Source organism: Brevibacillus laterosporus (assembly GCA_007833815.1).
Lineage (GTDB): Bacteria > Bacillota > Bacilli > Brevibacillales > Brevibacillaceae > Brevibacillus_B > Brevibacillus_B laterosporus_D.
Genome location: CP033464.1, coordinates 550,172 through 780,857, shown reverse-complemented (window position 1 = coordinate 780,857; position 230,686 = coordinate 550,172). Strand labels below are relative to the sequence as shown.

Sequence of the window (230,686 nt, the reverse complement as noted above, 5' to 3'; positions counted from 1 at the left end):
GATGAATCAAAATCTACTCAATACTTTTTGATAGCAAAATAATCTTTTAGGCTTATATCTAAAGATCGAAATTGTGTTTTGCTGGACAAACTTCGTCTTTAAGGCGGGTTTGTCCTCCCTTCAATACTTTATAAAAAATAACAGATGGTGGAATGACAAATGGATAAAAAACCTCTAAATTTCAAGAAAGATGAAGGTAAAGCCAAAGCATGGAGTAAAGAGCGTTATTCGGCTTGGAAAAAAACATTACCATTAAATCGGCAACAAGCAATCGAAGCATTAAAAAAATCATCAAAAGAGATTAATAGAAAATTGAAAGAAGTTCGTGGAAATATCGATGAACTAACAGATGAACAATTAAAAAAACAAATAAAAGAAATGAATATATAGAAGATTATGAGTTCATACAAAATGTTGAACAGGTAGCAGGTGAATCCCATTATGATAAATTTCCGTATTCGATACTTAGGTTTCCTCAAGAAATAAAATAAGATGGAAAATGAGACTAATGGTTTTCAGACAGTTCTTTCATTATGGAAGCTTGTCCTTCCCTAATTGTTGGCAGGGTCTTGATAACAGTTAACTTCACAATTACTTTAAGGGGGATAAAGAATGACATTTTTAAAAAAAGATAAATGTTTGATGAGTTTTGCAAACATGAACCCAGTACAGATATATTATTCCAACCTTCATGGGGAAAGTCTAGAAAAATTAAACCAAAATAAAGTGAACAATACAGTATCCATTCCTATGAATACAGCAAGAGTAAGAAATTTTGGTATAGATATAGCAAAAGCTAAAAGATGGGGTAAAAAAGAATATTCAAAGTGGAAATCGGTATTAAAAGAGAATGAGAAAAAACAAATTACTGAATACACCAAGAATGCAAGCCCGATTAATAGTTATTTGAGAAAAAATGATGGAAATTTAGGTTCTGACCTTAAAATAGATAAAAAAATTGAAATCATGGACAAAGCTTTAAATAAATCAAAACTAAAGGACTCCATCATTGTATATCGAGGCACAGATGGAATCATATTTGGTGAGCAGTATCAAATAGACTTAATGGATGGTAATAAAGTTAAAAAGGAAAAGGCTGAGGAGATTAAAGAGAAATTTGAAGGAACGGTTCTATTAGAACGAGGATACTTAAGTACATCAATAGTGATTGGAACACAATTTATAGCAAGGCCCGTAATTCTAGAATTAAAAATTCCTAAGGATGGAATAGCTGGTTATGTAGATCGAATCAGTTATTATCCAGGACAATATGAGTTAATATTGCCTAGAAATACCCAATTTTATATTGATGATATAAAAACCATTGTGAATGGTGGCTCACAAAGATTAAAAGTAGAAGCTAGAATAATATGAATTAAATGAGATTGGGTAAAGCGTAAAATAGTCCCCACCTTGAGAAAGGATAGGAACTACTTTACGCTATTTATTAATGATTCGGCATGTTAATGGTAACGTTAGTGAGCTCGTTTGAGCGCCACGAGGGGTATTGGCAAATAGCCAATCCATTAACGTGACCGCGCACTACTGCATCGATAAAGCTTGCCTGCTTAAGCAAATTAGCATCTGTAGCTAGCATCCTGTATCCTGCCTATAGGCGAGGATGCCGCAAGTTTATCATAGCAGAAGTCCTCATACCCTGTGTATGAACAATTAGAAGGGAGGGAACAGAGATGAGCACTCAACCTTCTGATTGATCGTTTGAAAAGAGTTGGCTGGCAGCATACTGTTGACCAACTAGATGGTCTCCTAGAGGATGCATCTAAACATAATGTAACATATTCATAGTTTCTTGATACCCTTCTTCAACACGCTTTGTCAGTGCAGAGTATTTTATGTAAGACTGCCGAAAGACACTCCTTATTATTGATGAAGTAGGCTACTTGGAAAAAATTTTGGAGACGATATCTTGGAAGATTATCCCATCGAAATTGTGTTGAGTGTAGGTGGGCAGTATTTGACGCTTACTTATATATTGACTCAGCTAAAGGTTGGTATCTTCACAAAAAAAGGCATACAAATTTTCATCTATAAATGAAAATTTGTATGCCTTTTTTTAAAAGATTTAGAGATATACTTTGTTTGTAGACGAGGGGGGGATATATTATGAAAAAACGATAGAAGAATCTTGTATTGTGTAGTCAATTTAGAAGTGAAAAAAATGTCTACTGTTTTTCCCTATTATTTTGACGATGGGCAAACCACATTCCATGGTACATTTTTCATCAAGGATGTGTATCAAACTAAGATATATGAAGAGAACTTCAAGGGAATAAAAGCTGTTATAGCTTTAAAGAAAGAATATTTACAAGAAGAACCTTCCACTTATGAAAAACAAATTTGTTTCACTAGTCAAAATCGAGCAAAGAGAAATCAGTATGAGGTAATGGTAGTAAATGCTGATATGGAAGAGAAGCTTCCTACTAAAAAAATGTTACATTGGTTGTTACATGATCCAATAAAAAATCCTTTTATTGGAAATGAAAAGTATTTGGTAACAATTACATGATGGAAGAGGAGGATATATATGAAGAAAAGAAATGTAGATAGCCTTAGAATGTATGATTGGACTAAAACGATTGAGGATGTAAAAAATCGAGATAGTAAAATGTTGAGAAATGTACCAAGTTCGTTCTATCAAGAAATGAAAGAACCTTCTATGAGTGCAAAAGTACAAGGCAATTGGGGCAATTGGGAGCTAACGGATGAAGGATCGGGACAATATCCCATTTTTAAATGTTATATAGAAAATGGAACCTTCGAAGTAGATACAAACAACGCAAAAACTACGCATCATTTACAAAATTCCTGGATTAAAATTTGTCTAAAGATTGAAGATAGTCAAACAGAAATGTATGTTATTTCGGAAAAAGAAGATACCTTATACAGCATCAATCATTCTTTCCATTTTGATAACGGGCATGGAATGGCATCTATTCTACTAGAAAAGTTGCTTGTAACTTGGTTTAAAGAACATAGACATCTATTACATCAGCAAATTAATACCTATAACATTCAATACAGTACTTTAGAGGACTTAGCATTGATGGGATGGGATACCAATTATGTGACTTCGTTCTCGAATGTAAATAAAAATATTCAACAAAAAGAATTATATCCAAAAAAATTCAATAATGAATTCACGGATACTTCATTAGGATTCCCGATTCAATTCAGCATGGACGGAACATTTGATTCATGGGAAATCACAACAGGGGCAGATGGCCAAAATGTAAATTTCATTTGTAAAATTGGTGAAAACAGTTCCATTTTGAATCACCTTGCGAATGTAACCTATGAATTTGCTTCTGATGCCTATGTGAAAATTCAGTTAAAATTACAATACTTGAATGCAAAAGAAACAACTATTGAAGATTCTACTGGTGTAGGAGATGGGCATCAAGTTGATTTAAAAGTGAAAACAGATCAGGATGAAAGCGAAAATCCACCAGTAATCATAGTAGATAGCCACTATTCACCTGATATATTTGATTCATTTAAAACCATTGTAACTGCCATGTTTAAAGAATGGTTTACAAAAAACATCGATCAATTCGAAAATATCTTTTCACATTTTCTTTTAGGAGAAACTGCCAAAGATGAAAATTTTCAATGGCTAAAGCCAACTGATAAGTATTATGGTGTAGCAGAGGGAAAGGATGAAAATGGGAAACCAAGTTTAGATAAAAGTGTATTCTCCGTTATGGCAATGGTAGAAAATCGTAATAATAAATACCCAAGCCATACAGTAGATGCCCGTTTATTACACGCAGTTAAGAATGCAAAGGATACAAATGACTCAGCCTTTGGCATCGATATGCCATTATTCGTAGAGAAATGGCTGGTACGAGGTCTCGATATTATGCAGGTTGGTACACCAGACCAATTTGAGAAAACGGACAACGGATTGTTTATTCAAAACAAAGAAAGAATTCAGTTCGGCAAGATATACAATCATAATAATGAACTGGTAGATTCTCATATTGATCCTAAAAAATTTAGACTAGGCATTACAAATAATAAAATGGTTTTAGATATAGAGGACCTTACATGGCAACAGACTAGGGGAATGATTGGACATCTCAGCTACCAACAACACTATGGTCTTAGTCTTAAAAGTGGTGTTGACGAGTTAGGTAAAGAATATAGAAATGTATTAGTTCCAATTGAAGAGGATGATGCTACACTTACATTCACTTATACTCTTGAAGATTGGTACGTAAGAGAACAATTAATTATAGAGATGGCTGTAGGACTAGCCTTATCAATAGGAACAGGAATAATCTTTTCAGCTGTCAGCCCCACATTTAGAACAGCAATGAATTATATCAGCGGACTTTTCAAAAAAGTAGGGACCACTATGATGAGGGCAGTCATTTCCGTAAGAGAGCTATTATATAGAATAGGAGGCGGTGCTTATCGAGAATCCTTAATTCAAGCGTCGAGATCAGGATCTAACAATGTTTACCGGGCCACTACCATAGCTAATGTTAGCTCGCCATCAGTATTAGAAGCAGTGAAAAATGAAGCTCGTTACATCTGGTCTAGAATCTGGGAAAATAAATTAAAATCAGCCCTAGTATTTAGTCAAATGGCGGTAATAAGAACTGTATCACTGACACCATTTATGATAGGTAAATACCTTGAATATATGGCGAAAGAACATTATTCCGAACTTCCAACCATCGATGCGTTTCTTGCTAATTGCGTAGGAGCTGTAAAATGGCCGGATAATAGCGAACTTCAAGTGGAAACTGCCCAGCTCCAAGGGATTTATTTAATGGGTGGGAAATTAATTAAGTAATAACAAAAATTGGATAGGAGTGACTTAAAGTTTACACTTGACTAGACTTCTACTGGATGAAAAAGGTTGAATATTAGTAACAGAACATACTGAATTTTCTTGTAATATATGCGAGCATGTCAACGTTCTAACCCCCAGGTTGAAGGTAACAAGCTTCACCTGAATTCATCAGGAAAATGTGATGGTACTGGTCTAGCAGATACGTATGGATCAAGAAGAGATTACAGATTGTGTGCTTGATGTAGCTTTTTGTATAAAAGGTACTATTACATCAAAAAAGAAAAGGAGAACGAATCATGAAAAAGAACGGTGTTAAAAAAGAAGAAGAACAAGGAACCCTAAAGGCTGTAGGTCAATTTTTCTATGGAGAGAATTTTAATGAACCGGCCTTTGTTGTTGCACGTGGTATGAATGGTTTTAAGGTAGATAAAAGAACATTACATGACATTTGTTTACAAAAGAAAGTACAATCCGTTCGTTGGATGGCTAACTTTACTCCAAAGAAAAGTGGTGCCTATCAGTTTACCATCCATCCCAATCTATTTACTCATATTCTTATTGATGGTGAGAATGCTAAAGAACAAGAAGTGCAGTTAGAAGCAGGAAAAAGGTATAAATTCATGGTAGCTTATTTTGAAAATCCAATGCTTGAACAAGAAGAGTTGTTTCAATTAGACGTACACTATACCTTTAATCAACAAGAAAAGAAAGAAATTGAAGCTGAAACCTTTTCTATCCCTGAAATCGTCTCTCTTGAAGCGTTCTCAAAAGAAGCGATGCCTATAAATATGCAGGATGAAAAACCTATGTTAGATACAGATAACGACGGCATCTATGACGAATGGGAAGTGAATGGATATACCGTAATTAACCATGTCGTTTATCCTTGGAAGGATGACTATGCTGCCCAGGGATATAAAAAATATGTTTCAAACCCTAATGAATCTCACACCGCTGGAGACCCCTATTCTGATTTAGAAAAAGCAAGTGGAGCGCTTGATCGTTCAATTAAAAAAGTTGCTTGGGACCCTCTTGTTGCGGCATACCCAAGTATTACAGTTGGCATGGAAGAACTTGTTCTCTCAGATAATAAAGAGGTGAGTTCAACAGCAGGAAGGTCCGTTAGTCGTTCTACTTCTTCTAGTGCCAGTGACTCTAATACACTAGGAATAGATGCGCATTTGGAGGCTTCTCTTTTTACAGGAGTTTCAGCATCCATTACCGGTCATTATTCACATACTTCTACCCATACCGTTGACTCTTCAAATACATCAGGACAAGATTGGCGTAATCAATTAGGGTTAAGCACAGCACATTCGGCTTACATGAATGCAAATGTACGCTATTACAATACAGGAACAGCTCCTGTATATAACCTGGTTCCGACTACAAATTTAGTATTAGGGAAAGAGACAATCGCTACAGTTACCGGACAGCTGAATCAAAAAGCGATGAGTATAGCTCCTGGTCAAACGTATCCTAAAAAACATTTACATGGGCTCGCTTTAAACACATTAGATCAGTTTAGCACGACTCCTATTTCACTCAATATCAATCAGTTGGATAGATTAGAAGCGGGAGAAAAATTAAAATTAGAAACGACACAGTTTCAAGGAGCATTTGCGAGAAGAGACCCTGCTGGTGGACAAGTAGTAATGGAAGAAAATGAGTGGGCTGATTATATGCCACAAATTGAAAATGTAACGGCCGGAATCTTGATTAATATTGACGGGAGACGAGTAATTGAACGGCGTATTGCGGCAAAAGACCCTCATAATCCCAATGATCGAACTCCAGAACTTACACTAAAAGAAGCATTGGAAAAATCAGTAGGTATGGTCTATAACGAAACGGATAAAAATTTTTATTTTGCAGATGAGGAGACAGATGAAGAACATATTTTGAGCTCGAATCTGGTCCATTTTGTGTATGATAAAAGGACAGAACAAGTAATAAAAGAAGAAAGGGACAAGAATAGCCCGAAGATATCTATAAAATGAAAATCCGACCTGGAATGAATATACAGATAGACGTTCCTACTTTGTATGATGATTTCGCAGAGAAATCTGACAGATGGGAAGGAGGTGAATATGATAACACAAACGCTTTGAATAAAGGAAAATGTTACAAGATACCTAAAATGAGCACAGGGGAATATAGTGACTTCAGTCTCGAAAGCAATTCTATATACCTAATTATGATGACTGTTAAAGGAAGTGATATAGAGAAAAAAGTTACCGTCCAGATTGAAGGAGTAGTAGGAGCAAAAGAAATAGGGGTATTTGAAGTTTCTAAAGATTACAAAAACGAAATGGTGAAACTTCAAACATTTGGTGAACTGGAAACGTCGTTGAAGCTTACTATTAAAAATGGTAGTAATGATTCTGTATACATTGATAATTTTTCTATTGTAAGAGTAGGAAGAGGTATTGATAATTTAAAAGGGGAAAACGCAGATTATGCTAAGGGAACGAAAGATAAGAAATTTAAGTTCCTTCTAAAAGATTTGCAAAGACATATTACCAATTTGGAAGGTAAAGCTGTTATCTATAAAGGGGCTCAGAATCTCCAGCAAGAATTTTATTTGGATTATGATAAAAGTTGTGGCGCATTTTATATTACTGACTTCACAGATTCATTTAATGTAAAGGTCTTAACATGGGATACAAAAACATCAGAATTAATTTTTACGAAAAATCAAGAGGCATTACACCAGCATTGGTTTCTTCGAAAATCTCTAGGAGACCAGATTGGTTATAATATTATAAGTTATGCTGATAGAAGCTTCGGATTAGATTTTAACTATGAAAACCCAGCTGATAAAACACCAATAAAAATAGAAAAGCTAGATGAATCAAAATCTACTCAATACTTTTTGGTAACTCCTCCATTGGTTTAACCATTTTAGAATTGATGGAACATTAGTCTATACAAGTGTTGGTAATTTAAAAGAGAACATGAAGATCATTTTCAGATTCTTAAGAAAGACTGTCTCTGTAGATATTTTCCAACCAATAAACTTGCGACAATAAATGAAAACAAAGGCCCGAAGCAGTTATAAAAGAAAAGAATGATAATTCCATACAAAAATTTAAGTTGGTCTATGATGTAAGAAGTCAACTTTGGTTTTTTCAAGAATCCGGCAGGCTTATATCTAAAGATCGAAATTGTGTTTTGCTGGACAAACTTCGTCTTTAAGGCGGGTTTGTCCTCCCTTCAATACTTTATAAAAAATAACTGATGGTGGAATGACAAATGGATAAAAAACCTCTAAATTTCAAGAAAGATGAAGGTAAAGCCAAAGCATGGAGTAAAGAGCGTTATTTGGCTTGGAAAAGTATGACAAAATGTCAGGACATGGGATTAGCACCTTCGATTTCAGTTGAGAGAGGAAAGGTGGGTGTAAACACTAATACACTGATATATGCGATGGAAGGAAATTCTAGAGGGGGCAAGCTCGTTCTCCTGATTGGCATTTAAAAATAAAATACGGAAAAGAGTTTAAAGATAGCAACAAAGCTGAAGCATGGGGAAGGAAATATTATGCGAATTGGTTAAGAAATTTAACCATAGTCGAACAAAGATCTTTAACAAACTATACAACTGAAAGGGGATATCAAATAAATAAATATCTGAGAAACAATGATGGAGAACTTGGAGAAAATGGGATTTTAGATCGTGATATTAATAATATAGATAGAGCATTAAAAAAAGCAAAAACAGCAGAAATGGTTACAGTATATAGAAGAGTAGGAGAAAATGCATTTGGTATGGAAGCTGATAGTTTGAGAGATAAAAATAAGATTAAGATAGAGAAAGCAAGAGAATTTGCAGAAAGATTTATAAATACAACTAGAAAAGATCAAGGTTATTTGAGTACTACACTTGTGAGTGGGCTTTCTAAAGAAACAAAAAGTAATTCGCCAGAAATAGTTTTAATGCCAATTGTTCTTGAGTTAAATGTTCCTAAAGGAACGCGTGCAGCATATATAAATGATTTAAGTCATAAACCTTGGGAGCAAGAACTATTAATTAATAGGGGATCTTCTTTTAAAATTCATGGACTATCTATCATTGTTGAAGATGGCAGAGAACGATTAAAAGTAAAAGCTGATTTACTAAAATAGATTTGGTATAAAGAATAAAAAAGTCAAAAATATTTAAATGATATCATTAAATGAAGAACATTTTTTTATAAGTAAAGGGTCTGTCAAGAATTTTGTGTAAACTCAATCAACCGATATATGAAAAGGTTTCATCCCCTAATTGATCCATCTAACGAGGAAAGTCGTCTCCTTTAATTAAGGAAACGATTTTTTCTTTTGTAAATCAACTTCAAGGGGCGTAAAAAATGAAAGTAATGGTATCTAAGATATGGTGTTTATGCTGACATGAATGGATCATTACATAATCAAACAAAAGGCTGATGAGGATTCTCTTCAGATAACTCCACCTAAATTTATTATTATTAATTTATGTCTTATTTGTTAAATGTTTGAAAATATAGAGGTTTATTGGGATAAAAAAAGAATTTTTACTATGTACGGACAAAATATAAGGAGGAGACATATTTATGAAAATGTCAAAAAACAAATTAATAGCGGCAGTAACCACTCTTACACTAGGGTTTGGATTTACGATGGGAGTAGCACCAGCCTTTGCGGATTCAAACCAATCCGTCTTACAGCATGCTTCTATCTCTTCTATTGAGAAAGAGGAACAACAGCCTTTCACTGGCTATGTTATTTCTATTGATGGTATGTACATGGTTGTGGCAAATACTTCTACACAAGAAGACGCACTTTCCTATAAAGATGATTGGTGGGAATTAGCTTCTCAAAATAAAATATTAAGAGTCCCTATTTCTACTGATGACGATTACGTTTTGGGTGAAAAGTTGAATATATATGCAACAGCATGGACTTTGTCAATTCCACCAATAGCAATTGCCCCTACGATTGAAAAAATAGCTGATTAATATCATACTTCTGACTTGTAGCTATGTATTACATGTTATGGCAGTTTTTAAGTACGGTTCAGTTGCCCTTTGAAGACCAATTTGTTGTAAATGTCAGTCAGGCCCCTTTTCAATATGAAAGGGGCTCTTCCTTTTTCATCCTTGTGTCTTTTCTAACCTTGCGTACTGCTCATATTAGCTTTCAATATCTTTCGTCAGGCTGGAATTTGAAATTATGTTTTGGTCTGAGGGCAAACGCTAAAAGAGCTTGGGGGCTAGCAAAACTCAAAAACCTATCTTTAGTCGCTAGCTTAACAAATGACACAGAGTGGCAACATGAGCTATGTGCAAAGTTAGAAAAGATAAAGGATGAAATAGGAAAAATATTTATGTGGAGTGCTGCTCACTGTTAGTGCGGAAGGACAATTAAATCGGAGATGTGATGGCGGATTTAAAAAAAGAGGGGCGCATACATACCCCTCTTTTTTACGCTATTTATTAATGATTCGGCATTCAATTGTTTCTGTGGGTAACTTTGCTTATCGTTCTTAAATTTTCGTACCCAATACCAAAGTTGTTGAGTAGAGAAATGCTGCTCCGTACACCATGCGGATGCTGATTGTCCACTCTTTTTGTGGAGTCGTGATGTAAATACATTATGCTCAGCTCTGCGTTTATTTTACACGCAGCTTCTGTCCGACTCGAATCAGATACTGGGCATTGAGATTGTTCCAGTCCTTTATCAATGTGATCGTGCTGCCGTATCGCTCAGCAAGTCCTGAGACAGTGTCCCCTTTTTGGACAGTATGGTACGTTGCCCCTGCAGTAACAATCAGTTTACTACCTACCCTCAATGCATTCTCATTAATACCAGGATTAAGCTTTTTAAGGTTGGCTACAGTCGTACCGCATTTTTGCGATAGGCTCCAAAGAGTGTCACCTTTAACAATTGTATGAGTGTACCCGTTCGTTGCTGGTTTGCTTGGAGAAGTCTCAGGATTAGAAACTGTTTTCTTTTTCAAATTAAAAGCTTTAGCCAATCCATTAACGTGACCGCGCGCTACTGCATCGATAAAGCTTGCCTGCTTAAGCAAATTAGCATCTGTAGCAGTATCAATGAAAAGATTCTCAGCTAGTACAGCCGGCATTTTTGACTCGCGCAGCATGTGGAAATTGGCAGATTTTGCTCCACGATCTCTTACCCCATATCCCTTTATCTCAGCCATCACTGCCGTATGGATAGCATCCTGTATCCTGCCTATAGGCGAGGATGCCGCAAGTTTATCATAGCAGAAGTCCTCATACCCTGTACCGCCACCAGCATTGATGTGGACGGAAAGTAAAAAGTCAGCTCCCCATGCATTAGCCGTGTCAGTGCGTTGTTTTAGGCTGAGATATTGGTCTTTCTCGCGGCTCAACGTAACCTGTGTATTTTCATAATCGGTCAGTAAATTTCTCATTTTTTGAGATATCGTTAATGTTAAATTCTTTTCCTGCAGGCCATTCCCCACTGCACCAGGATCTGTTCCGCCATGTCCTGGATCAATAAAGATTTTTACCATAATAAATCCTCTCCTTTTAAAATAATAAAAGCCACCCTTGAGGGCAGCTTATTTAGGCCATTGATATCTTTTAGCTTGGTGGCTATCTTCAATTCCTCTTGTTGTTGGATCATTGATTGCATTCCATAAACTGACCACAATCATAAAAACAACATAAGGATTCGAAAATGCTTCTCTCAGTAAAATAAAAAGGGCCCCCCAAGTTGTGAGGTCCTGCGCAGTTAGCCCGAAATATCCTAAGATAGGCAAAATAATCGACAAAAATAATTGTGCAAGAAATACAGGGTTCTTGAAACGTACTTTCCAATTGATCATGATTAATTACCTCCCTTTAACACGTTATAAAAAATAGCGATTGCTCCGCCTATAATGCCGGTGCTAACCGCTGTAATAATTGCTGCTGTTATTGTTCGTTTAATCCACGTTGTATTTTCATTGATACTATCTAAAGTTTTATTGATAGCTCTGATTTGCTCATCATGAATAGATGTTTTATTTTTAAGATCAGCTACATCTTTTTCTAGTGATTTAATATCGCTTCTCATTTCGACTATTTCTTTTTCGAATGAATTCACAGTACTCGCCCCCAAGACATTTCCCCTCCCCAATACAATGCAAAATAAAAAAGCCTACTCGGCTTCCGGCAGTTCCAATCGTTTAATTAATTTCCTTCTATCTGTATACTCCTCTGAAGTTAGAGAAGGGGGATTTAGCAACTATGAGGAACGATGGCTGATCTATTCCTCCAAAATTCAACGTTTCCATAGCTCCCCTCCTATTCGTTAGCCTTTCGAGCTAGTAATACATTTATATCGTCAATACATTCTTGTAATCTGCATTTTTAATCTATTCATTTTAGGCAGCAACTCTTGTTTTGCTTTTTTGATTTTAGAGCCCACTGATATGATATGAAATGATCTCATGGGTATATAAATCTTTGATTGCAGAAAGATAGATACGCTCATCACTGATTCGACATTGGGTAACGTCAGTTACCTATTTTTGATTAGGCTCTTGAGAGGCAAAATCACGTTTACGCCGAATTATTTCATCGGTTAACCTCGAGGTTTTTTCCAATGTCTACTTTACGGGTTGCACTTCAAGCATTTGGATGTTTTTTCCTTCAAACCCTTTCTGGCACTCATCGCAAATTGTTTCTATTATAATATAGCTTCCTTTTAATAAAGTATCCTAACACCACCTTACGCCTAATAGCTTATCAATTTTTATGTTTCCCAATACTCCGAGAGGATGCAGGCTGAGATTGCGAAACAAAACAGAGAATCACACTCATTTTTCCCGTAATCATCCGTCGCAAGACCAAGCGCGATCCGGATTCCAAATGCTCCCCTCGTAAAGCTGCATTCTTCATCACCCTTTGGATAATTCGAGTACATCATTGATATGGGATAGATGTGTCTCCCAGGAGTTTTTCCTCCTTGTAAAATTGTACCTTTTTGTAAAATTGAAATATTCCCTGTTATTGTCCATAGTTTTATCCTTATTTTTGTCCTTGATTTTCTCGATATAATAAAAAAGACAACTCTCAAGTAATCCTAAGAGCTGTCGCAATTTGTGAAAATGCTTGTTTTTTTAAGTTATAATATTGATCCTTTGTTATTCCCATATCCATATACACCGAAATGTCCTTCACCCTTGAGGAACCCAAATATTTTCTTTCAATTATTTCCCGTTCGACATCGTCCAGAGCTCCCGAAATTGCTCTGCTCATTTGATTATATTTGATTAAATTCTCTTTTTCTTTTGTTGATAGATTTGGAAAAGGATTTTTAATACCCTCATTTTCAATTTCCTGTTTGTTTTGCATGGCTATTCTTAAAGCCTTAAACTCCTTTAGTTCCTGAACAACAAGTTTTCTTACCTCTTTTTCATCAATTTCCGGTAGTAGTTTTGATTGCACCATTGATTTATCCTCCCTTTTTTATTGTTAAAAAAGGACACCGATTTGAAACAGATATATTCTGTTTCAAATCGGTGTCCGCCAGTTTTTCCGCAAATTCATCCTATAGCCGTGTAGTTTCAGGTAAAAACATTTCCCTTCGAAAGACTTGCATAAAATCCTGTATAAACGTTAACAGTTAGCTTGTTCTATTTAAGCAATTTGGCTATTTCGCCAAGTGAGTGTGGTATTACCATATCCAGTCTCGGAGCCATCTTCACGTTTACTCCATATCACGTACGTTTTCTTCCATAAACTCAATTATAGAAGATGCAACCTCTTTAACCTCTTCATGATTTAGGTGGATTGAATTATCTCGATATCTCCCTTTTAGATGATAGTAACCTTTGCACCAGAATAAAAAAACATACATATTTTCATCTATAGATGAAAATATGTATGTTTTTTTATTGAAAATCTACGCTATGTTTAATTGTATGAATAGGTTTTTCTTGGAAACAAAAACGAACGATCTTTACTTATTTATAGTTTTTATACGTATTTACTGTTCGTTTTTTGCATTATGATTGATTCGCATATAATAATTTATTAAATTTTGAGGAGGATCAAATGGCAAGTATTTTACAACTAGCAGGATTGGGGTGAAAATAGTAATGGAAGTTTTAACAAATTAATTATCTAATAAATCATTTGTTTCAATTCAGTTTCCAAAACTAAGGTATAAAACTCCGGTGTAATAATGAATTAAATTCATAAATCAGAGCCCTACTACGGGCTCAAGGGTTTTTGAGCATAGAAAAAAGAGTACCTCCCCAACTAATAAGTTAAGTGTGAACCAAACTTGAGAAGGTGGTGGTAGTGGTGACTCCCTATGTCAATTATAAAACAAGGAAGGCTATTTGATATACAGGAATTATTTGACTTAGAACCTTCAAACGTTTTGAGGCTATTTTCTCCACTTTTGACATTGAACCGATTCTTTTCTTGCTTTCTAAAAAGTCGATCTATGGTGCTCCTATCGAGTTGAGTTATGCTATATTCTCTGGTCGCTCGAATCATAGAACGAATTCCTACTGTGAAAGCTTTGCGAAAACGACTAAAACATTACTTTATCTTTCATGCATGCAAAACTTTCATCCACTGTCATATGACGTGAAAAAGAGTATCCTACAATCTTCATTGTATCTCTTGTTTGTTTTTTATGTTCCATCGGATTATCTCCTCTTGTTTTCGTTGTAAGGACTTAACCCAGAGGTGTCTATGAAACTATACTAACTCCATTTTGGGCGGGTGACTATATGGAAAAAATCACAAAAGATGTAATACAAGATAAAGCAGTGATACGAAAACTTCATATTTTAGAAAGCCTGATTGAAAGCAATAGCTTTATATCATCAGAGGTGTTGGCAGACCAGTTAAAATGTACAAAAAGAACTATTATGAATGACATTTCTCAATTAAAACGAACACTCCCTAACAATTGGGAGTTAATAAGTATTTCGTCTAAAGGACATTTGTTAAAAAAAGACCCTCTAGATAAGCTTTCAAATATCATATCTCCGTATTTAATAAACAGCGACATTTACAAAATTTTGCTGGGTATATTTAATCATAAGTACTATACCTTAGAAAAATGGTCTCAATTATTATATTTAAATAAGTTTACACTTAAAAAAAATTTAAATGAATTTACAAGAACACTTAACCATTTTGACCTAGATTTTAACTTCAAAACGCTTCAACTAATTGGGGACGAATTAAAGATTCGTTATTTTTATATAGTTTTTTTTTACACGATACAAAAATACACAGAAATTATTGATATACACCCATATTTACAAAAAAAAATTGAACATATTACTAGGCTTTATGAGGTCGAACTAGATTTCAATCTATTAACAATAATTATTAATGTGTCTGTAAATAGAATTATGCATAAATGTTTTATTTCCAAAAATTTTCATTTTAAATCCACATTTAACCAGAAAAAATTAAAATGCATAGAATCTATCATAGTAGAGATCGAAAAATGTTATAAAATTAAGTTATTGAAAAAAGAGCAGCTCTTTTTTATTTTTTCTTTGTTTCTCATTTCAGAAGGTGATATTGAAGAAAAGAAGGATATTACTAATTATTATCATAAATCACAGGAAGAAATTTATAATAAATACCTTTGTATGCTTGACATAATTTCATCTGAATTCAATCTTAATTTAAAAGTAAAAGAAAAAATACAATATAACATATATTTTTATCTTTATAAAATCGACATGTTGAAACATTATAATTTATCAATAGAATACTTGTTGGGCCAATATAAAAACTTACACAAAGAAACTCAAGAATTAATAGAAGGTTATAATATCATTCATCCTCTGATTACTTCTTGGAATAAAAACTTAGCTAAAAATAGATTATCTAAAAATGAGATTTATATTACAACCTTTAATATTTTATTTACGCTCCATTCAAATTCTCAAAAAAAAGCTTTATTGCTTTTATCTGGACCAACAGCTTGGAAAGAATTTATTTACTGCAAATTAAATAATGAATTAGGTAACGTGCTAATCCTTCATTCGAAAATTAATAATGCGAAAAAATACGATGTTATAATTACTAATTACAACATCAACATCAACATCAAAAACCTAAAAACACCTGTAATTCAAATTTCGGATAGTATGAATCAAATAGATTTGAACCGTATCAGACAATTTGTCTATCTTAATAACAAATAGTGAGGAGATAAATACCTAACGGAATTTGCTAGATGCAGTCAGGCACAAAAGAGTATGGATAAGATGTTACGTTATGAGTCATTTGTATTCTTGAAATGACAGCGAATCTGTTTGTTCAATAAAAATTTCCAGTTTTATAATTGAATCAATTTCACAATAGGTTTTGTTTGAAAATAAAACGAACATTATAAGTTATAAAACAATAAAATACCCCTTAATAACCAATAAAAACGTTTGTTTTTTGCATTATGAAATTGATTCAATTATTACACTAATATTTATTTCTTTCAGTGATATGCCTACTCTTGCATATATACGTATTCGATCCAACAGATGGTTTGGAGCTGTCTCCACAGTTCCAGTCCTCTAATGAGTAGATCTTCACCAGTATGAATACAAAAAACAGCAGCAAACAGTATGAAAAGCCCAGTAGTTACCCCTGCTGAACCAGCAAAGCAACCAGTAGTAACTGTTCCTGCCAAGAAGTTGGAACCAGCGCAAGTTATTGTGTCTGACAAGCCACAAGTCACAAGCTACAGTGACAGCGCATTTTTGAACTTGCGTACCAAACCGCCTACTTTCATCGAGGGGCCAGATATATTTTTGAACTCTCAGCTAGATGGAGAAAGAATACATCTCAGCCGGCAAGCGTACACTGGGTTAATTGTTTCCGAGAAGCGCTTACGCCTTATGTCATCGGGGATTACGTTAATTTCCCGGATATTCATATCAAAGATTGGCCTCAGGCCTATTATGGAACCAATTTTGCTCGCTTAAAACGAATAAAGCAGAAGTACGATCCTCACAATGTATTTCGCTTTGCCCAGAGCATTCCTGTGAAAAAGACTAAGATAAAAAGGTTGAAATAAAGCATAATAGATACGTTTTCCCGGAGTTTTTGCTCCGGGTTTTTGTATTCCAGTAGTTTCCGCTAAAAAGATTAATTTACCTTGAAACTTTTCCTACATTCTGTCACGATTTTCGATATAATCATAGAGATGTAGATTTTGAGTAAATCATCAGTGAAAGACAATTATGTAAGAAATTATTCTTTTTTCATACAGCAAACGAACAATCAAACATAAAGCTAAAGGAGTTAATCATGAGTATTTTAACCGTACAAGGTCTAAGCCATGGTTTTGGAGACCGTGCTATTTTTAATGACGTTTCCTTCCGTCTATTAAAAGGGGAACATATCGGGTTAATCGGTGCTAATGGCGAAGGGAAATCTACCTTCATGAACATTATCACAGGGAAACTGGAACCGGATGAAGGTAAGATTGAATGGGCGAAAAATGTACGCGTAGGCTATCTGGATCAGCATGCCGTGCTACAACGCGGCATGTCGATTCGCGATGTGTTACGTGGGGCGTTTCAATATCTTTTTGACATGGAAGCTGAGATGAATGCAATCTGTGACAAGATGGCAGATGCTACTCCAGAAGAGTTAGAACAACTTCTTGAAGATATGGGGACCATTCAGGATACGTTAACTAACAATGACTTTTACGTCATTGACGCTAAAATAGATGAGATTGCTCGTGGACTGGGTCTAGAAGACATCGGTTTGGAACGAGATGTACAAGATTTGAGCGGTGGACAGCGTACCAAAGTATTGCTTGCTAAGCTACTTTTAGAGAAACCAGACATCCTATTACTAGATGAGCCGACCAACTATCTGGATGAACAGCATATTGAATGGCTAAAACGCTACTTAAATGAATATGAGAATGCATTTATTTTGATCTCGCATGACATTCCATTCTTAAATAGCGTAATTAACTTGATTTATCATATGTCTAATCAAGAGTTGGGCCGTTATGTTGGGGATTATGATAACTTCATGCAAATTTATGAGGCGAAAAAATCACAACTTGAATCCGCTTATAAACGCCAACAACAAGAGATCTCTGAGCTTAAAGACTTCGTAGCACGCAACAAAGCACGTGTATCTACTCGTAATATGGCGATGTCTCGTCAGAAGAAACTAGATAAAATGGATGTTATTGAGATTGCTAAGGAAAAACCAAAACCAGAGTTTAACTTTAAGGAATCACGCGCATCCGGCAAAGTGATTTTGGAGGCAAAAGATCTGGTTATCGGTTATGATGAGCCATTGTCTCGCCCGCTCGAATTGTATATGGAGCGCGGACAAAAAATCGCATTGGTTGGTGCGAATGGTATCGGTAAAACAACCTTAATGCGTAGCATTTTAGGTCAAATTCAGCCGATCTCTGGCGATGTGCGCATGGGTGATTACCTTCAGGTTGGTTACTTTGAACAAGAGATGAAAGGTAGTAATCCTAATACGTGTATTGAAGAAGCGTGGCAGGAATTCCCATCGTTCACACAATTTGAAGTGCGTGCAGCTTTAGCGAAATGTGGACTTACAACCAAGCATATCGAGAGCAAGATTGAAGTATTGAGCGGGGGCGAGAAGGCGAAAGTACGCCTATGCAAGCTAATTAACCGTGAAACCAATTTACTGGTATTGGACGAGCCAACGAATCACTTGGATGTTGATGCAAAGGATGAGCTGAAACGCGCCTTGAAAGCATACAAGGGTAGTATTCTAATCATCTGCCACGAACCTGAATTCTATCAGGATGTTGTGACTGATGTGTGGAATTGCGAATCTTGGACGACAAAGGTGTTTTAAGCATAGGTAAAATAGTGGCTAATAAAGTATAAAGATTTCAATGAAAGTGAAACACCCTAAACGTAGCTATGGGCTCGTTTAGGGTGTTTTCTTATTATCAGACTCTTACTTTTCTCTCATCTCTTTCGCTTTCCGTTCTTGACGTCCAATCACTCTTGCTTCAACTTGTTTTCATGAAAGCTGTACTTAGGGAAGATCGCCATTACTTTAAAGTAATCACCATCAATCTCAATGAGAAGCTCTCCACCTTGCAAATCCATAATACTCTTTGCTATGGCAAGCCCTAATCCTGAGCCTTCTGTATGGCGGGCTTGGTCGCCACGCTTGAAGCGTTCAAATAACTCATTTACTTCAAAGTTAATCTCGTAGGCAGAGACATTTTTGATCGTAAAGAGAACACGATCTACTTCTTCGTGTAGAGAGAGATAAACACGGGTGTTAGGTAAAGAGTACTTAATAGCATTACTAATTAGGTTTTCGAATACACGCCAAGTCTTTTTTCCGTCAACCTCTACTAACATTTTGGGCTGATCGCCATGTAGGCGGAAGGTTAGTCCTGAAGCAGGGATCTTATCAGTAAACTCGGCCAGTGATTGATTTAGAAGAGATACAATATCAACCTGTTCTACATGCATTTCAACAGAACCGCTAGCAACTTTGGACGCTTCTATCAAATCATCAATAAGTACCTTTAAACGCTGGGTTTTTTGGTCTAATACGCTAATGTACTCTTTAGATTCTTCTGGGGTCAGTGTGTCCTGTTTTAAAAAGCCTACATAATTAATGATCGAGGTAAGCGGTGTGCGCAAATCATGCGAGACATTGGTGATAAGCTCGGTTTTTAATTTCTCACTTTTCATTTGACTATCCAATGATTTTTTTAAACCTTCCCGCATATTATTGAGATTCTGGGCTAATTCTTTAAAATTCCCGTCCTTTGGCTCCTCTATGTGCAGGTTAAGCTGTCCTGCTGCCATATATTCCGTAGCTTTCATGATCTTGTTTAATGTACCTATTCTACGTAAGGTAAGTGGCACTACAAAAAATAGGTAAAACATGTTATACAAGAAGCCCAAGAGTATAAAGATACCACCATGTTCAACAATTCCCACGAGGATTAACAGACAACTAAATCCAAACCCAGCAGATAATATTGCTAGCAGTACCACCTTAAACAATAGACTTTTGTATAAGATGCTTTCTTGATAGATAATTTTTAGTTGATATATAAAACTCTTTTGCCATTGGATATGGAGCTGCTCTCGATCCTTCACAAGACACCAAGCTTCATATATATGCAAGGCGATATAAACAAACAGTAGCGCAAAAATCGTTAGTATAAAAGCGTGTGCTATACCAGGTGATGAATAGAAAAAGGACGTCTGTACTAATGAAATGAGCGTAATCAAACTAACGATTCCTAGTAAGAAAACACGAATATCAATCGGTATACGGCGTATCATCTGTGCCATTTTTTCTATGATTAGAACAGATTCATGCTTTTGTTTGAATAAATAGATCCCAATCCAGATAAGTCCTACAAAACTGACGATACCTACTAGACACTCTTTAAGCAGTCGGTCTCTGATTGATAGATTATACGTATAGTCGCTATGAACCTCATTTCCTTCACTTAAGGTAGCTGGAACCATGATATATCCGGACCAGTCAGCGCTTTTGAAGCGGTTATTAATCGCTGTGAGAGAATTAGGAGGATTAGAAATCGGAAATTTTGCATAGTATAGCGATTTTGCTTTTAATTCTTCTTCAGTAGGAAGATTATCTATGTTTTTATAAACCTCTTTGGTTTGTTTATTTTGAATATAGTAGTGAAAGGTACTATCTCGTATAGAAAGGCTGTGTGTAAGCTCCTTGAATATCTTATCTTTTTTAGGTAGAAGGTATTTCACAAGGTCTTTGGATTCTGCCTCATATTGCTTCTGTATTTCAGCTAGCTTTTGGGTTTGCCATTCTTCAATCTCGCCATCAGAGAGGTGGTTAACTTCTTCAGCATACTCAGAGTTGTAGTTTTGTTTTATTGCCCGTATTTTATCGCTTAACTCTGCCTTGTGTTCACGTTGTAAATCCTCCATGCGATCAGCAGGAAACTTTTCAGCAATTGATTTTTTTTCGTAATCTTTAAATTCTGTATATCTACGCTCCAAAAGAGCAGAGAACTGATCCAGTTTTGCTGTAAAGCTATAGGTGGAAAAGTAATAATCCTTGCTTAATTTTTGTTTGTTACCAAAAACATCAATCGCAGCTAGCAATGATAAAGCAAGTAAATAAAAGCTAACAATTAGCGCAAGTAAGGGTATATATTTACCCTTCAATTTTGTATCCAATGCCCCACACCACCTTTAAATATTTGGGCTCTTTCGGGTTGATTTCAATTTTTTCGCGAATTCTACGGACATGAACGGCCACTGTATTTTCCGCATTGTAATAGGGTTCCTTCCACACTTTTTCATAGATTTCCTCAATAGAAAAAACATGACCTTTATTAACCATTAACAGCTCTAGAATTTTGTACTCAGTCGCGGTCAAACGAATTTCTTCACCGTCCACCGTTACGGTTTTGGCATTTGTATTAAGGGTCAAACCACCGACTGTCGTTTCGCCTTCACGTACTTTGTAATTTCCTAAATTGGTATATCTGCGCAATTGAGATTTAACACGGGCAATTAATTCAACCGGATTGAATGGCTTGGTAATGTAATCATCAGCCCCTACGTTTAGGCCAAGTACAATATCGGTATCCTCGGACTTGGCTGAAAGCATGATGATAGGAATATTTTTCGTTTCTCTGATTGTAAAGGTTGCTTTAATCCCGTCCATAATTGGCATCATAATATCTAGTAGGATAAGGTGAATCTCTTCTTGTTCCAGAATCTCTAATGCTTCCAAACCGTTTTTCGCCTGAAACACGGAAATATCTTCATTGCGCAAATAGATTTTAATGGCTTCTCTGATTTCTACTTCGTCATCGACAACTAGCACCTGATATTTTGACATCTGTATCCACCTTTGCTTCATGTTCCTTTCATTTTGTCATAGGCTTATCATACAAACAACTTGTTACAAATAATGGGGGAGAAATCTTACGAATGTCTTAAGATGTAGAACATCATGATGCTCAAATAACAAAAATCCCCTTTCACCAAGTAACGTGAGAGGGGATATAGCTTTCTTTTTAATGACTTACCTGCCAAGGTCGCTTGGCTGAAGACGTATTAGGTACACCAGTAGGAAAGTGAGAAGGGTAAGAGTGTCTACAGGAGTGCGTGGCGGAATGTTCACGGCGTACGACCTTAGGGAGGGCACTTTGCTCCACACGTTGGCGTAATACAGCGGAGGAAGTGATTAGTCCTGGTGGTGTATACAATCTGATCGCTTCATTTGTACAAAAGGGACAATCAATTATCTCCGTAACACGATTCATGCTCATCGTTTCTTCAAATGGTCCGCAATCTTGGCATTGAAAGACGTAGGTTGGCATTTAGAAGCCCCTTTCTATAATAAAATGAGTACGTTCAGCAGATTTATTTTGGCAGAATATCACGATCGAAAATGGAGGTAGGGAGCCAGAGCGTACAACAAGCATTTGGAACATCCACTATGCCGCTATTCTGCCTTCGACGGGTGCTGTACTTAACAACATATAAGCTTGTTCGCCGGTATAACCACCAGCAAATTTGACGCCAGGCATATGACGGGAGCTTGCATAAATTCCGTGGGAATCCCAGATTGATTTGGCTGCTTCCGGGTAATGCTCGGTTAAAAATCCACCCCCATTCTCTCGGGCAATATTCCGTTGAAGCCCCATTCTGATCCTTGAATGGCTCCGATATCTAGAATATCAACAACCAATAAATCACCTGGTTTTGCACCATTGACCCAGATGGGACCGCTTAACACATGAACACGGTTGAGATTCACATCTCGAATGTCGCTGGGGTCATCGTTATTGGAGATTTGCCCATCAGTCCAGTCTTTGCATTCCATCCGAAAAACTGCGCCGGGATTCACGGAAACACTGGCGGGAATATCTGGATGCCAACGATTATGTCCCGGAGCCATCTGTTCTTCCATGGGTTTGTTCAAATCAACTTGAAATAAAACTTCCGGCATAGGAAACCTCCTTTTTCTGTGTTGCCTTTCTACCCATCCTATGTGGACAAGAGTAAAATCATTACTTTGTTGAATGAAACTGTTTCTTATTTGGATATGTTGGTAGATAGAGGTAAAATATAAGCTAGTCATAAGACTAGAGATATAGGGGATACGCGATGAATAATATTTTTTTGATTTTTAAAAGAGACGTAAAAAATATTGTGACGAATTGGGCAGCTGCCATTATTATTTCTGGACTTGTTTTCCTACCTTCTCTCTATGCTTGGTTTAACATTGAAGCTTCTTGGGACCCGTATGGGCAGACGGGTGGCATTAAGATTGCTGTGTCTAACTTGGACAAAGGAGCGGAACTACGCGGTAATAAGCTTAATATTGGCAAAGAAATCATTGCCTCATTAAAAGAGAATAAAAAGATTGGCTGGGTATTTCTTGATGAGGATAAAGCAATGAAAGGGGTAAAACATGGTGATTATTATGCGAGTATCACCATACCTGCCAATTTCTCGGAACGAATCGCAACTGTTTTGTCCAAAAACCCGCAAAAAGCTGAAATTATCTATAACGTAAATGAGAAAATTAATGCTATCTCGCCAAAAATCACTTCAAAAGGGGCGAGTGGTGTTACGGAGGAAGTAAATCGTAATTTTATCAAAACAGCAAACGGTACCATCTTCCGTATTTTTAATGAAATCGGCATTCAGTTAGAGAGTGAGTTACCTACGATTAAACGATTAATTGAGCTAATATACAAAGTAGAAGGCTCTTTCCCAGAAGTACATAAAGTTATTTCTACAGCTGGTGACGATCTGAAAAAAGCGGATGATATTTTAAAGAAGGCCCAAAATAATCTACCAGTGATAACGCATCTTGCCCAAGATGCTGAAAAGCTCTCTGTGCATGTAGGAGAGTTCTTGGATCACAGTGCAGATGCCATTGGAACCTTAACACCAACAATAAAAGAAAACTTATTGGTGATTCAACAAACCTCTGTGCTAACCGAAAAATTGTTTGGCATTCTACAAGATATTAGTTTTGTGCCCAGCTTGGCTAAAGTGGAGCTTGATCGCACCGCTGAACGCTTAGAGAGAGCAATAGGTGTCACGGATCGCTTGATAGGTGTGTTTGAGCCACTATCCAATTTAACAGGGAATCGTTTGCATTTCGTTACGGATAAGCTTAAAAATATAAAATCTACATTTGAAAAGCAACAAACCATTCTAACTACCATTGCAGATGCAATCGAGCGAGGAGAAAGACCCGCTGAGCAACTAGTTGATCAGTTCATTCAGTTGTCCAGAGACACATCGCAAGCTATTGATGACCTTATCAATCGATTTGATACCCAGATTGAACCGCTCATTATACAGGGGATTGAGAAAGCGAAAAAAGATGCTAATCAAGCGAGGTCAGTGCTCAAGGATGCAATCAATAGCATCCCAGATGTTCAAAAAATCTTAAATGATGCCGCGAAAGGACTATCATTGGGAAGTAAGGATCTTTTGCTCCTTCAAAAAAATCTGCCTGGGGTAGAAACGAAAATCAAAGACTTGGCGAAACGCATTAGAGCATTAGAAAAAGAGGGTAATTTAGAAGAAGTGATTGATCTATTGAAAACAAATGCAGAGAAAGAGAGCCAATTTTTCGCTGAACCAGTTATTTTAAAAGAAAATCGGTTATACCCGATTCCTAACTACGGATCAGCAATGTCGCCGTTCTTTACCACGTTATCCTTGTGGGTAGGTGCACTATTATTGGTATCCTTGCTAAGCGTAGAGGTTCATGATCATGAGCATTCTTTTAAAAGTTACGAGGTCTATTTTGGCAGGTATCTGACATTTGGAATGCTAGCCCTACTACAATCAGTTATGGTAACTATGGGTGATATGTTTATTTTAGGTGCCTATGTAGCAGATAAATTATGGTTTGTCTTATTCGGATTAATGCTTAGTGCGGTGTTCATGCTGATTGTTTATACGCTTGTCTCTGTTTTTGGAAACGTAGGGAAAGCGATGGCAATCGTGCTTCTGGTGCTACAGCTTGCCGGCTCTGGAGGGACATTCCCTATTCAAGTAACACCACCATTTTTCCAAGCTATCTATCCTTTCCTGCCCTTTACGTATGCGATTAGTATGATGCGAGAGGCTGTAGGTGGAATTTTGTGGGACGTTATCAATAAGGATATCATGATGATGACTGCCTACGCAGGAATTGCTTTGGTCATTGGATTAGCTTTAAAAAAATTCATAAATCGTTCGTCGGCTAAATTAGTTAAAAAAGCTAAGGAGAGCCAGCTGATTCACTGACACACGTAGCCTAAATAAATCAGCGTAAGTCTGTAATACAAATGAAAGACCGTTCCCACAAGTTGGGGAACGGTCTTTTACGTATCGTTATTTATTACTTGCTTGGAAGTAGTTCAGCTTTTGTGCTACCTACTTTAATTGTTGACTCAGTAGGAATCCACATGCCTGTGTTTTCATCGCGACCTTGTAGTACGAATTTAGGGTCTTGTTTTTTCATATCTTCTACCGCTAATTTGGAGGCTTGACCGATAGTGCCATCTTTTAGACGGTTTAGAATTAGAGCTAGTTTCGTATCAGGGAATTGAGTCATCATCTCATAATCGCCATTGCTATCGCCAGCTACAAATAGAGGACCATTTCCACCATGTTTTTTCACAAGTTCAGCTTTAATTACTTCTGTTTTTCCACCATAAACAGTTTTGAACCAATCTTTTTTGTACACAGGTTGAACGACACCTTTAGCATCCTTCTCCAATTGCATACCAATTACGTTTTCTTTTGGAATGTTATAGCCATACTTCGGATTTGAAGCAAATACTTCTACTACCTCTTCCATAGATGCAGACACAACGTATACGTCGATACCATTAGAGCGGAAGGTATTCATCATGTTAGCAACCTCTGGAGCCAGACGAAGACCGGAAGTGTATGTAACGCTGATTACGCCAGCTTTTCCACTAAGCGTTTTTGGACTTGTATAGTTAATTTTGCGAATGGCATCACCTAGACCGTAGTCATTGGAGGTTTCCGCTAGTGTTTGAATTTCATCAACGCTCATGTTAGTTAAGAAGTAAAGAACCCAAGGATAGCCTACATCGCTACCGTGAGAACCGTTGATTGCATCATATAAGAAGTACATTTTTGCGCGGAAATCGTTGAATTGGTCAGTTTTAGTGACTTCCTCTAAGGATTTTTTACCTTTGAAGCCTTTATAATTTTCATATAAGAATTTGTAGTCAGAAATGATATCAGCGGAAACATTTTCCATTGTAATCGCTTTGCCATCTACAGTTTTGTACTGATCAGCAAACGGACCCTTTGGAACGTTCATAACCAAAACCTTTGCAAATTCTTCTGGTGTTAATTTGAAAGTCAGATGATTGATTTGATAAATAAGTAGGGCTTCCTGAGTATCGTGCATGATGCTGGTGTTATCCCAGTCAAAAACAGCATAAGGCTTTTTATCTGCTTTGTAATTAGGGCTTTTTACACCATATTGATCAATCATTTTTTGAACGGCATCATGAGTTTTTTCAGCCCATTTACCTTGGTCAAGCAATGGTAATTGCTGTTGAGCAATTTGTGTAGCAGAAGCTGTTGCTAGAGGAGCAGCGAATGTTGGCGCGGCACCTAGCATAAGTGATAAGGATAAACCAACACTTAGAATTACTTTAGTTTTTTTCATGATTTTCTCTCCTTTATGGTGTATGTTGTTCATATAAACAATCAGGAATATCATGGGTATTCCCGACTATTTGCAGTGGGGATCTTACTAAATAGAGAGTGTGAAATGTTATACCCGGAAACGTTCAATCAAGCCGATTAATTCTCGAGAGATATGACGTAGTTCCTCAGATGATCCTTGAAGAGCTAGCATCGCTGTTACCTGAGACTCAGAGGACACGGACACATTTTGCATGTAATCAGCAGAAAGCTTAGCGATATGTGCTGTCTCATCAACAGAAGAAGCAATCTCTTCACTGGCAGCAGACATTTCCTCAGAAATTGCAGAGTTATCATGAATTTGTTCCGTTATATTTTTAATTTGTTGTAGGATGCGTTGGAAGGCTTCACCTGAATCTTGTACCATTTGAACACCGTTAGAGACGCTATGGTTTACATCATTCATAGATTCCATTGCACGATTTGTCTCTCCGTGTACTTCATTGATTAGGTTAGCGATTTTACCAGCAGACTCTGAAGATTGTTCTGCAAGCTTCCTTACCTCATCTGCAACCACAGCAAATCCTCTACCATGTTCTCCTGCACGGGCAGCCTCTATGCTTGCATTAAGAGCAAGTAGGTTGGTCTGGGAAGAGATGTCTGTAATCATATCTACAATTTTAACAATCTCGTTAGAACGATCTTGCAAGATTCTCACGACAGAGAGGGAGTGCTCTACAGATACACCGATGTTGCTCATTTGGTTTACTGCGTGCTGTACCGTGTTATTCCCGTTCTCAGCTTCTTGGGTCGTATCAAGCGAGAATTCCGCAATTGAGGAGGTAGATTCAGCAATTCGTTGAATACCCAATGCCATTTCTTCCATTCCTTTGGCACTTTCCTCTGTACGCATGAGCTGATTATCTGCTCCGCCTGCCACTTCTTTTACATTTTCAGCAATCTTGTCGATAGCCATAATATTAGTCTCCACATGGGAGGATACTTGGTCTGAGGATGCTACTAGCTTTTTGGATGCTGATACAATCTCTGAAATTAGATATTTAATGGACAATTGCATGGATTGCAGGGAATTAGCCAGGGTACCCAGCTCGTCTTTGCGCTGAAGCAAATGAGTTGGTACTTCATTGGTCAAATTACCTTCCCCAATTTCTTGCATGTGACCAATTAAGGTTGTAATTGGTCTAGAGAATTTACCAGCTAGAATAATAGAGGCTACCAGAGCAATAGCACCTAAGATTGCGCTCATGATAAGAATCAGGAAGAAGATATGATCGATGCTACTATTAAGCTCACTTTGTTCAATAAACGAGATATATTTCCAGCCTGTTTTCGGTGAGGTATAGACGTTCGTTAAAAAGTTTTGATTTTCCATAACGACATCCAGTTGACCTGTCGACATATCACTTAGTTGGGCTAACGTTTTATTTTCTAAGTCTTTCACATTTTTGGAGATCATCTCCGGGTATTGAGGATTGGCAAGTACAGTACCATCAGGTGAAATCATCATCACATGACCGGTTTCCCCAATCTTCATTCCTTTTAATACTTCCGTTAAATTTAGTAGGTTCGTATCAATACCAAGGACACCTACTGCTTTTCCGCTCATATCACGAAGCTGTGTAACGATACTAACAGCAATAGTATCTGTTCCTGACAAGATATAAGGATCGGTGATTACCGCTTGTCCGGGTTCTTGCATAGCATCTTTATACCAAGGACGTTCGCGGGGGTCATAATGTGGGCTCATATCTTTTGCAGGATACTGTGTATATCCGCTAAACTCAGTGGCTACAAATAAAGATGAAGTATTTGGATGGGCCTGAATGTAGCGTTTAAATTCCTGGCTCAGTTCAGCTTCTATACCGCCATTCGCCATGGCATTTATTTTAACTGTGCCAGATTCATTCTTATATGACTTGATCGTTGCATCTGTTTTTTGTAACAGAGCAGAGCTGGCAAGCATGGTCACATTCTCACGGATGGAATTAAAATAAATAGATACGCCATTATCCACTTGGGCTACTTCCTTAGTGTTAGCCTCCAAGAAATCCTGGTGAATCTGTTTTTTCATATCCAAGTAAACAACGCTACTAATAAGGGCGATCGGGATCGTAATACATAAAACAAATGCAATGATTAGCTTGGCTCTTATCGTATGAAACAAAGGCGTTCCCTCCCACATGCGAGTAACCCCTATCAACTTTTTCTAAATAAAAGGAAGTAGAGGCAGCATTTTATTTCTGTTCTATTAATTAATCGGGTAATTATGGAATAAAATGAAGGATTATTTCGAAAGAGCATAATCATGTTAATTATTAGTGGAGATATTGTTACATTTGTGTAAAAATTTTAAAAACAAAGATACTGGAGGGGGTTATCAGAAATTTTTTAGGTGGAAATGTCACAATAAGATATACATTTTATCAAGATGTTTAGAAGGTATATGGTGTTGGGGTGTCATAAAAAATTAGTCTTAACAAAATGATGTTCTAAATTTAACAACACCTACACAGCATATTAAAAAACAAAAGGTAAGATACAACTAACAAGTAGATAGTAATTGGGTTGGAGTCAGGGAGAAACCTCGATAGAAATTACCAAAAACTCTTTTTAAAAGAAAGTGTATTGGCAGGTTCTATTTGAGGTTTTTTTGTCTTGAACAGGAGGCGAATAAAAGACATGAACCAATCTGAGTTTTACGCCAGATTAGAAAAGCATAAAATCATTGCATCAATTAAACAGCCAAAATCCCTGGAACGTGCATTGGAGGCTCCAATCAGCGCTGTAGTGCTTTCTATCGGGAATTTGGGCACAATGAAACGCTATGTTGATTTGTTTCAATCACATCAGATTCCGGTTTTTCTTCACCTGGAACGCATGGGAGGCATTAGCTACGACCGGGAAGGCATGGCCTACTTGGGAGAGAATGTGAAGCCGACAGGAATCGTTACAACGCGTAACACGCTGATCAAATTAGCCAAAAAACATGGAATGCTTACTATCCAACGTTTGTTCTTAGTTGATAGCGATTCTTTGAAATCTGGAATTCATTCTATTCAGGAAACGCAGCCGGATGCAGTGGAGATTATGCCTGCCTTGTTGCCGGAGTACATCATTGAGTATCGAAACTCCCTTCAACAGCCGATTATAGCAGGTGGTTTGATCACAAAGCGTGAACAGATGGTGACTGCCCTTCAACACGGAGCCATTGCAGTGTCCTTAGGAAATCATCAGTTGTGGAAGGAGAATATGGGGAATGAAGAATTGCAGCTCTCTTCTATTTGATTTAGATGGAACCTTGCTTGATAGCAGAGAAGGAGTGGTAGACGCGGTTTATCACACGATAGAGGAGCATTGCCCTAGTTTGTTTACGAGAGCAGAAATAACAGATCGGTTTGGAGAAGCTTTGGAAGAATTCTTAGATGCGGTAGAAATAAGAATACATGAACATCAGGGACAAAAGGTTGCACGACTTGACCAGTCACAGCCAAATAATCTAAAGCTTTGGGATCGAGCAGCATATAGCAAAGATTATTTTGCCTACATGGAAAAGAATCATAACAGGCAAGTACATTTATTTCCGTTTGTGAGAGAAGGGCTAGAGGCTCTTCGACAAAAAGGGTTTCAATTGGCAGTTGTCACGAATAAACAACGTGAGTTTGCGCTCCAAGGCTTAGAAATGGGAGGCATCTTACACGTAATGGACACGGTGATCACGCTCGATGATGTAGCCCTTGGTAAACCCTCTCCTGAACCGATACAGAAGGCGATAGCAGACTTATGTGCTACGCCTGAAAAGACGCTGATGATAGGCGACAGCAAGTATGATCTCTTATCTGCTCGTGCGGCTGGTGTGCATAGCGTGTTATTGGAGTGGTATGGAGTAGGTCAGCGAATGCAAGAAAAGCCTGATTATCGATTTTCAACATTCCAAATGTTTGTCAATGAACTATTGCTAACCAGTGTACAAAGAAAGGGTGAGTAGAGTGGCAGAGGTTGTGCTAAAGCAAGTGGTGAAATCCTATCAACATCAACAGGTCGTAAAGGGAATGGATTTAGTGATTCCTGAGGGCTCTTTTACGGTTCTGGTCGGTCCTTCCGGCTGCGGTAAATCAACTACACTGCGGATGATAGCGGGACTTGAGAGCGTGACGGAAGGAGAGATCTGGATAGGTAATCAGAAGGTGAACGATGTGCCACCAGGTAAGCGAGATTTGGCCATGGTATTTCAAAACTACGCGCTGTATCCTACCATGACTGTCTTTGACAACATTGGCTTTGGATTGAGAAACCGTGGTGTTTCCAAAAAAGAGTGCAAGGTATTGGTAGAGGAGATTGCTGAAATCGTGGGACTACAGGATTATTTGAATCGTAAGCCAGCTCAGCTATCAGGCGGCCAGCGCCAACGAGTGGCATTAGCCAGAGCGATGGTCAAAAAACCAAAGGTGTTTCTCATGGATGAGCCATTATCTAATCTAGATGCTAAATTGCGGAACCAGATGCGAGTAGAATTAACTAGTTTGCATAAGCAACTAGGTACGACATTCGTATATGTGACACATGATCAGGTAGAAGCAATGACGATGGGGGATCAGATTGTCGTCATGAGCGAGGGGGAAATTAAGCAGGTGGCATCTCCTATCAATCTCTACCATGAACCAGAGAATCTGTTTGTTGCGCAGTTTATCGGTTCACCTTCCATGAACATTTGCCAACAGAGGGAACGAACAGGGATGATAGCAGGTTTTCGCCCGGAAAAAGTAATGATAAAGACAGAACAAGTAGTGGCTCAACATGAACAACATTCCTCACAGGCGACTATTTCGGGTTTCTCTAGTAAAGGCAATATTATTTCACGTGAAATACTCGGTTCTGATGTCTTGTATTACATAGAAACTGATTCGGAGCGAATCATTGTCAAGAAGGAGGCGGATCAACTTTTTCATATAGGAGCAGAAGTCATGGTATCAGTGCTTCCAGAACACCTCTATTTCTTTGACCCAACAACAGGAATGCGAAAGAATCCTCCTCAACTACCTTACCAAAAATCAGCAATCGCAGGAGGATTGGTGTGAATGGAAAAGGTGGCTACAACACAAACCAAACCGTTGCCTAATCCATCGGTCTGGTCTAGGGAACGGATGGTGAAAACGAAATTTTTTGAGAATGTACGTCCATATGCATACATTACTCCTGCTCTGTTGTTTTTTACGCTCTTTTTCTTCTTTCCGATCGGTTACATGATTTATCTTAGCTTTCATGATTGGTCGCTACTTAATTTGGATGCTATCGAGTGGGTAGGTTTTGCCAACTTTCGAGAGCTACTAAGTGAACCAGATTTTCACCTAGTCTTCTTAAATACCATTGTGTTTACTTTTGGCACTGTGTCTATCAGCATATTGTTAGCTTTTTTCCTGGCACTTTGGCTAAATCGAACAGCTAAGATTTACGGAATTATGCAAGCTGCTGTTTTTAGCCCTCATATCATTTCATTGGTGTCAGTATCTATGCTGTGGATGTGGCTCATGGACCCCCAATATGGCTTGTTGAACGCCCTGTTGGAATTCATCGGATTACCTGCTTATTCATGGCTTAGTGATACAAAAAGCGCTATGATTTCGCTTATTCTAGTTAGCGTTTGGAAAGGAGTAGGATATAACACGCTAGTCTTTATTGCAGGACTGCAAAGTATTCCGAAAGATCTCTATGAAGCTGCCGCGTTAGATCAAGCGAGCAAATGGAACACGCTACAAAAGATTACACTTCCCATGCTGTCACCGACCTTGTTTTTCCTGACAGTCATTAACATAATCTCCTCTTTTCAAGTTTTCGACACCATTTACATCATGACGCAAGGAGGGCCTGTTAACAGCACAAATATGCTGGTCTTTTATATCTATGAGCAGGGAATGGATTTTTATAATGGAGGAATTGCCTCTGCGGCCTCTGTCTTACTATTAGGACTCATCGGAGTTGTCACTTTCCTGCACTTTTTATTTATGGAAAAACGTGTTCACTACCGCTAGAAGGAGAGATGACAAGTGAAGCAAGTCGGACACCTTTCGCTTAAAGCGATTGAATGGATGCTGTTACTAGCAGTTTCGCTCATCTTTGTCTTTCCTTTCCTATGGATGGCGTTGACTGCTTTTAAAACATTGCCGGAGGTCTTTCAATTTCCACCTACCTGGTGGCCCGAATCTTTGCAGTTTCAAAACTTTTTAATCGCTTGGAGCTCAGGTCCATTCTTTACATATTTACTAAACAGTACATTGGTAGCGGTTGGAGTTTTATTTCTTCAGATTTTAACCGCTGTACCTGCTGCCTATGCTTTTGCAAGGTATCGGTTTCGGGGAAGGAACCTCTTGTTTGGATTAACTCTGATTGCTCTAATGATTCCGCCTCAAGTCATCTTTCTACCTATCTACGTGGAGATGAGTCATTGGGGGCTAGTAAACACGTTATGGTCACTGATTTTACCTTATGGAGCGAGTGCCTTCGGTATCTTTTTATTACGTCAAGCCTTTATGCAGGTACCAGATGAGGTAATCGAAGCGGCACGACTAGATAATGCATCTGAATGGAAAATCATGTGGACCATCATGGCACCTATGGCGAAGCATGTGCTGGTTACATTTGGACTGTTTAGTTTTATCTATCACTGGAATGATTACTTCTGGCCGCTCATCATGACCAATAGTAACGAGGTACGCACATTGCCTATCGGAATCTCCATGCTCAAAGCGGCGGATGGTGGTAGCCAATGGAATGTGGTGATGGCGGGAAATATGGTTTTGGTGTTCCCTATTCTGTTGATTTTCTTTTTTGCTCAACGCCATATTATTAGCGCGTTTGTCTACCAATCAAAATAAAAAAGTGATAACCAAGGAGGGCAAGAACGTGAAAAAGTGGGGCTTATCTATTCTGATGTGTACAGTAGGTTTGTCGGGAATGCTGGCGGGATGTGCTCAGCAGCAAGCAACAGGAACAAAAGAACAGGGGACACAACCAAAGCAGGAAGCAACGGCACCTAGTCAGCCTGTCGAGATTGATTTTTGGTATGCAGTAGGCGGTCACAACGGGGAAATGGTGCAAAAGCTGGTGAAAGAGTTTAATCGAACTCATAAGGATATTGTAGTCAAGCCTTCCTATCAAGGAAGCTACTACGAGAATCATACGAAGGTACTATCAGCAGTAACAGCGGGGAATCAGCCTGACGTTACTATGGTTGAGATTGCTTCCATTGGCGCTTTTGCTGATGCGAAGGTATTAGAGGATCTAGGGCCATATGCCGCAGGAGAAGAGAAGAAATACAATCCTGGTCTCATGGGCAACTCCTATTGGAATGAGAAATTATATGCCATTCCGTTTAATCGCTCCACTCCTTTGCTATACGTTAATCGAGATTTGCTGAAAAAGGAAGGACTTGATCCTAATGGGCCAAAAACGTGGGATGAATTACGTAGCTTTTCCCAAAAGTTAACCAAAAAGGATGGCGGGAAAACCAAAATATATGGTTTCTCCACACCAATTGATATCTGGTTCTATGAAGCGCTGGTGTTTGAGAGCGGAGGACAAATCTTAAGTGAAGATGGCAAGAGCTTAGTCATTAACACAGAGGCAGGTAAAGCGCCATTAGAATTCTGGATGAGTATGTTAAAAGAAGGCATTATGAAAGCTCCTCCAGGTGAAAAGTACAATGCATGGGATGTTGTCGCGCAGGACTTCTTAAATCAGCAGGTCGGGATGATCTTTACGACTACTGGTGAGTTGAAGGGTATGCGGGAAAAAGCCAAGTTTGATGTAGGAACGGCCTTCTTACCAGCTAATAAGGATTTCGGAGTACCAACAGGTGGAGCCAACCTGGTCATCCTACAAAAATCCTCTGATGCAGAAAAGAAGGCGGCATGGGAGTTCGTGAAGTGGATAACCGATACCCCACAAACCAGTGTATGGTCAGCTGAAACAGGATATATGCCAGTCACATCAGACGCAATCCAGTCAGCTGAAATGAAAAAAGTGTATGAACAGGATCCGAATTTCCAAGTAGCAGTAAAGCAGTTAGAATATGGCAAACCACGTCCAATGGTACCAGGTTATAAGGAATTACAGGAAGTGATCATGACAGAGATTCAGCGCATCATTTTAGGTCAGGCTACCATTGACGAAGCACTGTTAAAAGCTGTGGAAAAAGGCCAAAAATTGTTGAAGAAATAGGGAGATCATATGAGCTACTGCATGGCACATCGAGGTTGGTCAGGAAGAGCGCCTGAAAATACAATGGCAGCTATTAAACTTGCTTTAGCAGAACCGGGTATTCAAGCGATTGAGGTAGATGTACAGCTATCAAAAGATGGGGTTCCTGTGCTTATTCATGATTTTACACTAGAACGTACTACAAACGGGTCAGGGTTAGTCAAAGATCATACCTTTGAAGAATTGCGTGAATGGAGTGCAGGAGGCTGGTTTGCTGAAGAATTTTCACATGAAACGATTCCTGCCTTAGAAGAATTGTTTCAAGCTGTTTCGCATCATTCATGCCGCCTTAATGTAGAGCTAAAGACAGCAGGAAACCTATACCCCCTTCTAGCTGAAAAGGTTGTGGAGCTGGTAGAAAAATATGAACTGATTTCCCAGGTATGCCTAACGTCTTTTGATCATGAGATCATCAAAAGGGTCAAAGAGTTACAGCCTTCGATTAAAACTGGACTCATTATAGCGGGAAAGCCAGTTCTTTTGCGAGAACAGCTAGTAGAAACCGGGGCAACTATTCTTTCTATGGCGTATCCTTATCTGACAAAAGAATTTGTACAGACGATGATAGAAGAAGGCTACGAAATTTTTGCATGGACGATTGATGATGCTAGTGAGATCGAGCGGATAAGAGCTTGGCACCCAGATGTATGTATATGTACAAACCATCCTGATCGAATGCTTTCTTTAACACACTGAATCATAAGCGTAGTGCAAGCGTAAAAAAATAACAAAAAAGAGCTGTTACATGTAACTTATGTAATTGCTCTTTTTTGTTTTTTGATAGACATTTATAATTTAATGCTTTTTGGTAAATATATTCTTTATACATCATAATTTGATTTTAGAATTATTAACAATAGATAAAAAGACAAAAATGTTTTTATTTAGTTATACAAATAGACTGAGTCCTCCTTTATAATCTACAAGGGGAAAAGCTGTGATATTTTTTATTTTAGGAAGGAGAATTTCTTTTTATGGGAGCGGATGCAAAAAAACTCCGTTGGTATAATATCGCCTTAATGGCATTTGTATCAGTATGGGGATTTGGTAACGTTGTTAATAACTTTGCCAACCAAGGACTTCAGGTTATTACGTCTTGGGTTTTGATTATTGCCTTATACTTTATTCCTTATGCCTTAATGGTAGGACAATTGGGGTCCACCTTTAAAGATGGCAAGGGTGGTGTTAGTACATGGATTAAGGAAACAATGGGAGCTAATATTGCTTATCTAGCAGCATGGACCTATTGGGCTGTTCACATTCCTTATCTAGCACAAAAACCACAAGCGATCTTGATTGCACTAGGTTGGACATTTACGGGTAGCGGTAAAATTCTCAGCGAATTTTCTACCTTATCGATTCAAATAGCTTGCTTAGCTATCTTCTTATTTTTTGTATGGATTGCGTCTAAAGGTATTTCTTCCTTGAAGCGTATTGGGACAGTTGCTGGTATCTCAGTATTTGTGATGTCATTGTTGTACATTGTACTAGCTGTTACTGCACCAGCTTTAACGGGTGTTAGTGTGGCAACAACTAACATGACGGTTAGCACATTTATTCCTGAATTTAATTTTGCTTACTTTACTACCTTATCCATGTTAGTTTTTGCGGTAGGTGGGGCGGAGAAGATTGCACCTTATGTCAACTTCACTAATAACCCAACTCGTGAATTCCCTAGAGGGATGTTGATTCTGGCCATCATGGTTGCAGTGTGTGCCCTATTGGGTTCCTATGCTATGGGTATTATGTTTGATGCAAATCATATTCCTGCTGACTTAAAAATGAATGGTCAATACTATGCGTTCCAGATGCTTGGTAATTACTATGGAATTGGTAACACGTTCTTAATTCTATATGCAATCTCTAATACATTGGCTCAAATCTCAGCATTGGCATTCTCTATTGATGCGCCATTAAAAGTGTTGCTATTAGACGCTGATGAGAAATACATTCCAAGAAAACTATTGAAAACCAATGCCAAGGGTACTCCTACTAATGGCTATATCTTGACTGCGATTCTAGTAGGTATTCTCATCATAGTACCTGCATTGGGAATCGGTAATATGAATACATTGTTTAACTGGTTGTTAGACTTGAATTCCGTCGTTATGCCGCTTCGTTATCTGTGGGTATTCGCAGCATATATTGCTGTAATGAAAATGGCTGATAAATTTACGTCTGAATACCAGTTTGTGAAAAATAACAAATTTGGTTTGATAATTGGTGGATGGTGCTTTGTCTTCACGGTCTTTGCTTGCTTGATGGGGATGTTCCCAAAAGTGCCTGCCTTTACGGAAGAATGGTACTTCCAAATCACGCTTAATATCGTGACACCGTTCGTGTTGTTAGGTCTTGGTTTGATCCTACCATCCATTGCTAAGCTGACGAATAATAGATAAGTAGAAGAAGAGAATCCATCCTGTGCTTATACACGGGGTGGATTTTTTGATTTTCAAGCGAGGACAAGCTTTTGTCAAAAAAAGAGAAGGGATACTAGTAAAATATCAGTACAATGAAGGGGAGGATAAACATCGAAAGGGTGTCTCTAGTGGATCAACAGCTGAAGAATATGGAGGATCATAAGCAGGAAAATCAAAAGCCTGTAGCTTTTTTGGAGCAAATAGAGCTCGCAACAGATTGGCTACATCGGAGAGGGGCTTTTCTGACAACAAAGGTAGGAGAAGAGATCAACACGATGACAATTGCTTGGGGGAGCATTGGTTTTTTATTCGGCAAGCCAACGTTGACGGTTATGGTGCGTAAAAGCAGACATACCACCCAGCTCTTACAAGCTTCTCAAGAGTTTACGGTCAGTATTCCTTTTTCAGAAGATATGGGAGAAAAGCTTTTTGCTTGTGGGATGCAATCAGGTCGTACTGTGGACAAAATCTCTGCTTGCCAATTAACTCTTGTAGAGGCACAAGTTATTACAACACCTGTGATTGGAAATTGTGAGCGTTACTATGAATGCAAGCTGATTGTAGCCCAAGAGATTACTGCTCCTGTCCTATCTGCGGAAGTAAAGCAGGAACATGTGATAGAGGGTGACCCTTATTATTGTTATATGGGGGAGATTGTTCATTGCTAGTGGGAGGAAAAGCCGTTCTTCCACTTGAAATGTGTAAGTGAGGCGTGTGCCTGTGTCAGATGAACATGGTAAAGTATATTTCGGAATGTGTAGATAAAATTTCTGAGGTGTTAGTAGAAAGGTGGTCCATATGCAACAATCTATCGTAGAAATTAGTAAAAGTGTGCTACAAAGCTCTTTGGGAGTAAAAGCTGGTGAAACGCTCTTACTTGTAACGGATGACCAAAAGAAAAAGCTCGCGGAGGCTCTTTATAAGGCAGGAAAAAGTCTAGGAGCCCAAACCATGCTTATGGTTATGCAGGAACGTACAAAATCAGGGGAAGAGCCTCCTGCATCTGTAGCTATCGCTATGACGAAAGCTGACGTAGTCATTGGTATTACGGAGCATTCCCTCACACACACGCATGCAAGAAAGAATGCGGTAGCAGCAGGAGCAAGAGTGGCCACGATGCCTGGAATAACGGAGGATATGTTCCTGGCAGGAGCTATTGCAGCTGATTATGTAAAAGTAAAAGAAATGACTGAAGTGGTAACTAGTATGCTGACAGAAGCGAAACAGGTGCGAATTGACAAAGCTGGTTACTCGCTGAGCTTTTCCATCGAACAGAGAAATGGTGTTCCAAGCACCGGTTTGTATGTAAATCCAGGCGAATCAGGTAACCTGCCTTCTGGTGAAGCGTATATCGCTCCTCTAGAAGGAACAGCTACCGGGCAAATCCTAGTTGATGGTTCAATTGCAGGAATAGGTAAACTACATGAACCTGTCCTGCTTACTCTCGACCAAGGACGAATTATTTCAGCAGAAGGTCCAAGCGGCGAACAGCTATTGGAGATGTTGGGCGATGGAGATGGCCGATTGTTAGCAGAGTTCGGAGTAGGGACAAACGACAAAGCTCGTATCACCGGAGTAGTCTTGGAGGATGAAAAAGTATACAGCACAATCCATGTCGCTTTCGGAAGTAACAATACCTTTGGTGGAGTAATATCGGCAGGGGTACATATCGATTGTGTTGTCATGCAGCCAGACTTCTATCTGGATGAGAAACAAGTAATGAAACACGGGGAATTGCTTGGCTTGTAGGTGTAGAAAGCTTATTCTATCACGAGAAAAAGAGCGTTAGCTGTAATGGCTTACGCTCTTTTTGCTGAACATCTATCTTTACCTGTACCCGGTACGTAACAATTTGCTCGGTTTTTAGCTCTACATTGCCTGTAATCCAGCCTGATTCAGGAAATTCCAAGGCTTGTTGTAATGCGGTTGAAAGAAGAAATCGACAAACGCGAGCTGGTCAATTGTCATTTGGTTTTGAATGCAGACAGATAAGGTATTCATCGCTTGCGTCAAATCAGCTTTGGACATAATTTGGGCTCCAACGATACGACGGGAAGTCTTTTCATAGACTACTTTTAGTAACACTTTTTCATGTTCTGGCATGAATTCCGGGCGATAGCTGTCTTCGATTGTGATACTCTTCACATTCATAGCTAAATCGGAAGCTGCCCCTTCTGTTAATCCAGTGGAAGCAATGTTATACTCATAGATTTTAATCCCGGATGTCCCTTGTGTACCCATATAAGCAATTGTAGGAGTAACCAGGTTCTTAGCAACCAATGTACCCATACGTACGGCATTAGTAGCAAGAGGAATATAGGCGTGTTGCCCGATAGGATTGTAGTGAATCGCACAACTGTCACCAGCAGCGTACACATCTGCTTTGCTAGTTTGCATGTATTCATTAACGATAATGGCTCCATTACCCAACATGTCAACTTGCCCTTCAAGTAAGCCTGTATTTGGACGGAAACCGATGCACAGAATGACCAGATCAGTCTCGTATTCGCCTTTGGTGGTAATGACCTTTGAAACTTTACCGTCTATACCTTCAAATCTGGTAACAGTTTGACCTAGAGCAAGTATAACGCCATGATCTTGCAATTCTTTTTCGGTTATTTGGGTGAACTCTTCGTCTAGATAACGGTTTAAAATCCGGTCAACACTATCAATGAGAGTCACTTGTTTGCCATTCATCTCAAATGCTTCGACTAATTCAATACCAATGTAGCCAGCACCGACAACGACCACATTTTTAGCAGTCTTTGCTTTTTCGATAATAGTATTGGAGTGATTAAAATTTTTGGACAACACGATGTTGTCTAGTTGTATGCCCTCTAAATTAGGCATGATCGGCCATGAACCAGTTGTAACAATCAATTTATCAAAGGTATCTGTTACGTCTTCATTTGTATTTAAATTGCGAACTACTAGAGTTTTTTGATCAGTATCAACAGAGATAACATCGTGGCGCATATGCGTAACCACGCCCAGATCAGCTAATTGCGCTGGTGAAGAGTAGAACAATCCTTGAGGGTCTTTTACAACACCACCTACATACAAAGCTATTCCGCATGAAAGAAAGGAGATATTGTCATTTCGCTCATAAACCGTGATCTGAGCATCCGGATATAATTTGGCAGCAGTAACAATAGCAGCGGTTCCAGCGTGTGTGCATCCAATAACAGCAATTTTCATGGTGAGCCCTCCAAGTAGTTAGGATTTATGTGCAAACCGGTGTTTTTCTTTTGTACAATTAACACTGTGACAATAGTGTTTACGAGATTTATTATAGTGGTGACCTAGTAAAGATGACAGTGAACGTTTTGTGAATGTTATCACATTCACAAACTATGCTTTCTGACACCAAAAATGACATGCCTCCAAGTGGGGAAAATCGTACAGATATAGGAATAAAAGCAATAGTGAACATTTCTGGATACAGAATAAGAAATTTCCTTTTTCTTACAGATAAATCCTATACTTAGCAAAAGTGAGTAAAGAAGGATTAACGAGTGATAAAAAAAAATGTAGTGTGAAATTATTCACATACATTAAGGGCTCTACTGTTTATACTACCATCGAAGGATAACGTTATCGCTTTCATATACAAGAGAAAAGTAAAGAGGTAATGAATATCCATTTATCAAGTAAGGTAGAAAAAAGGGAGGATTCAACATGAAGAAGTGGATGTCTCTTATGATGGCTGCATTCTTGGCAGTTCCTGTACTGTCTGGATGTGGAAGTTCAACAACTCCGAGCACGACAGAAGGAAAGGCTACAACCGAGGCAGCAACTCCTCAAGATGAAAATACAGATATCGTGGTAATTGGTGCAGGTGGAGCTGGTCTATCTGCTGCGGTAGAAGCAACAGATGCTGGTGCCAAAGTAATCGTACTAGAGAAAATGCCGATGGTTGGTGGTAACACGACTCGCGCTACTGCTGGATTAAATGCTGCAGGGACGGAAGCACAAAAGAAAAAAGGAATTGAAGACAGCCAAGAGCTGTTTTACCAAGATGCAATGAAGGGTGGATACAATAAAAATAACCCTGAGCTTGTAAAAGTTCTGACTACACAAGCAAAAGATTCTGTCGTTTGGTTAGAGTCAATGGGAGCTGATTTGTCTGACGTTGGCCGTGCAGCTGGAGCTAGCGTAAGTCGTATTCATCGTCCCACAGGTGGAGCAGCTGTAGGCTCCAATGTTGTGTCTACTCTAAAAGATAAAGTGAAAGAGAAGAACGTTGATGTTCGTTTAAAAAATAAAGCGGTAGAAATTTTGAAGGATCAAGAAGGCAAGGTTACTGGTGTTAAAGCTGAGAATAAAGACGGGAAAGCTTACACGATCAATGCAAAGGCAGTAATCTTGGCTACAGGTGGTTTTTCGGCTAACCAGGACATGGTCATTTCTTACAAACCAGAACTAAAAGGCTTTGCTACAACGAACCATCCAGGAGCATTGGGTGAAGGTATTAAATTAGGTGAAGGCGTGGGGGCGAACCTAGTTGATATGGCTGAAATCCAAACACACCCAACTGTGGTTCCTGAAAAAGGTGTTATGGTAACAGAAGCTGTTCGCGGTAATGGTGCTATTTTAATCAATACAGACGGTAAGCGCTTCATCAATGAGTTATTGACTCGTGACGTAGTGTCTAAAGGTATTTTGGACCAAAAAGATGGCGTAGCATACCTGTTCTTTGATGAGGGTCTTAGAAAAGGTCTGAAAGCAGTAGAAGAATATTTCAACATGCAGTTAGTAACAGAAGCTGATTCTGTAGAAGAGTTGGCTGGTAAAATTGGTGTAGATAAAGACGCTATGACTCAAAGCGTGAAAACATATAATGATGCGGTAGCAGCCAAACAAGATAAGGAATTTCAGCGTGACGATTTGCCTCTCCAATTAAACCAAGGTAAGGTATATGCGATTCAAGTAACTCCTGCGGTACATCACACTATGGGTGGTCTACAAATCAACACGAATGCGGAAGTTATGAATAAAGAAGGCCAAGTGATTAAAGGCTTGTATGCAGCGGGTGAAGTTACAGGTGGCGTTCATGGTGGTAACCGTCTAGGTGGTAACGCTATGGCTGATATTGTCACATTTGGTCGCATTGCGGGACAAAACGCCGCAAAGGCCGCGAAGTAATCTTGTAAGCGAGAAAATTGAGGAGAGAACGATTATGAAAAAACTAATCTATCTAGTAGCCACGCTAGCAATGGCGGCGCTGATGCTAGCTGGTTGTGGAGCAGCAGACTCTACAAACACTGATACTGGTGCATTTAAAGATGGCACGTACGACGGTGTCGCTCGTGGTGCTAGTAGCGATATTAAAGTAGCTGTAGAAGTGAAATCGGGCAAAATTGATGCCATTAAGATTGTAGAGCACGAAGAAACACAAAACTTGATTGAAGCGGTTATGGAGAATACGATCCCTGAAATCATTGAAAAACAAAGCACGGAAGGCGTAGAGGCTATCTCTGGCGCATCTAAATCTAGTAATGCAGTAAAAGAAGCTGTAGATCAAGCTCTGGAAAAGGCAAAGAAATAATAACAGTAGTACCTACAGATAAAAGAATGAATCGACCAGTAGATGTATGAACCAGTAGAGTTATCAGCGCAAATCGTCTTATCTGTTCGGAGTATCATAGAATTACGTTACACAAGCAGAGCTTTTTTGGAGTAAAAGCTCTGACGAAGAATACAGAGGTCTGTAAGCCGTTCCTGAGGGAGCGGCTTTTATCTATGCAAAATAAAAAATCGTGGACTCGTATACAGCTTGAAAGGTATGCCTCTCAATTGACACCTAGCTAGACCCTCTTTACAATGATAGGTGTAAACGGTTATGCAGAAGATAGGAAGAAGGGATAATCGAGATGGAACAAACTCACCACATTATCATTGATACCGATCCAGGAATAGACGACGCAGTTGCAATCGCAGCGGCTCTATTTCATGAACAAATAAATGTGAAATTAATCACCACTGTTGCTGGCAATGTGTCGTGCGATAAAACTACCAATAATGCGTTAAAGCTCCTCGAATTCTTTCATAGTGATGTACCCGTTGCTAAGGGTGCAATCAAGCCCTTATTACGGACGCTAGAGGACTCTAGTCATATCCATGGCAACTCTGGGCTAGATGGGTATGAATTTCCTCATCCAAAGAAGGAGCCACTGGGTGTTCATGCTATTGAGGCAATGCGTAACACTATATTGAACAGTGAAGAAGCAATTACGCTAGTTCCAATTGGGCCTTTAACCAACATTGCCCTACTATTATCTGTTTATCCCGAATGCAAGCAAAATATCAAACGGATTGTGCTAATGGGTGGGTCAGCCTCTCGCGGTAATCACTCTCCTGCGGCGGAATTTAATATGTTTGTTGACCCTGAAGCGGCTAAAATCGTTTTACAATCAGGGTTAGATATTACGATGTGCGGCTTAGACGTAACAAGTTTAGCTACCTTGACTAAGGAAAATGTAGAAGCTATGAAAGAAATGAATCGAACAGGAGAAATGCTCTATGGTTTATTTCAACATTACCGTGGTGGTAGCTTAACGACTGGTTTACATATGCATGATCTATGCGCCATTGCTTATGTAGTAAAGCCTGAGCTTTTTGTCACAAGGGAATGCTTCGTAGACGTTGAAACAAATGGCAGTTATTCTGCTGGAGCGACTATCGTTGATCTAGGTGGTTACTATCAAAAACAAGCGAATACGAAAGTATGCTTGGAGATTCGGGTAGAAGAATTCCGTCAGTGGTTTATGGAATTGTTTGCAAAAGCCCATGTGTAATTAGAAGAGGACACTACTGGCTGGTAGTGTCCTCTTCGGTGTGTTTATATACGTGCGTTGTCAATTTTTGCTGTTAAGAGACTTCTTTTACTTTATTTGGATCTCGCTCCCAGCATTCTGCGTTTACCAGACCCGGAATGGAATCCGCATAAAAGACAGGATCTCTCCCTGCTTTTCGCTGCTGTACATAATCAGTTAGCGCAGCATATGCATATTTTCCAAGTAGGAAAATAGCAAACAGGTTAAGAAGAGCCATCATACCCATAAATAAATCAGCTAATGTCCAAACGAAATCATTTTTTGCTAGAGAGCCAAACATCACCATACCGATGACGCAAAGTCGATAAACAAGCATCCATGTGTGCGATTCACTACGAATAAAATCAATGTTAGTCTCACCATAGTAGTAGTTACCGATAATGGAACTATAGGCAAAGAAGAATATAATTACGGCAATAAAGTAAACAGCCCAAGAGCCGAGTTGAGAGCTTAGTGCCGCTTGTGTCAATTCTATTCCACCCATACCACTATCTACGTAAATGCCTGATGTAAGAATAATAAAAGCAGTCGCACTACATACCAACAACGTATCTACGTAAACACCCAACGTTTGTATCAAGCCTTGTTTAACAGGATGCGTAATATCAGCTGCAGCTGCCGCATTAGGTGCGCTACCCATCCCAGCTTCATTGGAGAATAGTCCACGCTTGATCCCCATGCTAAGGGCAATCCCAATACCGCCACCAAATGCCTCCTGCAAACCGAATGCGTGACTTACAATGCTCAGGAAGACAGCAGGAATCTGTTGATAGTTCATAAGCATTACAAATAAAGCAATCACAATATAAACGATTGCCATGATCGGCACAATCCATTTAGAGATAGCTGCAACGCGTTTTACACCGCCAAATACAACAAGACCAGTGAGGATACTCAGAATGATACCCATCATCAGTTTATCTACCCCGAAGGCAGTGTGCATCGCTGCTGTAATGGTGTTAGCTTGTACCGCATTAAAGACAAATCCGAAGCAAAGAGTAATTAGAACCGCGAAGGTAATACCCATCCACCGCTTATTTAATGCTTTCTCCATGTAATAAGCCGGTCCACCTCTATAACCGTGCTTATCATGCACCTTATAAATCTGTGCAAGTGTACACTCTACAAAACTTGAAGCTGCCCCGATCGTAGCCAACGCCCACATCCAAAAGACGGCTCCAGGTCCACCGACTGCGATGGCAATAGCGACCCCTGCCAAATTCCCCGTACCTACACGCGAGGCCGCACTAATACAAAAGGCTTGGAAAGAGGAAACTCCTTTTTTCTCTCGAGAATTACGATTAACACCTTCACCGAGCAGTCTAAACATTTCCCCAAGTAGGCGAATCTGCACGAATCTCGTTTGAAACGTAAAATAAATCCCGACTGCAATGAGAATGAAAATGAGAATGTAAGTCCATAGGAAATCATTGCTAACAGATAGTACTCTTTCTAGTGATGTCAAATGAAAGAGCCTCCTTTCTCCATAACCTAAGTAACATATTTTATCTATTTTAACATACATATACGTAAATAAAATTAGTAATAGCTGATTATTTACTTTTGTGAAACATTGTGAATTTTTTATAAAAGCATAAAAAAACTGATGTTATAGGGCTTTTGCCAGTAGACTTTTCTGCTTTAGTGTAAAAAATTGCTACAATAAAGAAGATCAAATAGCCGATACAAAAGGAGGGTTTCTCATGCTGAACTGTTCCTTACCTATGATTGATGCTCATATCCACTTGGATTTGTATAATCCTGCTGATGCCCAACAGATCATGGATGAGTGTCAGTCATGTGGGATTAAAAGGGTGATTGCCGTTTCTATGAATTTGGCATCCTCTCTTGTCAATCAAGAGTGGTTACAGAGGTATCCTGAACAAGTTAAAGTAGCATATGGTTTCCACCCTGAACAGAAATTGCCGTCTGAAGCAGAGTGTCAGCAATTGTTTGATTGGATAAACCAACACCAAACTGAGATGGTAGCGATTGGAGAGGTAGGCCTTCCTTACTATACTCAATTAGAGGCTAAGAATAATGGACAAGCTTTTTCTCAAAAACCATATATTCAATTGCTTGAGCGTTTTGTGCAGATAGCAGATCTTTATCAAAAGCCGATTATACTTCATGCCGTTTATGAAGATGCTGAGATAGCTTGTGATCTGCTGGAACAATATAACGTGACGAAAGCCCACTTTCATTGGTTTAAAGGTAGCGAGGAAACTACACGGAGAATGAGTAGGAATGGCTACTATATTTCTGTTACACCTGATGTTGTATATGAACCAGAGATACAGCAATTGGTTCGACAATATCCTCTTGAACAAATGATGGTGGAGACAGATGGGCCTTGGCCGTTTGAGGGTCCTTTTACAGGACAAATCACCCATCCCTCTATGATGAAAGAGAGCTGTGCGGTTATTGCCAGCATGAAGGGTCTATCAATTGAGGAAACGGCTTCGATTCTTTATCATAATACAAAACGATTTTACGGTGTTTAAGATATTCTTGTTTCTGTCATATCATTTGGTCAGAAGCAGGTGTAGTTTTTGCGTATTTACGGCTAAACTAAAAAAGATCAGTTGAAAAGCGATGGTAGGTTGAACTAAAAAGTAGTAAACTGTATTATTTTACTTACAGAGATGGTACAAGGTACACGTTAACTTGGTGGAGAAAGGTTGATTTTAGTGGAAAACACTTCGGCATCATCAAATTTCATTCGCAACATTATTATTGATGATCTTGAAACAAAAAAAGTAGATGAGATCGTGACGCGGTTTCCTCCAGAACCAAACGGCTACTTGCATATAGGACATGCCAAATCTATTTGCTTAAACTTTGAATTGGCTAAAGAGTTTAAAGGAAAAGCATTTTTACGTTTTGATGACACGAATCCTACAAAAGAAGAACAGGAATACGTAGAATCTATCAAGGAAGATGTAAAGTGGCTCGGTTTTGATTGGGATGAGCTGTTTTTTGCTTCTAATTATTTTGAGGAAATGTATGAGCGTGCTGTACTACTTATTAAAAAGGGCAAAGCATATGTGTGTGATTTGTCTGCGGAGCAAATGCGAGAATATCGTGGTACGTTAACGCAAACAGGAAAAGAAAGCCCGTTTCGCAATCGTACGGTAGAAGAGAACTTGGAATTGTTTGAGCGGATGCGCAAGGGTGAATTTGCAGATGGAGAAAAGGTACTACGTGCCAAGATTGATATGACTTCTCCGAACATGAATATGCGTGACCCGGTTCTTTACCGTATCTCGCACTCTACTCACCATAACACGGGTGATACTTGGTGCATTTATCCGATGTATGACTATGCTCATCCATTGGAAGATGCAATTGAAGGTGTTACGCACTCTATCTGTACTCTTGAGTTTGAAGATCATCGACCTCTGTATGACTGGGTGGTTGCTGAGACTGAGATGAAGCATGTACCACACCAATACGAGTTTGCACGCTTGAATTTGACGCAAACGGTTATGAGTAAGCGTAAATTGAAGCAACTCGTTGATGAAAACATTGTAGATGGATGGGATGATCCGCGTATGCCTACCATCTCGGGATTGCGTCGTAGAGGTTTTACACCGGAATCGATTCGTACTTTTGCTAGAGAAATCGGTGTTGCCCGTAGCTATAGCGTAGTCGATTCCAAAATGCTTGATCATTTTATTCGTGAAGATTTGAAGCTGAAAGCACCACGTACAATGGGAGTGGTAAAACCGCTTAAAGTGGTAATCACCAACTATCCAGAAGGACAAGTGGAGTGGCTTGAAGCTGAAATTAACCCAGAAAATCCAGAGATGGGTTCTCGTATGATTCCATTCACGCGCGAGATTTATGTGGAGCAAGATGACTTCATGGAAAACCCGCCAAGTAAATATTTCCGTCTATTCCCGGGAAATGAAGTCCGTCTTAAACATGCTTATTTCATTAAGTGTAACGAGGTAATCAAGGACGAGGATGGCAATGTAGTAGAGCTTCATTGCACTTATGATCCTGAAACAAAGAGTGGTTCTGGTTTTACAGGACGTAAGGTAAAAGGGACGCTTCATTGGGTAGATGCAACGCATGCTGTTTCTGCTGAGTTCCGTCTATATGAGCCATTGATTTTAGATGTGGAAGAAGAAGAGGGGAAAACATTCCTTGATTATATGAATCCTTCTTCTCTAGAGATCCTGCAAGGATTTGTAGAGCCAAACATGACAGAAGCTAAGCCACAAGATAAATTCCAATTCTTCCGCCATGGCTACTTCAATGTTGATCCGAAGCATACGACCGCAGAGAAATTGGTGTTTAACTTAATTGTTTCGCTAAAAAGCTCATTTGACCCAACGAAAAAATAATCAGGTTCAGTCTGATTCACGTAATCATAAAAAAAGCTGGTTCTTCATTGCGAAGAACCAGCTTTTTGCATATCGTATTTTTTTATGGTCAGTTTATTGTACGTCCCGCTTTTTGAAAATCAGAATGGATAAGAAAACCATCAGCGCGATATAGATGATGATAATCATCAATGAGAACCAAATGCCCAATTCTGGATAAGCAGGTGTAGCTAAACGTGAGATCAATGGATTATGGGAGTAAGCATTTAAATCCAGATGATTGAAAATCACAAATTTACCCCAGACGTACTTCTTGGTAAACATACTAGCTATTGAGCCAGAAAAGTTAGCAATAATGGCTACACTAATCGCAAGTGCATTTGTCTTGAATATAGTAGCAGTGAAAAATGATAGTGTAGCTAAAAATAACAAAGCTGGTATGCTATAGATATACCCTTGTAGTAGCGTATTGAAATCTAGATCGGCCATTGATTTTGTTCCAAAAAAGATCAATCCAACTAAGCTACTAAACAAAAGCAAAAATAAAGTGGCAGCAACCAACATGATAAGAACTGTTACATATTTGGACAGTAAAATCGTTGTACGGCTGCTAGGGCGAATCAATAGTTGCTTAATGGTACCTTCTTTATATTCATCGGTCAAAATTTGAGCGCCTACTACAAGTCCAAATAAGGTAATTAAAAAGCTAAGACCTATGTGCATAAAGATGGAGAATCCAGCATAACCAATCCCATTAGTCAGGTCTGTCGCATAAAGTTTACCTACAAGCCCTGCTAATAAAACAAGAACTGCTAGTAAGGAGAAGAACAGCACAGTTTGTTTTTTAGCATTAATTTTCATCATTTCATTTTGAATGAGATGTACAAATTTCATCGCTATTTTCCTCCTTTGGTCAGAGCTAAGAAGCGATCTTCCAGCGACTTGGTTCTAATTTTAATTTGATAAATAGGGCAATTGTTCTCAACTAAACGTTGTACAATTATCGGAATATCCGATTTTTCGATTTGAAGTAAGAGTAGCTTGTCACTCATTACCTCCACTGTCCAATCGTGTAATATGTCTGCTGTCTGCTGACTGTTTTCCACTTCGAACTCTACAGATAGCCCTTTTACTTCCGTTGCTTGATTATTAACAATCATCTCTTCAATAAATTGCCCTTCTTGAATAACAAGGGCCCGGTCACACATAAGCTCGACTTCGGAGAGTAAATGGCTGGAGACCAGAACAGCGATATTTTCACGTTTTGCTAATTCACGCAGATAGTCACGGAGCTGACGAATACCTGCTGGATCAAGACCGTTCGTTGGTTCATCAAGAATCAGAATTGATGGATTGTGCAAAAGAGCCTGAGCAATACCTAGGCGTTGACGCATCCCTAGTGAATAGGTTTTCACCTTTTGATTGACGGCACCTGAAAGCTCCACAAGGTCAATAATTTGGTGGATTCGTTCTTTTGGTACCGGTTGAACAGCCATCCGGGCAAAATGAATCATGTTTTGCATCCCGGTCATATAACCATATAGTTCAGGATTTTCAACGATTGCTCCGACATGAGCCATCGCTTTTGCCCGATCCTTTTTAATATTGTAACCCTCTACATATATTTCGCCTTCCGTAATGGAAGAGAGGCCAACGATCATACGGATGGTTGTAGTTTTACCAGAACCATTGGGACCAAGAAAACCGTATACTTCCCCACGTTGTACAGAGAACGTCAGGTCTCTAACAAGTGTTTTTCCCGCAATTCTCTTTGTCACGTTTTCTAATTTCACCACTGGTTGGTTAGACATTCATTTTCCTCCCACAATTTTTAATATTTCTAGTATTACCCAAACATAATGGATATGGAGCATACTATTTTACTTTTACTAGGCTATTATAGATGAAAAACCTTTCATTCGACTTAATCTACTCTTAAACTTACCTTAAATAAGGGAATGTTTGGAAAGGTGTTTTCATTATGTTGATTTTATCTGAAATTTGCTAAAATTACATTAAGTTTGTCTAAAATTAGAGAAAAGTAAGGTGGAGTGTAGATGACCATCAAGAGATATCCTCCAGATCAACAGGGTAGTAGCTATTTTGGTAGAGGAGAGATTACAGAGCTTCGTGCTATTTCCTTTCCCGGAGAAAAAGGCGCTGTAACACGTGTAGGACCTCTCTTTTATTGGGCATGGGCATACAGTAACGAGACGTACCAAATCCCTGAGCATCCTCATAAGGGCTTTGAAATTGTAACATATGTACTGGTAGGGGAAGTAGAGCATGGGGATTCGCTTGCGCACCACCAAAATTTATCAGCAGGAAGCTTACAGATCATTCAAGCAGGCAGTGGAGTTAAGCATACAGAAAAGCTGAAGAAAGACACGGAACTCCTGCAAATTTGGTTTGAGCCTGATTTACGTCAAAGTTTTAAACAAGTCCCTACCTATTCCTATCTTACACAGCAACAGGTCATGGTAACAGAAGAACAAATTGGGGTTCGTGTAAAGCATCTTATAGGTTCTCCTGCTCCTATAGAGCTACAAACAAAAGCTATAATGATGGATGTGGAGATTGCACCGAATCAGCGTTACATTTACCAGATACCGGCTGATACGACGTTGGCATTTTATGTAACTCATGGACAAGGGAACCTAGATGATGTAGCAAATGATGTTCATGAACAATTGAAATGTAAAGATTTTGTCGTGGTAGAAGAAGATGCTTCAAGAAATCTTTTATTTCAGGCAAACAATGATGGATTACGTATTGTGGTGGTCGGAGTGCCTAATCAAGTACCCTATTCCCTTTATCATAAAGAATAAATCGAAATATAAAAACCGCCTACGCAAGGGCGTAAGCGGTTTTGTAGAAACAGGTATACCGTTCTTTATTTTTTGAAGATGCCCATTGGTTTGCCAATTGGTAGGAATTCACGACCAAAATGTGCATTAAGCACACATGCAGCTGAACCATAGAATGAGAATAAAGAAATGAGTAGTTCTGATATTCCAGCAAGAGTATGCATAGGTTCTTTAGCGATTCCTAGACTACTGAAAGTAAGACCGATAAATAGGAAATCAATGAAAACAAAGATGATGAAAAGAACTTTATTCGTTTCAGCGGCACCAATCGTCATGAATACACTAAAGATCAGATAACCAAGGAAAGCAATGCCAAGGTGTTTGCTATCTACTTTAGCAGCCATTTCCGCCCCAAAAACACCCATCTGAATCATCCAAGAAAATGCCATAGCAAACCAGAAAAATGCAAAAGCGCCGAAAGCGGTAGTACCAAAAATATTATTGCGTTTAGAATCGTTTATGCAAGCAAATAGTTGTGCAAAGGCCCCTAAGAAAATAGCCCATGGTACGACCATGGATAGCCCTTCAGTAAAGCCTAGTTTTTGCATAGAAGCTACCAATGTTACCATAGCCAAACCAAATAAACCTAATGCTGATGGATCACAGTTGGTAATCTTAACGGATTGAGTATTCATCCTTGTTTGTTTCCTCCCTAATATATGTTGCTACGAAAAATACGTTACCTATTTTAAGGCAAGGATAGGGGGATTTGCTATTGTAATTTCTAACAAATGTGTTACGATATTATATTTGTTAAATTCAAAATAACAAGAAAACGGTCATTCCTATTTGGAATAGCCGTTTTCTATGTGAAAGTGATTATTTAGCATGGCATTTGATATATAGCGGTGCTTTCAAGGATTGATGGGTTTGGAGTAGCATGTATCGCCAGGCTTCTTTTTCTGTGAAGAAACGGATTACTCCTCGGTACATGTACTACTACTGGATTCAGAACAACTTTCGGAATAGCTGTAGGAACACTCACAAGAATGAGAGTGTGGGTGGGATGTGGGTGAGAGTATGAATGAGAGTGAGAATGTGGGTGAGAATGGGAATCATAATGAGAATCATAATGAGAATGAGAATGTGGAGAGCTAGAAGAACTGTATTTGTGATGGTGACACCGTTTTTTCTTAACTTGAACAATGACTCGTGCTATAGCTGTGAAGTGGCAAACGGGATCTACAACTAAAACAGTAAAGATATCTTCTCCTGAAAAACCGCGATTTGGTTTGTAGGCGTATCGACCATCAATTAAGAGTTTCATACAACCATGTTTTGGATGAGAAAGTAACTTAAACAAGAGGGGACTTCGACTTGGATTAGCGATTTTAATAAACGATTTAACACCTTCACCTTCCCGAGCGATGATTCCATTGTTTGTTGCTTGAAGTGGAATACAGGCACCAGGGAAAGGAATCGTAGCTACATTAGAAAGGACAGAAATAGCGACTTGTCGACCCCTTGAGAAGAGAAGTGTACCAGTTAACGTTGCTTGGCCGATGATCTCTGCTGGGGATGGGACAGAGACTACTCGAAATTGATAAGTAACACTTACAAAATTGACTTGTACAGGGATGGTACCCAGACTGATGCCAGTTACGGGTGAAGCTCCAGGTTGAGGGAATCCATTCACAGTGACACTATTTGGTACAACAGTACCTGTAGGAGTCGGATTAAACAGGAAGGCGTTGGTCAAAATTCCCCTGCTGTTATTAAATACTTGAACTGTAAATGTAATGATGCTCCCAACTGTGATAGAAGAGGTATCAGCGGAGAGTTTAACAAGGACATCTCTTTCAGGATGATGATGGTCACAATCGTGTGATGAAATATTCACGGTAATTTGTTCACCTCCGGGATTATTGAAAAATGGGGTAACCCGAGCTCGGACCACTATCTAGAGGCGTAAGCGGGGGTACACACATGATGTGGTAAGCTGGCATTTGTATACTTGGTTACTTACTGTGCTTACCATCTTTTCATATAGAAGAAAGATGATTACATACAGAGCGTGAAGTTTTCCGTTGCCATAGCTAAAGGGAGACCATAGGGAAAAACGCAATTATGGTACCTCCTTTAACTCAGATAGTTATGTATATGTGTAGTTATGGTAGAAAGGTCACGGTCGAACTTGTTTTAGATAAAAATGGTCAAATATAATAGGGGTGTTAATCTAGTTTTAACGATAACTACGATGATCTACAGAGCTCTTCCTCGTCGTTTTCCTGCACACATTTCACCACTTTCCCCCGATTACAGGTATAACTGGTTCAACAGGGGCTGGTTCAATTATTCCGTTTGCATCAGGAACTCCTCTTGCCGGTGGCCTTGCTGGTACTAGGGTTGGTTTTGGAAGCTCAGCACCGACGGTATTTGCTCTTGGAACCACCATCGATTTGACTGGAGCAGTAGGTACACTTCTTAACTTCGCTTACACTGTTCCACGTGACGGTATTATTACGTCTATCTCGGCTTACTTTAGTACCACTGCAACAATTTCTTTGATTGGAACAACAGTAACCATCACAGCTCAACTCTATAGTTCACCTACTCCTAATAACACCTTTAACCCAGTTCAAGGAACAATTGTAACCTTGGCAATACCAGTACGGCACAAACTCGTCTATTGATGTTTACTCCATCACTTCTAGTAATGTAACAGCAGCTACGGCTGTTGCAGGTGTTACTATCGCCTAATTCAATTGTATTGAATATCCTTCTGTATGTTAGAGAGATATTTTATTTTATTTTATTTTTATTTTTTTATTTTTTTTGTTTCATAATAGGCAATTTTTTGTTAATTGGATGTCTCAGAAATCAATGGGGAATAAATAAACCAAAGGTAATATAGCGCCATAAATAGTGAATAATAGGTATGGTTGTTACTATATAACTCATAAATAGTTGTCAATTAAACTTGTTACATATTGGATCTGAATATGCGCTCAGTTGTGAAAATATATTGTCTACTTGCTAAAGGATTGATAAAATAAGAAAGCGATCATCATTCAACAAAATTAAATAACAATTATATTTACATTTATGCCAATAATGATATCCTCCTGTTTTATTATTTTCTCACTTAGTTTGATTGAATCATACCCTCAATGATCGCGAGTTACTTGTTTCTATCTCAGTTGTCGGTAATTTTCTTTGTAAATAATTTAAGTTTTTATTAGCGAGGTGCTGAAATGAAAAAATATGGTTTAGCAGTACAGATCCTGATTGGACTTGTTTTAGGTATTACAGTCGGTGCAATTTTCTTTAATAATCCCGTTATAGAAAGCTATCTTAAACCAATCGGGGATATTTTTCTTCACTTGATTAAAATGATCGTAGTTCCAATTGTAATTGCTAGTTTGATTGTCGGTGTAGCAGGCGTTGGCGACATAAAGAAACTAGGGAAAATTGGTGGTAAGACAATCTTGTATTTCGAGATTATTACCACTGTTGCTATCGTGGTAGGTTTACTTTCGGCAAACATCTTTAAGCCTGGTGTGGGAGTCAACATGGCTGAGTTATCTAAGACCGATATCAACAAATATGTGCAGACAGCCGATCAAGCTACGAATCACAGTTTTGCAGATACTTTTGTTAATATTGTACCCACAAATGTTTTTGAGTCTATCGCAAAAGGGGACATGCTTGCGATCATCTTCTTCTCTGTTTTGTTTGGATTAGGTGTAGCAGCGATTGGTGACAAGGGTAAGCCAGTATTACAATTCTTCCATGGTGTGGCGGAGGCCATGTTCTGGGTAACCAATCAAATTATGAAATTTGCTCCATTCGGTGTGTTTGCTTTAATTGGTATCACAGTTTCTAAATTTGGCTTACAATCACTCATTCCACTGGGTAAACTCATGATATTGGTATATGGGGCTATGTTCTTCTTTATTTTCGTGGTGCTAGGTATAGTAGCTAGAATAAGTGGCATTCGCATCTTTACCATTATGAAAATCCTAAAAGATGAAATGCTATTGGCCTATACCACGGCTAGCTCGGAGACTGTATTACCTAAAATTATGGAGAAGATGGAGAAGTTCGGATGTCCAAAGGCAATTACTTCATTTGTAGTGCCGACCGGGTACTCCTTCAACCTAGATGGTTCCACACTCTATCAAGCGATTGCGGCCATTTTTATCGCACAAATGTATGGAATTGATCTATCCCTGTACCAACAGATTACATTGATGCTAGTTCTGATGGTAACTTCTAAAGGAATTGCAGGTGTACCAGGTGTTTCCTTCGTCGTATTGCTTGCTACTTTAGGAACGGTAGGAATTCCACTGGAGGGCTTAGCATTTATCGCAGGTATTGACCGTTTGCTAGATATGGCGCGGACAGTTGTTAACGTGATTGGTAATGCTCTAGCTGTTGTAGTTATTTCTAAATGGGAAAAAGAATATGACCCGGAAAAAGGAAAACAATATGTTGCTAGTCTCTAGAGGGATGCACTGAAATGTAGTAGGAAGAAGGTTGTCGGTAAAAGCCGGCAACCTTTTTTGTACAAGCTGGGAAGATAGTATAAGTGAGTACTAAGACCCTGTTTGCGTCAGAGACTTGGCGATCTGTTACTTTTATCTTATGCTTAAGAAGCAATAAAAGCGGGGAGGTAATATACATGTCCATTTTAAAAAACGACTGGGCTCCGTTATTAGAGAGTGAATTTCAGAAACCATACTATTTACATCTACGAGAGTTTTTACGGAACGAATATGCTATTAAAACTGTATATCCAGATAAATATGATATTTTTAATGCTTTGCATCATACGCCCTATCAAAATACGAAGGTAGTTATTTTAGGACAAGACCCTTATCATGGTCCTAATCAAGCGCATGGATTAAGCTTTTCAGTCAATCCAGGTATTAAAACACCCCCTTCTCTCGTAAACATTTATAAAGAATTGAGAGATGACTTAGGTTGTTCAATTCCTAATCATGGATATTTAGTGTCTTGGGCAAAACAAGGTGTACTTTTGTTAAACACGGTATTAACAGTTAGAGATGGGGAAGCCAATTCACACAAGGGTAGGGGCTGGGAGCTATTTACCAATCGTGTGATTGAAGAGATAAACAAACGAGATAAGCCAGTGGTCTTTATCTTATGGGGGAGAAATGCTCAAGATAAAAAAAGTATGATTGATACCAATAGACATTACATTTTGGAATCGGTTCATCCTAGCCCACTATCTGCAAGTAGGGGATTCTTCGGTACCAAACCTTTTTCTAAAGCTAATCAATTTCTTTTGGAAATGGGAGAGGAACCAATTGACTGGCAAATTCCCCCTTTGTAACCTATACAAGTAAGCTCCCCCTTCTTGTATAGCCTGATTGCAATTGCTTATTCATCATTTCTCAGTGGAGACACTCCACTGTTTCTTCTCTCAAATATCGCTAGCTTTCACTAATTTTTTGATATAATATCATTAGTGAAGGTGAGGTGAAGAATATGCAAATAACAATCACAGCTACAATCAAAATAAAACCAACTGTAGAGCAAGTAGAATTATTGAAACAAACTTTGCATGCCTATCGTTCTGGTTGTAACTATGTTTCTTCTCTTATCTTTGAAACAAAAGAGATGTCGCAGCCAAAGCTACATAAAATGACTTACGATGTGTTGCGAACGGAATACCTACTACGCTCACAAATGGCACAATCTGTTATGAAGACTGTGATTGCACGTTACAAATCTACCAAAAGTAACGGACATGTTTGGACGAAAAATGCTTTCAAAAAAACAGAGTATGATCTTGTATGGAATCGTGACTATTCACTTATCCAAGGATTGTTTTCAGTGAACACCTTACAAGGCAGAATCAAAGTTCCATTTGAGTTAAAAGCCATGGAACGATATTTTGACGGTTCTTGGACTTTTGGCACAGCTAAACTCGTCCATAAATATGGGAAGTTCTTTTTGCATATTCCGATGACAAAGGATATCCCTGAATCAGATTTCCACACAGTAAAGCAAGTGGTTGGGGTTGATATGGGAATAAACTTTACCGCCACAGCTTATGATTCACAGGGTAAGGTTACATTCTTTACGGGCAAACATATCAAACATAAAAGAGCGAAGTATAAACATTTACGTAAGCAACTACAAATGAGGCAAACTGCTTCTTCACGTAGACGTTTGAAGAAAATCGGTCAACGAGAAAACCGTTGGATGACAGATGTTAATCACACTGTCAGTAAGGCACTCGTAGAAAGATATGGAGCAAATACACTCTTTGTTGTTGAAGACTTGACAGGTGTACGCAATGCTACTGAACGTGTACGTGTCAAAAATCGTTATGAATATGTATCTTGGGCATTCTATCAATTGCGTCAAATGATAGAATACAAAGCTTTGATGCACCAATCAAAGGTGATGGCAGTTGACCCACGATACACATCGCAAACTTGTCCAAAGTGCGGGCATACAAAGAAAGCCAATCGAAACAAGAAAATGCATGTATTCTGCTGTAAAGCCTGCCATTACACCTCAAACGATGATCGTATTGGGGCCATGAATCTTCAACGAAAAGGAATAGAGTACATCGTTGAAGTAACAACAGGAGCATAGCTTCTTTTGTTGGGTAGATGTCAACCTGCCCTGATGTAACACCACGCTTGTAAAAGCGAGAAAAGATAGGAGTCGAAAGATGCGTGTACTATCGGGTAGTTACAAGCTCGTAACTTTAGTCATGAGTTGTTGACATCGATACTGTTAGAATTTATAAAATAGGTATATATTTGAATAAGTGAGCTGACTAACATGACGAACTATGAAGCTGAATTTAGCAACTTGGTCAGGACTTTCCGTAAACGTCATATGGGAAAAGGGCCTAGTCAAATAAAAACCACATTCTGCAAAAACTGGGCAATTTGTGAAATGCAAGGCAATCTCTCCCCAGTAGAGAAGTTTATTGCAACAGCAGATACAGGTAAGCAAATGCTTCGCTCAGCTCGGACGGAGATGGTCAAAGAAATGTACCACAAGACGCGTCCTGTTGAGATGGAAGAGCTTCTTGGTGCAACGTTCATAGATCTATTCGTAGATATTGATATTGAAAGTGATTTTGGGATGTCCATTTTTGTTTTTGACCAAGATATTGAGCGCAGATTTGGATCGGATCGCTGATGATAAACATATAGTATACAGCAGTTGGAACTTGGTAGCGTACCTGCTAAAGACTAACCGCCGCAAGTTGTCCCCTTGTTTCAAGGTAGGTCTAGCTTGTGGCATTTTTTATTTGGTAAAAAGGTCTATTAAAAGGAAGGAAGATTGCCATGAGTCAGGAAGTATCATCCCGACGAGCTATCATGAGATATGATGGAAAGGATTTCCGGATAATTGATGATGAGATTGCGTGTGAATATCCGCTAACCATAATAGTAAATGAGATGGAATTTGCAACAATGGTGTGCACGCCAGAACATATGGAAGAGCTTCTTCTTGGATTCCTAGCATCAGAAGGTGTTATCAGACTACCAGATGAATTAGAGTCATTGAATATTAATGAAGAATCTGGATTTGCTTATGTGGAGCTAAAAAATAAAAGTAAGCTATCACCCCAGCATTCTAAGCGTTTCATCGGTTCCTGTTGTGGTAAAAGCCGACAATTTTATCTGCAAAGTGATGTGCGAACTGCCAAAACAATCATGTCAAAACAGCAGATCAGCGTAATGGATTGTCAGATGATGATGAACCATATGCAAGACAACTCTTCTTTTTTTAAGCAGACAGGCGGTGTCCATAACGCAGTCTTATGCAGTAAAGAAGGAATTGTAGTGACAAGAACGGATATTGGCAGGCATAATGCTTTAGACAAGGTGTACGGCTATTGCTTGCAGAATCGCATTGGCTTATCGGATAAGGTCATTGCCTTTAGTGGAAGGATATCTTCAGAGGTCTTGTTAAAGGTGGCGAAAATAGGTGTGGGCATTGTTCTCTCTAAATCAGCTCCAACAAACCTCGCACTTGATCTCGCCGAAGAGTTGGGTATTACAACGGTAGGGTTTATCAGAGGGAATACGTTAAATGTATACACGCATCCTGAACGAATAATAGAGACACAGTCCGTTACGTTTTGATTGGCCTCCATGATGTATAATAAAATATAATGGCATTATAACAAGAACCTGTACACTAAAGGAAAGTGTGACATACATGAATAGATCTCACCGGTTTCAGCGAAGGGCGCTTAAAGTTGAAGAAGCACAAAACCGTATTCTTTCTCGCATAACAAGCATGACCACGGAAGTAGTATCATTGGTAAACAGTTTAGGCAGGCGATTAGCTGAGCCTATTCATGCAACGAATGATGTCCCAGCTTTCCGGCGGGCGGGTATGGATGGGTATGCTATCTGGTGTGCAGAATTTGAGGAAGCTACACCACATGAGCCGCTTACCTATCGAATCGTAGGAGATATTGCAGCAGGGATTGCCCCCACTATGAAGCTGAATAAGGGGGAGGCTGTTCGAATTATGACCGGTGCTTGCGTCCCTGAAGGTGCTAATGCAGTGATTATGTTTGAACAGACACAGGAATACGAACAGAATGAACAAGCTTATGTACAAATTAAACATAACGTACGACAAGGTCAGAATATTGCTCAGGTGGGTGAAGAGATTCAAGAGGGGCAAGCTATTATAGAGCCAGGGAGATTGATTCAACCGGGTCAAATGGCATTGCTTTCTACGTTTGGCTATCATCGTGTAAAGGTATATGTCCAACCTAAAGTAGGTATTTTTGCTACAGGAACGGAATTACTGCCCATTGAACAGGCATTGTTTCCCGGCAAAATTCGCAATAGTAACAGCTATATGGTGCAAGCTATGGTGGAAGCAGCTGGTGCAATTCCTTATCAATACGGGATTATTCCTGATGATAAGGAAAAGGCAAAAGCTTTATTGACAGAAGCCCTTCATGACATGGACATCGTCATTACTACAGGTGGTGTCTCAGTTGGCGATTATGATATTATGGCAGAAATCTTTCGCGAACAGAGTGAGGATATGCTATTTAATCGGGTATCCATGAGACCTGGTAGTCCTACCTCAGCAGCAGTTATCCAGAACAAATTACTATTCGGTTTATCCGGGAATCCAGGAGCATGTTTTGTTGGTTTTGAATTGTTCGTAAGGCCAGCGATTCGTGCTATGTTGGGTGCTAAAGAGGCCCTTCCTACCATAATGGAGGCCTTTTTAGATACCGATTATGAAAAAGGTTCTCCCCATGTACGCTACGAACGGGGCAAATTGTGGATAGATAAGGGAATAGTAAAGGTAAAGTCGATTGGTGTGACTAAATCAAGCCACATGCTTTCTATACAGGATGCCGATTGTCTCCTGCTGATCCCTTCAGGTAAAACAGGGGCCGCTAAAGGAGATTTAATTCAGGTGATCCCACTTCAGTACGATGTCACCTAAAGAAGGGAGCTGTGGGATGGTGAACCAGAAGATCACAAATACAAAAGTAACTGACCACTTGCAACGTCCATTGCGAGATCTACGCATTTCTGTTACAGATAAGTGCAATTTTCGATGTCGTTATTGTATGCCAGAAGAAATTTTCCACAAGGATTTTCAGTTCCTTCCGAAAGAGAAATTACTCTCTTTTGAAGAATTAGAGCGGCTAACCCGTATTTTTGTGAACATGGGTGTTGAGAAAATTCGTTTGACTGGTGGAGAACCTTTATTACGTAAAGATGTAACGGTATTGATTAAGAAAATCAGGCAGATAGAGGGCGTAAAGGATATTGCTCTAACAACAAATGGTTCCTTGCTAGAAAAATTTGCTCTCCCTTTAAAGAAAGCAGGGCTAGACAGGGTATCTGTCAGCTTGGATAGCCTTGATGATGAGCGGTTTAGTTATATGAATGGGCGCGGGGTTAGGGTTAGTACGGTATTAAAAGGTATTGAGACTGCACAGAAAGCTGGGCTTGGGGTAAAGGTGAATATGGTGGTGCAAAAAGGGGCAACAGATCAGGATGTCCTCCCTATGGCCCGCTATTTTAAAGAAGCAGGAATTACGTTGCGTTTTATTGAGTTTATGGATGTGGGGAATGCAAATGGCTGGGAATTGAAACAGGTGGTCCCGAGCCGTGAGATTTTAGAAATGATCCATCAAGAAATGCCCTTGGAACCAGTAGAAGCTGATTATTTTGGTGAGGTAGCCAAACGTTACCGTTACAAAGGAACCAAGACGGAGATTGGATTTATCTCTTCTGTGACGCAAGCTTTCTGTTCTTCCTGTACACGTGCCCGCTTGTCTGCGGAAGGCTTTATATATATGTGTCTATTTGCCACAGAAGGAACCGATTTGAGAAGCCGCCTTCGAGATGGAACCAACGATGCTGAGTTAGCTCATTATATTCAACATCTGTGGTCGCATCGGGAGGATCGCTATTCCGAAGAACGACTATCAGCTACAGAGGGATTACCACGTAAAAAGGTGGAAATGTCCCATATCGGTGGATAAAAGCTGATTTCAAGACAAACGAAAATGAGAAAGAGAATACAGCTTTTCTTAGAAAAAGTTTCTGTATTCTCTTTCTTTATTTTTTGTCTGCTATGTTTTATCAAAAGATTCGCGAACAGAATCTACTAAAGATACCGATATCTTAAATGGTGCTACGCATAATACTAGTAATTGCAATTCTGATTGGATCAGTGTAAATGACAGAAGAACGTAAGAGAAAATCTTGCAGGAGATCCTGAAAGAATGGCAATGGATGGTTGAGTTTAAAATTGACGTTGTTGTAGTTGATATGCCCATTTTAGATACAAGGAAACATAAAAAATTGGGCGGTGTTGGTCAACTAGTAACTAATCACAGTCGTATATTTTATGGAGGAGCTAGGATTGAAGAAAAATACATTCTATAATGTCATGAAAGAATACGAATTGACAAGTGTTGTAACGAGTCAGAAATCAATGTAAACAAAAAACGCTCGAATATTGCTGACAGTCAAGACTACTTTATTTCTCTATCCCTCTTCGTTTTTTCTTCATCTGCTACTGACGGGAGGAGGTCGCCCTATTAGATTACGAAGTGAATAACATACTGCCAGATGATCCAAAATATGGTATTATGTGTAGAGCAGGTAGTTGAGATGGACGTCCGAAAAACAGCGGGTATATCCACATGTTATTGAGTATTCATATCGCTTTTACTTAGCCAAACGAAAAACACTAAGCCTAGTTGAACACGAAAAATGGCTGAATGAAGTTAAAGAAGCACATAAGTGAGATCAAGTAATTAAAGGAAAGAGCCAAACTATCTATCAATTTAAGGAAGTGGTTGGTATATGTGGTCTTTATTAACTCTAACTATCATAACATTATTACTTTTTGCTTTCAGTTTGTTTACTAAATTTAATTTCATAATTTTCGCAGTTTCTTTTTTGTTTTTATCCCGACTCCTCGACAAAACTATTTTCAAAAATTTTAAAAGGCCAAATAAGGTATTGTCTATTTTAATTGTATTGTCATTCATAGCTATAAATGTTTTTGTTGTAGTAGATATTATCAGATAAAAAGGAGCCCCATAATCAGGGGCTCCTTTTTATCTGAGTGGGTATTAGGGATGTAAGAAGAAAAACTGACTTATTGTATAGCAAAATTAATAATTAAACTGGAATATATTCTATTGAAATCCATTTTTTTACTGGAAATAAATCACCACCAGGCTTACCATACTGCACTTCATAGTTGTATTTGGTTACAACGTTCCAACCTTTTAAGTTTTTGCTTTTCATATGTCTTGCCATGAGTTCTGCACCAGCTGAGATTGCTCCTACGGCTAGTAATCCATATCCTGTTTTTGTCAATGCAACTTTTGCGATTTTCTCCCATGCAGCTACACCTAATGCAGATAACCCACCAACGATACCGAGATCAGCAGATATTTTAGATAACTCATCTGCTGAGAAAAAGGTGGTGCTCGTATAGATCAAGCAAGGATTGTAATCTGAAAGTGGTTTGCCTTTATAGGGCCATTTATTTTTATCGCAAGAAGGATTCCATGATGTTGTAGTACTATTAGTTTCGGCAAGTACTTTTTGTGTGTTCATTGGGGTAATGACTGTAAAAATAAGACAGAAACAAATAAAAATTGATAATTTTTTGAAATTTACCAAAAGAATCATCCTCCATGATATATTTTTCTATAATTAACCCAATACCCGTACAATTACATAAAATATACCTTTAAAAGGAAAAAATGTAAATACTTACCTGTAAATTTTAGGTATATTTATATAATTTAGTGATTTTGAGTATATAATCCCGACAACATTGGAGAGGTCTAAAACTGAAATATGTGAGGGAGCTGCTTCTTATGTTCAGTAGATTTGATGAAAAGGTTGACCAGTTCGTCTCGATGGTTATTTAAATCGTTTTCTATTCCAATACTTCAAACTGATGCAGAAAGGTTCACCGTGCTGTTGTACGATTATGTATTCAATAGGATGAAGTAGGGAAACCGCCAACATTATGCGAATTTTGAACGCTAATGTAGCCTGTAACAGCTCTGGTATTACCCCTACCCAAGATTACGTTTCAGAGCAAGAAAAAAGAGACGCTAGATAATTATCTGGCGTCTCTTTGATATTTTACCAATCAGGTTCAACAGTATTTACATGTATATGCCCAACCCCATTTTCATTTGGAAAAGTGCTAGGCAGCGTAAAATCTTTAAAAGTAACTTTGGATGATCAAAAGGAGTATGGTACTGCTGAATATGAAGTGTTGGCTACAGGAACAAAAACAGACTCGCAGCTTATCAAAATCTAGCAATGATTTAAAAGCGGAGGTGTGGTCTGAAGTTTCAACAGATAAGGCTAAAGGAAAAGTAATTGATTTCGAAGAGGTAAAGTAAAGAATGAGGAAATAAAGCCCTTAACGGAGTCGTCCTTGCGAGTCCGAAAATAAGCATTATGTAAACTAAACGTCCGAATCCCAAAATTCGGGTATTTTATTATTGGTGTAAAGAGATAACGGGATTACTTCTATATGTATTTTTCTCCTCTTCAGCTTTTTCTTAAAATGGACATTCATCTGACATATTAACCTGGTATAATGATAAATGGTCACTACGTTCCCCCTAGAGGTTTGGATCGGGTACTTGTAAGAAGTACTTCTGCAAAACTAACTATGAAGGAGTTTGATTCTAATGAATAAAAAAGCATCAAAATGGATGATTGGGGCGTTAGCACTAGCAGTCTTTGCACCAACTGCGGCTTTTGCGGCAATGAATACAAATGTAGATGAAACAAAAGTATAGCAAACCTTTCATCAAAAACACGTATACTATTCATTTGAGGATAGACAAGCCAATGAGAAGCCTGATGTGAAAGTGGTCCTAGGCAAGACGGAACCAGGGGAACAAGAAAATATCATGGAACAGATTAAAGTAGCCGCTGATGCGGATTCAGTGAACAAACTGCTACAAGAGTGGTTAGAGAAAATGCAAAACAAGAAACAACCTGAAGCAAAGGCTGAGTAATTGAAACATGTAAGTAGTTGGAAAAGCTCAAGATAGAGACTAACAAATAGTCAATAAGTAAGCTACAAGTATTATTTACTATATCTTCCAAAAAATGACACCATTTTTTCTTATCCTGCTTCTGATCCATTGATATGACTGACTTTAAGGTATGTATTAAACCAATAGTAAATAGCATTTTTCGTCCCATCGAGTTATCATTTCCGGTGACAAGGAAAACAGAAAATAGAATAATGAAATATTTTATATTTTTCTTAAAAACATTCACGGAGGTCAGAGATGAAGAGATTGCTAACAATTTTATTATGCACAATGTTACTAGTTTCGAATGGAGTGATAGGTAGTTCTGGAACAGTAGTAGCTGCAGATAGCACAGAGATCTCACAGTTGGTTCTATCAGAAAATGAAGTCTCCATGGAAACGGGAGATTCAAATTCGTTAACGGCAACGGCAATTTATGTAGATGGAAAATCTGAGAATGTCACTATCAAAACTACTTGGTCAAGTTCAAATAGCGATATAGCCTCTGTATATGCTGGTACGATTAGAGGGATAAAAGAAGGAAAAGCTACAATCATCGCAACGTATCTGAATAAAACTATACCAGTACAAGTAGATGTATCAAAAAAGGTTCGAACATTAACAAAAAACAAACAAACGGTTACTATTCGGACTGGAGAGGCACATAGTGAACAAGTTAACGTATCAGCTGTCTATGAAGATGGCTCCACAGAGGACGTTACTACAAAAGCAATGTGGACGGTTGAAGATCAGTCTGTTGCAACCGTTTTTAATGGGAAAATTGTGGGACAAAGTTCTGGTAGCACTACTGTAACGGCAAAATTTGGGAAACAATCCGTTTCTATTCCTGTTAACGTTGAGATTATAAAAAGACTAGAACCTAGTAAATCAAATGTTTCTCTACTTCTTAGTTCTGGTAAAAATACTGAAATAATTAAATTGCAAGCAATATTTCCTGATGGAAGCAAAGAAGAAGTATCAAGCAAGGCAGTGTGGTCTTCGGATAATGAAAATGTAGCTGATGCAATTAACGGTACAATCAAGGCATATGGTGTGGGTGAAGCAACCATTACAGCGAAATATGGGACGAAAACTGCTACGATTAAAGTTGATGTTGACTCAGCTATGGTCATTGAATTAGATCAACAAGATGTATTTATGCTTCTGAAAGATAGTCCGAAAAAGCTAAAGTTGACTGCTTCTTTTATTAATGGTGAGGAAGAAGATATTACAGATAAAGCAGAATGGACTACAAGTAATAAAGCGGTTGCGACAGTAAATAAAGGTAGTATTGTTGCACATTCATCGGGAGAAGCCATTATTACAGCAAAGTACGGAGATAATGAAGCCAAAGCGACAGTGGATGTAGAAGTACCTAGACGTCTTGAAGTAGATCAAGATTATTTATCACTTAGTACAAAAGACTCGGATGAGACAGCTGTTGAGTTAACAGCTTATTATGCAAATGATACAAACCAGAGTGTCACAGAGAAGGCTACTTGGACTTCTAGTAATGAAAATGTAGCAACTGTTTACAAGGGAAAGATTAAAGCTCTCAAATCTGGTGAAGCTACCATTACTGCCAAATACGCTGATAAAACAGTTACTGTTCGTGTAGATGTCGACTACTCCCAACAAATTGTTGCGGATGTAAAGTCTCTTAATCTGCAAGTAGGAGGATCCCAGCAACTAGTGTTAAAAGCAATCTATGAAGGGCGAGAAGAGATCATTACCGATAAAGCAGAATGGTCATCTAGTGCAGAAGATATTGCGGAGGTACGAAGAGGTAACGTAACAGGCTTGAAAGACGGATCAGCAACGATTTCTGCTAAGTATGGTAATCGAACTGCTACTATACCAGTATCTGTTGGTGTTGTGAAAAAAATAACAATAAAAAAAGCAGATGCTGCTATTGATAAGCTTGTCATGCAAAAAGATAATTCTGTTCAACTTACATTGAATGCTGAATACATGGACGGCTCAACAAAAGATGTAACTGATCTTGCAATCTGGTCTCCTGATTCCTCTACTATTGCACAGGTAGATGCTAACGGTATGGTAAAAGCCAAGGGATCAGGTAAAGTGGATATTTCGGCCAGTTTCGGTAATAAAACAGTAAAGATTCCTGTAGAGGTTGATATTACAGCTTCTTTAACTTCGAATACAAAAAATGTTTTCATGAGTGTGGGAGAAACGGTCCAAATTAAACTTAACCCAGATGCAGCAGACAGTAATTATATTACTGATCAAGCAGAATGGTCATCAAGTTCGTCGAAAGTTGCTGAAGTTACGAAAGGTGAAATTCGAGCTTACAGTAATGGTAAGACAACAATCACTGCTAAATATGGTGGGAAATCTGTTTCTATACTAGTGGAAGTTGACGTTCTTCAAGGATTGGTAGCAAATACACGCCTCGTACGATTAAAAACTCTAGGCGATGTAAAAGATATCCAGACGAAAGTAACTCTGACGGCTACTTTATCGGGTGGACGTACTGTAGACATGACAGATCAAGCAGAATGGAAAGTTACAAATTATAAAATTGCCGAGGCAAATAAAGGAACTATTAAAGCTATTGGATATGGTAAAACAACAGTAACTGCAAAATATGGTGGGAAATCAGTCACAATCTATGTTGAAGTGGATCAGTTAAAGTATCTTAAAACGAATCACGTCCAATTAAATATGAAGGTTGGGGAAACAAAGCAAGTAAATGCGACTGCAACCTATTTAGATGGAATAGATCGAGATGTAACGAAGCCTGCATTGTGGACAACTTCAAAAGTTACAATTGCTGATGTGAAGGATGGCATAATTAAAGCAACTGGTGTGGGTCGCGCCGTTATTACTGTAAACTATGGCGGTAAAAAGACTCAGGTGATAGTGGTTGTTACAAAATAATAGTAAGACATGTAATGGACTGAACCAGGTGTTTCAAAAAGCAAGTCTTTTGACAATACCATCGTCAAAGCGAAACAAACTTGTCATTTGAGCCATACGGCATTGTGCGAAAAACATTATCACAAAAAGAACTTGTATAAATGGCTACAAGTTCTTTTTGTTTTTACTATGAAAACGAAAATTAGGCTTTTATACATGTTAGTTTATATTAAGCTTAAGACCAAACCTATTGATCATTATTAGTGGTTGAATTTTTCGAATCATTAATTTTTTCAATGTTATTCTCTATGGATCTCTCTATAGAACTTCCACCCCATATTGAATTTTCCATATTATTCACTTTAACTTTGTCCCCTACATTAAATTTTTGCCCTTGTGTTAAATAAACCTCTACAATACCATCTTTACCGCTGGATTTAGGATATTTAACAAGCACAAAGTCCAATGGTTCTTCTACGTAAGCTTCAATTGTACAGATGTTGCAAGCATATATTCAGAAAAACTTCTCATCATTGCACCAGTTGCTTTTACTTGATCACCTAATTTCACATTAAGTTTAAAATCTATCTCTACTCTAATAGGGCCATCAAATTGTGTTGATTCAATATAAATAGCATTTTCTGCAATCTCAACTACACGACCTTCAATTGTTGAAGTAATCGATTCAATAGAAGCTGCACTAGCTTTCGTTGCTTCTAATCCTGGTAAATTTGTTCCTGCAAGTGCTGCGATTCCTAATGCTCCAGCTAAAATGATTTTTTTCATACCCTATAACATCTCCATTCATTTGTTATTAGATTCAGTTAATGTAACAAGTTATATTAACCAACCTGTAACCATTATAGTTACAATTATGGCGATTATCAACTATAAAATGAATGTAATTTTGCATATTTAAAAAGCGTACATTATTTATCAATTACTTTTATCTGGATATTCAAAAAACTTATTGATTTCATAAATCAGTTCCTTTGGGTGGTCAAACATCATCGCATGGGACGTTCCAGGAATAACAACCGTTTTGCTTTTTTTTAGTTTAAGTTTAACACTTTTTATAAACTCTAACTTTTTGTTAAGGTCACCTTCTTTTTCTGCTGGCAGAAATAATACACTACATTGGATATTGTCATACAAATGTTCTACTCTTCTATCATAAAGGTCTTCAGTTATTTGTCGTAGCGTATCTCTCATAGATATAAAAGTTACTTTCCCATTCTCCAGTTTTCGAGGCTCATAATCTTCCATCACCAGCTCACGCTCTTTGCTCCAGGGAAGCCAGTTCGTCTTCATAAACTGTATCAACGCTTCCTTTGACTCAAATTCCTGTTCGGGACTGGAAAAGTATTTATTTAAATACTCTTCTTTTGATTCAGTATGCAATCCTCCGAATTTATTAACTAAAGCCCCTTCGGAATTAACTAAAGAAAGGACCCTCTCTGGGTACATCGATGCAAACCTTGTGCCAACATAACAACCGAGGGAGCTTCCAACGATATAAGCTTTATCGATTTCAAGAGCATCTAGTACCGCTCGAACATCTTCAGCTAAGGTTTCAAGTTGATATCCCGTTGCAGGCTGATCTGACTTGCCATGTCCTCGTATGTCCATAGCAATTACGCGATATTTTTCCATAAAGTTTGGAATTATGCTCCTCCAAATGGCGGAACTTCCACCCATATAATGCAGTAATAGCAACGGTTCACCCGTCTGGCAGTATTCATAAACCTTAATTCGTACGCCATTTGAATCTATCATATGTTCTTTCATCCCAATACCCTCCCATATTTTCCTTATTCACTATTATTTTTTGGAAAATTTCATGATTTTATTTATATCTTATCGTATATTAGTGACAGATAACGTCACTAATAATAGGAGATATTTTCATGTCTAGAAGTGGAAGATTATTTGAATTATTAATTTCGTTACATACAAAACACCGATTTACTGTTCAAGAATTAGCAGATGAGTTCTCTGTATCAAGAAGAACAATGCTTAGAGACTTACAACTATTAAGTGAAATGGGAGTCCCTCTTTATTCTTCACCTGGACCGAATGGCGGTTATAGTCTTATAAGGGAACAGAAACTTCCACCGATATCATTAACAGCAGAAGAAGCTACAGGGCTGCTTCTATCATATGAATTATTAGAGCAACATGACGGACCCTTCAAACATGAAAATATGTCAATCCTTACTAAAATACGTGCCACCATGTCTGTCGAAATGCTTCAAAAGGTCGGACAATTAAAAGCTAGATTAGCAATCGATTCTCCTCGAAGAAGCTTTAAGAACCCTTATCTAAAAGATATATTGCAGGCATCCTTAGAAAGAAATCATGTGGAAATAGAATATGAATCCCGCTCTGGATATTCAATTCGAACAATTTTTCCTTTCGGACTTTTTATATCTAATGGATTATGGTATTCTTTAGCGTTTTGCTATAAGCGTAACAATACTGTGACATTTCGAGTCGATCGGATTGTTTTCCTCAAAGTTAATCAAAATTTTACTGAACCTATTCCTGTCGATATGACAGTTGAACAATGGCTAAAACAATCCGATCATTCAACAAAGGAATTTATCTTAAAAGTTCAATTAACAAAATTGGGCTGTAAAATGTTAGACCCTCATCCTATAGGAGAATGGATTCAAGTTAATCCTGATGGTACTGGAGTAATCGAAGAAAAAATCAAAGAGTCGGATATTCGTTTTGTAGGAAGGCTGTTCCTTAGTCTTGGTGCTGAAATTTTAATAGAGGAACCGGTTGAATTAATACAATTCTTACAGGAAGAAGCATTTAAAGTAGTCAATCAATATTCGAAAGGGTAAAAAATAAATTACCAACAAAGCTGAAATTGCAAACTATTCTAAAGGACTTAACCAACGATTTAACCGTTTAGCAGTAAAATTTCTTCAAGTGAAAGAGAGATGGAATAGCAGAAGAGCCAATGACTGATCAAAAGAGATCAATTGTTGGCTCTTTTTCATGAGTTATTTAAAAAACCACTTTACCTTTTGTAAAGCCTGCTTGGTCGTATGATAGCGAACAGGGATATCAAAGAGTGTAGTTTGCTTCAACACACTTTTTTGATGGGAGAAAACATCAAAGCTTCCTTTTCCATGGTAGCTACCGATACCGCTATTGCCAACTCCACCAAATGGTAAATAAGGAGTAGCAATATGAAAGACTGTGTCATTGATACAACCACCACCAAAGGAAAGCTGGGACATGAGTAGATTCTCTGTCTCTTTACTTTCTGTAAAAAGGTAAAGAGCAAGTGGCTTTGGTTGAGCTCGAACCTTAGAGATAGCTTCTGAGAGTTCATCATATGTCAGGATTGGGAGAATGGGTCCAAAAATCTCGTCCTGCATGACCGGGTCTTGCCATGTTACGTTATCCAAGAGTGTAGGCTCGATAGCTAGAGCATCAGAGTCAACATTTCCCCCGAGGATGACCCTCTCCTGATCTAGGTAGGAAAGCAAACGCTCAAAGTGTCGCCTATTTACAATGTGCGTATAATCAGGATTGGTTAGGGCTTTAGGATAGAGCTCCTGAATAAAGGCCCTCAACTGGCTAATCAATTCCTGTTTCACAGAGGAGTCTATGAGCAAATAATCGGGTGCCACACAGGTTTGGCCAGCATTTAAAAATTTCCCCCAAACGATTCGTTTCGCGGCAAGACGCAGGTTAGCATCACGATGCACAATACATGGGCTTTTTCCGCCCAGTTCTAGCGTGATCGGAGTTAAATGCTTGGAGGCAGCTTCCATAATCACACGACCAACAGGGACGCTACCTGTGAAAAAGATATAATCGAACTTCTCCGCTAACAATTGATTACTAACATCTATACCACCTTCAACTACACTAATAAATTCAGCAGGAAAGGTCTGTTCAATTAAACGACGAAGTAGGGCAGATGTATGGGGTGTGAGCTCTGATGGCTTTATAACAGCACAATTCCCGGCAGCAATAGCCCCAATTAAAGGTGCTAGTGCGAGTTGAAACGGATAGTTCCATGGGGCGATAATCAGCGTGACTCCATAGGGTTCAGCATGAATACGACCACTGGAACCAAAGTGAGTGAGTGCTGTTTTTACTCGTTTTGGCTTTGCCCAACTTTGTAAATGTTTACAGATATAACGAATCTCCTCTAGCACGATTCCTATTTCGGTTGAGTAGGTTTCAAATTGTGATTTATGCAAATCTGTCTGTAGAGCTTGATAAATGTCCTGTTCGTGTTGAGTGATAGCACTACGTAGTTTTTTGAGTGCTTCTATTCGGAAAGAAACGTTTTTTGTTTGTTGGGAATGAAAGAATTGACGTTGCTTGGAAAGCAATTCTTGAATAGGGGTCATAAGCGCCTCCTTTAATTTTCATTCACGTATGATGAGTTTATCATCGACAGAATATTTTCCTAATATTATACTTTCAGGGATAAAGCAGAACATAGGAGGTATGTTGCTATGGTAGATATTGAGTCCAAGCGGGTCAGATGGACCTTTGTCTTCTCCATTCTATTGGGTATTTTGTTTAAAATACTATTTGCAGATTTTATGCTGGGAGTTTCATACCCGTTATTTTTGATAGCCATGTATCTAATCTTTCTCTATTTCTTTAAACAAGAAATAGTTTTACAACCTAGCTTTGGCTGGTTGTTACTCATTCCGATGCTCTTACTTTCCCTTACGTTTGCTATTTATGATCATACGACGTTCCGCCTAATCAACTTTTTGCTTATTCCTTGTTTATGGATCCTTCATACCATGCTAATCACAAATAAAAAGGTAGAGAAAGCGGGATCGCTGGACATCTTATTCTCCATTATGGACCTACTCATCCTGAGATATCTATCCTGTTTAGGTGCACCTTTTAAGGTATGCATAGCATGGCTCAAAAAACAGGGTAATCCTCAAACCATTGGGCAACTTGGCAATGTGGGCATAGGTTTACTCATCTCCATTCCCATTTTCCTGATTGTGGTCCCGTTGCTGACTTCTGCTGACTCTCTGTTTCGCCAGTTTATTATTACGATGCCTAAATGGAGTGGGTTACTGTCCATTTCTGGCTGGCTTATTAATGTAGTAGTAGTTCTCATAAGTGGTATCGGTTTTTTTGTGTATTTGATTGCTTTAGCTACTCAACAAAGGGAACAACTTGTTGAACCGATTGTTTTGACAGAAGAATCAAGAAATGATCGATCAAAAACAGGATATCTTGATTTTACGGTAGGTGCCACCATGTTATTGGTGTGCAATGTGCTGTATGTGGTGTTTGTAGGCTTTCAAGTCTCATATTTATTTATGGGGGCGAGTGGACTACCTGATGGAATAAGCTATGCGGAATACGCCCAGAATGGATTCTTTGAACTAGTAAAGGTGTCGTTTTTTAATTTATTGCTCTTGTTAACCAGTCTACACCTTATAAAAAGAGAGACCTCACAGAAAGGGAGAGTCATTAATCTGTTACTAACTGTTCTTACTGTCTGTACTCTGTTTATGCTTTATTCAGCCCACTTTAGACTCCAGTTATATGAAGAGGCATATGGATTTACCTTTCAACGAATCATAGCTCGCTTGGCAATGGGGTGCTTACTGATAGCATGTGGAGTGATGCTATATCAGATATGGAAACGTACGCTACCGCTTATCCGTGTATTTATTATGATAGGACTATGCGCGTATACGTTGATAAATGTTATAAATGTAGACCATTGGATTGTAAAATTAAATATAGAACGATACCAAGCCATCAAAAAAATAGATGTATATTATTTAACCACATTATCACTTGATGCGATACCTACTTTAGCTGCTTATGCAGAGAGTGGACCAGAGTTGAGTAAGAAATTAATGCCTATATTAGCAAGTTACGATGAAAGGTATGAGTCAAGTAAGCTTGATTCCTGGCGTTCGTTTGTTTGGTACCGTTATCGGGCTGATCAAATACTAAACAAATGATGTGATAAAATAACTATAAAATATTCTGAAAAATTCATTGACGGTCTTTATGTAGTGAGGTAGAATTTGTAAATACGAAAGTGATACGAAAAGGAAAGGAGATGATTCACGTGAGAATGATGTTGATTCCAAGTGTAAAGCAATTTCAATTTCATATCTCCTGTAATCTATCTCTTATATCCAAGGCATCACTGTCTTGATTGAGTGTGAATGAAAAACTAAGAGCGTAGGTTACGGAATTTGTAACGTGCGCTCTTTTTGACAGAACAGGTGTAAAGACATGTCGCGCATAAGTGACGTGTCTTTTTTGGTTCTGTCAGACGATAGGTTCATGCGAGAAGGGAGAGAGAAAGCATGATAGCTGTTTTTCAAAAGTTAGGCTGGTTTTTTCGTGAAGAGTGGAAGCGATACTTCATTGCAGTCGTTTTTTTGGTGATAAACGGGGTACTGGAGGTCCTACCACCTAAACTAATGGGAACATCCATTGACCAAATTTTTGCTGGTTCCATGACGGGACCAAGATTGCTCCTTATGATTGGCTTATTGTTAGCGATCGCTTTAAGTAATTATGGAGTCACTTATATTTGGATGAGAAATTTGTTCGGGGGTTCTTTTTTGGTTAGTAGAAAATTGCGTTCCAAATTGATGGGGCAATTTTTAAAAATGACTCCAACCTTTTATGAAAAAAATCGAACAGGGGATCTGATGGCACGGGCGACTAATGATATTCAAGCAGTATCTCTAACTGCCGGATTTGGCATTCTGACCTTAGTTGATGCGACTGTATATCTGGCGGTTATTTTGCTAACGATGACTATTTTCATTAGTTGGAAACTCACCTTGATTTGTATTTTACCAATGCCATTAGCTGCGTACGTATTAAGCAAATATGGGGAGATGCTACATAAAAGATTCACGGAGGCACAAGATGTTTTTGGAAAAATGAACGATCAGGTATTAGAAAATATCTCAGGTGTGCGAGTGGTTCGAGCCTATGTACAAGAAGCGGCCAGTCGTAAGAGTTTCCGTGAAGTATCAGAGGAAACATATAAGAAGAATCTTTCCGTTGCTCGAATTGATGCCTTATTTGAACCCACGATGAGATTGTTAAATGGTGTAAGTTTTCTACTAGGTATCGGGTTTGGTGCCTACTTTGTTTATCATCAAGAAATTACATTAGGGGATATGATTTCGTTTAACATTTATTTAGCCATGCTGTCTTGGCCGATGTTCGCTATTGGTGAGTTAGTCAATATTATGCAACGGGGTAATGCTTCTCTGGATCGGGTGAATGAAACGCTTGCCTATGAGCCAGATGTTCAAAACGAACACGGTCTGGTAGATGTACCAACGCCTTCTACAATCTCTTTTCAGAATGTGACCTTCCGTTATCCTTCGTCAGAGGTAGATAATCTCAGAGATGTTACGTTTGAACTAAAGCGTGGGCAAACATTGGGAATTGTTGGACGCACAGGTAGTGGTAAGACAACTCTGATCCGTCAGCTTTTACGTGAGTATCCGCTAGGTAAGGGAGAAATCCAGATTTCTGGCACTCCCATGCGAAAAATTGCGTTAGATCAAGCAATTAGCTGGCTAGGATATGTACCACAAGGGCAAATATTATTTTCTAAAACCGTATTACAAAACATTCGATTTGGTCGACCGATAAGCTCTATAGCCGATGTTGAGCATGCACTGGTTATGTCTGCCTTCCAGAAAGATGTTACCTACCTACCAGAGGGACTGGAAACGATGGTTGGCGAAAAAGGAGTCTCTTTATCAGGGGGTCAAAAGCAACGTGTCTCCATAGCCCGTGCATTAATTGCAGATCCAGAAATTCTTTTGTTAGATGATGCACTCTCTGCGGTGGATGCTAAAACGGAGACAGAAATTATCACACATATCCGTGCAGAGCGCTCAGGTAAGACCACATGGATTACGACGCACCGTCTATCAGCAGTCCAGCATGCCGATCTAATTCTAGTGATGGATGAGGGATCTATTGTTGAACGAGGAACTCATGAACAGCTAATGAAACAGGAAGGCTGGTATAAACAACAATATGAACGCCAGCAGATAGAGGCAACTTTAACAGATGGAGAGTGAGAGACATGGGTAGGCCTTCTAAAAGGTTATGGCAATATGCCTTGCATTTTAAGAAAACACTCATTTTGGCTTTAACCATGCTGTCATTAGCGGTTGCTGCCGACTTGATGGGACCGATTTTAGTCAAACAAATGATTGATGTCCATATACGAGGCATTGAGTATAGTTGGTACCAGAGTGATCAGGGGAGTGATGCTGTTGCTTATCGTGACCACTATATCAAACGCAGTGATCATTGGCTAGCAGATGAGCAGAAAGGAAAGGAAGTCCGCATTCTACAAGTAGGGAAAGAATATTACTTCATTGATCAACCGATTGCTTTTGATGGGGAACGGATGATTGAAAATGGAAATCTTCTTATTCAAAAGGGGGCGAACAAAGCGGTATATCCTGCTGAAAAATTAACCACAGCTGAAGTATTTGCTCTATACAAGCCGGAAGTACAGCCGCTTATTACTCTTTGTTTGATTTATTTTGGCTTATTAGCCTTGATTTCCCTCCTTTTATATGTGAAAAAGTATTGGTTACAAATCTCAGCGAACCAAATTATTCAGAAGATGCGTGTAGATGTTTTTGATCATATCCAGCGCCTCCCAATTCAATATTTTGATAACTTACCAGCAGGGAAAGTGGTTGCACGAGTGACGAATGATACGGAAGCTATTCGTGATTTGTATCTGACTGTGCTCTCTAGCTTTTTTACGGGGATCATTTACATTACTGGTATCCTGATTGCCATGTTCATATTAGAGCCTATGTTGGGTACCATTTGTCTCGTGATCATTCCAATTTTGATAGTTTGGATTTACGTATATCGATATTTCGCTTCTCGTTATAACCATGTCATTCGGGCAAGAATTAGTGATATTAATGGCATGATTAATGAATCGATTCAAGGGATGCCTATCATTCAGGCCTTCCGTCGTCAAAAGGAAACAGAGAAAGAGTTCGAGGAACTAAACTACGATCATTATAAGTTTCAAAACAAAATGCTGCTACTTAACTCACTTACTTCCCACAATCTAACCAATTTCCTGCGTATCGTCGGATTTGCACTGCTGCTGTGGTATTTTGGAGCACAGTCTTTGACGCTAGGCAGTGCATTTTCACTTGGACTGATGTATGCCTTCTTGGAGTACATGGTTCGACTCTTTAATCCAATTAGTGGAATTGTTAATCAGTTACCACAATTAGAGCAGGCATTAGTAGCAGCCGAACGCGTATTTGAATTAATGGATGAACCGGGTATTCCAGTAACAGATGGTAAAATGGACAGATATAGAGGAAATGTAAAATTTGAGAATGTTTGGTTTGCTTACAAGGATGAGGAATATGTGCTGAAGAATATCTCCTTTGAGGCTAAAGAAGGCCAAACCATTGCATTAGTCGGTCATACGGGATCAGGTAAAAGCTCCATTATGAACGTCCTGTTCCGATTTTATGATTTTGCAAAAGGGAAAGTAACCATTGATGGCAAAGAGATTCAAGAATGGCCGAAACAATATGTACGTCAGCATATGGGAATCGTGCTACAAGATCCGTTTTTATTCACAGGAACGATTGCCAGCAATGTCAGCCTCGACGACCCGAACATTTCTCGGGAAAAGGTTGAGAAAGCTCTAGATGATGTAGGAGCCAGACAGTTATTTGCCCATTTAAGCAAAGGGTACGATGAACCTGTTATTGAGAAAGGGAGTACGCTATCAGCGGGGCAACGTCAAATCGTTTCATTTGCCCGTGCACTTGCCTTTGATCCAGCTATTTTAATCTTAGATGAGGCAACAGCTTCTATTGATACGGAAACAGAGACTATCATTCAGCAGGCGTTAGACGTAGTGAAAAAAGGACGCACTACTTTTATTATCGCACATCGACTCTCTACAATCCGCCAGGCAGATTGCATTCTCGTACTGGATAGAGGAGAAATCGTGGAGCGAGGTAACCATGATGAATTAATGCTACGAAAAGGCAAGTATTATCAAATGTATCAACTCCAACAAGGTGAAACGCAAAGAATAGGGGTGTAAAGCCTGGAGGAGGAACAGTATGTCGTTTCCTGTTAAATCCGAACGAGAGATTACAGAACAGATTGTTCTTTGCGACAAACGGGGAAGATTGCGACCAGAAGCGATTGGCTGGTCGCGTCATCCATTCCATAATTGTCAGATACCGGGGCATGTGGGACGGAAAAAGAAGTGGAATTTTTGGTTTATTGCAAGCGATCAAGTGATTATTACGGTGGCTGTTTGTCATTTGGATTACATTGGCTTAGCGTTTTTTCATTTGATTGATCTGCAATCGGGTCAGAAGGTGGAGCAAACGGTGAAGATACCCTTTGCGAGGGGGATATATTTGCCTGATGATGTAGATAGTGACGTACATTTTAAACACAAGCAACTTCAGCTTTCATTTACTAGGACTGAGGGGACTACAACGATACTGGCAAGTGGGGTGGCTAGCGGAGGAATACCTTATACAGCAGAAATTAGTATTGCAGAAACCACTGAGGCCCTACATATGGTCATTCCTTGGAGCGGTACCAGATTTCAATATACAGCAAAGCAACCGGGAAGAGCAGCAGTAGGCACGGTACGTGTAGGCTGTAAGATTTATAACCTTACAATAGAAACAACATCAGCCAGTCTAGATTTTGGACGTGGAGCCTGGCCCTATGATACCAAATGGAATTGGATGACTTGTTCATTTCGATGGAAGGGAAGCTGGTGTGGATGTAATCTAGGAGCTGGCTGGACAGATGGAACAGGAATGACTGAAAACGGCTTGCTAATCCATCAACGTGCTGAAAAAATAGCAGAACCAATTCAGTTCCTCTACGATCCAGCCTATCCGATGAGAACGTGGCACATAACAACTACTAGTAGCGACCGAGTTCAACTCATGTTTACACCTATTCATTATCAGGAGAAACGAGAAAATTATGTAGTATTATCCTCTCACTTGAAGCAATATATTGGAAAATGTAGTGGTACTATGCAAACGGAGGGCGGAGATGTAATTAGGATAGAGGATGTCTGGGGAATCTGTGAAGAACAGCAGGCACGATGGTAACGTGATAGAAAGGCAATCACTTAGAGAGATAGAAAAGCAGGGGGTTAAATCTGTTGAGGAAGTATGTAAAACAATACTTTAGCCAATTTGATGTGTTAGTAATCTGCATCCTGTTCGCTTTTGGCTTTCTGTGGTTGATTCCTGATATGGGGCGTTTTTACGTTTGGATGGCTTTGGCAACAGGAATGCTTTCCTACGCGGTCAGCGAATACCTCATCCATCGATTTCTCTTTCATATGAAACCACCAAGAATACGCTGGCTTTTGACAATGATGAAACGATTGCACTACGATCACCATGTATTTCCCGATCAATTGCACCTATTGTTCCTGCCAACCTGGTATAGCCTGCCTTTGATAGCTATCGCAGGGAGTATGGTTTTTTTAATCACCAGGGATTTTTCTCTCATGGTTGCCTTTGTAACTGGGATCATGGGCTACCTGCTCTATTATGAATGGGCCCATTATATTGCGCACCAACCTGTACAACCGATCACCCCATGGGGGAGATGGATGAAGAAAATGCACCTCTGGCATCATTATAAAAATGAAAACTATTGGTATGGAGTGACGAATCCTGCCTTTGATGTACTACTAGGTACCTTTAAGAATGAGAAAAAAGTGGAAAGAAGCTCAACAGCTCGTAATTTGGAACAAAACGATATGAAATAAAAGCAGGTAGCCCATCTCTGTGATCTAAGAGATGGGCTTAATATTGTGTTTTGGTCTGTTATTTTACATAGGAGCTAATATCTACATGCAGAGCACTAGCAAGGCGCATACCAAATTCTCGATCTGCACGGAAAAAGTTGCAAACAGCGAGCATTTTTGTACGCTCATGAACGGTAGCGAGATCGTTAGCAAGATTGGCAATCAGATTGACCTTCTCCTCGGGATTATAGCTACGATAACGCTCACCAGCTTGAGCGAAATCATTAGGTTTATCAATCTTTTCACGACTAACATGCCCAACAAGAGGTGTTTCTGATTCCTTGTATGCAGGATCTTCTACTGGATTCCCTACATGTCGGCTCGGCTCATAATTGACAGGGGAGCTTTGTTGCTGGGATTGCATTGCTCCATCACGCTGCTGATTATGGACAGGAGCATACGGACAGTTAATCGGTAGTTGCAAGTAGTTAGCCCCTAAGCGATAGCGTTGTGTATCAGGATAGGAGAACAGACGTCCCTGTAGCAGCTTATCTTCCGATGGTTCGATGCCAGGCACAGTTGCACTTGGAGAGAAGGCTACCTGTTCTACTTCCGCAAAAAAGTTTTGTGGGTTGCGATTAAGAGTCATCACTCCCACTTCTTGTAATGGATAGCTTTGCTCATCCCAAATTTTTGTAGGGTCGAGTGGATCATAATCAAGGGAATCCATCTCATCTACAGGCATGATTTGAACAAACAGTGTCCACTTTGGAAAGTCACCAGCTTCAATATGTTCATACAGATCACGAGTAGCGTGATTAAAATCCTTTGCCTGAATCTCGGAAGCTTCCTTAGCAGATAAATTCTTTACACCTTGAGCTGGTTTCCAGTGATACTTCACATAAACGACGTGACCTCTTGCATTTACCCATTTGAACGCATGGACACCAAATCCCTCCATATGACGATAAGTGGCAGGTGTACCATAATCAGAGAACAACCAAGTCAGCATGTTCGTTGATTCAGGCGTTAGGGTCATGAAATCCCAATAACGGTCTGGAGTTTGGATATTTGTATCAGGGGATGGCTTTAGGGAGTGAACCATATCAGGAAACTTCAGAGCATCACGAATAAAAAATACGGGTAGATGATTTCCCACTAGATCATAATTACCTTCTTCTGTATAAAATTTGGTTGAAAATCCGCGTGGGTCACGTAATGTTTCTGGAGAACTCTGTCCATGAATAACAGTGGAAAATCGGACAAAGACAGGTGTTTCAAGTCCTGCCTCTTGTAAGAAGGCTGCTTTGGTAAATGAACTCATACCTTGAGTTGTTACGAAAACCCCATGCGCACCTGAACCTCTAGCATGAACGACACGCTCAGGAATTCTTTCTCGATCAAAATGGGCTAATTTTTCGATTAAATGATAATCTTCTAACGTGGTAGGACCTCTTTTTCCAGCAGTACGGGAATTTTGGTTATCTCCTACAGGTACACCTTGATTTGTTGTCAAACGTGTTTTATCCATTTATAAAAGCATCCCCTTTAATTATAATTATTATCATAAAGAAATTATTCAAATTACTAATTTATAATTATTATAAAATAAAAATTATTTTTGTCAATGCAAATATGATCCCGCTGGCTTTTATCATTTATTTCCCTGTGTTTACTATTCATGATTTCAAAGGAAAGAAGGCAACCTACAAACAAATGAATTATTTTCCTACATGATCGGGAAAGTGAGGGTGTTTTTATGCTTCATTTCGTTTGGATTTCAACAATCATTCATGTTTGCATTACGCTCCTTTTTGCAGGTTTTATTATTACAGATAATCGGAAGCCAGAGCGTACACTATTATGGATTTTAGCTGTGTATAGCTTTCCTTTGATTGGAATCTGCCTTTATTTTTTTGTCGGGAGGAATTGGAGTAAAAAAGAGAAGGATCAACAGCATATCAAATATCAGGAAACCCTTACTCAAAACAGAACGGAAGCACAGCAAACAACAGGTCTGCGATACACAAAAGGAGCGGTCCAATCAGCCGATACTAGTAGACTGGACTCAACTGCTACTATGCTGATACGCCTCATTCAAGCAAATGTAGGGGCACAGATAACACAGGGGAATCACGTAGAATTGTTTCATGAAGTCGCTCCCTTTTACACCTCTTTATGGGAACAAATAGACCAAGCTAGACATCAAATTCATGTCCTGTTCTATACGATTGAAGGAGATTATGTGGGGCGATCCCTGCTTGATTTACTCAAGAAAAAGGCTGAACAAGGCTGTGAGGTACGAGTTATCGTTGATGATATAGGGAGCAAGACTTTTCCCGAAGCTTGGGCTGACGAGTTACGCCAAGCGGGTGGACAGATATTCAGGTTTAGTCCGCGCAAGCATTGGCAGACTTTTCTACGCCTTAACTATCGTAATCACCGCAAGATCGTCGTGATTGACAATCATATCGGTTTCTTTGGAGGATGTAATATTGGAAAAGAATATGTAGGAGAGGATCCAAAGCTGGGATTTTGGCGGGATACTCATTTGCAAGTATGTGGGGAAGCCACAGGTGAGCTTCAAAAAACCTTTATTCAAGACTGGGAGATGGTATCTGGTCTTACAATAGATATGACCACTAATCATCATTCACACGCTGAGAAGACTGATGAAGAGGAAGGTAAGCCGTCTGTTGAGCAGGCTCATGGGTACAAAAATGAGCATATGATTCAAATGGTAGCGACAGACCCTCGCGCACGCTGGGAATTAATTCGCCAAGCCTTCCTGCAAATGATCATGCGAGCAGAAAAATCAGTAAGAATTACTTCTCCCTATTTTATACCTGATGAGGTATTACTGGTGGCTTTGCGCACGATAGCACAGGCTGGTGTGGAGGTAACATTAATTTTACCAGCCATTCCCGACAGCAAGCTGGTTTATTATGCTTCCCAGAGTTTTCTCGATGAGTTAAAAAAAGCAGGTGTTACCATTTATCTGTATGATAAGGGATTTTTACATGCAAAAGTATTACTTATAGATGATGATCAGGCATCGGTGGGAACGGCCAATTGGGATCACCGAAGTTTTTGTCTTAACTTTGAAGTTAATGCCTTTTTTTATGGGAGATCAATTGTGATTCAAGAGCTAACGAAACAATTTGAACGGGACATGAAAGATAGTAGATTAAGTCTGGATGAACCGAAACCACTTGGTCGTAAATATCTCGAATCTGTAGCTCGTCTATTCTCACCACTTCTCTAATGAGTAATGACAAAAAAATTTTTTGTATGAAATGTTCACGCCAGGCGGACGTTAGTTTTCACCACGCGGATTATGTGGTAGAGTGTAAAAAGTAGAGGATCGGATAAGGTGATGCTACCTGTCTCATCAGATTGGTAGCATCCTAAAACTTCCTTTATAGGGTATCAAACTGTAAAAATTTATGATACTTAGGATTATGTAATAGACATGTGAATTAGCAAGAGGTAGGATAATGTACAACCCAAAGAGAAGCGATACAGAATGGTGGAGGGAACGACATGAAAGTGTGTAAATTTGGTGGTACTTCCTTGGCTAATGCCGAACAGATTCGAAAAGTGTGTCAGATCATTCTGAATGATGAGACTCGTAGGCTTATCGTTGTCTCAGCCCCTGGAAAGCGTTATAAGGAAGATGGTAAGGTAACCGATTTGCTGATTACATTCGGGACAAAAAAAATCGAACATGGCCAAGCTCAAAAGGAATGGCAGGCGGTTGTAGATCGCTATCAAGAAATTTGCTCGGAATTGCAATTACCACTATCTTGCATGGAAGCAATCATCTCTAATCTACAAAAATTATTACAATGGGATGGAGAAGACCCAGAAGGCTTTATGGACGTTGTAAAAGCATCAGGGGAAGATAATTGTGCCAGAGTGGTTACTGAATATCTAAGAACACTAGGAGCTTCTGCTACGTACATTAATCCAAGAGATGCTGGCCTTCTAGTCAATGGCGAATATGGCAACGCTCAAGTGCTTCCTGAAGCCTACGAGAAATTAGCTCAATTAAAAGAGAAAGATGGGTTATTAATCTTTCCAGGTTTTTTTGGTTTTACGCAGGAAGGTAAGCTTACGACCTTTTCACGTGGAGGTTCCGATGTGACTGGCTCCATTCTAGCCGCTGCTGTTAAAGCAGAACTGTATGAAAATTTTACAGATGTCGATTCGGTGTACGCGGTAAATCCAAATTTAGTTGATCATCCGTGTGAAATAAAGGAGATTACGTACCGAGAAATGCGGGAATTATCATACGCTGGTTTTTCCGTTTTCCATGAAGAAGCTTTAATACCTGCATTTCGTGCGGAAATTCCTGTTTGCATAAAAAATACAAATAATCCAACAGCACCAGGTACAAAAATTGTGACTAAACGTGATAATTCTTCTCGCATTGTAGCTGGTATTGCTAGTGATGTGGGATTTTGTCGCATTTATGTGAGTAAATATTTGATGAATAAAGAAATTGGCTTTGGTAGAAAGCTTTTGCAGATCCTTGAGGAAGAACATTTGTCTTATGAGCATAGTCCATCTGGCATTGATGATATTACAGTCATCCTTCGCCAACATCAGCTCACAGAGGAAAAAGAAGCTCGAATTGTATCTCGAATAAAAAATGAGTTGCATGTCGACGATGTACATGTACAATATAATATGGCTCTTGTCATGCTGGTAGGAGAAGGAATGCGTTCTTCTGTAGGTATTTCTGCTCGGGCAGCAACAGCACTAGCTATTGCGGATATTAACATCGAAATGATCAATCAAGGATCATCTGAAGTGAATTTAATGTTTGGCGTAAGTGCAGGAGATGCAGACAATGCTGTCATAGCTTTGTACCAAGAGTTTTATAAAGAAGAAGAGCTTTCGCTAGGAATATGCTAGAATAGATAAGTGCAAGGTTGTCCGTTGTCTGGACATGATTTCCTACGTGTAACATCAGAGATACCCCTATTCAAGGTTGATAGATCGTACATGATTTGGATATCTTATTAAGGTATAACAGACAACAAAACAGGCACGGATATTCAACATGTAAAAGAAAGGGTGAGGAAACATGTCGACAATGAGATGTATCACTGTATTTACGAACAATTACAGCGTGTTTTCTGAAATTTATCAGGTTGTTCTTCAAACACCTTTAGCTGAGGATGAAGAAAAAGAAGTAGAAGGTGTTACGATCAGCGACGCAGGGGAAGTACCTGATGAATATATCGAAATGATGAAGCAAAAGCCAGAAGTTGCTGTCATGCGAATTAAAAAACAGGACATCACAATTCTTCAGCATGGAGAAGTTTTTGAAATTATTATGCCGATGAGCGAAGCAGTTACTGCATAATAATTAACCATTTGATTAAGCTGGAATACAAGCAACAGAAAAGCCACCCATTCATACATTAGGTAAGAGGAAGAACTTTTACCCAGTATGAAGTGAGGTGGCTTTGTTTTGAATATTTATCTGGATTATCCTGTTGTTCCTCTGCCAAGGCATGGATATGGAAAACCCCCACATGCCAAAATACAACAGCTAATGGAGAATGAACGTGGTACGTACAAGAAATATCTTGAGGAGACCATGAAGCATGTTGAAGCGTTAGCTGCTATATCGTTAGATGAACCTCAAAGTGAAAAGGAACCGTTCTATCGCAATAACTGGCTTCCTTTATTAGATGGTGTAGCCATATACACTTTTCTAGCCAAACATAAGCCAGCTAGATATGTGGAGGTGGGATCAGGGAACTCTACAAAGTTTGCACGTAAAGCTATTCGTGATCTCAATTTATCAACCAAGATCACTTCAATTGATCCGTACCCGCGTGCAGAGATTGATTGTTTGTGTGATGAAGTGATTCGTCAAACGTTGGAGACGGTTCCCGTAGAGTATTTCCAACAGCTAGAACCGGGAGATATTTTGTTCATTGACAGCTCCCATCGCTCATTTACTAATTCTGATGTAACGGTTGCCTTTTTGGAAGTTCTACCTATGTTAAAACCAGGGGTAATTATTCAAGTCCACGATATTTTTTTACCATATGATTATCCACATGAATATATGCAGCTCTTTTATTCTGAGCAATATTTACTGGCGTCTTATTTGTTAGGTGGTTCAAAATTGAAGCTGTTATTGCCCACTTTTTATGTAGCTGAGGATCGTGAGTTATTTAGCATGTTAGATCAACTGTATCTAAAGCTGGGGGCCCAAAGTACCAATCCGATTTGTGAAGGCTGCTCTTGCTGGCTAGAAGTTCAGTCTGACTAAAATTATCTTTTAATAAAACAAGTTTCGCCTAGACTAACATGGTACATAGGCAAAAAAACCTGTCGCCTACGTTTCTGTAGACAACAGGTTCTTGTTGTTGGTTCTTATCTTAACGACCGCTCTTCAGTTCTGTCCAAAGACGATCATAGACTTGCAAGGTTTCACCGACATCTTTTAACCACTCGGTACGGTTCATTTCCTCAGGAGATAGGAAAATCATTTTATTGTTGCGATACTCTTCATTGTGCAGAGGATGCGCTTTTTCATTTGGATTGCTATAGCCGATTTTTTCATAGTTTTTCACAGATACTTCAGGGTCCATCATGTAGTTGATGAATTCTTCGGCTAGTTTTTTGTGCTTCGCGCCTTTTGGAATTGCAAAGGTATCAGCAAAAATGGTTCCGCCTTCTTTTGGTACAACGTAGTCAATGTCGTTATTTTCCGGATAAATGAAGGCAGCATCGCCAGACCAAACAGTGCCAATCCAAGCTTCTTCAGCAATGAATTTTTGTTTGATCGTATCTGTATCAAATGCTAACAGGTTAGGCAATAGTTTTTTCAAGTCCGCATTTGCAATATCTAACTCTTTCTCATTGATCGTACTGTTTGAGAAGCCATTCTTTTTCAAGGACATGCCCAAAGCTTCACGCGAGTCATTTAATACTACGACACGGCCTTTATATTTTGGATCCCATAGATCGTTCCAGCTTGTTGGGGGCTGTGTTATATACTTTTTGTTGTACGCAATCCCTGTTACGCCCCATGTGTAAACTACAGAGTATTTGTTCTCTGGATCATACGGAGGTGTTTTAAAGGTGGACACCAGGTTTTGCAGATTAGGGATCGCAGACTTGTCCAGTTCTTCTAGCAAGTCTAGCTTAATCATGGTATCAACCATGTAATCAGAAGGCTGAATGAGGTCAAATTGGGCGCCGCCAGCTTGAATCTTTGCTAACATATCTTCATTGCTGGAGAAAATGGCATAATTGACTTTAGCATCGAATTTTTGTTCAAAATCCTTGATAACATCCATGTTAAAATTATCAGCCCAACTGTAGATGTTTAAAACTCTTTCTTCTTTTCCACCAGTAGATGAGCACCCAGTCAGGGCAAGTACAGTAGTCATAACGATTGGCACAATGGCCTTAAGTAAACGCATAGCATATCCTCCTCCTGTGAGAAAAAATTTTATTCTTGAGTGGTTTTGTTTCCGGTACCTTTAAAAGCAAGTGATTCAGCAAGAACAATTAATACCACAATCACAAGGATCATTATTGTGGAAAGAGCATTTAATTCAGGTGAGACACCACGCTTAACCATTCCATATATATATAGTGGTAGTGTAGTAGAGTCTGGTCCTGCTACAAAGAAGCTGATTACGAAATCATCCAGAGACATCGTAAACGTCATTAAAGCAGCTGCGATTAATCCTGGGGAAATAATCGGTAAAGTAACATAGCGGAACGTTTTAAAGGCAGAGGCGCCTAAATCTTGAGCTGCTTCCTCTAGCTCTTGTCCCATGCCAGCCAAGCGAGCGGTAATGATGACCACTGCAAATGACAAGCTAAATGTGATATGGGCAATGATAATCGTTAGCTTGCCCAGTGACATATACAATTGACTAAACATAACGAGTAAAGATAATCCCATTAGAATATCAGGAATTAGGATTGGTAAATAGATTAACCCATTGAACGCTTGCTTAAAGCGAAATTTGTAACGATGGAGGGCCAGAGACAGAAAAGCTGCCAGAATGGTAGTGACCACCGTTGTAACTACGGCAATAATCAAACTGTTCATCAAGGCATCTAGCACTCGATCATTTTCAAACAGCGAAGCGTACCACTTTAAGGTAAACCCTGACCAAGTGGCGTTGATCCTCGAATCATTAAAAGAGTAGAGGATGAGTACCGCGATAGGTAAATACAAAAACGCGATAATCGCCAAGGAGTAGGCAAACAGGAGATTCTTACGCATTTTCATGGCACTCATCCTCTCCCTTCTTGTTTTTCTTGCATTTTGGTTGAGCGATAGTATAAATAAATCATAATGATCGAGAAGACCACAATAACCATGGATAATGCTGAACCAAACGGCCAGTCACGTGCGGATAGGAATTGGTTTTGAATAACATTACCAAATAGCGAAGATTTGGCTCCACCCATTACATCTGGAACGACGAACATACCCAAGGAAGAGACAAATACTAGAATACAACCGCTCACAACCCCTGGCATGGTTAGAGGCAGGGTAATATGCCAAAATGTTTTGGCTGGTGTAGCTCCTAAGTCATAGGCAGCTTCTAGTTTTTTACGGTCCAGTTGTTCTAAAGAAACATAGATCGGTAAAATAATAAACGGCAACAACGCATAGACCATCCCGAGCAAAACGGCTCCTGGTGTATACAAGAGCGTGAGCGGTTGGTCGATAAGGCCAAGCGATTGTAAAACAGTGTTTACCAGACCTTGTGTACGTAGAATGATGACCCAAGCGTAAGAGCGAACCAGGAAATTAATCCAAAATGGAATCATAACTAGCAAGAGCCATATGTTTTGCCACTTACGATCTAATCGGGTAATCATATATGCCAAAGGATATCCTAGTAATAAACAAATAAAGGTTGTCCCCAAGGATACTAGTAAGGTTTCTATAAAGATTTGTACGTATAACGACTCAAAAAACCTAGCATAGTTGGCTAGTGTAAATTCATAGACGATTTGCCCGTATACTCCCCGTTTAAGAAAAGAGAGCATAACCACAAAAAGCATGGGAACTAAAAAGAAGATCGTCAACCACAGGAATCCTGGGAAGGCGAGTAGCTTTCCTTTACTTTTCAACGCAGAATCACCTCATCTTCTTCCGCCCAGAATACACCAACTCTCTCGCCTTTGTACCAAGAGCCTTTTTCGTAAAGATGTGCGGTAATGACGATGTCGTCCTCGGCGCGGACAAACACTTTAAAGATATTACCTAAGAAAATAATATCTTCAATGATTCCTTGGCTCTTATGTTGAGCTACTTCTTCATTTTCTTTATATAAACGAATCTTCTCAGGACGAACGCCTAAAAGACCTGCTTTTGTATTCATGATATTGTTTTCGCCAATAAAGGTAGCAACGAACAAGCTTGTTGGTTTGTAATAAATCTCTTCTGGTGTGCCCAATTGCTCAATTCGTCCTTGGTTAACAACAGCGATGCGGTCTGACATAGACATGGCTTCATCTTGATCATGCGTAACATAGATAAAGGTAATGCCTAGATTTCGCTGGATATTTTTTAGTTCTACCTGAAGGTTTTTACGTAGTTGGTAGTCTAGAGCACCGAGTGGCTCGTCCAACAATAATACCCTTGGATTATTAATGATCGCACGGGCAATCGCAACACGTTGCTGTTGTCCACCAGATAGCTGTTTTGGTTTACGTTTCTGATATTCAGTCAGTTGTGTAAAGTGCAGCACTTCTTCCAAACGAGTCTTTTGTTCGGCTTGTGGCACATTTTTCATCTTTAAACCAAAAAGAATGTTTTCAGCAACGGTCATGTGTGGGAACAGAGCGTAATGTTGAAACACCATGTTCATATCGCGTTGGTAGGGGGCGATGTTTGTGACATCCTTTCCATCCAGGTAGATATGTCCAGAGGTAGGCTCCTCAAACCCAGAAATCATGCGCATCAGCGTCGTTTTTCCGCATCCGCTGGGACCGAGCAAAGTGATGAATTCACCTTCCTGGATTGACAGTGAAAATGCGGGAATGACCACCTGATCATTAAAGCTTTTTTCCACTGAATCCAAGTGTATGATCGTCTTCATTTATCATTTCCCATCTCTATATAAATTTAGTAGTTCTCACCCATTTTTCTCTAAAAAAACGCTAAATATTAAGATATATCATTGAGCCGATAAATTCAATGAAATCACAAATAAAAAAGCAAGAAAAAATCTCCATCAACTAGCGACGGAGACATGTTCATGATAAGCCTGCAAGTAGCCTCGTAACAGTTATAAGAGCAATATGTATTCTAGATAGATTGTCTGTCGGACACAAATGACTTATGAACGGCAAAACTATCACACGAGGATTGTAACGTGAAAGACGATCGTTTGTCGAGTCTAGAGCTAAATATCCACAAAATAACCTACATTTGAACAATGATTTTTTTAGCGATTGTAATGTTTTTTAGTTTCTGTCTACTACGTCCATTTAGGTAGCTAGTCGTTGTGCTTGTGGGATTTCACCCGGTGTAGATGGTAGTAGCATGCGACCTCTTCCTACAGGAATGCACATTGGTGTACCATACATCGGATCGGAAATAATCTTTGATTGCATGCGGAAAACATGTTCAACCATTCTTTCCGTTAGCACTGTTTCGGGACTACCTTGGGCATAGATTTGTTTATCCTGAACAGCAATCAAGTGATGCGCATAACGACATGCTAAGTTAAGATCGTGCAACACCATGACGATTGTAGAATTACGTGTTTGATTTAGTTCAAATAAAATATCGAGCACTTCAATTTGATGTGTCATGTCTAGATAGGTGGTGGGTTCATCAAGCAATATAATATCTGTATCTTGAGCCAGTGTAAGAGCAATCCAGGCACGTTGGCGTTGTCCCCCAGAAAGCGAATCAATTGGACGATGGGCTAACTCTGTTAATTGAGTCACTTCTAGAGCAAATGCGACCTTTTCCTCGTCTTCAGCCGTCCATTGCTTGAGCCAGTTTTGGTGCGGGTAACGCCCTTGCTTAACCAATTGCAAGACAGTTAAGCCTTCTGGGGCAATAGGACCCTGTGGTAGTATTGCCATCTGTTTGGCGATTTCTTTTGTTGTTTGCTCGGTAATCGCTTTTCCGTTTAATAATATGCTTCCTGTTGACGGCTTTAATAGGCGAGCCAAGGAACGAAGAAGAGTAGACTTCCCACATCCGTTGCTTCCGATTAAAACAGTGATTTCACCTTTGGGAATGCTCAGGCCAAGATTTTCAATAATAACAGAATCCCCGTATTGCAGGGTTAGCCCTTTCGTTTCTAAAGCAGACATTGCATCTCATCTCCTTACTTATTCCGATTTTTAACCAATAGAAATATAAAGAACGGCGCTCCAATGATGGAGGTAAAAATTCCCGCAGGTAGATCAAGCGGCGCAAAAGCAGTACGAGCCAAGAGATCAGAGACTAAGACGATAACGGCACCCAACAATGCAGATGCAGGCAATAAAGCTCCAAAAACGGGCCCTACTACCTTTTTGGCGATATGAGGGGCTAAGAGTCCAACAAAGCTGATCGCGCCACCAATGGCTACAGAAGCGCCTGCCAATGCCACGGAAAAGAACAACAGAATGAGACGATGTTTTTCAACAGCAGAACCAGCCCCCTGAGCCACATCATCCCCTAATTGCAGTAGGTTGACGCTACGACCATATATGAATGCGAGTAACATAAAGAAAGCGATCCAAGGAGCTAACATGGATACTGTATCCCATGACGTTCCATAAACACTACCTGTTAGCCAAATTTTTGCCTTAGGCGTTAGATATAGTGGACTAGCCACGGTTAGTAAGGTGGTAAGAGCAGCCAGAATCTCTTTTACACCAACCCCTATCAGTACTAACCGTACGGGAGTTACCCCTTTTTTCCAAGCTAATACATAGATTAGTAAGCCTGCGAGACCAGCACCTAAAATAGCAAACAAAGGAAGCCAGAAAATACTAGCGGTCTCAAATAAAACAATAAATACGACTGCCGCTACACTAGCCCCACTGGTGATACCAATGATATCTGGAGAAGCGAGTGGATTGCGAATGATGCTTTGAAGGATAGCTCCTGACACACCAAGCCCCATTCCAACTAGCATTCCCGTCAAAATGCGGGGCATGCGGAATTTCATAACAATCAAATTTTCTTGACCACTACCTAATCCAAGAAAGACTTTAATCACATTCCATGGAGATATCGGATATTCACCAACTCCTACGCTACATACCAGCGCCATAAAAGTTAGGGACAAAATAGTTAGAACAACCCAAAGCACACGTTTTTCCATTAAATAGGAAATGTTCAGTTTTTTAAGACGAAATACAAGTGGTTTACTCATGAACGAAGCATCCCCTTTCGAATGACGTAAATGAAGAAGGGGGCTCCAAATAAAGCAGTCATAACACCAATCGGTAGTTCTTGAGGCATAGCTATTGCTCTCGCTAAAATATCAGAGATGACAAGTAAAATTCCTCCAAATAACCCGCTGTACAATATTGTCCACTTCATATCATTCCCGGTAAGATCGCGTGCTAAATGTGGCGTGAAAAGACCGACGAAGCCTATTGGTCCTGCCACAGCTACTGAACATCCTGATAAAATAATGACAACGAATCCCATTCCAAGTTTTAACAAAAGTGTTCGTTGGCCTAATCCTTTTGCCACGTCTTCTCCTAGCATGAACGTATTAATCGCTGGGGCTAGCAACAGAGCTAAAATCCAGGCTGCGATCATAAAAGGCAACACTTCAATTAGATAAGAGAGCTTACGATCGGCTACAGAGCCTGCTAACCAAAATAATACTTCTTCTAAAGCTTGTTCATTTGTAACTAATATACCGTTTGTAAAGGAAGAAAAAAGAGCTGTTAATGCGGCACCTGCCAGTGTCATTTTTAAGGGAGTCATTCCATCACGCCCAATAGAGCCTAAGATATAAACGGCAATCCCCCCTAACAGGGCTCCCGTAAAACCAGCCCATGTTAGGGCATGCATGGAGTTCGCTCCGAAGAATCCAACAGAACAAACAATAGCAAAAGAGGCGGCACCATTTATTCCAAAAATGCCTACATCTCCAATTGGATTACGTGTCAACGCTTGCAGAATAGAGCCTGCAATCCCTAAATTAATCCCTATGGCTACCGCAATAATACTACGCGGTACCCGCGTTTCACGGATAACAATGTGTTCATTACTTCCGTTAAAATTTGTATAAGCTTCTATCATGGTGTGCCAATCAGTGTTGATAACACCATATACGACACTGACCAGCATACAAGCCAGCAATAATAACAATCCAAGTAGCAGACCTGATGCTTTGGCAAGAGGCCGTTCTAAGATGCCCTTTTCCATTTCAATGTTCTCCTATTTTCGCTTTCTGTCAGTAAGATGTGACAGGTTGTTCTCCATTACTTCTTTTGGTGAAAGTTCAAATATACTTGAACGAACTGTTTCTTTATGTTGACACATTTCAATCTGGCATATACGATTATATCCGATATTGATAATCGTTATCAAGGTTTGTGGAGGGAACAATAGATGAAAATTTCAGAAATGGTGCACCAATCACGTTTCATGAAGGTTATTGCGCCTATTTTGCTACTTATGATGCTTGTTGTAGGATGCGGCCAACAGCAAAACGCTACAACTGAAGCTAAGCCTAGTGATGCAAAACAAGAGGGTACAGCTTATACCGTGAAACATGCAATGGGAGAAGCTAAACTGAAAGGAAATCCACAACGTGTGGTAGTTTTGACGCGTGAAGGAACAGAAGCTGTTCTAGAATTAGGCGTTAAACCAATTGGCGCCGTACAATCTTGGGATAAAAAAGACCAACCTTTCTATGATCATATTAAAGCAGATATGGAAGGCGTAAAAGAAGTCGGTGATGAACTACAGCCTAACATTGAGGCAATCGCGGCTCTGCAACCAGATCTGATTCTTGGTGTAAAGATGCGTCATGAAAAGATTTATGATCAACTAAGTGCCATTGCTCCTACTGTCTTGGCGGAAACATTGCGCGGAGAATGGAAAAACAACTTTAATTTGTATGCAGAAGCTTTGAATAAGAAAGCGGAAGGCGAAAAAATAGTTGCCGCTTTTGATAAAAAAGTGGTTGATCTCCGTGCGAAAGCTGGGGATAAATTAAAAACGGAAGTATCCTTGGTACGTTTTATGCCTGGTAAAACTCGAATCTACTACAGTCAAACCTTTGCAGGAATGTTGCTGAATGAGGTAGGGTTTGCTCGACCAAAAGCACAACAAAAGGATGATTTTGCAGCGGAAATTACCAAAGAGCGCATGCCTGAATTGGATGGCGACATCTTGTTCTACTACACATACAATAAAGGCGCAAATGACGATAGTGGAAGCAAGCTAGAGCAAGAATGGATAAACGATCCGTTATGGAAGAACCTTAGTGTAGCAAAGAACAACAAAGTATTTAAAGTAGACGATGTCATCTGGAATATAGCAGGTGGTGTACGTGCAGCCAACATGCTTTTGGATGAATTTGATAAGTATTTGGTAGAGGGTAAATCATAAAATTAGATTCGAATCAAAGAAAGAGGACTGATCCAGTAGCCTATTGGGCTTGAGATCAGTCCTCTTTTCTATAGTTGACAGGTAGGGCAATAAAACACTTTTCGGGAAGACAATCGGGTCATGACGATAGGTGTTTGACAACGTAAACAAGGCTCTTGGGGGCGGTCATAGACCAAGCAATGCTGATTGTATCCCCCTGTTAGGCGGTCGTCCTTATAAAAGCGGTATTCCATATACCCACCAAGTTGTAAGGCTCGTGTCAATACTTCACGAAAGGCTTGAGTTAACGCTTGAATATCTGCTGTCGACAGCTCCTGACAATTCTTTAGGGGAAGCTGTCTAGCTTGAAAACAGATTTCATCAGAGTAACAATTACCAATGCCAGCAATGACATGTTGATCCGTGAGAGCTGTTTTTAACACAGTTCGTTTCTTTTGCAGCAGCTTGGCTAAGACATCTGCTGTAAATAATGGCATCAGTGGCTCTGGACCAAGCTTAGCGAGTTTTTGTTCTACTTCTGATTCTTTGCAAACGTGTAAATATCCAAGTCGTAAGCCATGGAAAAAAAGTTTGTTTTGATCAAAGGTGAGTGTAACTTGGGCTGTCCTGTCCAAGTTGTCAGAATCGCTACCCCAGTACATAAATCCTGATAACATGAGGTGGAGCAGGAGAACCTGATTGTTGTTCAGATGGAATAATAGATGTTTGCCACGACGCTGTACAGTAGTAATGGTTTGATTCAATAACGCTTGTTGGAAGGTAGCGACAGGGCAATTAATGGTTTTCTCTCTCGTGACCTCAACATGTCGAATTGGTTTATCTAACATGTAGCGATTTAACATGCTCCGATAGTGCTCCATCTCTGGAAGTTCTGGCATAGAAGGTTCCTCCTGTTACAAGAATGGCCATACAGGCTCTCTCTTCTCCTCTTGGTGAAGCTTTCATCAGTAGTAGTCTGCATCAATTTCATGTGAAAAATTAGGAAGAAGTGGAGAACCTTTCGTTTTTCCGGGGAAAATATACTATAATAAAGCGAGTTGACTTTAGAAATATCGTGTTCGTGAATAGATGCATAAAGGCAGGAGAATAAACATGAAACATCAAGTAGATTTAATCGCAACGGCTGCATTTGGTCTTGAAGCAGTAGTGGCAGAAGAAGTACGTGGTATGGGATATGAGAATGTGCAGGTGGAGAATGGAAAGGTAATGTTTCGGGCCGATATTTCAGATATCGCTCGGACAAACCTGTGGCTCCGCACGGCAGATCGTATTCGGTTGAAAATTGGAGAATGTAAGGCAACGAGCTTTGATGAATTATTTGAGAAGACAAAGGCATTACCATGGGCTGACTTTATTCCAGAGAACGGTCACTTTCCTGTAGAGGGAAAATCGGTAAAGTCGGAGCTGTTCAGTGTATCCGACTGTCAGGCAATCGTAAAAAAGGCGGTTGTGGAAAGCTTAAAGGGAACCTACAATACTAGTTGGTTTGACGAAGATGGACCTACGTTTAAAATTGAAGTGGCTTTATTAAAAGATATTGCAACGCTGACCATTGATACAAGTGGAGCAGGTTTGCATAAACGCGGCTATCGTGATTGGATCGGAACAGCTCCAATTAAGGAAACAATGGCTGCTTCATTAATCATTCTTTCCCGTTGGAATCCCGATCGTATTCTGATCGATCCGTTCTGTGGTTCAGGTACGATTCCCATTGAAGCGGCTATGATTGGTAGAAATATTGCTCCTGGTATGAATAGAGAGTTTGTATCGGAGAACTGGCCGATTATTCCACGTACGGCATGGCGTGAAGCCCGTGCAGAGACTCATGATTTGGCCCAATATGATCGTCCGTTAGAGATTATCGGAACCGATTATGATGAAGAAGTTATTAAAATAGCAAGACGTAATGCAGAAGAAGCGGGAGTAGATGATGCTATTCACTTTCAACGTATGGATATGCGAGATTTAAGCTCCAAGAAAAAGTATGGATATCTGATTTGCAACCCGCCATATGGAGAGCGTCTAAGCGATTATCGTACCGTAGAAAGATTGTATCGTGACATGGGGCAAGTGTTTGGTAAACTAGATACATGGTCTTCTTACGTGATTACGTCAGATGAAAATTTCGAGACATCTTTTGGCAAGAAAGCCAGCAAAAAACGCAAATTATTTAATGGAAACATGCGTGTTGACTACTATCAATTCTTTGGACCGCGTCCACCGCGTCCACGCACCACTTCAGGGGATGTAACAGACCAAGAGAGATAAACGTCATATACAGGGTCGAATGTCTAGTAGATAAAGGGATCGACTCAGGGAAGGAGAGAGGTTGTTTTTTATGTGGAAAAAAGGTTTTACTCATAGACTTATGAGTGTGGCGACAGCTACTACATTGTTATTTACCTCAGGTGTCATGCCTACGCAGGCTTTCGCGGCAAATGAGGGAAGTGCTTCTATTCCGGTATCCTCTTCTGCTAATCAAGGAAATGGTGAATTCGTAGATACGAAAGGTCACTATGCGGAAAAGGCAATTGAGCATCTTGCCAACATGCAGGTCATTAATGGAGTGACAGCTACCGAGTTTCGTCCAAATGCACAGATATCCCGCCAAGATTTTATTATGTTATTGTCACGTTCATTAGGATTGTTACCAAGTGAGCATGCAGAGAGTACATTTTCTGATCTCTCTAAAGATAGTGTGTATCAAGCCTACGCATCTACATTGGCTGACAATGGTGTTATAAAAGGAAAAGCTGACGGTAGCATGGGAGGAAAGGATCCTCTTTCGCGTCAAGAGTTAGCTGTAATGCTAGAGAGAGTTAATCAGCATCTTTCCTTTGGAGCAACGGAGAAAAAAGCTGATCCTGCCACGTTTCAGGATGAACAAAAGATTGCAAGCTACGCGCAAAAGGCTAGTTATGAAGCGGTACGTCAAGGTTGGTTAACAGCTTATAAGGGTGCATTTCAACCAGATAAAATGTTGACGCGTGGCGATGCTGTTGTTCTAGTGGAGCGCCTAGTAGAACTTCGTAAAAAGCAGGCAGATGTAAAAGGCTTTACCGTCAATCAATCCAGCATCAAGGTCATGACTGGAATGACGGAACAGATCAAGGTAAGACCTGAGGGAGACCAACCATTACCATTTACGCCGATATTTGCTTTTGATCATAAAGCGATAGGTCATATTTCTGCGGACGGTACTTTTGTAGCGGGTGCAGTAGCTGGTAGTGGGGTTATAACTGTAACGGTTGGATATCAAAGTATCCAAATACCTGTAGAGGTTACAAGTCACGGTGTAGCCGAAGAAGAGAAAAAAGCGGAGGATCAGCCAAAAACAGACGAAAACAAATCGAATGGTACTGAGTCCAAAGCTGACGATACGAAACAAGATGACGAAAAGAAACAAGCTGATGAGAAAAAGCAAGCTGATGAAAAGAAACAAACTGCTGAGTCAAAACAAGCAACTGAGCAAAAGCAATCAAGTCAGCCGGTAGCTTCTGCAACAGAAGCTGCCATCAGCAAGGCGGTTACGGAAGAGAAAAAGGAACAAAAAGAGGAAGAGCTAGAAGAGGGCTGGATCAATTATGCACAGAACAGTCATGTAACTGTGAAACCACTCGATCCTGCTGACCCTTTGTTTAATGAATCAGAGAAAAAATATCCGGGTCCAGCTGGTGGATTAACAGATCCAGCAGATGAATGGACAGGCTATCTACGTCAAATGGGACGTGAAGTAACGCTTGATTTGAAGAAGGTGCATACGCTGGATATGGTGGAGCTTACCTTTAGACAAGAGAAGACAAGCGGGATTACACTGCCTTCCGAAATGGAGATTGAAGTATCGCGTGATGGGAAGATTTGGGGATATGCAGGTAAAGCTACACATTCTATTTCTCCAGGTGAATTGCAAAAGCTTGATCGAACCCTACGTGTGAGCTTACCAGAAGTGGATGCGCAATATGTCCGACTACGTTTTCCAGTAAAAGTGTTCACATTTGCTAAACAACTGAAGGTCTATGGACATGAAGCAGGGCCTACACAAGCTAAGCTGATCTCCTTTCCTTTAAGTAAAACGAGCACTCCTATAGAAGATAATAGAGCTGATGATCGGGTAAAAGATATGCTACTCGTATACCATGGGGAATACGCAGATCTGGGTACTTGGTCCAAAGATGACTTTTTGCCAATGGCAGGCTATATTGAGCCAGATGGTACAGTCGCTGATCAGATGTTTGACACCATGTTGTTCCTTCCTTTCCCGAACATGACTGAAACGAAGGCTTCGTGGGAGAATTACATGGACAGTCTGTTCCAATCAGGCCGTCAATTGGATGCCTTAAATGCAGCTATGTTAGAAATAAATAAACGACGTAATTCCCTTGTGCTAAACACAAAGGTGGAAAAGGTGGTACTAACGTTGCCTTATCCTTCACCTAAGGTAAGTGATTGGGGCAAACTAGAGGAAAATGGGCCATCTTTATCCTTTGACCCTGCCAAGGTCGGTGAAGAGCAAGCGTATAAAAACCGTCTAGCAGCCATTACTTGGTACAAGGATAAGCTGTTAAATCGTTGGTATCAATCAGACTATAAATATTTGAAGTTAGAGGGGATCTACTGGTTCCAAGAGCTTGTGGATGATGCGGCACCGAAAGAACGTGAGTTAATACGCAATACAGCTGATATGGTTCATTATCACGGGTTCCGTTTCTACTGGATTCCGTACTATGGCGCTCCAGGGTTAGAAGAGTGGAAAAACCTTGGGTTCGATTACGCTTTCTTACAGCCTAATTACTATCAGGCAAATGAGGTACCGATTGAACGGGTTCAACTAACCTTAGAGGTAGCTAATAAGTATGGAATGGGTGTAGAGATAGAGGGGGACCAGAAATTCTTCAGCGACATGCGCCTCTATCGCACTTACTACAATCAATTGATTGCAGGTCATAAGATTGGAATTGATAAGGATAAAATCCATGCGTATTATTTCGGGTCCAAAAACCTACTGTCGGCTTATCAAAGTAAAGAGCCACAAGCCAGAAAGATTTATGATGATACGTACAAATGGATGAAGGGCAAATTTGATATAAAAGAGTTCCTTGTTCCTGAGGTAGTGCCAACTCCAGATACTAAGCCGGAGGAACAAAAGCAAAACTCTGGTGAGGCGAATGCTACCTCTAAGGATGAAGCTGGAAAAAAAGACGATCAGAAGGCTGAAACAGAGAAATCAGCCGATGCTCAAAAGGTTGAAACGAAAGAATAAGTACACGTCATGCGTTGAAATGTAGAACAGGCCCCCGCCGCTCACTAAAGGATGAGAAGCAGGGGCCTGTTTTTTTAGGACTTACTTTCCACAGGCAGACATTAAGATTGGACAGAATTTTTTCGAGCCATAATGGTAAACATTTTTTGATAACATAGGATACTTAGTATTGCCACACCAAAAATCATTCCGAAGATTGCTAGCGGACCAAACCAATTTGATAAAGTAACGAGTAACGGTGCCATGATGCGTCCAATCGTAAATTGTAGGGTGGAAGCTCCCATGTACTGCCCACGTTGGTGTTCAGGTGCTAATTTACTGACGAAACCTAATGCGATTGGTGTTCTTATTAATTCTCCTAATGTGAGAACTGCCATACAGAAGAATAAGAACCATATATTTCCACTGAAAGCCATCATGAAAAAGCCTATTCCACCCAAAAATGATGCAATCATAAACGCTTTTTGATCGCTCCAGGCACTAATCCAGCGTGTCATAGCTGCTGTTAGAGTTACTACCATGAAGCCATTCAAGGCCATCATCCATCCAAAAAAGGACGTTCCACCTAGAGAGAAGGACCAATCACCCCACCATAGAAACGGTTGATTGAACACATGTTCTTTTATATAGATCGCCATGTAAAGATCCATCTGGGAAAAGGTAATAAACACAAAAATACCCGCTAACAAGTAAAGAGAAAAAACTTTGTCACTAAAAATGACTTGAAAAGACTGTAATTCTTTTTTCCAACTAGGTGTTCGATTAACCGGGTCTGAGTCAATCAGAGTCACTGCCGGTCTGGTCTCTTTTAAAATGAAGAAATAGACGACGAATAAGGTAATAGTGACCAACATACATGCTAGCATGAGCTCATTACGGTAATTCACAAAGAAAAAGGCACCAAATAGAGGACCGATTACTACACCTAAATTCATTGCTGTGTAAAACATCGCAAATACAAAATTCCGATCCTCTTCATTGGTTAGGTCTGCAATCATAGCTTCACTAGCTGGTTGATATAGAGCGCCACTCAGATTAAGACCGACAAAAGCAAGATACATCATCCAAGGTGAGGAAGATAGAAAGAATAGAAGAAACATAAGGGCCTGAAATGCTACAGAAAATAGCATGACAGGGCGACGCCCAATTTTATCTGAAATACGACCTCCAGCCAAGCTGATGACAACACTGAGTAATGGGGGAAGGATCAATAATGCACCAGCTGTCCCCTTACCGAATGTTTCACTGAAAAACAGGGCCATGAAGGGTAAGAACATCCATAGAAAAATTGCAAATAAGGTTTCTCCGACCAGACGAACCTTTAAGTTTAAATCCCAAGACAGCCAACTCATGAGCTGCACCTCCAACGTGTTTTCCGAGCTAATTTCATGTTGGCTCCCCCTTTCTGTTTGAAATAGAAACAGGTTATGCTTCCTGTTAGAGTGTCGCTCTTTTAATAAAAAAGCGACAATATGCTGAAAAACTTGTCTAGCAAACAAGTTCATTCGCATAAATGCCGCTTCTTTTATAAGAAACGGAGCACCATAACCGTTTATTTCAATCAGTAAAGAAGAAAGCCGATCTAAATAAGCATGATAAAAGGAAGAAAAACCTTTTATCTCTGCTACATTTAGACTAGATGGCTACAAATTCTTTACTGATGAATTTCATTGGTTACATGCCCCTTTATTTTCGGTATTTTTTGATAAATGAAATTCTACCAGGTTTTGTATAGATGTGCAAGATATGCTTTTAGAGATTCATTTGATAAATAACCCAAGACAAGTATGTTGCAAAGCTGGCCCAAACCAGATAAGGAATGAGTAACAGTGCTGCCCACCTTGAGTATTTGCCCGTATACAATAGCAATAACAGGGTCGATATTGCGACAGCCAGACAATCCCAGAAGGCCAAGGATAAGTCCTTTTGAACAAACAGGAAAAAGGTATAAGCTTGATTGACGACATAGTTGATCGCAAACAATAGATACCAAGAGTGGTTCAGATTATCCAATCCAACGGTTCGTTGTAATACAACTACTGCAAGAGCAACCAGTACGTATAAAATAAACCAGATGATACCAATCAATTTACCTGAGGGGGTCCAAGAAGGCTCTGTAATGGTGTTATACCAAATTTGGTCATTTGGAAAAAGAATACCTGACAAAGAATAAAGAGCTACGATCACTAAAAATAGCACGATGGAGGATAATATGCTTGGTTTTTGCTGGGTCATGTAAAACTACCTCCTTCCTATGAGCTAGTACTAGTTTATTACTAATTTTGACGTCCATGCTTATTATTTCGAATTCAATGGCCAGCAGAAAAGGTGAGTTGATTGTTCTGATAAAATATTTTTAATCAGAAGCACAAAGTGTTAAACGTCTGTGCTACAATTTGTAATAAATCTCATGTTAGAACGGAATGGAGGCTTTTTATCGTGCAAGATCCACGCTTAAAAAAATTAGCTTATAATTTGTTGCATTATTCTGTTGGTTTGAAGGAAAAGGAAGTTTTGAATATCGAAGTCCGCGGAAACGGGCATGAATTGGCTAGAGAGTTGATAAAAGAGGCATATGCTATCGGGGCCTATCCGTATGTGGAGATTATGGATACACGAATTCAACGGGAACTAATGATGCATGCTAGTGCTGAACGAGCAGAATATATAAAAAAATGGTCTGAAGGGCGTATAAAAGATCAGCATGCAAACATCATTATTAACGGGGTTGATAATGATAGTGAAATGTCTGATGTACCAAATGATAAGCGTCAGGAGCACTTTAAAGTACTAAAACCAATCAGTGATTACATGATAGCCAATGTTCGTTGGGTTCTACTTAATTATCCAACGGCATCAATGGCCCAAAATGCGAGTATGTCGACAGATGCATTTGAAGATTTCTTCTTTGATGTATGTACAACGGACTATAGAAAAATGCACGATGCTTTCCTGCCCTTAAAACAGCTCATGAATGAGACAGACAAAGTCCGCCTAGTGGGGCCGGGAACGGATTTGACCTTCTCGATCAAAGGTATTCCAAACGTTATCTGTGCAGGGGAAAATAACATTCCAGATGGAGAAATTTTCACAGCTCCTGTGCGTAACTCTGTGAATGGTGTGCTGACCCATAATGCCACGACACAATACATGGGAACTAAATTTGAAAATATTGCTTTGCGTTTTGAAAAAGGAAAAATTGTTGAGGCAACTTCCAACAATACTGAAAAACTCAATGAGATTCTTGATACTGACGAGGGAGCACGCTATATTGGCGAATTTGCCATTGGGGTAAATCCGTATGTGTTACATCCGATGAATGATATTTTATTTGACGAGAAAATCGCAGGTAGCTTCCATTTTACACCAGGTCAGGCGTATGAAGATGCTGATAATGGTAATCGTAGCATTGTGCATTGGGACATGGTAAATATTCAACGTCCAGAATATGGTGGCGGTGAAATTTGGTTCGATGATGTGCTGATCCGTAAAGATGGACTGTTTGTGTTAGATGCATTAAAAGGTCTTAATCCAGATGCTTTAAAATCCTAAGCACTGCGAAGAACTAAGGAACCGAAAATGGACAAATTTCAAGAACAGAGCATGTATCGAAAAGCCTGGTGATTCCAGGCTTTTTCTGTTTGTTTTTCTCTTATTTTCATTTAGTTCCCGATAAAACGATAATTACCTTGTTTCTAAGTGGCATCCGATCTCGGTTTTCGCTACAATGAAGCGTAGAAACTGAAGAACGGAGAAATTACAAGCTATGAAAATGAAAAAATGGTTGGATCACATTGTAGACGAACAGGAAAAAGGGATGACCGTTGAGGAGATCATACGACAAAAAATGTCTGTCTCTGGACGTATGCTACAACGTTTGACGCGCAGTAAAGGGATACTAGTAAATCGTAAAGCTCCCTTTCTCAAGAGACAGGTAAAGGCTGGAGATCTGATTTCTGTACGAATTTTTGACGATAAACGGGAGCAGGAAGCCCTAGTTATGTTACCGCCAGCACCATTTGAAGTCCAACTCGAGATTTTACATGAGGATGAGTATTTTATTGTTGTCAATAAGCCTACAGGAATGACTACACATCCCATTCGAGAGGATCAGCATGATACTTTGTTGAATCAACTGGTACTATATTGGAGCAAGCAGGGCAAGTCTCTTATGCCACACACGGTCCATCGTCTAGATCGAGAGACTTCTGGAGCTATTCTGATTGCGAAAAGTAGTTATGCCCATCAGTTAGCAGATAAACTGATGCGGGAAGGAAATGTAGATCGTAATTACATTGCCTTGGTAACTGGTCGTATGGAACAGGAATCTGGAACAATAGCAGAACCGATCAAACGAGATCCAATGCATAAAGTAAAGCGTCAGGTACATCAAAAAGGCGAGGAAGCGATTACCCATTATAAGGTGCTGGCTACAAATGATGAAGTTAGCTTGGTCGATATTAAATTAGACACCGGACGGACGCACCAAATTCGTGTGCATTTTGAGTATGTGGACCATCCTTTGGTTGGTGATACCTTATACAGAGGCGCTCGGATGGGCTTTTCCAATCAGGCTCTCCATGCCTATCAGATTAGTTTTAATCATCCAGTGACAGAGGAATTACTTCAAATCAAGGCACCTATGCCGCAAAAGATGCAACGCTTTGTGGAAGAAAGGTTTTCTCTCCCAAACTCTATGCTATAAAGATAGATGTATGCACGGATTAAATGTTTATGGGGAAGGGTGGAGGTGTAAAGCATGGTAGAACAGAGGCTGTTAGACGAGGAGAAAGTTTTTAAAGATCCCGTTCATCGATATGTACATGTCAGAGAGAAAGTGATTTGGGAACTAATTGATTCACCGGAGTTTCAACGTCTGCGGCGTATTAGGCAGCTTGGAACGAGTTATTTTACCTTCCATGGAGGCGAACATAGTCGATTCAATCACTCCCTGGGCGTTTACGAAATCATGAGACGCATTCTAGAAACCTTCGAGGGTAGAGTAAAGCTTCCTTATGAGGAAAAGCTACTGTGTCTTTGTGCTGCCTTGTTGCATGATGTTGGACACGGTCCCTTCTCACACTCCTTTGAAAAAGTATTTCGTTTAGATCATGAGGAATGGACGAGAAAAATTATTATGGGTGAGACAGGTATTAATCGAATTTTGCGTACGGTTAGTGAATCGTTTCCTAAAAAGGTTGCGGAGGTCATCGCGAAAACGTATGAGAATAAACTGATTGTCTCTCTCATTTCTAGTCAGATAGACGCCGATCGAATGGATTATCTATTGCGAGATGCTTATTATACGGGAGTGAACTACGGTAATTTTGACATAGAGCGTATTCTTCGCGTGATGAGGCCCTCTGAAGACGGGGCTGTGATCAAAGCGAGTGGGATGCATGCGGTGGAAGACTACATCATGTCACGCTATCAAATGTACTGGCAAGTTTATTTTCACCCAGTGACGCGGAGTGCAGAAGTTGTTCTGCATAAAATTTTTAAACGTGCGAAGGAATTATTTCATCATGATTACGGCTTTCAATTAGAGCCGACGCATTTCTTACCTTTTTTCTGTGATCGTATCCAATTGGAAGACTATTTAATGCTGGATGAATCGATTGTGTATTTTTATATGCATCAATGGCGAAATGAGCGGGATTCCATTTTATCTGATTTGTGTTCGCGATTTTTAGACAGGAATCTCTTGCAGTACGTCGAATATAATCCTAGAAATTTCCGAACGGAGTATGAGATTAGGGAATTGTTTCAAGAAGCGGGAATTGATCCCGACTACTATGTAGAAGTTGATTCTACATCCGATCTGCCCTATGATTATTATCGCCCTGGAAAAGAACAAGAGCGGATTTCTATCATGTTGGTCAAGCCTAACGGTGAGCAAGCGGAATTATCAACGATGTCAGAGATTGTAGAAGCGGTTTGTGGGAAACGGAGATTTGACTACAAGCTTTACTATCCTGCCGATCTGATAGAGACGCTGCCCGCTGAGCATGCCCAAAAGATTAAAGAACGACTAGGAGTAGTGATGTCGGATGCATAAAGGGCACGCCAAAATTATGCGGCTAGTTGAGGTCCTTGGTGAAGTAACAGGAAGGAAGAAATTGCAAAAAATGGTGTATATATCCAAGAAAATGCAGGTGGATTTTGAGGAGAGATTTGAGTTTCATATGTTCGGGCCTTATTCCGAAGAGCTGACATTGCGCGTAGATGAATTGTGTAGCTTTGGTCTGTTGAACGAGCAACATGAGAGCAAGGGAGCGATTGAAGTATATCGTTATTCCCTGAACGAATTGGGACAAGAGTTTTTGCGTTATCATGATATAGACTTAGGGCTGGGAGAGCGTCTCATTAAACGTCTGAATGAAGAAAATTCCCGGTTTCTTGAGTTGGTTTCCACCATTCTTTACTTTGAGCACTTATCATATGAGGAAATGTTGGTAAAAATCTTTACGTTGAAAAGCAAACAGCGTTATACAGAAGAGGAAGTGCAAAAGGGACTTACTTTTCTGGATGAATGCAGACAAATTAGCATGCAACAATAGGCTTGAATGTACTTACATCTCATTTTAGAGCCCGCGGGCACAACAATCTCGTTCACTTTTATGTGTGAACGAGATTTTTTTTGTCCTAAATCAGTGGTGCATACTTTTCATAAGCGTAAGGTAGAGAAGCATAGGTAGTAGAAAGGGTGGTTCCGATGAATAAAAGCTTTTGGAAACGGTACTCTGTAGTTTTATGGGTGATGGTTACGGCTGTATTTTCCTTTATGGGTGGAGTATGGGGAGTCCAGGCACAGGAAATGTGGCCTTTTACCGAGCGTATAAATACAGCATGGGAGTGGGGAGCTAAGGAGAAGCTAATTCCAATAGAGAATCAAATTTTAGCCGATGCAAAATCTAAAAGAATCAAGCAAGGTGAGTTTTTACAAATGATCGTAAAGGTAGCAAAGCTACCTGGAGAGGAAGGGGAAGTGCCAGCAGGAGCAGAAAATCATCCGTCTGCTCCCGCTTATGCAGCAGCTAAAGCAAATGGTGTCATAGATTGTTCTTGTCAGATTAAACCAGATGGTGAACTGAGCAGACGTGAAGCGGCAAAGTTTATCATGATGACCGTTAATGGAAGAACGAACCAGAGTACATTAAGCTTAGAAAGCGTAGAAGGCTGGTTCTTAAACGATTCTTTGGCAAAACGACAACCAGTAAATGAACAAAACATAAGTATAGAACAAGCAGTGGATGCGCTGTATCGGATGAATCAATTTCTTCTACAGGTAGGTTTGAGTGAACAAAAGTAGTGATATCATGGTATAAAAGAATAGAAATGGAATTTTATGGACGTAATTTAAAAGGTAGAGGCAGGTGTCTAGGAAAATCAAAATAAGGAACGGAGAAGGGAAGATAGAAATGAGAGTAAATCGAAAATCATGGATTATCATTGCAATAGCTTTGAGTGTCGTGGGAGGAGCGGATGTTGTTCAAGCAGGGGCGTATGCTAGAGACGAATTTATAAACCATCAGGAATTAATCAGCAGTAAGCAGCCACTTGTAAAATCAACGGTGAAGCAAAAAGATTATGCTAAGCATTGGGCGGAAAAAGAAATTGATATGGCACTACAAAATAAATGGCTAGGGAACTACTCCGATGGGAAATTCCGACCTGACGAACCTATCACGCAGTCCCAATTCTTGTCCGCTTTAGTTTCGCTACACCAGCTTAAAGAGAAACAGCCCCATCCCGAAACAGCCAAATCTTGGGCCAAGGATGCCTATGAAAAGGTAGCTAAAGCAGGCTGGATGACACCAGATATTAAAATCCATCCTGATCAGGGGATTACTAGATACGAGGCGGCTGCTTGGATAACGAATGCTTGGGGGCATAAGCAGACTGATGTGTTTCAGTACACTTATCAAAATAATTTACTTTTATCTAGTAACAAATTTGTTAATGGGTTGTATCAGCCTAATGGGAAGCTTGCAATGAAAAGTATGAAGTTCGTACAACAAACTGCTTTAATGACAGATAGTTTTACTAGAGCTGAAGCAGCTCATTCATTAAAGCTAATATCAACTAAAATCCACCATCTGAACGAATGTAATAGCTGGATTGATCAGATACAAAAATCTCTGACTATTAAGAGTGGTAAATTGACGGGTAAAGTTCCGAGTTTACCTGATGTGTTGTATGTAAAGCAAGCTTCATTAATACAAAATATTGATGGGGAAATAAAGGAATTACAAGGTGATTTTTCGATCGATCCAAAGGGTAAATTAATTTTTGGCGCTACTTTCGATTCTAATACCACGGTACTGTATGAATGGAAACTACCAAATCTTACTCCTCAGAATGTGCTAGACCTTTCGTTCGATGATACGGAATATTTGATAAGGAATTTGGATGCTCATATATGAACAAAGCATTTTATGTATTTTTAACGTTTGTAATTTTATTTTCTTTATTACCAGTTGATTTGCAGAGAGTGGAAGCTAGAAATCTCTCAGCACCAAATTTTAAGGGAATGCCTGAAATTATCACCATAGATAATGATTATACTCCAGGGACCAAGGGGAATGGAGGGAATCCAAAAACACATGATCTAGTACAAGTGAAAAGAAAACACAGTAATGATCCAAGAGATCCATTGCAGATAAGCAGTGAAGATTACAGGCTACATAGAATGTATGTCTATGTTGACGGAGATTTGGTAGACAAAAAAAACATATCGAAACAAGAAGTACTCTCCCTAGTTGAATCTAATAAGGACTCTGACAACGGGTACCCCATGATTAACCTTGAAAACATGCAGGCTTGGATTGATAAGTTAGGAGGTAATTGGAGATTTATCAGTAAGGAAATAAGTGTTTATCAAATTAAAGCTAATAATAATCCTTCAAACATTATGGACGTTGTCTCCCTCTCACAACTAATCGAACTATGTGGTGGCATGGGAGGAGGGCGATTTGGATTCGAGCCTTACAAAAAAGGCTATGCCAAGTACATCGGATTTGCCAAATACACGCAGACCAGAGTGCCTACAGGAAGCATAGGACCATTAAACCTAAGCTACAAAGTAAATGATACGGTAAGCATCACTGGACAAGCTGAAGCTTTTTCCGCTTATAACAGAAGAATTATTATAGATAAATTTACCATATACAATAAAAGCACAGGGGGCAGTTACAAAGAAATTGTACCGGTCGGAACAACAGGTGCCTCCTCTTGGCAAAGCAAGCCCTTTTCTTACAAAGTAACTGAACCAGGATTGTACGAAGTTAACCTCTATGTAAAAGATTATCAGTGGCGAAATGCAGACCACTATCCCTACACCAAGACATTTGTCGTTGGAGGTGTGTGTGATCCGACTACCTCAAAAACCACAGCAGAACTACACATTAAAAATAAAAAAGAACTTCTTCCCTCCAACAAGACCTTCCAGATGCCACAGGGTGCAGATAGCATCTCTCTGAACTTCACCAAAACAGGAACATTACGGATTAATAATACGGTTTATCAGACAGGAAAAAACATTAGCAACATCCCAATCACTGGCGTTAAACAGATTAGTTTTACTTCAACAGATGGTACTGAATGTTGGATTCAAGAAGTAGTACCGCCTAAGCAAGAAAAGCCTGACTGCAAATCAACTCAAACATTTCGCGTCCTGCTAAATGGGACAAAATATGAAAAAGATATACAGATGCCAAGTGGTGATAGTTTTACCATTCTTGATCAAGCTGATACGCTCCGAATAGAAGCTCCTATTCGTGGGACGTATTATTTGAACAACAGTCCGTTAAGCCCTACCTCTTCAACATGGATGGAAATTGGTATCGCACCATATGCTTCTTTTAACATTACATTCACGAGTGACGATGGCTCTGAGTGTTGGCAAAAAGAGTTTAATTGGAAATCGGACAAGATCGATTGTCCAACCTATTCGTATGACAAGGGCGGGAATGACCAAATTATGTCGGGGAAAACAATCGAGGTTCCCTTGCATGGTGATCTGGACATTTATGCTTCTCATCGATTTGAGGATAATCCTAATACACCTGTCTATCTTTTATGGAAGATTATAAAGCCAGATGGTAGCACATACACCATAAATCGGTATCTGGATAGTGACGATCGTGGTGGTAAAGATCGTTATGTGTGGAGAAATAGCCCAACCAATCATCTAAAGCTACCGACCTCCCAAAAATACGATAAGAAACAGCAAGTGACATTTGATCAGATAGGAAAATATGAAATTTGGACGTACAATTCTGATGATGATTTCGCTGATTGCCCCACCTGGAGAATCACAGTAGAAGTGAAGAAGCCTACATGTACAGATTTTACAGTTGAAGTCGAGGTAAATGAAAAGATGGTGCTGTTGGATAATCAGGCACTTACCTTAAAACCGGGCAAACAGTATGTGAGATTTAGTGGATATTTATTTGATGAAGATAATTTTAGGGGAGATTGGATTTTGACCCGAGATAGGGATAAAAAAACAATCATTACGTGGGATGGAACGATTTTTGCCCACGAATTTTCTGATTTGACGCAAGAGAGCTACACCTTGACTGCTATTTTTAAGCAGGACGGGTTGGAGTGTAAGAAAGAGTTCAAAATTTATGTAGGTGGGTTTACTTGTGATGATGTAACCATGGAAGCATATGTGAATGGAGATAAAGTAGATATAAAGAGAGTAAATGGCAAGAGTAAACTTGAAGTTGAATTAGGAAGAATGAACAACATCAAAGTAAAAAGTTTATACGACCATTCTGATAAGGATCTACTAGTGTCATGGACGTTATCCCAATCTGGACATGTAGTGGCTGAGGCAAGTGGTAATCCTTTTATCTATAGTCTTATAAATAACGAAGAAACGACCTATTTATTAGAATTAAAAGCGCTACAGAATGGCAGAGAGTGTCTGAAGGTTATAGAAGTTGTGGTTAAAGGAAAAGGTTGTGAGGATATTTATTTGCATTTCTATAACAAGGCAACCAATGAATACTATCATGATATGAATAAGAGAACGAAGAAGTTTCGAGTTTCTGGTCTGGAAGAATGGACGTTAATGCTTACGGATAATAGTTCCCAAGCAGAACAAACCATGGGTACTTCTATTATTCAAGCAGATTGGTTATCTGATCTACCAAATATGGCATTCAACTCTAAAGATAAGTTTATTGGTCAACAAACGGGAGTAGGGACCTACGTCATTACTGCTAAGGTAAATGATCCAAGATACCCTCATTTACAGGGCTGTAGTTTCACGTTTACGTTGGTGATTGACCCCAATCAAACAGGAGATTGCTCTAGCTATTTTATCCATCTCCTACAAGATGAGCCCATCAAGTTTACTTATAATGTTAACCATAAAAAACTGACAATTGTTGAAGGTACAAAATCTTTCTTTCTACTTAATGATAATGCAGATGATTGGAAAGGGCTGACTCAACATGTAAAATGGTCAATTTCCCCAGAGGTATTTCAACCTAAAGAGGAATTGGGCTTTCTCAGGCTTCCTATGTTGAAGCCAGGTATCTATAACATCAAAGGAACGATCAATAGTAGAAATGATAAATTTGATAATTGCACGTATGAAGTAACGATTGAAGTGATAAAAGCAGGTTTGCCTGATTGTCCGAGTTGCCAACCGGGTGGTGAGGTAGATGGTGGTACACTTCTGTTAAAATTGTACGATTCTAGCAACCGTTTGCTTCAAGGAAAACGGGACGGTGTCTGGGAAAAGGAACCGATGCGAATTGATGTGGAAATTAATCAAGCGGCAATTAACCAGGCATTTTTGAAGATTGACGGGGAAATTGAGAAAGCTGTTCGGGAAAGGACAGCTCAGATTGAAAGCATGTTAAGGATCAGAGGGTACGTAGATATTATAGTGAATGCAGTACCTAGTCCATTTCAATCAAGAAGTAGTCCAATAACTGTTTGGCCTCCTCTTATTGGAATGAAAGTAGAAGGACCAGGTCAACCAAATAGCTATCAGATTGATCCGCAAAAAGAGTTGCTATCGTTTTCTTATGCTGGAGCGATGATACCAACTCGAACTACATGGGGGGATATTTTACAAGCGTTACAATACGACGTAAGGGCAGATGGTTTTGAAATTAAAGCCCCTTACACAATCAAGCTAGATGTAAGCTATAAAATATGTGATGAGCCAACAGAAAAAGAGGATGAGGAAGGTAATCCAATAGGAAAGAAGTGCGTAGAGGAGCAAGAACAATACGAAATTGCTAACCGTTATTCGATAAAGGTGAAAGGGACTCAGCAAGAATTTCATGTTTTTGAACCAAATGGAAAAGGAATAATAGAGCATACGGAGGAATGGAAGGAATACCATGCGCGTGATCGTTATCCAGATAGTAAACGAAATGATTTCTATGCAGGTGAACGAATTTTAACTAGGGTAATACTTGAAGATAGACATAAACATCCTGTCAGCAAAAAACTCCCTTTGGTTGTCTCAGCAAATGCTTGGATTTCGGAACGTGGAAAACGGAACGACCTATTACAATCTCAATTACGTTTGCGACAAATTAGCCCTGCTTTATGGAAGGGAACGGAACAGACAATCGATAAGCTGGGCAAACGGGAACTAGGCATAGATATTCCATTAATGGGCGATAAGCAAAAAGGATTTGAGAAGGGAAAAAGCTATGCTGTTCAATTCCAGATAGAATTTAGCTTTGGGGTAAAAAAGGGCTTTTCATATCCTCAAAAGTCAAATAGCCTTAGGCATCATATCGATGAGTATCGCGCTATTTTTACGATCATTGCAAATGCATGGGAACGCCAAGGAATCCGTAATCACATTACAAAATAAAAATACCTTGCATGATTTTCTGTCTTTATCTACCGTTATACTTGGCAGAAGCAATACCTGTCGATATGATATATCGAATAGTTAGAGGTTCATATCACCATAAATATAGACTGCTTGGAATAAACAGGCGAGTTGATGCACCCTAAAAATTGCACGAGTATGAGCTTTCGGGGTAAAATAGACAGAAGATCTTTTTAGAGGCTGGTGATAAAATGAATTTATTTGATAATAAAAAGAATAATGGATTTACCATTGTGAGCGGAAAGACAGATGTTCATGGTGGATTTGGTCAAGGAGTACTTGACTTAAATCATGTTTCTGCTGTCATTATTGATGTTGAAGGAAACGATGCCTATATTGACATGGGAGCTATGCATGCCAAGAGTACGGTAGAGCGAGGCATCAAGTTTTCCACGAATAAGGAAGACGTACCTAATGGAAAACCATACTGGATCGTTTGGATTACCATTGATCGTAAAGAAGAAGGATCTTATTATGCCGGTGTAACTGCTTGTTATATGGAAGTTGACCGTGAAGCACGTCGTGGATACAAGCTATTGGTAGATCACGTTAACCGCATGGATGCTGCTATGAAACGCAAAATTATGGTGGATGAGCTTGGCGAAACAGAGAAAGTAGCATTACGTAAATTGTTGATGGAACACAATGCAGACATGTGGGCAAATTCCACTGAAGAACTAAAGCAAAGTTTAGAAATACAAGCATAGTTTGTGCTTGGGCACCAGTTGAAAATCTGGTTTTTATTAGAAAAAATGAACGCTGTGTGAACAACTTGCCAAAAGAATTGTACGAAGAAACAAAAAAAGAGTAAACTTAGATGTGTATATAAAAAGCACTAGGTCAGCAAACAGGGAGCGACATCATGTCTCTCCTTGTTTGTCTTTATTTGTAGGTTATGAATTATGCATGGGGATGCACACTAAGAAGGCATATCATTACTTTATCTTCCCAAAGGAGGAGTATGTCTTGTCTAATCAAAATGATCATTTTGTAAAACATGGCGGTGTACATTTTCGTAACAATGTAACACCGCAAGAAATTAATAACTATATCCGGAAGATGCCAGCGGGAAAGCGAGAAAGCCTTTTTGAAGTGCTAGATCACTTGGAGGAAGATGGTCTTATTACCGTTTATAATGACCACGTATTTACGGATGGAAATGGTGTTATCGGCGGAGAACAATAGTAAATGTAGTAGAAGAGTATGAAACCAAGGCACGAGGTTAGCAAGAGCAAACTACGAAATAAGAAGTAACAAAGTAAGAAGTAACAAAGCAAAAAGGTGGGAGTGTAAAACTCACAGTAAAAAGGGCGTGCCTCAATCACCTTGGTGATGGCTCGCCCCTTTTTCTATGGTTCAAGCTATAGTCTTATCGGCCCCATAATTTGTCCCACAATGATTTTTTCTCTTTTTCCAGTGGTTTTCCGTCAGGTAATTCTTGTTCTGGGATATGCTCTGCACAGTAATCCTGAGGTTCTGTACCTTCTTTAAAGTACATTAATTGCGAATGTGGACAATTTTGGGTAGCCAATTTTTTGGTTACTGGGTCTATATAAACTGATACGACACCAGTGGGGGCATTAAACTGGCTAGGTGGTTGATCTTGCAGAGCGCTTTCCATAAAAGCGGCCCAAAGTGGTGCAGCTAGACGTGCATCCTTGATTGGATCAATCTTCTTTCCTTCGTCATAGCCTGTCCATACACTTGCTACCAGTTGGGGCGTAAATCCACTTATCCAAGAGTCATAGTCGGTAGAGCCTGTTTTTCCAGCGACTGGACGATTTAATTGTGCAACGACTCGATTAGCTGTACCACGTGTATCACTAAAAACAGTTTGCATCATCTGATTTAATACATATGAACTACTTGGATCTGCTACAAGAACATGCTGAGAGGAATCCTCAGCTAAAAGGGCACCTGTGTTGTCTACAATTTTTAGAATAGCTACAGGTGCAATGTAAGATCCATTATTTGCAATGGTGCTGTAAGCTGCTGTCAATTCCAACGGAGAAATGGGTGAGGTACCCAAAGCAAGGGAAGGCACAGCCTGTAGGGGGCTGGTTATCCCCAGTTTTCTAGCCTCATCGACTGTTTTTTGCGGTGATAACTGATTAATGGTTTTGACAGCATAAATATTATCGGATGTGGCTATGGCTTCCTGCATAGTAATAAAGTTATTGGTAAATTTATTACCATAGTTACTAGGAATATACTCTTGTCCATTTTCATAGGTAAATACAGTCGGTTCACTCTTCATCAATGTTAACGGAGTAAAACCATTTTCCAAAGCTGATAAATACATAATTGGTTTAAAGCTAGAGCCAGGTTGACGTTTACTTAATACACGATTGAATTGGCTTTTTTTATAATCACGTCCACCTACCATTGCTTTAATGAAGCCTGTTTTGGGATCAATGGCAACTAAAGCTATCTGTAATTCTTGATTATTCTTTGGCATGTTTTTCAGAATAGCCTCTTCAGCTTTTTTCTGGATTGTAACGTCTAGGGTGGTGTAGATTTTTAATCCACCATTCTGGACGGCCTCTTCACTTATTCCATATTTATCTTTAGCTAATGCAAGAACATAGTCCCGAAAATAAGGTGTGGCAGAAGCCTTATGTGTATCTTGTGGCGACCGAAACGTTAGTTTTTGTTCATAAGCTTCTTTCATTTGTTTTTCGGTAATATATCCTTCACGTTTCATGGCAGCCAAGATTAATTTTTGGCGCTTTTTTGCATTATCAAAATTAGTAATGGGTGAATAATAGGTAGGCCCCTTTGGGATTCCAGCTAACATGGAGCTTTCCGCGAGTGTCAATTCTTTCGCTTTTTTACCAAAATAGGTTTCAGCTGCAGCCTCTGCACCATAGGCTGAATGTCCATAATAGATTTGATTCATGTACATTGCTAAAATTTCATCTTTTGAATAATTAAGTTCTAGCTGCATGGTAAGCATGGCTTCTTTTATCTTGCGTGTCCAGGTTTTTTCATGACTCAAATATAGATTGCGAGCTAGTTGCTGTGTAATCGTGCTGGCACCTTGAGATTTGTTCATCTCGACAACGTTCACATAAGCCGCTTTGGCAGTCCGTTTTAGGTCAATGCCCATGTGCTGGTAAAAATAACGATCCTCTATGGAAAGAGTGGCCTGAACTAAATAGGGAGAAATATTGTCTAATGTGACGACATAACGATTTTCTCCGCGGTGAATACTATCTATAACTTCTCCGTTTCCTGCATAAATGGTTGTTGTTTGATGAATGACTGTGGCAGGCATTGGTTGAGATCGTAAATATAAGACTAAAAACAGGATGGATAATGCAGCCGCCAGCATGGTAAGACCTAGAATTTTTAAAAAAGTTTTGCCCCACCGAAGCCAACGAAGTAATGGATGCTCGCGGATGATTTCCATGAAAAGGCACGTCCTTTCTATACAGTTTGGGCATACTAGGAAAAAGTCTAGTAGATAGTATAGGTAAAAGAGGATGCTTTCATACTATCTGGAGCTAGTATCGCCCGTCCTATAAGGGTTTTAGAAAAAAGAGAAGCCCACTGACAATCTTTTTACAAAAGGCAATTTGTTCTGAAAAACCAGTGTAGTAAGAAAAATATCGGATAAAAAGACAAAAAATACTTGCATTTTGGGGGGTACCCTCTATAATTCATTTTGTTGATGCATTATGTGATCTTAGTTACATCATGTATCAATCATGAATTGATTCGGTTAAAAAGGAGGCTTCATTAATTATGAACATGGAACTATGGTACACCGAGAAGCAAACGGAAAATCACGGGATTACAACAAAAATCTCTGAGACTCTATATAGCGAGAAAACGGACTTTCAACAGTTAGATATTATTCATACCAACCAATTTGGGCGTATGCTTGTACTTGACGGTATGGTGATGACTACGGACGTTGATGAGTTTGTTTACCATGAAATGATTACCCACATTGCTCTTAATACCCATCCTAATCCTAAAAAAGTATTAGTTGTGGGCGGAGGAGATGGAGGAGCAATTCGTGAAATCGTTAAGCATGCTTCCGTAGAAAAAGCTGTACTAGCTGAAATCGACGGCGGAGTGATTGAAGCCTCCAAAAAATATTTCCCGGAAATTGCAAAAGAATTAATGGGAAACCCGCGTGTCGATGTGCAAGTTATCGACGGAATTAAACATATTCATGATCACAAGGGTGAGTATGATGTGATCATGGTTGACTCTACAGAACCAGTTGGTCCAGCGGTTGGACTATTTGAAAAAGGCTTTTATCAAGGGATCGCTGATGCGTTAAAACCAGACGGCATCATGGTTGCACAGACAGAATCACCTTGGTTTAACCGTGAATTGATCAAGCGAGTATTTAAAGACTTATCTTCTATCTTCCCAGTCACTCGTTTGTATACTGCAAGCATTCCAACTTACCCATCAGGTCTATGGAGCTTTACGATTGCTTCTAAAAAATATGATCCGTTGGCAGTAGATCCATCTACTATTAAAGATATGGATACTAAATACTATAACAAAGATATTCATAAAGCAGTGTTCCAGCTTCCTAACTTTGTAGCTGAACTGACTCGCGACTAGGGGGTAGAAAGATGCGTTTTGATGAAGCTTATTCTGGCAATGTGTTCATTCGCAGCCATCAAAACTATGAAGAGAGCCAAGCAGTCATTTATGGCATGCCTATGGATTGGACAGTAAGTTTTCGTCCAGGCTCCCGTTTCGGCCCTTCGCGTATCCGTGAAGTTTCTGTTGGTTTAGAAGAATACAGTCCTTATTTGGACAGGCTATTGGAAGACGTAAAATATTTTGATGCTGGAGATATCCCGCTTCCTTTTGGAAATGTGGAAGGCAGTCTTGAAGCTATTCGTGAGTTCGTCTCGAAAGTGTTAGCTGATAACAAAATCCCAGTTGGTATGGGCGGAGAACATTTGGTTACGTGGCCGGTGATTCAAGCTATGCATGAGAAGTACGAGGATTTGGTTATCTTTCACTTTGATGCACATACCGATCTGCGAGATAATTACGAAGGCTACGAGTATTCTCATTCAACGCCAATCAAGAAGGCATGCAATCTGCTTGGCGGTAAAAACGTTTACTCGTTTGGTATCCGCAGCGGAATGAAGGAAGAGTTTGAGTGGGCGAAGGAAAACATGCATTTGTACAAGTACGATGTATTAGAGCCTGTTAAACAAGTGCTTCCTACCATTGGAAACCGTCCTATCTACTTAACGATTGATATTGACGTATTAGACCCTTCTGCTGCACCTGGAACGGGAACCACAGAGGCTGGCGGCATCACATCTCGTGAGTTGCTCGATACCATTCATTTTATGGCGAATAACGGTGCTAATGTGGTCGGGTTTGACTTGGTGGAAGTAGCACCTGTTTACGATCACAGTGAAATGACGCAGATTGTTGCATCCAAAATTCTACGTGAGCTGATTTTGGGCTTTGTGAAATAACCTGCTATCAACCTTTTGTAATACAAGCCTATTGACAGATAAAGGCAAGAGAGCCGAGTGCTTTCTTGCCTTTTTGATTTCTACACAAAAACCCTCTCGTTTGGTAAGAAAAAATGGAAGCGAGAAGGTAAAGTATCCTATAATAAAGGCAAGGCAAGCAGACAAATACTACAGTGACAAACAAAAGTGAGGTTTCGGAATGCAAGAAGTTCAATTATGCTTATCTATTTTACAAAAAGCGGAGGGACAAACCGACAAAACCGTATTAGAAATGACGGGAAAAGCGTCACAACGCAATTCTTCCTGGTACCTACAATATAAAGAACAGATAGAAGGAGTAGGAGAAGTGTCGAATATCGTGCGTATTAACGACGATTGCACACAATTGTTACGACAAGGTAGTCTGCAGATGAAACAAATATTTGAAAAGGGTCAAGGCACAGATAGTTTATATAGCAGTCCCTATGGAGATATGCAGATGCATACGCATACCCGAACGTATAAGGTTACCTATCAAAGTGAAAAACCCATTCAAGTGTTTATTGCCTATCAATTATGGTTGAGTGGACAATATGTGGGTGAATTTGAATGGGACATGAAAATTGCATGGGAATAGAAAGGGGTATTGTTTATGGTGTTCTCCCTTATTAACGGTCTGTTTTCTGGATTGTTACTATCAGCCTTTCTGGCGATTGGTGATGGATTGTTTCAAACAAGCACGTTTCAAGTCTTATTAGATGTTAGTTATGTTCCGGGGATGGAAAATACCCCTCCCTTGCTAGCCTTTCTGATTCATTTGGTAATTTCGGTTGCCATTGCCTTTGCGTTTATTTACTTTTATCCTAAAGGGAATGGGAAGAAGATCGTTATCTATGTGACCCTATGGAATTTGGCATTTCTTATTTTGTTTTTCCCGTTTACGTATCTCAGCCAAGGTGTTTATACAGCAAGTAATATCTTGATGTGGTTTTTTGGTCACTTGTTATATACGGTATTCTTGACGTATCAAATAGAGCGGTAGAGCAGAGATGCGTAGTGCCGATTTTTTAGCATGGTGACTAGTTTTGGGCAGTCTGTCAGGAGGGATGTTGTGAGTACATTACCAAAATCGGAAACAGTGGAGATGTTAAGCGCAATTTTAGGAGCAATTGATGAAGGAATTCATGTGGTTGACGCCCAAGGGATAACGATCATGTACAATCACATCGCCGCTAGATTGGATGGTCTGACACAAGAGGAGGTGCTAGGTAAGCCGTTGTTACAAGTATTTCCCTCTTTAGATAGCGAATCCAGCACCTTGCTAAATGTCATCCAAACAGGCAAACCCATGTATAATCGCTCGCAGCGTTATACCAACTGGAGAGGTGTACAAGTAGAGACAATCAATACAACGTTACCAGTGCGTGTAGACGATCGTCTAGTTGGAGCAGTTGAAGTGGCTAAAGATATGAAAAAGCTAAGGGAACTGTCTGAACAGCTGGTGGATTTGCAGGTTCAAGTCCAAAGTGGTCGTAAAAAACAAGTGAAGCGACTTGTATCGGATCAGGTGTTTTATGAGTTCTCCGATATCTTAACAAATAGTCCTGAGTTAAACCGTATAAAACAAATAGCGTTGAGAGCAGCACGAACCAACTCTCCTGTTCTGATTTATGGAGAAACAGGGACAGGAAAAGAGTTGCTGGTACAATCCATTCATCAAGCATCTCCGCGAAAGCAACGTCCGTTTATTGCCCAAAATTGTGCTGCCCTGCCTGCTTCTCTATTAGAAGGGATTCTATTTGGCACGACAAAAGGCAGTTTTACAGGGGCAGATGATCGTCCTGGATTGTTTGAAGTGGCAAATGGAGGCACGCTATTTTTAGATGAAATAAACAGTATGCCACTGGAACTGCAAGCTAAATTGTTGCGGGTCTTACAGGATGGTCAGATTAGACGAATAGGTGGCACGGGGTCAGTACAAGTCGATGTTAGAGTCGTCGCAGCTACCAACGAATTGCCGGAAAAAGTGGTGGAAAGCGGAGGACTGCGAGCTGATCTGTATTATCGCCTAAATGTAGTTTCCTTTTGGCTTCCTCCTTTACACAAGCGTCCCGAGGATGTACCCCTTTTAGTGGATCATTTTGTGCAAAAGTACAATGACATGTTTGAGCTACACGTAAAAGGCTTAGATCAAGAGGTGTGGAAACTATTCAAGCGATGTACATGGCCAGGTAACATTCGGGAGCTAGAGCATATGATTGAAGCTGCTATGAACGTTACCGAGGGCGATTGGATTAAAGTAGAAGACCTCCCCTTGTCCTTTCTGAAAAGGATGGGTGAGATACAAACTGTATTACAAGAAAATGGTGGTAGTAATAAAGAAACAATTAATGTAGACGGAACCTTACGTGATGTTCTGAGACAAACAGAGAAACGCTTAATTCAAGTGGCACTTGAAAAAACAGAAGGAAATATTCTACAGGCCGCTAAACAACTAGGAATCCCTCGACAAACTCTACAGTATAAATTAGCGCAACAGAAGGACCAACAACCAGATAAGAAATAATGTCAGGCGTAGTTTCAAGCGTAACAACCCGACATTGCCGAAAAACTGGCACATAAACAATCTCCTAAACGGTAAAATAACATGAAACATACATGTTGAAAAACGTAAAGAAGCTTGCTAATACACCATAAACCTCATTTAATTCTGAAAATATTAAATATTCCATCAAACTTGGCATCCTCCTTGCATTATTTAAATAATGAAGCTCTAAGATGTTTTGTTATTTAATAACCAAGGGGGAATATAACATGGCATTAGCTGTTCGTAAATTGCGTAATTGGCGCGATGTGGAACTATGGAAAGAAGTTACGGATGAACAATGGAACGATTGGATGTGGCAGTTGACCCACACCATTAAAAACGTAGATGACTTAAAAAAGGTAATTAATTTAACGCCAGAAGAAGAAGAAGGGGTGCGAATTTCTAACCAGACAATTCCGTTAAATATCACACCCTATTATGCATTACTAATGGATGAAAATGATCCAAAAGATCCAGTTCGTTTGCAATCTGTACCTTTATCCCATGAGATGGAACGTACCCAATATGACATGGAAGACCCGTTACATGAGGATGAGGATTCACCTGTTCCTGGTCTGACACATCGCTATCCAGATCGTGTCTTGTTTTTAGTAACAAATCAGTGTTCAATGTATTGTCGCTATTGTACGCGTCGTCGTTTTTCAGGTCAAATCGGCATGGGAGTACCTAAAAAACAACTGGATGCCTGTATTGACTATATTCGTGATACCCCAGAGATTCGTGATGTGCTTTTATCCGGTGGAGATGCCTTGCTTATTAATGACCGCGTACTCGAATACGTGATTAAAAGCTTGAGGGAGATTCCACATGTGGAGATCATTCGGATTGGAACACGAGCACCTGTAGTTTTCCCACAACGCATTACGGAGAACTTGTGCGAAATCTTGAAGAAGTACCATCCTGTTTGGCTTAATACCCACTTCAACCATCCCAAAGAAATCACGGAAGAAGCAAAAAAAGCCTGTGAAATGCTTTCGTATGCCGGCGTTCCACTAGGGAATCAGTCCGTAATTCTTGCCGGAGTCAATGACGATCCATACACGATGAAACAATTGATGCAAGACCTAGTCAAAATTCGCGTGCGTCCTTATTATATCTATCAATGTGATCTATCAGAAGGTATTGGTCACTTCCGGGCGCCAATTTCTAAAGGCTTGGAGATTATGGAATACCTACGCGGCCATACCTCTGGCTATGCAGTACCGACTTTTGTCGTAGACGCTCCGCATGGTGGTGGTAAGATTCCAGTTATGCCGAACTATATCATTTCCCAATCGGCTGACAAAGTAATCCTACGCAATTTTGAAGGGGTTATCACTGCTTACCCTGAACCACAGAATTACAAGGCACCGGATTTAGCGCAAAATGAATACTATCAGGCGGCAAAAGGCAAAGCAGTAGGCATTGCAGCATTAATGGAAGACCTAGCAGACAATTTAGAGCCAACTGGTCTACATCGTAATAAACGGATCAAGGCGACCAAAGTAAAGTCACTTGCCGATGTGCGTAAAGAACAAGAGGAGCAAAAGAAGCAGAAAGAGCGTGTCCGTATAAGCGAAAAAGAGGCATAGAAAAGAGTATAGAGGTCCTTTCATCTCTCAATGAATAAGTAGAACTTCAAGACTGAAGGTTACTTATGGCATAGGGCGAGAAGGGACTCTTTTTTGTGTTCATAAAAACCAACTGACTACTCAATCTTTACGGTAGACAAATGAGTATGATATGATCAAAATAGATAAATGAGCGACCGCTCAGAATAAATGCGTGAACACCTTTTGCAAAAAAATGGGTCAAATTGTAAAATTTGAATGAATAGTCATTCATTTTTTCTGATACTTCTGATAAGATAAAACAAAAGAAAAATTCACACTCAAACGCAACTAAAATATGCATGAGAGAAAGGGAGCTGGAAGATATGGAGATCCTACCACTATTAAATTTGATTGCCTTCTTCCTTGTGCTGGCTTATGGGCTATATCTTGTAGCGCATCTGTTGTACAGCCGGTATCTGTTTATCAAGTTGGGGAAAAAGCCAGACATAAAGGACGACTTTAAAACCCGCTTGAATTTAATCATTCAGAACGTATTTTTGCAAAAGAAGCTCTTAAAAGATAAGAAGAGCGGTATTATGCACGTTGTCATTTTCTATGGTTTTATTATTTTGCAATTTGGTGCCATTGAACTTATTTTAAAAGGGCTCATTATAGGTTATGAGTTGCCGTTTGGTAGTGCCCACAAGTACTTTAGCTTGATGCAGGAAATAACCGCTATGTTGATTATCATAGCTATAGGTTATGCGTATTACCGACGTTATGTGGAGAAATTAAAGCGCTTAAAACGAGGTTTAAAATCAGGGTTAGTCATTATCTTTATCAGTTCGCTGATGGTAACAGTTCTTGGCTCGCTCGCTTTCGAACAACTATGGTTAGGGCATGAGGGCTCTGTCTTTGCTCCGTTCTCAACGGCTATCGCATTTGTGTTTGCAGGAATAGGTAAAACGGCGGCAGCCGCTTTGTTCTTTTTCTTCTGGTGGGCGCATCTACTCATTTTGCTGAGCTTTGCTGTCTATGTTCCGCAGTCCAAGCATGCTCACTTGATCTTTGCTCCCTTCAATGTCTGGTATAAAAAACTGGACCCGCCAGGCAAACTCTCTACTATCAACTTTGAAGATGATACTCAGGAAGTTTTCGGAAATGGGAAGATAGAAGATTTTACACAAACGCAACTAATTGATTTATATGCTTGTGTAGAGTGTGGACGCTGTACCAATATGTGTCCTGCTTCTGGAACTGGCAAGATGCTCTCTCCTATGGATATCATCGTGAAAATGCGAGATCATTTGACGGAAAAAGGTGCAAGTGTTACTTCACGGACACCGTGGATGCCTACTTTTGCATTTACAAATACAAAAGCTAACCAGATTGCCCTACAAGCTGGAGAAGTGGCGGCTACCGCTGAAGGTGTCACTGCTGTAGAAAATGTATATGATAAAGCATTAATAGGCGACGTGATTACGGAACAGGAATTGTGGGCGTGTACGACCTGTCGTAACTGTGAAGATCAATGCCCAGTTATGAACGAGCACGTGGATAAAATTATCGACATGCGTCGTTATCTAGTTATGACAGAGGGTAGTATGCCACAAGAGGCTCAACGTGCATTAAACAATATCGAACGTCAGGGTAACCCATGGGGAATCAATCGTAAGGATCGAATGAAATGGATGGAAGGTCTAGATGAATCATATGAAGTGCCTACAGTAAAAAATACCGAGGAGTTCGAATATCTGTTTTGGGTAGGAGCTATGGGTTCTTATGATAATCGTAGTATGAAAATTACGCATGCGTTTATTAAGTTAATGCACGAAGCAGGTATCAAGTTCGCCATTCTTGGTAATGAAGAAAAAAACTCCGGTGACACAGCACGACGTATTGGTAATGAATTTTTGTTCCAACAATTAGCGCAAGAGAATATTGCCTTATTTGAAGGCTATGATGTCAAAAAGATTGTGACCTGTGATCCACATGCTTTTAATACCTTTAAGAATGAGTACCCTGAGTTTGGTTTGCAGGCAGAGGTGTATCACCATTCTGAATTGTTGGTTCAATGGATTGAAGAAGGACGTCTTACACCTAAGAAAGAAGTGAAAGAGCGAATTACGTATCATGATTCATGCTATCTAGGGCGGTATAACAATATTTATGATATGCCACGCCAGATTTTGCAAGCAATTCCAGGCGTGGAGATTGTAGAGATGAAACGAAGTCATTGTGACAGCATGTGCTGTGGAGCTGGTGGCGGATTGATGTGGATGGAAGAACACGAAGGCACTCGCGTCAATGTTGCACGTACGGACCAAGCTTTAGACGTTAATCCAACAGCTATCGCAAGCGCTTGCCCATACTGCTTAACAATGATGGATGATGGGTTAAAAATGAAAGAAGTTGAAGAACAAGTGAAAGCAAGAGACATCGCTGAAATTTTAGCTGATGCCATGTAAAGATTAACAAAGAGAGCGGTGGTCTATGGACTGCCGCTTATTATCATAATAAATTGACTAATGCGAATAGAACGTGCAAAATAAAAGTATAAAATGAACGACCGCTCGATCGGATTTTATTGTTTCAACGATGTAGCATGTAGACGAGGAGGAATGGCATGAATACAGTCGTAGTTGGGGCAGCTCGGACGCCTTTTGGTAAGTTTAATGGTGCATTAAAGGAAGTGTCCGCTGTGGAGTTAGGATCATTGGTAATCAGGGAAGTGCTGATCAGAGCTAAGGTCGATCCTCAAACAGTTGATAAGGTAATTATGGGTATGGTCGTGCAAGCAGGTGCTGGACAAATTCCATCAAGGCAAGCCGCACGAAAAGCGGGTCTCCCATGGGAAGTAACCAGTGAGACAATCAATAAGGTATGTGCTTCAAGCATGCGTGCAGTGACCATGGCGGATCAAATCATTCGCTGTCAGGATGCAGAGATTATTGTAGCTGGCGGAATGGAGAGCATGAGTAATGCACCTTATGCAATGCCACAAGCAAGGCAAGGTTTTCGAATGGGCGATAATCTTGTAAAGGATTTAGTGTTACATGATGGACTTACTTGTGCATTTGATCAGGTACCTATGGCAGTCCATGGTAGTAATGTAGCCGCAGAATACGACATTACCCGAACAGAGCAGGATTCTTGGGCATATCGTAGTCAACAACGTGCGACCAAAGCCCGAGAAGTGGGGTATTTTACAGAAGAAATCGTTCCCGTTCCTATTCCGCAACGAAAAGGGGAGCCGCTTTTCGTAACCGAGGATGAAGCTATACGCCCAGATACAACACTGGAGGGATTGGCTACATTAGCCCCGGTATATAAAAAGGATGGAACCATTACAGCAGGAAATGCGCCTGGACTCAATGATGGGGCGGGAGCTCTTGTACTAATGTCTGAACAAAAAGCTGAGGAGCTAGGCGTCAAACCTTTGGCAACGATTCTTGGGCATGTGGAAGTGGCTGCGGAAGCTCCCTATATTGCGACTACACCTGGACTCGCTATTCAAAAGCTATTGCAAAAAACAGGAATAGGCCTTGATGAAATCGATCTGTTTGAAGTAAATGAGGCATTCGCCGCTGTCACACTGACCAGTGGCAAAATCGTTGGATGGGATGAGGAGAAGGTTAATGTAAACGGCGGTGCGATTGCGCTTGGTCATCCGATCGGAGCAAGTGGTGCGCGGATTATCATAACTCTTATCCATGAATTACAACGACGTGGTGGAGGCTTAGGAATAGCTGCTATTTGCAGTGGAGCCGCTCAGGGGGATGCTATTTTACTACGTGTTGAGTCATCCGGTGGCATGTAACTACTCCTTATGTAATAACAGTACATTTGAAAATAAATCTGCATCATTTTTGACAGAAAAGGAGCAGGGTATATGAGCATTCAAACAATTATGGTCATAGGCGCAGGACAAATGGGGAGCGGTATTGCTCAGGTGGCGGCACATGCTGGATTTCAGGTGATCTTACATGACCAGGCAACCTCTTTTATCGAAAGAGGTCTGGGCATCATCAATAAAAATTTAAACAGGCAAGTTGATAAAGGCAAGCTGACAGAAGAAACAAAAGGCAAAATTCTCACCCGTATTACTACCACAACAGAGCTTACAAGTGCTAAGGCTGCGGATGTGGTTATTGAAGCAGTGGTTGAGAATATGCAAGCAAAAACCGAAATCTTTAAAAAATTAGATGAAATTTGTCTACCACATACCATCCTAGCAAGTAACACCTCCTCACTACCCATTACAGAAATTGCAGCGGTCACAAAACGTCCAGAACAGGTTATCGGCATGCATTTTATGAACCCTGTGCCTGTGATGAAACTAGTGGAAATGATTCGTGGCTTACAAACATCTGATGAGGTCTATCAAACCATCGAAGAATTGGCTAAACGACTGGATAAAATACCAGTTAGCTGTAAAGACTTCCCAGGTTTTATCTCAAATCGTGTATTAATGCCAATGATTAACGAAGCAATCTACTGTGTATATGAAGGGGTCGCTACTCCTGAAGCAGTGGATGACATTATGAAGCTAGGTATGAATCATCCGATGGGACCTATTACGTTAGCCGATTTTATTGGACTGGATACATGCCTCTACATTATGGAAGTACTCTATGAAGGATTTGGGGATTCCAAATATCGCCCTTGTCCATTATTACGCCAATATGTGAAAGCTGGCTGGCTAGGTCGCAAATCAGGAAGAGGGTTTTATGTGTATTCCTAATTGGTGGTACATGGAGCGCCATATAAGTAGTGGCAACTAGAAAATTGCAAAGAGGAAGGATTTTGACTATGGAGCTTCACTTTACAGAGGAACAGAAAATGATGCAAAAAATGGTAAGTGATTTTGCCAAAAAAGAAATTGCGCCATTTGTTGCCCATATGGAAGAAACAGAAGAATTCCCCCGTCCACTGATTGCTAAAATGGCTGAGCTGGGTCTAATGGGAATTCCGATTCCGGAAAAATGGGGTGGTTCTGATTCGGATTTTATTTCTTATGTGATTGCGATAAATGAAATTTCCAAGGTAAGCGCCACACTAGGAGTAATCTTATCAGTTCACACATCTGTCGGTACCACCCCCATTTTGTACTATGGAAATGAAGGGCAAAAGCAAAAATATATCCCGAAGTTGGCAAGTGGAGAATATCTGGGGGCTTTTGCTTTGACAGAGCCCCAAGCAGGTTCCGATGCAGCGCGTATTCGTACTTCTGCTGTACGCCAGGGTGATCATTATGTATTAAATGGTAGCAAAATTTTTATTACCAATGGTGGTGAAGCGGATACGTACGTAACATTTGCCGTGACGGACGCTACAAAAGGAACCCATGGAATTTCTGCTTTTATTGTAGAAAAAAGTACACATGGCTTTACGGTTGGAAAAAAAGAAAAGAAGATGGGACTTCATGGTTCTAATACAACGGAGCTCATTTTTGAGAATGCAATGGTTCCTATAGAAAATCTGCTAGGCGAGGAAGGAAAAGGCTTTGGTATCGCCCTGTCTAATCTAGATGTAGGTCGGATCGGTATTGCAGCTCAAGCACTGGGCATAGCCGAAGCTGCGTTGGAATATTCAGTACAATATGCGAAAGAACGTAAGCAATTTGGTGCTTCAATCGGAAATCAGCAAGCAGTGGCTTTTAAACTGGCAGATATGGCTACTCAAGTGGAAGCAGCTCGATTACTCGTGTATCACGCAGCATCCCTACGCCAGGAAGGTTTATCATGTGGGTTGGAAGCATCTATTGCTAAAAAGTTTGCCTCTGATGTTGCCATGAAGGCAGCAATCGAGGCGGTACAGATTTTTGGAGGATATGGCTACACAAGGGAATATCCTGTAGAGCGTTTGTTCCGAGACGCTAAAATTACGCAAATTTATGAAGGAACAACAGAAATTCAACAACTGGTCATTTCTAAGCATTTGCTTACTAAATAGAACAACAACATGCAGGGAGTGTGGAGAAAATGGACTTTCGTCTAAATGAAGAACAGGAAATGTTACGTAAAATGATTAGAGAATTCGCTGAGGATCAAGTAGCCCCGACTGCTGCAGAACGCGATGAAGAAGAGCGATTTGATCGTTCTATTTTTGAACAGATGGCTGAGCTAGGTCTTACAGGTATCCCATGGGACGAGAAATATGGTGGAGCAGGAGCTGACTACCTCAGTTATGTGATTGCTGTGGAAGAGCTGTCTAGAGTAGATGCATCGATCGGTGTAACCTTGTCTGCGCACGTCTCCTTAGCAAGCTGGCCGATTCATAAATTTGGTACAGAAGAGCAAAAGCAAACATTCCTACGTCCACTTGCAGAAGGTAAGAAAATGGGTGCGTACTGTTTGACAGAAGCAGGGTCTGGCTCTGATTCAGCAGGAATGCGAACAACTGCTGTTCGAGATGGTGATCATTATGTACTCAATGGCAACAAAATTTTTATCACGAATGCAGGCGAAGCAGAGATTTATCTGGTCTTTGCGGTGACGAATCCTGATCTAAAGCACAAAGGCGTCACAGCATTCATTGTGGAAAAAGGCATGCCAGGGTTCTCTATGGGTAAAAAGGAGAAAAAATTAGGGATTCGTTCCTCCCTCACACTAGAAGTCATTATGGAGGACGTACGTGTACCGGTAGCGAATCGTCTGGGAGAAGAAGGGCAAGGCTTCAAAATCGCCATGATGACACTAGATGGTGGACGAAACGGAATTGCCGCTCAAGCTCTTGGAATTGCTCAAGGTGCTTTTGAACATGCTTTAGGTTATGCAAAAGAACGTATTCAGTTCGGGAAACCCATTGCAGCGTTGCAAGCCATTCAGTTCAAGCTGGCAGATATGGCTACCCAAATCGAAGCAGCAAGATTGTTAACGTATCAAGCAGCTTGGTTGGAAGATAAAGGCTTGCCATATGGGAAAGCATCAGCCATGTCTAAAGTGTTTGCTGGAGACATTGCGATGCAAGTAACGACAGAAGCTGTGCAAGTGTTTGGAGGATATGGCTATACGCGCGAGTATCCAGTAGAAAGATTCATGCGTGATGCTAAAATTACGCAGATTTATGAAGGAACCAATGAAATACAGCGCGTGGTTATCAGCAATCTGCTGTTAAAAGAGTAGGGAGCTGACCTACGTGCATCCGATAACCAAGCGAATACTGGCAGGAGATGTTCGCGCGGCTGCCAGAGCGATTACCTGGATTGAAGATGGTTTTCCTGAAAAGGGGCAAGTGTTACGAGAAATTTTCCCGCATACTGGTAAAGCAAGATTGATTGGTTTAACTGGTTCGCCAGGAGCAGGTAAGAGTTCACTAGTAGATGCATTAATCACTTATTTGCGTTCACAACAGATATCAGTGGGGGTCGTTGCGGTAGATCCCACTAGTCCATTCACTGGTGGTGCCTTGCTAGGGGATCGCATTCGTATGCAACACCATGCCCCTGACCGAGGCGTCTTTATAAGAAGTATGGGCACGCGGGGAAATTTAGGTGGGCTGTCTCGAAATACGAAGGAAGCAGTACGTGTTCTGGATGCCTATGGTTGCCAAGTCATTATTATTGAAACGGTAGGGGTTGGGCAATCTGAATTAGACATTATGAAAATTGCTGATACAGTCGCTGTTGTGCTAAATCCGGGAAGTGGAGACACTGTTCAGGCATTTAAGGCTGGCATTATGGAGATTGCTGATCTATTTGTCATTAACAAAGCAGATTTACCTGGTCTGGATAAACTACTGACAGAGATTGAACAGATGATAGAGATCGTCAAGCATGATGCAAGCTGGCAGCCTCCTCTTGTACGCACAATTGCAACGGACCGAGTTGGTATAACTGATTTGTGGCAAGCTATCAATACACATAGGGCATTTCTAGCTGAATCGGGCGAAGGAGAGAGGCGCAGATCTTATCACTTGCACGAAGAAGTGATGGAGTTAGTTAATCAAAATCTTTATCGCGTCATGATGCAAGGAATTAAAGAAGGTGTGTTTGCTAATGAGCTATATGAGGTAGCCAACAGACAGGTAGATCCTTATCACGCAGCAGAAAAAATGGTACGTATTTTTTTACAACGATAGCTCATGGGTCACTTTTTGTTACAAGTCTGGCACGATTAGCTGAAAAAATAGGATTGTAGCATAATTTGTGGATTAGTATAATGGGGAGAAACCAGAGACGCTTAGTCAAATTGGTGAAAGGTGGCTTATTCGGTGCAAGAACGTAAGAAAGTAATCCCTTCCTTGGTGAAGGACCCAAAACTAATCGAAAAACGGCGTGAACAAATTATTGAGGCAGCCGTTGACCTTTTTATACACAAAGGATTCCATAAAACAACCACGCGGGAAATTGCCCGTGCTTCCGGCTTTAGCATTGGAACGCTATATGAGTACATTGAGTCAAAGGAAGATATCTTATATTTGGTTTGTGACTCTATTCATAATGAAATGGAAGAAAGACTGCGTGAAGCCATTACCTATAATGGTTCTGGTCTCAAAAGCCTCAAGCTTGCGTTAAAGAGCTTAATTCGCGTGATGGATCAAGTAAATGATCGTGTGTTATTAATCTATCAAGAGACCAAATCGTTGCCGCGTGAAGCGATGACCTATGTGTTACGTCGAGAAGATTCTATTACAGGTATTTTCGAAGAGATTTTGCATAAGGGAATGGAAGATGGTTCCATTCGTACTGATGAGCGCTATGTGAAGCTAATGGCTAACAACATTATGGTATTAGCAGAAATGTGGGTGTTCCGACGTTGGACACTTGGCAGGAGCTATACCCTTGAGGAGTACATCGAAAGACAGACAGACTTGCTTCTGCGGGATATCAGCGGAGACGAATAGAGCCATCCCATAGATAAGGGGAGGCTGACAAGGTGAAAACAGAAGTCTATCGTCCGACCAATAAAGTTCGTTTTGTAACAGCAGCAAGTCTCTATGACGGGCATGATGCTTCCATAAATATTATGCGTCGAATTTTGCAATCTTCTGGAGCGGAAGTGATTCATCTAGGTCACAACCGCTCTGTCATAGAGATTATTGATGCTGCCATTCAGGAAGATGTGCAGGGAATTGCCATCAGCTCCTACCAAGGTGGGCATGTAGAGTTTTTTAAATATATGATCGATTTGCTACGAGAACGCGGTGCCAGTCATATTCGTTTATATGGCGGAGGAGGTGGCGTAATCGTACCTCGAGAAATTCGTGAGCTAGAGGAGTATGGTGTATCCAAGCTCTTTTCACCAGATGATGGCAGAGAGCTAGGGCTTCAAGGCATGATTAACACGATGATTCGAGAATGTGACTTTCCGACAGTAACTTCCCTACAAAAGGAAATTGATCTGTTACAGGAGAAGAATGATCAAGCGGTTGCTCGTTTAATTACATTGGCAGAGTATGATGTAGCCGATAAAAAATGGTTTACTCAAGTTAGAGAAACGCTAGCTAATCTTACTGATGATGTACCTGTCGTGGGTATTACCGGTACGGGTGGAGCAGGTAAAAGCTCGTTAACAGATGAATTAGTCCGTCGTTTTTTGTATACGTATCCTGAAAAGACAATTGCCATTCTGTCTATAGATCCATCTAAACAAAAAACAGGTGGTGCTCTGTTAGGTGACCGTATTCGAATGAACGCAAATAATACGCCCCGCGTTTATATGCGTAGTTTGGCGACTAGACAATCCGGATCAGAGCTGTCTCTGGCACTGCAAGATGCGATCCAGGTAGCTAAGTCTGCTTGCTTTGATTTAGTCATCGTGGAAACAAGCGGGATTGGACAAGGGGATGCTCGCATCAGTGAGCTTTGTGATTTGTCGCTGTATGTGATGACAAGTGAATATGGTGCCCCTACTCAATTAGAAAAGATTGATATGCTTGATTTTGCCGATTTGGTTTCCATTAATAAATTTGAGCGAAAAGGTTCAGAGGACGCTTTACGTGAAGTACGAAAACAATATCGTCGTAATCATCAATTATTTGAATGGGAAGATGAGAAGCTACCGATCTATGGTACGATTGCTAGCCAATTTAACGATCCAGGTACCAATGCTCTTTTTGCGGCCTTAATGCGAGCGGTCGTTCAGAAAAAGCAGCTTGGTTGGGAGGTTGAACAGTTAGACCCAACACCGATCTTAGCTCATAAACCACCACTCATTCCGTCTGAACAAATTACGTATCTACAAGACATAGCCAATACGGTTCGTAATTATCGCAAGTATAGTGAAGAACAGGCAGGCTATGCGCGCAAACTGTATCAATTAAACGGAGCTTGCAAAATTTTAACAGAGCAGGGCGCAGACGAAGCAGTGCTTGCTCAATTAGCTTCTCAAATTAGGTTATTTGAAGAGAAACTACATCCTGAATCGAAAAAATGGTTGGAAAATTGGCCAAAACAAAAAAACTTGTATAAACAGGATCAGTTCGTTACTAAAATTCGAGATAAAGAATTAGTCACACAACTATTTTCAACCTCACTTTCTGGAACCCGGATTCCTAAAATTAGCACCCCAACCTTCCATGACTGGGGCGATCTACTATCGTGGTCTATGAGAGAGAATGTACCAGGAGAGTTTCCGTTTACTGCTGGCGTCTTTCCTTTTAAAAGGGAAGGGGAAGATCCACGCCGTCAATTTGCAGGCGAAGGATCGCCAGAACGTACTAACAAACGATTCCACTTTCTATCTAAAAATGACGATGCAAAACGACTAAGCACTGCGTTTGATAGTGTGACCCTATATGGTCAAGATCCTCATGAACGACCAGACATCTATGGAAAAATCGGGACCAGCGGGGTTAGCATATGTACGCTGGATGATATGAAAAAGCTATATGCGGGCTTTGATCTTTGTGCACCGTCCACTTCTGTTTCCATGACGATAAATGGGCCTGCGCCAATGATTTTAGCTATGTTTTTAAATACGGCCATTGAACAGCAGGTAGAGAGGTTTGTAGAGAGAGAAGGACGCCAACCGTCTGGAGAAGAGTTTGCGCAAATTAAAGCCTATACCTTATCGAACGTACGGGGAACAGTTCAAGCTGATATTTTAAAAGAAGATCAGGGACAAAACACCTGCATTTTCTCTACGGAGTTTGCACTTCGCATGATGGGGGACATACAGGCGTATTTTATTGAAAATAAAGTGCGTAATTACTATTCTGTTTCTATTTCAGGCTACCATATAGCAGAGGCCGGGGCTAATCCAATTACGCAATTAGCATTTACACTTGCAAATGGATTTACGTACGTAGAGTATTATTTAAGCCGTGGCATGAAAATTGACGAATTTGCTCATAATTTATCCTTCTTCTTCTCTAATGGTCTTGATCCTGAATATACCGTAATTGGGCGGGTAGCTCGTCGGATTTGGGCAATTACCATGAAAAATCGTTATGGTGCTAATGAACGTAGCCAAAAATTAAAGTATCACATCCAAACGTCAGGACGCTCTCTTCATGCCCAAGAAATGGATTTTAATGACATTCGGACAACTTTACAGGCGCTTATTGCTATTCATGATAACTGTAATTCCTTGCACACCAATGCTTACGATGAAGCGATCACGACACCTACTGAGAATTCAGTGCGTAGAGCAATGGCAATCCAAATGATTATTAATAAAGAACTTGGCTTGGCAAAAAATGAGAACCCCTTACAGGGTGCTTTTATCATTGAAGAGCTGACTGATCTAGTAGAAGAGGCTGTATTACAAGAATTTGAACGTTTAAGTATGCGTGGTGGAGTGCTAGGAGCTATGGAAACACAATATCAACGAGGTAAGATTCAGGATGAGTCAATGTATTATGAAATGAAGAAGCATTCTGGGGATTTACCGATCATCGGGGTTAACACTTTCTTAAATCCAAATGCTTCTGAAGATGACTATGAAATTGAATTGGCAAGGGCAACAGAAGAAGAAAAGCAACAACAGATCGATAATGTGCGTGCTTTCCAACAAAGACATGCGCAACAAATTCCTGGAGCTTTGAAGAAGTTGCAAGAGGCTGCGTTAACCGGTGGTAATGTATTTGTAGAACTGATGGAGGCGGTTAAAGTAGCTTCCCTTGGTCAAATCACTACTGCTTTGTATGAAGTAGGCGGACAGTATCGACGTAATATGTAAAGCGGATGATGCCCCAGTAGTAGAAGATTTCTTCTGGGGTATTTCTGTTGCTTTTTAAAATTCATAAAATGTAAATACTTGGGAAAATTCCTGCTTGACAGGTAACAGTAGTCGGACTAGTCTGAAATAATTAGCGCTTTATAGTGGAGAAAGGGGAAGATTTTCTCGTGCACATACATATTTTTCAAGATATTGTTTGCCCCTGGTGCCGCATAGGCATTGCTTCATTGCAGGCAACGCTTTTAGAGTGGCAAGGAGAGGAGATAAACCTTCACTATCATGCTTATAATCTTGATCCTTATTTACCTATAGAGGGAGTATCCTTTCAAGCATATATGGGGAGTCTGCTAGGGAGCAAAGAACAATTGAGTAAAACTTTAGAGCATGTGACCACTACCGGTAAGGAAATAGGATTGCGTTTTTGCTTTGATCAAATAAAAATTCGCTCTCATCCTGACCTAGCTCAATGTCTATTAAAACTAACGCCTCTTGCTCAACAAACAACTATGTTGGAGACCCTACATCGCGCTTACTTTGAACAAGGTTTAGATATTGGAAACATGGAAGTTTTGTTACAAATTGCTAATACCTTTGGGCTAGATACAATTGAGATTGAGGAAAGATTGCTAAGTGGAGAGCTAGCAGTTAATCTAAAATCAGATTATGAAATAGCTGATCACTATGAAGTGAAGGTCGTTCCATTTTTTGTGATAAATCAAAGTCTAGTTGTAACTGGAGCCCAAACTAGCCTAACCTTTTTGCAAGCGCTGGAGAAGGTAGCTTCTGAAGAATAATAGTGGGAAAAACTGCATCAATCATGCAAGAGAAAATGTAGAGATAAACAGATGAAGAAAGCTTTTCTTTTTGCAGGGTTTGAATCACTTGCATTTTCGGATAAAATAGGGAATACTGTATGATAGCCAAGTTTTGTTTGAAAGGACGTGCCTTGCTTGAGTAAATTACTTCAGCAATATAATGACGAGAATTTGCAAGAGATGGCGATGGTTGATATCGCTTATGAAATCCTGAGAGAAACGAACCGCCCTTATAATTTCCGTGAGCTTATGAACGAAATTGCTAAATTGCGTAATCTGACAGAAGAACAACTGATGGCAGTCATTGCTCAAGTGTATACAGAAGTAAATATTGATGGTCGTTATGTATGTATCGGTGAGAATACGTGGGGACTAAAACGTTGGTACGCAACGGAAGCGGTTGAAGAAAGTCAAGAAGGCGGCGTCAAGAAGAAAAAAGCTGCTGTTGTAGATGACTTTGATGACTTCGATATGGAAGATGATGTTGTTGAAGTATTTGAAGAGGAAGATGACATCGCCCTGTTCGAAGAGGAAGAGGAAGAAGAAGATGAAGACTTTGTCGATGAGGAAGAAGTAGATTCCGATGAGGAAATTGAAGCCATCGATGAAGAAGATGAAGAACTAGAAGATGAAGAGCTTTTTGAAGATGAAGAAGAAAACGAGGAAGAAGACGAAGACGATCAGGATATTGAGAAGTAAGCATAGATCGACTTTGCCGACTTTACCCTTGACTTTCATTTCTGCCCATTATAAAATACTTTTTGGGCTTCACATGAAGATTTGTCATATATGAAAGAATAACAAACAAAAGCGCCCCTATTCAGCAGAAATGTTGAGATAGGATACCGCTTTTGTTTTTTCTATTTGTAGCACCCTACTTAATAACTGTTCATCAAAAATGTTGAAATAAGGGAAAAGAGGGGACGTAGGCGATATGGCGAAGTATATATTTGTTACAGGTGGGGTCGTTTCCTCGCTAGGAAAAGGGATTACAGCCGCTTCACTAGGACGTTTGCTAAAAAACAGAGGATGTAAGGTCACCATTCAAAAATTTGATCCGTATATAAATGTTGACCCAGGAACAATGAGTCCATTTCAACATGGTGAAGTATTTGTAACCGATGATGGTGCTGAAACAGATTTGGATTTGGGCCACTATGAGCGTTTTATTGACATTAACCTGAGCGCTAACTCTAACGTAACAACCGGGAAGATTTATTCTACAGTTATTAGTAAAGAACGTCGTGGTGATTATTTGGGAGGTACTGTACAGGTTATCCCACATATCACTAATGAAATTAAAGAACGTGTATTCCGCGCTGGTCGTGAAACGAATGCAGATGTTGTTATCACGGAAATCGGTGGAACAGTAGGGGATATCGAGAGCTTGCCTTACCTTGAAGCGATTCGTCAAATCAAGAGCGATGTAGGTGTTTCGAACGTCATGTACATTCACGTAACACTGATCCCGTATATTCGAGCAGCTGGCGAAATGAAAACAAAGCCAACACAGCATAGTGTAAAAGAATTGCGTAGCTTGGGAATTCAGCCAAATGTGATTGTAACAAGAACGGAACAGCCACTGTCTCAAGATATGAAGGATAAGCTTGCTCTGTTCTGCGATATTGATGAAAATGCTGTGATCGAATGTCGTGATGCAGATACGTTGTATGAAGTACCACTAATGTTACAAGAGCAAGGCTTGGATGATTATGTATGCAAACACTTTGGACTTTCTTGCCCAGAAGCGGATATGACCGAGTGGAGAGCACTTGTTGAACAAGTGAAAAGCTTAAAACATAATACGCGCATCGCGATTGTAGGTAAATATGTAGAGCTACACGATGCTTATCTTTCTGTAGCTGAAGCTCTTTACCATGCTGGTTTTGCTAATGATACCGATATTGAAATTAAATGGGTCAATTCTGAGGAAGTTACGGATGAAAACGTAGCTGAAATCTTGGAAGATGTTCATGGTATCTTAGTTCCAGGTGGTTTTGGAGATCGTGGGATCGAAGGGAAGATTTCTGCAACTCGCTATGCTCGTGAGCAAAAGATACCATTCTTTGGAATTTGTTTAGGAATGCAAGTAGCAGTTATTGAATATGCTCGTCATATGCTTAATCTAACTGGTGCAAATAGCTCAGAGATTGATCCTTCTACTAACTATCCGGTTATTGATCTATTGCCAGAACAGAAGGATATTGAAGATAAAGGCGGCACGATGCGTCTTGGTCTTGGACCAACAAAAGCGAAAGAAGGCACGATGGCAGCGCAAGCTTATGGCAGCACGTTGATTTATGAGCGCCATCGCCATCGTTATGAAGTTAATAATGAATACCGGGATCAACTGGAAAAATCAGGTTTAGTTATTTCCGGTACGACACCAGACGGTAAATTAGTAGAGATGGTTGAGTTGAAGGAACACCCATGGTTCTTAGCTGCTCAGTTCCATCCAGAATTTACCTCCCGTCCGAATCGTCCTCAACCGTTATTCCGTGAGTTTGTGAAAGCTGCATTTCTTTCTCATCAATAAATAAGATAAGAAAATCAATATCTTTTAAATAGCTACAGGCTGTCGGATTCTATCGACAGCCTGTTTTTGTTATGAGCTAAGAAGCCCGTTGTAGCAAGGTAGAATATCAATTAGTAAGAAATCGTGAGCAATGTTAAAAGTAACGAAATTTTGGAAAATTATGGAATAAAATAACTTGCTACATGAAGCTGGAAAAATAAAGATAGAATGTGGCAGGATTTCCGATTAGCAAGGCGTATTTTAGTAATTACAAGCAAAGGAACGAGGGGGAAGCAATATGCAGGACAAGAAGGTACTAGTCGTGGATGACCAGTACGGCATCCGCATCCTACTATACGAGGTATTGGGTAAGGAAGGATACTGCACTTTTCAGGCGGCTAACGGCAAACAGGCACTCGAAATCGTCGAAAATGAGTCTCCAGATCTCGTTATTTTAGATATGAAGATTCCCGGAATGGACGGCATAGAAATTTTAAAACACATTAAGAAAATCAATAAAGATATTAAAGTAATTATGATGACTGCGTACGGTGAATTAGACATGATCAAGGAAGCAACACAACTGGGAGCGCTTACTCATTTTACCAAACCATTTGATATTGATGAATTGCGCTGTGTAGTCAATCAACAGTTAGTCAGTTAGTCACAAGTTCTCTGTTAATAAAGGGGGCGTTGTGGTATAATAACCCCGTATTATAAGTAGTGAAATACAGAGAGTTTAGGATTAGGAGGACATACTGAAATGCAATTAGTACCTATGACCGCCTTTATTGAGGACGCAAAGAAAAATAAGTATGCTGTTGGACAATTCAATTTGAACAACCTAGAATTTACGCAAGCGATTACCGAAGCTGCTATGGAGGAGAAATCCCCTGTAATTTTCGGAGTTTCCGAGGGTGCTATGCGTTATATGGGTATTGAGTATACAGTAGCAATGGCTAAAGCCGCTGCAAAAACTGCTGGCGTACCAATTGCGCTACACTTGGATCATGGTAGCAACTTTGATGTTGTTATGAAATGTATCCGCGCTGGATTCTCTTCTGTTATGTTCGATGGTTCTCACCATTCCTTCGAAGATAACATCCGTTTGACTAAACAAGTTGTAGAAGCTGCACACGCTGTAGGCGTATCCGTTGAGGGTGAGCTTGGTACAATCGGCGGAGTAGAAGATGATCTACAAGTAGCTGAAGAAGATGCTAGCTTGGCTAAACCAGAAGAAGCTATTCGTTTCTGGGAAGAGACTAAAGTTGACTACTTGGCTATTGCTGTTGGTACTGCTCACGGTATGTACAAAGGTGAACCAAAAATCCATTTCGATATTATCGAAAAAGTAGTGAAAAACATCGGAGCTCCAATCGTATTGCACGGTGGATCTGGTGTACCAGACGAAGCGATCCGTCAAGCAATCTTGCACGGTGCTGGTAAAATCAACGTAAACACTGAAAACCAAGTTGCTTGCACAGCAGCAATTCGTAAAGTGTTGGCTGAAAAACCTAACGAAATCGATCCTCGTAAATACATGGGTCCTGCTCGTGAGGCAATCAAGCAAACTGTTATCGAGAAAATTCGTTTGTTTGGAAGTAATAACCGCGTCTAAACCAGGAGGGTTCCCATGCGTTTCTTCATAGACACAGCAAATGTTGATGAAATTCGTGAGATTCATGAGTGGGGAGTCGTTTCCGGCGTAACCACCAATCCATCTCTCGTAGCCAAGGAAGGCCGCGATTTCATCGAAACATTAAAAGAGATTCTTGATATTGTTGATGGTCCTATCAGTGCAGAAGTTATTAGCATTGACTCAAAAGGTATGATCGAAGAAGGAGAAAAACTAGCTAGTCTATCCAAAAACATCGTCATTAAAGTGCCGATGACAGAAGAAGGGCTAAAAGCTGTAAAGATTTTCTCTAAACGCAAAATTAAAACCAATGTAACATTAGTTTTTAACGCGAACCAAGCTTTGATGGCTGCAAGAGCCGGAGCTACTTATGTATCCCCGTTCCTTGGCAGACTGGATGATATTGGTTATGACGGCATGCAACTCATCGCAGACATCACAGAAATCTTTGCTGTCCATGATATAGAAACGGAAATTATTGCAGCAAGTATTCGTCATCCACTACATGTGACAGACGCTGCAAAACTTGGGGCGGATATTGCTACCATTCCTCATAAAGTGTTTAAACAACTCTTGCAGCATCCTCTGACTAGCAGTGGAATTGAGAAATTCCTCGCTGATTGGGAAGGTATGCAAAAGTAAATCAAACCGAAAAGCACCTTTTCCAGTGGAGAAGGTGCTTCTTTACCTTAATAACCTCTTCCATCCTCGTTTCCTCTTTGTTTCCCATTAAACATGTAAATATAATAAGGTTGATTACAGCCTGTGAAGCATGAAGGACTAGACTATCTGTAATAGAGGGTATATTCTGAATAGGTGCAAGAACATCATTTAGGGAGATTAAATGTATGGATAAATTGCTAATACAGGGTGGAATCCCATTGTGTGGAAAAGTAGGGATCAGCGGAGCGAAGAATAGTGCTGTTGCGTTAATTCCAGCTGCAATTCTCGCGGATGGTCCAGTTGTCATTGAGAATTTGCCACATATTGAGGATGTGGAAATTTACGTAGAACTCCTACGGGAGATGGGTGCAGATGTTTTATTTGAGGATGATTGGATAGAAATAGATGGACGTTCCATCTCCGAAACATTTATGCCTAATGGCAAGGTAAAAAAATTACGTGCTTCTTACTATTTATGGGGCGCACTACTAGGCAAGTTCAAAGAAGCGCAGATTGGACTGCCAGGTGGTTGTGATTTGGGACCAAGGCCGGTTGATTTGCATATAAAAGGCTTTGAAGCCCTTGGTGCAGTTGTTGAAAATCGAAAAGGTGTTATGATCATTCGTGCCGAGCGTTTGAAGGGTGCGCGTATTTATATGGATTTGGTTAGTGTAGGCGCTACCATTAACATCATGTTGGCTGCGGTATATGCAGAAGGTATCACAACAATTGAAAACGCTGCACATGAGCCAGAAATCGTCGATGTAGCTACCTTATTAAACAATATGGGTGCTAAAATTTCTGGTGCAGGAACAGATGTAATTCGTATTCAGGGTGTAGACAAATTGCGTGGTTGCCGACATACTATAATACCGGACCGCATTGAAGCCGGAACATATATGATTGCTGCTGCTGCCACCGGTGGAGATGTTACGGTAGAAAACGTGATTTCAAAACATATGGAACCCGTTTCGGCCAAACTTCGTGAAATAGGTGTGGAAATAATTGAAGGTGACGATACTATCCGGGTTATCGGACGAAAAAATTATCGTGCAGTCGACATTAAAACGAGTCCATATCCTGGCTTCCCTACTGATTTACAACAACCTATGACCACATTGTTAACACAATCGCAAGGAACAAGCATTGTCACTGATAATATATATAGTGCAAGGTTCCGTCATGCAGATGAGTTAAGACGCATGGGAGCAACCCTAAAAATTGAAGGGCGATCCGCTGTGTTGGAGGGACCTTCTAAGTTGATGGGCACAAAAGTTGTAGCTTCTGATTTGCGAGCTGGGGCAGCCTTGGTAATAGCTGGTTTGCTTGCTCAGGGAACGACAGAAGTTGAGGGACTTGAACATATCGACAGAGGTTATGAAAATCTGGTACAGAAACTTCAAAATCTTGGTGCCAGAGTTACGCGAGAAAAGCTGCATAAAGCCGAACAAAAATGAGGGGGAACAATCCAGATGGAGCGCAGTCTCACACTTGAATTGGTTCGTGTAACAGAAGCGGCCGCTTTGGCTTCCGCAAGATGGATGGGTACGGGGAAAAAGGATGAAGCAGATGGAGCGGCAACGCAAGCGATGCGATCAGAATTTGAAAATATACCCATGGATGGTGTTGTAGTAATAGGGGAAGGCGAAATGGACGAAGCGCCTATGCTCTATATTGGAGAAAAATTAGGGCAAGGAATTGCACCCTTTGTAGATGTTGCAGTTGATCCACTTGAGGGTACTAACATAGTAGCTAATGGTACATGGAATGCTATCTCTGTCATTGCGATTGCCGATAGAGGGAATTTGTTACATGCACCTGACATGTATATGGAAAAAATTGCAGTAGGTCCAAAAGCAGTGGGGAAAGTAGACATTGATGCTCCAATACGTGATAATCTAAAAGCAGTCGCTTTAGCTAACGGAAAAGATATGAGCGATTTGGTTGCCTGTGTGTTGGATAGGGATAGACACAGTCGCATTATTGAAGAAATTCGTGCAGCTGGAGCGCGTATAAAATTAATTCCTGATGGAGATGTAGCGGCAGCGATTAATACTGCCTTTCCTGATACAGGGGTGGACATTCTTTTTGGATCAGGTGGAGCTCCAGAAGGGGTATTAGCAGCTGTAGCTCTAAAATGCTTAGGCGGAGAGATTCAAGGCAAGCTATTACCTCAGAGTGATGAAGAGTTGCAACGATGTTTGAAGATGGGCCTGACCAACCCGCACCAGGTTTTGCATATGGATCAGTTGGTTAAAGGTGATGATGCCATCTTTGCAGCTACGGGTGTTACAGATGGGGAATTGCTACGTGGTGTTCGTTTTCAGGGAATGAGAGCAACAACACATTCTGTGGTTATGAGGGCCAAAACAGGAACGATTCGTTTCATTGAAGGTAACCACCGCTTAGAAAAGAAGCCTCGCTTAGTATTATAGGTAATTTTTAGGAAACAATAAAAGTAGAAAGTGCAAAGAGTGGTGGAATAATACGTGCTTTTATCAGAATTAGAAGAAAAGAAATTAACCGATTTGTATAAGTTGGCAAAAGACTTTCAAATTCCTTATTACTCACAACTTAAGAAGAGGGAATTAATCTTTGCCATATTACGAGCTCAGGCTGAGAGAGACGGGCTTATGTTTATGGAAGGCGTGTTGGAAATCTTACCGGAAGGGTTTGGTTTCCTTCGCCCCATTAATTATTTGCCTAGCCCGGAAGATATTTATATTTCTCAGTCTCAAATTCGTCGTTTTGATTTAAGGAATGGCGATTTAGTATCTGGGAAAGCGAGAGCACCGAAAGACACAGAACGTTACTTCGGATTATTGCAAGTAGAAGCTGTTAATGGTCAAGACCCTGAGATGGCATCTGAAAGACTGCATTTCCCCGCCTTAACACCGCTGTATCCTCAAGAAAAACTCGCGTTGGAAACGTCACCTACTAAGCTTTCTGTTCGTTTGATGGATATGCTTGCACCTGTTGGTTTGGGACAGCGCGGATTGATTGTAGCGCCTCCTAAGGCTGGTAAAACCATGTTGCTAAAAGAAATTGCCAATAGCATTTCTACTAATAATCCAGATATTCATCTATTTGTTTTACTTATTGATGAACGACCAGAGGAAGTAACAGATATGCAACGGTCTGTTAAAGGAGAGGTCATAGCGTCTACCTTTGATGAGGTGCCGGAGAACCACATTAAAGTGGCAGAATTGGTATTGGAACGAGCGAAACGCTTAGTAGAACATAAGAAGGATGTTGTCATTCTCCTAGACTCCATCACCCGTTTAGCTCGTGCCTATAACTTGGTGATTCCGCCAAGTGGTCGTACGCTATCAGGTGGTATTGACCCTGCGGCTTTCCATCGTCCGAAAAGATTCTTCGGTTCAGCTCGGAACGTTGAAGAGGGTGGTAGCTTAACAATCTTAGCTACGGCTTTGGTAGAAACCGGATCTCGTATGGATGATGTTATTTATGAAGAATTTAAAGGGACAGGTAATATGGAATTGCATTTGGATCGTAAATTGGCAGAACGACGCGTATTCCCAGCTATTGATATTAGACGATCTGGTACACGTCGGGAAGAAATGCTTTTGTCCAAAGAGGAATTGGATAAGCTGTGGTTAATTCGTAAAAACATGAACGAAAGTCATGAATTTGTGGAAACCTTCTTGAAAAAATTAGGTGATTCTAAAACGAACGAGGAATTTTTACAAAGTCTCGATACCATCAGCCCAGCAAAGACATCAAAAGGTAAGACATATACAACATCGACGACGGCGGGTTAATCCCCCGTCATTTTTTTTAGATTGGCGCATAGGATAGTCATATGCACATGAGGGGAGGTTACCCGGATGGATGCCAATCACCCAACGCTTATTAATGAGTGGAAGAGTAGCGAGGAAGCAAAGCAAGCTGTTGTGGAACAAACGCTATTTGAGGTGTTTAATCCGTTCTCGTCTATTGAGACCAATGATAAATTAGCCAAGCGCAACCGTGTGATTACTTCATATACCGTTCAAAAAGGGGACACGCTTTCTCGTATTTCAGAACAATATGGGATTACGTTACAAGAACTGATTCAGGATAACAAGCTGAGGAATCCTAATATGGTCGGAATCGGAATGAAGCTGGTAATCAATAAAAATGAGATGACTCATACAGTAGAAACTGGTGAGACGTTAGATAGCATTGCTAACAGATATCAAGTAACCCAAGATGAGATTATTAAGCGCAACCCCTTGCTCAAAGCAATTCCGGATTGTTTATATCAAGGGCAGCTTTTAACGATACCAGTAGTGGCTGGGGAGTCTCCATTAGCAGGAACAGTTGATATGCGCAGACAATTGGCACAGGTTGCTAGTAGAAGTGTAAGTCTAAATCGTGTGATGGAGTGGCCAATTCCAGCACCGACTGTAACAAGTGATTTTGGATCACGATGGGGTAAAATGCATAAAGGCGTGGACATGTGGAATGAACGACGAGGCAATACACCTATTATGGCAGCGAAAGAAGGATTTGTAGCAGAGGCTGGGGCAAACCGTAGTGGGTACGGGCGGATGGTAGTATTGGATCATGGTAATGGATTACAAACCTTTTATGCGCACATGCGAAAAATTAATGTAGTGGCTGGGCAATATGTGCATCAAGGAGACGTACTTGGTTTTATGGGAAAAACGGGAGACTCGACTGATTATCACCTTCATTTTGAAGTGAGGCAGGATGACATTCCCCTAAATCCTATGCGCTATTTACGGAAGTAGTCCCCACATTTACAATGCTCTCTCAATACGCTACAATTGTCACCAGCAGAAAAGAGAGGCGGATGTAATTCATGTATTTGGTGTATGCAGATAAAAAAGGCCAGGTGTATGACCATCATGCTGTTCTGGCGATTGCTAGAAATGGCGACATCCTGACGGAGATACTTGAGGAAGAGCTGATTCCTCTACCTGAAGGATCAACATTGGTTAGTTTGCCTGACACAGTTCCTGTGGGAATGGATGAGGACACTGGTAAAATGACCAAGCTGGATGGTTATACTGCGGTAGGAGCGTTGATCCCGCAAGGTTTTACACGTTTATTACTGCCTGGTTACATCAAAACAAACAAAGATAATAAATTTCCTCTATTCGGTTATACAGCAGTCGTTTGGAAAGACGATGCCTTTTGGGTGGCTGCTCGTAAAAGTGATGAACCACATAATTGGAATCCAGATAATTTTCCGATGGACGAGCTGCGTGGCAAGGTAGATGCTACCCTGCAACAGTTTCCTGAAAATAGAATTTTACAGCATTTGTCTCATTGTGCGCTAGAATATGAATGCTTAACGGCCTCCAACAATTTTTTCCACCGTTGGGAAGGTAGTCTACCAGTATCTAAAACCTGTAATGCGGGATGCTACGGATGCATTTCGGAGCAACCAGATGATAGTGGATTCCCTTCTCCTCAGACTCGTATGAACTTTAAACCAACTGAGGATGAACTGGTAGAAGTGATGTTGCATCACTTACAAACTCCAGAAAGCATCATTAGTTTTGGACAAGGGTGTGAAGGAGAGCCGTCTACTATGGCGTCGATTATCATTCCAGCAATGAGACGCGTTCGTGAACGGACGAATATGGGCTATATCAACATTAATACCAATGCTGGTTTAACTGATCATATTAGAGGGATTGTTGATGCAGGTCTTGATCTCATGCGAATTAGCACAATCAGTGCGATTGATGAACATTACAATGCGTACTATCGTCCTCGCGGTTATACGCTTGAAAATGTAGCTCGTTCTGCTGAATATGCTACTAATCAGGGTGTATATACATCAATTAATTATCTGTGTTTCCCAGGTGTATTTGATCGGGAAGAAGAGATGGAAGCGATGATTGATTTTATAAAACGGACAGGCATTAAATTAATTCAATTGCGCAATCTAAACATTGATCCAGAAAGCTATTTAGAGATGATTCCTAAGGCTCAAGGAGAAGTATTTGGAATGAAGCAGGCGATTGAAATCTACCAACAAGAATTACCGGATGTCGTAATTGGGTCGTTTACACACGTGCCTCCTGAGCACCAACGTAGGCAAAAAAGCGGTAAATAGATTTTCTTTCCAATCAGGTATGCAAGGTTGCAATAGAAAGATAGACGTGATACTATTCTTTTATATGTTTATATAACTCTGATTCGGCAAACGATTCAGGGCGGAAAGAGGTGCATAGAGATGAAACAAGGTATTCATCCAAACTACAAAACGGTTAAAGTAACTTGCGCATGTGGCAATGAGTTCGAATCCGGCTCTGTAAAAGACGTCCTTCGCGTAGAAGTTTGCTCCGCTTGCCATCCGTTTTACACTGGTAAACAAAAGTTTATCGATGCTGGCGGCCGTGTAGATCGTTTCAAACGCAAATACAATCTTTCCTAATTATAGGAAGAGACAAAGACCAGGTGGAATTTATTCTACCTGGTCTTGTTATTTCTACAGAGATTATCGACACAAATCGTGGAAAATGACAGAACAGAAACGTAGAACATAAGGGATAACGCGAGTTAGCACCTGATCTCGATTATTTGGGTGAATCTCCATTGGCGATCCTTAATATAAAATGATATGATGTTACAGTTGCTTGGAACGGAAAGTAGAAAAGAATGGCGACAGAGGGAGAATGCGGAGTGGCTCAATTGTATTTTCGATATGGTGCAATGAACGCATCCAAGTCTATTCAATTGCTAACAGTAGCACATAACTATGAACAATCCGGTAAGAAGGTAATGGTGTTTACACCGGAAATTGATGACCGTTATGGTGTAGGGATGGTAGCGTCCAGAGTCGGGATTTCACGAGAGGCATTTCCGATTCAGAATACCACTGATCTGTATCGGGTTATAAAAGAAGAGCAAGAGCAACCTCACTGTGTACTAGTAGATGAGGGGCAATTTTTAGCTGAGGAACATGTAAGGCAATTGGCAAGAATTGTGGATGAGTTGCATATCCCTGTAATCGTGTACGGGCTTTTAAAAGACTTTAAAAATCAATTATTTCCTGGCAGTCAAGCTTTGCTCTGTGAAGCGGATAAGATTGAGGAAATTAAAACAGTATGTGTTTTCTGTAATAAAAAGGCGACACATATTTTAAAATTCCAGCAAGGTAAACCAGTATATACAGGGGAAACGATCCAAATTGGTGGAGAAGAAACCTATAGTAGCGTTTGTCGTAAGCATTACTATCAGCCACCAGGACTTCCAAAAACCTTGCCTGTTGAATTTGGTAGTTGTAAGTAAAAGCGTATATAGGAAAGCTATCTCTTTTTTGCATGGGTGTAGGAGTGGTTGCACACACTAGGCAAAACGGGAGGTGGCTTTTTTGATGAAAAACAGCAAGACTTGTACAAGCCTATTCTCAAGTAAAATCTTGATTGTGAGTAGTGTAGCTGTAGGGATGTTGGTAGGTGGATGTGCGTCATCGTCTCAGCCCAAAGTGCAACAGCAAGAAAAGAAGCAAGCCATTCACCAATCTATGCAACAACAGCAGATGCTACACCACGTTCAAAAAGAACAAAAGCCTTATAAAGCGATGGGAGAACAGAAAGCATCTCTACAATTGCTTCAGGAAATGGAACAAGAAGCGAAAAAAGTACAAGGTGTAGAGAATGCGCGTGTCTCTCTCCGTGGAAAAGATGTGTTTGTTACACTAGATCTCAAGCGAAACGTGACAGCTGCCGAAGCTCGAAAAATTGAGCATCATGTGATAGACGCCCTGCATAAAAAAAGTGGACGCTACGATTTTCATGTAACTTCCTACGATGGATATCATTCATAGTAAGGGATAAAAACTCGGTGAGTTAGCCGGGTTTTTCTTTCTATGAAGTATATCGTTGTAAGGTAAATTCTTTGACTTTCATATCAAAATCTACTATACTTTTTATGTTATGCATTGATTTTACGTTTCTATACGATAAGCTTACAGGAAATTGGGAAAATTGGGGTGAGAAGCTATGTTTAAACGCTTATCTGCTGTTGAAGAGCGTTACGAAGAAGTTACAAACCTTTTGTGTGACCCCGACGTAATTAGTGATACAAAAAAGCTACGTGAACTCTCCAAAGAACAATCCTCTTTGGAAGATATGGTCACCGCGTACCGTGAATATAAATCTGTTCTAACACAACTTGATGATTCGAAGGCTATGTTTGATGAAAAATTGGATGATGAAATGCGTGAGATGGTTAAAATGGAAATCTCCGAGCTGTCCAAAAGTAAGGAAGAGCTGGAAAATCGTCTGAAAATCTTACTGTTGCCTAAAGATCCGAACGATGACAAAAACGTTATTGTAGAGATTCGTGGTGCGGCAGGTGGAGATGAAGCGGCTTTGTTTGCTTCTAGTTTATACCGAATGTACACTCGTTTTGCAGAGCGTCATGGTTTCAAAATCGACGTGATGGAAGCGAACGAAACAGATATTGGTGGATTTAAAGAAGTTGTGTTTGCTGTGAATGGTCGAGGCGCTTACAGTAAACTTAAATTTGAGAGCGGTGCACATCGCGTACAGCGTATCCCGTCTACGGAGTCTGGCGGTCGTATTCATACGTCCACAGCTACGGTTCTTGTATTACCTGAAGTCGAAGAAGTAGACGTGGAAATTAGCGATAAAGATATTCGTATTGACACATTCTGTTCCAGCGGTGCAGGTGGACAGTCGGTTAATACTACGAAATCCGCGGTGCGTGTTACTCACTTACCGACGGGTATCATGGTATCTTGTCAGGATGAGAAGTCCCAGCATTCCAATAAGGATAAAGCATTAAAAATTCTGCGGGCTCGTCTGTCTGATTACTATCGTCAACAAGCGAATGCTGAAATTGATGCAAACCGTAAATCCTTAGTTGGTACTGGTGACCGTAGTGAACGTATTCGTACCTATAACTTCCCGCAAAGCCGTGTGACCGATCACCGCATCGGTTTGACGCTACATCGTCTAGAAACTATTCTAGATGGAGAAATGGACGAAATCATTGATAATCTCATTATGCACGAACAGACGGAGCTAATGAAAAACGATGCCAGCGCATAAGATGAATCCAATGAATAACGTGAGAGAAGCCCTGCTTTGGGCTTCTTCCTTTTTAGGTGAAGCGGGTACGAAAGATCCACGGTTTGAAGCGGAATTAATCATTCGTCATGTACTCAAGAAGAGCCGGGCAAGCTTTTTAGCATCTATGCCTGATCCGATTAGTGCTGATGAGGTAGCTGCTATTCAAGTGCTACTTGAGCGGAGAGCTACTCATGAACCTATCCAGTACATCTTAGGTGAACAAAATTTTTACGGACGAGATTTTATGGTAGCTCCAGGCGTTCTAATCCCGCGTCCAGAGACAGAGCTATTAATTGAGCAGGTCCTGCTTCATTCCCAACGAATCTGGGATACAGAACAAACGTTATCCGTTGTAGATTTTGGAACGGGTAGTGGGGCGATCACGCTGACGTTGGCAGCGGAAAAACCAAACTGGCAACTAACGACTGTGGATATTTCTTTGGATGCTATAGCGATTGCTACGAAAAATGCTGAACGGTTAGGTGTGCGGGACAGAGTTCGTTTTTTACAAGGCGATTTGGTTGAACCGATGCTTATAGCAGGTGAGCGTGTGGACATCTTGATATCTAACCCACCCTACATCCCAAGTACTGATGTAGACGAATTGGATACGGAAGTTCTTGGTTACGAACCACGTTTAGCTCTTGATGGGGGAGTGGACGGCTATATTTTCTATCGTAGAATTTGTGAAGCCTTGCCACTATTGCTAGAGCCGACTGCCCTGGTAGCTTTTGAAGTAGGAATCTATCAGGCAGAGACAGTAGCTCAGCTTATGAAAGATTCAGGTGCCATTGATGAGGTATTCATTTATCCTGATTTGGCGGGTATAGATCGTATTATTGTCGGCTATCGACTACACAATTAAAAATAGTTGTAAGAACCGGGTTTATCACATTCTCTTATTGTCCATACTGTTTGCTAGAGAGACAGTATATGAGGGGAGAGTTGGTTATGATGAAACGGTTCTTTTTTATCCTATTTGGTTTGACGATCGCATTAATGAGCTGGGAAGGGCAAATTACCTCGGCAAATATACGTAACAACGGTCCAATTCCACAGGAATCCATTCGATTGCGCATATTGGCAAACAGCGATTCCGTACAGGACCAATGGCTAAAACGAGAAGTGCGCGATGCGATTATCGCGGAAATGAACAAATGGATAAAAGAGATCCATACTTATGACCAAGCTCGCTTACTCGTAACTGATCACATGAATGAAATTCAAAAAGTTGTGGATCAGACAATTGCTGACCGTGGCTATTCCTATCCAGCAGAGGTATATTTCGGTCGAGTAGAATTCCCTACGAAACAATATGGATCATATATCTATCCAGCTGGTGATTATGAAGCTTTACGTGTACGAATTGGTAAGGCAGAAGGACAAAATTGGTGGTGTGTATTATTCCCTCCCCTATGCTTTATTGATTTATCAAATGGGGATGGAATGGTGAAAAAAGAAGACACTGTGGATAACTTAACGACTACTGTGGAGGAAGATGTACAAGTAGTAGAACCTGTACAAAGTATAGTGGGAAATAGTGAGCCACAAGAGAATGATAACAAAGAAAATTCAGATAATAATATCGTGAAAGATCCAGGTATTGTACAGGAAAAGACAGTAGGGAATGTTGATACAGCAGCTATTGTGCCTGATAATGAAACACCTAAAGTGGAAGTGCGCTCCTTTATATGGGACAAACTTCGCTCCTGGTTTTAATCAGGGAAATAATTTTGCTCCCCCTCCAGCCTGTCCACTTGGATAGGCTTTTTTTAAGTGAAAAGTCGAAAAAGTCAATAGGTTTATCCACAGGTTACCCACAGCCTGTTGAAAACTTTTTAGGAAAAACATATACTATGGAAGCAAAGCGAGCATGAATAACGAAGAAGAAAGGGTTTATCGGATGGAACAGAATATACTGACAAAGGTTTGGCTTGTGGATAAGAATGTGGAAGACCAAAAAAGTTGTACACATCTTGTGGATGCAGCAAGACTTGTCGAATCAGGAGAGCTAGTTGCGTTTCCTACCGAAACGGTTTATGGGCTAGGAGCGAATGCATTATCTGATGAGGCTGTGGAAAAAATCTTCGTTGCTAAGGGTAGGCCGAGTGATAATCCACTGATCGTCCATATTGGTGAAAAAACACAACTAGACGCTGTGGCCACTGACATCCCTGTGAAAGCAAGACAGTTGATGGAGGCGTTTTGGCCTGGACCACTAACCATGTTTTTACCCAAAAGAGAAGAGATTGCTTCCAAAGTAACGGCCGGATTACCTACAGTAGGAGTACGTATGCCAGATCATCCTGTCGCTTTAGAATTAATTAAACAGGCACAAGTTCCCATTGCGGCACCAAGTGCAAACCGTTCTGGTCGTCCCAGCCCTACAACAGCTCAGCATGTCATGGAAGACTTAACTGGACGAATTGCGGGAATCGTGGACGGAGGAAATACAGGGGTAGGTGTAGAATCTACGACAATAGACATGACGGTGGAGCCGCCGATGATTCATCGCCCAGGTGGTATTACGTTGGAACAAATTCAACAAGTAATCGGAGAGGTAGCAATTGATCCGGCCTTTTTAACGGAGGAAGAGGAACAACCTATTTCGCCCGGTATGAAATATAAGCATTATGCACCTACAGGTGATTTATGGTTGGTGTCGGGTCAAGAGGACGAAGTGAAAGCTAAAATGCTGGAGCTTTTAATAGAAGCCAAAGAACAAGGATTAACAACAGGGGTTATGGTACCGAAGGAACATCTAGACTATTGGAACAACCATGCCCTGGTGAACCTAACTCTTGCATGTGGCTCCTTGGCATCATTGGAGGAAGTAGCGCAGGATCTGTATACGGATTTGCGTCGATTTGATGAGGAGCAAATTCAGTTTATTTTAGCGGAAACGTATCCGCGTGAGGGTCTTGGACTAGCCGTGATGAATCGCTTAGAAAAAGCAGCATCTCATCGAATCATAAAGGCCTAAAAATGTTTTAAAATCAGGATGTACAACCTGTAGAGAAAAAGAATTTTTACCCCCCTGTCCGCATAAGGTGAAAAAGACAGGGGGGAAGAGTGTGGAAGCTGCGGTATATCTCTGGGGACAATTTCTAACATTACTACTGATAGCGATCGCACTGGGAATGGACGCATTCTCACTCGGTATTGGACTTGGCATGGTGGGACTACGGCTACGTAAAATTTTGAATATCAGCGTAATGATTGGATTTTTTCATATTGCTATGCCTCTGTTAGGTATTGTGATCGGCACCTATCTCTCTGACATTGTAGGAGATATCGCTATTTATATTGGGGGCGCTATCTTGATTCTCTTAGGCGTACATATGTTATGGAGCGTCTTTTTTGGAGAAAATGAGGGAAGTCTAATTAAAACAACAGGTCTTGGACTTATTTTGTTTGCCTTTAGTGTCAGCTTGGATGCCTTATCAGTAGGCTTTTCACTTGGTTTGATGGCAGTTAACAAATGGCTAGCAGTTAGCTTGTTCGGTATCATCGGAGGTCTGATGGCTTGTGCTGGTCTGATGGTAGGAAAAAGCGTCGGAGGCTGGCTGGGTGAATACAGTGAAATTATTGGTGGAGTCATACTATTGATTTTTGGCTTAAAATTTATTTTGTAAGTATATAAAAAGTTTGGTAGAAAAGGAGGTATCTTAGCATGCGAATTTTATTTGTTTGTACAGGTAATACTTGCAGAAGTCCCATGGCAGAAGTTCTTTTCCGTCAACGAGTAAGGGATTTACAAATGGAGATTGCCTCAGCAGGAGTTGCTGTGTTTGAGGGCCAACCTGCTTCTTTGCATGCCCAACAGGTGTTAGAGGAAAAGGGATTAACACATGAGCACATTTCTCAACAGATTACTGGTGACCAGATAAATCAGGCAGATCTTATCATTACGATGACTCAAGGGCATAAAACAGCCATTCTGAGTCATTTTCCAGAAGCGACAGCAAAGGTATACTCGTTAAAAGAGTATGCATATGGGCAACAAGGCGACATCACAGATCCCTACGGTGGAACATTGGAGATGTACCGTGCTACAGCAAAAGAATTAGAAGAAGATTTACAGGTTGTTCGGGAAAAACTAAAGAATCTGGACGAGACAAACAAAGATTATCGTCAGGATATGGAATAAGTTAAAAAGGTGCTGGAACATTCCCAGGACCTTCTTTGTTTAAAATACGAACATTTATATATATTTATGTGAAAACGTTTGTGTTTCATGGTAAAAACGAGCTGTCGGTTGTTTCTGGACTGTATTTCGTTAGGATAATCATGTATAATACATCATATGACGACAAAAGTGAGGGATTGCACAATGAAAGTGGCATTAGCAGCCGATCATGGCGGATTACATCTAAAAGAAGAGATCAAAAAGCTTTTAACATCTATGCAGATTACGTTCGAAGATTTTGGTTGTAATTGCGAGACCTCTGTTGATTACCCAGACTATGCCTTGCCTGTTGCAGAAAAAGTAGCTTCTGGAGAGTTTGACAGAGGTATTTTAGTATGTGGGACAGGCATTGGCATGTCCATTGCAGCTAATAAGGTGCGTGGAATTCGTTGTGCGTTAGTTCATGATACGTTCTCTGCAAAAGCGACTCGCGAGCATAATGATACGAATATGCTAGCTATGGGAGAGCGAGTAATTGGGCCTGGCTTAGCGCTTGATATTGTAAAAATTTGGTTGGGAACTGAATTTGAAGGTGGCCGCCACGAGAATCGCGTTAAGAAAGTGATGGATATTGAGGCGAAATATTCGGGAGTGAAGTAAGGTGGAGATTGCTCGTCTTCAGCAAGAGATCAGAGATTGTGTGTTGGAATTAGTAAAAGTAGCAAATCTGTATGCTGACCAACTTTTGGTGATCGGTTGCAGTACGAGCGAAGTGATTGGCCAGCATATAGGCAAAGCAGGTAGCGAGGAAGTGGCTACCGCTATCTGGAAGGGAATTGCAGAGGCTCAGCATGAAGTAAGCTTTCAGATTGCTTTTCAATGCTGTGAGCATTTAAATCGTGCACTTGTTGTAGAACGTTCTACGATACAACAATATAGACTGGAAGAAGTCAGTGTTATTCCAGTACCGCGTGCCGGAGGTTCTATGGCTGCTTATGCCTACCAGCAAATGAAGTCACCGGCTGTTGTAGAGCATATAAAGGCGCATGCTGGTCTTGATATTGGAGATACCTTTATTGGTATGCATCTTAAACACGTGGCAGTTCCGGTAAGACTCAGCCGTAAACAAATAGGGGCAGCTCATCTCACTGCGGCCTATACAAGACCAAAAATGATTGGCGGAGCACGAGCGGTTTATGAACGCGTGGATCAACAGACCTGTACCTAGAGAAAAACAACTTGGGTTAACATACAAGGTGAACAAAAGAAAAGTGCAGATAAATAGGGAGGGATAAGATTATGTTCGATATCTTAAAAGAAAAAGACCCACAAATTACAGAAGCCATTCGATTGGAATTAGGACGTCAACGCGACAAGATTGAGTTAATTGCATCAGAAAACTTTGTGAGTCGTACCGTAATGGAAGCAATGGGGACCGTACTTACCAACAAGTATGCGGAGGGTTACCCTGGCCGTCGTTACTATGGTGGTTGTGAGTATGTAGATATTGCAGAAAACATTGCTCGTGATCGCGTCAAAGAATTATTTGGTGCAGAGCATGCCAACGTTCAACCACATTCTGGTGCTCAAGCTAACATGGCTGTTTATTTCACCATGTTGCAACCAGGAGATACCGTTTTGGGCATGAACTTGTCCCATGGTGGTCATTTAACGCATGGTAGCAGCGTTAACTTCTCAGGTGTTCTCTATAACTTTGTTGAATATGGTGTAGATGAAGATAGTCATCTCATTAACTATGACATAGTTCGTGCAAAAGCATTAGAACATAAACCAAAGCTGATAGTAGCTGGGGCAAGTGCATATCCGCGTGAGATTGATTTTGCTAAATTCCGTGAAATTGCTGATGAAGTTGGCGCATACCTCATGGTAGACATGGCGCATATCGCTGGTCTTGTTGCAGCAGGGCTACATCAAAATCCAGTGCCTTATGCTCATTTTGTTACGTCTACTACCCATAAAACATTGCGTGGACCTCGCGGCGGTTTAATTCTTTGCAAAGAAGAGTTCGCAAAAGCGATCGACAAATCTGTATTCCCAGGGGTACAAGGTGGTCCGTTGATGCACATTATTGCAGCAAAAGCAGTTTCATTTGGTGAAGCACTACAACCTGAATTCAAAGAATACTCTCAACGAGTTGTTAACAATGCTCGCGCTTTTGCTACAGCGCTACAGGCAGAAGGATTACAGCTGGTGTCAGGTGGTACAGATAACCATCTGGTATTAATAGATGTGCGTAATCTAGAACTTACGGGTAAAGTGGCAGAGCATCTTCTTGATGAAGTAGGTATTACGACCAACAAAAATACGATTCCGTTTGATCCGGCTAGCCCGTTTGTTACAAGCGGTGTACGCATGGGTACTCCAGCTGTAACTAGTCGTGGTTTTGATGAAGAAGCAATGAAAGAAGTAGCAAGTATCATTGCTCTGACTCTGAAGAATCCAGAAGACGAAGCCAAGCATGCAGAAGCTCGTGATCGTGTTGCGGCACTGAGCAAGAAGTTTCCACTATATGAAGGTTTGACTATCTAATCAATTACGTAAGTATTTGCTTAAAGAGTCATAAAATAACGAACAGGTCCACCTACCTTGCGAGGAGAGGGCCTGTTTTTCTGTGTGTTCCTATTTATATTTCTGTACAGGCGGGGAGAAACTAGCGAAGAGAAGCAAACACACGACATTAACATAATATATAAGTCAATATTTTCAGGCAAATTGACGATATAGCTTTGCTCCTTTATGATAAGAAAAGCTTATTTCAAGGAGCCTTGGGCTTCGTGTACATAATGTGTTTGCTAATAATGAAACGGAGGTACTAGCATGAGCCGTGTATATGTATTTGACCATCCTTTGATTCAGCATAAGTTGACGTTTATTCGTGATAAAAATACAGGGACAAAAGAATTCCGAGAGTTAGTAGATGAAGTAGCAACTCTTATGGCATATGAAATTACGAGAGATATGCCTTTAGAAGAAGTAGAAATTCAAACACCAGTAGCAACTTGTAAATCTAACGTAATTGCTGGTAAAAAAGTAGGGCTAGTACCGATATTGCGTGCTGGATTAGGTATGGTTGACGGCGTACTGAAATTGATTCCTGCAGCAAAAGTAGGTCATGTAGGCTTGTATCGTGATCCTGAAACATTGCAACCAGTAGAATACTATGTAAAATTACCAACCGATATTGCTGAGCGTGAATTGATCGTGATCGACCCTATGCTAGCAACTGGGGGTTCTGCTGTAGCTGCTATCGAAGCTCTTAAAAAACGTGGTGCTAAGAACCTCAAATTAATGTGTCTGATCGCTGCTCCAGAAGGAATTAAGGTAATACAAGACGAACATCCAGATGTAGACATCTTTGTAGCGAAAGTAGATGAATATCTGGACGATCACGGTTATATTATTCCTGGACTGGGAGATGCCGGAGATCGTTTGTACGGAACGAAATAGGGGGCGTCTTGATGAAAAAGATAAAAGTAATGACGGTATTCGGGACAAGACCGGAAGCAATTAAAATGGCTCCACTTGTACACGAGTTAAAAAGACATAGTGAGCAGATTGAATCTATCGTATGTGTGACAGCCCAGCATCGTCAAATGCTGGATCAGGTACTGGAGATTTTTCAGATCACGCCTGACATGGATTTAAATATCATGAAAGATCGTCAAACTTTGATCGACATCACAACCCGCGCATTAGAGAGCTTAGATAAAGCGATCAAAGAAGCACAACCAGATATCGTACTCGTGCATGGCGACACCACGACAACCTTCGTTGCGAGCTTGGCTTCTTTTTACAACCAGGTAGCAATCGGACACGTTGAAGCGGGACTTCGTACATGGGACAAGTATTCTCCATTCCCAGAAGAGATGAATCGTCAGCTGACGGGAGTTATGGCTGACCTGCATTTTGCACCAACAGAGGGTTCTGCTGATAATTTACGTCGTGAAAATAAGCAAGAGCAAGCGATCTATATTACAGGTAATACAGCGATTGATGCGTTACAGACAACCGTGAAGTCTGACTATAAACATCCCGTGTTGGATAAGGTAGCAGGCAAAAAGATGGTGTTGATGACAGCACACCGTCGTGAAAATCTAGGTGAACCTATGCGTCGTATCTTCCGAGCTGTTCGCAGGTTGGTTGATGAGCATGAAGAAATCGCAGTAGTTTATCCTGTACATCTGAATCCAGCGGTGCAGGAAGTGGCTCAGGAGTTCTTGGGTAATCACGATCGTATTCAATTAATTGATCCGTTAGATGCTTTTGATTTCCATAATTTTGCTCGCCATGCCCATTTAATTTTGACTGACTCTGGCGGAGTACAAGAAGAAGCACCTTCTCTTGGTGTGCCTGTACTTGTCTTGCGTGACACTACAGAGCGTCCAGAAGGAATTGTGGCTGGTACGTTGAAATTGGCAGGAACGGATGAGCAACAAGTATACGATATGGCGAACGAATTATTAACAAATGCAGAGGCTTATGAACAAATGGCCCAAGCAGCTAACCCATATGGGGATGGAAAGGCATCGGAGAGAATTGTTCAAGCAATCTTGTATCATTTCGGTTGCACTTCTGTTCGTCCAACCTCTTTCCAACCACGTCAAGAGAAGTTATTATCTAAATAAAGCATGTAAAAAGAGGCGTTTTTCCCAGAACGTCTCTTTTCATTTTGGGGGCACATAAAAAACGATATAATACTGAAACTTGTGGACGATTCGATACGTCTAAACATTAGTAATGGATAGGAAAAAAGAGAAAGTTTAGCCAATGGAGAGGAGTTTCAACAAAATGAATAAGAAGCCAGCTCGGTTTCTGTCGTTAATGCTGGCTACAACTGTAGCATGCGGGGCAATTCTCCCTGTCGTGCTGCCTGCCTATTCGGTAGAAGCTGCGACAGTAGGACCGTTAACAACGGTTTGGCAAACGCCAATTGGGGAAGGTACAACCTTAACGCATTATGAAAAGGTATATGGCGACAAGAAAAGTAAAATCTACATAACAAAAGTGGATTTGAATAATCCATACGTAGAAGTAAAGCCAATTTACGGAACAAATGGACGTGTAACAGAAAAACAAAGTATTACTAAAATGACTAATGAAGCAGGCGCAATTGCTGGTGTTAATGCTGACTTTTTCAACATGTCCCTACGTGGGGCACCATTCGGACTTGTTGTAAAAGATGGGGAAACTATTTCTTCTATGGGACATTTGCCGTATTACTATAGCTTAGGGATTACATCCGATAAGACCGCTCTTATTGAACGATTTGGGTTCACTGGACTCGTAACCTCTCAAAATGGTAAAAACATGAGTTTGCGCGGGATTAATAAGGAAGAATATTCTTCTACAGCAGGTAAAAGTCATGAGAACCAGCTTAACATGTATACACCTGCCTTCGGAAAAACCAGTTTAGGTACAATTAAAGGCTACAAAGGTGTGGTTGAGGTAGTGTTTCAAAATGGCATAGCTACCGAAGTACGTGTGGATCAACCTGGCGCAGCGATTCCTGCCAATGGTTTTGTGCTGTGGGGACACGGGACTGCCGCCCAATTTCTAAAACAAGAGTTTCCAATAGGCTCTTCTGTGACTGTTGATTCACAAACTACTCCCAATTCAAAAGAGTGGGCCCAAGCAGTGGGTGGTCATGCTTTACTAGTTAATCAGGGGAAAGTGGCTAACATTTCTGCGGATAAAGCTGTTATGGGTATCACAGCTCGAACCGGTGTAGGAGTCTCCCAGGATGGTAAGACACTTTATATTGTAAGCGTGGAGCAGGGCAGTTCCAGTCGAGGAGTAACCCTTGTAGAGTTTGCTCAGATTATGGTCGAAGTTGGCTCTTATATGGCTGCCAATTTTGATGGTGGCGGTTCACAAACACTAGCAGTCCGCATGCTGGGAGAGACAGAAGCCAAACTGGCCAATCGCCCTATGCAGGGTGTAGAACGTCGAGTTCCAACGGGATTGGGTGTATTTAATACAGCTCCTGCGGGAGATTTAGCAGGTTTTCAATTAACAGGACCTACTGAAACGCTGATTGGACAAGCTATTCAATTTGGAACCAAAGCATATGATAACCACTATTTACCGTTTAAGATTGATGCCAATCAGATTTCTTGGGGAGTAGAAGGAGATTCTGGATCATTTGAAGGTTCTTCATTTATTGCCCGTCAATCAGGCACTTCTATGGTTACAGCTAGTGTAAATGGCATTCAAACGAAGAAAAATATTCATGTCGTTAGTGGTGCTGAGGTACAGCAGGTGATGGTCTCACCATCTCCACTTACATTAATGCCAGGTCAAACATTGCCACTAGATATTAAAATCAAAACGAATAAAGGTGAGTTGGTAACAGCGACACCATTATCTGTAAAAACCTCTGTGAGCAATAATCTGGTAACCATTAATGAACAATTGCAAATGGTTGCTGGAGAACAAACGGGCCAAGCTACCTTGACCGTATCATATGACGGTAAAACCACTTCAGTACCAATTACGGTAGGAGCTTCTGAGCAACCATGGATCAATTTTGATAATGTGCCAGGTATTTCGTTTGCAGGGAATCCAGAAGTTCTCACTTCTAAAGGATCTTTCTCGCTTCAAAACGAACAGGTACATGGTTCCAGTAAATCTGCCAAATTAACGTATGACTTCAGTGGGGCACCATCTAACAATACTCGTTTTGCTTATGGAAAAATGGGAGCTACTCCTATGACGATTCCTGGTCAACCTTTTGGTATGGGACTGTGGGTGTACGGAGATAACAGTAACCACTGGCTTCGTGCTGAAGTAATTGATAGCAAAGGCCAAACACTTTATGTAGATCTAGCCAAGGAGATTAACTGGACAGGCTGGAAACAGCTTAGAGGCTATTTCCCGTCGAATGCAGCGTATCCTTTGAAACTGAAGAGCATATACCTAGCTAACTTGTCAGAAGGCTCAGAATCACGTCCAGAGCAAGGTAGTATTTACATTGATGATGCGACACTGTTGGTGCCATTTGGGCAACAGTTTAGCGATATAGTAAATCATCCTTATAAAAAAGAGATTTTATATATGGCTGAACAAGACTTTGTTAAAGGACTATCTGCCAATAAATTCGGCCCAGACGTCTCTTTAACACGTGCTCAATATGTAACGCTCTTAGCTAGGGTTTTTAATTGGGAGCTACCTAGCCAGCCTAAACTGAATTTCAAGGATAAGGTTCCTTCTTATGCAGAAGCTGCTGTGCAAGTAGCGGTTTCCATGGATTTGGTGAAAGGATATCAGGATAAGACCTTCCGTCCAGACCAGCCGGTTACCAGAGCGGAAGCAGCTATTATTCTGGATCGGATTTTGCAACAACAAGCTACTTCTAAAGTGAGCTTGAAGGACCAAAAGCAAATCCCTTCTTGGGCATCTGCGCCTATTGCTAATATAGTAGGGTTAGGGCTAATTGATCCTATTCAGGGAAGTTTCAAACCCGATAGCCCAACTACTCGTGCTGTTTGTGTAGCAGCCTTGTATCGATTAATTCAAAGATAAATCAAGAGTTTAGCCGTCTTCTGCTATCTGCAAAGGCGGCTTTTTCTATCAAACTGTACAGTTTGTTCCATTTCTAAAAATTACCTGTTTACTTTTTGATTTTTTCAACTATAGTAATTAATGGGAAAGTTATAAATAGTATAATCTAATTGATATCTGTCTCCTTAAAAATATGGTAAAATAAAGCTTAGTTACTAATTATTGTGAGTAATAGACTGAAGATTCATAAGTAATGAAATTAACTAGCAAAAGCTTACTATCTGATGTTTTTAAGGAGCGGATATGATGAAAGGTAGCGATGTAGTCATTGTAGGTGCTGTACGTACGGCGATCGGTAGTTTTCAAGGTAAGTTATCTTCTGTAAGCGCAACCAGATTAGGAGCAGTAGTGATTGAAGCGGCACTTGCTAAAGCGGGTGTTGATAAACAGCACGTAGATGAGGTCGTGATGGGGAACGTACTGCAGGCGGGTCTGGGTCAAAACCCAACGCGACAAGCTGCTATGCTAGCAGGCATAGGAGAAGAGAAGCCATCTATGACCATTAATAAAGTGTGTGGGTCAGGACTAAAAGCCGTACATTTAGCGTATCAAGCCATCGTTTCTGGGGAAGCGGATGTGGTAGTGGCTGGCGGAATGGAAAATATGAGTCAAGCCCCTTACCTATTAGAAGCTGCTAGAGATGGGTATCGCATGGGTGATCAGAAAGTCGTAGATTCCATGATTCGCGATGGACTATGGTGTGCTTTTAATGATTATCACATGGGAATTACAGCTGAAAATCTTTGTGAGCGCTATCAGATTAGCCGGGAAGAGCAAGATGAATTTTCGGCTTGGAGTCAACAGAAAGCGAACAAAGCTATCCAGGAAGGACGTTTTCATGATGAGATCGTTGCCGTGACTGTCCCACAGAGAAAGGGAGAGGCAATTTTGTTTGAGCAGGATGAATTCCCTCGAGCAAGTGCAACGATGGATGCTTTGGCAAAACTTCGACCTGCTTTTAAAAAGGATGGAAGTGTTACGGCAGGAAATGCGTCTGGAATTAATGATGGGGCAGCCGCACTCGTTCTGATGTCTTATGCAAAAGCAGAAGAATTGGGTGTTAAGCCATTAGCTAGAATTGTTGCCAATGCCAGCGCTGGAGTTAACCCGCAAGTAATGGGGCTTGGACCGGTACCAGCTACAGAAAAGGCTCTAAAAAAGGCTGGTCTTACTTTAGATCAAATAGGCTTGATTGAAGCGAATGAGGCTTTTGCAGCACAATCCCTAGCTATTGGTAAAGAATTAGGTATTAATCAAGAGAAGCTAAATGTGAACGGAGGAGCTATTGCTCTTGGTCATCCAATTGGCGCAAGCGGGGCTCGCGTTCTGGTTAGTCTTGTTCATGAAATGTTGAAACGAGAGGATTCTCGCTATGGCTTAGCAACTTTATGTATAGGCGGCGGTCAAGGAATTTCAACAATAATCGAAATAATATAGACAAATTTGTGAAAGATTTGTGTCCTACAGATCGACAAGTTGACAATGCGGATAAATCTTCGTTAATATGTTAAGGTGTAAAGCTCTTCCATTTTTGGTTTGAAGGGAGAAGCGAACTTGTCAAAAAAGGTAAATAACCCGTGGAAAGCTATCGGATTAGTAAGCATCATTGGAGCAGATCTAGCAATATGTATCGTAGCCGGAGTCTTATTTGGGAAATATTTAGATGAATGGTTACATACGGCTCCTTGGATCATGATTGTCGGGCTATTTTTAGGGTTGGGCGTAGGTATTGTAAGCGTATACCGAATGATTCGTCCTTATCTGTAGGGAGATGTAGCATGCAAACGTTTTATACCGCTGTACGTAGTATTATCCGCTGTGTTTTATGGTCTATTGCCCTTATTGGGGGTTTGTGGTTCCTCCTGCCTGATTATAGATTGTTTTTTCAGTCATTATTACTGGGAAGCTTTGCAAGCCTGTTAAATGGGCTTCTCCTCTATCTAAAGGTATGGAAAATCACTGGAAATGTAGGGAAAACCAAGGGAATAGGAATGGTGCAGAGGTTTGCAGTTACAATTATAGCAGTCTTTGTAGCACTAAGATTTCCAGAATTGTTTCAAATTATGGGAGTTATCATTGGACTGCTAGTGTTTCAAGTGTTTTCGATTATTTTCGTGTATTACAATCTTAAAAATAGATGATTAGTTCAATATTTGTTAACTGTTTTTCAGCAAATTAAGAGGTAGAATAAAGAGTAAGCTCTTAAAAGGTTAACAAGGAAGTATTTTTTGAGGGAAAGGGGTGAACAAATTTTGGATCATTGGTCATTAAAATTAAAGCTCGGTGGACTTGTATTCGATATTCCGACCATGCTCATGATTACGTTGACAGCTATTTTGGTTTTTGTCCTGCTGGTTGTACTATCGCGTCAATTAACAACAGGTGTGCCGGGCGGAAGGCAAAACCTTCTTGAATGGATTGTTGATTTTATCAACAACTTAGCGAGAACGGTTATGGATGCGAAAACGGCTGCAAGGTTTATTACACTTGCTGTGACTGTTTTTCTCTATATTATTCTAGGAAACTGGTTAGGGCTAGGTCTTAACGTAACCACGTTACATCACAACGACCCTGCTCAAAACAAAGTGGTTAGCGAACAAGTTGTTGAGATGTTGACTATTTCTGGGACTCCTGAGGCTCAGGCTAAGAAAATTGAAAAAGTGGAGCATGCACTTGAACCAGGTGGCCACGGTATACACATAGCATGGTGGAAATCTCCAACTGCTGCAGCAAGTGTTACCTTCTCACTGGCGCTTACTATCCTTCTTTACTCTCAGTACGTGGATATTCGTCGTCATGGGTTAGGCACATACCTGAAACATTTTCTTAACCCACTCCATATCCTTGAAGAGCTGGTCATTAAGCCTTTGACACTTCCACTCCGTCTATTTGGTAACATTTTTGCAGGGGAAGTTTTGATTGCTTTCTTAATGAGTACCGGTATCTTTATTGGTAGTATCCCGTTACTTGCGTGGCTTGGTTATTCCGTCTTCGTAGGGGCAGTTCAAGCTTATATCTTCACGACCCTTACAATCATATATATTTCGCAAAAAACGAATGATGGTCACTAATTTTTAATCAACAGAAATTGAGGAGGATTATTTTAATGGATACTTTGGCTTTAGCAATCGGTATTATCTTTGGTTTAGCTGCATTAGGTGGAGCTATCGGTAACTCACTAGTTATCTCTCGTACAATTGAAGGCGTTGCACGTCAACCAGAAGCTCGTGGTAGCTTGATGGGTCTTATGCTTCTAGGTGTAGGTCTTGTAGAAGCAGTACCTATCATCGCGGTTGCGGTTGGTTTCATTCTTTACTCCCAAATGTAATTTTACAGGGCGAAGGCTAGCAGGCTAGGCCTTCGCCTTGTTTATGCAACAGTGAATAATCATTACTTGTATATCTTTACTAAAATACTCTTCTGAACCAGGAAGGAGTGAATAGCATGCTAGAGTTTGGAGCGGTAACCCTTGAAGGGGGCACAATGCTCTTTCAAGTAATCGCATTCCTGATACTACTTTTAGTTGTTAGGAAATATGCAGTTGGCCCTGTAACACAGATCATGGAAAAACGTCGCCAACACGTTGCATCTGAAATTGAAGCAGCAGAACGTAACCGTAAAGAAGCGGAAGGACTGCTAGCTGAACAACGCCGCTTGTTAGATGAAGCTCGTCAAGAAACGAAAACTTTACTTGAGCGTGCAACTCGTCAAGCGCAAGAAGAAGAAGCTCGTATTAAAAAAGAAGCAGAAGAAACAGCTGCTCGTCTTAAAGCGGAAGCAAGTGCAGAAATTGCCCGCGAAACTGAGAAAGCAAAAGAAGAACTACGTACACAAATGGCAAGTCTATCTGTTATGTTGGCTTCTAAAATTATTGAAAAAGAATTGGATGAAGCTACGCAAAAATCTACGATTGATCAGTTCCTGAAACAAGTAGGGGATCGCTTATGAGTGGAGCATTAGCAAAACGCTACGCACGTGCCCTGTTTGAGATAGCAGCAGAGCGTGGGCTCATCGATCAAATTGAAGATGAGTTGAAAGACCTTGCTGAAGCGTTACAACAGGTACCTGACTTCCAAAAGTTATTTATGCATCCTCGTATTGCCGTTGCTTCTAAAAAAGAGTTGCTAGAGGAGCTTTTCAAAGGAAAAACTTCTCAGGAATTAGTTAACTTCCTTTTCGCGTTAGTAGATAACAAACGTGAAAGTGAATTTGAAGAAATAACAAAAGCATACGTAGAAATGGCTAACGATAAACGTGGCTTTGCTGATGCAACAGTTACTACAGCTAAACCATTGAGCAAGGAAGAATTAGAAGAATTAGCTGCTCAATTCGGTCAAATGCTGGATAAAAAACTACGCTTTGAAAGCGTAGTAGATCCTACCATTATTGGTGGAGTCGTTGTAAAGATTGGTGACCGTTTATATGACGGTAGCTTGAAAACGAAATTAGAGCATTTTGCGCATCAAATATAAGACGCTGGGTTGAATGGGGTGAATCGTAAGTGAGTGCAATCAGACCTGAAGAAATTAGCTCGCTCATCAAAGAGCGCATCGCTAATTATAAAGCTGAGATCGAAATCGCTGACGTAGGTACGGTTATCACTGTTGGTGACGGTATTGCGCGCGTACATGGTTTGGAAAAAGCAATGGCCGGTGAGCTTCTTGAGTTCCAAAACGGCGTTATGGGTATGGTACTCAACTTGGAAAGCGATAACGTAGGGGTAATTATCCTTGGAGCTTTCCGTGACATTAAAGAAGGTGACACGGTTAAACGTACGGGCCGTGTAATGGAAGTACCAGTAGGGGAAGCGCTATTAGGTCGCGTAGTTAACCCACTTGGTCAACCTATTGACGGACTAGGTCCAATTGCGACTACGGAATTCCGTCCTATCGAGAACAATGCTCCTGGTGTAATGGCGCGTAAATCAGTTCATGAGCCATTGCAAACAGGTATTAAAGCTATTGACTCCATGGTACCGATCGGTCGTGGTCAGCGTGAGTTGATCATCGGTGACCGTCAAACAGGTAAAACATCTGTTGCTTTGGATGCCATTATCAATCAAAAAGGTAACGGTATGATTTGTATCTACGTTGCTATTGGTCAAAAGCAATCTACAGTTGCTGGCGTGGTGGAAACACTACGTAAGCATGGTGCTCTTGATTATACAATCATTGTTTCCGCTACAGCTTCTGATCCAGCTCCATTGCTGTATCTAGCTCCTTATGCGGGTGTAACAATGGGTGAGTACTTCATGTACAAGGGCGGACATGTTCTGTGTATTTATGATGACTTATCTAAACAAGCGGCAGCTTATCGTGAGTTGTCCCTGTTGCTTCGCCGTCCTCCAGGTCGTGAGGCGTATCCTGGTGACGTATTCTACTTGCATTCCCGCTTGTTAGAGCGTGCAGCGAAACTATCTGATGAATTGGGAGCTGGTTCTCTAACAGCACTTCCTTTCATCGAAACACAAGGTTCTGACGTATCTGCATACATTCCAACGAATGTTATCTCTATCACAGATGGACAGATCTTCTTGGAAACTGATTTGTTCAATGCAGGTCAACGTCCAGCGGTTAACGCAGGTATCTCTGTATCCCGTGTAGGTGGTTCCGCACAGATTAAAGCAATGAAAAAAGTAGCAGGTCCACTTCGTTTGGACTTGGCACAATATCGTGAGTTGGCTGCGTTCGCGCAGTTCGGTTCCGACTTGGATAAAGCAACACAAGCTCGTTTGACTCGTGGTGAGCGCGTTGTTGAAATCCTAAAACAACCTGCATACCAACCAATGCCTGTTGAAAAGCAAATTATCTCTATCTTCGCTGCCACAAAAGGCTTCCTAGATGAAATTGCTGTGGAAGACGTTCGTCGTTTCGAAAAAGAATTGCTTGCATTCATCGACTCCAATAAACCACAGTTGTTCGAACATATCCGTACAACAAACGAATTACCGGATGAGAAAGAATTAGGAGCAGCGATCGAGGAGTTTAAAAAAGGCTTTGCTCAAAGCCGTTAATCTTCGGCATCGATAGATTTTGTGCATGCTGGGTTCAAGGTGATTCAGCATGCATTTCCCAAGGTGGTGAAAATGAGTGGCTCAAGGTATTCGTGAAGTAAAACGACGTATAAAAAGCGTTAAAAACACGCGTCAGATCACGAAAGCGATGAAGATGGTGTCTACTGCAAAACTTCGCCGTGCCCAAGACCAAGCGCAAGCGGCTCGCCCGTATGCTCAAAAGGTTCAGGATGTAGTAGCGAGCATTGCATCAGGAAGCACTAGCTTTAAACATCCGATGCTTCAAACCCGTCCGGTGAAGAAGACAGGATATATCGTCATTACTTCTGACCGTGGACTCGCAGGAGGATATAACGGGAATATCATCCGTAAAGTTCTTCAGGCGGTTAACGAAAAGCATAAATCAAAAGATGAGTATGCGATCTTTGCTATCGGACGCAAAGGCCGCGATTTCTTTGTGAAACGTGATTATCCTGTCATTGAAGAGGTAGTTGGAATGCCGGAAAACCCTAGTTTTTCTGACATTAAGCAGATTGCGTACACAGCAGTTCAATTATATGCGGAAGAAAAGATCGATGAACTTTATCTCTGCTTTAACGAATTTGAATCTGCTATCTCGCAAATCCCACAGGTGAATCGCCTGTTGCCACTTCAATCAGTTGAATCTGATGAACAAGCATCTAAGGCTGACTATGAATATGAGCCTTCTGCAGAAGAGGTTCTTGCTGTTCTTTTGCCAAAGTATGCAGAAACGCTAATTTATAGTGCTGTATTGGATGCAAAAGCTTCAGAGCATGGAGCACGTATGACATCGATGGGTAATGCGACTGATAATGCATCCGATATTATCGATCGTTTGACACTCTTCTATAACCGTGCTCGTCAGGCAGCCATCACGCAAGAAATCTCCGAGATTGTTGCGGGTGCAAACTCACAAGTATAACAAAGACAGTTATAAAGGCTTCCAATTAGCTTTTAGGAGGGAAGATTTAAGATGGCGAAAGGGCGCGTAGTGCAGGTAATGGGACCGGTCGTTGACATTGAGTTCGACCATGGTCATTTGCCTGCTATCTATAATGCGATCAAAATTTCTTATAAAGCACAAAGCTCCGGAGAACGCGACATCGATCTAGTATGTGAAGTTGCGCTTCATTTGGGAGATAACCTAGTTCGTACAGTTGCGATGTCTTCTACAGATGGTTTAATCCGTGGCATCGAAGCAATTGACTCAGGTGCTCCTATTTCAGTACCTGTAGGTGAAGTTACATTGGGTCGTGTATTTAACGTATTAGGCGAACCAATTGACCAAGTAGAATTGAACGATGTACCTCGTCGTGATCCGATTCACCGTGAAGCCCCTGCTTATGAAGACCAAGCGACTTCCACAGAGATCCTGGAAACAGGTATCAAGGTTGTTGACTTGCTAGCTCCATACGTAAAAGGTGGTAAGATTGGTCTATTCGGTGGTGCGGGTGTAGGTAAAACCGTACTAATTCAGGAATTGATCAACAACATCGCACAAGAACACGGCGGTATCTCCGTATTCGCTGGTGTAGGTGAGCGTACTCGTGAAGGTAATGACCTTTACCACGAGATGAAAGATTCCGGAGTTATTGCTAAAACGGCGATGGTATTCGGACAAATGAATGAACCACCAGGCGCACGTCTACGTATCGCTCTGACTGGTCTTACAATGGCAGAGTTCTTCCGTGATGAAGAAGGTCGTGACGTACTTCTGTTCATCGATAATATCTTCCGTTTCACGCAAGCTGGTTCTGAGGTATCCGCCCTACTTGGACGTATGCCATCTGCGGTAGGTTACCAACCAACTCTTGCTTCTGAAATGGGTAGCTTGCAAGAACGTATCACTTCCACGAAAAAAGGTTCTGTTACTTCTATTCAAGCGATTTACGTACCAGCGGATGACTATACTGACCCGGCACCTGCTACAACGTTTGCTCACTTGGATGCAACAACTAACTTGGATCGTGGTATTTCCGAGTTGGGTATCTACCCTGCGGTTGACCCACTAGCTTCTACTTCTCGTGCACTTGCTCCTGATATTGTAGGTCAAGAACACTATGATGTAGCTCGTGGCGTACAGACGATCCTACAACGTTATAAAGAGCTGCAAGACATCATCGCCATCCTAGGTATGGATGAGTTGAGTGATGAGGACAAACAAACGGTATCACGCGCACGTCGTGTACAACGTTTCTTGTCCCAACCTTTCCACGTAGCTGAGCAATTTACTGGATTCCCTGGTAAATATGTACCTGTTAAAGAAACAGTACGCAGCTTCAAAGAAATTCTTGATGGTAAACACGATGATCTGCCAGAATCAGCTTTCCTATTCGTAGGTACGATTGATGAAGCAGTTGAAAAAGCAAAGAACATGAAGTAAGACAACCCTGAAAGGGGAGACGGTAATGAGCAAAATGATAATAGAAATCGTTACTCCTGAACGGGTTGTCTATAGCGGGGATGCCACAATGGTAATTGCACGCGGCGTTGAAGGTGAGTTGGGTATTCTTCCCAACCATACGCCGCTAGTGACTCCGCTAAAAATTGCTCCTGTTCGGATTAAGCAAGAAGGCGACAAAGAGACCATAATCGCAGTTAGCGGCGGCTTCATGGAAGTTCGAGGCCAAACGGTAACGATTTTAGCAGAGGCAGCAGAGCAATCGGACAGCATCGATACAGCTCGTGCTGAATTAGCAAAACAACGTGCCGAAAATCGTCTCAATGAGAAGGTCCCAGATCTTGACGTGCAACGTGCTGAGTATGCCCTACAACGCGCAATCGTACGTTTAGATGCGGCACGCCACAAGTAAGCGAGAATCCCCAGGCATTTTCATATGCTTGGGGATTTTTCTTTGGAAATTGGAAATATACCGCTAGTTATGTGTATAATAAACCTACTAATGTTATTCTACGATTCCTAAGACGTGTTCTTAGCGAAACGCAGTTGTGGACAAGGAGAGTGTGATATGCAAACGATACAAGATCTTCGCACAAAAGATAGCGATGATATTATTATTCCAAAAGGCTATGACATGCATGGCTGGAGCACCGTATTCTCTCATGAGATGAACGTACTGTTTAAGGCCGTTTGCTATGCGGTGTCCAAGCTAGAGACAAAAGAAGAAATGTTAACGTCCATCTTTGCGACTAAAGCGTTGGAAGGTACTTTCGATACGTTGGATAAAAATAAATTCAATGATGAAGAGAACTATGAAAACTATATGGCTTTGTTGGAGAAATACGGTAACTTCTTGAAACGCTCTAACTATGAATATCCAGCAACAGCTAAAGAAGCATTGGATATGTTCATTAAATGGGGACTGGTAATTGATAAGGGAACAAGCCTTGATGTACCAGTAGAACCCTTCCCAGAAGTAGCGGATACATTCGAACTTCGTGATGACGAAATGTTTGCTTTGTACCATATCCGATTGGAGTCTTTGATTCATCCTGTGTTTAGCCAATTGGTTATGCATTTGCATGAAAAAGAAGAAAATGATTTCTCCCTATCAAAAAATGAGATCAAGGAAATTCTGGGGGGCATTAACGATAACATGCTAACAGAAATCTTGGTCAAACTAACGCCTTACTTGGAAGAGCCAATTGAACGATTCCAAGAGATTCCTGACGATGAGAAAATGACGTTTACAGTTGTATGGGAGCGTATTTACGAAGATTTCTTAGGAACAGCTAATCCGCAGGCTCTTCAATAAACGTTTTATCAAATACTTGTTTTATCAACAAAATTAAAAAAGACTGCCCTTAAAGTATAGACATTTATACGGAAAGGGCAGTTTTTTTTAATTTTGTAAAAATATGACTTTATACCTAGAGGAATAAAGAGAAAAACGAGGAATTTATAGTATGTACTGATTTTTTAGAAAAGTCAGTTATGTACTTATAATATTTTCTTGCAATTCTATTAATTATTTTTAGGAGGGATCTTGATTGTTACGAAAACCTAAAAAGATTACTTCAATAGCACTAGCTACTAGCTTGTTGCTAGGAGTCGTCCCGTATAATGTTATGGCGGCAAGTCCAAAGGAAGGTTTGGAATTAGATGCGTTGTTAGACGTGAATGCTTTAACTAAGGCAAGGGTATCTGGAGAAACTGATGAGGATGTTTCTACTGCCCCTGCTTACATATCTCCTGCATTGGATACCAAATCTTCTGAAATGATAACTGTTATTGTCCAGTTAAAGGCTGATCCAGTTGTTGTGACAAAAGGAAAATTGAGAAGCTCAGAAAAGGAAGCACGTACACTAGTATCTGATGAGCAAGATAGCTTTGAAGGGCTTGTCGAAGATAAGGGCCTTGATTTAGATATTGAGAAGAAATTTGAAGAAGTATTTAATGGTATGGTTGTGACCCTGCCTGCTAATGAAATCCCTAAGCTGGCAGAACTTCCTAACGTGAAAGCTGTTTATAACAATATTAACTATTATTCTCAACCAGAAGTAGAGGTTGTATCTGAGACCGATGAATTACCACCCGGAAAGTATGACACCAATCCACTTAAAGCGATGAATATACCTGAAGTATGGAAGCTTGGCTACACTGGTAAGGGTTTAAAGGTGGGTGTTATTGATACAGGTACTGATTATTTGCATCCTGATTTAAAAGATGCTTATAAAGGTGGTTATGACTCCTACGACGATGATGATGACCCGTATGAGCAAAAACCTATTCCTGTAGGAGAAGATCCTGAGGGGACTGGTTATAAAGGTTCTCACCACGGTACCCACGTAGCTGGTACAATTGTAGGTCGTGCTTCCAATAAGTCTTCCGATGTTCACGTTCGTGGAATTGCCTATGAGGCTGATCTTTATTCCTATCGTGTATTGGGACGTCATGGTGGAAGCTCCGCTCAAGTAATTGATGGTATTGAACGTGCTGTTAAAGATGGCATGGATGTCATCAACTTGTCGCTGGGCTCTGATTTGGAAAAAAACTCTGATTCACCTGATGCTATCGCATTAAACAATGCCGTATTGGCTGGGGTTATTCCAGTAGTAGCTAACGGAAATGCTGCTAATAATAATCCAAATCAATATTATTACACAGCTGGATCACCAGCTGGTGCAAAATTAGTTATTTCTGTGGGAGCAACTACACCACCTGTAGAATTGTATACCAGTAAGGCTACTAGCTCTTTCGGTACTAACTATAAGTTTAATGTAGCAAGTTACGAAACAGGTCTATCTGATTTTGCTAAGATATTGGGTACAGAAGCTTACCCTATTGTATTTGCTAACCTTGGAGTAGTTTCAGATTTTAATAAAGTAGATGTAAAAGGCAAAGTGGTTTTAGTTTCACGTGGTGGTGTAGCCTTCGTCGACAAGATTTCTAATGCGAAAAGGGCAGGAGCAAAAGCCATTATTATCTACAATGGCAATGATGCTAATGGAGATGGTATTGCAGATCCAGATCCAGTAGGTCGTGATGATTATTTTAACTCCTACCTTGGAGATCAGATGGATGCAATTCCTACCTTTGACATGAAAGGGAAAGAAGGCCGTGAATTGGTGAAGCAAATTCAAGCTGATCCAAGCAAAGCTACAATAACCTTTAGTAGCGAATATCCTAAAACAGAAGTAAAAGGCGATCTGATGGCTGACTTCAGCTCACGTGGACCAGCTATGGATGATGAGTATTCTATTAAGCCTGATGTATCAGCTCCGGGTGTAAGCATCTTGTCAGCAAAACCAACATGGCAAAAAGATTTCCCAGATGCTAATTATGATCATGCGTACCAACGCTTGAACGGTACAAGTATGGCGACGCCGCATATAGCAGGTCTGGTTCTGTTATTAAAACAGGCTCATCCTGATTGGACTCCATTCGATGTGAAGGCAGCTATGGCTAATACTGCCGTTGAAATTAAAGATGGAAATGGTGTCTTGTACGATGTTTACTCTCAAGGATCTGGTCGTGTAGATGGCTTGGCAGCTTTGAAAACACCAGCTTTGCTACAAACTGTTGAAAAGACCACTATCTTAGATAAAAATATGAACGAAAAACTCGTTACCAACTATGGAACTAATATCAGCTTTGGTTTAATTTCCAAGGAAATGAAAAAACCATTAGTGAGAACACTCCAGCTAAAAAATACTTCTGATGAAGAGGTTGAATACGAAGCAGAAGTCATCATGCATGAGAAAGTAACTTCCGTACCTGGAAAGCCAGTGACAACAACCGATGTAGACAATCTCAAAGTCAAGCTGTCAGACGATGACTTTACTGTAAAACCTGGTAAGTCAGTACAATTTAACTTACAAGTAGAAGCGAAGAAAAAATTAAAAGATGGCGTTTACGAAGGAGAAGTTCGTCTGAAAAGCGAAGATGGACATCCTGACTTGCACCTGCCGTTTGTTATCCATGTAGGTGATGTAAGAGAAGAAAATAAATTTGGCTTTGACAGCTTTAAACTTTCTAGTTCTCAAGTTAATGCAGACTCACTTACTTTCTCTGCATCTGCTGACTTGCAAGCAAAAGATATTAATCTAATTGAATTACAGCTGTGGGGTCTAAATGACGAAAAACTAGGTACAATGGCTGTTGAGAAAAAGACTGATAAACAAGGAAATCTTAAACTGTTAACACCAGGTAAGCTTTCTTTTAAAAACCTAACAGGTGATTATGTAAGTGTGAAAACTGGTAAGCTAACAACGCCAGAAGAAGGCAAGTATAAAGTAAGAATCTTTGGATATCAGTATGATCCAGCTAATCCAGTTAAAAAAGAAGAAGATTTAAAAATTAAATATGAGGCGTGGAAAGCAATCTCCATTCAAGGCCAAGTAGATGAAGAAGGCCGTGAAGATATTAGAGAATTAGTTAACGAAGCAACAGAAGATTTCTCTGCAAAAATTATCAATGTAAGTGAATTGAATAAACAAGTGTTACAGCTACCGGCTGAAACGGATGACATTACTTATAAAGTAGTAGAAAGCTCTAACACCGACTTCATTGACAATGATGGCTTCCTAGTAAAATTACCAACGAAAAAGCAGAAAAAACCAGTTTATATTACGGTTCACGTTTCTTCTGTGAAGGCTCCTTCTATTAAAAAGGTTGTAACTGTAGATGTTTTGTTGCAACCAGGTAAAGGAAAGGGAAAAGGAAAAGGAAGACTTCCTGCTCCAATTGAAGTGGAAGAGCAAGTTGAACAACAAGATGAACAACAAGTCGAACAACAAGTATCTGAACCTGTTGCTCAATAAGCGCATAATGTTTACTAAGATCAAACACTAAGTAACAAAGGGTTTTACCTGCACATTCCTGTTGCGGGTAAAACCCCTTTATTTTGTCGATGTAATGTTTTTTCATAAAATAAACAAAAATCTGATAAAATAAGTATATAAATGGACGTAGGCTAATAAAAGTCTTAGTTTTTGTAAGGGCTTTCGTTGTACAGAAATGTACTGATTTGCTATAATTATGAAGAAATTCGAAGACCTACAGCACAATGGAGGGAATTAAGATGGATGCTGTTTATGCAAACAATTACGTCATTGTTGCCATCTTTCTGCTTCTTGGTGTTCTGCTTCCAGTTGCCACGGTAAGTATCATTGGGCCTTTATTACGTCCCAATAAACCGAATGCTGAAAAGCAAACGACATACGAGAGCGGAAATATCCCGATTGGAGACAGTTGGGTTCGTTTTAACGTAAAGTATTATATCTTTGCTCTTCTGTTCGTTATTTTTGATGTAGAAACATTATTTCTTTATCCATGGGCAGTAGCCTTCAATGAATTAGGGTTATTTGCGCTCGTGGAAATGTGCATTTTCATCGTGCTTCTGATTATTGGTCTTTTGTACGCATGGAGAAAGAAGGTGCTTGAATGGAACTAGATTTTAAAAGCATCGAACCAGATTTGCAGGATGAGTTAAATCGGAATGTTCTGTTTACTAGCTTGGAGACGTTAAAGGGATGGATAAGAAGTAACTCGCTATGGCCGCTTACATTTGGGTTAGCTTGTTGCGGGATTGAAATGATGGGAACAGGCGGTGCGCATTATGACCTAGACCGATTTGGAGTCATTTTTCGCCCATCTCCAAGACAGTCAGATGTGATGATTGTTGCGGGAACAGTAACCAAAAAAATGGCACCATTATTGAGAAGATTGTATGATCAAATGCCTGAACCTAAATGGGTCATTGCCATGGGTTCCTGTGCTACGGCGGGTGGTCCCTATATTAAATCGTATAGTGTGGTAAAGGGTGTTGATCAAATCTGCCCTGTGGATGTTTATATTCCAGGTTGCCCGCCAAGTCCAGTTGCGCTTATCTATGGTATCAATAAATTACAGGAAAAAATCCGCTATGAAGCAAAGACCGGAAAGCGGGTGGATCAGCAGTGAGTGAAGAAAAAAGAAAGCCTACTCCTGAAGAAAAAGCAGCCGCGGCTGCAAAAGCAAAAGCAGCTGCAGCAGCAAAAGCGAAGGCCGCAGCGGCGGCTAAAGCCAAAGGGATAGAAAAGAGCACTGCCACTGAAGTAAGTGCAGAGCTCGCAGTCCAAGAAAAAAGTACAGAATCGAGTGAAGAAGTGACCGCAGGACCAACCACAGAAACTGACACAGATGCCAAGGCTAAAGCAGCCGAAAAAGCGAAGGCAGTAGCAGCAGTAAAAGCAAAGGCAGCAGCTGCAGCAGCGGCAAAGGCGAAAGCAAACGAAGAAACTGTAGCAGTAGAAGTAACCTCCTCAAAGAATCAACCCTACCTAGATCGTTTTGTCCAGATCATAACAGAAAGATTTGGCAAAGAGAGCATCGAAGAATCCTACATTAATGCATTGTCAAAAGAAGTTCCCACCATGACGATAAAAAATCAGCTTTGGCATGACGTAGCAGTCTTTTTAAAGCAAGACCCTAGTTTACAATTTGACTACCTTTCCAACCTGCATGGAGTCGATTATGAGGATCGAATGGAAGTCTACTATCATTTGTACTCGTATGCGCATCATCAAAGCTTGGCGATTAAGGTAAAAACTACGCGCGAAGCATCATCTGTGGCTTCTGTTGGCGATGTGTGGCGAGGAGCTGACTGGAATGAGCGAGAAACATACGACCTGTTAGGCATACAATTTTTAGGGCACCCCAATCTGGTAAGAATTATGATGCCAGATGAGTGGGTTGGACATCCGTTACGTAAAGATTATGAGCCTTTTGATGAGGGGGTATAACCTTGAATACTCCAATGACGACTAGTATTCGCACAGAAGAAATGATCCTGAATGTTGGGCCTCAGCATCCAAGTACCCATGGAGTGTTTCGTTTAATTGTAAAGATTGATGGAGAAACCATTAAAGAAACCATTCCTGTAATGGGCTACTTGCATCGAGGCACAGAAAAGCTAGCTGAGAATCTCACCTATACCCAAATCATTCCCTATACAGATCGGCTGGATTACCTCTCTTCCATGACCAATAATTATGTTTTATGTCATGCTGTTGAAACGATGATGGGATTAGAAATCCCTGAAAAGGCTGAGTATTTACGTGTAATTGTCATGGAGCTAAATCGTGTTGCTAGCCATTTGGTTTGGTGGGGGACTTATCTTTTGGACATCGGAGCAATGGGACCCTTCCTGTATGCATTCCGTGATCGTGAAACAATTATTAATTTGTTCAACGAGATTTCGGGAGCGCGTTTAACGTACAATTATATGAGAATTGGTGGAGTAAAATGGGATGCTCCTCCTGGATGGATTGATAAAGCAAAAGAATTTGTTCAATATCTAAAAAAGGAATTAGCTAATTACCACCTTCTTGTGAGTGGTAATGAGATTTTTATCAGTCGCATAACTGGCATTGGTACTTATGATCGCCAAGCGGCTCTTGATTACTCTTTGTCAGGTGTTATGCTACGCTGCACGGGGGAGAATTGGGATATCCGTAAGAACGAACCGTATTCAATCTATGATCGGTTTGAATTTGATGTCCCTGTGTCCACTGATGGAGATTGCATGGCCCGCTATCACTTGCGTCTCCAAGAAATTGAGCAATCGCTACGCATTTTAGAACAAGCGTTAGATCAATTTCCAGCAGAAGGAGAGATTATCGGAAAAGTACCTAGAGTGATTCGACCACCAGCAGGAGAAGCGTACGTGCGTATTGAAGCTCCGCGTGGTGAGCTGGGTGTGTATATTGCTAGTCAGGGCAAGGATAAACCATGGCGAATGAAGTTACGAAGACCGTCTTTTGTAAACTTGCAGATATTACCTTCCTTATTGGAGGGTGTCAATATGTCGAACATGGTGGCTATCTTGGGGAGCATTGATATTGTGGTAGGGGAGGTAGATGCATAAATGACCAGTTGGATTCAACAAACCCCATCTTTTACCAATGTTTTACTGTTCTCCATGGCAGCAATAGTGTTACTGTTAGTGGTACTTGCCTTTGTTACATATGCCATCTATTTTGAGCGGAAAGTGATTGGATGGATGCAATTACGCTATGGCCCTAATCGTGTAGGTCCCTTGGGGCTCCTGCAAACGGTATCTGATGTTGTCAAATTACTTATTAAAGAAGATATTCGACCAAAAAATGCAGACCGTGCTCTATTTACACTAGCTCCTATATTGGCCTATGCTCCTGCTTTTGCGGTACTGGCTGTCATGCCATTTACTGATAAGCTTCAATTTGCGGATCTAGGAATTGGAGTACTCTATTACATTGCACTATCTGGTATTACGGTCATGGGTGTCATTACGGCTGGATGGGCTTCTAATAATAAGTATTCTTTAATTGGCGGTATGCGTTCAGCGGCACAGATGATTAGTTACGAGGTGCCGCTGGTTATGTCGGTTGTGGGTGTTGTCCTGATGACAGGCAGTCTTAACCTAAAGGATATCGTCTATGCACAGCAGGGCATGTGGAATATCATTCCGCAAATATTAGGATTTGGTGTATTCTTAATTGCAGCACAGGCTGAATTGAATCGGTCCCCTTTTGATTTGCCAGAAGCGGAGTCGGAGCTTGTGGCAGGTTACCATGTAGAATACTCTGGATTCCGCTTTGCGATGTTTATGTTATCAGAGTACGTGTACATGTTTGGAATGGGAACTCTGATTACCATTCTGTTTTTGGGAGGATGGCTACCCATTCATCCAAGTCTCAGCTTTATTCCGCCTATTATTTGGTTTATCCTTAAATTTATGTGTTATATATTTTTGCAGTTCTGGATTAGGGCTACGATGCCGCGATTCCGTGCAGACCAATTAATGGGCTTTGCCTGGAAAGGGCTTTTACCAATTGCCCTATTGAACATTTTACTTACGGCTGTAGTCATCTCATTTCAAAAAGGTTTTATTTAGACTTTCAGCTATAAGAAATTTACTTTGATGATGGGGAGGAATTAACGTGCTAGGATTTGCCAAAGGCCTAGGCTACACGCTCAAAAAGCTGTCCGAAAAAAAGCTGACGACGATGTATCCGGATGTGCCCTTCCAGATGCCGCCTCGATTTCGAGGAATCCAGCATTTCTCGCCGGAAAAATGCATCGTGTGCAATCAGTGCGCTCGCGTCTGTCCGACTGAGTGTATTCAGCTGACTGGGAAACCGCATCCTGATCCCGAGAAAAAAGGTAAAATTATTGATACGTATGATATCAACTTCGAAATCTGTATTTTATGTGACCTCTGTACAGAGGTTTGCCCAACGAATGCGATCGTCATGACCAATAATTTTGAGCTGGCTGTATACAGTCGCGATGAATTGTACAAGGATTTAAAATGGTTGGATGATAACAATACCAATGTGAGGGAGGAGAACTAATTGATAAGCTGGTCATATGCCGTGTTCTTTATATTGGGCCTCCTGACCATTGGGGGCGCCATTTTTATGATTAACTTTAATCGAGTGGTGCACATGGTGATCTCTATTGGGGTAACGTTTATTAGCATCGCTGGTTTGTTTGTGCTACTGGGAGCTGAATTCGTTGCTGTTTCCCAAATCTTAGTCTATTCAGGAGCCATCTCTATTCTGATGTTGTTCGGAATTATGTTAACCAAGCATGATGCGACAGAAGAAGGGAAAAAGCGTGGAGCTAGGTTCTGGTTTAGCTTGGCAGGAGTAGCTACCTTATTTGTAACTATTTTTATGGCCATCCAATATACGAATTGGGCCTCCGTGCCTGCAAGAACACCAAATCCATCTATTAGTAACGTAAAAGAAATTGGGATTGATGTATTTACGAAATTCGTGATTCCATTTGAATTGTTGTCCGTTCTGTTATTAGTTGCTTTGGTAGGCGCAATTGTTTTGGCTAAGAAAGAGGAGGAGTAACGCAGATGGATATTCATATCTCTTCTTATTTGCTTGTTGCCCTCATTCTATTTTGTGTTGGACTGTTCGGGGCATTGACCAAACGAAATGCCATTATCGTCTTGCTCTCCATTGAACTCATGCTGAATGCTGTAAATATTAATTTAGTAGCATTCTCTAAATATGGTTTGCATGCGGCTGTTACGGGTCAAATCTTCACACTGTTTACCATGACGGTAGCTGCTGCAGAGGTAGCTGTTGGGATTGCTGTATTGATCGCTCTCTATCGTAATCGTGATACGGTGAATGTTGACGAGATGGATAAATTAAAAGATTAACCAGGAAAAAGGATAGGTGAAAATATGGATACAAGTATGCAGTACGCTTGGCTCGTACCGCTTTTTCCTCTGATCGCTTTTGCCATCATCCTCTCGTTCGGACGGCAATTAAAAGAGGGAGCGGCGTACATAAGCATTTTATTGACGGCGGCATCTTTGGTGTTAGCTAGTATCACGTTCATGGCTCGTTTTCAAGGAGGAGCACAGGATTACGTACTCAGCCTCAAATGGCTCCAAGTAGGTGATTATGTTATTCCTGTAGGCTTTGAAGTAAATCAATTAAATGCCATGATGCTGGTGATTGTTTCAATCGTGAGTTTGTTAGTACAGATTTATTCGCGTGGTTACATGCAAGGAGATCAGCGCGTTCCAGTGTTTTATCAATATCTAGCGCTATTTACATTCTCCATGCTCGGATTGGTTATTTCGCCAAACCTCTTACAATTATATATTTTCTGGGAATTAGTAGGTGTCTGTTCCTTCCTATTGGTGGGGTACTACTATTTTAAACCGGAGGCAAAGGCAGCGGCCAAAAAGGCTTTTATTGTTACTCGGATCGGTGATGTTGGCTTATTCATTGCGATCTGTCTGTTGTTTTGGCAAACAGGACGCTTTGAATTTGATGATATATTTACCGCTATCCACGGTGGTAAAGTAGATCCATTTATTATCACATTAGCTGCTATTCTGATTTTTGTGGGGGCAGCAGGTAAATCAGGCCAATTCCCGTTACATACCTGGTTGCCTGATGCGATGGAAGGCCCAACCCCTGTATCTGCTTTAATTCATGCAGCAACGATGGTAGCTGCTGGGGTATATCTGGTAGCGACGACCTTTCCGCTATTTATTGAGTCGCCAGTCGCCTTAAATGTAGTGGCTTATGTTGGTGGGTTTACCGCTATTTTCGCCGCCTCTATTGGTCTAACGCAACGTGATATTAAGCGTGTTCTTGCCTATTCTACTGTCAGTCAGCTTGGCTTTATGATGATGGCATTGGGAGTGGCAGGCGCAGCAGGTTACGTGGCAGGAACCTTTCATTTGATGACGCATGCGTTCTTTAAAGCGTTGTTATTCCTTGCAGCAGGTAGCGTGATACATGCGGCACATACTCAAGATGTTTTTAAAATGGGTGGCTTATCCAAACGTATGCCAGTGACATCGGTTGTTTTTTTGATCGGCTGTCTCGCTATTGCTGGAATACCACCATTCTCCGGCTTCTGGTCAAAAGAAGAAATTCTCGGAGCGGTATATATGGCAGGACGATATGACTTACTAGTGATTGCGATTGTAGCTGCTTTCTTTACCGCTTTTTATATGTTCCGTCTATATTTCCTTACATTTAGAGGAAAGCCTGCTTCTGAAGGGGCTAAAAAAGCGCATGAATCACCAAGCGTCATGACGATTCCCATGCTCATACTAGCTTTACTTGCGATTAGTGCTGGTTTTATTAATCTACCGAATGCTCCTGTACTAGGGGAATGGTTGATGAGTGGTTCTGTTGGTCAATTTATTATCGACAAGTTTGGAGAAGAAGCTGGACATGGTGCTTTATGGTTGCAGATTGTGGCAGTCATCATTTCACTGATTGGAATAGGACTCGCTTATCTGATGTATGGCAAAAAAAGCTTTCCGAACGATACGATACCTGAACAACTACCGTGGCTTTATCAGTTGTCGTACCGTAAATATTACATGGATGAACTATATACTTTTGTGTTTATTCGTCCACTTCAAGGCATTGGTCTTGCTTTTAATTGGCTGGATTACTATGTCATTGGTGGCGTGGTTAGAAGCGTTGGTTCGTTGGCTAATTTGGCCGGGCGGTTATTTAGCCGGTTACAATCGGGTCAGATGCAGACCTATGGTTTTATGGTTTTGCTGGGACTCGTTGTATTAATGGTCAGTCTTACGGCGCTAGGAGGTGTTCCTTTTGGTAAATAGCTATCTGTTATCGCTCCTGACGTTCTCACCTCTTGTGGCTATCTTGATCTTAGTGTTCGTTCCGAAGCATCAGGTTAGCATCGTCAAGCAAATAGGAATGCTAGGAACGTTGTTACCGTTGGTTTTGGCACTAATGATGTTTGGAGCCTTTGACTATCAACGAGTGGGCAATCAATTTGAGGAACATGCGACATGGATTCAAATACCTGCCTCCATCACAGCCGATCAACAGCTTTATAACTTGCATATTGATTATGAAATGGGTGTAGATGGAATCTCCATGCCATTGCTTCTGATGACAGCTATCATCGGGACGTTGGCCGCTGTTGGTTCGTGGGGGATCAAAAAGAGGGCGAAAGAATACTTTGTTTTCTTTCATCTGTTGTTAATTGGGATGTTTGGTGTTTTTGCCGCTCAGAACTTGTTATTGTTCTTCTTGTTCTTTGAGGTAACTCTGGTATCTATGTACTTCCTCATTGGAATTTGGGGTTATACGGATAGAGAAAAAGCAGCTAATCGTTTTCTTCTCTATAATGGAATTGGCTCTGCACTAATGTTGGTCGGATTTATCACGTTGTTCTTTGTGAGCGCCATTGTGACACAAGAGCCAACCATGAGTATTCCAGTGCTGACAGAAGCGCTAAGTGCACCGAGCAATGCCTTTATGGAACAGGTTCCAGAGACATTCCGCTGGGGACTTTTCCTCGTACTATTTATTGCCTTTGGGATTAAGCTTCCTATTTTTCCGTTCCATACGTGGATGTTAAAGGTGCATGTGCAAGCGCCACCAGCTATTGTTATGATTCACTCCGGTATTCTCTTAAAAATGGGAGCATACGGATTACTACGTATGGGGATTGGATTCTTTCCTGAAACGGTTCAATATTTTGCAACAGGGATGGCAATTCTGGGTTTAATTAATATTTTGTACGGAGCTTCGCTTGCCTTTGTTCAAAAGGACCTCAAAATGGTGTTAGCCTACTCCAGTATCAGCCACATGGGTGTTATCTTGTTAGGCTTTGCCTCTATGAATCAGTTCGGGTTTCAAGGAGCGTTATTCCAAGTGATATCACATGGATTTATTTCAGCGCTGATGTTCTTTTTAGTAGGGATCATTTGGGATCGAACGGGTACCTCTCAGATTGATCAGCTAGGGGGATTAGCTAAATCAATGCCGTTTGTTAGCGGCGTCTTCCTTGCTGCGGGGATGGCTTCCTTAGGATTGCCGGGGATGTCGGGCTTTATCAGTGAGTTTTTTGCCTTCCTTGGCTTATTCGCGAGTCAGCCTGTGTTGGCAGCGATTGGTACCCTAGGTATTATCTTTACCGCGGTCTATGTATTGCGTGCCGTTATGGCGGTAACGTACGGACCAGCGAAAGAAAAGCATCTGGATTTGGCCGACGCACAGCCTATGGAGGTAATCCCAATTGTTGTGTTGCTAGGCTTTATCATCCTGATCGGTGTTTATCCAGCGATGTTAAGTAATCCTTTGCAAGAGACGCTTAAAAGCATTGTCATCCATGTGACGGGAATAGGAGGGTAAACCATGGACGTAAAAGATATCTTTTCTTATAACTGGAGTTATCTCCTGCCGGAGTTTACGATTCTTGGTTTTGCGACTGTCCTGTCCATTGTTGACTTGATTGCGGGTAAACGTCTGAATCGGACTATCATGGGGTGGCTGTCCTTGATAGGCGTTATTCTAGCTGGCTATTTCATTGTAAACAATGTGACTTCGCTAAAAGAACCTGTCGTTTACATGGCAGATATGATGCGGGTTGATCATTTTGGTAGTGCGTTCAAATTGATTTTGTTAGCTGGGGTCGCCTTTGCTTTACTGATGTCGATCAGCTATATAAAGAAAACAGATGAGGTTGTTCATTCTGGAGAGTTCTACTATCTAATGCTAATGGGATTAGTTGGCTGTATGGTGATGGCTTCTTCAGCAGATTTAATCACATTATTCGTGGGGCTGGAATTACTCTCTCTGTCTTCGTATATCTTGGTGGGTATGCGTAAGAAACGGATGGATAGCAACGAATCTGCCTTTAAGTACGTAGTGGCTGGTGGTATCGCTACAGCTGTTACGTTGTTCGGGATGTCGTATCTATACGGATTTAGTGGTACAACCAATCTGTACGAAATGACGCAACGCTTGTCAGAAGCTTACCAGAGTGGTTTTGGTCCGATGATTTTGATAGGTTTTGTCTTCCTGGTAGCAGGTCTGACGTTTAAAATCTCAGCGGTACCTAATCATATGTGGGCACCTGACGTGTATCAAGGGGCCGCTACGCCAGTTACTGCGTTTTTGGCAGTTGTCTCCAAAGGTGCTGGTTTTGCGCTCCTCATCCGCGTTATGATTTTAAGTTTTGCTGGGCTATTTAATCAAGAAACAAATCAAAGTGTTTTTAGTGGCATGCTCTGGATTTTGTCTATCGTAGCTGGATTGTCCATGATTGTAGGAAATACGCTGGCATTACGCCAAACAAACGTGAAACGTCTCATGGCTTACTCCGGTATCGCCCAAGCAGGTTATTTACTGGTGCCACTGGTTATTTTGCATCAGACATTCTTTTTTGAACAAATTATCTTCTATCTAGTTGCTTACCTGTTGATGGCGTTTGGTGCTTTTGCACTGATTATGGTGGTGACAGACGACAGAAAAACGCAAGATATCAAAGCATTCGCAGGGTTGTATCATCGCTCTCCACTGGCAGCCTTGGCTATGACGCTATTCTTGCTCTCGTTAGCAGGCATCCCTATCTCTGCTGGATTCTTTGGTAAGTTCTATATCTTCCTAAGTGCGATTGGAAGCAGTAGCTTCTGGTTAGCAGGAATCATGCTCGCTACCAGTGTCGTATCCTATTATTATTACTTTGGAATCATTCGACAAATGTATATGCGATCAGGGGAGACGGAAGCTGCATTGCGGTTGCCAATAGGAGTAACAATCATAGTGGTGCTGGCGGCACTAGGGACTTTTGTCTTCGGGATTGTGCCAGAGATTCTAATCCAGTATATCCATACTCATTTTAATCCGATGTTTAATTTGGGAGATATGCTGTAAACAAGAAATATAGGAAGTACAAAGAGGATGGCTATGGGCTGTCCTCTTTTTTTATGGAACCAGATCCTTAGCAGTCGTTAATGTTTCTAATGCCTATAAAGTTTCTAACATCTCTATGATATATAACGCCTTTTCCTTTCAATGGCAACAGGTCTATGGTAAAGTAATAAAAGAATTCACGCAGGGAAACGTTACAAAAATGGAAAATGAGTTTATAGAAAGAAGTGAGAGTTTTGTTGCTCGGTTCAAATGGGCTTTACTCCTTGATGATGATAATTATTTCGGTCATCTGTATTGGCATTAGCTGGTGGGCTATACAAGCTTTTCGCTTTGATCTATTTGTAAAACGTGCAGATAGTGCCCAAACCAAGCTATTACAAATCTTGCTTTCCATTGTTATCGGACATGGAGTAGCACGTTTTTTCATGGACTATTTAGGCTATTCTCTGTTACTCAATCAATTGTTTCATTAGATTGGTATAACCCTCCAATTTTACGTACACAATGACTACTAAGATATAGAAAAGTGTGCGGGGAGAGGGAAAGAATGAAAAAGCATGTAACTATGGTCTATGTTGTCATGTCGCTTATTGGTCTGTTTGTTGCAAGTGGATTCTCCTATTGGTCACAAGTAACTGAAGCGTCTGTGGCAACGCAGTTAATAGAAGCTGCAGAAACTACAGAGGCTACAATAACCGATATTGAGCATCGGGCCAGAATACAGCTTGCGTCTCTTAGCACTGCTAAAGAGTTTCTTTCTCTCGGTCATGAATGGAGCGGAATCTTGGGGATACCTTCTGCAAAAGCAATAATATCAGAAGGAGATCAGCTCATCTATCAAACCGAAGGAAAAGTGGGTCAAACCAAGCTTCATATTCGCTTGATAGGATTACCTGAGCCCCATAACATCGACGTATATTTGGTGATCTCGTTGGAGGGAAAGCGGATTCATGCGCAAGATATTGAAATGGCGTATGAAAAAGTTGTGGCTGAGACCAAAAGTAGGGGTCTGATTCCGCAATTTAGCACTTGTATTCGCGGAATATACAATGATACACTGAGTGATGGTTGGCAGGAGGCTAGGATTAATAAGGTTTTTACCCTCCTCCAAGCACAAGAAGTTGAGCGATTACAGGATGAATCTGTGACTAGTATTTCGGGCTATACCACACAATGGAAGCCGTATATAATAACCAACGATCGAAAGATGAATGTGCAAATAGCGACACATGTAGATTCGTTGAACCAATTGACTAGGATCACGTTAGGGACACCTATCATCACAGCGGAATACTAAGCACGCGGAGGGGTATAACATTGGAAAAAATTATTGTCCGCGGTGGTAAGGCATTAGCAGGAAACGTAAAGGTTTCTGGTGCGAAAAATGCGGTTCTACCGATTATTGCTGCATCTATTTTGGCAGAAGAAGGAATATCTATCATTCATGACGTTCCTGGATTGGATGATGTCCATACAATTTGTGAATTGCTTAAAACCCTGCAAATTGACATTACATATCGAGATGAAATGTTAACCATTAATGCGACTGATCTAAAGGGTGTGGAAGCTCCTTATGAATTGGTACGCAAAATGAGAGCTTCGTTCCTTGTAATGGGACCTTTGCTCGCGCGTAAAGGAAAAGCTCGTATTGCGTTGCCTGGTGGATGTGCGATTGGTACACGTCCAATTGATCAGCATCTTAAAGGTTTTGAAGCGATGGGTGCTAAAATTGAGATTGGCCAAGGATTTATAGAAGCGAATGTTAATGGTCGACTGCAAGGAGCAAAAATCTATCTAGATGTTGCGAGTGTAGGGGCTACTGAAAATATTATGATGGCTGCATGTTTGGCTGAAGGAACAACAATTATTGAAAATGCTGCGGAAGAGCCAGAGATTGTTGATTTGGCTAACTTCTTGAATAGTATGGGCGCTAAAATTCGTGGAGCAGGTACAGGATCCATTCGTATTGAAGGCGTAGAGAGCATGAAAGGTTGCACCCATTGTGTGATCCCTGACCGTATTGAGGCAGGAACTTTCATGGTTGCAGCTGCTATCACAGGTGGAGACGTTTTTATTGAAGGAATTATTTCCGATCACGTCAAATCCGTTACTGCTAAGCTTCGTGAAATGGGCGTTACTGTAGATGAACAAGAAAACGGCATTCGTGTTACTCGCAAGGGCGCACTGAAAGCTGTGGACTTGAAAACTTTACCGCATCCAGGGTTCCCAACTGATATGCAATCGCAAATGATGGCGTTGCAGCTTGCTTCAGAAGGGACAAGCATTATTACGGAAACTGTATTTGAGAATCGTTTCATGCACGTCGAGGAATTTAGACGCATGAGTGCTAATATTAAAATTGAAGGACGTAGTGCGATCGTAGAAGGTAGTGTTCCGCTCACTGGAGCTAAAGTGAGTGCTACTGATCTGCGTGCTGGTGCTGCGCTCATTTTGGCTGGACTTATTGCTGAAGGTGAGACAGAAGTAGGCGGATTGCACCATCTTGACCGTGGTTATGTGAATTTCACTGAAAAACTGCAACAACTAGGTGCCAATGTGAAACGCGTGAAAATGGAAGAGCAAGTAGCTCCAAGCACTGAAAAAGTAACAGCGAAAGCTTTGAAAGTAAATTTATCTCCTAATTTTGCGTAATGGCATAAAGTAGGATGAATGATTAGCAGAAAATCCCTTGCCTTTTGGTGAGGGATTCTTTACATTTGCACTGTGATACGCACGAAACCCGTGGTAATATGATGGATAAGTAAAAAAAACTGATAATAAATTAGCATGTAATGGATGGGAGAAGAAGATCATGGAGACTGTGAAAAGCAAAAAACTGCTAATGCTCCTGGAAGAAAATTGCCGACTGAGCAATAAGCAACTTGCGCTTCTATTGGATAGTACAGAAGAAGAGATAGAAGCAGAAATTAAACGTCTACAATCAGAGAAAATTATTGTGAAATATCCGGCGCTGATCAATTGGGAACGTGTGGAGGATAATCATAATGTAACAGCCATGATCGATGTCAAAGTAACACCGATACGCGAGGTTGGTTTTGAGAAGGTAGCGGAGCGTATTTCACGTTTCCCTGAAGTAAAAGCCGTGTATCTTATGTCGGGAGCTGGCTATGATATTTCAGTTGTACTAGAAGGTAAAACGATGCATGAGGTTGCTAACTTTGTAACAAAGAAATTAGCCGTTTTAGATAACGTCGTATCTACAGCGACTCACTTTATTTTGAAGCGTTACAAGCACGACGGTACCATTCTAGAAGATTATGACGATGATCGCAGGATGGTGGTAACGCCATGAGTCAGGTGACCAATAAAAGCCGTTTGTCAGCCATCGTAGAAGAACTCAAGCCTTCTGGCATTCGCCGCTTTTTTGATTTGGCCGCTTCCATGGAGGGTGTCATTTCGCTAGGGGTGGGAGAGCCTGATTTTGTGACACCTTGGCGCATTCGCGAGGCCTCTATCTCTTCTCTGGAATGTGGTTATACGGCTTATACCTCCAATGCGGGGCTCATGGATTTGCGGAAAGAGATTCAGCGTTATACAGAGGATTTAATCGGTGTATCCTACCAGCCTGCCAATGAGATCATGGTGACGGTGGGAGCAAGTGAAGCGATTGATATTGCGCTACGGGCCATTATTAATCCGGATGACGAGGTGCTAATTGTTGAGCCATGTTATGTCTCCTATGAGCCTGTGATTCGCTTAGCTGGTGGAGTCCCTGTCTTTTTACACACGTATGCAGAAAATCAATTTAAACTGACACCACAGGAATTAGAAGCTAAAATCACGGAGAAAACTCGTGCGATTATTTTTTGTTACCCGAACAATCCGACTGGTAGTATTATGAGTTTGGAAGAATGGAAGGAATTAGAACCAATTCTAACCAAGCATGATCTAATCGTACTCTCTGATGAAATATATGCAGAGCTGACGTTTGACCAACAGCATGAGAGTATCGTGAGCTTACCTGGTATGAAGGAACGCACGATTTTAATTTCTGGATTCTCTAAATCCTTTGCTATGACAGGATGGCGTCTAGGGTACGTTTGCGCACCGGAAGATTTGTTGCAGGGCATGTTGAAAATCCATCAGTACACAATGCTATGTGCCCCCATCACTGGTCAGATGGGGGCCTTAGAAGCCTTGCGTGGAGGGCGTGACGATGTGGATCGCATGGTGGAAAGCTACTGCCAACGTCGCAATTTTGTCGTGCAAAGCTTCTCTGAAATGGGACTTCCATGTCATAAACCTGCAGGAGCCTTTTATGCCTTCCCATCTATCGCTTCTACTGGTTTGTCATCCGCTGAATTTGCAGAGCGTTTGCTTATGGAAGAGAAGGTAGCAGTTGTGCCAGGTGACGTATTTGGTTCAAGTGGAGAGGGGTATATCCGTTGCTCATACGCCACATCCTTTGAACAATTGGAGAAAGCACTAGAGCGTATGAGTCGGTTCGTAGCGCGTCTCTCTTAACTTGCTTTTCTAATCTTGTAAATCGTTCTATCCTTCTGTCTTGGTTCATAGACTAGTACAGCATCAGGTTGTCTAGTTGAAAAGGCAGGAGGATTTTTTTATGAGACGTTACTTTCTTTTTCTGGTCATCACTCTACCGATTCTCCTTGTTTTGGTACCGGCAGCTCTAGTCATGTATCATACGCCAGATCCCACGGTGACTCCTGTTGTGATGGTGGAGCAGGAGGGCGAACCTTATTCGGACAACCAACCCCAGATTAATGTCTTTCGTAGCAAATTGAATCAGATTGAGAAAATGCCATTAGAGACGTACATCGAGGGTGTGGTTGCGGCAGAAATGCCAGCCGAATTTGAGCTGGAAGCATTGAAAGCCCAAGCAATGGCCGCTCGAACATATATTGTTCGGCGATTGGCGGAAGGGAATTTCCAAGATGTACCTAAGGGAGCGCATGTGCTTGATACAGTACGGCATCAGGCTTTTTTAGGAGAAGTAGAGCGGAAGGAAATGTGGGGAAAGCAGTATGAGTGGAAGCAAAATCGTATTCATCAAGCTGTGAAAGGTACTCTTGGTAAGGTACTAACCTATGAAGGTAAGCCAATTGATGCTACTTTTTTTTCAACCAGCAACGGATTTACCGAGAATGCAGAGGATTATTGGTCAGCTCGCATCCCCTATTTGCGGAGTGTAGCTAGCCCTTGGGATATTGATTCCCCTAGGTATGAGCAGAGCGTACAGATTCCACTTGAGCAATTTCAACAAAAGCTAGGCGTGATGATTGTGGCGACTGCTTCTGACGGCAATTGGTATTCCGTTGAGGAGCGAACAGCCGGTAACCGTATCGGACGTATTAAAGTAGGAGAAAAGGAATTTAGCGGTAAAGAGATAAGGGAAAAGCTAAGTTTATCCTCTAGTTCATTCTCTATGAAAATAAAACAAGGGAATGTGGTAATCACCACAAAAGGCTATGGTCATGGAGTAGGTATGAGTCAATGGGGTGCTAACGGTATGGCTAAAGCCGGTAAGTCAGCAGAACAGATCGTCAAATATTACTACAAAGGAATTACTATGCAAGATTATCAGAATGTTATGAAAGCGTGAGGTCTAGCAAAATTTTTTTAGTTTTCCCTTGTTCTTCAGGTTTATACGTCAAAAAACTGGCGATACTGAGGGATGAGGTGATCAAAATGGAAGATAAAAGAAATCAAAAACAACCTGTTTCTATGAAAAAGTCAACTTGGAGAAGTATCTTAGGTAAAAAATGGGCATTCCCAGCTATCTACATCGGGACAGCAGCAATTATCCTAGCATTCGTGATGTGGTATCAAGGAAGCTTGATTAATCAAGCAACCAAGACTCCACAACAAATCGACAACGTGACAGTGGTCAATGGTGATAACAAGCCAGCTACTGTTCATGAGAAAGAGGAAGCTGTTGCGGTAAACAACACGACTCCAACTCTTGCATGGCCTGTAGCAAAAGAAGTAATGTATGAGATCGGCATGGGCTTCTTTAATGAAGAAGCTAATGCTGATGAACAAGCCAAATCACTAGTGAAATTTAACGATTCTTTCGTACCGCACACAGGGATTGATTTAATCTCTACGAATGGAAAGACGTTTGATGTAACAGCTGCTGGTGACGGGAAAGTTGTGAAAGTTTACAATGATCAATTGGTAGGTAATTTAGTGGAAATCGAACATCCCAATAAGCTGGTGAGTGTGTATCAAAGCTTGGAGAAAGTCACCGTGAAGGCAAATGATGAAGTGAAGCAAGGTCAGACTATCGGTGTAGCAGGACGTAATGTATTTGAGAAGGATGCGAAAGCTCATCTACACTTTGAAGTCCGTATGGATGGAAGCTCTGTTGATCCACACAAATTTTTGAAAGAAGCACAACCGCAATAAATGAAAAATGATAATTAACAACCATCACATAACCTTAGGAAAAAGGGTCGGGAGAAATCTCGGCTCTTTTTTTATGCATGTATTTCTTATTGTGTAAAAGAAGCGAAAACCTAGACGGGGCGCGGATAAATGCCTAGTGAGTGTACAAACCATCAAAAAAAGATGGGTACTTGTTAGCCTGTCATATGAGGATATGTAGAATATGTGTCCCCCTCAACCCATATATTGTAACAGACAATTTGATGCTGGGAGGCGAGGGGCGTGCACGATTACATCAAAGAGCGAACCATTAAGATAGGTAGATATATTGTGGAAACGCGCAATACGGTTCGCATGATCGCCAAGGAGTTTGGAGTGTCCAAAAGTACGGTTCACAAGGATTTGACAGAAAGGTTGCCAGAGATTAATCCCGAACTGGCTAATCAGGTAAAAGAGATTTTAGAATATCATAAAGCGATTCGTCATTTGCGTGGAGGAGAGGCTACTAAAATCAAGTATAAGCGAAAGAATAAAAAGGCTCGCAGAGAGCAGGAAGAGAGCGTATAAGAAATATTTAATCAAGTGAAGGTTTTCCTTGTACAATTCTGAAATAATTCCTATAGTAATAGGTAGCAAGGTTAGTAAGTACAGGGAGGCCCTTTCATGTTAAGTAAAGATATTGGAATCGACTTAGGCACTGCCAATGTTTTAATTTATGTTAAAGGCAGGGGTATTGTTTTAGATGAACCGTCCGTAGTAGCAATAGATGATCATACCAAAAAAGTGTTGGCGGTAGGGAATGAAGCGCATCGTATGGTGGGTCGTACACCAGGTAATATTATTGCGATTCGTCCTTTGCGTGATGGGGTTATAGCTGACTTCGAGATTACAGAAGCGATGCTAAAACACTTTATGGCTAAAATCGGAGCAAAAAGTTTCTTCGCGCGTCCTCGCATCTTGGTTTGTTGCCCAACGAATATTACTTCAGTTGAGCAAAAGGCAATCCGTGAGGCTGCTGAGCGAAGCGGAGGGGCACGTGAAGTATTCATAGAAGAAGAACCAAAAGTGGCGGCTATCGGAGCTGGAATGGACATTTTCCAACCATCGGGCAATATGGTAGTCGATATAGGCGGTGGAACCACGGATGTTGCGGTTCTATCCATGGGGGATATCGTCACCGCCTCATCGATCAAAGTAGCTGGTGATAAATTCGATCTAGCCATTATGAGGTACATAAAGAGTAAATATAAAATGCTAATCGGAGAACGGACTGCTGAAGACATCAAAGTACAAATCGGAACTGTCTATGGTTCACGCCAGGATGAAATGGACATCCGCGGACGTGATATGGTAAGCGGCTTGCCGCAAACCATCACGATTCGTTCGCAGGAGGTTCAGATTTCCCTGGCTGAATCAGTTAGTCAAATTGTACAAGCTTCAAAAAATGTTTTAGAACGAACACCTCCGGAACTTTCTGCCGATATTATTGATAAGGGAGTTTTCTTGACTGGTGGAGGCGCGCTTCTACACGGTCTAGATCAAATGTTGATGGACGAGCTAAAAGTACCTGTATTGGTAGCAGAAGAGCCAATGAGCTGCGTAGCCAAAGGAACAGGATTGATGCTTGATTACCTAGATAAGCTTCCTAGTCGAAAAAAGTTTTTTGGATAAGGAGGAGTTCGCTTGATTAGAGGGCTATACACGGCCGGCTCCGGCATGGTGGCATTGCAGAACCGTCAAGAGGCGTTGGCGAACAATCTGGCCAACATTAATACACCAGGATACAAGGAGAAGGAGGGCGTGCTACGCGCGTTTCCTGAAGAGTTATTGATGCGTATGAATGATGAGGAAGGCCCTGAGGTAAAAGGCTATCCTAAGATCGGTAATCATTCTGTACAAATCGGTAAATTGCATCAAGGTGTCTATATGTCTGAATCGATTTCCAACTTTATACAAGGGGATATCGCCGAGAGTAATAATCCATATGATGTTGCTTTGACGGATAACTTGCCAATCCCAGAAAATGCCCCACTCTTTAATAAAAAACCAGTTCAGCCTAAGCTATTTGTTAGTGTAGCTAAATTGGAAAACGTAAATGGGGTAGCAACAGCGGAACAGATTCGTTATGGTCGCAATGGGAATTGGAATGTGAATCCACAAGGATATTTGGTGAATACCGATGGCTACTACATGCTAGGGAATGACAATCGTCCTATACAGATTAGTGATGATACAGGTCTTCTAGATGGCAAAATAACCATTGGTACTGACGGGCTGATTCACCTGTCTGATGGCACGACACGTCAACTAGGACTTGTGAAAGCTAACAATCCTTATCAAATGGTGCGCGAAGGCAACAATGTGTTTCGTGCGCAAAATCCTGAGGATGTACAAGCCCTTGAAGGCACTGACGACGGGCGGTTTGCCATTCGACAAGGATGGGTTGAGCGTGCCAATGTTGATCCAGCCCGTACGATGACTGACATGATGACGGTAATGAGAGCGTATGAAGCTAACCAACGTGTCATTACCACATTAGATGGTACGATGGATAAGGCCGTAAATGAAGTAGGACGTGTAACCTAATAGAAAAGGGGAGCCTGCATGCAATCATTAAACATATCTACATCAGCTCTGCGTGCTGTCCAACAGGTGATTGACGTTACGTCTAATAACATTGCCAATGTGAACACGGTAGGCTTTAAAGGGAGTAGTGCAGATTTTTCTGAGTTGTTGTCAGACACCATGAATAAACAACCGGTTAAGGACCAGGAGAATCGGAATACACCAGAGGGTATCTCTATTGGAAGCGGTGTGAAGATGGGCATGACCCGCATGAATCAAAAACAAGGTGGAGCGATGACGACAGGTGTTCCCACCGACTTAATGATTGAAGGCGACGGCATGTTTATTGTTCGCAAGCAAGCTATGGACGAAAATGGACAAGTTGTTTTCCGTAATGGACGCCCTGTGGAAGAGTATTATGCGACACGGAATGGAAATTTCCATTTGCAAAAGAATGAGAATGAGCGGTATAATCTGCTAACGGCGACTGGTGAAACGCTAGTCGACGCTTATGGCATTGAAATTGATATTGATATTGATATTGATGATCCTCAAGGTGGACAAATTACTGTCAACGAACAAGGTGGAATCTTTGTTAACGGAGAATCGGTTTCTGTCAGTGATATTCCTCTATTTAAGATTACAAACCAAGATCGTTATGAGCGCGTAGGACAAAATAATTTGCGAATTACGAACAATCCAGACGACCTGATAGGTATGACCCAGGTTGATTATGCTGAAGGTGAGGGTAAACTACACCAAGGCATGCTAGAAACTTCAAATGTAGAGTTAAATCAAGAAATGACGCAGCTGATGCTAGCCCAACGCGCCTACCAATTTAATGCGCGTGCGTTATCCATTACCGATCAGATGATGAGCACAGCAAATATGCTTCGTAGCAGATAATAAGCAATTCGTTAAGGAGGACCCCAAGCAGTGAACCAGGTAAAAGGACGTAAAGCGCAACGTGAAGAGCTGGATGCAAAAGAGGTAAGACCCAAAAACGGTAGGAGTTTTCCCAAGATGCTTGCAAAAGTAACGATGGTCCCTATCCTATTATTTATCTCTCTTGTGATGGGCCTTGCTATCGGGTTTTCTGTTGTGGGAAAGATGCCTCTATCACAAGCATTCCAGTATGAGACGTACAAGCATATCTATGATTTAATGTTTGCAGCGTAAAAAGAGTATAGAAGTTAGACTAGGTAGAAGCCCTCTTCAGAGTAGAAGAGGGCTTCATCAATTTCTACTCCTAGTTGCTGTTTGTTCTCTGAAAAGGGTATAATGAAAATTGCTTGTGTGAACATAAGGTGAATCATTTCTCTGGAAAATACTCTTCGCGCTCTTTCTATAGAGCCGGAATAAACGGAGGTATGCTCGGTGAATGTCCCTAATGCGTTAACTCTTTTACGCATCGCATTGGTCCCGATCTACCTGATAGTGTTCTTTTCCGCCTTTTCGTACCATATTACCTTAGCCTATTTCATTCTGATCTTGGCAGGTCTTACGGATGTGGTGGATGGGTATATAGCGCGAACATACAAAATGATTACTAGCACAGGTGAAATGCTTGATCCACTCGCCGATAAATTAATGATGTTAGCCGTTATCTTTTCTTTTTTGCTATCCGAGCGGATTAGCATCTGGGCGGCCTCCGTATTCTTTTTACGCGATTTAGCGATGATTATTCTTTATGCGTTGTTTCATTTTCGCGGTAAGAAGCTCGTATCAGCTAATATTTATGGGAAGGTAACAACCGTGTTATTTTACATTGTGTTTACTTCCATCATGTTTCAATACACATATGGTGAATTATTATTATGGATCGTCATTTTGTTCTCCATCTTGACCAGTGCAATTTATTTGATGAAGGTTTTATTGTTAAACAAAGATATGAAAGAAAAGAGCACTCCGTAAACGAAGTGCCCTCTATAGGAAACCCTCACCCTGATAGGGACAAGACAAGGGAGTACTTATATTGTAAGTAGATAGAACAACTCACATACATAAGCTTATGTATTGAAAATATGGAAGTGGAGGAAAGTCTTGTGGAATACCCAACAATTTTAGATTCTGTACAAATTCAGGAGATCATCCCTCATCGTTATCCGTTTCTTTTGGTGGATCGAATTATAGAAGTAGAATACGGTAAACGCTCTGTAGGATTGAAAAATGTAACCATTAATGAACCGTTTTTTCAGGGACATTTTCCTGGCTACCCCGTTATGCCAGGTGTTTTAATTGTAGAAGCGCTTGCTCAAGTTGGTGCGGTAGCAATTTTGGGTAAAGAAGAGAATAAAGGGAAATTAGCTTTCTTTGCTGGTATTGACAATTTCCGCTTTAAAGAACAAGTAACACCAGGTGATACATTGCTGCTAGAAGTAGAAATGACAAGGGTTCGTGGCACTGTTGGTAAGGGAAATGCAGTGGCACGAGTTGGCGAAAAAGTGGTAGCGGAAGGCGAAATTATGTTTGCGATCGGCAATAAATAAGAATATCAGACAAGAAAGAACATGGGCACATTCTGGAATTGATCTTGAATGTGCCTTTCTTTTAGAGTAAAATTGGCTACGTGCAACCTGTCTCTTTAAGGCCTACATAATAGAATTAGTGGGGGCATATATTATGAAAGTCGCGCGAATCCTGGGGGTTCCGTTTTCTACTAAAGGTTTGCAAGAGACGGTGCAACATTTGACCGATCTTGTCAAACGCGGGGAACGTACACACGTCATCACCGCTAATCCAGAAATCGTGATGCTATCTCAAGGAAATGTAAATATGGCACGCTTGATGGAACAAGCCTATATTGTGCCAGATGGTATTGGAATTATTTATGCAGCTCGGTGGTTACAAGCTCCGATCCGCGAACGTGTTACAGGTGTCGAATTAGTAGAACATCTCATGTTACAAGCGAATGAAAACGATTGGGGTGTTTATTTGTTAGGGGCTTCGCCCGAAGTAAATGAGAAAGCGGCGGAAGTTCTACAAGAACGTTTTCCCCAAGCCAAGATTGTTGGTCGTCAAAATGGATATTTTAAGCCTGAAGAAGAGGCGAAAATTGTCGCAGATATACAAGAAAAGAAACCAGATTTACTATTTGTAGCCATGGGTGCACCGAAACAAGATGAATGGATTGCAAAACACTGGACTGAACTACCTGTTTCACTTGCAATGGGAGTTGGAGGATGCTTAGACGTCATTTCTGGTAAAGTAAAGCGTGCGCCTAAGATGTGGCAACAACTGCATTTGGAATGGCTTTATCGCTTAGTAAAAGATCCGTCGAGATGGAGAAGACAGCTGGCAATACCACACTTTGTCGCCACAGTGCTGTGGAGTCGTTTGAAAAAACGTTCCGAGTCTCAGTAGAGAGGGGAAACATCATGTCTGGTTATGTCTTCGGACTGTTGACTGCAATGGTTGTGGCTTTTATCGCTACACCATATGTAAAGAAGCTAGCAATAAAAATTGGAGCAGTAGACGCTCCCAACGACCGAAAAGTACACACGAAAATTATGCCGCGAATGGGCGGTCTTGCGATTTTTATAGGATTTGTTTTTGCTCTTTTTATCTTTCTAAAACCTTTGACAAATGAAATGCTGGGAATCTTTATTGGTGGAACCATTGTTCTAATCACAGGGATTCTTGATGATAAGTATCAATTGTCTCCAAAATGGAAGCTGCTTGGACAGATAGTGGGAACGGCAGTTGTCGTGATGGGCTTTGGCTTAAAGATTGGAGTAGTTAATCTCCCATTCGGCAATGTTGGTCTAGATTTCTCCACTGGCTGGTTAGCTCTGCTAGCCATTCCAATTACGATGGTGTGGATTATTGGAGTCACTAATGCTATTAATCTCATTGATGGATTAGATGGATTGTCTGCTGGAGTATCTGGTATCGCTACAGCTACCATGGCTGTGATGGCAATTATCATGAAAGATACCGGCGTTGCGATGTATTGTTTCATTTTGCTTGGAGCAATCGTTGGCTTCCTTTATTTTAACTTTCATCCAGCTAAAATCTTTATGGGTGATACAGGAGCACTATTCTTAGGTTTTAATTTAGCTGCTCTGTCAATTATGGGCTTTAAAGAAGCTGTATTTGTTTCCTTTATCATTCCGATCGTAGTTCTTGGGGTTCCATTGTGGGATACATTCTTTGCGATTGTACGTCGTATTCTGAATAACAAACCAATTTCCAGTGCGGATAAGGGACACTTACACCACTGCTTGCTGAATATGGGGCTATCCCATCGAGCTACAGTGATCACTATCTATGGAATGAGTGCATTTTTCGGGGGAGCAGCGATCCTGCTTACTCAAGTAACCAATGCACAACATACGATCTGGATGACGCTCATTATTCTAGCTGTGCTAGGGTTTGTCATTCACATGGTAACAGAAATTGTTGGGCTAGTTGGACGTAAGCACCGTCCAATCCTCAATGCCTATGAACGTTTAAAATTAAAAGTAAGTAACTCGATACGTCGGGGTCAATAAGAGGAAGAGCCGCTGATTTTGGAGCGGCTCTTTTTGGTTTTTAGAATCCTTAGGCAGTAAGAATGTGTTTCCTTTTTTGAAAATATTATGGGCGTTTTAACCAAGAAAGATAGGAAAACTTTACGCGTAAATTTTTCCCTTCCTTATATAGGGGTATTTATTTCAACATAAAAGCACTTGGTGCTTTCCTTGTGTGGGAGACTAGTATTTTATAAGTAATCCTTATATAGTTGTATGCGAAACCAAATGAAAAGAGTGTAGTGCAACTTTCACTTGTTTTCCTGCGTCATATTAAGGAAAAGCTCACTCTGTATCTTCCTGAATGGCTTCAACAGGTAGCTCCACATACTCTTTTGTACCAAGAGTCAGTGTAGCTTGTCCGTTTGTAAGGTCTGTGATTCGTTCGATAAAAGTTGTTTCTTCCCCTTGTGGCAACTGCACATGCACGGTTACGGTATCTGCATAGTCTATACCTTCTACCCGGTGGTTTCCAAGTCGCAACTCGTTTTCCACCTTCCCCCACCAATGATAGTCGAGTGCAATGATTACTTCTTGGTGAAGAATGTGGGCAACGATGCCTGCCGCTTTCAAAGCAGTGACCGTACCAGCTGTATAAGCACGTACTAGCCCACCTGCTCCTAATTTGATACCACCAAAGTAACGAGTTACGACGACAACAGTATCTTTCACACCATTTTTCTTGATGCATTCTAATATGGGCTTGCCGGCTGTACCGCTCGGTTCACCGTCGTCGCTAGAACGCTGGATTTGGTCGTTCTCTCCCATGATGAATGCAGAGCAGTTATGGGTAGCGTCCCAATGCTTTTTCTTAATCATGGCAATGAAAGCAGTAGCCTCTTCTTCTGTGGTCACTCGCTGTGCATATCCAATGAAGCGAGAACGTTCGATAATGATCTCATCTTCCCCGTAGCCGGCCACGGTTTTATAATGTTGTAACATTTGCATCACCTCATGGTACCAGCATATCGAGAAACAGATTCTGTTGCAAATGATGTGTAATTTTTTGAGGATATTGAACGTATTGTAATTGAGTGCACGAAAAATTCGCTTGTAAAAATAATCTGCATGAGAGAACAAGGAGACTTGTATACAAGGATTAGGGTGCATCGCTAACTGGGGTCTAAGCAAATCTGTTACAAAAAACGAATGATTTGCCAGAGACCACTTTACGCTAGATGTGGTATGGTACTAATGTAGATATACGATTAGATTAATAAATATGAATGGTAGTAGAGAAGGAGTGTACAAATATGAATTTTCCTTATTCAAAAAAATGGGTCGCGCTAACAGTAGCAGCGATGGTTATGACTTCAGGTAGTGGACTTGCTATGGCAGCAACTACTACACCTGCGAAAGTAACGACTCAAGAAGTGAATGTAAAGAAAGAACAAGAAGTTGGTGCAAACGATCTTACTGTGGAAAAAGCAGTAGAACTTACATTGGAAAACAATATTGATTATAAAAAGGCAAAGATCGATGTAGACAATGCCCTGATTAGGGTGAATAACGCCAATTATAGCGGTGCTAAAATCAAGGAAGATATGATTGAAAATTTGGGCACTGCTCAGGGGAAATATGTAGCAACTGTTCGTGCAGAAGGACAAAAGGAGATTGGTAAGCTCTCTTTAAAGCGTTCAGAAGGTAGCTTTAAGCTGGGTACAGAGAAAGTATATTTTGATTTGTTAAATGCAGAAGATGATCTAGTATTGAAGAAACAAAGCTTAGAACGTTCTGAATCTCAATTGAAGATTGCTAACGCTGCTTTTAGCGTAGGTACACGTGCCAAGACAGATGTATTGCAAGCAGAAGCAGGGGTAGCTCAAGCGAAGGCTGCAGTTGCACAAGCTGAGTCTGCTACAGACATTGCTAGACTCTCTCTTAATAAATTCATGGGTGTAGATCTGAATAAAAAGTGGAACCTACTTACAAAACAAACAAGTGAAAAAGTAGAAGTAATGGATGTAGAAAAAGCGATCGAGAAAGCGCTAAAAGAACGTGTAGACATTTTAACCGCTGAACAAGAAATTAAGAATTCAGAAAAAGAGCTCGAAGTTATTGAGAAATACTCCATCCTCTCTGGATTCACAGGTCAAGAGGCTCAAAACACCTATGAAAAAAACAAATTAACGTTAACTCAAACTCAAAATCAAGTGAAAATGGACCTTATGCAGTCCTATTACAATCTGAATTCTATTAAAACATCATTAGAAGCTCTAAAAAAAGGAACAGAAGCTGCTTCAGAGAGTTATCGTTTGACCAAATTGCGTTTTGAGAACGGTCTGGCGACAGCGATTGAAGTAGTAAGTGCTGAGGAAGAGCTAGCAAAAGCGGAAAACAATTACCAAATGAATTTGTATAAGCTGAACTTGGCTGTGATGGCGTACGAAAATGCAATTTTGCAACCAGCTAGTGGTCAATAACTAAAATGTAGCGTGATTATCATCAGCATGTAAGCTGAACAAGTAGAAGAAACCAAGGGGGATAGATCATTCTATCCCCCTTGTCATGCGATAAAGGTAATTGGTAAAAGATTGTAGATGACATGTACTTCGACGATTATTATAATTACTTCTGTGAGTCAGCAGGCCTTACTTATTAGCCTGTGAAAAGTTTTTTTAAAAAATGTATGCAACAACCGCAACTTTTTAAAATCCTATGCGTTTAATAGTATGTCGAAGTAATTACGGTTAGATTCCTAAAAAAGGATTCACGAAGTCTAGCAACTATGATAAACTAATGACTGTTGCACTTTTATGACATGATTCGCTAGTTTTGCGTAAATTATGAAGGATTTTGTTCTTTCTAATATGCGATCCTGCGAAAGGGGGTGAAACGCGCTTGCAGGATTCGGGCTGGAAAAAGAAAGAGACAACTAGCAATAAGATATCCCAAAATCAATTGTTATATATTAGAGGAGGAGAACCTAAGGTTATGAAAAAGGTTGTTAATAGCTTATTGGCAAGTGCACTAGCACTATCCGTAGTTCCTGTTGTTGCAGGAGCAGAAGAAGTAAAAAATACAGGAACAGAAGAAACTACTCCGGCTCCACAATTGGATCCAGCAATGGAGAAAGTAGTAAAACGTTTGTCTGCACTAGGTCTAGCAGCAGGGGATGATAAAGGTAACTTTAACCTTGATCAAACAATTACTCGCTCTGAGTTCGCTACTTTGATGGTACGTGCTCGTGGACTAGAAGAAGCAGCAAAAACTGCGACTTTCAATCCATTCTTTAAAGACGTTATTGCTACAGATTGGTTCCAAGGTTTCGTTAGCATCGCGGTTAGCCAAGATCTAGCAAAAGGCTATCCAGACAAAACTTTCAAACCGAAAAATTCAGTAACTTATGCTGAAGCAGCTACTATGTTGGTACGTGCACTAGGTTATGAGCCATTGGCACTTCAAAAAGGTACATGGCCAAATAACTTTATCTCCCAAGCTTCTGAATTGGGAATTTCACAAGGTGTAACTATTGACGCTAACAAACCAGCTGTTCGTGGTGACGTCTTCAAGATGCTTGATAACTCTCTTCGCATCGACTTGATGAAACAAACAACTGTTGGATCTCAAAACAATCACGAAGTTCTTAAAGGTAAAAACCTTCTGAACGAATACCTAAAAGTTCAAGTTTACGATACAAAATGGACAATGACTGATCGTAACAAACCTGAAGATCTTCCTTCAGTTTCTAACGTACCAGTAATTGGTCTTGGATCTTTGAAATACAACGAAGTGGAATTGACTTCTGACAGCCGTTCTTTCTTCAACAAAGTGAAGTACAAAGTTGCTGACAGCATCAATGCCAACGACTACGCTGGTCAACGCGTACAAGTATGGATTAAAGATCGCGATAATACTGTAGTATGGATGGAAGGTTCCGAAGACGAAACAGTTGTTTTCGATAAATATTCCGCTCTTCATATCTCTGGTAAAAAATTGTCTCCTACAAAAGACAAAGACCAAATCAAGAAAGATAAGTTCAACAAACTTACTCTAGAACTTGATAGCGGTACAAAATACGATTTCGCTGAAGACGTATCTGTAACGTTTAACTTCGAACGTGCTACAAAAGCTTCTGATGTACAAGAAATGCTACAAAAAGTATTAGAAGCTGACGATGCTTATTCCGTGAAGGTTGTTCTTAACACGAAGAATGAAATTCGTTACATTAGCATCGTTGATGATCGCAGTGGCGACCAAAACTGGGTAAACAACCACTTTGGTTCTGAGCTAATCAAAAAAGTAACTGACAAGAAGATCACTACTTTGGTTGGTAAAGATCTAGCTCTTGAAGATAAAAAAGAAGGTATTGACTATCTAGTATTCTTGGACGGTAAACCAGCGAAATTGGCTGACCTTAAAGAAATGGACGTTTACCATGCATACCGTGCAGATGGTAACAAAGACAAACTTTTGATCTTTGCTAACCGTTCTACTAAAGAAGGTAAAGTTGAAAAGGTACGTTCGAAGTCTGAGAGCGACTACCGTATCGTTATCGATGGTAAAGAGTACCGTTTCAGAAATGCTTCTTTTGCAAAAGACAAAGACAAAGAAATTGAAGATCAAATCACTCCTGATGATATCGATAGACTTGAAGGTACAAAAGTTAAGGTTTACCTTGACGCTGTAGGTCGTATCCGTCATATCGAAGGTTACGAAGCTAACGATCGCAAACAAATGGCTATCATCTCTCGTTCTGGAACTTATGATCCTTATTCTGACCAATACACTTTCAAAGTTTACACAGAGAAGGGTAACTCTAAAACTGTTAAACTTGATGGTAAATACGTGAAAAATGAAGAAGGCGAAAAGTTCAGCGACTTGAAAAAGAATGAGTCTGAAAAGAAAATTGCTGAAAAATATCTAACATTGTCTAAGGACAAGAATTTCATCCTTGCACAAATTGAATTGGATGCAAGTGGTGATATTGAAAAAGTTGAGCTGAAAGATACTTCTAAAGCGAAACACATGAGCAAAGATCAGTGGAAAAAAGATTCTGATAAAGATGACGAAACAGTTAAATTTGGTGGAAAAACATATGATTTCAGCTCTTCTTCTGTAGTGTTTGATGGATCTAAAGGCATTCAATCAGGTGATGTAACTTCACTGAAAAGCCCAGGAACTATCAAATGGAGCAAAATTGCTGAGAAAGAAGCTGAAGTATACTTCACTGTAGATGGCAGCGATGTAGAGGCAGTATTCGTAGTTGACTCTAAAGGTATTGCTTCTGGTTCTGAGTATGGTGTAGTTGTTGAGGCATACAGATCTAGCGGCGTAGATAAACTAAAAATCAAACACCGTGACGATGACGGTAAATGGGTTGAGAAAGAATACAAATACGACGGTGACGGTAAAGACAAACTTGAGAAAACATTCATTCGTTTCAGCGCAGATAGCGACGATCTTATCGATGAAGATGATGTACGTGTAATCGTTGATGCACGTAGTGACGATGAGTATAAATACAAAATCCTTAAAGAAAAAGATTATGAAGATGCAGGCGTGAACGAAGTAATTCCTGCTCAAGTAGATAAAATTGAATCCAAAAAAATCTACTTCAACACATTCGATGAGAAGAAACAAAGCATCAGGCTTAACAAAGATGTTGTTTACTTCGATAACGAAGGTAAAGATCTCGGCGAAGTTGACACAGATGACTATGTAGTACTAGTTGATACAGATAATGACTCTGACAGTATCGATTATGTATTGTATGTTATCAGTGAAGATGATGCAAAAACAAATGGTTACCTGAAGAAAGACGATAACAAAGAAACTCTAATGGATCAATTTATGAAACAAAACTGGAAAGATGATAAGCCAGATCCAGGTGAAGATGATGGAGATCTAGATATCACTAAACAAACGGCTTCAGAAGTTCTTCCAGGTGTTTATGGTTATAACATCGTTGGTAAATTGACTGGCGATTTGAAAGATGAAGAAGAAGTAACAATCGTTCTTGGTGACAGAGAATTCACAGTAGAAGTTACTGATGGTAAATTCGAATTCACTAAGAGCTACAAAAAAGTTGACGAAGCTTATGTAAAAGTAGGCAAAGAGAAATTTGATCTAAACATCAAATTCGACAAATAATTTTTCCTCGTCAATAATATAAGCAGATGTATGGATAGATTAGAGACCTAGGTCTCTAATCTATCTAATACATAAATGTTAAATGTTATGTAAACAAGCAAAATAGATACTTCAATAAACGATATTTGGAGGGGTAGTAAGTGAATAAAAAAGTAATCCTATCAGTACTATCTACAGCACTAGTAACTAGCATGGCTACTTCTGCTTTTGCAGCATCCGGCGGAGTTTATATTGGTGGAAACGTAGACAGACACTATTCTGATGAAGCACTACTGAAACAACATGCTATGTTAGTTGCAGATTTGTATGACTCTGGTTTAGAGAATGTTGAAGACAATGTTCTTTTTGTAAACTGGGATGGTGAAGTAGCTACATTGCAACAATTGGTCGACGCTAAAAATGCTGGCAAAGAAGTTGAATACAAAACAGTAACTAGCGAAGATTTCGAAAAAATCGGTAGCGAAGAAGGTTTCTACGCTGTAGATGCTGATGGTAACGTTTCTACTGAAAAAGAATTGCAACCTGAGCAAAAACCAGTTGCTCCTGGCGATTTGAATGTTGAAAGCGTAAGTGCTATTACAAAAACAAAAGTCGAAGTGAAATTTAATAAAGCAGTTGATTCTATCGATGCTAAAAACTTCACTATCGCAGGAGCTACGGTAGAAGTAGCTTCTTTGAGTGAAGATAAGAAAACAGCTACTTTAACTGTTTCTGGTCTTAATTACGATACTGAGTATACAATTGTTGCCAAAGATGTATTAGTTGATGGCAAACCGATTACTTTGAAAGAAAGCAAGTTCAAAACTCCTGTAATTACAGATTTGTACAAGCTTGAACTAACTACTGACGCAGCAGGCGATCAGCTTAAATCTGACGGAGTAGATACCCTTGTAATTACTGCTAAATTGTTAGACAAAGTAACTGGTCTAGTTGATGAAAATGCTGATAACGTTGTAATTTCATTCAGCACGACTTATGGTAACTTAGCAAATACACGAGTAACTGTTCAAAAAGGTATTGCGACTGTTACATTAAGATCTGAATTCAGTCAAAATGATCTTGTAGCAAAAGTAGATGCCCAAGTTATTGAGGCATCTGGTGACTACAAATATCTAATTGGTAAAGTCATTGGGACAAAAGAAGTATATTTCAAAGTGAATCCTGGAGATACAGGTGAAATTGATCAATTACCTGTAGTTCAATCTGCTGGGTCTAATCAAGCAGATCGTGTAACTGTCTACTTCAATAAAAATGTTGATGTAGCTGATTTTGTACAAAAAGATGAAACTACTGGTAAATACAAAGTAGACGCTAATAAAAATGCGCTGCTTAAAACAGGAACTGAAATCAAGGTTACACAGGACAATGTAGCTAAAAAAGTTCGTGGACTGAAAAAAGTTGAGGGTAATCCAAAAGCACTTGAAGTTATTTTGGATAAAACTGAAAAAGTGGGCGACACATGGACAAATATTTTAACTGATAATAAGCCAGTTAAAGTAGAATTTGTTCAAACAAACACTGCAGGCCCACAAACTACAAAAGCTGAATTTATTTTAGCCGATGCTCGTAAACCAGAAGTAACATCAGTAGATGCAAACGGTCTGAAAACGGTAGTAGTTAAGTTCTCAGAATCAATTGCTCAAGCTCAAGTTTCACTTGATGGTGGTTTAACGGTAATTAAGGAATTAGAGTTCGGTGAATTTGACCAAGCCACTTTAGAAGATAAACGTGACCAATTGACTATTCGTACATTGGATTATCTAAAAGCAGGTACTCATTCTGTACAATTATCTTCTATTTATGACTTCGCTGGTTTGACAGATGATAAAAACATCTCTACCAGCCAGACTCTAGACTTTGAAGTAAAAGCTGATAACGCAATTCCATCTTCTACTGTAAGTGTTGAATCTCCAGAGCAGTTCCGTGTAACATTCAACAAAGAAGTTGACGGTTTAACAGCTGACAAAGTAAAACTTCAAGTTGCTGTTAAGAATGCTGATGGTACTGAGAGTTGGGTAAATGTAGCTGATGCGGCTGGCAAATATAAAGTAACTCCTGAATTAGCTATGGATGACACAGCTGAAAATAAAAATGAGTACGTGTTTGAGTTGAAAACTGACTGGACTGAAATTTACGATACCAAAGTAACTACCAAGAACTACTACAATGATAAGTATCGTTTATTCATCCCAGCTAGCTCTGTAACTAATCCAGCAAATGGAAAACACAATGCTGACATTGAAATGTTATTGAATGATACTATTATGACTACGCCTGATACTGTTAGTCCAACAATTAAAGACATTACTCAAATTAGTACGGGTCGTTATAATGTTGAAATGAGTAAACCTGTTAAGCTTCCTGGTAAAGACCTTGATACACCTTCTCAAAGTCAACCAAAAGTTCCAGAACCAATTATTGAGTTCTTAGGTAAAGATAAAGATGGTAATACTAAGACTATCAAGGGAAAAGTTGTAGACTACACTGATAAAAACCGTGCAGATAAACAATTTGAAGTAGTACCAACACCAGAGAACCTAGAAGACCTTCCACAGACTATTGTAAACAATGGCGGAGATATCCACTGGACACTTGTTGTTCGTTCTATCTCTGATGATGTAGGAAATACTGCCGAAACCTTGACTAAAGTCTTTGAAATTAAACCTGATGCTGTAGTGGCTGATGAAGTGTTCATGGTTAAAGGCAAACTTTCAGATAATACACTTTACAATGGAGTAGTTGGAGCCGAGAATGGTGATGGTCCTGATACAATTACATTGACGTTTACATCAGGTGTTCAGTATACAGGTAGCGAGAAAAATGCTGTAAACCCTGCAAACTATACACTTGATGGTGAGAACCTACCAAAAGGAACTATTCTTACAGTTTCAGATTCAGATGATAAACCTGAAAATGGTTATGATACTGTCATTATTTCACTACCTGATGGATCGTTGAAAACCTCTAAAGGTTCTAATCTGATTACTGTTTCTAAGAGCCTAGAGTCTTACAAAGGTGCTAAATTAACTGGTGAGTATGCAATTACTTTCGTTCCTGAAGCAGGTATAACTCCTGATGAAGCAAAAGTTGCTGATGCTGTAGCTAAGGCAATTACTAACCTTCCATCAGTTGACAAACTTACTCTATCAGACGAAGCAACACTTGTTGATGTACGTACTCAATACAATGCTTTAAATGCGATTCAACAAAAGGCTGTAAAAAATCTTAAAGTTCTAGAAGCTGCAGAAAAGAAAATGGCTGAGCTGAAAACAGCTGCTGGCGATGTTGCAGCTAATCTAGCAGCAGCTAAAACTGCAGTGACTGATTTGGAAACTGCAGCAGGTAAAGATCTAACTAAAGAAGCAGATCTTTTAGCTGCAGAAGCTGCATTGAAAACAGCTAAAGAAAAAGTAGCATTGGTTGCAGATGCTAACGAGAAAAAACTTCTTGATGCAAAAGTAACACTTGCAGAAAAAACAGTTACAGATGCTCGCGCAAAATTTGATGGCGACGCTGCAACTGCACTAAAAGATGCTAAAGCAGCTGTAGAAGCTCTAGAAGATGCAGCTAAAGAAGATTTAACAGTAGAAGCTAAACTAACAGCAGCTGAAACAGCTGTTGCAGATGCAGAAGCTACAGTAGCAAAAGTTGCTGCTGGTGCTGAAAAAACAGAACTTGAAGGAAAAGTAGCTGCTGCTAAGAAAACAGTTACAGATGCTCGTACTGAGTTTGATAAAGCAAAAGAAGCAGCTGAATTGAAAGCAGCTAAAGATGCTCTTGAAGAAGCGATTACAGCTGCAAAAGAACAAAATAGTGTAGCAGTAGCTGGAACTAATGCGGGAGAATATCCTCAAGTAGCTAAAGATGCTTATAACGATGAAATCCAAGAAGCAGAAGTAGTATTTAATAATGCTGCTGCTACGAAAGCTGAGTTAGAAGCAGCTAAAGTAGCTCTTGATACAGCTAAGGCTACTTTTGAAGGTACAGTAATTTCTTAATTAAAGAATGTATATCTTCATTAATTCGTTGAAGTAAAAGAAGAAAAGAGCCCCCTATGACAAAGCATTACTGCTGAGTCTAGGGGGCTCTCTAACTATCAGATACTATTAACATAAACACCTTATTGAAACTGAAACTTTTAACTACTAGAAATCAATTTATTTATATGATTTTAATCTCTGCTGAATATTTTCAATCACCCAATAACTACAAGACATTTTATGAAAATAGTATACTTTAAAGTGAAACCCATAACCACCAACCACCTACATTCTCCCCAATAACGTCTCAATCTCCCTCTCATACCCATATCTCTGAAAAAACTCAATCAATGCCACCGCAAAGATATCACGTTGACTAATGTTCTTCTCTTTACTATATTCCCTCACCATTTGATCTAATGTATTAGTCATATGCACAGATTTAGTGACAAAAATTCCAGGTACGGCATAGCGAGGTACTTTGCCTGATTCTGAGCCTGGCACAATGAGGTCAATCAATCTATCTCTATTTCGCTCTAGAAGCTCCAAAATAGGCAGATAGGTTTCTAACCGTCCCTTATCTATGCGATTAGCTTTTAAAACGCTCTGAGTGGCCTCTAAAGCCTCTACGCTACCTCCTTCCGTTTGCATTGTAGCAGGCAGGGAAACCGACAGTGTTTCTTCTGGAAATCTCCCCGTCATCTTTTCATAATTCTTCTTATCCGAAGCCCACTTATACCCTTTTGACTTCATGTACGTAGCTAGATCACGATGATCGTTAAATCCTAAGCGTTTAGCAATCGTTTTAGCATCAGCGCCTTCTTTCTGGAATAGAGAGATGATCGTAGATATTTTAGATGAACTAACTAGATCCTTGCTGGAATCCCATTTTTCTATACGGTTGTGGGCCGGTACATATGTTTGTTTATCACGATCCCAGATGAAGTTCTTGCGACGCATATAGATATCTAGCGTCTTGTAGTTTTTATGCCCCAGGTCCTGTGCCAAGAGGTCTCTGGATTTCCCCTCTACTAGTCCACGTAGTATTTCATTTACACGTTCATCATAGATAGGCTTTTTCTCTGTAGGTAATTCCACTTTCAACACTCCTAGATATGTTGGATGTATGTAGTTCGTTTCTATATCAAAGGATTACAGGGTGTTTATGGCATCGCTGAGTTGATCTAAATTGGTGTGCGTATAGATACTGGTTACGTTTAATGAAGAGTGTCCCAGTAGCTTTTGAATTTGTACCAGATTCACATCATTTTTAACTAGCTGGCTAGCAAAGCTGTGTCGTAGGATGTGAGCCGTCACTTTCTTTTTCCAGCCTAGCTTTTTTACGGCTTCCGTAATTACTTTGTTTACGTAGACGGGAGAGAGCATCCCTGTCTTTTTCGTACAAAAGAATAGGGGGGAACCAGTCTTTGGTCGCTTCTCCTGGAGATATTCCTGCAATAACGGGAGTAACCGGAGTGAAATGGGGATAAGTCGATCCTTGTTACCTTTACCAGCCACCACATGGATTACCTTTTCCTCCACATTCACATCGTCTACCGTGAGATTAAGGCACTCTGAGATACGTAAACCGGTCATATACAAGACAATGACTACGAGACGAATGAGAGCATGATCAATTGCGTGTACGAGCCGTTCCACTTCGCCGTCTGTTAAGTACGTCCGCTCCTTCTGCTGGACTTTTATCTTTTCTACAGAAAGGGCAATGTTACGTACAACGAGTTCTTTTTTGTAAGCGTAAGCAAAAAAGGAACGGAGCGTGTGAAGATTACGTAACCTACTAGCAGGAGCATAGCCACGTTCTTCCTTCAGATAATGTAGATATTCTTCAATATCGCTTACAGTTACTTCATCCATGTAAGATTCACAGTTATATTTGTTTTCAAGAAAGCGTGTAAAGTATACCAAGTCTTTTCCGTAACCAGAAATGGTTTCTTCACTTCGACCGATAGATGACATGTATTCTAGAAAGATTTCTACCGTGTTCATCAGTAACATTACATCGATCCACCTTTTTTTAGAGTAGGCTTCATGTATGGAGTGATTCTAGTTAGAAAATATTCTTGAAGTATAGTAATCATTGTAGCCATTAATCCTGTTTTATAACGTTATGTATAAAGATTCTATATTTTAATATTCTGAACAAAAAAGTCATGAATTACCATTATATAGGGAAAGGACGACATACATTGAGTGGTCTCGATGCGTGTCGTCCTCGTAGTGTCAGAGCTGCTCTGTGCCCACTCATTTTTGAAAGGATAGCGCCCTTGCAGGTAAACAGGAGTTATGTATGTAAAGAGAAACCCTCAAGGCTCAGGAGAAGTGTCCTTGGCACCAAGAGGGTTTCTCTCTTTATGAGTTGAGTAACTCGCTAAGAAGACTTGTCATAACCATTAGAATGGATTTATTAGACAAGATAGCTGTAGAATTAGTTGTTGTCTTCTTCTTCAGCACCTTCTTCAGGAGCTTCTTCAGTTTTAACAATTTTAAGATCAAAGTCTCTTGTGATCTTGCCATAAGAGTCAGAGAAAGTGAATACGATTGTACCATCTTTAGCTGCATCAGCTTTGATTGTTACTTCGCCGTCTTTGATTGCAATTGCATTCTCAGAGTCAGCAATGCTTGCAAGCATATCGATTGTTACTGAAAGCTTTTGCTCACCAGCGAATACGTCTAGCTCGTCAAACAGGTCAGCTAGAAGATCAGCATCTGTTTTAGAAGCATCAACTACAACAGCAGTTTTGCCTTCTTGTAGTTTAACGTCTGTGATTTGTGGAGTAGAGTTTTCTACAGTAATTTCTACTGTACCAACCACTACACTACCTTCTACATAGGAAATTACAACTTTACCTGCAGCTACTGCAGTTACTTCACCTGTTGTTGCATCAACAGTTGCTACTTTATCATCGGAGGATTTGAAGCTGAAACCATCTTCTGCATCTTTGCTTTCATCTTTCAACACGTCTCCAACAAATTTTTGTACTTTAAGATTTACTTTTTTCTTTTCTGGTTTGAAGATGTCCAAAGTAAGATCAGCATCTGTGTTCTCAGGAACTAGTTTGTAGGAATCTACGTCTTTATCAGCTACGTCTACAACAGTAACTGCAACTGTACCGATTTGTTTGTCTCCGTTTTTAATAACAAGAGTGTCAGTACCTTCAGCAAGCTTTGCGAAGTTAACTACAAGCTTACCGTTCTCTGCTTTAAGCGCATCAACTGCTGGTAGAGCTACTACAGTATCTTTACCAGATTGAGTTGCTACAGTAAGTCCAGCAACATCTGCAAGTTTGAATTCAGCACCGTGTTGATCCAACACAGTTACTTCCAATGCTATTTCATCGGATTTCAATTTTGCAGTTGTGTCTTGGATAGTGTCTACTACAGGAGTAGCTTTAACTAACAAGTCAAAAGAGATTGTTTTTTCGCCAACTTTTACAGTAATGATAGAAGTTCCTTCTTTAAGAAGGTTCAGTTTACCGTCTTTGCTCACAAGAGCTACAGATGGTTGGCTAGAAGTGTATTCAGCTGCTGCAGCTAGTTCATCAGCTACGAAACCAGCATCTGCTTCTAGAACTTCACCAGCAAAGTTTTTACCCTTTGTGATAGAAATGCTTAGGTTTTGACCAAGAGTTGCGTATCCTTTGTCAATTGCAGCGTTGTTTTCAAACAATTTAACTTCAGTTGGTTCGATAACTACTTGTGCATCCAATACTGTAACGGATACTAGAGCAGATTCAAACTTTTCATTGTCTTTTGAAACAACTACTTTATACTTAAAGTTATCTGCATTAGTTAGGCCATTTTTAAGCTCACCAGTTGCAGAAGTTGTATCGTTATTAGCGAAAACAGCTTTTGTTGCTTGGAAAGCTACAGTGTAACCAGCTTCTTCAAGATCAGCAACAGTAACTTTTGTACCTTCGTTAACTGCTACTTGCAAGAATTGAGCTTCTGTTACTGTTCCTTGAGCGATTGTAGAGGTAATAGCACATACCTTTACAATAATTTGTAATATACTGTAAACTGCTAAACTCTACCAATTACCAAGCTTTAGCAGTAGCTTGTTACTTTATCATTTGTAGAAAAAAGGAATATGGCTGTAACTAATTCCTAAGGAAGGAATATACCCACAATATAGAAATAGAGAAACCCATTACTTGGTTTTCCATTGGCAATCCATTAGTTTACCATAATCTATATAAAGGATTGTTATGTTTACAAAAAATAAAATATACTGAATAAAAAAGCTAAAAAATCCAAACTATGCTATAATTAGACTTTGTAATTATCCAAAAAAATACAGAGGTCAATCATGAACCAAACCTACAACTTATCTCAAAAATCCAAACATTTTTTACTCATTCTTTTGCCGATTATGGTCACACAAGTAGCTCTTTTTGCGATGTCCTTCTTTGATACGATTATGTCAGGACATGCGGGGGCATTTGACCTAGCAGGTGTAGCTATTGCAACTAGTATATGGGCGCCTGTTTTTACTGGATTAAACGGGATTCTGTTAGCCGTTACTCCAATCGTTGCTCAAATGATTGGTGCACAGAAGAAAGAGAGAGTTCCTTATATTGTTATCCAAGGAATTTATTTAGGAACTGCTATTGCCGTTTCTGTTATCCTCATTGGCATAGTTGCTATCCCTTCTATCCTTACTGGAATGAGGCTGGAGCCAGAGGTACACCGAATTGCCCGGGATTTTTTACTGGCCCTTGCTTTTGGTATTATTCCAGTCTTTGTCTACACGGTTCTGCGTTGTTTCATTGATGCCTTGGGCCAGACAAGAGTTACCATGTTTATTTCCCTTATCTCTTTGCCAATTAATGTCGTGTTGAATTACTTGTTGATCTTCGGTAAGTTTGGCTTTCCACGATTGGGTGGAGTTGGGGCAGGGGTAGCGACTGCCATTACCTATTGGATCATCCTGATCATTACCTGTTTTGTTGTGTTGCGGGTTGGTAACTTTCAGGAGTATGGGTTGTTTAGCAAGTTTTACAAGCTATCTGTCAAGACATGGGGAGAAATTTTAAAATTGGGTCTGCCGATTGGATTTTCTATCTTTTTTGAAACCAGTATTTTTGCGGCGGTTACCTTGCTGATGAGCCGATTCGATACCATTACGATTGCAGCGCATCAGGTGGCAATGAATTTTGCTTCCTTCCTATATATGGTACCGATGAGTATTGCCATGGCATTAACGATTGTTGTTGGCCATGAAGTGGGAGCCAAGCGATTCCGGGAAGCCAGGCAGTACAGTTTTTTAGGGATAGGGATTGCCGTTGCGCTGGGGGCTTTATTTTCAGGAGCTTTGATTTTCTTCAACAAAGAAGTGGCGGCACTTTACACGAATGACATTGAGGTATTTGAGATGGCTCAGCACTTCTTGTTGTATGCGATATTTTTCCAGCTATCTGATGCGGTTGCTGCACCTATTCAAGGGGCGCTGCGAGGATATAAAGATGTGAACGTCACTTTCATCGTTGCTTTGGTTTCCTATTGGGTCATTGGTTTGCCACTTGGATTTTTATTGGTTCAAATCACAGACCTAGGTGCATTCGGTTATTGGATTGGCTTGATTACCGGATTGGCCGTTGGGGCAATTTTCTTGATGTGGCGGTTACTGCATTTGCAGAAGAAAACGGCGAAGAGTGCTGGTGAAGGAAATATAGCGTAAGAAGTAAAAATGACAAACGACAAATGAGACGAGCGAGCTTCACGCTCGTTTTTTTGTATATAGAAAATGACAGGTAAAAAGAGAGGGAAATATCATCATTACAAAATCCTATATAATAAGGAAGAGATTCGAAAAGCTTGTATGCTCTCAGTTGTTAGAAAATAAAACAACCAATTTGAATTTGACATGTACGGGAGCTCATTATATACTGAAAATAATAATTGACCATTGGTTAAATAAAGTGGTGTGCGTTTAATAAGGAGGTGTGTACGATGGCGGCAAGAAAAGCAGTAGCTAAAGAACTAAGTCGCGAACAGATTGTAAAGGTAGCCCGCGAATTGTTTGTAACACAAGGCTATCGAGCGGTTTCTATGCGGAGTATTGCACAAAAGCTAGGCTACAGCCACGGGGCACTCTACTATCATTTTAAAGAAAAAGCTGAGTTATTTAATGCTATCGTGCAAGAGGATTACCGTACGTTAAAGGAACAAATGAAAAAATCTATTGAACCAACTGAGCAAGAGAAGCAGCCACATCACCAATTAGAAGCTTTAATGGAAACCTTTATCCATTTTGGTCTTAGCCATCCGCATCATTATGAAATGATGTTCTGTACGAATGAACCGGAGACTCAGCAGTATGCTCAGCCAGAACAGGATAGTTGTTATGAAACGTTTGCAAGTTTGGTAAGGGAAGAGGCGGGAGAGACACTGCAAAAGGTAGGGAATATGTACACAATACCGTGGGTACTGTTCCTCTCTTTACATGGGTTTGTCGTCCATTATATCCAGACGAAGCAATCCTACGAAGATGTGGAGTCACTCGTAAAAGTGCATGTGCGGTACTTGACAGGTCAACTGATTTCACAGAATGGAGTTAATGAGCAGTGAAAAGAACTCGGCGGTCGTCGAGTTCTTTTCTAAAAATTTAATTGACCATTGGTTAAAAAGGGGAGAATAACATGAACAAAGCATTGGTATTTGGATCAACAGGTAGTATTGGAGCAGAATTGGTATTAGAATTACTACGAAGTGGTATTCATACAGTAGCGTTTGCCCGTTCAGATAAAAAGCTTGCGAATCTGCAAGCAGATTGGGAAGCGATCTCGGAAGCTGGAAATAAACAATCAAGCTATGTGGAACCAGCTTACCATCCTACTCTGACGCTATACTCAGGAGATGCCTATCACCTAGAAGATGTATTGCAAGCTGCTACAGGGGTAGATGTGATTTTTCACTGTGTTAGTGTTCCTTATCCAGAGTGGAAAATAGGTCACCCTACTTTAATGAACAATGTCTTAACAGCCGCTAAGTACCATCAGGCGAAAGTCGTCGTGATTGACAACATCTACGCATATGGCAGGGCAAAAACAAAACTAGTAAATGAACAGCACTCTAAAGAACCACATACTACAAAAGGCAAGATTCGCCTAGAGATGGAACAACTTGTGTGGAAAGCACATGAAGAGGGCACGTCATGCATGCTGGTCCACTTACCTGATTTTTATGGTCCCCATGCTCACAATACGTTTTTGGGTGTCACTTTGCAGGCTATGGCAAAGGGTAAGCCGAGTATATTTATTGGTGATCCTAACGTCCAGCGTGAATATATCTACACACCAGATGCAGCACAAGCGATCGTACAACTGGCTAAACGTCCGCACACATTCGGAACGACATGGAATATTCCAGGTTCAGGTACGATCTTAGCTAAACAAATCAGGGAGATTGCACGTCTATATAATGGAAGAAAGAATTTGATAATCCCAGTTGGGCGCAGATTAATGACTATGCTGGGCTGGTTTCAGCCTTTTATGCGAGAAATGGTAGAAATGATGTATGTAACCGAAGCTACCCTTCAATTGGACGGTAGCAAATATGAACGCGAGCTTGGGACTCTGGTACATACCCCATATGAGCAAGGTATAAAGGAATGCCTGAAGCGATTGAGCTAAGGAAAATATGGGCTTTTGTATTTTGAAGGTTACTTATGATAATATGAAAAGATAAGATTATAGGTAGACAATACTATATACATGGGAGCGGAAAAATCATGTTTTCCTTTTTAAAAAATATATTGTCAGGTGATGAGAAAGACACCGCTACGTTACCTAAAAGTAAGGAACAATCGGTGTTGCCTGTTAAGAAATCGGATAAACAAGCTCCGGTTAAAAAGGGTGGAAAATCTGGGAAGACTACCCAACAACAGAAAAAAGCAAATGGTTTGGCTACACGTGTGACGGAGCTCTCTTTGCATCCGTTGTGGGAGCGCGAGCTAGATAATATGCAGAAGTATTCCATGTCCTTTATGGCTAATCAATTGGAGCCTTTGGAAGAAGGGAACATTGCTATCTCAGGTTTTAATATGGTGCCGCATGAGGACGGAGTTGAAATAGCGGCTTTTGTACGAAATGCAAGCAATAAGCCAGTTGTGTTAGGGAAAATGACCCTACTCATCATGTTTGAAGGCGATAAGCTGTTTACTCGACAAGAATTTGATCTGGGTGAGCTTGGAGAAATCCCAGCTTTCCATGCTAGACCGTGGAACTTTATTTTCACTAGAGAGCACTTTATCACGACCAATGTTCTTTTGCAAAATTGGCGACTTGCTTTTGAATTGGCTCAAAAGAAAATGGTTTTGCCGCAAAACCTGGAGCTGGAAGAGTCTTGGATGGCATCGTTAACTGACGATCAAAAGAAATTCTTTATCGAGCTGGCAAAAAAGCTTCCCGAGTTAAAAGAAGGCGAAGTAAATGTTCAGAGCGTTCAGGCGAAGCAAAACGATGAAGGTATGATTCGTACGATTCTCTTAATTCGCAATGGATCGACTCAGAATCTCTCCTTTGAACAACTGCCACTGGCACTCTTTGATGCTACGGGTGAAAAGGTAGCAGAGGGTGTATTCCAATTGAAAGATTTTGTTGTTAACGCACAAACAAGCAAACCTTGGATGTTTATTTTTCCAAAAGAGAGCATCCTAAAGGAGAACGTTGATTTATCACAATGGAGAGTGCAGCTTGCTCAGAACTAATCGGTTAAGTAGCTAGATATCATATCTACCTATTAGGTTTAGTTCAGTATGAAGTGTTCTTGTAGCGGCTCTTGTTCGTATGGATAGAGATATTACCTTGTTAAAAGGGTATTTTATATTGTAGGAATTTTGTACCACAGCAAAGAGGAGGATATTATGTTTAACTTTTTGAAGAACTGGTTTACCAATGATAGTGAAATGAGAACTCCTGAGGATTTGAAGAAAGACCTTTCTCAGACTACGCACAATCGGATTGAAGAAGCGACGGAAAAAATGTTAAAATCAAGCGACCTGGATGTTTCTTTTAACCCAGTATGGAATGAAATGCTGGATCAGGAGAAAAAGTACACCTTGCGCTTCTTAAATGATAGCTTGCCGGATATCCCTGAGGGAACGATAGGACTTACAGGCTTTAGCTTGATTCCCCGTGAAGGGTCCGTTACAGTAGCATTATTTATTCGAAATGCCTCATCAATACCGGTAGAAATGGGTAAATTAGACCTAGCGATTGCTATCGAGGGCCGTTTATTTGCTAAAGGGGAATTTGATCTGAGTCCAGTTGGAACTATTCCACCGATGAGCAGTCGGCCATGGGAAATTACTTTCCCTGAAGAGCTAGTGACAAACAGAAAGTCCATGGACGTTAGACAATGGAAACTGATTATTGGGTTACCGCATCGTGAATTTGTTTGGCCGAAAAATCTCGAGATCGATCCAGCTATGGAAAAACGATTGACTACTACTCAAAAGGATCGTCTGGAAAACATGATACACTTTCTTCCTTTCCTGGCTCCAGGCACAGTTAGTTTCACTGGTTTTGATATAGGTTTAAAAGAAGACGGACATTTAATTGTAGCAATGCTAATTCGTAGCGCTTTGGAAAATACCTTTGAACCAAAAGCTTTACGCGTTATAGTTCGTAATGGGATCACTGAGCAAGTAATAGCTCAAGGGGTTGTTGATGGAAGTAAGATCAGTCTGAAGAGCGGTTCTAGCAAGCCTTGGATATTGGCGTTCCCTCCAAATGTTGTTACGATGAATGACAAGGTTAATAAATCCAACTGGGAATTGGATGTAGAAATTTTATAGAGAGAAAAGCGTGCAAGGTGACTGCTGATGGCTGTCGCCTTGCCTTATGCACAGGAGGTTATAGAATGAGTTGGCATTTAGAGAATTGGTTTGGTTCTAAACAAGGATTGGAACAAGCCCGTGATGATATTCATGAGTTTCTACAAAAGGAATTTTACCTAGGTGTATCTGGTATTGAGCAGCCAGAGCAATCATCTAACCGCATCCCTTCCAAGGAATTGTTTCTAAACTTGAATAGTTTGGGTTCCAAGAGTTTGGAAGAGATGGACGTTGAGTTGTTGCAATTTATTCATGATGAGTTGCCACCGGTTGTCCGCGATGAGGTAGGAATTTTTCCGTTCTTTACTAATGTGTTAAATACAGGATTCTTGGTAATGACATTTGTCCGTAATGCTACGCATCAAGATATTATGTTAAATAAACTACCACTTGCTCTGGTCACCTCTGAAGGTAAAGTAGTAGCACGCAAATCCTTTGAGATGCTGACAATGGGTGGTTTGCAGGATATGTCTGCAAGTCCATGCGAATTCATCTTTGAATGGGATGACTTCTTGTTCATGCCTGAAGATGATACGCAATTATTTATGGTCTATGATAAAGAACAATTAGACCAATATCAAATGGAAGAAAAGCTAGTAGAGAAGCACAATGGCTTGACTGATGAAGAAGAAGAGACTTACATGCAAAAGGTGAAAGATCTCTTCCCGATTCAAGATGGTCAAGTAGAGTTGACAGCTATTGATTTAGTTCAGGTTCAGGATGGTGGCTTAAAAGTGATTGTTGCCTTCATGAACGGTTTGGATAAACGTGTGGAATTCACGGAAGTTCCTGTCTATATCCGTGATGAGATTGGCAGAGACATTGCGCGTATGCATTTTGGTTTGCATAGTCTTTATGTTAAGCCTAAAACTCAACGTGTATGGGGTTTCTATATCCCAGCAAGTTCTCTGGAAGGCAAAGAGCTAGACTTGTCTAAATGTAAGGCTTATGTACCGGACGCAAAGCAGGATAAAGATGTAAAAGCTCAAAAGTTAGATTTACATGAAAATAACAAGGGATTCATCCAGTAATCCTTTCTGTGACCCCTTTCGATATGAGAGGGGTCTTTGTATACGATGCTTTGGAATTATTTAGGCGAAGGAAATAGTTGTCTCTTGAGCAGGGCTGTACTATGCTATATAAATGAATAATAGAAAGATTAAGACGCTAATCTTTCCTGATTACCTCTCTAGAGGAGAAGGGGGAAAGGGTAACATATGCTATATTCACACTTGAAAAAAAGAATGATAATTCCGGCGGTTATTGCTGTAATCACTCTTACGGTTGGTGAGGCAACAGCGTGGGCAGCAGCTACTAACCCGAATGATCCTTATTTTTCAAAACAGCTCCATCTATCACAAATTAGAGCGATTGAAGCTTGGAAGATCGTCAACAGCAATACAGCTATTAAGATCGCCGTACTTGATTCGGGAGTAGATTCCTCCCATCCAGATTTAAAGGACAACCTGTTGCCTACTATCAATTTGGTACAAGGGGAAAGTGCGTCTGATCTAAACGGGCACGGAACGAATGTGATAGGGATATTAGGAGCTAAAGGAAACAATGCCACAGGAGTAACGGGGGTATTGTGGAATGCTAAGATTTTGCCTATCAAGGTGTTAGATAAAAAGGGGTTCTCATCTTCTGACCGGTTAGCAGCAGGGATAAGACGAGCAGTTAATGAAGGAAGTAAAATTATTCTGATGTCAGCCAGCACATTGTATTATTCCAAGGCTCTTGAAGATGCGGTAGATTTTGCGGAAGACCGAGGCGTAGTTGTCGTAGCGGCCACTGGAAATGAAGGTAGCCGTGTGAACTATCCTGCTGCTTTTCCAACCGTGATAGCTGTTGGTGCTGTTACTGGTTCTAATACCATCCATAGTCGTTCTAATTTTGGGCCAGAAATTAATTTAGTGGCTCCTGGTGTCAATGTGTACACCACAGCTAGAGGTGGCGGGTATGATCCAATGAAGGGTACTTCTGCAGCCGCTCCTCAGGTAGCCGGTGCGGCAGCGCTAATTCTTGCGAAGAACCCTACTATGAATCCGTTAGAAGTACGACAGCTTCTATATCATTCGGCGACTAAATTAAATGGAACTAGATGGGATAAACGGACAGGATATGGACTGTTAAATATTCAAAAGGCAGTAATGAGTACATTGCCTGATGACATAAATGAACCGAACAACTCACAGCAGACAGCCGCAGCTTTTCCCATGGAAAGTCAAATACGCGGTTCATTGAGTGAGAAAGATAAAAGCGATTGGTTTTATACAGATATTCCATATGAGGGAACTTTGGAATTACATGCAGAGGTATCGGTTGGGAACTCAGCTCCATTGGCGGCCAGCGTTTATCAGGATGGGAAGCCACAGGATACGTACTACCTTGGAAATAAAGCAACTGCAACAATTCCTGTTAAACCGGGGAAAGTTCACATCCATCTGCAACGGTCTGGGATATCCAGTACCATACGTTACACAATTACGAATCGTTTTTCCATTGCACCTGATCGATATGAGCCAAATAATAGTATTGATCAAGTTCGTCCTTTGCCTGCAGGTAATAATATTGAGATCAAGGGGAACTTTCATACGGCACAGGATGTTGATTGGTATTCTTATTTTGTGCGCGATCCAGGCAAGCTTTATTTGCGAGTGGATACAGATACGTTACGATTAGATCCACAAATTAGGGTGCGTAAAGAACTCGATAAGACATCTGGAGGAATTTTTCTTGATAACAGCTCAGCGACAGACCCTTTAGAAAGCTTAGAGATGAATGTAACACCGGGGCGTTATTTGTTCCAAATTCAGAACAGCTATCCTGCCGCCGTGAGCGGAGAATACTTTTTTCAGCTAAATTACATGCCGGAACGAAAAGACCCCAATGAGCCAAACGACACGTATCGTTTAGCTACAAAATTAGGCGACAATAATCTGATTACGGGGACTATCTCTTCAGAAGCGGATAATGACTGGTTCACATTCTCGATAGCGAAAGAAACATATGTTACGATTCGAGCGCCATACGTACCTCCACAGACAAAGATAATGATGAGTATTTTTGATAGTCGCGATATGAAATATGCTATTCAAGCGGAGAATGTTTCTGGACAAGATAACAGCATTGTCTTTGAACGCAAATTAGCTGCAGGTACTTATTATCTGAAGCTGACCAGCACTACGCCATTCCGCTATGATGCGTATCGATTTACGATAGCTCGTCAGGAGATGTATGGAGGCTTTCGTGACATACAAGGGCATTGGGCTAAAAATGATATTGGGCGTTTAACTCAACGGGGCGTGATTACGATACCCTATACGTACAGTTTTCGACCAGATGCTAATATGACAAGAGCTGAGTTTGCAGACATGCTCCTGCGCTCGATGAAAGCCAAAAATATGCACACCGGGCGTGTAGGCACTAATACCTATAAGGATTTAAACAAAAAGCATTGGGCTTATGAGAGTCTTTTACAGGCTTCCCAGTTGGGGATTATGAACGGATACAATGGAAAAATTGAACCGGATCGTTCGGTTAATCGAGCAGAAATGGCTTTGATGATTGCACGTGCTAAGAAAATAAACGTGTCAAAATCGTCAAGTGTTTCCTATCGTGATGTTCCTAATTCACATTGGGCTGTGGCTGCTATAGAAACCCTTTCTCGCTATGGCTGGTTACATGGTTATCAGGATGGGAGCTTTAAACCGGAACATCCTGTAAAACGAGGAGAAATGGTTACTGTATTTGCTAAATCATTCCAATTGTAAAAAATCAGATATTTTTTAAAAAGTACATTGACACCCTTCTAAAAAAAGATTATTCTATACATCATGGATATTACTCTTATCCAGAGTAGGCGGAGGGACTGGCCCTATGAAGCCCGGCAACCGTTTTGAGCGGTGCTAACCAGCAGAGGAAGGATAACTATTCAAATAGTTAATCTTACTCTGGCCGATAAGAGGGTTAGGGAACGCATTAGAAAAGCAACCTTTTCCTCAGCAATGGGAAAGGTTTTTCTTTTTGTCGTGATGGAAACCTGGCTCGGCAAACATATTATATATCATGTTTCCAGTTTAAGGAGGTAAAAGTATGGAATTGCAAAAAGGGCGTCGCTTGTTTACATCTGAGTCCGTTACAGAAGGACATCCAGATAAGATTTGTGACCAAGTCTCTGATTCTATTCTTGACGCGATCTTGTCTAAAGATGCGAATGCTCGTGTAGCATGCGAGACATCTGTTACCACTGGTCTAGTGCTAGTGGCAGGGGAAATCACAACTTCTACATATGTAGATATTCAAAAGCTAGTAAGAGAAACGATTCGTGAGATTGGTTATGATCGTGCAAAATATGGTTTTGACGCAGATACATGCGGTGTTATTACTGCAATCGGCGAGCAATCCGCAGATATCGCGCTAGGTGTTGACCAAGCGTTGGAAGCTCGTGAAGGTAGCATGACAGATGAAGAAATCGAAGCAATCGGTGCAGGTGACCAAGGTCTGATGTTTGGTTATGCTTGCAACGAAACACCAGAATTAATGCCTCTTCCAATCAGTATGGCTCACCAATTGGCACGTCGTCTGACAGAAGTTCGTAAAGATGGTTCGCTTAAATACCTTCGTCCAGATGGTAAAACTCAAGTAACAGTTGAATATGATGGTGATAAGCCAGTTCGCATTGACACCATTGTTATTTCTACACAACACGCTCCAGAAGTAGAATTGGATCAGATTAAAAAAGATCTGATGGAGCAGGTAATCAAGCGGATCGTTCCAGCAAATCTATTAGACGATCAAACGAAATACTTTATTAACCCAACTGGCCGTTTTGTAATCGGTGGTCCTCAAGGGGATGCTGGTCTAACTGGTCGTAAAATCATCGTAGATACGTATGGCGGTTATGCTCGTCATGGTGGTGGTGCATTCTCCGGTAAGGATCCTACAAAAGTAGACCGTTCTGGTGCTTATGCAGCCCGCTATGTTGCGAAAAACATTGTAGCAGCAGGTCTTGCTGAACATTGTGAGGTACAAGTAGCTTATGCTATTGGGGTAGCTCAACCGGTATCTATCGCTGTAAATACATTTGGAACAGGAAAAATTGCTGAATCCGATTTGGTAGCGCTGATCCGCAAGAATTTTGATCTACGCCCAGCAGGTATCATTAAGCAATTAGACCTACGTCGTCCGATCTACAAACAAACCGCAGCATATGGTCACTTCGGTCGTAATGATCTGAATGTACCATGGGAGCGTACAGATAAAGCAAAGGATCTGAAAAAAGACGCTGCTAACCTGTAAAAAATAGAAAGAAGCCTGGGATTTTCCTAGGCTTCTTTTTTCTTATGAGAATAGCAAAAAAAGCTAGGCAATTACAACTTCAATGGGTTAGACTTCATAGAGGATTCTGTAAATCTTTGTCGAAAAGCACTATAATAAGGTCGAAAGGAACATGTGGCATCATGAAGAAAAAACCTTTCTTTCTCGTCTTTTTCTTTCTTCTCCTTCTGTTTTCTACCCTCGTGTATTGGTTTAGACCAGAGAGTGTCGGAGTAGAAATAATGGATTATGTGCAACAAAAGACGGGGGATGATACGTCTCAGTCTATAGAGCGTAGAAAGTCAGACGTGGAGCAAACGACCTCTAGAGATGCTAAACAAAAGGAAACGCTATCAAATGAGAGATGGTACAAAGACAAGGTTGTAGTCTTAAATTACCATCATATTAATCGTGATAGTGATAAGCCGTTTGTGATTAAACCAGAGCAGTTTGGTGAGCATCTACAGTTTATGAAGGAACATAACCTTCATCCCATCAGCCTGAGTGAATTTTTTGCTTTTATGCAAACAGGTGTGACAGCCAAGGAGAATGCTGTTTTACTTACGTTTGATGACGGCTATGAAAGTTATTACACAGAAGCGTATCCGTTGCTTTCCCAATATGGTTACCCGTCTGCAGCCTTTGTGATTGCAGGAAGATTGCGGGATACCCTCGATCGAAAGCGAGAAAATATGACCGTTCCTCTTACTTACCAACAAGTTGAGGAAATGCTGGCTTCCGGCTTAGTGGATATCGGTTCGCACACATTCAGTTTACATGAACATAAAGAGACGAATGAGTGGGGAGTACAGAAGGCGGGAACGGAGCCTGTATACCTGGAAGAATTTCAGCGAGCAGAGAATGAGGAAGAGTACCGAGACCGTTTATTTGTTGATTTTAAGATGTCGAAGGTAGGCTTGGAACAACTTGTGAAACAGCCAATAGAATCTCTTTCTCTACCCCATGGCTATACAAGTAACGTTGTTATTGATTCGGTAAAAGAAGCAGGATATCAATATGTCTTTACATCTAGGAGAGACGTTGTGAAGCCAAATGAAAATCCATATTCTATTCCAAGATTTGATGTAGGACTGCGCAAGGTAGGTGCACCCCAGCTCCTCGAACTATTTACGAAAGTGAAAACGGAAAAATAAGGGGGAAACCCATGGATAAAGGCATTGATATCAGCCTTCTAGATGGGGTCATAAAAAAAACGATTCGAACGGTTGAAATGAGCAAAGAACAAATATTTCAAATTGCAGAAAGTGCCCGTTCTGAGAGTAATGCAATCAAGAAAGAGATTGTTGAAATTCGGCAAGTATTAACAGAAGTGATCCAGAATGTTGATAATTTAGAGTTACAGTCCCGTCGATCAAGGTCGAGATTGGTGCAAGTAAGCCGCAATTTTCAAAGCTTTACTGAAACAGATATTCGCGCAGCTTATGAAGAGGCGCATAATATTCAAATAGAGCTATCCTTGATGCGTGAGCGAGAAAACAATTTAAAGAAACGCCGTGATGAACTAGAGCTTCGTCTGCGGAATATTCTAGAGACAATTACTAGAGCAGAAGGGTTATTAAGTCAGATCAGCGTGGTTCACAGCTTTTTAGCAGGGGATTTGTCCAAAGTGGAGGAAGCTCTGGAGTCTGCCAAGCAGCACCAACTTATGGGATTGAAAATTATTCAAGCCCAGGAGGAGGAACGTAAACGGGTAGCCCGGGAAATCCATGATGGACCTGCACAATCCATGGCTAATGTAGTATTGCGTACAGAAATCGTAGAAAAGATGTTGAAAAATGAAGCGATGCAGGATGCTCAACAGGAGTTAATTAGCTTAAAAGAGATTGTAAGAATGAGTTTAGCAGATGTTAGAAAAATCATTTTTGACTTGAGGCCAATGGCTTTAGACGACTTAGGACTCATTCCAACTTTGCAAAAGTATATACAAACCTTTGAGGATCGTAGTAAATTACATATTGACCTAATAGTTTTTGGCAAAGAACACAAGTTGGAAAGTTCATTTAAGGCGGCAGCTTTCCGCTTGGTTCAGGAATGCCTAAACAATGTGTACAAGCATGCGAAAGCTAATTTTGTTCAAATAAAAGTTGAGTTTCAGCTGGAAAACATGTTTATTGTCGTAAAAGATGATGGAATTGGATTTAATGTGAGTGAAGTCAGTAAAAAAGGTCAATCGTTCGGAATAATGGGAATGAAAGAACGATGCCAATTACTGAATGGCAGAATCGGCATTACGTCCAATAACCTTGAAGGGACTAAAGTGGTGTTTCAAATACCGCTACAGCCTACGTCAGTATCCAAAAGTACCGGCAAATAGGGAGGTTAATTACGGTGGAAAAATTGTTGGATGAAATTAAAATCGTATTAGTAGACGATCATCAATTGTTTCGTGAAGGCGTAAAGAGAATACTTGATATGGAATCTGGTTTCAAAGTGGTGGGTGAGGGCTCCGATGGAATGGAGGCTCCCAAGCTAGTGGCAGAATATAGACCAGATGTTTTATTGATGGATATTAATATGCCAAATGTAAACGGTGTTGCGGCTGCAGAAGAAGTAGTGAAAATTAGCCCAGAAACAAAGGTCATCATTTTGTCCATTCATGATGACGAAGGATATGTCTACCGCACGCTGCGTTCTGGAGCATCCGGTTATTTATTAAAAGATATGGGTACTTCTGAATTGGTAGAAGCAGTACGCGTGGTGGCCCAAGGTGGGGCCTATATCCATCCGAAAGTGACCGGCAAATTAATTGATGAATTCCGTCGTTTAAGTGAACAGGAAGAATCAATGGATCGTAGCATTACGTTCGAAGAGTCACCGGTGATGGACCCACGTATTATTGAGTCTTTGACACGCCGTGAACGTGAAGTACTGCAATTAATGGCAGAAGGAAAAAGCAATCGAATGATTGGTGAATATTTATTCATTAGTGAAAAGACGGTTAAAAATCATGTTAGCAGTATTTTACAAAAGCTAAATGTACAAGATCGTACCCAAGCTGTGGTTATTTCGATTAAGAATGGCTGGGTAAAGTTGTAAGGCTTTTAAACGGACCATACAAAATTTATGAAAATGAGCGCAGAGAAAGCAACCAAGTCAAGCAGTGCGGCATACCTTATTAAAGGAGGGGATGACCGTGATAGCTGATTTTATGATCTGGTTGCTTGCAGCATACGGCTGCTCCGCTCTTTTGCTTAAAGTGATCTATGTCTGGATGGAGTCAGGTAGAGCCACTGCTATTATGGAGCCTTTGACCATGACGCATTATCAACTACTTTTGCATAATTCAGAGCATAGAGTAGAAGAGGCTGTACGCACCCTGATGTTTCAGTCTGGTTTATATGGACAGCCAATTATTATTAGTTTTGTGGATGAAGGCTCTTCCGACGATACGCCACGGATGACGGAGATTTTATACCGGGTCCATCCAGATACCATAACAGAACAACAAGCAGGGAGAGAACGAGTGGTCGTAATTGATTTGCGAACAGTTGAAAAGGAGGCTAGCTGAGTCAAGGGCTGGTCTCTTTTTTCTTGCGTTATCCCGTTGTCTTTTTTAACAATAAGGACAAAGGGGGATGGATATTATGCATGAATATGTACTTTATTTAAAAGAAGATGGACATTCTGTCTTAGCATATATTACTCCGTGTTTCCAGGTAGACAGGCAATTTTGGAAAGAGCAGAACGGACGAAGATTGCACATCATTGGCAAAAGTAAATCACTTGCTTTAATTTTTGCGATAAGGGATAGGGTGAACCAAAAGATTACACAGCAACTAGCTGATGGAAGGCTCCTTCCTAGTACACTCAAACAAGTACGTTCGTTGGCTGAAGGATACACGAAAGAGGCAAATCGCTTATATGTAAGGGAAACGGGTGGAAACCAGTCGTACGGGCGATCTTATGTGTTTAGCTTTGAAGAGATAGAAGAAGCAATGCAGATTGATAAGTCTAGAGTGCTAGAAAAAGGGAATGCAATAGAGTTCCTTGTAGGAGGCAATCAGTGGACGCACCAACTATTTTTTAAACTACAAGGTAGGGCGTTATTATTTGATGAAGTTAAGAGGCTATGTTTTCAAGAAGACAATGTGACCAGAAATGATCTAGACATCCTTATTATGTCTTTGCAATGGCTAGTTCTACAGGGAAAAGCAGAGTGGCGCCCTAGTATCACTCTTGAACTACAGCAGTCCTGGTGGCAACGCCGATTGTCTTATCATTGTGAGCGATGCAATGGTGTAGAGGAGATTGAGCGGACAATCTGCGAGAACTGTCAACAACTATGCTCCTACTGCTACAGTTGTCTCTCTATGGGAAGGTGCAAGTGCTGTGTTCCACTTATATGTGTACCTGCCGATTTTTCAAGTCACTCAGACTCGCACGTTAAACAACTTGGTAATTCCGAAGCCTTCTTGCGGTGGAATGGACAATTCTCTAAAAGACAAGCGATTGTAGCCAAAAAGGTAAGGGAGTTCGTCTTTTCCAAAGAACGGAGGTTCCTTATTTGGGCCGTATGTGGAGCAGGGAAAACGGAGCTTGTATTTCCTGCTATTGATGCAGAGTTGGCTCGTGGAGGGACCGTTTGTATTGCCACTCCTAGAAAAGACGTAGTTTTGGAATTAGCACCACGTTTACAAAAAGTATTCCCGTCTATTTCAGTGGTAGCTATCCATGGTAGCAGTCAGCAAAAATGGGAGCAAAGCCGTTTAATTATTTCGACTACACATCAGATGCTACGGTGTTACCAGCGTTTTTCTTTGATAGTAGTAGACGAGGTAGACGCTTACCCTTATCATCGCAATGAGATGCTGTATCATGCTGTGAAACGCTCACTAACGCCTCACGGAAAGGTTTTATATCTAAGTGCAACACCCCCAGATTATTTACAGAAAGAGTTAGTGGCAGCACAAGCGGGCAGACGACTTTTCCCTTCGCCTAAAAGGCTGTTGCTTACTTCATCCACTCATGCTATTTTGCCAGCTAGATTTCATGGACATCCACTCCCGATTCCAACAAAGCTTATCAAAAACAAACTGCATCGTAGTATTCATTTATTGCAACCGATTGCTTCTTTATTACTTTTTTTGCGAAATAGTATACAGACACAAAGACAAGTCTTTATATTTGTGTCGCGTATTGAGCAAATTCCTTTTGTGCTCGCTTATGTTCAGCACTTCTTTCCGAATATGAGAGAGAAAGTAGAGGGGGTACATGCTTCTGATCCTACCCGGGAACATAAGGTGCGTGCTTTTCGTGAACAGGTGTACATGATCTTAATAACTACTACTATTCTAGAGCGAGGCGTAACCATCCCCCGTAGTGATTGTATTGTGCTGGAGGCAGATGCTGCTATTTTTGATGAAGCTTCTCTTGTCCAGGTAGCAGGGAGAGTAGGACGTTCCAGTGACTCGCCAGATGGGCAGATTCTCTATCTGATGAATAAGAAAGCAAATAGCCCTAACCAAGCCATCAAACATATTAAGAGAATGAATAACTTGGCGGAAGAGACAGCTGCGATGGTAGAATGAGGAGAGAGTGAATAATGCAGCAATGTCTGGTCTGTAAAAATGTAATTCAAGTCGGTAAAAAAACAAGGGAATTAATTCTCCATCTATCAAAACATGTGCCTGCCTTCTTTTATCCAAAAGGCTTTTATCAACTGATGCAGTTGCTTTTATGCGATAAATGTGTGCCAGAGGTTATACTTCTGATGAAATATCTTTGTAAAATTTGTGGAAGATCATGTGAAGGAAAGGATGGTCTATGCAGAGACTGTAGTCGGGAAAGGCAAGATTTGAATGGCAATCGAAGTGTGATCCAGTATAACGAATGGGCAAAAGAACTAATTAGACAGTGGAAATATCATGGGGACGAGCGATTGAATTCCATCTGTACAGCATTTATTTTATTAGGTTATCAGTTTCATTATGGGCCGGGGAGAAAAATTGATGTCATTAGTTATGTTCCGATGCACGGGAGTCGGTTGCAGGAACGGGGATTTAATCAAGCACAGGTATTGGCAGAATACGTGGGATATCATCAACACATTCCGTGTGTTCCGTTATGGGAGCGCCAAAAGGAAACTAAAAAACAGAGCAAGCAAAAAGGAAGAGCGGCACGTTTTGTAAGTATGCAGGATGCATTTGTTATTCATTCTAGTTTGCAAAGCACTGATCTGTCTTCTCATCCATTTTCTTTTCCTCAGAACAAGATAAAATGGCGAGTATTAATAGTGGATGATATTTTTACAACTGGGGCAACGATTGAAGCATGTGCTAAGGTACTTTCGTACTACGCTAAAAAACAAAATCTTCAGATATCCATTTTCAGTCTGACATTAGCCCGTTAAATCATGTAAAAAAGAAAAAACGGCAAATCTGTTAACGCAAATTTGCCGATGAAAATAATAAGAAATCATGATTTTCTAGTACAGAAGAATTATAATTGAGTTAGGATTTGTGGCCCATCTGCTGTGATGGCAAGAGTGTGCTCGTACTGAGCTGATAATTTACCATCGCGTGTACGTGCTGTCCAACCATCTTCTTCATCTACGACTGCATGATAAGTTCCCACATTTAGCATGGGTTCAATGGTGAGAACCATGCCTTCCTTTAAACGCACTCCCTTACCAGCAGGCCCATAGTGCGGAACGTATGGATCTTCATGCATGCTCTGACCAATTCCGTGGCCAGTAAAATCACGGACGACAGAGAACCCGCGTTCTTCGGCAAATTTTTGAATGGCATGGGAGATATCGCCGATTCGGTTGCCAACAACTGCTTGCTCAATACCTAGATATAGAGATTCCTTGGTAGTGGTTAACAGACGATCGGCTTCTTCAGAAATTTGTCCTACCCCGTATGACCAAGCGGAATCAGCCAACCATCCATTAAGATTAACGACCATGTCAATCGTCACGATATCACCATCTTTTAATTCATTTTTAGAAGGGAATCCGTGGCAAATGACTTCATTAACGGATGCACATGTGGCATAGGGATAGCCATGGTAACCTTTTTGCTCCGGTTTTGCACCATGTTCTTTCAGATAGCGTTCTACGAATTGATCGATTTCCCAGGTCGTTACGCCTGGTTGAATCATGGTGGCAATCTTTTGGTGGATACTGGCCAAAATGATGCCCGCCTGACGCATGAGTTCGATTTCTTCTTTGGTTTTAATGACGATCATGGTAAGACCTCCATGTACTTGATATTTGCCTATAGTTTATTCAGCCGACTAGAAAACTGTACACGGCACTGAATGGAAGCAATAAACATTAAGTATAAGTAATGATAACATATATTTTTCATGCCAAAAACAAAGTGAATCAGGGGGAAGAAATTATGGGATTAGGACATTTAGCAAACTGTCCAATTTGTGAAGTGCTTTTTGTGAAAGGAATAAGAGATGTATGTCCCGCATGCCATAAAGAACAAGAAAAACAATACGAGCTATGCGCTAGTTTTCTTCGTAAAAGGGAGAATCGCGGTGCTACGATGTATCAGTTGAGCGATGGAACAGGTGTCGATGCGAAAGAGATTACCCGATTCATTCGTGAGGGACGGATTTCGATTCAAAGTAACCCGAACCTTGGATATCCATGTGAAAGCTGTGGGGAAGTCATTCAATCGGGAACTATGTGTTTACATTGCTCAGGTAAGTTAAAACGGGAAATTACACAACAAATGGACGTAGATCGTCGTCTTACAGATGAAGATCGAAAACGAAATCAGGTCTATAAGTTCAAAAAAGAATAGGACTATCCAACCAAACGTTTTTAGGTGGTCAGAAACATTAATCGATTTCACTTGAAAAGCCGATGTTACTACTAGAGCAAGCAAACGGTGAGTGTCCCATCCTGTGGCTAAGAACGGTACGGTTAGCTTAATAAATGGGGGTAGCCGTGAGTTCTTTCCAGCGCAAGTCTCAATGATCGAGGTGAAAATATGCGTATTAATGAAACGAATCGCACAGGAATGATACAAGCCTATAATACGGCTAATAAAGTGCAACAGAATAGCCAAGTAAAGCATAAATGGGGAAAAGATGAAG

General features: G+C 40.5%; 193 protein-coding genes, 8 pseudogenes and 1 riboswitch (2 of these 202 cut by a window edge). Of the genes and pseudogenes, 164 read left to right on the top strand and 37 right to left on the bottom strand.

Translation table 11 applies throughout. The features are described from left to right. The 11 genes and pseudogenes from EEL30_04910 to EEL30_04860 form a co-directional block, all read left to right on the top strand. Positions 1-42: the 3' end of a peptidase gene (locus tag EEL30_04910; GenBank protein ID QDX91765.1), read on the top strand. The gene continues 2,541 nt to the left of window position 1, outside the view; 42 of the gene's 2,583 nt are visible here — the last part of the coding sequence; its start codon lies beyond the left edge, outside the window; it ends in the stop codon at positions 40-42. Between the two features lie 117 nt (positions 43-159). Next, positions 160-387 (top strand): annotated as a pseudogene (locus EEL30_04905) (lethal factor domain protein). Positions 388-750: 363 nt separating this feature from the next. Further along, the gene (locus tag EEL30_04900) at positions 751-1,374 is read left to right on the top strand and encodes an ADP-ribosyltransferase (GenBank protein QDX95673.1); all 624 of its coding nucleotides are present in this window, start codon (positions 751-753) and stop codon (positions 1,372-1,374) included. 345 nt (positions 1,375-1,719) lie between these two features. Beyond that, positions 1,720-1,803: pseudogene (locus EEL30_04895) on the top strand (AAA family ATPase). 343 nt (positions 1,804-2,146) lie between these two features. Continuing rightward, complete coding sequence (locus tag EEL30_04890; GenBank protein ID QDX91764.1) at positions 2,147-2,527, top strand: hypothetical protein; 381 nt, start codon at positions 2,147-2,149, stop codon at positions 2,525-2,527. Positions 2,528-2,545: 18 nt separating this feature from the next. Then, positions 2,546-4,822: a hypothetical protein gene (locus EEL30_04885; GenBank protein ID QDX91763.1), complete on the top strand. Its 2,277-nt coding sequence runs from the start codon at positions 2,546-2,548 to the stop codon at positions 4,820-4,822. A gap of 296 nt (positions 4,823-5,118) precedes the next feature. After that, positions 5,119-7,721 (top strand): annotated as a pseudogene (locus EEL30_04880) (peptidase). 356 nt (positions 7,722-8,077) lie between these two features. Next, positions 8,078-8,302, top strand: coding sequence for a hypothetical protein (locus EEL30_04875; protein QDX91762.1), 225 nt, complete (start codon positions 8,078-8,080; stop codon positions 8,300-8,302). Positions 8,303-8,304: 2 nt separating this feature from the next. Further along, positions 8,305-8,949, top strand: coding sequence for a hypothetical protein (locus tag EEL30_04870; GenBank protein QDX91761.1), 645 nt, complete (start codon positions 8,305-8,307; stop codon positions 8,947-8,949). A gap of 446 nt (positions 8,950-9,395) precedes the next feature. Further along, positions 9,396-9,800, top strand: coding sequence for a DUF3221 domain-containing protein (locus EEL30_04865; GenBank protein ID QDX91760.1), 405 nt, complete (start codon positions 9,396-9,398; stop codon positions 9,798-9,800). Positions 9,801-9,832: 32 nt separating this feature from the next. Then, positions 9,833-10,192, top strand: a complete 360-nt coding sequence (locus tag EEL30_04860; protein ID QDX91759.1) for a hypothetical protein — start codon at positions 9,833-9,835, stop codon at positions 10,190-10,192. A 261-nt stretch (positions 10,193-10,453) separates the two neighbouring features. Here EEL30_04860 and EEL30_04855 read toward each other — a convergent pair whose 3' ends face one another. From EEL30_04855 to EEL30_04840, 4 genes are all read right to left on the bottom strand, one after another. Beyond that, complete coding sequence (locus EEL30_04855) at positions 10,454-11,341, bottom strand: N-acetylmuramoyl-L-alanine amidase (protein ID QDX91758.1); 888 nt, start codon at positions 11,339-11,341, stop codon at positions 10,454-10,456. A 48-nt stretch (positions 11,342-11,389) separates the two neighbouring features. After that, complete coding sequence (locus EEL30_04850) at positions 11,390-11,656, bottom strand: phage holin (protein QDX91757.1); 267 nt, start codon at positions 11,654-11,656, stop codon at positions 11,390-11,392. Positions 11,657-11,658: 2 nt separating this feature from the next. Beyond that, positions 11,659-11,886 (bottom strand): protein xhlA, encoded by a 228-nt coding sequence (locus tag EEL30_04845; GenBank protein ID QDX95672.1) that lies wholly within the window; start codon positions 11,884-11,886, stop codon positions 11,659-11,661. Positions 11,887-12,887: 1,001 nt separating this feature from the next. Then, positions 12,888-13,265 carry an ArpU family transcriptional regulator gene (locus EEL30_04840; GenBank protein QDX91756.1) on the bottom strand — a complete coding sequence of 126 codons (378 nt, stop codon included), beginning with the start codon at positions 13,263-13,265 and terminating at the stop codon, positions 12,888-12,890. Between the two features lie 1,295 nt (positions 13,266-14,560). On the opposite strand from EEL30_04840, the gene EEL30_04835 reads away from it, so the two are divergent. The 3 genes and pseudogenes from EEL30_04835 to EEL30_04825 all read left to right on the top strand — a co-directional run bounded on the left by EEL30_04835 (position 14,561) and on the right by EEL30_04825 (position 18,659). Then, a complete protein-coding gene (locus EEL30_04835; GenBank protein QDX91755.1) occupies positions 14,561-16,000 on the top strand; it encodes an HTH domain-containing protein in 1,440 nt (479 codons plus the stop codon). Between the two features lie 569 nt (positions 16,001-16,569). Then, positions 16,570-16,869, top strand: a pseudogene (locus EEL30_04830) (FAD-binding oxidoreductase). Between the two features lie 233 nt (positions 16,870-17,102). Further along, positions 17,103-18,659, top strand: coding sequence for an ABC transporter ATP-binding protein (locus EEL30_04825; GenBank protein ID QDX91754.1), 1,557 nt, complete (start codon positions 17,103-17,105; stop codon positions 18,657-18,659). Between the two features lie 149 nt (positions 18,660-18,808). Here EEL30_04825 and EEL30_04820 read toward each other — a convergent pair whose 3' ends face one another. The 4 genes and pseudogenes from EEL30_04820 to EEL30_04805 form a co-directional block, all read right to left on the bottom strand. Beyond that, positions 18,809-21,004, bottom strand: a complete 2,196-nt coding sequence (locus EEL30_04820; protein ID QDX91753.1) for a GHKL domain-containing protein — start codon at positions 21,002-21,004, stop codon at positions 18,809-18,811. Then, complete coding sequence (locus EEL30_04815) at positions 20,982-21,674, bottom strand: DNA-binding response regulator (GenBank protein ID QDX91752.1); 693 nt, start codon at positions 21,672-21,674, stop codon at positions 20,982-20,984. Before EEL30_04815 ends, EEL30_04820 begins: the two co-directional genes overlap by 23 nt. 178 nt (positions 21,675-21,852) lie before the next feature. Further along, entirely contained in the window at positions 21,853-22,158 is a 306-nt protein-coding gene (locus EEL30_04810; GenBank protein ID QDX91751.1) for a zinc ribbon domain-containing protein, read from the bottom strand. Between the two features lie 43 nt (positions 22,159-22,201). Continuing rightward, a pseudogene (locus EEL30_04805) lies at positions 22,202-22,790 on the bottom strand (hypothetical protein). Between the two features lie 158 nt (positions 22,791-22,948). Between EEL30_04805 and EEL30_04800 the strand changes: the two are divergent. Next, the gene (locus EEL30_04800) at positions 22,949-25,096 is read left to right on the top strand and encodes a YhgE/Pip domain-containing protein (protein QDX91750.1); all 2,148 of its coding nucleotides are present in this window, start codon (positions 22,949-22,951) and stop codon (positions 25,094-25,096) included. Positions 25,097-25,190: 94 nt separating this feature from the next. Here the strand turns inward: EEL30_04800 and EEL30_04795 are convergent, their stop codons facing one another. Further along, positions 25,191-26,501: a haloacid dehalogenase-like hydrolase gene (locus EEL30_04795; protein ID QDX91749.1), complete on the bottom strand. Its 1,311-nt coding sequence runs from the start codon at positions 26,499-26,501 to the stop codon at positions 25,191-25,193. A 108-nt stretch (positions 26,502-26,609) separates the two neighbouring features. After that, positions 26,610-28,682 (bottom strand): HAMP domain-containing protein, encoded by a 2,073-nt coding sequence (locus EEL30_04790; GenBank protein ID QDX91748.1) that lies wholly within the window; start codon positions 28,680-28,682, stop codon positions 26,610-26,612. 497 nt (positions 28,683-29,179) lie between these two features. On the opposite strand from EEL30_04790, the gene EEL30_04785 reads away from it, so the two are divergent. The 10 genes from EEL30_04785 (at position 29,180) to EEL30_04740 (ending at position 38,922) form a co-directional block, all read left to right on the top strand. Continuing rightward, positions 29,180-29,785, top strand: a complete 606-nt coding sequence (locus EEL30_04785; protein QDX91747.1) for a glycerol-3-phosphate responsive antiterminator — start codon at positions 29,180-29,182, stop codon at positions 29,783-29,785. Continuing rightward, positions 29,757-30,485: an HAD family hydrolase gene (locus tag EEL30_04780; GenBank protein QDX91746.1), complete on the top strand. Its 729-nt coding sequence runs from the start codon at positions 29,757-29,759 to the stop codon at positions 30,483-30,485. Before EEL30_04785 ends, EEL30_04780 begins: the two co-directional genes overlap by 29 nt. Before the next feature lies 1 nt (position 30,486). Next, the gene (locus tag EEL30_04775; protein ID QDX91745.1) at positions 30,487-31,575 is read left to right on the top strand and encodes an ABC transporter ATP-binding protein; all 1,089 of its coding nucleotides are present in this window, start codon (positions 30,487-30,489) and stop codon (positions 31,573-31,575) included. Beyond that, positions 31,576-32,526: a sugar ABC transporter permease gene (locus EEL30_04770; protein ID QDX91744.1), complete on the top strand. Its 951-nt coding sequence runs from the start codon at positions 31,576-31,578 to the stop codon at positions 32,524-32,526. 15 nt (positions 32,527-32,541) lie between these two features. Further along, positions 32,542-33,369 carry a carbohydrate ABC transporter permease gene (locus EEL30_04765; GenBank protein ID QDX91743.1) on the top strand — a complete coding sequence of 276 codons (828 nt, stop codon included), beginning with the start codon at positions 32,542-32,544 and terminating at the stop codon, positions 33,367-33,369. Between the two features lie 28 nt (positions 33,370-33,397). Continuing rightward, positions 33,398-34,714, top strand: coding sequence for an ABC transporter substrate-binding protein (locus EEL30_04760; GenBank protein QDX91742.1), 1,317 nt, complete (start codon positions 33,398-33,400; stop codon positions 34,712-34,714). Between the two features lie 9 nt (positions 34,715-34,723). Then, positions 34,724-35,449 carry a glycerophosphodiester phosphodiesterase gene (locus EEL30_04755; GenBank protein QDX91741.1) on the top strand — a complete coding sequence of 242 codons (726 nt, stop codon included), beginning with the start codon at positions 34,724-34,726 and terminating at the stop codon, positions 35,447-35,449. 278 nt (positions 35,450-35,727) lie between these two features. Beyond that, on the top strand, positions 35,728-37,152 hold the full coding sequence (locus EEL30_04750; protein ID QDX91740.1) for an amino acid permease: 1,425 nt from the start codon (positions 35,728-35,730) through the stop codon (positions 37,150-37,152). A gap of 149 nt (positions 37,153-37,301) precedes the next feature. Next, entirely contained in the window at positions 37,302-37,841 is a 540-nt protein-coding gene (locus EEL30_04745; protein ID QDX95671.1) for a flavin reductase family protein, read from the top strand. A 130-nt stretch (positions 37,842-37,971) separates the two neighbouring features. Beyond that, the gene (locus EEL30_04740) at positions 37,972-38,922 is read left to right on the top strand and encodes an aminopeptidase (protein QDX91739.1); all 951 of its coding nucleotides are present in this window, start codon (positions 37,972-37,974) and stop codon (positions 38,920-38,922) included. Positions 38,923-39,042: 120 nt separating this feature from the next. On the opposite strand, the gene EEL30_04735 is transcribed toward EEL30_04740, so the two are convergent. Continuing rightward, positions 39,043-40,371: an NADH oxidase gene (locus tag EEL30_04735; protein QDX91738.1), complete on the bottom strand. Its 1,329-nt coding sequence runs from the start codon at positions 40,369-40,371 to the stop codon at positions 39,043-39,045. Positions 40,372-40,851: 480 nt separating this feature from the next. On the opposite strand from EEL30_04735, the gene EEL30_04730 reads away from it, so the two are divergent. The 3 genes from EEL30_04730 (at position 40,852) to rihC (ending at position 43,970) form a co-directional block, all read left to right on the top strand. Continuing rightward, positions 40,852-42,318: a flavocytochrome c gene (locus EEL30_04730; GenBank protein ID QDX91737.1), complete on the top strand. Its 1,467-nt coding sequence runs from the start codon at positions 40,852-40,854 to the stop codon at positions 42,316-42,318. A gap of 34 nt (positions 42,319-42,352) precedes the next feature. Next, on the top strand, positions 42,353-42,721 hold the full coding sequence (locus tag EEL30_04725; GenBank protein ID QDX91736.1) for an FMN-binding protein: 369 nt from the start codon (positions 42,353-42,355) through the stop codon (positions 42,719-42,721). 325 nt (positions 42,722-43,046) lie between these two features. Further along, entirely contained in the window at positions 43,047-43,970 is a 924-nt protein-coding gene (rihC, locus tag EEL30_04720; protein QDX91735.1) for a ribonucleoside hydrolase RihC, read from the top strand. A gap of 73 nt (positions 43,971-44,043) precedes the next feature. Here the strand turns inward: rihC and EEL30_04715 are convergent, their stop codons facing one another. Next, complete coding sequence (locus EEL30_04715; protein QDX91734.1) at positions 44,044-45,474, bottom strand: alanine:cation symporter family protein; 1,431 nt, start codon at positions 45,472-45,474, stop codon at positions 44,044-44,046. 238 nt (positions 45,475-45,712) lie between these two features. On the opposite strand from EEL30_04715, the gene EEL30_04710 reads away from it, so the two are divergent. Further along, on the top strand, positions 45,713-46,513 hold the full coding sequence (locus EEL30_04710; protein ID QDX91733.1) for a TatD family deoxyribonuclease: 801 nt from the start codon (positions 45,713-45,715) through the stop codon (positions 46,511-46,513). A 177-nt stretch (positions 46,514-46,690) separates the two neighbouring features. Then, on the top strand, positions 46,691-48,361 hold the full coding sequence (locus EEL30_04705) for a glutamine--tRNA ligase/YqeY domain fusion protein (protein ID QDX91732.1): 1,671 nt from the start codon (positions 46,691-46,693) through the stop codon (positions 48,359-48,361). 93 nt (positions 48,362-48,454) lie between these two features. Here EEL30_04705 and EEL30_04700 read toward each other — a convergent pair whose 3' ends face one another. Together EEL30_04700 and EEL30_04695 are read right to left on the bottom strand one after the other, a co-directional pair. Then, positions 48,455-49,234, bottom strand: a complete 780-nt coding sequence (locus tag EEL30_04700) for a hypothetical protein (protein ID QDX91731.1) — start codon at positions 49,232-49,234, stop codon at positions 48,455-48,457. 2 nt (positions 49,235-49,236) lie between these two features. Further along, a complete protein-coding gene (locus EEL30_04695; GenBank protein QDX91730.1) occupies positions 49,237-50,151 on the bottom strand; it encodes an ABC transporter ATP-binding protein in 915 nt (304 codons plus the stop codon). A 246-nt stretch (positions 50,152-50,397) separates the two neighbouring features. On the opposite strand from EEL30_04695, the gene EEL30_04690 reads away from it, so the two are divergent. After that, positions 50,398-51,168, top strand: coding sequence for a pirin family protein (locus tag EEL30_04690; protein ID QDX91729.1), 771 nt, complete (start codon positions 50,398-50,400; stop codon positions 51,166-51,168). Positions 51,169-51,233: 65 nt separating this feature from the next. On the opposite strand, the gene EEL30_04685 is transcribed toward EEL30_04690, so the two are convergent. Both EEL30_04685 and EEL30_04680 read right to left on the bottom strand, forming a co-directional pair. Beyond that, on the bottom strand, positions 51,234-51,842 hold the full coding sequence (locus EEL30_04685; protein QDX91728.1) for a hypothetical protein: 609 nt from the start codon (positions 51,840-51,842) through the stop codon (positions 51,234-51,236). 188 nt (positions 51,843-52,030) lie between these two features. Beyond that, positions 52,031-53,107, bottom strand: coding sequence for a DUF11 domain-containing protein (locus EEL30_04680; GenBank protein QDX91727.1), 1,077 nt, complete (start codon positions 53,105-53,107; stop codon positions 52,031-52,033). 328 nt (positions 53,108-53,435) lie between these two features. Here EEL30_04680 and EEL30_04675 point away from each other — a divergent pair, with 328 nt between their 5' ends. From EEL30_04675 to EEL30_04635, 9 genes are all read left to right on the top strand, one after another. Continuing rightward, positions 53,436-53,840, top strand: a complete 405-nt coding sequence (locus EEL30_04675) for a hypothetical protein (protein ID QDX91726.1) — start codon at positions 53,436-53,438, stop codon at positions 53,838-53,840. A gap of 561 nt (positions 53,841-54,401) precedes the next feature. Further along, the gene (locus EEL30_04670; GenBank protein ID QDX91725.1) at positions 54,402-55,655 is read left to right on the top strand and encodes a glutamate:protein symporter; all 1,254 of its coding nucleotides are present in this window, start codon (positions 54,402-54,404) and stop codon (positions 55,653-55,655) included. Positions 55,656-55,831: 176 nt separating this feature from the next. Continuing rightward, positions 55,832-56,506 (top strand): uracil-DNA glycosylase, encoded by a 675-nt coding sequence (locus EEL30_04665; protein QDX91724.1) that lies wholly within the window; start codon positions 55,832-55,834, stop codon positions 56,504-56,506. 155 nt (positions 56,507-56,661) lie between these two features. Continuing rightward, positions 56,662-57,780: a transposase gene (locus EEL30_04660; GenBank protein QDX91723.1), complete on the top strand. Its 1,119-nt coding sequence runs from the start codon at positions 56,662-56,664 to the stop codon at positions 57,778-57,780. Positions 57,781-57,972: 192 nt separating this feature from the next. Continuing rightward, on the top strand, positions 57,973-58,338 hold the full coding sequence (locus tag EEL30_04655; protein ID QDX91722.1) for a DUF2294 domain-containing protein: 366 nt from the start codon (positions 57,973-57,975) through the stop codon (positions 58,336-58,338). A gap of 149 nt (positions 58,339-58,487) precedes the next feature. Beyond that, positions 58,488-59,291 (top strand): formate dehydrogenase accessory sulfurtransferase FdhD, encoded by an 804-nt coding sequence (gene fdhD, locus EEL30_04650; protein QDX91721.1) that lies wholly within the window; start codon positions 58,488-58,490, stop codon positions 59,289-59,291. A gap of 76 nt (positions 59,292-59,367) precedes the next feature. Further along, the gene (locus EEL30_04645; protein ID QDX91720.1) at positions 59,368-60,630 is read left to right on the top strand and encodes a molybdopterin molybdenumtransferase MoeA; all 1,263 of its coding nucleotides are present in this window, start codon (positions 59,368-59,370) and stop codon (positions 60,628-60,630) included. A 16-nt stretch (positions 60,631-60,646) separates the two neighbouring features. Further along, positions 60,647-61,681: a GTP 3',8-cyclase MoaA gene (gene moaA, locus EEL30_04640; GenBank protein ID QDX95670.1), complete on the top strand. Its 1,035-nt coding sequence runs from the start codon at positions 60,647-60,649 to the stop codon at positions 61,679-61,681. A gap of 829 nt (positions 61,682-62,510) precedes the next feature. After that, positions 62,511-62,738: a hypothetical protein gene (locus tag EEL30_04635; protein ID QDX91719.1), complete on the top strand. Its 228-nt coding sequence runs from the start codon at positions 62,511-62,513 to the stop codon at positions 62,736-62,738. 93 nt (positions 62,739-62,831) lie between these two features. Here EEL30_04635 and EEL30_04630 read toward each other — a convergent pair whose 3' ends face one another. Further along, positions 62,832-63,341, bottom strand: coding sequence for a hypothetical protein (locus EEL30_04630; GenBank protein ID QDX91718.1), 510 nt, complete (start codon positions 63,339-63,341; stop codon positions 62,832-62,834). A 1,034-nt stretch (positions 63,342-64,375) separates the two neighbouring features. Between EEL30_04630 and EEL30_04625 the strand changes: the two are divergent. Continuing rightward, a pseudogene (locus tag EEL30_04625) lies at positions 64,376-64,564 on the top strand (hypothetical protein). A gap of 423 nt (positions 64,565-64,987) precedes the next feature. After that, on the top strand, positions 64,988-67,630 hold the full coding sequence (locus tag EEL30_04620; GenBank protein QDX91717.1) for a hypothetical protein: 2,643 nt from the start codon (positions 64,988-64,990) through the stop codon (positions 67,628-67,630). A gap of 226 nt (positions 67,631-67,856) precedes the next feature. On the opposite strand, the pseudogene EEL30_04615 reads toward EEL30_04620, so the two are convergent. Together EEL30_04615 and EEL30_04610 are read right to left on the bottom strand one after the other, a co-directional pair. Beyond that, a pseudogene (locus EEL30_04615) lies at positions 67,857-68,395 on the bottom strand (ATP F0F1 synthase subunit alpha). A gap of 150 nt (positions 68,396-68,545) precedes the next feature. After that, entirely contained in the window at positions 68,546-69,397 is an 852-nt protein-coding gene (locus EEL30_04610; protein ID QDX91716.1) for an alpha/beta hydrolase, read from the bottom strand. A 119-nt stretch (positions 69,398-69,516) separates the two neighbouring features. On the opposite strand from EEL30_04610, the gene EEL30_04605 reads away from it, so the two are divergent. Further along, positions 69,517-70,461: a YafY family transcriptional regulator gene (locus tag EEL30_04605; GenBank protein QDX91715.1), complete on the top strand. Its 945-nt coding sequence runs from the start codon at positions 69,517-69,519 to the stop codon at positions 70,459-70,461. A gap of 162 nt (positions 70,462-70,623) precedes the next feature. On the opposite strand, the gene EEL30_04600 is transcribed toward EEL30_04605, so the two are convergent. After that, positions 70,624-71,991, bottom strand: a complete 1,368-nt coding sequence (locus EEL30_04600; GenBank protein ID QDX91714.1) for an aldehyde dehydrogenase — start codon at positions 71,989-71,991, stop codon at positions 70,624-70,626. Positions 71,992-72,099: 108 nt separating this feature from the next. On the opposite strand from EEL30_04600, the gene EEL30_04595 reads away from it, so the two are divergent. The 5 genes from EEL30_04595 (at position 72,100) to EEL30_04575 (ending at position 79,439) form a co-directional block, all read left to right on the top strand. Next, positions 72,100-73,593 (top strand): DUF4173 domain-containing protein, encoded by a 1,494-nt coding sequence (locus tag EEL30_04595; protein ID QDX91713.1) that lies wholly within the window; start codon positions 72,100-72,102, stop codon positions 73,591-73,593. Positions 73,594-73,947: 354 nt separating this feature from the next. Further along, positions 73,948-75,699: an ATP-binding cassette domain-containing protein gene (locus EEL30_04590; GenBank protein ID QDX91712.1), complete on the top strand. Its 1,752-nt coding sequence runs from the start codon at positions 73,948-73,950 to the stop codon at positions 75,697-75,699. 5 nt (positions 75,700-75,704) lie between these two features. Beyond that, positions 75,705-77,726, top strand: coding sequence for an ABC transporter ATP-binding protein (locus EEL30_04585; protein QDX91711.1), 2,022 nt, complete (start codon positions 75,705-75,707; stop codon positions 77,724-77,726). Between the two features lie 19 nt (positions 77,727-77,745). Next, positions 77,746-78,768 carry a DUF2804 domain-containing protein gene (locus tag EEL30_04580; protein ID QDX91710.1) on the top strand — a complete coding sequence of 341 codons (1,023 nt, stop codon included), beginning with the start codon at positions 77,746-77,748 and terminating at the stop codon, positions 78,766-78,768. A gap of 50 nt (positions 78,769-78,818) precedes the next feature. Beyond that, positions 78,819-79,439 carry a fatty acid hydroxylase gene (locus tag EEL30_04575; GenBank protein ID QDX91709.1) on the top strand — a complete coding sequence of 207 codons (621 nt, stop codon included), beginning with the start codon at positions 78,819-78,821 and terminating at the stop codon, positions 79,437-79,439. Positions 79,440-79,497: 58 nt separating this feature from the next. Here EEL30_04575 and EEL30_04570 read toward each other — a convergent pair whose 3' ends face one another. Then, positions 79,498-80,949 carry a catalase gene (locus tag EEL30_04570; GenBank protein ID QDX91708.1) on the bottom strand — a complete coding sequence of 484 codons (1,452 nt, stop codon included), beginning with the start codon at positions 80,947-80,949 and terminating at the stop codon, positions 79,498-79,500. A 228-nt stretch (positions 80,950-81,177) separates the two neighbouring features. On the opposite strand from EEL30_04570, the gene cls reads away from it, so the two are divergent. The 4 genes from cls to EEL30_04550 all read left to right on the top strand — a co-directional run bounded on the left by cls (position 81,178) and on the right by EEL30_04550 (position 85,713). Further along, positions 81,178-82,683 (top strand): cardiolipin synthase, encoded by a 1,506-nt coding sequence (cls, locus tag EEL30_04565; protein QDX91707.1) that lies wholly within the window; start codon positions 81,178-81,180, stop codon positions 82,681-82,683. Between the two features lie 278 nt (positions 82,684-82,961). Continuing rightward, on the top strand, positions 82,962-84,338 hold the full coding sequence (locus tag EEL30_04560; protein QDX91706.1) for an aspartate kinase: 1,377 nt from the start codon (positions 82,962-82,964) through the stop codon (positions 84,336-84,338). 181 nt (positions 84,339-84,519) lie between these two features. Continuing rightward, positions 84,520-84,792 (top strand): NAD/NADP transhydrogenase alpha subunit, encoded by a 273-nt coding sequence (locus EEL30_04555; protein ID QDX91705.1) that lies wholly within the window; start codon positions 84,520-84,522, stop codon positions 84,790-84,792. 108 nt (positions 84,793-84,900) lie between these two features. Next, a complete protein-coding gene (locus tag EEL30_04550; GenBank protein ID QDX91704.1) occupies positions 84,901-85,713 on the top strand; it encodes a class I SAM-dependent methyltransferase in 813 nt (270 codons plus the stop codon). A gap of 109 nt (positions 85,714-85,822) precedes the next feature. On the opposite strand, the gene EEL30_04545 is transcribed toward EEL30_04550, so the two are convergent. From EEL30_04545 to EEL30_04515, 7 genes are all read right to left on the bottom strand, one after another. Next, the gene (locus EEL30_04545; GenBank protein ID QDX91703.1) at positions 85,823-86,872 is read right to left on the bottom strand and encodes a spermidine/putrescine ABC transporter substrate-binding protein; all 1,050 of its coding nucleotides are present in this window, start codon (positions 86,870-86,872) and stop codon (positions 85,823-85,825) included. A gap of 29 nt (positions 86,873-86,901) precedes the next feature. Further along, positions 86,902-87,696 carry an ABC transporter permease gene (locus tag EEL30_04540; GenBank protein QDX95669.1) on the bottom strand — a complete coding sequence of 265 codons (795 nt, stop codon included), beginning with the start codon at positions 87,694-87,696 and terminating at the stop codon, positions 86,902-86,904. Positions 87,697-87,701: 5 nt separating this feature from the next. Next, complete coding sequence (locus tag EEL30_04535; protein ID QDX91702.1) at positions 87,702-88,550, bottom strand: ABC transporter permease; 849 nt, start codon at positions 88,548-88,550, stop codon at positions 87,702-87,704. After that, positions 88,547-89,521 (bottom strand): ABC transporter ATP-binding protein, encoded by a 975-nt coding sequence (locus EEL30_04530; protein ID QDX91701.1) that lies wholly within the window; start codon positions 89,519-89,521, stop codon positions 88,547-88,549. The genes EEL30_04535 and EEL30_04530 overlap by 4 nt, the downstream gene beginning before the upstream one ends. Before the next feature lie 391 nt (positions 89,522-89,912). After that, a complete protein-coding gene (locus EEL30_04525; protein QDX91700.1) occupies positions 89,913-90,752 on the bottom strand; it encodes an ABC transporter ATP-binding protein in 840 nt (279 codons plus the stop codon). A 14-nt stretch (positions 90,753-90,766) separates the two neighbouring features. Continuing rightward, a complete protein-coding gene (locus EEL30_04520) occupies positions 90,767-91,804 on the bottom strand; it encodes an iron ABC transporter permease (GenBank protein QDX91699.1) in 1,038 nt (345 codons plus the stop codon). Next, complete coding sequence (locus EEL30_04515; GenBank protein ID QDX91698.1) at positions 91,801-92,814, bottom strand: iron ABC transporter permease; 1,014 nt, start codon at positions 92,812-92,814, stop codon at positions 91,801-91,803. Before EEL30_04515 ends, EEL30_04520 begins: the two co-directional genes overlap by 4 nt. 186 nt (positions 92,815-93,000) lie before the next feature. Between EEL30_04515 and EEL30_04510 the strand changes: the two genes are divergently transcribed. After that, entirely contained in the window at positions 93,001-94,005 is a 1,005-nt protein-coding gene (locus EEL30_04510) for an iron-siderophore ABC transporter substrate-binding protein (GenBank protein ID QDX91697.1), read from the top strand. A 68-nt stretch (positions 94,006-94,073) separates the two neighbouring features. Here the strand turns inward: EEL30_04510 and EEL30_04505 are convergent, their stop codons facing one another. Further along, positions 94,074-94,883: a bifunctional DNA-formamidopyrimidine glycosylase/DNA-(apurinic or apyrimidinic site) lyase gene (locus tag EEL30_04505; GenBank protein QDX91696.1), complete on the bottom strand. Its 810-nt coding sequence runs from the start codon at positions 94,881-94,883 to the stop codon at positions 94,074-94,076. Positions 94,884-95,097: 214 nt separating this feature from the next. Here EEL30_04505 and EEL30_04500 point away from each other — a divergent pair, with 214 nt between their 5' ends. Further along, entirely contained in the window at positions 95,098-96,273 is a 1,176-nt protein-coding gene (locus tag EEL30_04500; GenBank protein ID QDX91695.1) for a class I SAM-dependent RNA methyltransferase, read from the top strand. Positions 96,274-96,343: 70 nt separating this feature from the next. After that, a complete protein-coding gene (locus EEL30_04495; protein ID QDX91694.1) occupies positions 96,344-99,265 on the top strand; it encodes a DUF4855 domain-containing protein in 2,922 nt (973 codons plus the stop codon). Between the two features lie 101 nt (positions 99,266-99,366). Here the strand turns inward: EEL30_04495 and EEL30_04490 are convergent, their stop codons facing one another. Both EEL30_04490 and EEL30_04485 read right to left on the bottom strand, forming a co-directional pair. Further along, positions 99,367-100,617: an MFS transporter gene (locus EEL30_04490; protein ID QDX95668.1), complete on the bottom strand. Its 1,251-nt coding sequence runs from the start codon at positions 100,615-100,617 to the stop codon at positions 99,367-99,369. 400 nt (positions 100,618-101,017) lie between these two features. Next, positions 101,018-101,500, bottom strand: a complete 483-nt coding sequence (locus tag EEL30_04485) for a tryptophan-rich sensory protein (protein QDX91693.1) — start codon at positions 101,498-101,500, stop codon at positions 101,018-101,020. A gap of 204 nt (positions 101,501-101,704) precedes the next feature. On the opposite strand from EEL30_04485, the gene EEL30_04480 reads away from it, so the two are divergent. The 9 genes from EEL30_04480 to EEL30_04440 all read left to right on the top strand — a co-directional run bounded on the left by EEL30_04480 (position 101,705) and on the right by EEL30_04440 (position 113,327). Beyond that, complete coding sequence (locus EEL30_04480; protein QDX91692.1) at positions 101,705-102,817, top strand: aminopeptidase; 1,113 nt, start codon at positions 101,705-101,707, stop codon at positions 102,815-102,817. Positions 102,818-103,031: 214 nt separating this feature from the next. After that, positions 103,032-103,970, top strand: a complete 939-nt coding sequence (locus EEL30_04475) for an RluA family pseudouridine synthase (protein QDX91691.1) — start codon at positions 103,032-103,034, stop codon at positions 103,968-103,970. A 54-nt stretch (positions 103,971-104,024) separates the two neighbouring features. Continuing rightward, positions 104,025-105,323 carry an HD domain-containing protein gene (locus tag EEL30_04470; GenBank protein QDX91690.1) on the top strand — a complete coding sequence of 433 codons (1,299 nt, stop codon included), beginning with the start codon at positions 104,025-104,027 and terminating at the stop codon, positions 105,321-105,323. Continuing rightward, complete coding sequence (locus EEL30_04465; GenBank protein ID QDX91689.1) at positions 105,316-105,825, top strand: YwgA family protein; 510 nt, start codon at positions 105,316-105,318, stop codon at positions 105,823-105,825. Before EEL30_04470 ends, EEL30_04465 begins: the two co-directional genes overlap by 8 nt. Before the next feature lie 155 nt (positions 105,826-105,980). Next, positions 105,981-106,577 carry a hypothetical protein gene (locus EEL30_04460; GenBank protein ID QDX91688.1) on the top strand — a complete coding sequence of 199 codons (597 nt, stop codon included), beginning with the start codon at positions 105,981-105,983 and terminating at the stop codon, positions 106,575-106,577. Positions 106,578-106,641: 64 nt separating this feature from the next. Further along, positions 106,642-107,691: an S-layer homology domain-containing protein gene (locus EEL30_04455; protein QDX91687.1), complete on the top strand. Its 1,050-nt coding sequence runs from the start codon at positions 106,642-106,644 to the stop codon at positions 107,689-107,691. Then, the gene (locus tag EEL30_04450) at positions 107,688-112,121 is read left to right on the top strand and encodes a hypothetical protein (GenBank protein ID QDX91686.1); all 4,434 of its coding nucleotides are present in this window, start codon (positions 107,688-107,690) and stop codon (positions 112,119-112,121) included. The genes EEL30_04455 and EEL30_04450 overlap by 4 nt, the downstream gene beginning before the upstream one ends. Before the next feature lie 212 nt (positions 112,122-112,333). Beyond that, positions 112,334-112,849 (top strand): hypothetical protein, encoded by a 516-nt coding sequence (locus tag EEL30_04445; protein QDX91685.1) that lies wholly within the window; start codon positions 112,334-112,336, stop codon positions 112,847-112,849. A 259-nt stretch (positions 112,850-113,108) separates the two neighbouring features. Continuing rightward, positions 113,109-113,327: a hypothetical protein gene (locus EEL30_04440; GenBank protein QDX91684.1), complete on the top strand. Its 219-nt coding sequence runs from the start codon at positions 113,109-113,111 to the stop codon at positions 113,325-113,327. 184 nt (positions 113,328-113,511) lie between these two features. Here EEL30_04440 and EEL30_04435 read toward each other — a convergent pair whose 3' ends face one another. Continuing rightward, positions 113,512-115,554, bottom strand: coding sequence for a penicillin-binding protein (locus EEL30_04435; protein QDX91683.1), 2,043 nt, complete (start codon positions 115,552-115,554; stop codon positions 113,512-113,514). A 341-nt stretch (positions 115,555-115,895) separates the two neighbouring features. Here EEL30_04435 and EEL30_04430 point away from each other — a divergent pair, with 341 nt between their 5' ends. From EEL30_04430 to EEL30_04035, 80 genes are all read left to right on the top strand, one after another. After that, the gene (locus EEL30_04430; protein ID QDX95667.1) at positions 115,896-116,729 is read left to right on the top strand and encodes a polyamine aminopropyltransferase; all 834 of its coding nucleotides are present in this window, start codon (positions 115,896-115,898) and stop codon (positions 116,727-116,729) included. Positions 116,730-116,740: 11 nt separating this feature from the next. Then, a complete protein-coding gene (speB, locus tag EEL30_04425; GenBank protein ID QDX91682.1) occupies positions 116,741-117,610 on the top strand; it encodes an agmatinase in 870 nt (289 codons plus the stop codon). A gap of 199 nt (positions 117,611-117,809) precedes the next feature. Next, positions 117,810-118,226 carry a DUF1934 domain-containing protein gene (locus EEL30_04420; protein ID QDX91681.1) on the top strand — a complete coding sequence of 139 codons (417 nt, stop codon included), beginning with the start codon at positions 117,810-117,812 and terminating at the stop codon, positions 118,224-118,226. A gap of 15 nt (positions 118,227-118,241) precedes the next feature. Then, positions 118,242-118,631: a hypothetical protein gene (locus tag EEL30_04415; GenBank protein ID QDX91680.1), complete on the top strand. Its 390-nt coding sequence runs from the start codon at positions 118,242-118,244 to the stop codon at positions 118,629-118,631. A gap of 102 nt (positions 118,632-118,733) precedes the next feature. Then, a complete protein-coding gene (locus EEL30_04410; protein QDX95666.1) occupies positions 118,734-120,155 on the top strand; it encodes a PAS domain S-box protein in 1,422 nt (473 codons plus the stop codon). Between the two features lie 248 nt (positions 120,156-120,403). Continuing rightward, positions 120,404-121,768, top strand: coding sequence for a lysine 2,3-aminomutase (gene ablA / locus EEL30_04405; GenBank protein QDX91679.1), 1,365 nt, complete (start codon positions 120,404-120,406; stop codon positions 121,766-121,768). 344 nt (positions 121,769-122,112) lie between these two features. Beyond that, positions 122,113-124,197, top strand: a complete 2,085-nt coding sequence (locus EEL30_04400) for a (Fe-S)-binding protein (GenBank protein QDX91678.1) — start codon at positions 122,113-122,115, stop codon at positions 124,195-124,197. A gap of 158 nt (positions 124,198-124,355) precedes the next feature. Beyond that, positions 124,356-125,549 carry an acetyl-CoA C-acetyltransferase gene (locus tag EEL30_04395; GenBank protein ID QDX91677.1) on the top strand — a complete coding sequence of 398 codons (1,194 nt, stop codon included), beginning with the start codon at positions 124,356-124,358 and terminating at the stop codon, positions 125,547-125,549. A gap of 72 nt (positions 125,550-125,621) precedes the next feature. Continuing rightward, entirely contained in the window at positions 125,622-126,473 is an 852-nt protein-coding gene (locus EEL30_04390) for a 3-hydroxybutyryl-CoA dehydrogenase (protein ID QDX91676.1), read from the top strand. Between the two features lie 68 nt (positions 126,474-126,541). Next, the gene (locus EEL30_04385) at positions 126,542-127,684 is read left to right on the top strand and encodes an acyl-CoA dehydrogenase (protein ID QDX91675.1); all 1,143 of its coding nucleotides are present in this window, start codon (positions 126,542-126,544) and stop codon (positions 127,682-127,684) included. Between the two features lie 29 nt (positions 127,685-127,713). Continuing rightward, positions 127,714-128,856, top strand: a complete 1,143-nt coding sequence (locus EEL30_04380) for an acyl-CoA dehydrogenase (GenBank protein QDX91674.1) — start codon at positions 127,714-127,716, stop codon at positions 128,854-128,856. Between the two features lie 13 nt (positions 128,857-128,869). After that, positions 128,870-129,811 carry a methylmalonyl Co-A mutase-associated GTPase MeaB gene (meaB, locus tag EEL30_04375; protein ID QDX91673.1) on the top strand — a complete coding sequence of 314 codons (942 nt, stop codon included), beginning with the start codon at positions 128,870-128,872 and terminating at the stop codon, positions 129,809-129,811. A gap of 132 nt (positions 129,812-129,943) precedes the next feature. Then, entirely contained in the window at positions 129,944-130,576 is a 633-nt protein-coding gene (locus EEL30_04370; protein ID QDX91672.1) for a TetR/AcrR family transcriptional regulator, read from the top strand. A 32-nt stretch (positions 130,577-130,608) separates the two neighbouring features. Beyond that, positions 130,609-133,854, top strand: coding sequence for a methylmalonyl-CoA mutase (locus EEL30_04365; GenBank protein QDX91671.1), 3,246 nt, complete (start codon positions 130,609-130,611; stop codon positions 133,852-133,854). 140 nt (positions 133,855-133,994) lie between these two features. Further along, a complete protein-coding gene (locus EEL30_04360; GenBank protein QDX91670.1) occupies positions 133,995-134,648 on the top strand; it encodes a DsbA family oxidoreductase in 654 nt (217 codons plus the stop codon). Positions 134,649-134,804: 156 nt separating this feature from the next. Continuing rightward, entirely contained in the window at positions 134,805-135,368 is a 564-nt protein-coding gene (locus EEL30_04355; GenBank protein ID QDX91669.1) for a DNA-directed RNA polymerase subunit delta, read from the top strand. Positions 135,369-135,603: 235 nt separating this feature from the next. Next, the gene (locus EEL30_04350; GenBank protein ID QDX91668.1) at positions 135,604-137,205 is read left to right on the top strand and encodes a CTP synthase; all 1,602 of its coding nucleotides are present in this window, start codon (positions 135,604-135,606) and stop codon (positions 137,203-137,205) included. Positions 137,206-137,482: 277 nt separating this feature from the next. Further along, positions 137,483-137,848 (top strand): response regulator, encoded by a 366-nt coding sequence (locus EEL30_04345; protein ID QDX91667.1) that lies wholly within the window; start codon positions 137,483-137,485, stop codon positions 137,846-137,848. Positions 137,849-137,947: 99 nt separating this feature from the next. Continuing rightward, complete coding sequence (gene fba, locus EEL30_04340) at positions 137,948-138,802, top strand: class II fructose-1,6-bisphosphate aldolase (protein ID QDX91666.1); 855 nt, start codon at positions 137,948-137,950, stop codon at positions 138,800-138,802. 15 nt (positions 138,803-138,817) lie between these two features. Then, on the top strand, positions 138,818-139,462 hold the full coding sequence (fsa, locus tag EEL30_04335) for a fructose-6-phosphate aldolase (protein QDX91665.1): 645 nt from the start codon (positions 138,818-138,820) through the stop codon (positions 139,460-139,462). Positions 139,463-139,668: 206 nt separating this feature from the next. Further along, positions 139,669-140,940, top strand: a complete 1,272-nt coding sequence (locus EEL30_04330) for a UDP-N-acetylglucosamine 1-carboxyvinyltransferase (protein ID QDX91664.1) — start codon at positions 139,669-139,671, stop codon at positions 140,938-140,940. A 15-nt stretch (positions 140,941-140,955) separates the two neighbouring features. Next, positions 140,956-141,918: a class II fructose-bisphosphatase gene (glpX, locus tag EEL30_04325; protein ID QDX91663.1), complete on the top strand. Its 963-nt coding sequence runs from the start codon at positions 140,956-140,958 to the stop codon at positions 141,916-141,918. Positions 141,919-141,972: 54 nt separating this feature from the next. Beyond that, the gene (locus tag EEL30_04320; GenBank protein ID QDX91662.1) at positions 141,973-143,265 is read left to right on the top strand and encodes a transcription termination factor Rho; all 1,293 of its coding nucleotides are present in this window, start codon (positions 141,973-141,975) and stop codon (positions 143,263-143,265) included. Positions 143,266-143,331: 66 nt separating this feature from the next. Next, positions 143,332-144,240 (top strand): M23 family metallopeptidase, encoded by a 909-nt coding sequence (locus EEL30_04315; protein QDX91661.1) that lies wholly within the window; start codon positions 143,332-143,334, stop codon positions 144,238-144,240. A 71-nt stretch (positions 144,241-144,311) separates the two neighbouring features. Then, positions 144,312-145,577, top strand: a complete 1,266-nt coding sequence (locus EEL30_04310; protein QDX91660.1) for a radical SAM protein — start codon at positions 144,312-144,314, stop codon at positions 145,575-145,577. A gap of 120 nt (positions 145,578-145,697) precedes the next feature. Continuing rightward, positions 145,698-145,898: a 50S ribosomal protein L31 gene (locus tag EEL30_04305; GenBank protein ID QDX91659.1), complete on the top strand. Its 201-nt coding sequence runs from the start codon at positions 145,698-145,700 to the stop codon at positions 145,896-145,898. Positions 145,899-146,146: 248 nt separating this feature from the next. Next, complete coding sequence (locus EEL30_04300) at positions 146,147-146,755, top strand: thymidine kinase (protein ID QDX91658.1); 609 nt, start codon at positions 146,147-146,149, stop codon at positions 146,753-146,755. An 85-nt stretch (positions 146,756-146,840) separates the two neighbouring features. Beyond that, positions 146,841-147,293: a hypothetical protein gene (locus tag EEL30_04295; protein QDX91657.1), complete on the top strand. Its 453-nt coding sequence runs from the start codon at positions 146,841-146,843 to the stop codon at positions 147,291-147,293. A 175-nt stretch (positions 147,294-147,468) separates the two neighbouring features. Next, positions 147,469-148,542: a peptide chain release factor 1 gene (locus tag EEL30_04290; protein QDX91656.1), complete on the top strand. Its 1,074-nt coding sequence runs from the start codon at positions 147,469-147,471 to the stop codon at positions 148,540-148,542. Beyond that, positions 148,529-149,428, top strand: coding sequence for a peptide chain release factor N(5)-glutamine methyltransferase (gene prmC / locus EEL30_04285; protein QDX91655.1), 900 nt, complete (start codon positions 148,529-148,531; stop codon positions 149,426-149,428). Before EEL30_04290 ends, prmC begins: the two co-directional genes overlap by 14 nt. Before the next feature lie 86 nt (positions 149,429-149,514). Further along, positions 149,515-150,282, top strand: a complete 768-nt coding sequence (gene spoIIR / locus EEL30_04280) for a stage II sporulation protein R (protein ID QDX91654.1) — start codon at positions 149,515-149,517, stop codon at positions 150,280-150,282. 184 nt (positions 150,283-150,466) lie between these two features. Beyond that, positions 150,467-151,546 carry a threonylcarbamoyl-AMP synthase gene (locus tag EEL30_04275; GenBank protein ID QDX95665.1) on the top strand — a complete coding sequence of 360 codons (1,080 nt, stop codon included), beginning with the start codon at positions 150,467-150,469 and terminating at the stop codon, positions 151,544-151,546. A 91-nt stretch (positions 151,547-151,637) separates the two neighbouring features. Continuing rightward, entirely contained in the window at positions 151,638-152,198 is a 561-nt protein-coding gene (locus EEL30_04270) for a manganese efflux pump (protein ID QDX91653.1), read from the top strand. Between the two features lie 38 nt (positions 152,199-152,236). Further along, a complete protein-coding gene (locus EEL30_04265) occupies positions 152,237-152,713 on the top strand; it encodes a low molecular weight protein arginine phosphatase (GenBank protein QDX91652.1) in 477 nt (158 codons plus the stop codon). Between the two features lie 183 nt (positions 152,714-152,896). Further along, positions 152,897-153,352 carry a ribose 5-phosphate isomerase B gene (rpiB, locus tag EEL30_04260; GenBank protein QDX91651.1) on the top strand — a complete coding sequence of 152 codons (456 nt, stop codon included), beginning with the start codon at positions 152,897-152,899 and terminating at the stop codon, positions 153,350-153,352. 1 nt (position 153,353) lies between these two features. Further along, positions 153,354-153,920, top strand: coding sequence for a TIGR01440 family protein (locus EEL30_04255; GenBank protein ID QDX91650.1), 567 nt, complete (start codon positions 153,354-153,356; stop codon positions 153,918-153,920). A 71-nt stretch (positions 153,921-153,991) separates the two neighbouring features. Beyond that, the gene (locus tag EEL30_04250) at positions 153,992-155,242 is read left to right on the top strand and encodes a serine hydroxymethyltransferase (GenBank protein ID QDX91649.1); all 1,251 of its coding nucleotides are present in this window, start codon (positions 153,992-153,994) and stop codon (positions 155,240-155,242) included. A 288-nt stretch (positions 155,243-155,530) separates the two neighbouring features. Beyond that, a complete protein-coding gene (locus tag EEL30_04245) occupies positions 155,531-156,160 on the top strand; it encodes a uracil phosphoribosyltransferase (protein ID QDX91648.1) in 630 nt (209 codons plus the stop codon). Positions 156,161-156,171: 11 nt separating this feature from the next. After that, positions 156,172-157,338: a UDP-N-acetylglucosamine 2-epimerase (non-hydrolyzing) gene (locus EEL30_04240; protein QDX91647.1), complete on the top strand. Its 1,167-nt coding sequence runs from the start codon at positions 156,172-156,174 to the stop codon at positions 157,336-157,338. A 163-nt stretch (positions 157,339-157,501) separates the two neighbouring features. After that, positions 157,502-160,234, top strand: a complete 2,733-nt coding sequence (locus tag EEL30_04235; GenBank protein QDX91646.1) for a hypothetical protein — start codon at positions 157,502-157,504, stop codon at positions 160,232-160,234. Between the two features lie 285 nt (positions 160,235-160,519). After that, positions 160,520-161,710 (top strand): acetyl-CoA C-acetyltransferase, encoded by a 1,191-nt coding sequence (locus EEL30_04230; protein ID QDX91645.1) that lies wholly within the window; start codon positions 160,520-160,522, stop codon positions 161,708-161,710. Positions 161,711-161,827: 117 nt separating this feature from the next. Next, on the top strand, positions 161,828-162,040 hold the full coding sequence (locus EEL30_04225) for an AtpZ/AtpI family protein (protein ID QDX91644.1): 213 nt from the start codon (positions 161,828-161,830) through the stop codon (positions 162,038-162,040). Between the two features lie 11 nt (positions 162,041-162,051). Further along, positions 162,052-162,414: a hypothetical protein gene (locus tag EEL30_04220; protein QDX91643.1), complete on the top strand. Its 363-nt coding sequence runs from the start codon at positions 162,052-162,054 to the stop codon at positions 162,412-162,414. Positions 162,415-162,501: 87 nt separating this feature from the next. Beyond that, entirely contained in the window at positions 162,502-163,344 is an 843-nt protein-coding gene (gene atpB, locus EEL30_04215; GenBank protein ID QDX91642.1) for an ATP synthase F0 subunit A, read from the top strand. A gap of 35 nt (positions 163,345-163,379) precedes the next feature. Continuing rightward, on the top strand, positions 163,380-163,601 hold the full coding sequence (locus EEL30_04210; GenBank protein ID QDX91641.1) for a F0F1 ATP synthase subunit C: 222 nt from the start codon (positions 163,380-163,382) through the stop codon (positions 163,599-163,601). 116 nt (positions 163,602-163,717) lie between these two features. Further along, positions 163,718-164,221, top strand: coding sequence for an ATP synthase F0 subunit B (gene atpF / locus EEL30_04205; protein ID QDX91640.1), 504 nt, complete (start codon positions 163,718-163,720; stop codon positions 164,219-164,221). Next, complete coding sequence (locus tag EEL30_04200; GenBank protein QDX91639.1) at positions 164,218-164,745, top strand: F0F1 ATP synthase subunit delta; 528 nt, start codon at positions 164,218-164,220, stop codon at positions 164,743-164,745. The genes atpF and EEL30_04200 overlap by 4 nt, the downstream gene beginning before the upstream one ends. Positions 164,746-164,774: 29 nt before the next feature. Next, the gene (locus tag EEL30_04195) at positions 164,775-166,286 is read left to right on the top strand and encodes a F0F1 ATP synthase subunit alpha (GenBank protein QDX91638.1); all 1,512 of its coding nucleotides are present in this window, start codon (positions 164,775-164,777) and stop codon (positions 166,284-166,286) included. Between the two features lie 76 nt (positions 166,287-166,362). Continuing rightward, positions 166,363-167,229 carry a F0F1 ATP synthase subunit gamma gene (locus EEL30_04190; GenBank protein QDX91637.1) on the top strand — a complete coding sequence of 289 codons (867 nt, stop codon included), beginning with the start codon at positions 166,363-166,365 and terminating at the stop codon, positions 167,227-167,229. A gap of 51 nt (positions 167,230-167,280) precedes the next feature. Beyond that, positions 167,281-168,690 carry a F0F1 ATP synthase subunit beta gene (gene atpD / locus EEL30_04185; protein ID QDX91636.1) on the top strand — a complete coding sequence of 470 codons (1,410 nt, stop codon included), beginning with the start codon at positions 167,281-167,283 and terminating at the stop codon, positions 168,688-168,690. Between the two features lie 25 nt (positions 168,691-168,715). Next, positions 168,716-169,120: a F0F1 ATP synthase subunit epsilon gene (locus EEL30_04180; protein ID QDX91635.1), complete on the top strand. Its 405-nt coding sequence runs from the start codon at positions 168,716-168,718 to the stop codon at positions 169,118-169,120. Positions 169,121-169,276: 156 nt separating this feature from the next. Further along, on the top strand, positions 169,277-170,023 hold the full coding sequence (locus EEL30_04175) for a hypothetical protein (GenBank protein ID QDX91634.1): 747 nt from the start codon (positions 169,277-169,279) through the stop codon (positions 170,021-170,023). A 235-nt stretch (positions 170,024-170,258) separates the two neighbouring features. Continuing rightward, entirely contained in the window at positions 170,259-173,531 is a 3,273-nt protein-coding gene (locus tag EEL30_04170) for a peptidase (GenBank protein QDX91633.1), read from the top strand. A 260-nt stretch (positions 173,532-173,791) separates the two neighbouring features. Further along, entirely contained in the window at positions 173,792-174,163 is a 372-nt protein-coding gene (locus tag EEL30_04165) for an NADH-quinone oxidoreductase subunit A (GenBank protein ID QDX91632.1), read from the top strand. Further along, positions 174,154-174,672, top strand: coding sequence for an NADH-quinone oxidoreductase subunit B (locus EEL30_04160; GenBank protein ID QDX91631.1), 519 nt, complete (start codon positions 174,154-174,156; stop codon positions 174,670-174,672). Before EEL30_04165 ends, EEL30_04160 begins: the two co-directional genes overlap by 10 nt. Beyond that, positions 174,669-175,493: an NADH-quinone oxidoreductase subunit C gene (locus EEL30_04155; GenBank protein QDX91630.1), complete on the top strand. Its 825-nt coding sequence runs from the start codon at positions 174,669-174,671 to the stop codon at positions 175,491-175,493. Before EEL30_04160 ends, EEL30_04155 begins: the two co-directional genes overlap by 4 nt. 14 nt (positions 175,494-175,507) lie before the next feature. Then, complete coding sequence (locus EEL30_04150) at positions 175,508-176,617, top strand: NADH-quinone oxidoreductase subunit D (GenBank protein QDX95664.1); 1,110 nt, start codon at positions 175,508-175,510, stop codon at positions 176,615-176,617. Beyond that, positions 176,618-177,625 carry an NADH-quinone oxidoreductase subunit NuoH gene (nuoH, locus tag EEL30_04145; GenBank protein ID QDX91629.1) on the top strand — a complete coding sequence of 336 codons (1,008 nt, stop codon included), beginning with the start codon at positions 176,618-176,620 and terminating at the stop codon, positions 177,623-177,625. It begins immediately after the preceding gene. Between the two features lie 46 nt (positions 177,626-177,671). Further along, on the top strand, positions 177,672-178,085 hold the full coding sequence (nuoI, locus tag EEL30_04140; GenBank protein QDX91628.1) for an NADH-quinone oxidoreductase subunit NuoI: 414 nt from the start codon (positions 177,672-177,674) through the stop codon (positions 178,083-178,085). A 21-nt stretch (positions 178,086-178,106) separates the two neighbouring features. Continuing rightward, positions 178,107-178,595, top strand: coding sequence for an NADH-quinone oxidoreductase subunit J (locus tag EEL30_04135; GenBank protein QDX95663.1), 489 nt, complete (start codon positions 178,107-178,109; stop codon positions 178,593-178,595). Positions 178,596-178,600: 5 nt separating this feature from the next. Next, the gene (gene nuoK / locus EEL30_04130; protein ID QDX91627.1) at positions 178,601-178,912 is read left to right on the top strand and encodes an NADH-quinone oxidoreductase subunit NuoK; all 312 of its coding nucleotides are present in this window, start codon (positions 178,601-178,603) and stop codon (positions 178,910-178,912) included. 24 nt (positions 178,913-178,936) lie between these two features. Further along, entirely contained in the window at positions 178,937-180,853 is a 1,917-nt protein-coding gene (locus EEL30_04125; GenBank protein ID QDX91626.1) for an NADH-quinone oxidoreductase subunit L, read from the top strand. Continuing rightward, positions 180,843-182,396, top strand: a complete 1,554-nt coding sequence (locus EEL30_04120; protein ID QDX91625.1) for an NADH-quinone oxidoreductase subunit M — start codon at positions 180,843-180,845, stop codon at positions 182,394-182,396. The genes EEL30_04125 and EEL30_04120 overlap by 11 nt, the downstream gene beginning before the upstream one ends. Positions 182,397-182,399: 3 nt before the next feature. Then, positions 182,400-183,920, top strand: coding sequence for an NADH-quinone oxidoreductase subunit NuoN (nuoN, locus tag EEL30_04115; protein QDX91624.1), 1,521 nt, complete (start codon positions 182,400-182,402; stop codon positions 183,918-183,920). A gap of 233 nt (positions 183,921-184,153) precedes the next feature. Next, entirely contained in the window at positions 184,154-184,393 is a 240-nt protein-coding gene (locus EEL30_04110; protein ID QDX91623.1) for a DUF1146 domain-containing protein, read from the top strand. 74 nt (positions 184,394-184,467) lie between these two features. After that, positions 184,468-185,217: a hypothetical protein gene (locus EEL30_04105; protein ID QDX91622.1), complete on the top strand. Its 750-nt coding sequence runs from the start codon at positions 184,468-184,470 to the stop codon at positions 185,215-185,217. A 20-nt stretch (positions 185,218-185,237) separates the two neighbouring features. Continuing rightward, entirely contained in the window at positions 185,238-186,572 is a 1,335-nt protein-coding gene (gene murA, locus EEL30_04100) for a UDP-N-acetylglucosamine 1-carboxyvinyltransferase (protein QDX91621.1), read from the top strand. 160 nt (positions 186,573-186,732) lie between these two features. Continuing rightward, positions 186,733-187,233: an Lrp/AsnC family transcriptional regulator gene (locus tag EEL30_04095; GenBank protein ID QDX91620.1), complete on the top strand. Its 501-nt coding sequence runs from the start codon at positions 186,733-186,735 to the stop codon at positions 187,231-187,233. Then, positions 187,230-188,405, top strand: coding sequence for an aminotransferase (locus EEL30_04090; protein ID QDX91619.1), 1,176 nt, complete (start codon positions 187,230-187,232; stop codon positions 188,403-188,405). Before EEL30_04095 ends, EEL30_04090 begins: the two co-directional genes overlap by 4 nt. Before the next feature lie 100 nt (positions 188,406-188,505). Next, positions 188,506-189,504: a stage II sporulation protein D gene (gene spoIID, locus EEL30_04085; GenBank protein QDX91618.1), complete on the top strand. Its 999-nt coding sequence runs from the start codon at positions 188,506-188,508 to the stop codon at positions 189,502-189,504. Positions 189,505-189,590: 86 nt separating this feature from the next. Further along, positions 189,591-190,310, top strand: coding sequence for a M23 family metallopeptidase (locus EEL30_04080; GenBank protein QDX91617.1), 720 nt, complete (start codon positions 189,591-189,593; stop codon positions 190,308-190,310). A 261-nt stretch (positions 190,311-190,571) separates the two neighbouring features. Then, the gene (gene spoIIID, locus EEL30_04075; protein ID QDX91616.1) at positions 190,572-190,856 is read left to right on the top strand and encodes a sporulation transcriptional regulator SpoIIID; all 285 of its coding nucleotides are present in this window, start codon (positions 190,572-190,574) and stop codon (positions 190,854-190,856) included. Positions 190,857-190,952: 96 nt separating this feature from the next. Continuing rightward, on the top strand, positions 190,953-191,960 hold the full coding sequence (locus EEL30_04070; GenBank protein QDX91615.1) for a rod shape-determining protein: 1,008 nt from the start codon (positions 190,953-190,955) through the stop codon (positions 191,958-191,960). Positions 191,961-191,972: 12 nt separating this feature from the next. Then, on the top strand, positions 191,973-192,875 hold the full coding sequence (locus tag EEL30_04065) for a flagellar hook-basal body protein (GenBank protein ID QDX91614.1): 903 nt from the start codon (positions 191,973-191,975) through the stop codon (positions 192,873-192,875). Positions 192,876-192,893: 18 nt separating this feature from the next. Beyond that, the gene (locus EEL30_04060; protein ID QDX91613.1) at positions 192,894-193,760 is read left to right on the top strand and encodes a flagellar hook-basal body protein; all 867 of its coding nucleotides are present in this window, start codon (positions 192,894-192,896) and stop codon (positions 193,758-193,760) included. A 30-nt stretch (positions 193,761-193,790) separates the two neighbouring features. Then, complete coding sequence (locus tag EEL30_04055; protein ID QDX91612.1) at positions 193,791-194,033, top strand: DNA-directed RNA polymerase subunit beta; 243 nt, start codon at positions 193,791-193,793, stop codon at positions 194,031-194,033. Positions 194,034-194,231: 198 nt separating this feature from the next. Beyond that, the gene (locus tag EEL30_04050; GenBank protein QDX91611.1) at positions 194,232-194,768 is read left to right on the top strand and encodes a CDP-diacylglycerol--glycerol-3-phosphate 3-phosphatidyltransferase; all 537 of its coding nucleotides are present in this window, start codon (positions 194,232-194,234) and stop codon (positions 194,766-194,768) included. A 146-nt stretch (positions 194,769-194,914) separates the two neighbouring features. Next, the gene (fabZ, locus tag EEL30_04045; protein ID QDX95662.1) at positions 194,915-195,343 is read left to right on the top strand and encodes a 3-hydroxyacyl-[acyl-carrier-protein] dehydratase FabZ; all 429 of its coding nucleotides are present in this window, start codon (positions 194,915-194,917) and stop codon (positions 195,341-195,343) included. A gap of 133 nt (positions 195,344-195,476) precedes the next feature. Next, entirely contained in the window at positions 195,477-196,217 is a 741-nt protein-coding gene (locus EEL30_04040) for a glycosyltransferase (protein QDX91610.1), read from the top strand. Positions 196,218-196,231: 14 nt separating this feature from the next. After that, positions 196,232-197,347, top strand: a complete 1,116-nt coding sequence (locus EEL30_04035; GenBank protein ID QDX91609.1) for an undecaprenyl/decaprenyl-phosphate alpha-N-acetylglucosaminyl 1-phosphate transferase — start codon at positions 196,232-196,234, stop codon at positions 197,345-197,347. A 303-nt stretch (positions 197,348-197,650) separates the two neighbouring features. Here the strand turns inward: EEL30_04035 and EEL30_04030 are convergent, their stop codons facing one another. Continuing rightward, entirely contained in the window at positions 197,651-198,307 is a 657-nt protein-coding gene (locus EEL30_04030) for a YigZ family protein (protein QDX91608.1), read from the bottom strand. A gap of 311 nt (positions 198,308-198,618) precedes the next feature. Here EEL30_04030 and EEL30_04025 point away from each other — a divergent pair, with 311 nt between their 5' ends. The 4 genes and pseudogenes from EEL30_04025 (at position 198,619) to EEL30_04010 (ending at position 207,456) form a co-directional block, all read left to right on the top strand. Beyond that, complete coding sequence (locus tag EEL30_04025) at positions 198,619-199,788, top strand: TolC family protein (protein ID QDX91607.1); 1,170 nt, start codon at positions 198,619-198,621, stop codon at positions 199,786-199,788. A 418-nt stretch (positions 199,789-200,206) separates the two neighbouring features. Next, positions 200,207-203,458: an S-layer homology domain-containing protein gene (locus EEL30_04020; GenBank protein QDX91606.1), complete on the top strand. Its 3,252-nt coding sequence runs from the start codon at positions 200,207-200,209 to the stop codon at positions 203,456-203,458. Between the two features lie 140 nt (positions 203,459-203,598). Further along, positions 203,599-203,991, top strand: a pseudogene (locus EEL30_04015) (hypothetical protein). 63 nt (positions 203,992-204,054) lie between these two features. Continuing rightward, complete coding sequence (locus EEL30_04010) at positions 204,055-207,456, top strand: sugar-binding domain protein (GenBank protein ID QDX95661.1); 3,402 nt, start codon at positions 204,055-204,057, stop codon at positions 207,454-207,456. 267 nt (positions 207,457-207,723) lie between these two features. Here EEL30_04010 and EEL30_04005 read toward each other — a convergent pair whose 3' ends face one another. From EEL30_04005 to EEL30_03995, 3 genes are all read right to left on the bottom strand, one after another. Continuing rightward, positions 207,724-208,536 carry a hypothetical protein gene (locus tag EEL30_04005; protein QDX91605.1) on the bottom strand — a complete coding sequence of 271 codons (813 nt, stop codon included), beginning with the start codon at positions 208,534-208,536 and terminating at the stop codon, positions 207,724-207,726. A gap of 54 nt (positions 208,537-208,590) precedes the next feature. Then, on the bottom strand, positions 208,591-209,454 hold the full coding sequence (locus EEL30_04000; protein QDX91604.1) for a recombinase: 864 nt from the start codon (positions 209,452-209,454) through the stop codon (positions 208,591-208,593). A 430-nt stretch (positions 209,455-209,884) separates the two neighbouring features. Beyond that, positions 209,885-211,468, bottom strand: coding sequence for a hypothetical protein (locus EEL30_03995; GenBank protein ID QDX91603.1), 1,584 nt, complete (start codon positions 211,466-211,468; stop codon positions 209,885-209,887). A gap of 297 nt (positions 211,469-211,765) precedes the next feature. Here EEL30_03995 and EEL30_03990 point away from each other — a divergent pair, with 297 nt between their 5' ends. The 14 genes from EEL30_03990 (at position 211,766) to EEL30_03925 (ending at position 228,983) form a co-directional block, all read left to right on the top strand. Beyond that, complete coding sequence (locus EEL30_03990) at positions 211,766-213,136, top strand: MATE family efflux transporter (GenBank protein QDX91602.1); 1,371 nt, start codon at positions 211,766-211,768, stop codon at positions 213,134-213,136. A 272-nt stretch (positions 213,137-213,408) separates the two neighbouring features. After that, positions 213,409-214,026 (top strand): TetR/AcrR family transcriptional regulator, encoded by a 618-nt coding sequence (locus EEL30_03985; GenBank protein QDX91601.1) that lies wholly within the window; start codon positions 213,409-213,411, stop codon positions 214,024-214,026. A 71-nt stretch (positions 214,027-214,097) separates the two neighbouring features. After that, positions 214,098-215,090, top strand: a complete 993-nt coding sequence (locus tag EEL30_03980) for an NAD-dependent epimerase/dehydratase family protein (protein QDX91600.1) — start codon at positions 214,098-214,100, stop codon at positions 215,088-215,090. Positions 215,091-215,188: 98 nt separating this feature from the next. Further along, entirely contained in the window at positions 215,189-216,166 is a 978-nt protein-coding gene (locus EEL30_03975; GenBank protein ID QDX91599.1) for an accessory Sec system S-layer assembly protein, read from the top strand. Positions 216,167-216,322: 156 nt separating this feature from the next. Beyond that, positions 216,323-217,255 carry an SLAP domain-containing protein gene (locus EEL30_03970; protein ID QDX91598.1) on the top strand — a complete coding sequence of 311 codons (933 nt, stop codon included), beginning with the start codon at positions 216,323-216,325 and terminating at the stop codon, positions 217,253-217,255. Between the two features lie 65 nt (positions 217,256-217,320). Next, positions 217,321-218,325, top strand: a complete 1,005-nt coding sequence (locus EEL30_03965) for an SLAP domain-containing protein (protein ID QDX91597.1) — start codon at positions 217,321-217,323, stop codon at positions 218,323-218,325. A 186-nt stretch (positions 218,326-218,511) separates the two neighbouring features. Further along, entirely contained in the window at positions 218,512-221,067 is a 2,556-nt protein-coding gene (locus EEL30_03960; GenBank protein ID QDX91596.1) for a serine protease, read from the top strand. A 73-nt stretch (positions 221,068-221,140) separates the two neighbouring features. Further along, a riboswitch (SAM riboswitch) is annotated at positions 221,141-221,261 on the top strand. A 128-nt stretch (positions 221,262-221,389) separates the two neighbouring features. Continuing rightward, positions 221,390-222,595 (top strand): methionine adenosyltransferase, encoded by a 1,206-nt coding sequence (locus EEL30_03955; GenBank protein ID QDX91595.1) that lies wholly within the window; start codon positions 221,390-221,392, stop codon positions 222,593-222,595. A 161-nt stretch (positions 222,596-222,756) separates the two neighbouring features. Then, positions 222,757-223,767, top strand: a complete 1,011-nt coding sequence (locus tag EEL30_03950; GenBank protein QDX91594.1) for a xylanase — start codon at positions 222,757-222,759, stop codon at positions 223,765-223,767. Positions 223,768-223,778: 11 nt separating this feature from the next. Continuing rightward, entirely contained in the window at positions 223,779-224,948 is a 1,170-nt protein-coding gene (locus EEL30_03945) for a histidine kinase (GenBank protein ID QDX91593.1), read from the top strand. A gap of 14 nt (positions 224,949-224,962) precedes the next feature. Then, positions 224,963-225,670 (top strand): DNA-binding response regulator, encoded by a 708-nt coding sequence (locus tag EEL30_03940; protein ID QDX91592.1) that lies wholly within the window; start codon positions 224,963-224,965, stop codon positions 225,668-225,670. Between the two features lie 97 nt (positions 225,671-225,767). Then, a complete protein-coding gene (locus tag EEL30_03935) occupies positions 225,768-226,142 on the top strand; it encodes a hypothetical protein (protein ID QDX91591.1) in 375 nt (124 codons plus the stop codon). A 76-nt stretch (positions 226,143-226,218) separates the two neighbouring features. After that, entirely contained in the window at positions 226,219-228,162 is a 1,944-nt protein-coding gene (locus tag EEL30_03930) for a DEAD/DEAH box helicase (GenBank protein ID QDX91590.1), read from the top strand. An 11-nt stretch (positions 228,163-228,173) separates the two neighbouring features. Beyond that, a complete protein-coding gene (locus EEL30_03925) occupies positions 228,174-228,983 on the top strand; it encodes a ComF family protein (GenBank protein ID QDX91589.1) in 810 nt (269 codons plus the stop codon). Between the two features lie 89 nt (positions 228,984-229,072). On the opposite strand, the gene map is transcribed toward EEL30_03925, so the two are convergent. Then, positions 229,073-229,822 carry a type I methionyl aminopeptidase gene (gene map, locus EEL30_03920; GenBank protein ID QDX91588.1) on the bottom strand — a complete coding sequence of 250 codons (750 nt, stop codon included), beginning with the start codon at positions 229,820-229,822 and terminating at the stop codon, positions 229,073-229,075. 155 nt (positions 229,823-229,977) lie between these two features. Here map and EEL30_03915 point away from each other — a divergent pair, with 155 nt between their 5' ends. Both EEL30_03915 and flgM read left to right on the top strand, forming a co-directional pair. Then, positions 229,978-230,391: a flagellar protein gene (locus tag EEL30_03915; protein ID QDX91587.1), complete on the top strand. Its 414-nt coding sequence runs from the start codon at positions 229,978-229,980 to the stop codon at positions 230,389-230,391. Between the two features lie 189 nt (positions 230,392-230,580). Continuing rightward, positions 230,581-230,686 carry the start of a flagellar biosynthesis anti-sigma factor FlgM gene (gene flgM / locus EEL30_03910; protein ID QDX91586.1) on the top strand. Its footprint extends 173 nt past the window's final position, so only the first 106 of its 279 coding nucleotides appear in the window; its start codon is at positions 230,581-230,583; its stop codon lies off the right edge, out of view.

Coding starts and splice junctions, on each gene's coding strand:
- EEL30_04790 (QDX91748.1), bottom strand. CDS start 28,682: ATGTGGGAGGGAACGCCTTTGTTTCATACGATAAGAGCCAAGCTAATC.
- EEL30_04350 (QDX91668.1), top strand. CDS start 135,604: ATGGCGAAGTATATATTTGTTACAGGTGGGGTCGTTTCCTCGCTAGGA.
- EEL30_04025 (QDX91607.1), top strand. CDS start 198,619: ATGAATTTTCCTTATTCAAAAAAATGGGTCGCGCTAACAGTAGCAGCG.
- EEL30_04040 (QDX91610.1), top strand. CDS start 195,477: ATGAAAGTCGCGCGAATCCTGGGGGTTCCGTTTTCTACTAAAGGTTTG.
- EEL30_04510 (QDX91697.1), top strand. CDS start 93,001: ATGAAAATTTCAGAAATGGTGCACCAATCACGTTTCATGAAGGTTATT.
- speB (QDX91682.1), top strand. CDS start 116,741: ATGCGTTTTGATGAAGCTTATTCTGGCAATGTGTTCATTCGCAGCCAT.
- EEL30_04035 (QDX91609.1), top strand. CDS start 196,232: ATGTCTGGTTATGTCTTCGGACTGTTGACTGCAATGGTTGTGGCTTTT.
- EEL30_04220 (QDX91643.1), top strand. CDS start 162,052: ATGCAAACGTTTTATACCGCTGTACGTAGTATTATCCGCTGTGTTTTA.
- EEL30_03980 (QDX91600.1), top strand. CDS start 214,098: ATGAACAAAGCATTGGTATTTGGATCAACAGGTAGTATTGGAGCAGAA.
- EEL30_04710 (QDX91733.1), top strand. CDS start 45,713: ATGCTGAACTGTTCCTTACCTATGATTGATGCTCATATCCACTTGGAT.
- EEL30_04665 (QDX91724.1), top strand. CDS start 55,832: ATGTCCATTTTAAAAAACGACTGGGCTCCGTTATTAGAGAGTGAATTT.
- ablA (QDX91679.1), top strand. CDS start 120,404: ATGGCATTAGCTGTTCGTAAATTGCGTAATTGGCGCGATGTGGAACTA.
- EEL30_04850 (QDX91757.1), bottom strand. CDS start 11,656: ATGATCAATTGGAAAGTACGTTTCAAGAACCCTGTATTTCTTGCACAA.
- EEL30_04240 (QDX91647.1), top strand. CDS start 156,172: ATGAAAAAGATAAAAGTAATGACGGTATTCGGGACAAGACCGGAAGCA.
- EEL30_04835 (QDX91755.1), top strand. CDS start 14,561: ATGGAAAAAATCACAAAAGATGTAATACAAGATAAAGCAGTGATACGA.
- EEL30_04380 (QDX91674.1), top strand. CDS start 127,714: ATGGACTTTCGTCTAAATGAAGAACAGGAAATGTTACGTAAAATGATT.
- EEL30_04855 (QDX91758.1), bottom strand. CDS start 11,341: ATGGTAAAAATCTTTATTGATCCAGGACATGGCGGAACAGATCCTGGT.
- EEL30_03990 (QDX91602.1), top strand. CDS start 211,766: ATGAACCAAACCTACAACTTATCTCAAAAATCCAAACATTTTTTACTC.
- EEL30_04430 (QDX95667.1), top strand. CDS start 115,896: ATGGAACTATGGTACACCGAGAAGCAAACGGAAAATCACGGGATTACA.
- EEL30_04235 (QDX91646.1), top strand. CDS start 157,502: ATGAATAAGAAGCCAGCTCGGTTTCTGTCGTTAATGCTGGCTACAACT.
- EEL30_04105 (QDX91622.1), top strand. CDS start 184,468: ATGAAAAAGCATGTAACTATGGTCTATGTTGTCATGTCGCTTATTGGT.
- EEL30_04570 (QDX91708.1), bottom strand. CDS start 80,949: ATGGATAAAACACGTTTGACAACAAATCAAGGTGTACCTGTAGGAGAT.
- EEL30_04275 (QDX95665.1), top strand. CDS start 150,467: ATGGAACAGAATATACTGACAAAGGTTTGGCTTGTGGATAAGAATGTG.
- EEL30_03960 (QDX91596.1), top strand. CDS start 218,512: ATGCTATATTCACACTTGAAAAAAAGAATGATAATTCCGGCGGTTATT.
- EEL30_04875 (QDX91762.1), top strand. CDS start 8,078: ATGGATAAAAAACCTCTAAATTTCAAGAAAGATGAAGGTAAAGCCAAA.
- EEL30_04490 (QDX95668.1), bottom strand. CDS start 100,617: ATGAGTTGGCTGTCTTGGGATTTAAACTTAAAGGTTCGTCTGGTCGGA.
- EEL30_04150 (QDX95664.1), top strand. CDS start 175,508: ATGACGACTAGTATTCGCACAGAAGAAATGATCCTGAATGTTGGGCCT.
- EEL30_04245 (QDX91648.1), top strand. CDS start 155,531: ATGAGCCGTGTATATGTATTTGACCATCCTTTGATTCAGCATAAGTTG.
- EEL30_04200 (QDX91639.1), top strand. CDS start 164,218: ATGAGTGGAGCATTAGCAAAACGCTACGCACGTGCCCTGTTTGAGATA.
- EEL30_04655 (QDX91722.1), top strand. CDS start 57,973: ATGACGAACTATGAAGCTGAATTTAGCAACTTGGTCAGGACTTTCCGT.
- EEL30_04070 (QDX91615.1), top strand. CDS start 190,953: ATGTTAAGTAAAGATATTGGAATCGACTTAGGCACTGCCAATGTTTTA.
- EEL30_03975 (QDX91599.1), top strand. CDS start 215,189: ATGTTTTCCTTTTTAAAAAATATATTGTCAGGTGATGAGAAAGACACC.
- EEL30_04520 (QDX91699.1), bottom strand. CDS start 91,804: ATGAGTAAACCACTTGTATTTCGTCTTAAAAAACTGAACATTTCCTAT.
- EEL30_04740 (QDX91739.1), top strand. CDS start 37,972: ATGCAACAATCTATCGTAGAAATTAGTAAAAGTGTGCTACAAAGCTCT.
- EEL30_04265 (QDX91652.1), top strand. CDS start 152,237: ATGCGAATTTTATTTGTTTGTACAGGTAATACTTGCAGAAGTCCCATG.
- EEL30_03950 (QDX91594.1), top strand. CDS start 222,757: ATGAAGAAAAAACCTTTCTTTCTCGTCTTTTTCTTTCTTCTCCTTCTG.
- EEL30_04230 (QDX91645.1), top strand. CDS start 160,520: ATGAAAGGTAGCGATGTAGTCATTGTAGGTGCTGTACGTACGGCGATC.
- EEL30_04530 (QDX91701.1), bottom strand. CDS start 89,521: ATGAAGACGATCATACACTTGGATTCAGTGGAAAAAAGCTTTAATGAT.
- EEL30_04815 (QDX91752.1), bottom strand. CDS start 21,674: ATGTCAAAATATCAGGTGCTAGTTGTCGATGACGAAGTAGAAATCAGA.
- EEL30_04400 (QDX91678.1), top strand. CDS start 122,113: ATGGAGATCCTACCACTATTAAATTTGATTGCCTTCTTCCTTGTGCTG.
- EEL30_04330 (QDX91664.1), top strand. CDS start 139,669: ATGGATAAATTGCTAATACAGGGTGGAATCCCATTGTGTGGAAAAGTA.
- glpX (QDX91663.1), top strand. CDS start 140,956: ATGGAGCGCAGTCTCACACTTGAATTGGTTCGTGTAACAGAAGCGGCC.
- EEL30_04165 (QDX91632.1), top strand. CDS start 173,792: ATGGATGCTGTTTATGCAAACAATTACGTCATTGTTGCCATCTTTCTG.
- EEL30_04810 (QDX91751.1), bottom strand. CDS start 22,158: ATGCCAACCTACGTCTTTCAATGCCAAGATTGCGGACCATTTGAAGAA.
- EEL30_04795 (QDX91749.1), bottom strand. CDS start 26,501: ATGAAAAAAACTAAAGTAATTCTAAGTGTTGGTTTATCCTTATCACTT.
- EEL30_04780 (QDX91746.1), top strand. CDS start 29,757: ATGAAGAATTGCAGCTCTCTTCTATTTGATTTAGATGGAACCTTGCTT.
- EEL30_04605 (QDX91715.1), top strand. CDS start 69,517: ATGTCTAGAAGTGGAAGATTATTTGAATTATTAATTTCGTTACATACA.
- EEL30_04735 (QDX91738.1), bottom strand. CDS start 40,371: ATGAAAATTGCTGTTATTGGATGCACACACGCTGGAACCGCTGCTATT.
- EEL30_04770 (QDX91744.1), top strand. CDS start 31,576: ATGGAAAAGGTGGCTACAACACAAACCAAACCGTTGCCTAATCCATCG.
- EEL30_04060 (QDX91613.1), top strand. CDS start 192,894: ATGCAATCATTAAACATATCTACATCAGCTCTGCGTGCTGTCCAACAG.
- EEL30_04485 (QDX91693.1), bottom strand. CDS start 101,500: ATGACCCAGCAAAAACCAAGCATATTATCCTCCATCGTGCTATTTTTA.
- EEL30_03955 (QDX91595.1), top strand. CDS start 221,390: ATGGAATTGCAAAAAGGGCGTCGCTTGTTTACATCTGAGTCCGTTACA.
- spoIID (QDX91618.1), top strand. CDS start 188,506: ATGAGACGTTACTTTCTTTTTCTGGTCATCACTCTACCGATTCTCCTT.
- EEL30_04645 (QDX91720.1), top strand. CDS start 59,368: ATGAATAGATCTCACCGGTTTCAGCGAAGGGCGCTTAAAGTTGAAGAA.
- EEL30_04635 (QDX91719.1), top strand. CDS start 62,511: ATGTGGTCTTTATTAACTCTAACTATCATAACATTATTACTTTTTGCT.
- EEL30_04390 (QDX91676.1), top strand. CDS start 125,622: ATGAGCATTCAAACAATTATGGTCATAGGCGCAGGACAAATGGGGAGC.
- EEL30_04860 (QDX91759.1), top strand. CDS start 9,833: ATGTTATGGCAGTTTTTAAGTACGGTTCAGTTGCCCTTTGAAGACCAA.
- spoIIR (QDX91654.1), top strand. CDS start 149,515: ATGATGAAACGGTTCTTTTTTATCCTATTTGGTTTGACGATCGCATTA.
- EEL30_04310 (QDX91660.1), top strand. CDS start 144,312: ATGTATTTGGTGTATGCAGATAAAAAAGGCCAGGTGTATGACCATCAT.
- nuoH (QDX91629.1), top strand. CDS start 176,618: ATGACCAGTTGGATTCAACAAACCCCATCTTTTACCAATGTTTTACTG.
- EEL30_04210 (QDX91641.1), top strand. CDS start 163,380: ATGGATACTTTGGCTTTAGCAATCGGTATTATCTTTGGTTTAGCTGCA.
- EEL30_04030 (QDX91608.1), bottom strand. CDS start 198,307: ATGTTACAACATTATAAAACCGTGGCCGGCTACGGGGAAGATGAGATC.
- EEL30_04345 (QDX91667.1), top strand. CDS start 137,483: ATGCAGGACAAGAAGGTACTAGTCGTGGATGACCAGTACGGCATCCGC.
- EEL30_04800 (QDX91750.1), top strand. CDS start 22,949: ATGAATAATATTTTTTTGATTTTTAAAAGAGACGTAAAAAATATTGTG.
- EEL30_04475 (QDX91691.1), top strand. CDS start 103,032: ATGAAAATGAAAAAATGGTTGGATCACATTGTAGACGAACAGGAAAAA.
- EEL30_04305 (QDX91659.1), top strand. CDS start 145,698: ATGAAACAAGGTATTCATCCAAACTACAAAACGGTTAAAGTAACTTGC.
- EEL30_04730 (QDX91737.1), top strand. CDS start 40,852: ATGAAGAAGTGGATGTCTCTTATGATGGCTGCATTCTTGGCAGTTCCT.
- EEL30_04590 (QDX91712.1), top strand. CDS start 73,948: ATGATAGCTGTTTTTCAAAAGTTAGGCTGGTTTTTTCGTGAAGAGTGG.
- EEL30_04660 (QDX91723.1), top strand. CDS start 56,662: ATGCAAATAACAATCACAGCTACAATCAAAATAAAACCAACTGTAGAG.
- EEL30_04525 (QDX91700.1), bottom strand. CDS start 90,752: ATGTCTGCTTTAGAAACGAAAGGGCTAACCCTGCAATACGGGGATTCT.
- EEL30_04755 (QDX91741.1), top strand. CDS start 34,724: ATGAGCTACTGCATGGCACATCGAGGTTGGTCAGGAAGAGCGCCTGAA.
- EEL30_04695 (QDX91730.1), bottom strand. CDS start 50,151: ATGTCTAACCAACCAGTGGTGAAATTAGAAAACGTGACAAAGAGAATT.
- EEL30_04885 (QDX91763.1), top strand. CDS start 2,546: ATGAAGAAAAGAAATGTAGATAGCCTTAGAATGTATGATTGGACTAAA.
- moaA (QDX95670.1), top strand. CDS start 60,647: ATGGTGAACCAGAAGATCACAAATACAAAAGTAACTGACCACTTGCAA.
- EEL30_04250 (QDX91649.1), top strand. CDS start 153,992: ATGTTCGATATCTTAAAAGAAAAAGACCCACAAATTACAGAAGCCATT.
- EEL30_04560 (QDX91706.1), top strand. CDS start 82,962: ATGAAAGTGTGTAAATTTGGTGGTACTTCCTTGGCTAATGCCGAACAG.
- EEL30_04000 (QDX91604.1), bottom strand. CDS start 209,454: ATGTTACTGATGAACACGGTAGAAATCTTTCTAGAATACATGTCATCT.
- fsa (QDX91665.1), top strand. CDS start 138,818: ATGCGTTTCTTCATAGACACAGCAAATGTTGATGAAATTCGTGAGATT.
- EEL30_03915 (QDX91587.1), top strand. CDS start 229,978: ATGGGATTAGGACATTTAGCAAACTGTCCAATTTGTGAAGTGCTTTTT.
- EEL30_04620 (QDX91717.1), top strand. CDS start 64,988: ATGAAGAGATTGCTAACAATTTTATTATGCACAATGTTACTAGTTTCG.
- nuoN (QDX91624.1), top strand. CDS start 182,400: ATGGACGTAAAAGATATCTTTTCTTATAACTGGAGTTATCTCCTGCCG.
- rihC (QDX91735.1), top strand. CDS start 43,047: ATGGAACAAACTCACCACATTATCATTGATACCGATCCAGGAATAGAC.
- EEL30_04785 (QDX91747.1), top strand. CDS start 29,180: ATGAACCAATCTGAGTTTTACGCCAGATTAGAAAAGCATAAAATCATT.
- EEL30_04410 (QDX95666.1), top strand. CDS start 118,734: ATGTTAAGCGCAATTTTAGGAGCAATTGATGAAGGAATTCATGTGGTT.
- EEL30_04395 (QDX91677.1), top strand. CDS start 124,356: ATGAATACAGTCGTAGTTGGGGCAGCTCGGACGCCTTTTGGTAAGTTT.
- EEL30_04080 (QDX91617.1), top strand. CDS start 189,591: ATGGAAGATAAAAGAAATCAAAAACAACCTGTTTCTATGAAAAAGTCA.
- EEL30_04450 (QDX91686.1), top strand. CDS start 107,688: ATGAACAAAGCATTTTATGTATTTTTAACGTTTGTAATTTTATTTTCT.
- EEL30_04690 (QDX91729.1), top strand. CDS start 50,398: ATGACCATCAAGAGATATCCTCCAGATCAACAGGGTAGTAGCTATTTT.
- atpD (QDX91636.1), top strand. CDS start 167,281: ATGGCGAAAGGGCGCGTAGTGCAGGTAATGGGACCGGTCGTTGACATT.
- EEL30_04555 (QDX91705.1), top strand. CDS start 84,520: ATGAGATGTATCACTGTATTTACGAACAATTACAGCGTGTTTTCTGAA.
- EEL30_04545 (QDX91703.1), bottom strand. CDS start 86,872: ATGCGTTTACTTAAGGCCATTGTGCCAATCGTTATGACTACTGTACTT.
- EEL30_04415 (QDX91680.1), top strand. CDS start 118,242: ATGGTGTTCTCCCTTATTAACGGTCTGTTTTCTGGATTGTTACTATCA.
- EEL30_04090 (QDX91619.1), top strand. CDS start 187,230: ATGAGTCAGGTGACCAATAAAAGCCGTTTGTCAGCCATCGTAGAAGAA.
- EEL30_04175 (QDX91634.1), top strand. CDS start 169,277: ATGCAAACGATACAAGATCTTCGCACAAAAGATAGCGATGATATTATT.
- EEL30_04515 (QDX91698.1), bottom strand. CDS start 92,814: ATGGAAAAGGGCATCTTAGAACGGCCTCTTGCCAAAGCATCAGGTCTG.
- EEL30_04750 (QDX91740.1), top strand. CDS start 35,728: ATGGGAGCGGATGCAAAAAAACTCCGTTGGTATAATATCGCCTTAATG.
- EEL30_04465 (QDX91689.1), top strand. CDS start 105,316: ATGCATAAAGGGCACGCCAAAATTATGCGGCTAGTTGAGGTCCTTGGT.
- map (QDX91588.1), bottom strand. CDS start 229,822: ATGATCGTCATTAAAACCAAAGAAGAAATCGAACTCATGCGTCAGGCG.
- EEL30_04435 (QDX91683.1), bottom strand. CDS start 115,554: ATGGAAATCATCCGCGAGCATCCATTACTTCGTTGGCTTCGGTGGGGC.
- EEL30_04460 (QDX91688.1), top strand. CDS start 105,981: ATGAATAAAAGCTTTTGGAAACGGTACTCTGTAGTTTTATGGGTGATG.
- EEL30_04865 (QDX91760.1), top strand. CDS start 9,396: ATGAAAATGTCAAAAAACAAATTAATAGCGGCAGTAACCACTCTTACA.
- EEL30_04125 (QDX91626.1), top strand. CDS start 178,937: ATGGATACAAGTATGCAGTACGCTTGGCTCGTACCGCTTTTTCCTCTG.
- EEL30_04600 (QDX91714.1), bottom strand. CDS start 71,991: ATGACCCCTATTCAAGAATTGCTTTCCAAGCAACGTCAATTCTTTCAT.
- EEL30_04840 (QDX91756.1), bottom strand. CDS start 13,265: ATGGTGCAATCAAAACTACTACCGGAAATTGATGAAAAAGAGGTAAGA.
- EEL30_03970 (QDX91598.1), top strand. CDS start 216,323: ATGTTTAACTTTTTGAAGAACTGGTTTACCAATGATAGTGAAATGAGA.
- EEL30_04845 (QDX95672.1), bottom strand. CDS start 11,886: ATGAGAAGCGATATTAAATCACTAGAAAAAGATGTAGCTGATCTTAAA.
- EEL30_04445 (QDX91685.1), top strand. CDS start 112,334: ATGAATTTATTTGATAATAAAAAGAATAATGGATTTACCATTGTGAGC.
- EEL30_04825 (QDX91754.1), top strand. CDS start 17,103: ATGAGTATTTTAACCGTACAAGGTCTAAGCCATGGTTTTGGAGACCGT.
- EEL30_03930 (QDX91590.1), top strand. CDS start 226,219: ATGCATGAATATGTACTTTATTTAAAAGAAGATGGACATTCTGTCTTA.
- EEL30_04385 (QDX91675.1), top strand. CDS start 126,542: ATGGAGCTTCACTTTACAGAGGAACAGAAAATGATGCAAAAAATGGTA.
- EEL30_04420 (QDX91681.1), top strand. CDS start 117,810: ATGCAAGAAGTTCAATTATGCTTATCTATTTTACAAAAAGCGGAGGGA.
- EEL30_03945 (QDX91593.1), top strand. CDS start 223,779: ATGGATAAAGGCATTGATATCAGCCTTCTAGATGGGGTCATAAAAAAA.
- fdhD (QDX91721.1), top strand. CDS start 58,488: ATGAGTCAGGAAGTATCATCCCGACGAGCTATCATGAGATATGATGGA.
- EEL30_04500 (QDX91695.1), top strand. CDS start 95,098: ATGAAACATCAAGTAGATTTAATCGCAACGGCTGCATTTGGTCTTGAA.
- rpiB (QDX91651.1), top strand. CDS start 152,897: ATGAAAGTGGCATTAGCAGCCGATCATGGCGGATTACATCTAAAAGAA.
- EEL30_04470 (QDX91690.1), top strand. CDS start 104,025: ATGGTAGAACAGAGGCTGTTAGACGAGGAGAAAGTTTTTAAAGATCCC.
- cls (QDX91707.1), top strand. CDS start 81,178: ATGCTTCATTTCGTTTGGATTTCAACAATCATTCATGTTTGCATTACG.
- EEL30_04580 (QDX91710.1), top strand. CDS start 77,746: ATGTCGTTTCCTGTTAAATCCGAACGAGAGATTACAGAACAGATTGTT.
- EEL30_03985 (QDX91601.1), top strand. CDS start 213,409: ATGGCGGCAAGAAAAGCAGTAGCTAAAGAACTAAGTCGCGAACAGATT.
- EEL30_04495 (QDX91694.1), top strand. CDS start 96,344: ATGTGGAAAAAAGGTTTTACTCATAGACTTATGAGTGTGGCGACAGCT.
- atpF (QDX91640.1), top strand. CDS start 163,718: ATGCTAGAGTTTGGAGCGGTAACCCTTGAAGGGGGCACAATGCTCTTT.
- EEL30_04180 (QDX91635.1), top strand. CDS start 168,716: ATGAGCAAAATGATAATAGAAATCGTTACTCCTGAACGGGTTGTCTAT.
- EEL30_04160 (QDX91631.1), top strand. CDS start 174,154: ATGGAACTAGATTTTAAAAGCATCGAACCAGATTTGCAGGATGAGTTA.
- EEL30_04095 (QDX91620.1), top strand. CDS start 186,733: ATGGAGACTGTGAAAAGCAAAAAACTGCTAATGCTCCTGGAAGAAAAT.
- EEL30_04505 (QDX91696.1), bottom strand. CDS start 94,883: ATGCCAGAACTTCCAGAGATGGAGCACTATCGGAGCATGTTAAATCGC.
- EEL30_04540 (QDX95669.1), bottom strand. CDS start 87,696: ATGAAAATGCGTAAGAATCTCCTGTTTGCCTACTCCTTGGCGATTATC.
- EEL30_04725 (QDX91736.1), top strand. CDS start 42,353: ATGAAAAAACTAATCTATCTAGTAGCCACGCTAGCAATGGCGGCGCTG.
- EEL30_04315 (QDX91661.1), top strand. CDS start 143,332: ATGGATGCCAATCACCCAACGCTTATTAATGAGTGGAAGAGTAGCGAG.
- EEL30_03965 (QDX91597.1), top strand. CDS start 217,321: ATGAGTTGGCATTTAGAGAATTGGTTTGGTTCTAAACAAGGATTGGAA.
- EEL30_04685 (QDX91728.1), bottom strand. CDS start 51,842: ATGAATACTCAATCCGTTAAGATTACCAACTGTGATCCATCAGCATTA.
- EEL30_04610 (QDX91716.1), bottom strand. CDS start 69,397: ATGAAAGAACATATGATAGATTCAAATGGCGTACGAATTAAGGTTTAT.
- EEL30_04700 (QDX91731.1), bottom strand. CDS start 49,234: ATGAAATTTGTACATCTCATTCAAAATGAAATGATGAAAATTAATGCT.
- EEL30_04290 (QDX91656.1), top strand. CDS start 147,469: ATGTTTAAACGCTTATCTGCTGTTGAAGAGCGTTACGAAGAAGTTACA.
- EEL30_04670 (QDX91725.1), top strand. CDS start 54,402: ATGAAAAAATATGGTTTAGCAGTACAGATCCTGATTGGACTTGTTTTA.
- fba (QDX91666.1), top strand. CDS start 137,948: ATGCAATTAGTACCTATGACCGCCTTTATTGAGGACGCAAAGAAAAAT.
- EEL30_04900 (QDX95673.1), top strand. CDS start 751: ATGAATACAGCAAGAGTAAGAAATTTTGGTATAGATATAGCAAAAGCT.
- EEL30_04585 (QDX91711.1), top strand. CDS start 75,705: ATGGGTAGGCCTTCTAAAAGGTTATGGCAATATGCCTTGCATTTTAAG.
- prmC (QDX91655.1), top strand. CDS start 148,529: ATGCCAGCGCATAAGATGAATCCAATGAATAACGTGAGAGAAGCCCTG.
- EEL30_04595 (QDX91713.1), top strand. CDS start 72,100: ATGGTAGATATTGAGTCCAAGCGGGTCAGATGGACCTTTGTCTTCTCC.
- nuoK (QDX91627.1), top strand. CDS start 178,601: ATGGATATTCATATCTCTTCTTATTTGCTTGTTGCCCTCATTCTATTT.
- EEL30_04295 (QDX91657.1), top strand. CDS start 146,841: ATGAAAAACAGCAAGACTTGTACAAGCCTATTCTCAAGTAAAATCTTG.